Genomic DNA, 226,298 nt, shown 5'->3' on the forward strand with positions numbered 1-226,298 from the left:
TTTTTTTCACCTTTATTTCTTAAAACTTTCATATTTTACAGCTTCAAAAGCTTCTTCAATTTCATCATTACGATAATGGACATATGTAAAACGTCCTAATTCTACTAATCTTGCTATTTCTTGTAACGCTTTCTGTTGCTCATATGTTTCTTCCAGCTTAATATGTACATAAAATTTCATTAATGGATGTTCATATAAAGGTTCTCCCACCTCTACATATACATCTTCTACCCCTTGCACAACTCTTACATAACTTGCAAATTGATAAAGAGCTTCTCTGTCTGAAACGATTTTTAATGTATACATATATTCTCCCCCTTTTCTTTACTATATCAAAAAGATGATCACACTACGTTATAGAACTATGAAATTTTTTCGACTTGTAATAAACAAGGCGGTTATCCATACATAGAGTCTTTTCCCAACATATATTATAGGAAGAATTTTTCAGTTGAGGTGTTCCTTATGGATCCATACGTCAATATATGTATTTGCATTACGCCAGGCGCCGATATTTCTAATGATCGTATCGCAAAAGATTTAGCAGTTGCAGAGTCAATTTGGCACCCGATTACATTTCAAATTAAAGAAGTAATTATTTTAAATGAACTTTTTCGTTTTTCTGACCGCGAAATTAGTTATAAAAATTCTATTCAAAGTCAGGAAAAATTAGCATCCTTTTTCCAAACATGTGTGAATGAAGCTCCTGAATGCGACCTTTATATTTGTTATATTGGCAGTGATTATTTCAAAGAAACAGCAGTCATTGCCTGTGCTTACTCTTTAGCGAAACAACAGCAACTTACTGGTTATATCGTTTTAACAAATTCAGCTGCCCCCATGAAAAATATATATACGCTCGCTCACGAAATCGGTCATATTTTATTTACAAGACGTGTTCACGGAAAACTTACTCACGCTGATCCTCATTCCCCAACTGGCTCGGAGCACCATCCTTCTCCAACAAATCTTATGTACCCTATCGTACCTCGTCCTGAAAATGTCCATATTCAATCCCTATTAACGAACGAACAAAAAGCACTCTCTTTACAAAGTGCTTTATTGCAAAGAAAAAAACAGTAACGCTCTTGTTACTGTTTAAAACAATATATTCCAATCAACAAACCAAATTCCGGCTGCAACGGATGCAACTATACAACTAAACATAAATACAATTACTCTAAAAATCTCTATATAATATTTCTTTGGAAATATTTTTTTGCATATCCAGAGCAGCCACTTTCCTATTAAACCGAAGAACAACACATAACCTGATGTGTCATCTAATAAAGTATCGAAATAGTCATCGTGTAACTTTTTCGAAAAGGTAGTATATAGCCCAAAAATCGTTAAACCTAAAAATGTAATAGACAATATACCTAGAAATATACTTTGCATATTTGTTCTCCTCTCAATAAAAAATTCAGTTCGTTCGCTATTAATATAAAGCTAGCTTACAGTTTTTTTCTCCTCAATTTTCAAAGACCATCTCATTAATACATATAAACTTCCGTACAGAAGTAACGGCTCTAGCATTCCCCAATATGGGTTGTTCTTCCCTAATTCTTTAAATACAAACATAATGAATAGCGGGACAATAACAGTTAATATCCCAATCCAGCCAAGTATGTATGCTTCCCCAATTAACAGTACTAACAAGATAACTCCAGCTAGTATATAACTTTGTATAGTCGTTAATTGTAATACAGGTGTCCCATACCATTTATTCATAAACATCAATAATATTAGTAATAAAATCGGTAGCAATGCTGCTACATAAATAATGCTAAATTCTTTTATTTTACTCTTAAATGATGACATTTTAAAAGCAAATATAATTCCTACAATCGTAATCATTAAAACAATTGGGTATCCAATTAATTGTACATTCGTTAATGTAAATTCATGATTTGGGCTTTCAAATAAAATATTTGTAAGTAACCAATATCCCCCTATTCCAATTATCATTCCTAAAATAGTCTTTATACTCCCGCCTTTATCCTTTTCCATCTCTTTCGCTAATTCTTCTGCATACTCTTTTGGCGAATCACCAAATATATCACTTACCGTTTTCCCTTCTTTCTCACCTTCAATTAAATGAAGTTCTGCATCTTCTAAAAAAGCGTCAACATCTTCTTCTTTAATTCCTTTCGTTATTAAATATACTTTCGTATCAATTAAAAACTTTTCTCCTTCTTTAGAAATCTTCATGATAATCCCTCCCTTATTAAACCGTCTCTCTTCTATTCGTCTTCATCATAATTTCAAGGAAAATTAAAATAAACAAACTTCCGTATAAACATATAATTTGAAATAACATTGGAACAAGGTCTTCTGATGTAAATGTTTTAAACAGTAACATAATCGAAAGTGGAATGATTAAATATAAGTTTTTAAACCATCCATCAAAATATATATTTATCGCTACTGTAATAATAAAAATCCCACCAGCTAATATATAACTTTGCATTTGAGTGAATATAAACAGTTTTGTTGGATAGACCACATCTAATACCGTAACAACCCCCATTAAAAACATTGGCGCGATCATAACTAAAAACCACATAGAAAACCACGTTTTTGTAAAACTTGTTACGAAAGTCATTTTGCGAAGTAGAAAATTAGGACCTATAACAACTAAAATCAATGACAAACTATACCCCACGCACTGAATCAGTGACATCTGTAATAATCCGTTATTCACTATTAGGATAGAAGCAATAATCCAAAACGATACGATATTCATTACTGTAAAACCAATTTGCTTCCACGTTTCCTGTCTATCTCTTTCCATCACTTTGACAAGTTCATTTGCGTATTCTTTCGGTGAGCTTCCGAAAATTTCTTCTACGCTTTTCCCATCACTCTCACCTTCTATTAAATGAAGTTCTGCGTCTTCGATAAAGCTTTCAATATCACTTTCTTTCACACTCTTTGCAGTCAAAACCAATCTCATATCTAATAAAAACTTTCGTGCTTCATTTGATAGCATTATTTTCTTCTCCCCTTCCCTTCAAGTAGACGTTCCACACTACTTTGCATCGCTTCCCAGCGATCCATAAATTCATCTAGTGCATCTTCGCCATTTTCTGTTAACGTGTAATACTTCCGTTTTGGACCAGATGGGGATTCCTTCATTACACTTGTTATGAGTCCTTCCTTTTGCATTCGTATTAATAACGGATAAATACTTCCTTCACTTGCCATTGTAAAGCCATACTTTGCTAGCTTCTCACTCATTTCATAACCATATATTTCACCTTCAGAAATAATAGCAAGTAAGCATCCTTCTAAAATCCCTTTCAGCATTTGACTTGTCGACATAATTCAAATCCTCCCACTATCTTGTTTTACAAGATAGACAAGCGTAAGTATCTTGCTTTACAAAATAGTATAGCAAAGACTATTTTGCAAAACAAGATAGCTAACAATATTTTTCCAAATCTTTGCAGGATTTTTATTATCCACTCTCTAAATAAAGCGATAGGAGAACTTTATTACGAAGGGATGTTTTTCATCATGGTTACAAATCGAGTTGTTTTTTTAACAGGTGCTGCAAGTGGTATTGGTTATGAAATGGGACACGCTTTTGCAAAAGAAGGTGCAAAAGTTGTTATTACCGATCGTCTTGAAGAACGTGCAAAAGAAGCTGCTGAACAACTACAAAAAGAGGGATTTCAAGCTATCGGCTTAAAATGTGATGTTACATCCGAAGAAGAAATAGAAGCATCCATTTCCCAAACTGTTACTCATTTCGGTTCATTAGACATATTAATTAATAACGCAGGCATGCAACACGTTTCACCAATTGAAGATTTTCCAACCGAAAAGTTTGAGCTACTAATTAAAATTATGCAAATCGCTCCTTTTATCGCCATTAAACATGCCTTTCCGATTATGAAAAAGCAAAAGTATGGCCGAATTATTAATGTCGCTTCCATTAATGGCCTCGTTGGATTTGCAGGGAAATCCGCCTACAATAGCGCGAAACATGGTGTAATTGGATTAACAAAAGTTGCTGCTTTAGAAGGCGCTACGCATGGTATTACTGTAAATGCACTGTGTCCTGGTTATGTCGATACCCCTCTTGTACGTAATCAACTACAAGACTTAGCTACTACACGAAATGTACCACTTGAAAATGTTTTGGAGGAAGTCATTTATCCACTTGTACCGCAAAAACGCTTATTACAAGTACAAGAAATCGCGGATTATGCAATCTTTTTAGCGAGCGAAAAAGCGAAAGGTATAACCGGGCAAGCTGTCGTTATCGATGGTGGTTATACTGCTCAATAAAAAATAAAGTTTGCTCACAAAGAGCAAACTTTATTTTTTATCCCGGGGATCTTCCTACTTTAGTAATTGTTTAGGGAGTTTCTCGATTGCAACAATTACCCCATCTAATTTGCTTTCAATTCGATGGAGTAAATATAATGTTACAACAATCGGAAACCCTACATTACCTATCATCTTGATCCACTCTTCCATTCTTTTTCCCTCCTTTCATTATATAAATAAGAGAAAAGAACACATTTAGGCATAAAAAAACAAGCTATTAATATGTAATACTGAACCTAAGATAATTAAATAAATATCATTATTACTACACGACGACGCATGTTGTTTAACAATGTAGTTTTAAGGCGTATCAACACTTTGCTTGATACGTCTATTTTTTATGTTTTTATCATTACATTCAACCTCTTTATGACCACTTTTATTACTACATTTATCAAGGTGGCAAATTAATTATTAGATAATAAAAAGCTTATCCGTCTGTTAACTAGTGATAAAGAGGATCTAACCTTTCTAAGTAAAATCGGAGGAATATTTGAGTCAATTTGGATCGATAAGAAAGTAGTAATTATTCCAAACATACCAAAAAGATATGCATTTACCGTTTTGTCAGGGATGTTAACGAGTTTAATCGGTGAATGGATTAGAAGCGATTTTGAAGAAACACCAGAGCAGTTCTCTCAAATTGCTGTTTACATGACCAAAGAATTACCGAAAAGTTTAGTAGCAAAATACGAGAAAAAAGACTAGCCACTTTAGCTAGTCTTTTTATTATTCATCTATCATGTTTCTGACAATTAATTGAATGGAGTGTATTTTTTAATCTTTATATAATTTCTTTACTTAACAGTACAAAATCTACCAATTATTGTTTATACCTCCTTTTTGTGGGACACACTAGAACGTATAACCTGTTTAACAGCATGACAAATCAAGTGATACTAAAGGGGGATTTATATGGAGAAGTGTTTCACGTTTAAAGAAGTAGCAGCCCTAATGGGCTATAAGAATGAAGAAACTATAAAAAGAAAGATAAAAGATGGAATGTTTCCAAAAGCCTTTCAAAATAGTCGAAAAGAAGGTTGGAAGATACCTGCAAGCGATGTAGCAACATTAACTGGCTCTTCCCTAGCAAAAGTTCAAGGTAAAAAGAAATCTCTATCTCCGGATTACAACAAATCTGAATTAGTCAAATTGGCATATCAAGTGACAACTCTTACTTCCCCTCCAGAAGAAGTACATAAAATTCTTATCTCTTTACCATTGGAGCGTGTGCTTGAAATTTGTCTCATTATAAGGCAACAAAGTAGACCGATTGATGAACCCTACAAGTTTGTCAAAGCAGCTAAAACGAAGAATTGGATGCCAGATCCGATTGCAGATGGAGAAAAAAAGAGATTGGTGGATTTGACACAGCGTGACTATGAATCTTTGGCATTAAAGGAACAACAGACAGAAACGATTTCTCTCTACAATTGGCTGGAACAGGAATAAAGGTGGTTATATAAAGATGGGAAGTTTGTATCATCACGTAAAATGCCCCGAAGGGGTAAAAGCTAAGAAGTTTAAATTAATTGTACTGGACAAACACCTTAAACCATTCTTTCCCCTTACAGTTTTTTATAAGGAGGCATTGGGCGGAATTACAGAAAGTAGTGCAGAATCCTATCTAAAAACACTCTATACTTTTTTCACCTGGTTGCATACTGACAGTAATTATCAAGGAAGAGCTGTAAATTGGGATGATGAACCCCACATTGTACGGATAGCCATAGAGGATTTTTTGATGCATAAAGCTCATTGCAAGGTTACAACAAGCGCTAGCAAAACGTATTACGATGTAAAGTTAACAAATATAAGTCCTAATACTGTCGGTAGGATGTTAAGTGCTTTAAAATCTTTCTACAAAATCATGATACGTATGAAAATATACCTTTCTCCCAACCCACTTATTGATGCACACGCTATTTTAGACGAGTATGAAACGCAAATAGAGGGTGTTAGGGAAGGCAAACCTAGAATGCCTAAAGAAGCAGGTACAGAAGAACCTTTATCTAAAAGGGGTCGAAGATTAACCAACTCTTTTTTTAAAATCATAAATGGCGAGTGGAAGCCAGAGATTATTGATGATCCTCACCTCCCCTTTATGATTTATAAGGCTGGAAAGGATAGTAAATGGAAGCTTAGAGATGAAATTATTACAACGATGCTATTTCAAACCGGGGCTAGAGCGACAGAAGTTATCAAACTTACATTTGGAGACTATCGTGCTAGGTATGATAAGGGTGAGTTTTCCACCTTTAATAAGGGAAGCGATGGAATAAGAACAAAGTTTTTGAAAGTAGATACTGACACGTTAAAACTACTCGATCGTTATATCCATGGTGCTAGAAAAAAAGTTGATAAAAGTGGTTTGAAAATGAATGACATACCTGATGAAATTCCAATATTTCTTAATCAGTATGGCAATCCCTACACTTATGATGCATTTTTAAAAAATTGGATAAACATCATGAAAAAAGCAGAAATAAAAATCAATATTCATAAAACACGTCATTGGTTCGTGACCCGTAGTATTAGGATGATTCGCGAAAAATACAAGGATAAAGTAGAACAGGATTATGCAATTGGACGATTACGGATTTATATGAATTGGAGCGAAAAAGCAGACACAATAAAAGTCTATGAACATCATGTTGATGAGAAGGATTATGTGGTAGAGCAACACAATAAATTGTTAGAAATGATGAAAAAGGATCAGGAGGAGTATTTAAATCAGCTAAAACCTCGTAAGAGATTTAAACAACCTTCGGTTGAACCTCGAAATAAAATTGCTCAAATGTCTGAAAAACAACATGAATTAATGGATTTTATTAATGAATTGAATAGTTAATCTATAAATAAGCCTAAGGGTGTGGGAATGTGATTGATGAATTAAAAAGCAAACTATGGTATCAAGATTTAAAAGGAAAAGTTGATGACAACGTCCTTACATATCAGGATAAACAAGGCTACTTTTGGGATAAGGTTAACCCTGTGCATTTGCGTTACTTCAAAAACAAGTGTTGTGGTTACCCTTTTACAAACCACTTAGCGCTAGGATTGATAGTAATATCCAATCAAAACTTAAAGCCTAAGACTGTTCATACAAATATTGGAAGTATAAATATCTGCCTTAAGCAACTCTTTCAAGAAACCAAATTGGCAAGTCTTAATGATTTTGAGGTAGATATACATCTGTCCGATTATCTACGAAGGGAGATTCTTCCCTCCCATTCAGATAACAAGAGAATTCAATTCTTTACTAGTTATAAAAATGTTGTAAAAAGCGTGCATAAGTGGCATTCGACCAAGTTGACAAGGGAGCAACAAGAAATGTTCGCCCCTTTTTTACTCCCTCAAACACACCTAGATAGTAGAGATTTTAAAGTTAATAAAGCAGCAAAGGACGCTTCGAAAAGGAAAAGGAAGTCTGAAACGGACGCAATTTCCAAGGAATTTATAAAAATTCGTGCCGAAGGTGGGTTTCGTTTAAACCAGGTTAGGCGTTTGCGACAGAAATATCTTGAGGTTGTAGAATTTGTAAAAGATAACGAATATCCTCTTCCTTTTGAATTTTCTTATATTGAAAACAAGGAACGCGAAGATAGATCAAAGGAGCTTTTCTTGTTTCGATTATGGGATAAACCTTCTTTCGTACTTCATCATAGTAAAAATTATTCTGACACTACCATTAATAATGCAAAGGGGCGAAGAGCTACTTTTTTAGATGAAAACAACGAATACTTCGTCGAGTTTTTAAACGCTGCAATATTAGATGATGAAACTGGTAAACCCGCAGAAGAAACTGAAGGTTTTTGGTTTATACCCATTTTAGAACATCAATTAATCGGAAGTTGGTACCGATCTTTAAATAAAGAACAAATAAATGAAAGGTTGAAAGTACTTGAAATCTATGGATATAGGGAACCCGATTCAAAAGAACTTAATAAACCTTTCCAACCCGATCATAAAGGTATTCTAGCACAAGGGACTTTTATAACTAACTCCCAGGAATATGCCGAGGGCATCTTAATGAACGTTGAGATTTTGTATATAACAGCTTTGTTTGGTGCGACGGCACTAGATATATTTACGTCTTCAGGTGCAAGGTTAGGTGAAGTGGCGCAAGTTCATCTTGGTATTGGGTGTTTAGACCAGGTAAATATCACTGCTCCCGAAATAAATGAAGGAAAAACATCGTACATATTTAGAGCTATTCCGAAAGGAAGAGAGGAGCTAGCAGTTTTTTATACGACCAAAGATACTTTTGATTTAATAAAGGAAATTGCTTTTCACCTTAGAGATCAACATTATAAAGGCTCAATTCCAAGGGTGGATTTCCGTTATTCGAAGCAATCTGGTGAATCGCGGCCAGACCAACCCTATTTATTTCAGTTCCATGGTAAACATTTTGGAGAGGTGACTTTTGCATGTGTTTTAAATTTCATCTGTTTTGGATTGATCTATGAAACACAAGACAAGAAGTTGGTAAAATTGAAACCACACTTATTACGCCACGGTTTTGCGACACACGCTGTACAAGCAGAAGACCTTCCGATTGACGTCGTAGCAATGATTCTTAATCAAAAGGATTTAGACGTTACAAAATATTACTCTCAACCTACCCAAAGCCAAGTAGCCGATGTTGTGTCCGACTTTCATACTTCCATGGCTACTACAATTGATATGATGAAAGAAGTTTTAAGACAACCAGAAGAGATACAAGCCCTTTTTGAGCGTCAAAGAGAAATCAGCGGCCCATTTAGTAAAACCGTTGGGGGTACATGTGTTACTAACAAGATTTGTCCAACAAAACTTGCATGTGTAGGATGCAGCACTAAAATACCTGAGCCAGAACAAAAAGATGAATTACTTGAATATCTAGATTGGGCAGAAAAATCGAAGGAGTATCACGAGGAAAAAGGTTTCAAACTGGAAGTTTTGAAAATGAAAAAAACGATACATGATGCGAAAGCTGAATTGAAAGAAATAGCATTAATCGAGGAGTATAGGAGAGATAAGGAAAATGAGCCAAGACTTATCCATAGAAAACCATAAAAGTGGTCTAGAGCGTGATTATGAAAAAAGAAGGGTTAACTCCTTCGAACTAGGTAAAAAAGCAATAGATACCCTCCTTGCGGAGGGCAAAGAAGTTACCTTGCACAATGTATCTAAAAAGACAAAAGAACTCGATGAACAAGGCAAAGGGATTCATTTTAATACTATTAGAAATCATGAAGAACTCTATGCGTATTATAAAGAAAAGAGTAAGAGCTATAAGAAAAAACAAAAAGAGCTAGAAAAGCATCTTCCCTATCGCGAAAATGAAAAACATACTTTTCATGAGTTCGAGCAATTAAAGACGGACAGAAATTTAAAGAATGTGTACAAACAGTATATGCGTTTAACAAAGAATGAATTAGCAACGCGTTTGATAGAAGCTGAGCAATATATAGCAGAAGGAAATCTAGAGTATTTGGAAAAGTTATTTGAGACATACGAGGGATAAAAATTGAATTGAAACAATAATTTGTCGTTGTTCCCACATAAAAAAATAGTAAACAAAGGTTTTATTTAGTTTAATATTAAAAAAATAATGTACTACAAAGATAATTAATGTATTACATAAAGAGACATGGATTAGAGCTAAAAAAGCTTCAAAATGATAAGTGCTTTATACGGTTAATAATGTATACTGGAGGACCAATTAAATGAGTGATATTTATAAAATCGCCGGTGAAAATATAAGAGTATTCATTGAGTCTAGAGACTTAATGAATACATTTTTAATGGAAAGAACCGGGATTTGCAAGAATGCTTTTTATTATATATTGAACGGCAAGGGTAACATAGAAGAGTATATTAAAAAGCTAAGTGATTTCTTAAAAATAGATGATTCTATGTACTTTTATAAAACTGATTATGACTATGCTAAGCCTAAAAACCCATTGCATCTGTACAAAGACATGAAAGTAGGAACTAATTTTATAGTGTAGAATGCTGAATTATCTATAAATCCCTTTCATTTAGTACCCATTTTCATGTCCGCATATCGTGACAAGAAAATGGGTACTTTGTAAAACCAGGACACCAAAGTGGAAACTTTCTAAAAAAAGCAATTACTAAATAAATGTGAAGTTAAAATTCAATTCTACATAAATAGGGGTATCACCACATCGCTATCACGCTAAGGTTTTAAAGTACCTCCTAAATGAAATTTTATCTTGCTAAGATATTTTTGCAAATCTTATTATACTACGTTAAGGGACTATTTACCCTCTATTTATGATATTAAAATTGAAGTGAGATATATGTGAAAATAACTCAAATATTTAAGGATTGTATTTTATATATTTATTATTTAAAAATAACTTTGACATATAATTCACTTTATTTTATAGTAAGTACTACACTAACTACTAAAGGAGTTATTATGGAAGAACTTTATAAAGAACTTCAGAAATGGGGATTTTCGCAATATGAATGTAAAGCGTATATAGGCCTTTTAAAAAATTACCCTATAACAGGATATGAAATAAGTAAAAGGTCAGGTGTACCTCGTTCAACGATTTACGAAGTGGTGGCAAAATTAATAGATAAAGGTGCGGTTTATACAGTTCCTTCTGATCCTGTAACCTACGCTCCCTTGCCAGCTAAAGAGTTAATTCGTCGATTACGTAACAACTTCGAAAACTCTATGGATTATCTTGAAAAGAATTTATCTGCTTTAGAAAGTGAACAAGAAGTAGATGTTATTCATCGTATCAGCAGTGATGAGCATGTTGTTGCTGAAATAATTGATATCATAGATAAAGCAGAAGAAGAAATATGGTTGTCAATTTGGGAACCACAAGCCTCGTCTATAAAAAGTGCTATAGATAGACGTATAAATGAAAAAATCCATGTTTTTTCTATTCTTTTTGGAGCACCTGATATGCAACTTGGTATAACTACTCATCATAATTACATGGCTCCCGAAGTAGCTGAGGAACGTATGAATGGTCGATTAACGATTGTCGCACGAGACAATGAAGAAGTATTAATTGCAAATTTTTCTCCAAATACACCTGCATGGGCAATAAAAACAGAAGATCCAGCCCTGGTATTAATTGCAATGGAGTACATCAGACATGACATTATGTTCTCAGAATTAGTTAAAGAAGTTGGTCCAGAGAAAACGGAAGCTCTTTGGAAAAACGATTCTAATTTATTTCATGTTGTCACTGGAAAACGGTTCAAATAAATTGAACCGTATTTTCTTTCATTTTTTTAATAGTAGTTAGTGTGTTAGCGTCTAGTTATTCGGAAATAAGGAGGGAATGAAATGAGTCTGTCGAACGTCCAAGTGAATTCATCTCAGAGAGATGAAGATAGTTTTATCAAAGGAGTAAAAGATTGTATCCCTACATTACTGGGTTATTTAAGTATCGGAATAGCAGCAGGTGTTATTCAAAAAACTGCGGGACTTAGTATAGCTGAGATAACTCTCATGTCTTTAATCCTCTATGCTGGATCTGGTCAGTTTATTGCTGCAGGAATGATAGCAACAAGCAGTTCTCTTACTGCTATTATTATTACGATTTTCTTTGTTAATCTTCGTCATATTTTACTTAGTGCAGCACTAGCACCTTATTTTCGACATCTTTCTCCATTTAGGAACATGTTAGTAGGTTCTCTACTTACCGATGAGACATTTGGTGTTGCTATTAGCGAAGCTGCAAAGAAAAAACAAATCAGTGAAAGATGGATGCATGGCCTTAACATAACAGCTTATATAAATTGGCTTGTAGCAAATTTAGCAGGAGCATTTTTGGCACAGTGGATTTCCAATCCTGAAGAATTCGGTCTAGGATTTGCCTTGCCAGCAATGTTTATAGGGATCCTTATACTAACAATGTTAGGGCGAAGCACAATCAAACTAGATATCATTGTCGCAATTATAGCAGTTGTTATTGCTGTAGGAAGTTCTTTCATGTTGTCCAGTAGTATGGGGGTTATTGTTGCTACAATTATCGCTTCAACAATAGGAATGGTGGTGGAAAAATGGAAGTAAGGTGGGGAGTTTTTTTAATTATTCTAGGGTCAGCTATTGTAACGTTTATTCCAAGGGTCGTTCCTCTTATGGTATTAAGCCGTTTTGAATTACCAGAATGGGTAATGCGGTGGTTAAATTATGTCCCTATTTCTGTTATAGCTGCTTTGATTGGCCAAGAGATATTTATACATGATGGAAAGATTGCATCACTTACAAGTAACATTGAATTTTTTGCAGCTATACCAACTTTCTTTATTGCTATAAAAACACGTAGTTTATTGGGAACTGTACTGGGAGGTATTATTTCCATTATAGTTTTGCGTTTTTTGTTTTAAAACTAAATACCGTATTCAATCAATTATCACGTTTAAATGCCAAGCCATTGTACAAAAGATAACTATAAAGCCGCGGGATAGAAGAGAAGGATTGAAATATATGTTGAATTAATATCGTAGCATACTTGGATTGAACTGATATTCCGCGTCTTAATAATCTTGTAAAGCCCTAAAATAAAAAAATATGCATTTTAACTTGGAAAAGCAATTTTTTCATTTTGGTGTATTTATTTTTTTTACTTGAGAAGCATGTGATTTTATCAGATTAAAAAGCTATCTTGTTTGGTCTTGAATTTGAAAGTAGTTTGATCACTCATGATTCTATAGTATTTCCAGATAAACTAGAGAAAATAGATGAAGAAATAAAAAGTACAAGGGATAAAAGCTCAGCTTTAATATTCCCTGAAGAAAATTTAAAAAAGAAGTAGAAGTTATATCAATCGTTTTACAGAGCAATAGTAAAATATACCCTTCAAATAGACGGATAAAATAATAAATTTAGATACCGATATGGAATAGTGTTTATGGAATCGATTTCTATAATTTTCTACAGAAAAATATCTTTGATTTTTTGCATACTTTCACAATATATATTGTGAATTTAATAATTTTGAATTAGCCAATATCTATATACATGTATGCATGCCATAAGCATTCGAAGAACACACCTTATTTTTCAAAGGGGATACAGAAGATATGAGTAAGTTATTTAAAAAGAAATCTGTTACACAATTATTAGATCCTAGTAAGAGTAAAACCTTAATGAAAACATTGGGTTCATTTGATTTAGTTATGTTAGGATTAGGTTCAATAATTGGAACGGGAGTTCTTGTGTTAGCAGGATTAGTAGCAGCAAGAGACGCTGGACCAGCAGTTGTTTTTTCATTCGTATTGGCAGCAATTGTATGTGGATTTATAGCTTTATGTTACGCAGAAATTGCTTCTATACTTCCGGTTTCAGGAAGTGTATATACGTATGCCTATGCAACAATTGGTGAATTAGTTGCACATTTAGTAGGTTGGATGCTACTTTCGATCTATATTTTAGCGACAGCAGCGGTTGCCAGTGGGTGGACAGGTTATTTTCACAATTTAATAAGTGGATTGGGTTTAGATATGCCAAAATCACTGTTAATGATTCCATCTCAAGGTGGTATGATGAATCTACCAGCGATGGTCATTACATTAATCATTACATGGATGTTATCGCGTGGTACAAAGGAAAGTAAACGTATCAATAATATAATGGTGTTAATTAAAATTGGAATGGTTATATTATTTATTGTAGTTGGTGTATTCTATATAAAGCCAGAGAACTGGGTACCGTTTACACCATATGGTGTAAGTGGAGTTTTAGCTGGTGGGGCAGCAGCATTCTTTACTTTTATGGGATTTGATATATTAGCAACTTCGGCAGAAGAAGTAAAAGATCCACAACGAAATCTTCCCATTGGTATTATTGTATCGTTAATCATATGTACACTTATATACGTTATAGTGTGCCTTGTTATGACAGGAATGGTTTCCTATAAAGAATTAAATGTACCTGAAGCAATGGCTTATGTAATGGAAGTAGTAGGACAAGGTAAGGTCGCTGGTGTAATTGCTGTAGGAGCTGTCATTGGTCTTATGGCTGTTATTTTCTCTTCTATGTATGCCGCAACACGAGTATTCTTTGCAATGAGTCGTGATGGACTGTTACCCAAATCACTTGCGAAAATTAATAGGAAGACTGGAGCACCGACTTTTACAATTGGCTTGGTGGGAATAGGAAGTTCTTTTATAGCTGGGTTTATTGATTTAAAAGAATTAGCGAACTTAGTTAATATTAGTGGTTTGGTAACGTATTCAATGGTGGGAGTATCAGTTATTGTCCTTCGCAAAACTCATCCGAATTTAAAGCGTGGCTTTATGGTACCATTTGTACCTATATTGCCAATCATTTCAATTGCAAGTTGTGTATTTTTGATGTTTAATTTACCATTAAGAACATGGTTGTACTTCTGCATTTGGATAACTATTGGAGTAATAATATATTTTGTTTATTCAATAAAACATAGTAATTTAAATGAGGAAGCAATTTCAAAAGCAAAAGATAAAATAGTCAAATAATTTCGATACCGATTAATTTAAACACCAATAAAATATAAAGATGAAACATTAATACATTTAATCCCAAAAGATCTTTTTTTCCATTTTTTTCTTAAATAAATTACATCCTTTCGAATATATTTGTATGGTTTAACATCCCGTTAATAAAAATACATCACTATTAAATAGTGATGTATTTTTATTTTAGAAAGAATCGTTATACGCAACTGTACCTTTTAATTAATAGATTTGCTATTAAAAATCATGGTAAAGATGTACGTAGACATATATAACTAAAGTAATTTCTTTTAAAAAAAGTACCCACTTTCATGTCCAAAAACAATGATAGAAATAGAAGTACCCACTTTCATGTCTTTGTACAGCATCGTAAAGAAGCGCTTTTGAAGCAAGTTGCTGGTAGAAACAACAATCACGAACTGAAGGACAGTATAAAAGTGTTCTTTGAATTTGTAGAGTTAATTGATGTATTGAAAGCTATACAAGAATGAAGACAGAGAGGGAATGTGTAATACTGAATCTAAAGTAATTAAAATAAGATATACTATACGACGACGCATATTGTTTAATAGTGTAGTTTTAAGGTGTATCAGCGCTTTGCTTGATACGCCTATTTTTTATAATTTTGATTACTAATTGTGGTACCGCTACATGTCCCTAATTGTCGTAATAAAAGGAGTGGATCCCCCACTCCTTTTCTATTATCATATAATTGTTTAACAACATGCTTTCATTGCTAGATATAGCCTTAAACTTCATTATCCTTATCTTTCAGTAAAATATGTATTAGCTTGTTTTTTCAAATAATGATGCAATTTCTCGCTTATAATCTCCACGTATAATACCTCGCTCAGTAATAATGCCTGTAATTAATTCGTTTGGCGTTACATCAAATGCTGGATTATAAACAGTAGTTCCAACTGGCGTTACTTGTTTCCCAAAAATTTTCGTAACTTCTGTTTCATCTCTTTCTTCAATAACAATTTCAGCTCCTGTTTGTTTCGTAATATCAAATGTCGATAACGGAGCTGCAACGTAGAATGGGATACCGAAGTACTTTGCTAATATAGCTAAATTCATTGTTCCGATTTTATTTGCTGTATCCCCATTTGCGACAATTCGGTCCGCTCCTACAATAATTGCGTTGATTTCTTTCGTTTGAATAGCATGAGCTGCCGTATTATCTGTAATAAGCGTTACATCAATACCTGCCTGTTTTAATTCCCAAGTCGTTAAACGCCCGCCTTGTAAAACTGGTCTCGTTTCACATGCATATGCATGTAAATGTACACCTTTTTCTTTCCCAATATAAAACGGTGCTAGTGCAGTACCATATTTAGCAGTTGCAATACTGCCAGCGTTACAAATCGTTAAAATGTTATCACCATCTTGAAAACATGATAATGCATGTTCTCCAATACTCCTGCATACTGCTTCATCTTCTTGCTGAATGAGAAGCGCTTCTTCTTCTAATATTTTTTGTGCTTCTTTTATTGTAGTAATTTCTTGAATAGATTCTCTCATACGATCGATTGCCCAAAATAAATTGACTGCTGTCGGGCGTGACGTTCCCAAATAATTACAATCTCTATTAAACTTCTTTTGAAATTCTTCAATATGTAAAGTAGTATATTTTTTTGCTACAAGCGCCAAGCCAAATGCAGCTACAATTCCAATTGCCGGTGCTCCTCGTACTTCTAGCATGACAATACTTTTCCATACCTCTTCAATCGTCGTTAATGTTTTATATTCTGTGCTATGCGGCAACTTTGTTTGATTTAATACTGCAATAGCATCCCCTTTCCAACTGACAGACCTCGGAATCGTAACAATTGTACTCATGCTTTTACCCCTCCAGAAACTGTCTGTTGAAATAATGTTCGGAACAGTTGAATATCAGCGTTTTTAGATTCATATTTTATTAGTTCTTTACCTAAGTATAAAGCTTGTTTCTTGGCTTGAATTCTCTTTTCTTTATTTGCTATTTCATCTAAATCAGCTACATGTGCTAAGCCAATTGTTCTTCGGATAAGCTCACATCCAGCAAATCCGACCACATCCGTAAAAATATTTTGCAAAATAATCGGCAACCATTGTTTTTCTTTCGTATATGCTTCTACACCTTCTCCAATCCATAACTTTGTAAAAGTGTCTACGAAATAGCTCCATGTTTTCTCAATATGGAAAAATAGCACACTTCTCTGTTCTTCCTCTCTAGATAGAGCATTTAATAATAGGTTTGCAATAAATTGACCAAGATCAAATCCAAATGGGCCATAAGTTGCAAACTCCGGATCAATCACTTTCGTTTCAGAAGGTGATGAAAAAATACTACCAGTATGTAAATCACCATGAATAAGTGCTTCTTTTCTCGTTAAAAACTTATATTTATATTGTGCTACTTTTAATTTTAAAGTTTTATCACTCCACAATTCATCAACCGCTAGTTGTAATTCCGGCTCATAATCATTCGTATCGTAATGGCCAAACGGATCTGTAAACACTAAATCTTCTGTAATCTTGCAGAGGTCTGGGTTTACAAATGTACCTTCTAGTCCCCTTTTCTCTTCTGACTGTAAACCGAAATCTGAAGTATAAAATAAAACATTTGCTAGAAAACGACCGATATGTTGGGATAAAAGTGGATATTCTTCTCCATCTATTAATCCTTTTCTTGTAATTGTTAGTCTTGATAAGTCTTCTATTACTGTTACTGCTAACTCTTCATCATGACTGTGCACTACCGGAACATAATCCGGTACATACTTCGCAAAAATTTTCAGTGCCTTGCTTTCAATTGTCGCTCTTTTTATAGATAACGGCCAGCTTTCACCAACTACTTTCGCATATGGCAGTGCCTGTTTTATTATAATAGACTTCTCTCCATCATCTAATTTGAACACGTAATTTAAATTTCCATCTCCAATTTCATGACAAAATACATTTGCTTTCTTTTCAAAATAACCGTGTTCTTTCGCATATTGTATAGCTGTTGTTTCAGTTAATGCATAATATCCCATCGTCTTCTCCCCCTTTTTTATATTCAGAGGTTTTTCTGACGTAGAAAAACCTCTTTCCACTAAGAAAGAGGTTTGAAGTTTATCTTCTCCCCTCTTATCTGCCAGAAAGTTTTACTTTCTGCTGGAATTAGCACCGTGCCTTTTGGCGTAAATAAACGCCCCATTTCACAATGGTATTACGGTCGGTTGCTGGGCTTCATCGGGCCAAATCCCTCCACCTGCTCTTGATAAGAGTTGTATAATTTTTTAGAATTTTTAACTTTATGTTGAAGACTATACCAAGAATAAAAATCACTTGTCAACATTTTATTTGTATAATTCTGGACGTCGATCCGCAAAAACTGGAATTCCTTTGCGTACTTCTTTAATTTTCTCGAATGTAAGCTCTCCAAATAGAATTGCTTCTTCTTCATTTGCTTCTACAACAACTTCGCCCCAAGGATCGACAATTAAAGAATGGCCAGCAAACTCATTATTTGGATCCTTCCCTGCCCTATTACATGCTACAACATAACACTGGTTTTCAACTGCTCTTGCTTGTAATAGCAAACGCCAATGTGCTAAACGAACTAATGGCCATTCAGCTACAACAAATAAAACTTTTGCACCTTTAGCAGTATGAACGCGCATCCACTCCGGAAAACGAATATCATAGCAAATTGTGCCAGCGCACTCTACATCATCTAACTTAAATTCACCAGTACGATTTCCAGCGATTAAATATTTATGTTCATCCATAAGCTGAAATAAATGCACTTTACTATATTCATGGACTAGTTCTCCTTTATTCGTTACAACATACATTGTATTTGTAACACCTTGCTCCGTTTGCTTTGCTATAGAACCACCAACAATATGTACACCATATTGTTTCGACCATTCTATCAACTTTTCTTTCGTTTCCAATCCATCCCTATCTGCAATTTCAGAGAGTCTCGTTAAATCATAACCTGTTGTCCATAGTTCTGGTAAGACGATAACATCTGGTCTTTCCTTCATCGCTTCGCTTATTTTATTTTTAGCATTCTCAATATTTTTTTCTACATCTCCAAAGACAATATCCATCTGAATACATGCGACTTTCATTTTTTCAGCCCCATTCTCATTTTTTTCTTTACAAAATACTGGAAAGATTATATCATTTGTCACTAGAATTGTAACAACTTTCAAAAGAGGTGGAAAGTATGAAATCATTTCAACCTTCTGAGATAGTAACATCATTGCCAACACAATTTTTCGCTTCACTTGTTGCAAAAGTTAACAAAGTCGTTGCAGCTGGTCACGATGTTATTAATCTAGGTCAAGGTAATCCAGATCAACCAACACCGCAGCATATCGTAAAAGCTTTGCAAGATGCTGCTGAAAAGACCATTCATCATAAATATCCGCCATTTCGCGGACACGAAAGCTTAAAAGAAGCTGTAGCAACATTCTATCAACGTGAATACGGCGTAGAATTAAATTCGAAAACTGAAGTTGCTATTTTGTTTGGTGGAAAGGCTGGATTAGTAGAATTACCAGTTTGCTTTACAAACCCTGGTGATACGATTCTCGTTCCCGATCCAGGTTATCCAGATTATTTATCAGGTGTCGCTTTAGCAAAAGCAAAATTTGAAACAATGCCACTTATTGCAGAAAATAACTTTTTACCAGATTATGCAAAAATTGATGATTCTATTGCCGAGCGTGCAAAATTAATGTTTTTAAACTATCCAAATAATCCTACAGGTGCTACTGCATCAAAAGATTTTTTTGATGAAACAATTCATTTTGCCAATAAACACAATATATTAGTTATTCATGATTTTGCTTATGGTGCTATAGGATTCGACGGTCAAAAGCCAGTTAGTTTCTTACAAGCAGACGGTGCCAAAGATACAGGAATAGAAATTTACACATTATCGAAAACTTTTAATATGGCTGGCTGGCGCATCGCTTTTGCTGTAGGGAATGAAAGTGTCATTGAAACCATTAACTTATTACAAGATCATATGTATGTTAGCATCTTCGGTGCAGTTCAAGATGCCGCCCGCGAAGCACTATTAAGTTCACAGTCTTGCGTAATAGACCTTGTAAATAGTTACGAAGCTCGACGAAACGCTCTTATTTCAGCTTGTCACTCAATTGGTTGGAATGTAAACATTCCAACAGGATCATTCTTTGCATGGCTTCCTGTTCCAAAAGGATATACTTCTGAGCAATTTTCTAATATTTTACTAGAAAAAGCACATGTCGCAGTTGCTCCTGGTGTTGGATTTGGTGAGCATGGCGAAGGGTATGTCCGTGTTGGTCTCTTACATACAGAAGATAGGTTAAGAGAAGCCATTCATCGAATTGATAAATTAAATTTTTTCAAAAAGTAATTGACAACATGAAAAATATCTGACAAAATTCAGTTATCTTAAAAATTTAAACATTTCTAAATACTTCTTATCAAGAGCAGGTGGAGGGACGAGCCCGACGAAACCCGGCAACCGATCTACAATTGTAGACACGGTGCTAATTCTCGCAGCATTACGCTGACAGATAAGGAGCTGGTTGTAAAAAAACCTCTCCTTAGCTGAGAGGTTTTTTTATTTAACTAGGAGGTTATAACAATGAGCGGAATTATAGCGACATATTTAATCCATGATGATTCACATAACTTAGAAAAAAAAGCTGAGCAAATTGCACTCGGTTTAACAATTGGCTCTTGGACTCATTTGCCACATTTATTGCAAGAACAATTAAAGCAGCATAAAGGCAACGTCATTCATGTTGAGGAATTAGCTGCACATGAACATACCAATTCGTATTTACGTAAAAAAGTGAAACGCGGAATTATTAAAATCGAATATCCGTTATTAAATTTCAGTCCAGATTTACCAGCAATTTTAACGACTACATTTGGAAAGCTATCACTTGATGGCGAAGTAAAATTAATTGACTTAACTTTTTCAGACGAATTAAAAAAACAGTTTCCTGGTCCAAAATTCGGGATAGATGGTATTCGAAATCTTTTACAAGTACATGATCGTCCCCTTTTAATGAGTATTTTTAAAGGAATGATTGGACGAAATATTGGGTATTTAAAAACGCAATTACGCGATCAAGCAATTGGTGGTGTAGATATCGTAAAAGATGATGAGATATTATTCGAAAATGCATTAACACCACTTACAAAACGCATCGTATCTGGAAAAGAAGTTTTACAATCCGTATATGAAACGTACGGACATAAAACGTTATATGCCGTAAATTTAACAGGACGAACTTTTGATTTAAAAGAAAATGCGAAACGTGCAGTGCAAGCTGGAGCTGATATTCTATTATTTAACGTATTCTCTTACGGACTAGATGTACTACAATCACTTGCAGAAGATGATGAAATCCCGCTTCCTATTATGGCACACCCTGCTGTAAGTGGTGCTTATTCCGCATCCAAGTTATATGGAGTTTCATCTCCATTATTACTCGGAAAGCTACTCCGTTATGCTGGGGCTGACTTTTCATTATTCCCATCTCCATACGGAAGTGTTGCGCTAGAAAAAGAGGAAGCTCTTGCTATCTCAAAATATTTAACTGAAGGCGATTCATTTTTCAAGAAGAGCTTTTCTGTTCCGTCTGCTGGTATTCACCCTGGTTTCGTTCCCTTTATTGTACGAGATTTCGGTAAAGATGTTGTTATTAATGCTGGTGGCGGAATACATGGACATCCAAATGGGGCGCAGGGCGGCGGTAAAGCTTTCCGTGCTGCAATTGATGCTACTTTGCAAAATAAACCACTCCATGAAGTAGATGACATAAATTTGCATAGCGCACTACAAATATGGGGAAATCCCTCTCATGAGGTGAAATTATGAGTATTCAAGTATTTTGTGATTTCGATGGCACGATTACAAATAATGATAACATTATGTCCATTATGGAAAAATTTGCACCACCAGAAGCTGAAGAAGTAAAGAATAGAATTTTATCACAAGAGCTATCTATTCAAGAAGGTGTTTCTCAATTATTTCAATTCATACCTACTAATCTGCACGATGAAATTATTCAATTTTTAATAGAGACTGCTGAAATCCGTAATGGTTTTCATGAATTTATACAATTTGTAAATAAAAATAATATTTCCTTTTATGTTATATCAGGTGGAATGGATTTCTTCGTCTATCCACTCTTACAAGGACTCATTCCGAAAGAGCAAATTTACTGTAATGAAACAGATTTTTCAAATGAATACATTACGGTGAATTGGCCTCATCCTTGTGATCATCATTGTCAAAATCATTGCGGATTATGTAAATCATCACTCATCCGTAAATTAAGTAATACAAATGACTTCCATATTGTAATCGGAGATTCAATTACTGATTTACAAGCTGCGAAACAAGCGGATAAAGTGTTCGCTCGTGACTTCCTTATTACAAAATGTGAAGAAAATCATATTTCTTATACACCATTTGAATCGTTTCACGATATTCAAAACGAATTAAAACATTTGTTGGAGGTGAAATTATGAAACAACTTTTTCGTCAATGGTATGACTTAAGCGAGATAAAAAAAGAATTAACAACACGAAATTGGTTTCCAGCAACGAGTGGTAATATTTCTATAAAGGTTAGTCATGAACCACTCACTTTTCTCATTACAGCAAGTGGTAAAGATAAAACAAAAACGACTCCAGATGATTTTCTATTAGTAGATCATCTAGGGGTTCCCGTATTAGAAACTGAATTACGTCCTTCAGCAGAAACAATCTTGCATACACATATTTATAACAATACGAATGCTGGATGCGTCCTTCATGTTCATACAACCGATAATAATGTTATCACAAATTTATATAGTGATGCAGTCACACTTCAAAATCAAGAAATTATTAAAGCTCTCGATATTTGGGAAGAAGGTGCAACAATAAACATTCCTATTATCGAAAACCATGCCCATATCCCAACGCTTGGAGAAAACTTCCGCAAGCATATACAAGGAGATTCGGGGGCAGTATTAATCCGTAACCATGGTATTACCGTATGGGGCCGAGATAGCTTTGATGCAAAGAAAAGATTAGAAGCTTATGAGTTTTTATTCCAATTTCATATAAAACTATTATCAATTCAAGGAGGCGTTTCTAATGGCGCAAATTCGTATTCATGAAATAAATACTCGCATTGAAAATGAAGTGGAAGTATCAAAATTTCTACAAGAGGAAGGCGTTTTATATGAGAAATGGAATATTTCCAAACTTCCTACTCATTTAAAAGAAAATTACTCATTAACAGATGAAAACAAAGCTGAAATATTAGCTGTGTTTTCAAAAGAAATTGCTGATGTTTCATCACGCCGAGGTTATAAAGCACATGATGTAATTTCACTTTCAAATAGCACACCTAACCTTGACGAACTATTAATTAATTTCCAAAAAGAACACCATCATACTGATGATGAAGTTCGCTTTATTGTTAGTGGTCATGGCATCTTTGCCATTGAAGGAAAAGATGGGACATTCTTTGACGTTGAACTTGAGCCAGGCGATCTCATATCTGTTCCTGAAAATGCAAGACATTATTTTACCTTGCAAGATGATCGTCAAGTTGTAGCTATTCGTATTTTTGTTACAACTGAAGGCTGGGTTCCAATCTATTAAGGTAGTTAGTTGAATAAAAGGCCTTGGACCCCCTTTTCCAACCTTTTATTCACTCTACATATATACATCCTCCTATGGAACAGGCTTATTTCATTTTGAAATAAGCCTGATTTTTTATGGTTCTAACCGTATTATTCCTTCTTTTCAGTACAATCTCTCCCTTCAATTTTTCAAGTATATTTATTAATACTTTTTGAACATTTATTGAACTTTTTCTGAAAATTCTGTTTTATATATGATATACTACAATTAACTAAGAAGGAAAAGAAAATCGCAAACAGAGGGGGAGAATCATGAGTTTACTTATCGCACTTATACTAGGGGTTACGTGTGGAGCACTTCCTATTATTCTAGGAGCTATTATGGAAGAGTTAGAAGTTGGTGTTTTAGGTTTTGTTGCATCTTGTGTAAGCGCTTTACTTTTTGGTTTATTCGGTGCTATTCCTGTTTCAATTCTCTGTGCATTTTATATAGTACGCCATGCTCGTACAAAACAATTTGGTCCTAATCACATCGCGCAAGTGATTCCATTCCCAATCGAACGATGCCGCCGGGCTTCTAGCTTATAATTACAAAATTAAAAATAAAAGTCCTCAAATGAGGACTTTTATTTATTTTCTTCTAGAAATTGAAACAATTCTTGTAGATGCAAAGCGTCTTCACTATAGCTAACAGATACATGATATATACCATCAATCTCCGCTTCCATGTAAAGGTCAACTCCATCTCGATCATATTTCAATGCCAAATAAAATTCCATTTCTTCTAGCATCTTTTTTGAAGTTCGAATAACGTAATGCCCTTTCTCATCTCTTCCATATTCGAAATTCGGTTCAAAATCATATTTTTGTTTAAAAGCTTCTTTTTGTTTTTCATTAATTTGTATACATGTTGCTCTTTGTACAGTATCAATCATCTCATCAAATTTTTGAAGATCCATCTCATTTACCCCCTTACGTATTTTTTGTATAACACTTGTGTTCCGCTATTTTCTTCCCCATCTTTTATTAGCTCTTCATACAATTCCTTCGCCAAACTTAAACCTGGTACTTGTAATTGTAATCTTTCAGCCTCATCTAACGCGATCTTCATATCTTTCATAAAATGCTTTACATAAAAACCTGGTTCAAAATCTCCCTTTAACATTCGAGGAGCTAAATTACTTAATGACCAGCTACCTGCTGCTCCCGTTGAAATACTCTCCAATACTTTATCAGGATCTAATCCAGCCTTTTTCGCATAAGCAACAGCTTCACATACTCCAATCATGTTGGAAGCAATCGCAATTTGATTGCACATTTTTGTATGTTGTCCACTTCCAGCAGGCCCTTGCAACTGAATATTTGTTCCTAGTTTTTCAAATAACGGTAAACATCTATCATATATTTCTTTCTCTCCACCGACCATAATTGCGAGTCTTGCTTCTTTCGCACCAACGTCTCCTCCAGATACAGGTGCATCTAACGTATATACATTCTTACTTTTACCAGTTTCATTAATACGTTTTGCCAATGTTGGTGTAGATGTCGTGAAATCAATTGCGATTGTGCCTTCATTTGCATTCTCCAAAATTCCATCTATCCCAAAGTACACTTCTTCTACATCATGTGGATACCCAACCATAGTCATTACAACATCAACTTGCTTTACTAACTCTTTCGGTGTATCACACCAATTTGCACCATCTTGCACTAAAGAGTCTGTTTTCGATTTTGTTCTATTATATACATATACTGTATGACCGTCTTGCATTAAATGACGCACCATACTTTTTCCCATTACACCAATACCAATGAAACCAATTGATACATTTTTATGTTTCATTTTCTCATCCCCTTTGTTCTAATAAATCACTTACCATCTTTCGGAAATCTTTATTAAAGTCATCATCCATACTATTTTTCACGTTTGAAAATAAAATAACAAAAGTCCCTTTTTCTTTATTAAAATTATTGAAAGTATTCCACCCAGATAGTACACCATGGTTATGAAAATAATCCGGATATATGTAAAAACTAAATGCATATTTTCGTTCTGTTGAAGGTGAAAACATCGCTTGTATACTTTGTTCAGAAAGAAGTTTCCCATTTATAATTGCTTCGTCTAATTTCTTCATATCTCCAACTGTCGTATACATCTCACCACAACCATATAGCCAATCCATGCCTACCTTCTGCGCTGGTACAAGCTCTTGATTTTTTTTCACATAACCCTTTGTGAAATTTTTATCTCCAGGTACCATATTTCCCATACCAGATTCATGCATATCTGCTTTTATAAATATATTTTCTTTTATGTAATCTCCTAAAGGTTTTTTCGATATATGTTCTATTATATAGGCAAGCACCATATAATTATAATCTGTATATCTCCAACCTGTTCCTGCAGGAAATTCTAAATTTTGACGTCCAATCCAATTCATTAACTGTAAACGGGAGGCAGCATTAACATTGCCTTTTGCGTGTTCAGGTAAACCAGAGGTATGCGTTAATAAATGATATAACGTAATATTTTTATTCTCCGGAAATGAAGGAATATATTTATTTACATTATCTTGAATATTTAGCTTCCCTTGATCCTGCAGTTGTAAAATAGATGTAGCCACAACTGTTTTCGTAATAGAACCGATACGATATTTTGTGTGAGGCGTATTTTCTATTTTATTTTGAACATCAGCATACCCATATCCTTTATTCAATATAACATGCTCTTTATCTGTTACCAAAACTGTTCCATTGAATTGCTTTCCGACTAAATATTGATCTAATTTTTGAGATATGCTAGCATAATCAATTTGCTTTTCTTTTTTTTCTTCTTCTATATTCTCTTGTACTTCTGATTCAACAGCAGGATTCACCTTAGTTGTTAATTCTTTACTTTCCTTTATATTAGGATTATAGAGAAAATAGTATACTCCTCCACAAACTACAGCACATATTGAAACTATCATCATTATTTTTTTCATCATATTGTTCCTCCATAATTCCTTCGTTCAAAATCCCCCCTACACTCTATTATCAAGTAATAAAAAAAAATCGCAACAATTTGTTGCGAAAAATCACTTTTTTTCTTTTCTATATACACACACTTGATTTTTCCCATTTTTTTTCGCTTCATATAATGCAATATCCGCTCGTTGCATTAATTCTTCTCTTGTAATCCCTTTTTCATATAATGCAACTCCAAAGCTCGCTGTTAATTTCGAAATTCCTGAGAATTGCTTTGTTTCAATGAAAAATCGTAATGATTCCGCAACTTGAAATGCTTCTTTTTCTACCGTATTCGTTACTAAAATAATAAATTCTTCTCCTCCCCACCTAGCAAATACATGTTGCTGCTCCACTTTAGATTTCATGAGCTCTGCAAGCTCAATTAATGCTAAGTCACCAAAATCATGGCCATACGTGTCATTTACTGCTTTAAAATTATCTATATCAAATAAAATAAGTGCTATGTTTTCATTATTACGCATCGCATTATCCCATTCTGCCTCGAGTATTTGTTGGAATTTCAAACGATTATAAATCTCTGTTAACGAATCTATCATAGCAAGTCTTTCTTGTTCTTGATAGATTTCATCTAATTCGGTAATCTCTGTACACTTCACAATAAATCTTGATAAATCTTCTGGCAATGGTGTCGCACGCAATAAAAAAGTTGATACTTCCCCTTCATAGTTGGACATCTTAATTCTTCTATCATATGATAATGTATCATCTAACCATGTTATATCATGAGTTGTTGAATAGTATCCATTTTCTCTAATAAGATGTTCAGCAAATACTAAATGTTGCTCACGATACGCAAACAAATTTTCATATCCGAAAAACTCTAAAAAATTTGTATTACAATCAACAATCTCATCGTCTTCTACTATAAATAATAGATCATTTCGAAAATCAAACATCGTTTGAAGTAGTTCTTGTTGCAAACTTACTTGCCGCACTAAAGAAAGCTGATATAAACTTTTATTTACTTCCTCTAACACCATTTGTGGAGTCACAGGGGCTATCACAATATTACGTATTCCTAACGTAAGCACCTCTGCAAACTCGCTTGTTATTTGTTGATCCCAAATGACAATAAATGTACTCTGTGGATTATACATATTCTTTATATATTTTATTTGAGAAAAATCTGTTACATACATAATTACAATATGTGGTTTAGTCCTCTGAAATAATACTTCGCCTTCTTCAAAACTATTTGCTATAAACATACATTTTGGATGGATATTTTCTATCGTTTGTTGATGCGTGCATCCATTTTCTATATAAAGGACATTTAACTGAAGATCTTGTAATACATTTTGGAAAACCGTATTTTCTAATAAAAAATGTAGTATGTTCATCACTAGTCTTCACTCACTTCATATATCTTGTTCTACAGAATTCCTCACAAACATTTTATAAAAAACTGTTCTCTAAAAACTTTAATGAGTGAGGGATACATGTTAACAAGCTAATTGAGAATGTTCTCTTCATTTTTCACTCTATAAATTCCTTTTTTAGTGTATGATTATAGGAATTGTATCGTTTGTATGAATGCCCTAGCTTCCGCTTTAAAACTTGACAATTAAAATAAAGATATTATATTCTTAAATTCGATAACTTACAAAATGTAAGTAGAATATATTACATTTGTTTTTTTCATAATTTGATATGTAATTTGGAGGATATATAATGACAAACGAAAACTTTTTTAATGTTCTATATGAACGCACATCTACACGTGCATTCAACCCAGAGAAAGAAATTTCATCTACAGAGTTACACGAGATTTTAAAGGGAGCTGCTCAAGCACCTTCTGCTTGGAACTTACAGCACTGGAAATTCCTCGTATTCCAAGGTGAAGATGTACAGAAACGATTACATCCAATTGCTTATAACCAACAACAAATTCTTGATGCTTCTGCTGTAGTCGCTATTTTAGGTGATTTAGAAGCTTATAAAAATGTTGAACAAGTTTATGGTCCAATTGTAGAACAAGGATTTATGAAAGAAGAAGCAAAAGAGCGCTTAGCTAAAAATATTGAGTCTGCATATGCACGTGAGCAATTCCCAAGAGATGCAGCCTTTTCAAATGCATCTTTAGCAGCAATGCAACTTATGCTTGCAGCTAAAGCAACTGGCTGGGATACTTGTGCGATTGGTGGTTTCAACCCACAAGCACTTACAGAAGAATTCAATGTTTCATCTCGCTACGTACCAATTATGCTTATTACAATTGGTGAATCAACTTTAAAAGGCCACCCTGCACCACGAATGAGCGTAGAACAAGTGAGTGAATGGGCAAAATAATAAAGTGAAACTTGAATCAATGTGAGGGTCTTACTGCCCTTTCATACGAATAAAAAAGAAACGAAGGTAATTTCATTACCTTCGTTTCTTTTTTATTCTGTCACACATCCGTAATACTAAAATGTATGATTCGACATCCGCACATAAAAACAGTAAATTTCATGCTATTCGCATACACATAAATGACGTTTCGTGTCGAATTTTGTTAAAGTATCGAAATATAACCGTGTGTTTTTGTTACAATTATGATACAATGATAACAAATAGATAACAAGAGAGGGATTTTCATTGAGTTCATACGGAAGCTTTATTGCACTTTTATGTTACATAGTAACTGTACTGCTTCTATATTTTATTGGCGATGCTGCAAACATTTCAGTTTTACAATTCCCAAAAGAAGAAGCATTCCACTTAGAATCAGAAAAACATACTGCACGATCCATTGTACCGCTACTGTTAGCTCTTCCTGTATATATCATCGTTTTATATAAAAGCAAAAAAGTGTAAAGGCTACCTATTTCATTCATTTCGGTGGTCTTTACACTTTTTTGTGATATCTATCCTATTTTAAACATCATTCCGTAATAAACACCCAGCTAGTCTTTTAAAATGAGAAATTCCCCTAGAAAAAATTCCACTCTCTGTCCAGTCACTCACTACCGAACTTACATAGATTATAAGTGTGAAGGGGGTGATGAGGATTATGTTTGGATCATTTGGATGCTGTGATAACTTTAGAGACTGTCATCATCATGAAAGAGAGTGCAGACATCATGAGAAAGAGAAAGAGAGAGAAGTAGTTAGACCACAACAACCAGCTGTATGTAACGTACTTGCTAATATTTCAGTTGGAACAGAGCTTTCTCTTTTAAGCATTAGAGGTAATGGCACTTTCAACAATGTAATTTTTGAAGGTTTCGCTAACGGTGTTGCTCTTTTCTCTGCTTTAGCTCGTAATAACAAAGACAACAAAGATAACAATAAAGACGATAAGAACAATCAAAACCGTAATACTTTTACTGGTATTTTACGTGTATGCCCAACTGATATCGTTGCTATCGCTATCTAATTCTGTTCCTTATCCTCTATAGTAAAAAAATAAGATTTACTTTTCTCATAGAAAAAACCTGAGACCGATTTCAAATCGACTCAGGTTTTTTTATTGATTATATGCTTTTAACGAGTTCAACAACTTCTTCAGCAGTTGACATCATTAATGCTTTTTCTGCTAATGTTTCCATTTCTGCTTTTGACAACTTGCTTAGTTGTGTTCTTGCAGGAAGAATAGATGTTGCACTCATACTGAACTCATCTAAACCTAATCCTAATAATAATGGGATAGCAAGTGAATCGCCCGCCATCTCACCACACATACCAGCCCATTTGCCTTCTTTATGAGCAGCATCGATAACCATTTTTACAAGACGTAAAATAGATGGGTTATATGGTTGGTATAAGTAAGATACTTGTTCGTTCATACGGTCTGCAGCCATTGTGTATTGAATTAAGTCGTTTGTTCCGATAGAGAAGAAATCAACTTCTTTTGCGAATTGATCTGCTAATACTGCTGAAGCTGGAATTTCAACCATCATACCAACTTCAATAGAATTAGAAACAGTTGTACCCGCTTCTACAAGTTTTGCTTTTTCTTCTAATAAGATTGCTTTCGCTTGACGGAACTCATCAAGAGTTGCAATCATTGGGAACATAATTTTTAAGTTACCATATACGCTAGCACGAAGTAATGCACGAAGTTGTGTACGGAACACATCTTGCTCATCAAGACATAAGCGAATTGCACGGTATCCTAAGAATGGGTTCATTTCTTTTGGTAAATGTAAGTATGGAAGCTCTTTATCTCCACCGATGTCAAGTGTACGAACAACAACAGGTTGACCTTCTTTTACACCTTCAAGAACTGCTTTATATGCTTCGAACTGCTCTTCTTCTGTTGGAAGATTGTCACGGCCCATGTATAAGAATTCTGTACGGTATAAACCAACGCCTTCTCCGCCATTATCGATAATACCTTGTACATCATTTGGTGTTCCGATATTTGCAACAAGCTCAACGTGATGTCCATCACTTGTTACAGTAGCTTGGTCTTTTAATTTTGCCCATTCAGCTTTTTGCTCTTCAAATTTCGCTTTCTTTTCTTCAAACGAGCGAAGAGTTTCTTCTGATGGATTAACAATTACTTCTCCATCTAAACCATCGATGATTACGATATCGCCATTTTGGATTTTCTCCATAACAAATTTCGTACCAACAACAGCTGGAATTTCCATAGAGCGAGCCATAATCGCAGAGTGAGATGTACGTCCACCGATATCAGTTGTAAAACCTTTTGCATACTTACGGTTTAACTGAGCCGTATCAGATGGTGTTAAATCTTCAGCAATAATGATTACTTCTTCAGAAATTGTACCAGGATTTGAGAAGTTAATGCCTAGTAAATGTGCAAGAACACGTTTTGTTACGTCACGAATGTCCGCAGCACGTTCCTTCATATATTCGTTATCCATGTTTTCAAACATAGAAATAAACATTGATGCAACTTCATCCATTGCAAATTCAGCATTTACTTTTTCACTATTTACTTTATCTTTTACTGGGTTTACTAGTTCTGGATCATTTAACACTAATAAATGTGCTTCAAAGATCGCAGCTTTGTCAGCACCTAGCTCAGCAAAAGCGTGGTCCTTAATAGCTTCTAATTCAGTTTTTGCTTTCTCAAGCGCAGCTTCTAAGCGTGCAATTTCTGCAGCTTCGTTTGTAATTGATTTCTTTTCGATGTTAAATTCAGGATTTTCAAGTCTGAAAGCCTTTGCAATAGCAATCCCACTTGATGCAGCGATCCCTTGAATGTTAAGAGTCATTATTCTCCTAATCCTTCGTTTTTCATAGTTTCTTCGATAGCTGCTAGTGCTTGAGCTGCATCATCACCATTTGCAGTGATTTTAATTTCCGCGCCTTGTTGAATACCTAAAGACATAACGCCCATGATTGATTTTAAGTTAACGTTCTTTCCGTTATACTCTAAGTTAATGTCAGAACCAAATTTGCTTGCAGTGTTTACAAGTAGAGTTGCTGGACGAGCATGAATTCCTGAGTCGCTAGTTACTTTAAAGATTTTTTCCATGATAATTTATCTCCTTTAAATTACAGTATTTTTTAGTTGTATAGACGTGAGTACTACATCATCTATTGTATATAATAGGCGATGTTCGGTCAACCACATCGCCTATTATAATTATAAACATTTTGCGTCAAATTCCTACTGAATGTCAATAATAGCGTTTTCGCCCTTCTTAACATTTCCATCTTTTTTCAATTCGACTTGTTGCCCTTGTTGTAAATTCGTAAATACAATTGGTGTAATGATAGATGGTGCATTTTCTTTTACAAATGCAAGATCTACTTTTAATAATGGTTGTCCTTGTTTCACTTTGTCACCTTGTGCTACAAGTGCTTCAAAACCTTCACCATTTAATTTTACAGTATCAATACCGAAGTGGATTAAAATTTCTTTTCCACCTTCAGATTGAATACCAATTGCATGCTTTGTAGGGAATACGTTGACAATTTCACCGTTAACTGGAGAAACTACTGTTCCTTCTGTTGGCTCAATTGCAAATCCATCTCCCATCATTTTTCCTGAAAATACTTGATCCGGCACTTCTGTAATTGGTAGGATTTTCCCTTCAATTGGTGAAACGATTGTTTCGTTTTCATCAACTTTTTGAGGAGCTTCTTCTACTTTTACAGGCTCTTCTTTTTCAACATGAGGTGTACGACCTGACATAATATCATGAATTTGTGATTTTAATGTGTCAGATTTCGGTCCAAAAATAGCTTGAATGTTATTTCCAACTTCAAGTACACCAGCTGCTCCAAGTTCTTTCAAGCGATCTTTATTTACATTCTTTTGTTCGTTAACTTGAACACGTAAACGAGTAATACAAGCGTCTAAAGAAGCAATGTTTTCTTTACCACCAAGTGCTACTAATACTTCACGAGGAAGTTCACCAGCTTCTGCTTTTCCTGCACCTTCATTCGAATTTGCAACTTCACGACCAGGTGTTTTTAAATCCCATTTACGGATTGCAAATCGGAATCCGAAGTAGTAAATAACCGCTAGTACAAGACCAACAATAATTACCCACCACCATGCCGTACGGCCTGGTAGTACACCGAATAATAGGAAGTCGATTAAACCACCAGAGAATGTCATACCAATTTTAACACCTAAAATTTGCATTGTCATAAATGATAGACCAGCGAATACAGCGTGAATTCCGAATAATACTGGTGCTACGAATAAGAATGAAAATTCAAGTGGCTCTGTAATACCTGTTAAGAAAGATGTTAATGCAGCAGAACCTAAAATACCAGCTGCTAATTTTTTGTTTTCTGGACGTGCTTCATGGTACATTGCTAAAGCTGCTGCTGGAAGACCGAACATCATGAACGGATACTTACCAGTTGTAAATGTACCTGCTGTTAATTCTACACCGTCTTTTAACTGTGCCATAAAGATTTTTTGGTCACCACGAATTAATTCGCCAGCCGCATTTGTATACTGACCGAATTCGAACCAGAACGGTGAATAGAAAATGTGATGTAATCCAAATGGAATTAATGAACGTTCAATTAAACCGAAAATAAATGCTGCTAACGTTCTATTTGCATCAATCATTTGATGTGAGAACGTGTTTAAGCCACCTTGAATGTATGGCCAAACGAAGCACATGATAATACCTACTATTAAAGAGAATGTTGCAGTTGCGATCGGTACGAAACGCTTACCTGCAAAGAAACCTAAGTATGATGGTAATTCAATGTTGAAGTATTTATTATAGCAATATGCCGCTACTATCCCGACGATAATACCACCAAACACTCCAGTTTGTAGCGTTGGAATTCCTAATACGTTTGCATACGCTGGATCTGCAAATCCAATTTTTACTGGGTCTGCTCCAGAACTTGTTACTTTCACTAGCTTGTCTACTTCTAAGAACACACTCATCGTTTTGTTCATAATTAAGTAGCCAACGAATGCTGCTAAACCAGCTACTCCGTCTCCACCAGCTAAGCCAATTGCTACCCCAACTGCGAATAGTAATGCAAGGTTAGCGAAAATAATATCACCAGATTGTTCCATAATTTTTGCTACCATTACGAACCAATCTGCTTTTAAAGCAGGAATAACATTTGTTAACTGTGGATTTTGAAATGCATTACCAAATCCAAGTAAAATACCTGCTGCCGGTAAAATCGCTACTGGAAGCATAAGCGCTTTTCCGACTTTTTGAAGAACACCAAAGATCTTCTTAAACATGGAAACCCTTCCTCTCTTATCTATATTGATACCTTCCGACAAACGCCAAAAAGGCATGAGGAAAAAAAGATAGAACGATAGCTATACAAAGGGTAGTATATCCCTTTCTCTAGCTTACATTCCTTACTTTTCTCCACTCATGCCTGATCGAATCAGTAACACGTGTCAAAAATAGGTTTACGTATAAGTTCACTATAATTAAGGCAAACGTTTTCGTTTTATACCTTAATGTGTTTGTCGAAATTTGTATAACTTTGCAATAGTTATTATACATAACTATTGTAAGCGATTCAATGATTTTTTTTAACGTTTTCATTTTCGACAAAAATATATGTCTTTTTACACATGCTCTGCCTTCACTAAGCGCTGCAGGTGCATCGTTAAATATATACTCTCTGCTTCATAAACAGGAAGTTGCAATTCTTTTTGCATAACCTTAACTAGCTTCCAAGCTAAATTATAACAAACAGGATATTCCGCCTTTAATAAATCAGCAAAACTTTGCGATTCCTCTACTTTTTCTCCTTTTTTCACCCTCTCAATAGCATATTGAAGATGACGAATAAGGCGTAAATAGTGAATACTTTCTTGGTCTAATGTAATTTGTAAGTTCGTCTCAATTAAAGATACAAGCTGTGCAATGAGACGGGAGTTTTGATTAACTGAAGATAAATCTGAATTTGTAAGTGAACTGTAAATATGGAGTGCAATAAATCCAATTTCTCCTTCTGGCAATGTAATTTGCAAACGAGAATTTAAAAGGTTTACAACACCTTCAGCAATTTTATATTCCTCTGGATAGAGCATTTTCGTTTCAACTAAAAAAGGATTATCAATTGTAAACCCTTGTTTTAAACGCTTAATCGCAAAAGAAATATGATCTGTTAAAGCGATATGAATATGTTCATTCAATGGCGATTTTGCTTTTTCTTGAATATAGAACATAATATCATTCATTAATTCAATTAATTTTTCACTCACATGTGGAACTAGCAGTTTGTATTGTTCACGATCACGTTCATTTTTTAGAACAAACATTTTTTCAATTTGTTCTTGCTCCAATACATCTTTCGCTTTTTTCCCAAATCCAATTCCTTTACCAATCACTACTACTTCCTCATGTTCAGGATGGCTAGCAATGATGACATTATTATTTAAAACTTTTTTAATTTCTAGATAATTACTCATATAACACCACCCTCGTACTTAAATAGCCTGCTTTTATGTTACAGAACATTCTTCTTTGTCGTCAATGTAAAACATCTACCATTTCATAAAAATTCATTTTTTAGACATGTTTATATATGATGCGTATAATGTAAGAGCAACTGTACATAGAAAGGAGATAGCAACATGATTAAAATGTTTGTAAGTGATATCGACGGTACAATGATGCAACACGGAGGTTTAATTGACGAACAGGATATTGTAGCACTTCGTAGTCTTGCTGAACAAAATGTGATTCTTTGTTTCGCTTCTGGCCGACTTGATAATGAAATTGCAGACTTAATGAAAGCTGTAAATACAAATTTCCACCGCATTAGTGTTAATGGTGTTTTTGTATATACAAATGAAAATAAGCAGCTATTATCTGCAACTTTTGATTCCAGCATTCTTCCTGAGTTGTTACACATGACGAATGAAGATCCTTATTTCCGTTATGTTAGTGATGAACATAATTACTACATTGAAGAAAAAACACCGTTTATTCATGAACTTGAGCAACAAGTAACGATGACTTCTGTCGAAGAACCAAATTTATTACAGAAAATAGATGATACAATTTTCCCGAATAAAATTTCTGTCGGTGGAACAAAGGAGAGCTTACAACTTCTTCAGAAAAAAATTGATGAAAAATTTCATGGAAAAGTTAGTACGTTCATTTCAGCAGAACAATGCTTAGATGTAATGCCACCTAATATTAGTAAAGGTTCTGCTATTTCTGTTTTATTAAAGGAGTTTCAATTACAACCAGAGGAAGTTGCTTGCATAGGAGATTCTTATAATGATATTCCAATGTTTGCTTTAACTCCTCACAGTTTTGCTATGGCTCAAGCAGATGACGCAGTAAAAGAACACGCTCACTATGTAGTAAATACAGTTAAAGATGCTGTTAACCACGTAATTGCTCATAATAAAAATACGACTCACTCCTTGTAAGGATGAGTCGTATTTTTTCTTTACATGTTAAACAATTTGACATTTACTGTACTTCACAAACTGAAATATATTATTTGTTACGTGCGATGTTTGTAATAAACTTATAACGATCTCCACGATAAATACATTTCACATACTCTAACGGTACTTCACCTTCTGAATATGACCATTGACGCATGACAAGCACTGGCGCCTTTTTAGGAATATGCAGATGTTCCGCTTCATTATCCGTTGCAATTGAAGCTTCAATTGATTGAGTAGCGCTAACAAGTTTGAAGCCCAGTTTTTTCTCTAAATGTTCATATAAAGATTGTTGCAATATTTCTTCGTTAATATCTTTTACAAGAGCTGGCGACAAATATGTCGTCTCAAAAGCAATCGGTTCATCGTCAGCTAAGCGAATACGCCTCACTTCATAAACCGACTCTCCCTCCTGTATTCTCAGCCGGTCTGCTATTTTCGCAGTAGCTGGAACGAGGCGGAAACTTAATAATTGGCTACTTGGGTTCATCCCACGAGAAATCATATCTTCTGTGAATCCTGTCATTCCTTGCAATTTTTGTTCCACTTTCGGAAGTTGGACAAACGTACCGATTCCACGTTTCCGATATAAATAACCTTGTTCCACTAAATTATTAATCGCCTGTCTGATTGTCATACGACTCACTTCGAACTTATCGCAAAGTTCATTCTCAGATGGGATTTTATCTCCCGGCTTCCATTCGCCGTCCTCAATTAGCTGTTTCACCCACTCTTGAATCTGATAATAGATCGGAAATGGTGAATACTTGTCGATGTTCATCAGCAATCGCCTCACTGCATAAAGATAGAGCTTCTTGATCAGCGATTACGGTTACATTCGGATGACGTTGTAAAACTGTAGCAGGACACGCTTCACTATATGCACCTTGCAATAATTCTTTAACAGCTTCTGCCTTTTTAGAACCCATAGCAACAAGTAGAATTTGTTTCGCTTTCATAATGCTTCCAATTCCCATTGTAATTGCATGAGTTGGCACATCTTCTTCTTTTTCGAAGAAGCGAAGGTTTGCTTGGCGTGTAGATTCTGTTAATTCAACAATGTTTGTTGGAGAATTAAACGGTGTTCCTGGTTCGTTAAATCCGATGTGACCGTTTTCACCGATTCCAAGAATCTGTAGGTCAACTGGGTTAGCAGCTAGAATGCCCTCGTAACGTTTGCACTCTTCCTCTAAATCACTTGCCATCCCGTTTGGTACATAAGTTTGTTTAAATGGAAGATGATCAAACAACTGTTCTTGCATGAAATAGTGATAGCTGTTTTTATCTTCATGTGGTAAATTTACGTACTCATCTAAGTTTACAGTGGTTACACGGCTTGTATCAAGTTTATTTTTTCGCATTTCTGCATAAATACCTAATGGAGAGCTTCCTGTAGCCATTCCTAATGTTGGATTTTCTTTTGTTTTTACAACTTCTTCAATTAATTTATAACCTGCTTCTGCTAGTTCTTCTGGAGTTTTTACAACAAGAATATTCATTTCATTACTTCCCTTCCTTCATATGAATTCCTAAACGAACCGTATCATATACATGTAAATCTTCATTCATCACAACAAAGTCTGCATCTTTTCCTACCGCTAATGCACCTTTATTATTTAATCCAAACTCTTCTGCTTGGTTCACTGATGTCATTAGTACTGCTTCTTCGATTGAACAACCTGTAAATTCAATTACATTTCGGAAAGCTTGATCCATTTTTAGAATACTACCAGCTAACGTTCCATCTTCTAATCGAGCACTACCATCTTTTACATGTACTGGCTGTCCGCCAAGCTCATATAATCCATCTTCAAGACCTTTTGCACGCATTGCGTCAGTAATAACACTTACTTTTTTCGGTCCTTTTAATTTATATGCTAATTTCACCATATCAGGGTGAATGTGAATACCATCTGTAATTACTTCAACCATTACATCTGGATTTAATAACACATGACCAACAACTCCTGGTTCACGGTGATGTAATCCACGCATTTGATTATATAAATGCGTTGCATGTGTAATGTTTCTATTTTTTAGTTGTGCATCAATTGCATCGGTATGTCCCATTGTGCCAACAACACCAGTTTCAGCAAGATACTGCTCAAACTCTAACGCACCTTCTTCTTCAGGTGCATATGTTACTAATTTAATTAAATTTCCGCTTGCTTCCTGCCATTGTTTAAATTGTTCAATATTCGCAGGAACAATATGTTCAAGTGGTTGTGCACCCGCACGTTTCTTTGAAACATACGGTCCTTCTAAGTGAATATATTCGAAATGTGCTCCTTTTTCTTTCGCTTCCTTCGCAGCATGTAGTGCTGCTTCGATTGCTTCTGGAGCTTGTGTCATTGTTGTTGGGAAGTAAGTTGTAACTCCTTCTTTTAACATTTCTTTACCTAGAGTTACTAACCCATCGCTATTTGCATCCATCGCATCAATATCGTATCCACCATGAATATGAACATCAATCATACCTGGAATCACAATTTTTCCTGCCGCATCTAAAACCGCTTCATTTTCTTGTGATACATATTGAGCCATCAAACCAATTTCTTTAATTGTTTCTGCGTAACGAATAAATCCGTTTTCCACTACTTCTTGACCTGTATAAATTTTGGCATTGATGACAACTTGCGTTTTCATTTTCATCGATCCTTTCCCATGAAATACCTACTTGTTATTATTACCTTATTCGCCTAATTCCATCTTAATATATGCACGAGTAGTTGTCTATACATTCTATTGAAATTTCCTCTTTGTTTAACAAAAAGGAAGCTTAGTACGTCTCTCGCAATTATAATATATGTTATTCATTTTTTCCAAAAAGGAACAATATCATCTATCGTATGAATCACTTAAGTAATGGCATTAATCCGCTAGACCCAATTGTAATATGTTCGCCGTCTGTTTCCATTTCTACTGTACGCTTATTTGTTCCATACATCATTATACCACGCTGTTTTAATCGTCTCACTACACTTTGATGAGGATGTCCATACGGATTTCTGCTACCATAAGAAAGAATCGCGAACTGTGGTTCTACCTTCTTTATAAACCTTTCACTTGTTGAAGTATATGAGCCATGATGTCCCACCTTTAGCACATCTGCATGTACATCAAATTGCTTTAATATTTCATTTTCCGTCCGCACATCAGCATCACCCATTAGTAAAAAATCTGCCTTACCATACCGAACCTTTAATACAATTGAAGATTCATTATTTTCATCTTTGGACTTCCCATTGTTTAATACTTGTATGGAAACATGCGGATCTAGCGGTATGTATTGGCCCTCTTTTACTGAAATGAAAGGGATTCCCCTTTTCTTTATATGATTTCGATACGTATGATAAGTAAGAGAACTATATGTTTTTCCACTATCTAATATAAGTGATACCGGCATTTGCTCTACAATCGGAATGAGCCCTCCAATATGATCCATATCAGGATGAGTACTGACGATAGCATCTAAATGGTTAATTCCTTTTTCAATTAGCTTTTGGATGATAGCCTCACCAGCTTCATAAGGTCCTCCATCAATTAACATCGTTTGTCCATTTGGCAATATAATAAGTGTTGCATCACCTTGTCCAACTTTTAAGAAACTCACTTTCATTTTACCAAAATGTTGCCGCTGCATATGTAAAGGAGACGCAGTATGAATAGACATCATATACCTTTGGGCCGATGCACTGTTTAAAGAAAAGCATAACAAAACAGAAACTAATAATAAAACACTTCGTATACCGCTCATAACTCGTCTCCTTTTTTCAATTAGTATGGCACGGTATATAATTGATATACAAAAAAAGCTTAGCAAAATGCTAAGCTTTTATTTCGATATCTCTTGTAAAGAACCGAAGAATAAATCCGCTTCATTCATTTGTTCGTTTTCTTCAGAAAGCGGAGGTAAATCATCTAATGTTTTTAATCCAAATGTGTCTAAAAATTCTTTCGTCGTTCCATATAAAATCGGACGCCCAGGTCCTTCTGCTCTTCCCATTTCTTTTATAAGTAAGTGTGATACTAACGTTTGTAACGCCTTATCGGTTTTTACCCCTCTAATCTCTTCCATTTCAGTTCTTGTAATGGGTTGACGATATGCAACAATTGCTAACGTTTCTAGCGCAGCCTGAGAGAGTGAAGCAGCTGTTGGGATATCTATTAGTTTTTGATAGTACGACGCATGTTCTTTCTTTGTAGCAAAACGATATACTTTTGCATACTGTACAATTTGCAAACCTCGGTGTGCACCTTCACATTCTTTTTGCATTTCTTCTAAAATATCGATTACTTCGTTTCCTTCAATTTCAAGGACTTTTGCTATTTGTTCAGGAGAAATCCCTTCATCACCAGAAACAAATAAAAGCCCTTCAATGATTGATTTCTGTTCTGTTCTATCCATCTTACGAGCTCCTTCCTCCTATTTTCTCCATAAAAATACACATCAAAAAACCGAATCACAATCAATGCGTTCGGTTCAATATTTTTTCTCTTGTTCCAAACGATACATTCAAACCTAGCATGAGATATACTATTTCTATCCCATTTTCCATACTAACTCTATGCAGATTTAGTATAGCTTGATACGAAAATTTCATCAAAATTATGTTCTTGTTCAATTACGATTTGTTGATTTTTCATAAGCTCAAGAACCGCTAAAAATGTTACAACCATTATTTCCCGTTCATCATCAACAAACAAATCATAAAAACTTTGACGACCACCTTGTATTTCTAACTGCTTTAAAATATCCGTCATACGCTGTTCAATTGGTATTTCTTGACGAGTAATACGTGTTGTCACAGGTTTCTTTGCTTTTTTACGGCGCATTAATTTTTGAAATGCCGCTAGCATATCATATAACGTAACATCAAGAGGCAAGCTTGTCTCCTCTTCTTGTTGCAATGATGTAAAATCAATTGGCGGACGTGTATATAGCTGTGCTCTTTCTTGTTCTCTTTCTTTTAGTTCAGTAGCAACTTGCTTATATTTCTTATATTCAATTAACCTCTCCATCAATTCTTGACGAGGATCATCTATAAAGTCATCACCGTTATCAAGTACATCTTCTTCATGTTTCGGCAACAACATTTTACTTTTAATTTGTAATAACGTTGCAGCCATTACTAAATACTCACTTGCAACATCTAATTGTAGTTCTTTCATCGTATGAACATAAGATAAATATTGCTCTGTAATTTCCGCTACAGGAATATTATATATATCAATTTCATAACGATGTATTAAATGTAACAATAAATCTAAAGGCCCTTCAAAAGCCTCTACTTTAAAATTATACTGCACAAAGCATCCCACCACATTTTTTCTATAACAACATAAGTATAGAGCATACTCATGTTCTATCCAACCTTTTTAAGAAATTTAATTAAAAATAGACCTATGCCTATGGCATCATGCCCACCACTTCATATGATAACAGTGTAGTAAGAACAATGTAGGAGGTCAAAAAACTATGGGTCACGTTGATTGTGGTTTTAGCGGTGGGTTCGCATTACTTGTTGTATTGTTTATTTTGCTAATTATTGTAGGGGCAGCTTGCTTCTGCTAATATGAACAATAAACGACTAGGGAGAAATTCCCTAGTCGTTTATTGTTCATATTTCTATGATAAACTTATACTTATAACCGTTAGATAGGGGCGAAGAAAATGTATCCTACCGAATACATACAGTTTTTAATTCATTTTCACGGAGATTATGATTATTTTGAATGCCACGAAATACTGGAAGAGTATTGGAAAACAAAACCGAGAGGAAATCGGGATCATTATTTAGTCGGCCTCATTCAAATTGCAGTTTCTTTATACCATCACAGACGCTCTAACTGGAATGGCGCAGAGAAGATGATGAAAAGCGCCATAACGATTTTAGAAAAAAACAGTGCACATTTACTTCGTTTAGGAATAAATGAGGCACAACTCCTGTTCTTACTCAAAGATAAATTGCAATCTATCCAGAAAGAAGAAAGTTTTACACCGTTATTTTTACCATTGTCGGATACAACATTAGAAAAGTACTGCATAGAATTATGTCAGAAACAAAACCTTCCTTGGAAAGACGTGAATGCTACTTCTAATGAATTTATAATACATAAGCACACATTACGTGATCGAACAGAAGTCATCGCTGAACGAAACGAACAATTACAAAAAAGAAAGCAGAGATAATAAACTACTTATCTCTGCTTTCACGAATGTATATTTTGTTCAAGCCCTTTACATTTTTTGCAAAAACTTGCTGTTTGCTCATTTCCGCAAATTGTAAATTCAAGAAATTTACTCTTTAACTCTTGAACCATCTTCGTCCCAATACCCATATGACGGTGAGATGGGTTCACACTCAAATGCTGAATTTCCAAAACTTGATTCTCTTTTTTTACAATCCCCATTATCCCAACAAAATCTTCGTTTTGTTTCCACAAATACAATTGCCAATCATCCTTTGCTTCATAATCTTTCATAGTCAATTGTAATGTTTTCACATCTTTTTCAGTTGGCATAAATGAAAGAAGCCCCATTGCAATCTTTTCATAACTTTTTTTAAAACGAATTAACATAACCCTTATCCCTTCTTACAAAAGTTACAAACTATTAAATCCCCTCAATCACTCTTTTCATATCACATTCATTTTACAATATTTTCAACAGAGTGAGAAGAGCTTAAAACAACTTGATAATCATACAAAGCGAAAAGAAGAAAGTCAAATATACGTTTCATTACTGTTTTTTCTAAGTAGATAAAAGAAGAAACGCTGTTATATGAAAGTGAAAAGAAACATCCACCGCTCATTATCACTTCACTATTCATCACCTTAGAGCAGATGAATTCTAGCAAAATGAATGTAATAAACAACTTTTATTGAAATGTGTAATCTAATAATGTAGTCTATGTGATTTGTTAAAATTTTGTTCTCATAAGCGACATATTCTCACTACAATCACATTACTACTTGTATCATGTACCGTAAACGAAATCCCCATTCCTATTAAAAATAAAAAAGAGAGCAATAGCTCTCTTTTCTCATTCACTTATTCTTCCCAAACTTTAACTTCTTTCATTACATCACCTTGACGCATGTTCAATACTGTTTCAATACCGCTTGTTACTTTACCGAATACAGTATGTACACCATCTAAGTGTGGCTGTGGCTCATGAACGATAAAGAATTGGCTACCGCCTGTGTTACGGCCAGCATGAGCCATAGAAAGTGATCCTACAAGGTGTCTATGAGGATTTCCATCAGTTTCACATGGGATAGAGTAACCTGGGCCACCCGCACCTGTTCCTGTTGGATCTCCACCTTGGCTTACGAAGCCAGGAATAACGCGGTGGAATGTCACACCATCATAAAATCCTTGCTCTGCTAGTTTTTTAAAGTTTTCTACTGTTTTCGGTGCCTCTTCTGGGAAAAATTCCAAATCGATTTTTTCACCATTTTCCATTACTATGTATCCTAAAGTTTTCATACGTATATGTCTCCTTTCAACTATCTCAGCACTATATTACCACATTCATCACTAGAAACAAAAAGAATCCGACAATCTACATACTTCTTTTTTGAAATGTGGAAAAAGCTAGGTGACAAATAAGAAATATATACTATAATAACTGTGTTGCCCGAAAATTTTAGAAAGAGAAAGGGAGCGATTTTTCGTGAAAACGAAATTACTAGCTCTGCTATTAGCTGTAGCAGTATTTATTATGCCAACAGCTTCGTTTGCAGACATCATCGAAGGAGAATCAATTGTTACACTAGGAGAAAACTTGTCTGAACAACAAAAACAAGATCTGTTAAAAGAAATGAAAGCACCAAAAGATGCTACAATTATTACTGTGTCTAATGCGGAAGAACATAAATTTCTAGAAGGGATTGTTCCAAAAGCTCAAATTGGTACGAGAGCAATTTCCTCTTCTATGATCACATACACAAAGCCAGGTTCTGGTCTCATTGTACGTTCAAAAAACATTAATTCAATAACAGATGCAATGTACACAAACGCACTTATTACAGCAGGTGTGAAAGATGCTGAAATTCAAATTACTGCACCATTTAAAGTTTCTGGAACTGCTGCTTTAACTGGCTTAATGAAAGCCTATGAAACGACATCAAACAAAGCAATTCCTGAGGAAGTAAAAAAAGTAGCCAATGAAGAAATGGTGCAAACATCCCAGCTCGGCGATAAAATTGGTGAAGAAAAAGCAGTTCAACTTGTTGCGAAAATTAAAGAAGAAATTGCCAAAGAACAACCAAAAACAACTGAAGATTTACGTTCATTAATTAAAAAAATTGCGGATCAACTTGGTATTACATTAACGGATGAACAGTTAGATAACTTAGTTGCGCTATTTGATAAAATGAAAAATCTTAACATCGATTGGAATCAAGTTGGCAGTCAGTTAAATAAAGCAAAAGAACACGTTTCTGCCTTTTTAGGATCTGAAGAAGGGCAAAGTTTCCTAGATAAAGTGAAAGATTTCTTCTCAAGTATCATTGATTTTGTTAAATCTTTATTCAAGTAAAAAGAAGCTCGTCAGTGACGAGCTTCTTTTTTTATACAAGTAACGGCAATTTCATAATAGCTTCTTCAACCGAACGAACTATATGATTTGCCCTCTCCTTGACATATGGATGAGCATGATGCAGAGTGAATGAATGCGGGGTTACTTCAAACATAGAAATATCATTGAAAGAATCTCCAATACATGCAACTTCATTTGCTTCAATTTGCAAATGTTCCATTAGTCGTCTTAAAGCACTCCCTTTACTTACTCCCCTTGGCATAATGTCAACATAGCGTTTACCAGACATAAAAACTTCCGCTTCATTCTGAAAGGTATCTCGTAATTCTTGATCTAATGCTTCAATTGTCTCTTCTTCCCCAAAAACAAACAATTTCGCAGGATGTACAGTTTTACCAAATTCCTCTTCTAATGCTTCTATTTCAGCGATATGCACGCCCATATACGTTTCAAAATTATGATGATGTTCATTTTTTCTTTTTGTATACCGTTGCTCATTTGCACAAACAATATCTGCTAGTCCCTTTTTATGGATATATCGATATATTTCCTGGGCAATCCCATCTTCAAAACTTGATTCATGAAATATTTTCCCATCCGGTAGTAACATCGTCGCTCCATTTAAACTCGTTGTGTAATACGGGAATGCAAACCTATTTACGACTTCATCAATTCGATGAGTAAAGCGGCCTGAGGCAAAACAAATATTTGTCCCTTTTTCAGCTAACCAACAAATTGCACGTTCATCTTCTTTTTGCATATCATTCACATTGTAAACGAGCGTGTCATCTAAATCACTTACAAATAATTTAATCATGTCCTCTTCCCCTTCCATACACAATATCTACTCTAAGTGTACACAAAAAATGTTTGATTTTTGTTAAAAAACAATAAATTTTTGCTAAAAAAATAAACGGGTGTATAATCCCGTTTATTTTTGTCTTTTTACATTTTGAGGTCTTACAATACTTGGTCGTACTTTTAAACTAGACATCGTCGGACGGAGTAGAATTTTTGTTAATGCGCCCCAATCAAATGGTAAAAACGGCCATAAATAAGGTGTTTGCAAACTTTTTATAGACGTTAAAAATAAAATCAATATCGTCATACCAATTACAAAGCCCATCTCATGGAAGAGACCTGTTAAAATAATAACAAATAATTTTCCAACCTTATTCCCTAGCCCTAATTCATAACTCGGTGTTGCATAAGCACCGATCATAGAAACTGCTACATACAAAATAACTTCTGGTACAAACAAACCTACATCGATTGCTATTTGACCAATTAATATAGCGGAAATTAATCCTGCTGCAGACGATAACGGCGTTGGAGTATGAATGGCAGCCATCCTTAAAAACTCAAGCCCGACCTCTGCCATTAATACTTGTAATAAAATTGGTAAATGTGTCATCTTAGTCGGTCCAATAAAAGCAAGATTTTCTGGTAAAAGAGTTGGATCAAATACAAACACTAACCAAAATGGTAGTAAAAACAAGGAGAATAAAACACCTAAAAAGCGTACCCAGCGTAAAAATGTACCGACAGCTGGATTTTGTCTAAACTCTTCTGCATGCTGTAAATGATGGAAATATGTTGTTGGCGTAATCATAGCACTCGGTGATGTATCAACAAGTACTAGAACATGTCCTTCTAATAAATGATTGGCTGCTACATCCGGTCTTTCTGTATATCGAATAAGCGGGAATGGATTATAGCTTTGCTTTACAACAAATTCTTCCACTGTTTTATCCGCCATCGTAATGCCATCAACATCAATGTTATTTAATTCTTGTTTTATAATCTTTACTAAATCTTGATTTGCAACATCTTGTACATATGTAATACAAATATCCGTTTGCGATCTATCTCCTACTCGAATAATTTCGTTTCGAAGACGTGGATCTCGAATTCTCCTACGAATTAATGCTGTATTCACAACGATATTTTCAACAAATCCATCTCTCGCACCGCGCACTACTTTTTCGGTATCTGGCTCTGTCGGTGTTCGCCCTGGATAGCTACGAACATCTATCGCAAACGCTTCTGTTTCACCCTCCACAAATATAATAATAAGCCCTGATAACGCTTGAACCATTACTTCATCCATCGTTTTCACTTTACTTACTTGCTGATGAATTAAACGATTCTCTAAAAGCTTTACTGTATCTTCTTCAACATCCCTTATTTCATTCGTATCCACAGCTTCTTCTAAAATAGGAATGATATAATTTGTATCACAAAGTCCATTTACGAATAACACAGCAATTTCTTTATTCAAAATTTGAAATTTACGAATACCAACATCAAATGTAACGCCTAATCCAACCGTTTGTTTTAAATAATTTTCATTGTCACTTATGAAAGTTGAAATAGGAATATCTATTTTTTTAGGCTTCGTCATAAAACCCACTCCTTTCCAAAATTAACTGAATTGCTTTTTTAGTAATTGGTGAACCTCTCTCCCATTCATCGTTTCCACACATCTTACCAATATCACCAATTCCAACAATGACAGGAACATTCAAATCATCTAGACAATAAATTGTATCTCCGCTAATTCTGCCAATTTCACCATCTGGGAGCCCAAACTTATCAACGCCATATTCCGTTAAATTCCCGTTTCGATCCACGCTTACATCTACACGTGCCCATTCCCAATGATGTGTATTAGACGCTACTGCCAAAATCCCAAGTACATCAATTTGTTTATGCGTGGCTACATATTTTAAAGCTTTTTCACCAGATCCTTCTCCAATAAATCCACTGTCATCAAACATGACAAATACAGGGTCATATGGCGTTTGCATAATAAGCTCAACAACTTTCTTCCCTGTTAATTTGGTTGGATTGCTTTGTGATGCTGAAATACACCTTCCCCCAAATTCCTTCGTTAAAAGCTCAATTGTTCGCTTTGCATATTCATCTCCATCTGTGACCAAAACAACCCTTCGTCTCATTTGATTTATCCTTTCGGTTTACATATAAGTGCTATAAAAAATGAAAATAATATCGCTGCAGAAATGCCTGCAGACGTTAAACTAAACATACCCATACCAATCCCTATATATCCGTGTTTCTCTGCCGCATGCATTGCCCCGTGTAATAAGGAATGTCCAAAACTTGTAATAGGAACTGTTGCCCCAGCACCAGCAAACTTTATAAGCTTATCGTACAATCCAAATCCATCTAAAACTGCTCCTATCACCACAAAGGTAGCCATTAAATGAGCTGGTGTTAACTTTGCAAAATCTAACAATACTTGTCCAACTAGACAAATAGCGCCTCCTACAAGAAATGCATATATAAAATCCACAATTCACTCTCCCTTCACTCTCTCAAATACGACACCATGTGCAATTGTTGGAATTGTTTCTTTCTGCTGCATCATCATCGGGCTTAATAACGCGCCAGTAGCAACGACAAAAATTCGTTGTAAATTCCCTTTTTGCATCTCGCTTAATAAATGACCATATGTGACAACAGCTGAACAAGCACAACCACTACCACCTGCAAATACTTCTTCTTGACCCGAATCATAAATCATTAATCCGCAATCATTATATATATGCCCAATATCATAACCTTCTTCCAGTAACAGTTGTTTCGCAATCGGTGTCCCAATAGCTGATAAATCCCCGGTAACAATCACATCATAATCATTGGCACTTCTCTTCAAATCTTCAAAATGCTGCTGAATTGTATGAGCCGCAGCCGGTGCCATCGCCGATCCCATATCTAAAGGGTTCGCAATTCCTAAATCTTGCACTTTTCCAATCGTAGCCGACGTAATTTTAATGGCACTTTTTTCTTTACTAATTAATATGGATCCCGCACCTGTAACAGTGGAATTTGCTGTTCCTGGTTTTTGTCCCCCATACTCTGTTGGATAACGAAACTGTCTTTCAGCTGTTGCATTATGACTACTTACCGTCGCTAAAACACGATTTGCGAATCCACCGTCTATAAAGGCTGATCCGACCGCTAAAGTCTCCATCGAGGTCGCACAAGCACTAAACATGCCTAAAAAGGGAATTCCCCACTTACGCGCAACGTAATTTGCTGTTACTGTTTGATTTAATAAATCACCCGCTAAAAAGAAATCAATTTGTGATGTTTCTACATTTGCTTTTTGCATGACTTGTTGAATAGAATCTGACATTAATCTTCGTTCAGCAAGCTCCCAGTTTTCCTCTCCGCAATGTAAATCATCATATGAAATATCAAATTCCTTTCCAAGAGGGCCTTCAGCTTCTTTTGGACCGACGGCAGTACCGGTTGCATTCACATAAATATCATTTTGAAATACCCACGTTTGTTTTCCTGTCAACCTCATACTAGCCCCTCCTTTAAGACATAAAAATTTTAAAAGTATATCTTATTAACCCAATAATGTATGCCCCGACAACACCAAAAACGATTACACTTCCCGCTAGCTTAAACATGTTTGTAGCAACCCCAAGCACAATTCCTTCACTCTTATGCTCTAGCGCAGCACTTGCCATAGAATTCGCAAATCCCGTAACAGGTACGGCCGACCCTGCTCCAGCAAATTGACCGATTTTATCATATACACCACAACCTGTTAAAATCGCCGATAATAGTACAAGAGTTGCGACGGTTGGATTCCCTGCCTCTTGTTCACTAAAATGAAAATAATGTATATAAAATTTCATCAATACTTCTCCGATTGTACAAATGAGTCCACCTACAAAAAATGCCTTAACACAATTTATAAAATAATTTGGCTTCGGATGGTATTCCTTCACTTTATTTACGTAATCGTCCTTTAGTTTTCGCCCTGTCATTTATATATTGCCTCCTACTTTACGAAATAAATCCAGTGAAACAACGAGCCTATTACTTTTCCAAGTACAAGAGCAACGAGTAAAACAACAATCTTCCCCTCTACCCCTACTCGCTTCGCTAAAATAGGTAAAACATTTAACACTTCTGTTAATGCGGCAGCGAGCATTCCAATGAATGTGCCACAAAATATTCCTAATATAACAAGCCAATATTGCGACGTTTGAAATGTAATGTTTTTCAAACTACACCAAGCTCCTGTTAATGTACCTGCAATAACTGCCCACTCAAAATATTGAATGTGCTTTCCACTTCTCGTTAATTGAGCTAGACGAGGGATTATACCAAGCACAGCTAAAAATGCAACATATCCGCTACCTACAGCAATTCCTCCTGCTAAAGCAATTAAAATAACGAATCCAGACTCAATCATCGGTAAGTTGTTTCATATTATCCTTGTTTTCATGAACAATTACATATTGGTCAAGTGACTGCTGGTATTGGAACATCTCCACTTCTAACGGACTCGGCTCTTCATTAATACGCTTTTGAAATACATGATTAAAAAATAAAACCATACCTAACCCAAGACCTAATGAATAAGGAATTTGAAATAAAAGTGGTTGCGCCTTAAATTCTCCCGTAATCATGTAATATAACCGTTGGTGCACTTGTTGCATGCTTACATCTTCATGAAAATATATGATGGCAAGAGCTGCTCCAATGAAAAGTAACAACCATACAAGTCCGAAAAAAATCGGATGTACTTTCTTTTTTTCATATATAATTTCAACAAGAGTTTGTCCAGAACCGAGTAAATTAATTTGTATATGAGCAGCTTTTCGCCTAATAATCTCGATTATTTTCATAACATCAATTACAACATGCGTTTTATCACGCGCTGTAATTTTATAAATTACCTCATCCTGTAACGACTGAACTACTGCAGCATCTCCGGCAAGTTGAGCAACATCTCCCAGCTTTACTTCATATGTAGGAGAAACTTTTAATCGATTACGCATTTTAATATAAATTGTTTGTTCCAATTTCCATTCACCTCTTCACTCTTCCTCGTAGTTGTAGTATGGTTATTCAATTTTTTTCTAATACAATTTTTTCATAAAAAAACATCTGTACCATTTCGGTACAGATGTTTTTTAGTTTATGCTTTTTTCTTAAATAAATTTGCAATGCTTAATGCGAGCCCTCCCCAAATGACTACTATTCCAATAACCATCATCATAATCGCCGATCCACTCATTATGAAACACCTCGATCTTTCCATTCTTTTTCAAGCTTAGCAGAATCTGAATGTATTTGTGCATTCCATTTCTTTAAACTAATGATTAGCGCAATGATAAGGAACGCTGCTGCAATTGACCAACCATATGTTACGACAAACTCCGTTGAGTAACCTCCATAGTTCTTTTTAATATTTTGGATTGTACCATCAATTAACATGTACCCTAACATAAGCGGAGTAATAACGAGTAAACTCACCCTCCAAAACGTCCCTAACTTAATATCAGATACGAAGTTTGCGTGGTTTTGATAAACCGGTAAACGACGTAAAATGAGTCCTATCGTAACTACTTCCGCTAGAGCAATTGTAATTAATCCGAAGTTATTAGCGAAGTAATCCACAACATCTAAGAACATAAGCCCGCCACGTGTCGCAAAAACAAGAGAAACGAGTACGAGAAGCGTCCCCATAATTCCAATTGTTTTCTGGCGGCTTAAGCTAAACTTTTCAGATACGGCAGCAAAACAAACTTCCGCAAGCGAGATGAGGGATGTAATTCCGGCAACCGTTAATGATAAGAAAAATAATACGCCAAATAAAGATGACATCGGTAATTCATTAATAATTTGCGGGAATACTACGAAAGCAAGCCCTACACCAGCACTTGCTACTTTATCAACTGGTACTCCCATATTGTTTGCCATAAATCCAAGAGCCGCAAAGACCCCAATCCCTGCTAATAATTCAAATCCTGAGTTTGCAAACCCAGTAATAAAAGCGTTATTTGTTGTATCTGAGTTTTTCGGTAAATAACTAGAATACGTAATCATAATTCCGAATGCTAAAGATAAGCTAAAGAAGATTTGACCGTAAGCAGCAAGCCATACTTTTCCGTCAAAAATACGACTCCAATCTGGTTTAAAGAATGCATCTAATCCTTGCATCGCACCTTCCATCGTCACTGCACGAACTACGATAATAAGGAACATAACAACTAGTAAAGGGATGAAAATACGGTTCACAACTTCGATTCCTTTTTTAACTCCTTTAAAAGCAACACCAAGCACAATAATCCAAACGAGAGCTAGTGGAATTAATACTTCCGGTACGAGCCCTCCAAACTGTCCAGGTTTATCTGCAACATGTAAATACTCTTTAAATAAAAATGATTCCGTGTCTTTCCCCCATGCGCCAGTAATTGCAAAATACGTATAAGAAATAGACCAAGCAATAATTACTGCATAATATGTTGAAACGATAAACGTTACACACATTTGCCACCATCCGATGAATTCAGCACGCGGATGAATACGAAAGAACGTAAGTGGCGCTGAACCACGGTGACGATGCCCAAGAGCAAATTCAAACGCCAATAATGAAATCCCAGTCGTTAATAATGCGAATAAGTACGGTAAAAAGAATGCGCCTCCTCCATTTTCATACGCCGTATAAGGAAAACGCCATATATTTCCTAACCCAACGGCAGAGCCGACCGCTGCAAAAATGAATCCAGCCCTCGTTCCCCATTGTTGCCTCGTTTCCATATTTCCTTCCCCCTTTGTGACAAGTTCATAACTGGATTATATTTTAAATTTACTAAATTATCAATAAATTCTGTTAATTTTTAAGAAAGTTTACAATCTCCTCCTATTAAAGTCATAAAAAAAGATCGAATAGATAGCTATTCATCTATTCGATCTTTCATCTGTTTTAATATTTTCTTTTCAAGTCTTGAAACTTGCACTTGCGAAATACCTATTCGCTCTGCTACTTCTGATTGAGTTTGGTCTTTATAATAGCGTAAATATACAATTAAACGCTCTCTCTCATCTAATTCTCTAATTGCTTCTTTTAAAGCAATTTTATCAAACCATTTCGTTTCAGATTGATCTGCAATTTGATCTAAAATAGTAATTGGATCTCCGTCGTTTTCATACACCGTTTCATGTATGGATGAAGGGGCACGACTCGCTTCTTGCGCCAGAACCACTTCCTCTGGCGTTAGTTCTAACGCTTCAGCTACTTCATTAATCGTTGGAGCCCTTCCGAATTCTTTCGAAAGCTCGTCTCTCATCTTTCGAATTTTGTTTCCTGTTTCTTTTAAAGACCTACTTACTTTCACTGATCCATCATCACGTAAAAATCGTTGTATTTCGCCAATAATCATGGGAACTGCATATGTTGAAAATTTCACGTCGAAAGATAAATCAAATTTATCTACCGATTTTAAGAGCCCAATACATCCAATTTGAAACAAATCGTCTGGTTCGTATCCGCGATTAAGAAAACGCTGCACAACCGACCATACGAGACGCATATTACTTTGAACAATTGTATCTCTTGCTTGTTGATCTCCATCTTGACTTTTTTGAATTAACGCTTTTAGCTCGTGGTCCTTTAACTGAGGTTTCTTCTTCTCATTTTTGACCTCTATGTCCATAGGCTATTCTCCTTAATTGCATAGAGCGTTACTATTTGATAAGTATTTTGTCAAATGGATTGTTGTCCCGAAAGATTCGTTTGAAATAACTTCTACTTCATCCATAAAATTTTCCATGATAGTAAATCCCATTCCGGAACGCTCTAATTCAGGTTTAGTTGTAAAAAGGGGTTGTCTCGCTTCATCTAAATTAAAGATGCCAATCCCTTCATCTCGAATCGTGAGTTTCACCATTGCTTCTTCCAAAATTACAGAAATATAAACAACACCTTCTGCATTTCCTTCGTACCCATGAATAATTGCATTCGTAACCGCTTCTGACACAACTGTTTTAATCTCTGTAAGTTCTTCCATCGTAGGATCTAGTTGTGCAATGAAAGCAGCTACTGTAACGCGAGCGAACGATTCATTTTGACTTAATGCTGAAAATTGAAGGTTCATTTCATTTCTCATTTATGCCACCCCCAACGTCGCGAGCGCATGCGCTTCACTTTCTTCTAAGCGAACAATTTTAAATAAGCCCGACATTTCAAATAAACGTTTAACAGGCGGTGAAATTGCACAAACAACCATTTCTCCACCTAATCCCTTTACATGCTTATATCGGCCTAATATAACACCTAAACCAGAACTATCCATAAACGATAAGTTCTCTAGGCTCAAAACAATATGATGAACACCATGTGTCTCAATCATATCTGTTACTTTCGTTCGCAACTCTTCAGCAGTATGATGATCTAATTCACCCGCTAGCCTCACACATAGGACGTCACGTTTTACTTCTAATTGCATGGAAAGACTCACACGATTTCCTCCTTATGCTCAAACTTTACTCATTTACATACATAAAGATTTTCGTGATACAACATAAGAATCCTTCTTACTGACAAAAGAAGAACTATTTCGCCATAAAGTGAAACCATTCAGCAATTATTTACTTACATACGAATAGAAAAGCGGCAAAATGTTTGCCGCTATTTTGATGTTGAAAACATCCCAAAACTTCTTTTAAATAACTCCCACCAGCTCGCTGCAGCAACATCTTCTTTTGCTACAATTGTTTGTTTTAATAAAACATCTTTATCTTTTTTAATAACAAGTGTACCAAGTGCATCGCCCTTTTTAATCGGCGCTTTCACTTTCTTTTCAGCAATTACTTCTTGCTTTACCTTGTCCATATTTTCGCCCTTCTTCATAAGAAGAGATACATTGTCTGACGCAACTAAATCTACTTTTTCTTTCTTCCCTTTTCCTACTTGGACAGTCTTAATTTTTTCGCCTCGTGTATACAATTTCTTTGTCATATATTGACCAAATGCGTAGTCAAGAAGCTTCGTTACTTGATTGTTCCGTTCTTTTGATGTAGGTGCTCCCATAACAACTGAAATAACACGCATCCCATTCTTTTCAGCCGATGCTGTTAAACAATATTTTGCTTCTGTCGTAAAGCCCGTTTTTACACCATCTACTCCAGGATAAAAACGCACTAACTTATTCGTATTAACGAGCCAAAACTTCTTATCTGTATCTTCACGTAAATAGTCTTCGTATTTTCCTGTGTATTTGCGAATAAGTGGGTACTTCATCAATTCTTTCGCCATTATAGCCATATCATTTGCTGTGGAATAATGATCTTTAGCCGGAAGACCTGTCGGATTTTGAAAATGAGTATTTTTCAGTCCTAAATCTTTCGCTTTTTTGTTCATCATATTTACAAAACCTTCTTCTGAACCAGCGATATGCTCCGCTACTGCAACAGACGCATCATTTCCAGATGCAATTGCAATACCCTTTAGCATTTCATTTACGGTCATCTCTTCTCCAGGCTCTAAAAAGATTTGTGATCCACCCATTGAAGCTGCATGCTCACTTGCTCTCACTTTATCGGTCAGTTTTAGTTTTCCTTTTTCAACTTGTTCCATAATTAATAGCATTGTCATAATCTTCGTCATACTAGCAGGTGGTAACTTCTCATTTGGATTTTTATCAAACAAAACTTTACCTGTATCTTGTTCAATTACAATTGCTGATGACGCTTGTTCCGCTAACTTCGGTGTTGTTTCTTCTGTTTTCTCCTGCTTCGTCTTCTCAGATTGTGCGAAACTAACTGAAGTACCAGAAAGCAATAACATGAAACAAACAAGTATTCCAAAAACTCGCTTCATGACTAACCCTCCATTCTATATCAAACCTATTTTTTCCAATTCACTGTTTTTTAATACCATATTTTTCTAACATTTTCAGTTGACAAACACATTCATCACCTTTATTGTATTAAGTGTATTACACATAGTAGTACACTTAATACAAGTCAGAAAGGAGACATTGCTCTTGCATATTCAACTTGATCCAAGAAGCAACACTCCGATATGGGAACAAATTGTTCAAAATATAAAAGAACTCGTATTAAAGAACATGTTAGCTCCAAGTGACAAACTACCTTCTGTACGGGAACTCGCTTCTTTACTCGTTATAAATCCAAATACAGTGAGTAAAGCGTATCAAGAGTTAGAGCGACAAGGGATTATTGAAACATTACGAGGAAAAGGAACATTTGTATCCCAATCGATTACCCCAACATTAGACGAAAGGAAAATCGCTATGGTTGAAAAGCAATTTCATCAATTACTATTAGAAGCCTCTTATCTTGGTGTTACGAAAGATAAAATTCATGATTGGATAGATTCATACTATAAAGAGATTGGAGGAAATGCGAATGCTGAAAGTGACAAACTTGAAGAAGACAATTGATAATCAAACAATTTTAGACGATGTTTCTTTCACATTGCAAAGAGGAAATATCATCGGATTACTCGGAAGAAACGGTGCGGGGAAAACAACTTTATTACGAACGATGGTCGGCATTTTAGACCCTGATGAAGGATGTGTTACATATGAGGATACCGACATTCATAAGAATCCTGAAACGAAACAAAAAATCGTATATGTTCCGGATTCTACTAACATACTGAACGGCTATACGGTAAAAGAAATTGTAAAGTTTTATAAATCAGTTTATGCCGCATTTGATGAAGCATATTTCTATGAACTGTTAGAACGTTTTAACTTACCAAACAAACGAATTCGTAGTTATTCAAAAGGAATGAAAGCACTGCTTGCTATCATTTTAGCGGTTTCTACAAAGGCAGAATATATCATTTTAGATGAACCGACAAATGGGCTTGATCCTATCGTTAAACGGCAGATCCTCCAATTTCTCGTTGGAGAAGTTGCAGAAAAAGAAATTACCATTTTCATCTCAACTCACCATTTAGATGAAGTGGAACAAATTGCAGATACAATTATTATATTAAAAGGCCATACTATAGCTTCTATTACATCACTAGACGATGCAAAATCACAATTTGCTAAAATCCAAGTAGCTTATGAACGTTCACTACCTCAAAAACTAGAAAACTTAAGCAATATTAAAATATTAAATCAAACAGGAAAAGTATATACAATCTTAATTGAGGGAAATGTGGCTACAACACTGGAAAAGTTTTACAAAGAACAACCACTGCTCATTGAAGAATTAACAATGTCGCTTGAAGATATTTTTATCACTACATTTGAGGAGGATTCACATGTTTCATAAAGCTTTATGGATGAGGCAATGGAAGCAAGGAAAATATATAATTCTATTATTTTGGTTAACTAGTTTATATCAACTACCTTATAAATATTATCAAGAAGCGCAAACGCAACTAAAACTATCAAAAATGAAGTTTGGTGACTATACATATTACTACTCCTACTATTTTCAGACATCTGATGGTGCCGTCTTCTTTCAAGGAGCTACTCTAATTGCACTCGCTTGTCTTTTAATTGGATGGGAACGTAATAATCAATCAAATGATTTTCTATTCTCGATGCCTTTTAAACGAAAGGATATTTTTTTAACAAAATGGTGGCTTGGTGTTTTGAATATTATTACAGTACAAATTATTTGCTTGATTAGCATGTACGGAATAAAGAACATGTCGTTTCACAATGAGTATCAAACCTTTGCTCCGTTCTATAGTTACTTTCTATATGCTACCGTTGTACTTATCGCTATTTATACATTCGCCTTATTTATCGGGACTATTACTGGACATATATTTTCTCAAAGTATTTTAACTATCATTCTATTATTTTTACCATACGGTTTTGGATTGTTAATTTCCGGATTCATTTATTCACACACACAATGGTCTGTAGATGCAATGGGAGAAATAGAGTACCATACTCATGAGTACTTACAACATATAGGTATCATTTCACCATTAGAATATTTTTCTATTACTTATGATTACCACCCGATAGAAACATTTGATGACTATGGCAATAAACTTCCCAGTGTATCACAGGACAATCCTACGGAGCGTATTTCTGTACCTTCTCCTTGGACACTATTAACACCATTTTCTTACATCATTACCTTTTTATCAATAGCAACCTTTCTATACACACGTACACCGAACGAACAAAGTGGAAAAATACTATTGTTTCCTAACTTGCAAAAATGGTTCATAATTTGCACTGTTCTATGCTTCGGACTACTTGGTGGTAGAATATTAGGCGGACGAGATGCACTTCTGTCTTATTATGTTGGATTTTTCCTATTCGCTACCATAAGTTACTTCATTTTTACACGTCTATTAAAATTGAAATTTGCTTTTGCAGGGAAATAAATATGCCATGAATTATTTAACTGTTATATGAACCAAATAAAAAAAAGCATTGCACAAGAGCAATGCTTTTTTTATATCCTGATCCAAATAAAGAGGTTATTTCACATTCTCTCTTCTTTTCCCATACTCTTTTTCTTGCTTCGTTCCAAACCCGTCACCATTTGCCACAATTTGATCTGTTGGAGCAACTATGCTTTCAGCAATTCTCCATTCTCCACCTTGTTGAATAAACACTTGCATAAAATAATTCATTCCATTTAATTGATACGGATTTTCTTTTTTTACTTCATAACGCGCTGCAACATAATACACTTGTACATTCTCAGCCTCAAACTTAGAAATATATTGTGATAATCTTGGGATGTATTGTGATGCTTTCTGAAGTGGAAGCTGTTTTACTTTTACAAGAGAAGACTTCTTTATATTACTGATCGTATCTTCGTGCCGAATGTTATCACTATGATGAAATAAAATCGCATTCTGCATTGAACGAATCCATAGTTTTGAATATAAAACAGGTTGCTTATTTGAAATATGTTGTAATTCTTTTTGAACGACTTGAAGAGGCGTAGCGGCATCTACGAATTGATGAAAGCCGAAAAAGCTTCCCATCATAATGAAAAGCGTACAGATACGTTTCATAATTTTCCACTCCGATTCTTTTTAATTAAAGTATTGGAGTTTCAAAATATTTTTATTCAAAAGAAAAAGGATAGGAAAGCTGTCGCTCCCTATCCTCATTTATTATAATACGCGGCCAAATAGCTCTAACACCATTTCTATTTCTTGGTCGCTCCAACCTTTAAATCTCTCTTTATAATACTCTTTACGCACAGCTTCAAGTTTTTCAGTTACTTCTCTTCCGTGTTCTGTAATTTCTAAGTACACGATACGACGGTCTGAATTTGAACGTTTTCTTTCTACAAACCCTTTTCGTACGAGACGATCAGTAACAGCTGTAATATGACTGGAGGTTACGTTTACTTCACTCGCAATTTGCGAAGCCATCTGTGGACTTTTTAAAAATAATGCGCGTAATACAGAAAATTCATTATATGGCATATGTTCTGCAAAACGTGTATTAATATCATTTTGTAATAAACGTATCATCTTTCTAAATGATCCGGATAACTCTAAAATCAATGTTTCTCTTTTTTCGTTCACTAGCCTCGTCCCTTTTTTATCATATTTACACATATTATAATCTATAAATACCCTCGTTGTATATGCTTTCTTTCTTTAACATTCCCATTTATGTAACTTTTTCATACAAATTTCTTTTTTGTTCACACATATACATATAAAAAGGATGGTGATGGAAGATGCAAGGTGGAATGAACCCTTATTTACACAACGTACGTACAGCAAATACTGGTAAAGAAGCTACCATTACGGTGCAAGGTGAAGGCGTTGTGAAAGCAAAACCAAATGTCGTTATATTAACAATCGGTATTCGTACAGATCATAAAAATGTAAAACAGGCACAAGAAGAAAATGCAGTGCAATCAAAACAATTATTAGATGCACTGAAACAACTAGGTATCGCTGAAAAAAATATAGAAACCATTTCATATACGATTACGCCTCAATACGAATATATAAATGATAAAGCATTACTACAAGGATATCGTGTGGAACATTTGTATGAAATTACCGTTTTAAATGTACAAAAAGCAGGGGAAGTATATGATATAGCCGTTTCAAATGGAGCAAACGTAGCAAAAGGATTACGTTTTAGAATATCTCACCCAAATAAATATTATGAGCAAGCTCTCATTCAAGCTCTGCAACAAGCGGTAGAAAAAGCTCGTGCTATTGCGAGTACATACAATTTAAACATTAATCCTGTTCCACTCTCATTCGTTGAAGAATCTGCTCAATTACCACGGGAAGTTGCATCCTATGCTGCTTTACATGCACAAGCAGCTCCTCCCATTCAATCGGGAGAATTAGAGATCATTTCTACAATACGAGCGATTTTTACGTATTTATAAATAATTTCATTTATAAGTAAACGTTATCATTTTCCTTGTTGTAAAAACATGATGTTCTGATATAATAAAGGACGGTGAGCTCTTACAAAAGAGATATCACGGGTGGGAGAGGGATATGAAAAAGAAGGTTTAACATGAAAGGAATACTTGAAAGAACATTTAAATTAGGTTTACACGAAACATCACCAAAACAAGAAGTTTTAGCTGGAGTTACGTCATTTTTTACGATCGTATATATTATGATTGTAAATGCATCCATTTTATCCGATGCTGGCATTCCTCTTGAAGCTGGAATTTTAGCAACTGTTTTCAGTTCATTTGTCGGATGTCTGCTCATGGCATTTTGGGCAAATGCACCTGCTATTCTTGTCCCTGGTATGGGTGTAAATGCATTCTTCACGTACACTGCTGTGCATACGCTCGGATTAACTTGGCAGGAAGCATTAGCAGCTGTCTTCATCTCTGGTATTATTTTTGCAATTGCTGCGTTTACACCAATCGCTCGCGTGCTTTCAGTATCGATTCCAAAGTCACTAAAGGAAGCTATCACTGTCGGCATCGGATTATTTTTAGCATTTATCGGATTGCAAAAAGGTGGTTTAGTCGTTTCGAATCCAAATACTGCTGTTGCAATGGGTAAATTAAGTAGCCCTGTCGTTCTTGCGACCGTGCTTACTCTTATCGTTGCACTCATATTATTTATTCGTAACGTACGTGGAAACTTTTTATGGACGATTGCAATAGGAACTGGTATTGCATGGCTGTTTGGCCTTGTTGATACAAGTCAAATCGGAAAGAGTTCATTCTCATTCGCGAGTTACGGCGATGTGTTTGGGGCTATGTCATTTGGCAAACTTTCTTCCTTACCATTTTGGATTGCAACATTCTCCTTAAGCATGGTGCTTATTTTTGAGAACATGGGACTTCTGCACGGTTTATTAGAAGATGACCGTAAATTCCCACGTGCTTACCAAGCCAATGCAATTTCAGCAATGACATGTGGTCTATTTGGCACAAGCCCTACCGTATCAACAGTAGAGAGTGCCGCAGGTATTACTGCAGGCGGAAAGACAGGTCTGACGTCTATCGTTACAGGGTTGTTATTCTTTGCCTCACTGTTTGCACTTCCGTTTGTCAAACTAATTCCTGATAGTGCCATTGCACCAATCTTAATTATTATTGGCGGCCTGATGATTACAAGCATTCAACAAATTCCTCTGAACGATTTTTCAGAAGGATTTCCAGCGTTCTTAATTATCGTCATGATCCCGCTCACATATAGTATCGCTGATGGCATTGCGTTCGGATTTATTGCTTATCCTATCTTAAAAGTTGCTCTTGGAAAGCGTAAAGAAGTCGCACCGTCTATGTATATCATTACATGCTTATTCTTAGCCATGTTCGTATTACATGCTATTGGTTAAGTAAAAACACCGAGGAATTTTCCCTCGGTGTTTTTTATTTAAACCATCCTTTTTTATAAAACCAAGCCATCATGCCGCCGCCAATTAGTGCCATAATAAGTAAACAAATAAAATAACTATATTGTCCACCGAGCTCTGGCATATGTGTAAAGTTCATTCCATATACTCCCGCAATAAATGTTAATGGCATGAAAATAGTCGAGAATACAGTTAATGTTTTCATAATGTTATTCATATGATGCGAGTTTAATGAAAAATAGCTATCTCGAATATCTGCTGTTAACTCCCGGCTTGCTTCAATCATTTCGGTCAGTTTAAGCAAATGATCATGTATATCTTTAAAATAAATTTCATGATCACTTATACCGTAAAAACGAGTCGAATTTAAAATGCGATACAATAAATCACGCATCGGAATAATTGTACGTCTTAACTTCGATAAATCTGCACGTATATCAAATACTTCTTCTAGTACACTTCCTGCCGTTTCACCCGTTAAATTATCATCAATTGCATTTAAATGATCCTCAATGTAATATACAGGCGCAAAATAGTCATCTACAATTTGATCGATAATTGTATGCGCTACGTGTAAAGGACTATTTTTAATACGCTTCTTTTCTCCAAGCGTTTTCCATACTCTTTCAATTGCATTGTTATGAGAAAAGTGGAAAGAAACAATATAACGATCACTAATAAATAAATCAATCTCGTGCGGTTCTAATCCATCCTCACCAAATGCATGAAGAACTAAAAAGTTATATCCATCATAAAAATCAACTTTTGGCCTCTGTACATATTCTATGCAGTCTTCAATTGCAAGGGGATGGAACTTAAAATGATCTTGCAAAATGTATGTATACTCTTCTTTCGTTGGCTTATATAAATCTAGCCAATACCATACAATATGGTCTTTCTTTGTTTCCTCTAGCGAAACATCATATAATACTTCATCTGTTTTTGTTATTGCACAAATTCTAATCATATTTTCACCCATTATTATTATAAACAAAAAATAGTAAAAAAAGCCAAGGAGAAATACTCCCTGGCCCTTCTTTATTATTCAGTAACGATGCCGTGCACTAATGTTGGTGCATCTACATGCTCTTTAGAGATCTTCATGTTCTCATAAATTTTTGCTTTTACGTCTTCTACATTTTCACGGTTTGCGTAAATGGTAACAAGGGATTCACCTTTTTTCACGCTGTCCCCTACTTTTTTACGAAGCATTAAGCCAACAGCTAAATCAATTTCAGATTCCTTCGTCGCACGTCCTGCTCCTAAAAGCATTGCTGCTGTTCCGATTTCATCTGCAACGATTTCTGATACATAACCGTCTTCCTTCGCTTCCACTTCAATTTTAAATTGTGCTTGTGGTAATTTAGAAGGATCATCAACAACAGATGCATCGCCGCCTTGCGCTGATAAGAACGTTTTAAATGATTCTAGCGCCTTACCGTTGTTCATTACTTCAATTAATTTCTCACGTGCATCTTCTAGAGATGAAGCTTGTCCAGCAAGGTATACCATTTGACTTCCAAGCGTTAAACATAACTCTTCTAAATCTTTCGGTCCTTTACCTTGTAACGTATCAATTGCTTCTTGTACTTCAAGTGCGTTACCAATAGCCTCACCAAGTGGTTGACTCATATCAGAAATAACAGCCATCGTATTACGACCAACGTTATTACCAATGCGTACCATTGCTTCTGCTAAACGTTTTGCATCTTCATCTGTTTTCATAAATGCACCTGCTCCAGTTTTTACATCAAGAACAATTGCATCTGCACCAGCAGCAATTTTTTTACTCATAATTGAGCTTGCAATAAGCGGAATTGAGTTTACTGTTGCCGTTACATCACGAAGTGCATACAATTTTTTATCCGCAGGTGTTAAGTTTCCACTTTGACCAATAACTGCGATTTTATTTTCATTTACAAGACGCATGAATTCATCATTTTCGATTTCAACATGGAATCCTGGAACTGCTTCTAATTTATCAATTGTACCACCAGTATGTCCTAGACCACGTCCAGACATTTTTGCAACCGGTACACCTAAAGCGGCTACTAATGGACCTAATACAAGTGTTGTTGTATCACCAACGCCACCTGTCGAGTGCTTATCTACTTTTACTCCTTCAATAGCTGATAAGTCGATTGTATCACCGCTATTTACCATTGCCATCGTTAAATCTGCACGCTCTTGATCGTTCATATTTTGGAAGAAAATTGCCATTGCAAGTGAACTTACTTGATAATCAGGAATATCACCATTTGTATATCCTTCAACAATAAAGTTAATTTCTTCTGTCGTTAATGCATGTCCGTCACGTTTTTTTGCAATTAGGTCCACCATTCTCATTGTGAGGTCACCCCTTCATTTGTTTTACGATTGCTTTTACTAATGCTAAGAAGTTAGCTTTAACACGTTCTGTCGTTTCGATTACTTCATCGTGGTGAAGTGGCTGATCTAAAATACCAGCTGCCATATTTGAAATACAAGAAATACCAAGTACTTTCATACCAGCATGACGCGCTACAATTACTTCAGGTACCGTTGACATACCAACTGCATCTCCGCCAAGTGTACGAAGCATACGAATTTCAGCAGGTGTTTCATATACAGGACCTGTCATTCCAACGTATACACCTTCTTGTACTTTAATATTTAAGTCTGCTGCAACTTGTTTCGCCATTTCGCGAAGCTCTACTGTATATGATGTAGACATATCAGGGAAACGTACACCCATTTCAGAATCATTTGGTCCGATTAATGGATTTGTACCCATGAAGTTAATGTGATCTGAAATTAACATAAGATCGCCTGGTTCGAATGATGTATTTACACCACCAGCTGCATTTGTTACAACAACTGTTTCTACCCCTAGTTCTTTCATAACACGAACTGGGAATGTTACTTTTTGCATATCGTATCCTTCATAGAAGTGGAAACGTCCTTGCATTGCTACTACCGTTACACCTTGAAGTGTACCGAATACTAGTTGACCTGCATGGCCTTCTACAGTTGAAACTGGGAATTCAGGGATTTCACTGTAAGGTACTGTTACTGCGTTCTCGATTTCATCTGCTAATACACCTAGTCCAGATCCAAGGATTAGTCCTACTTGTGGTGTCTCTTGAAATTTCTCTTTTAAGTATGAAGCTGATTTTGTAATAAGTTCACGATTCATTTGTTTATCCCCCTATTTCTTTAGCTCGTTTAAGAAGCTTGTTCCGTATTCTGGCATTTTCACACCGAAGTTTTCTGCTACAGTTGCACCAATATCAGCAAATGTTTGACGAAGTGGTAACTCTTTTCCGCCTTCTTTCATGCTTGGGCTATATGCTAATAACGGTACATATTCACGTGTATGATCAGTACCATGATGCACTGGGTCATTACCGTGGTCTGCTGTAATTAATAATAGATCATCTTCTTTTAGTTTTTCGAATACTTCTGGAAGACGTGCATCATATTCTTGCAGAGCTTCTCCGTATCCTTGTGGATCACGACGGTGACCGAATAATGCATCAAAGTCAACTAAGTTTAAGAAGCTAAGACCTGTAAAGTCCATATTTAATGTATCTACAAGCTTATCCATTCCATCCATGTTAGACTTCGTACGAAGTGATTCAGTTACCCCTTCACCATCATAGATGTCAGAGATTTTACCGATAGCAATCACATCATAATCACTATCTTTTAATTCATTCATTACTGTACGGCCGAATGGTTTTAATGCATAGTCATGACGGTTCGGTGTACGTGTAAAGTTTCCAGGCTCACCAACGAATGGACGAGCGATAACACGGCCTACCATGTACTTCTCATCTAACGTTAATTCACGTGCAATTTTACAAATTTTATATAACTCATCAAGCGGCACTACTTCTTCGTGTGCTGCGATTTGTAGTACGCTATCAGCAGAAGTGTAAACAATTAAAGAGCCTGTTTCCATTTGTTCTTGACCAAGTTCATCAAGTATTTCAGTTCCAGAAGCTGGTTTATTACCGATGATTTTACGGCCTGTTTTTTCTTCTAATTCATCAAGTAATTCTTTTGGGAATCCTTCTGGGAACACTTGGAATGGTGTATCAATGTAAAGACCCATAATTTCCCAATGACCTGTCATTGTATCTTTACCAGTAGATTTTTCTTGCATTTTTGTATAATATCCAAGTGGTTTTTCTACTTTAGAGATGCCTTTCATTTCACGAATGTTACCAAGACCTAATTTCACCATGTTAGGCATTTGTAACCCATTCATATGTTCAGCAATGTGACCAATTGTGTCAGATCCTAAATCACCAAATTGTTCAGCATCTGGTGCTTCACCGATTCCAACAGAGTCCATTACGACTAGGAATATACGTTTATATTTATTCATAACTGCGACCTCCTATAAGTTCAGTTCTACTTCTTGTAGTATGTTCAAAACGCTATAAAGTGAAACTGTTCTCCATAAGAATTATCTTTCGTTCTCATTATCAAACAGTACTTCTTTAAATCATTCTCTAACCTATTTCGTTTACCTTGAAACGACGCAAAAACATTTCTAGTTTTTTCTAAGTCAGATGTCAGACATCTGATACTGATATCATAACATGTTTACGCTTTCTTTTTAATACATTTTCGTAGAATTTCTCATTTTCTTCACACTTCTATTGTAATCCATTATGCACAGAAGTGCTAATCATTTTATGATTTATTTCTTCATATAAAGTGAAATTTTAATCAATGGCGGTTTTGTTCTTTCCCACTGATCATTTTCAGGATAAAAATAAAAAAAGCAGCTCTAAAGAGCTACCTTTTTATTTTACTTCTACTGTTTCTTCTTTATGTTCATGCAATTCGCCTTTTTTAACATGAACTTTCACTTTGTAAGAACCGTTTTCTTTGAAAGTATGTTTCGTTTCATACTCCCCTTTATTTCCTTCTTTCGCTGGAATAAATTCGTGTTTTTCAACACCATCTTTCCAAATTTCAAGTTGGACTTCAGCACCAGTTAACGCTTCTTCTTTTTGTTTTAAGTGAACTTTCATTGTTGATTCAGCATTTGCTTTTATGTCACCAGCCATAAGGTGGATCATTGTATCGCTTTTATGATCGCCATGTCCTGCACCATGATCACTATTTTCTTTTTTCGCATCTTCTACCTTCGCATTTCCTACAGCCACTTTTACTTCTGGCATAACATGCATTTCACGTGCATTTGTGTGAGCAATAATGTGGTATACTCCATCCGTTTCGAACGTTTTCTCTACAGCATAAACACCTTTTCCTTTATGCTTACCTTCTAGCATCTCGTGCTTTTCGTCGCCAGCTTTCCAAATTTCAAACTTTACATCATCAGCATCTGTTACCTTTTCTTTTCCTTGTGTAACAAGTGCTTGTACTTCTGTTTTTTCACCAGGTTTAATTTCTTTCGGATTTGTTTGAACTGCTACTTTTACAGCTTCTAGTTTCTGTTCTTTTTTCGGTTCTTCTTTGTTTGTATTACAGCCAGCCAATGCTAGCATCGCGATAAATAAAGTCATAATAAGTTTTTTCATCATCATTTCCTCCTTCATACTTTATTTAGTATAGAGGAAAAACATTGTAATATTCTAGTCTTCTGCTGAAAACAATGTACGAAATGTTTGTGAAGTTTCTGTGAAGTGCTATAGCCTTTTGAATCTATGAAAAAAGAGCATAGTATCTATGCTCTCGGATGAAACTGTTTATATACATCTTTTAATCTAGTTTTTGAAACATGCGTATAGATTTGTGTTGTTGAAATATCTGCATGTCCAAGCATTTCTTGCACAGCACGTAAGTCTGCACCATTTTCTAATAAATGCGTAGCAAAAGAATGACGCAACGTATGAGGTGTAAGCTCTTTTTCAATATTTGCTTCTTTCGCTAATCGTTTTAAAATTTTCCAAAATCCTTGTCTTGATAATCGATTTCCATGATGGTTTAAAAAGAGTGCATCTACTACTTTTTTCCCCATCAATTCTCTTCTTCCCTTTTCAATATACTTTTGAATCGCTTCCGTCGCTAAACTTCCTAGTGGAATAATTCTTTCTTTATTCCCTTTCCCTATGCATCGAACAAACCCCATCGTTAAATGTACATCTTCTAAATTTAATGCAATTAATTCTGAAACACGAAGTCCTGTTGCATATAATAACTCTAGCATCGCTTTATCACGAACCCCAAAAGCGCTCGTCATTTTTGGTGTCTGCAGTAACGCCTCTACTTCATCAACTGACAATACTTTCGGTAATTTCCGTTCTCCTTGCGGCGTTTCAATATGTACGGATGGATCGTGCTCTACCGCTCGTTCACGAAGTAAAAATTGGTGAAACGAACGAATCGATGCAATATGACGTGCTAATGTTTTCGAAGATTTTCCGTTTTCTTTTAAGTGCTGCAGAAAATTAACAATGTGCAAGCGTGTCACTTCGTGAAAGCTTTTCGCTTGTTCTACATTTTGCAAATACTTTACATAACTTTTTAAATCACGTTCATAAGATACTACTGTATTTTTCGCTAGCCCTTTTTCAACAACCATATAATGAATAAAATCTTTTAATTGATCTTCCAATCTACACTACTCCCCATTTTCATAGAAAAACATCATTCTATTTACGAAAGCATCCTTTGCCGGCTCTTCATTCCCTGATACTTTTTCTACAGTCTCTTCTTTTGGCTTTTCATAACGATGATAGCTTTCATATTCTTCATTTATCCATAGTATAGCGAAATAAAACAAAATCGTACAACTTGTAAATAATAAAAATACTTTTATCCCATCAAAAGTTAATTTTAAAGCTCGACGCATTGTAAATTCCTCCAAAATATAAGTTATTACAACATATGCCAAGCTTTCACCAATTTATACCTTATTCAAATAAAAAACCTCTTCCTAGTTAAATAGGAAAAGGTTATTTTTCATCCGTTTCATTTTCTTGACAATTTTTACAAATCCCATGGAATGTTAAACGATGATCCTTCACCTTAAAGCTCCAGTCATGTTCTACTTTCCTTTCCACTTCACCAAGTAAATCTTCTTGTATTTCTTGTACAGCACCACATTGTGTACAAATCAAATGATGGTGGAAACGCTGCGCACCTTCTTGGCGTAAGTCATAGCGTGAAACACCGTCTCCGAAGTTAATCTTATCGACAACTTTTAACTCAGATAATAGTTCTAAAGTTCGATAGACGGTTGCTAATCCGATCTCTGGCGACTTTTCTTTTACAAGGAGGTAAACATCTTCTGCGCTTAAATGATCTTCTTCATTTTCTAGCAGCACACGAACTGTTGCTTCACGTTGCGGTGTTAATTTGTAGCTCGCTGCATGTAATTGCTTCTTAATTCGTTCAATTCTTTCTTCCATTCGGTACTACTCCCTCCTCGCCACTCTTACACCATTATATCAGAAGAAGGGCTTCTGTCAAAAGAAAAACAATAAAAACAAATTGATAATTATTCTCATAAAGTATTTATTGTTTATTAATAGCCTCAACGACTTCTTTCATTAAAACTGGTGATGCATAAGCTTCCACACTAGAAGCAAGAGCTAGCACCGCTCCAATTACAAGAAAGAAGCATGTATAACGGATCAATAATGGTAATAGCGGCTCAGTTATTTTTCGTATAAATTGATGCCTAATCATGCGTAAGGAAAAACTTACGGCAATTGTTGTCATAACGAGAAATACTGGGATGATAATGAGATTTTGTGGCAATACAGAAACGAATGCTAATAATAATCCATTCCATCCATGCTGACTTACTAAGAAACCTACTGTAAATCCGACAACTACTCCTTTTGCAAATAATAAAATAAAAATGAGTGGCAATCCAATAATTGAAATCCCTAAAATCCAAATAAATCCAATGTATTTTAATTGTGAAAAGTAACTTTCTCGAAACATTTCGCCTGCAATAGCAAATTCTCCTTTAGAAACTTGTCCAAAAAAACGTTGCAAATAAAATGATAAATCTTGTTTTTGATTTAATTGTAAACTATTTACAAGAATCGCTCCAAATATTACTCCCATCAATAACAAAACAGCGTTAAATATATATAATGAAGAGTTTTCCTGTATGTGAGACATTACACGGTCTTGCCAAGTTTTTCTCCACATTTTTCTTCCCTCCGTTCACACTCTTAGTAAAAATGTATGAAAGAAAGAAAAAAGTATGACGAATTAACATTGAAATTCCGCTCTACTTTGCTAAACTAAAAAGTAGAGAATAGGAGGGATTTCTCTTGAAACCATTATTATTAGATTTTCCAACATTATTTCAAACTGAACGCTTACAAGTTCGTAAGCCATTTCCAGGTGATGGTGCAGAAGTGTATGAAGCAATACAAGCTTCTCTAGAAGACTTAGTACCGTGGATGCCAATTAACGCTGAAACAGAAGAAAGTGCTGAAGAAATCGTTCGTAACGCTCACGGACAGTTTTTACTTCGTGAAACACTTGATTTTCACTTATACGATAAAGTATCTGGTACATTCATCGGAGCTATAACGCTCAAGCCTGAAAATTGGGATATTCCAAAGTTTTCACTTCACTTCTGGCTACATAGCGCTTATACAAAACAAGGCTATATGACCGAAGCTGTAAAAGGTGCCATTCAATTTGCCTTTGATAAGCTAAGCGCTCGAAGAATTGAAATTCGTATTGATGCAACAAATACAAATGCATGTAACTTAGCAGAACGTTTAGAATTTATTCTAGAAGGTACAATGGAAAATGATTTCATAGCACCAGATGGTAGCTTACGTGATGCACGCGTATATGCAAAAATTAATTAAAAAACACTCGCCTTTGGCGAGTGTTTATTTTTGTAGTTGTAAATATTGTACTGCAAACATCGTCTTCGCATCGTGAATACGAAGATCTTTCATAAGAGTAGTTGCTTCTTCTAATGATACTTCCATTAATTCCACAAACTCATCTTCATCTAACGCAGCTTTATTTTCTTTTTTCGTCAAACCTGTCGCTTTATATACATATAAAATTTCATCTGCAAATCCTGGAGATGTATAGAAAGAAGTAATAAGCTCCATATTTTCACATACATAACCTGTTTCCTCTTCTAATTCACGAACTGCTGTCACCTCAGGTTTTTCACCTGGTTCTAACTTGCCAGCCGGAATTTCTATAATCGCCTTTTCAAGCGCTTTACGATACTGCTCAACAAGCACAATTTTCCCCTCATCAGTAATAGCAATAATAGCAACTGCACCAGGGTGATTTACAATTTCACGTTTACTCATTGCTCCATTTGGTAATACTACATCATCAACACGAACTTTTATAACTCTACCATCAAAAATCGGCTCAGTTTTTACTGTTCTCTCTGCAAGATTACTCATACTACTTCATCTCCCTGTTCTATTTCCTATTCTTTCCTCATACATTTTACCACATTGAAAGGAGCGTGATAGAAATGAAAGTTTATATTTTACCAAATCGCGTCACTTTAGTCGGAAAAGCATGGCAAATTCGCCATAAGCTAAAACAATATGGCAAAGAGTATACAACTGTACAAGAGTGGATTACAGCAACTAAAAAGTAAACGTTTGTCAACCTCTTTTCCCTTGCGTACAATAAGAATAAGGAGAAGGAGGTTGACTTATGAAAAAACGTCAATTAGGAAACTCAGATTTATATGTGACAGAAATGGGACTTGGCTGTATGTCTCTCGGTACATCTGAAACAGAAGCCCTGCGTATTATCGATGAAGCAATCAATTTAGGAATCAATTTTTTTGATACAGCGGATTTATATGATTATGGATTAAACGAAGAATTTGTTGGAAAAGCCTTAAAAGGAAAACGAGACCAAATTGTCCTTACAACGAAGGTTGGAAATCGATGGACAGAAGAAAAAAATGGCTGGTCTTGGGATCCTTCTAAAAATTACATAAAGGCTGAAGTGAAAGAAAGTTTACGTAGACTTCAAACTGATTATATTGATCTTTATCAACTTCACGGCGGAACGATTGAAGATCCTATAGATGAAGTAATTGAAGCCTTTGAAGAATTAAAAAAAGAAGGTATCATTCGCCATTACGGTATTTCTTCTATACGTCCAAATGTCATCCGTGAGTATGCAAAGCGTTCAAATATCGTTAGTGTTCTAATGGAATATAGCCTTTTGAATCGTCGCCCTGAAGAATGGTTCCAGCTTCTTAATGAACATCAAATTAGCGTCATTGCTCGCGGACCACTTGCAAAAGGAATTTTAACTGACAATAATGCAAGAAAGATAGAAAGAGTAAAAGAAAAAGATTACCTTTCTTATTCTTACGATGAATTATATGCGACGCTTACGAATGTAAAAGAAATAATTGGAGAAAACGCCTTAACTGGAACAGCTATTCAATATTGCTTACATAACGAAACTGTTGCAGCTGTTATACCTGGTGCAAGCTCTATTCAACAATTACGAGAAAATGTACAGTCTAGTAAACAAACACAGTTAACAACAGCAGAATATACACAGCTTCAGCAAATTGTGAAATGTGATACGTACGCATTACACCGTTAAAAAGACGCTACCATACTGGTAGCGTCTTTTTATAACGTATCATATTTATCAGGATTCGTTCCTACATGTAAATTACGATTTAACGTATTAATTTGAGTCATCTCTTCTTCCGTTAGTGAAAAATCAAAGATAGAAAAATTCTCCTGAATGCGAGATGGTGTAACAGATTTAGGAATCGTCACAACCCCGCTTTGAATATCCCATCTTAATATAACTTGCGCAGGTGTTTTTTCATATTTAGTAGCAATAGCCTGAATAATTGGGTGCTGAAATACTTCTCCGCCTCTCATTAACGGACTCCATGCTTCCATTTGAATTTGCTCACCTTGACAGAAATTACGCAATTCAAATTGTGTTAACATTGGATGAAGTTCCACTTGGTTTACCATCGGCTTTACTTTGCAATTTGGTAATAGCAGTTCTAAATGATGTTTATGGAAATTAGAAACACCAATCGCGCGCACTTTACCTTCTTCATACAGCTTTTCTAACGCTCGGTACGTATCAACATACTTCCCTCTTATTGGCCAATGTATTAAATATAAATCTACATAGTCCATTTGTAATTTTTTTAAGCTTTTCTCAAAAGCCTCAAGTGTTTCCTCGTATCCTTGATCATCGTTCCAAACTTTTGTTGTAATAAAGATCTCTTCTCTCGGAATCCCTGATTCACGAACCGCTTCTCCGACACCGCTTTCATTTTCATATACAGTTGCTGTATCAATCGAACGGTATCCAACTTCTAACGCTGTTTTTACTGCTTGTTTTACTTCGTCGCCTTCTTTCGCTTTATAAACGCCTAAACCAATCATCGGCATTTTTACGCCATTATGAAGTGTAGTTGTTGGAATGTGCACAGTCGTCTCCCTTTCATTATTACATTTTTTTATAAGCCACCACTTTATTTGAACAAGATTCAACAAAAAAGTCAAAACATATGTACAGTTTACATAATAAACTTATATACTTTCTAAAATAATGCGAACTCATTCATTCACATTATTTTCTATCCATTTCTTCGCTTTTTCATCAACATTACGTACAAACTCAGTTTTCCCTTCCGAATATAACGCACCATCATATGTATACTTTTCAGCTAATTCTTTCTTTAAAGTTGCATATGCCTCAGCTTCTTCACAATGAGCCATCATATAATCACGAAATGCTAAATGCCTTACTATCTCAGGGTTTCCTTTTTCAAACACGTGTAAGTGATACGAGCGTTTTTCCTCCGTTCCATGAATAAAATAACGGCGTCTTGAAATACCATTCTCCCCTTTTACGATATAGCCAAGCTCTTCAAAACGTTCATTCCACCTATCTACTCTGTCGATACTCTCTACTTCCATAATCATATCTATAATTGGTTTCGCTGCCAGTCCTGGCACCGATGTACTTCCAATATGATGGACCTTCACCTTTTCTGGCATCGCCGCTTTTAATCTTTCAGCCTCCATTTGAAATTTTTCACCCCAATGATTTTCATGCGGAACAACTACAATTTTTCTCATTCTAACTCCCCTTTTCTTACAAGCTCGTCAAAAAAATGATCAGCGTTATTCACTGATCATTTTCGTTATTATTTAAAGTCTTTCCAAGTAAGGTTACTTTCACTTAACAGTTCTTCAAATGATTTATTCTTTTCACGTTCTTTTTGTTCTTGGCGCTTTCTTTCCTGTTCAGCTGCCTCTTTTTTCTCTTCTCTTACTTGCAACTCTTTCTTCTTATTCTTTAATTGCTGCATGAGTGAATCATTTAATTGATCACCTAATGTAAGCGACTCTTTCTTTTGTTGATTCACTTGCGATTGTCTTTGCATTTGTCTTTGTTTCTTTTTCTTCATACTACTCACCTTTTACTTTTTTCTCCATTATAGTAGATACACAATGAACTCGACAATAAAAAAGGGTCTTTACTCTATTATTCATCTTTTGTAAATATGTTAATTTTTCGAAAAAACCAAATTTTTGTATAGATATAATCCTATGAATCTATTAAAATTATGTCGTATGATGTCAGATTATAAAAAAGGAGAATTATATTATGTGGAAAAAAATTATTCCTGCTGTTGCCGTTTTAAGCACCATTACTTTTTCAACCGTATTTGCCGCTCCCCCATCCCAGGCTCCAGCTGAACAAAACCGCTACATAGACGTACAAATACTTGGTATTAATGATTTCCATGGACAACTAGATACTGTTAAAAAAATTAATAACAAAGAAGCTGGTGGCGCTGATTACTTAGCTACTTATTTAAAAGAACGTAAAAAACAAAACCCGAATACACTTCTCGTACACGCTGGTGATATTGTCGGAGCTAGTCCACCAGTTTCAGCATTATTACAAGATGAACCAACGATTGAATTTTTAAATGACTTAAAATTTGATGTTGGTACAATCGGAAACCACGAATTTGATGAAGGTATCGATGAAATGAAACGTCTCATTTACGGTGGCTATCACGAAAAAACAGGAAATTTCAAAGGTGCTAATTTCCCTTATGTCGCTGCAAACTTCTATAATAAATCCACTGGCCGCTTATTTTTACCGCCATTTACTGTAAAAATGGTAAATGGTGTGCCTGTAGGATTCATTGGCGTAGTTACAACTGATACACCAAATGTGGTGATGCCTACTATGCTTAAAAATGTAGAAATCACTGACGAAGTAGAAGCAATTAATAAATCAACGCAGCAATTAAAGCGTCTTGGCGTTAAATCCATTGTCGTCCTTGCTCATGTCGGCGGAACAACAGATGAGTCTGGTGTGACAAATGGAGACCTTACTCGAATTGCAAATGAAACAGATCCGGAAGTTGATGTTATTTTTGGTGGGCATAGTCACACGTATGTAAATGGTACTGTAAATAATAAACTAATCGTCCAAGCAAACTCTTACGGAATGGCTTTCTCAGATGTAGATGTAACAATTGATCGTAAAACAAAAGATATTGTAAAGAAAAAAGCTGAAGTTGTTACAACATACCATGAAGGTGTAGAACCTGATAAACAAGTAAAGAAAAAATTAGATCAATATAAAGAAAAAATTGCACCACTTGTAAATGAAGTTGTCGGAAAATCTACAGCACCTATCGACCGTAAACAAAATGATGCTGGTGAGTCCACTCTTGGAAATTTAGTTGCCGATGCCCAGCGGCAAACGATGCAAACTCAAATCGCACTTATGAATCCAGGTGGCATTCGTAATGACTTAGATGCTGGCGATATTACATGGGGCGAATTATATGGCATTCAGCCTTTTGGAAACCAATTAATTAAAGTAGATTTAACAGGCCAAGATATTCGTGACATTTTAAATCAACAATGGCAAAAAGGTACGACGAGAATGCTTCAAATTTCAGGTATTCAATATACGTGGGATGCAAATAAACCAAACGGTGAAAAAGTTACAAATATACGTTTAACAAACGGTGAAGAATTATCTCCATCTAAAACGTATAGCGTAGTGGCAAATGCCTTTTTAGCTTCTGGCGGTGATGGATTTGTATCATTTAAAAATGGTAAAAATGCAGAAACTGGTCCAAACGACTTTGAAGCGCTAGTCGATTACGTAAAACAATTAAAAGAACCTATTCAGCCAATTATCGATGGTAGAATTCAAAAAATAAATTAAGTACACTCATAATAAACAACCTTAATTTTTCATCGTAAAAGATACACATGGACCTTTTATTTTATCCGTCATATATGTGAAACCTAAAAAGGATACTCGTTCTGACAATGAACATAGTATCCTTTTCTTTAGTTATCAATATGTGATGTGTTATTAAAATCATATTGTTGTAAAAATTGTTGTAACGCCTCTTCTACAAGTTTAGATTTTTGAATTCCTTTCGATTCTGATATAACGTCTAGTTTTGCTAATATTTCTTTATTAATAGAAAAGGTACGTTTCTTTTTTTCTGTACTTATATTCATCATGGGCGCAATTACTTCTTCTTTCTTTCTTAATAACTCATAAATACTTTGTAATTGTTCATAAATTAATAGTTGATAATCCGTTTTCGCATATTGAAGGGCTGTCGCTTCTTGGAGTTGTAAGTGACGCGGTTCTTCTCCATCTCCTACAAAAATACGCTTTTTCTGTTCTCCATCATATTCGTATCCAATCAATCTTAATTTCTTCGATAATGTATACGGGCTTATTTCAAGACGTTTTGCTATAATAGCGATGGATTCACGCCTATTTAAACAATCGATAATTTCTCCAATCGTCACAATTTCCCTCCTCCCGTGTTGAAATGACACTAGTATGGTATGTTACAATGATTTTCTAACAGTATATGCAAAACGAATAGCCTGTGCGATTCATACGATTTTAGAAAAGGAGGTTTTCAATATGCTTTTTCGTAGCAATACCCCGCAGTTCTATAATAAAAATAAAAAACTCATGCCTAATAGTATCGCTACGATGGAAAGCGTTATGATTAACAACCGAAAACAAACTCTCCTTATGCGCGGGCAAAACGTAGAGCAGCCTATTTTATTATGCTGTCACGGTGGACCAGGCATGGCACAAATCGGATTTATTCGTCATTTTCAAAAAGAATTGGAGAAACACTTCATCGTAATTAATTGGGATCAGCGCGGGGCAGGTAAATCCTTTTCAATGAAAGATTTCGGAGCAAATTTTACAATCGAACAATTCATTTCCGATGCAAAAGAAGTGATTCAATATGTACTTAAAAAGTTCAATAAACAGAAACTATTTCTCGCTGGTCATTCTTGGGGAAGTATTATCGGGCTTAACATAGCACACCATTATCCACAATATATCGAGGCTTATATCGGTATTGGGCAAATTGTACATATGAAACAAAACGAAGAATTACTATATCAGCATTTAATTCGTTCTGCAAAAAAACATAATCATAAAAAAGCATTAGCGTCCCTTTTAAAATTAGGAAAACCGCCATTTTTAGATACGAGACGCCTTATTATTCAAAGAAAATGGCTTGGCACATTCGGAGGAGCAATCCAAAACGGATCTTCCTTTTCGTTCATACGAAAAGGCTTCTTTTCCCCTGAATATACGCTATTAGATTGGTTCAAGTTTCTCGCAGGGAATTTAAAATCTGGCGTTTTATGGGAAGAAATGTTGACAATCGATTTCTTTTCTTCTATTACGAGTTTATCTATTCCAGTTTATTTTTGTTCTGGTCGCTATGATTATCAAACTCCTTATGCACTCGTTCAGGAATATTGTGATGTAATAGAAGCACCGATAAAAAAGATGATTTGGTTCCCAAATTCAGCACATTCTCCCGATTTAGAAGAGCCAGAATTATTCGCTCGTTCTTTACAATCCATTAAACAAGAGCTAGCTTTTCACCATTAGTAACAAAAGGCTCTTTTACATTTCATAAAAAACAATTTATAATAATATGTCGCAACTATGTATAAATATAGCAAGGTGCTTCATATTTACTTACCTTAACACAATAAAATTTTGGGGAGATTACATTTATTATGAATGCTGTACTCGTTGCAGTAGCAGTTATGCTATTGCTTAGTTTATTACGTGTCCAGGTCATTGTCGCCATCATTGTTGGAGCTTTAACAGGCGGAATTATCGGCGGACTCGGTATTTCAGAAACGATTAACACTTTTACAACTGGTCTTGGAAACAGTGCTCCAATCGCTTTAAGTTATGCAATGCTTGGCGGTTTCGCTATTTCTCTTTCCAAAACAGGACTTCCAGATGCCATGATTCAAACGGCATTAAAATGGATTGGCAATGAACAAGACACGAAAAAACAAGTTTATTCTAAAATACTTATTCTATTCATCATTTTAACGATGGCTTGTTTCTCACAAAATGTGATTCCTGTTCATATCGCTTTCATCCCCATCTTAATTCCAGCACTTTTAAAAGTATTAAATGAGCTGAAAGTGGATCGCAGACTTGTTACATGTATTATTACATTCGGATTGATTACTCCTTATATGTGGATTCCAGCAGGGTTCGGAAAAATTTATCATGACGTATTGCAAACAAATGCTGCGCAAAGCGGTCTTACATTTGATGTCGCGCTTATTCCAAAAGCAATGACGATTCCAGCAATCGGTATGATTATCGGATTATGTGTAGCGGTGTTCATTACGTACCGAAAACCTCGTACGTATGAAACAGAACAAATTCATACTACCGCAAATGAAATCGTTCCCTATACAAAACGTAGCATTACTTTCGGATTATTATCTATCATAGCCACATTAACTGTTCAATTAGCAACAGAATCAATGATTTTCGGTGCTTTAGCTGGGATTATCGTCTTATCAGTAAGTGGTAGTCTACCTCTTAAAGAAGCAGATGCGATATTAACAAGCGGAATGCGCATGATGTCCTTTATTGGTTTTGTTATGATTGCGGCCGCTGGATTCGGAGCTGTGCTTCGAAAAACAGGACATGTTGAATCTCTTGTGCAAACGAGTGCACATATAATTGGAAACAACAAACCACTCGCTGCATTTCTTATGCTTGTAATTGGACTTCTCGTTACGATGGGAATTGGTTCATCCTTTTCAACCATCCCTATTTTAACAACAATTTTTGTACCCCTTTGCATGCAGCTTGGATTTAGTCCAATGGCCACCATTGCCATTATCGGTACAGCCGGAGCGCTAGGAGATGCAGGATCTCCAGCATCAGATAGTACACTTGGACCAACATCTGGTTTAAACGCTGATGGTCAACACCATCATATATGGGATACATGTGTACCAACTTTTCTGCATTATAATATACCGTTACTTATATTCGGATTTATTGCCGCAATTACATTATAAAAGGTGCGTTTTATACGCACCTTTTACTTTTTTATTTTTCTCTTTAATTGTTGCAACGCTATTTTCCCATTTTCTTCGCTACAACTTTCCATTTGCATAAATGACGGACCTGCCCATTCACTGTCTATACTCCCGTTTATTCCAATAATTTTCACTTTATCCGGTATACGGATATTTAATTTTTTTGCTGCTCGAATTAACTCAAAAGTAATCTTATCACTTGAAGTTACAATTCCATCTACATACGGATTGTTTTGCAATAACGTAACAAACTGTTTATTCGTATACCCTTGTACACATTCTTCTCGATAAGAGATTCCTTCCTCCCAAACAGCATCTAAAAATCCTGATATGTACTCTTCCATTTCTTCACTATCTTCGCCCTCACCGAAATAAGCAAGAAAGTGACAACCTTTTTCTTTTAATAAAGAGACCGCTCTTTGGCCACTTTCATAATAATTTGCATGGGATTTTTTTTCATCAATCACAACAAACGGAAGTGGGATTTCTCCTATACTTTTAAAAACGGATCTTGTCAAAATAACACCTGCAACGTTATTTTCCTTCAACATATGTATGTATTTATCTTTATTCTCTATATTACAAACAATAATTTGATATCCTTCTTTATACGCTATTTCCTCAATACAATGTAGCAAAGTGATGTTTGATGGGTCATATAGATTATCTACAAGTAATGCAATTATCGTTGAATTCTCTTTAAATAATGGCTTTGCTGCACTATTTGGCCTATAACGTAATTCCTCAATTGCTTCCTTTACTTGTTTTACTGTGTCCTCATGAACGTATCCTTTTTCATTTATAACTCGTGAAACGGTTGCGACTGAAACACCTGCCAATTTTGCAACATCACGTATAGTTGCCACATCGTCACCCCTTAATATGGTAATAGATTACAATTTTACGGTAACCTAAATTACAATATTCGTCAAGGTTAATAACTTATATTTCTGAAAATTGTTACATCATTACACTAAACTATATTCTAATTGAATTTCATGTAAAATCGGGATATTATCATACCCAATGCGCGGAATTTCTTTCTTTATTTTTCGTGCCTCTTCAACTGCATTTACATATAAATTCGTCATTAAAAAATTACGTTTTTGGTAAAAACGTAACGCATTCATATTATCATTTGTTGTTATAAGCCAAACCTGCCTGCACTGTTCTTCTTCTGCAACTCGTAATACACAATCCACAAGTTTTGTCCCTATTCCTTTTCTTTCTTTAAAGCTATCTAACGATACAATTTCGCACATATTTCCAATCAATTCATACGTTATAATTCCGATTATTCTGTCTTCTGAGAGCGCAACAAATCCTGGCAACTCTTCTAATTGATGCTCCTTACCACGTGAAACCATCAATGAACTCCCCCAGTTCTCACACATGAACATTCGGATTGTTTCTTTCATCGCTGGCGTAATTTTTTGTATATGCACCATTTCCTATTTCTCCCCTTTTCTATCCTTGTGATACAATATAAGTGTATCACATGTAACGGTATTTGGAGGATGAGGTAAAGTATGAAACGTTTTTTTGCAGCATTGTTTACTATACTAGGTGCGATAACTGCCCTTGGGATTTTCTTTACAAATAAGGTGATGTACTTAAAGAAAAAAACAGAGGAAGAAATACTCGAAAGAGAAACGAAAAAACATTTTCGTATAGAGGATTTTGATGCTCTTCATAAAGAAGAAATTCATATTCCTTCGCAATTCGGATATGATCTTCACGGATATTACATTCCTGCTGGTCATTCCAATAAGTTTATGATTTTCTGTCACGGCGTAACTGTAAATAAAATGAACTCTGTAAAATATGCAAGGTTATTTTTAAACAGAGGATATAATGTCGTTATTTATGATCATCGTCGTCATGGTAAAACTGGCGGAAAAACAACAAGCTATGGATACTATGAAAAACATGATTTAAAATCTGTAGTTGACTGGCTAAAAGGTCGTTTTGGAACAAATATAACACTCGGTATTCATGGTGAATCGATGGGCGCTGCAACACTTCTTCAGTACGCAGGACTTGTAGAAGATGGTGCTGACTTCTATATTGCAGATTGTCCTTTCTCTGATTTCTACGGACAATTACAGCACCGTTTAAAGGTTGAATTCCATTTACCGAAATGGCCTTTATTACCTTTAGCAAATGCTTTCTTAAAAGTGCGTGACGGTTATACGATTCGTGAAGTTTCACCAATCGATTGTATAAAAAACATTAACAATCCCGTCCTCTTTATTCATAGTAAAGATGATGATTATATTTTAGCTGATATGACGAAAGCACTCTATGAATCAAAAGAAAACAATAAACAACTTTATATTGCAGAACACGGCGCACACGCTTGCTCTTATAACGAAAATAAAGAAGAGTATGAAGCAGCCATTGATCAATTTTTAAACTCCTATGTAAAAGAAACAAAAAACAGGCTTGCATAAGCCTGTTTTTTTATTGCGCTAAAACGTCTGTAACTTGTTCCATATTTTCAGAAATCCACTTTATTGCATCATCTAACGTTGGAAATTCTGTCGTTTGAAATGTTACCTCATCTTGCAGTAACCAAACATCCTTTGACTCTTGTCCTACACCAGCAATGGACCAGTGCAACAAACTATATGGATGATTATCATTCAAAAATGATGCCCATGTGCGCTCATTTGCAATATTTCGTAATGTACGTAATTGTTTATCCATCTTTCGTCACCTTACTCTAGTCAGTTATAAAAAACATTATAACACTCTCTTCTCTTCCAAAGAAAGTGCTCTTTTCATATTGTCAAGTACTTCTCTTGATTATATGATGAAATTAAGCGTTTGGGAAGGAGGGATAGCGTTGGCTAAAGTACAAATTAAAGTAAATGATAATGGCTCTTTTCGCGTTACAGGGGACGTGGAATTAGTTGATTCACAAGGGAATGTATTCCCAGCAAAACCGGCATTTTCTTTATGCCGTTGTGGTTTATCAAAAAATATGCCTTATTGCGATGCTTCGCATAAAGGAAAATTTGAATCTGTTGTTAGAGCACCAGAGACAGAATAATTTCACATGTGACATGCACATTTTTTTGTGCATGTTTTTTCTTTTGATCAACTCCATTACATCCCTTCTCCTTACAACATTTCTAATACTTCTGTCCTCATGCCAGCATACATATATTTTCACACAATTCTTCACATTCGAACATTTTTTACTAGCCTTTTTTCTTTTTTGTGCTATAATTTGAGCAAACAGCATCCTTCGGGGTCGGGTGAAATTCCCAACCGGCGGTGATGAAGTGCAAACTTCTAAGTCCGTGACCCGTTTTCAACTCGAAAACGGTGGATCTAGTGAAACTCTAGGGCCGACAGTATAGTCTGGATGGGAGAAGGATATGTTTTCTAGTAATTTTATATAGCGAATACACTTTTATTTCAGTATGCATATTTTTAAGTTTCATTTTGAATCTTTATATATGTTTTATTTTGTATACTTATGTTTCTATACTGGAATAAAAAGATACGACTAGCGTTTGAAAAATTCGATATTTTGCTAGGTTTTTTCCTTATGCCAAAATATCAATCATCGTTAGGTTTCTTTCCTATACTTTCGTATTCGAACTATATTTCTAGAAATCACGTCTCCCAAACCCCAAGGATATAAAATCCTTGGGGTTTTTTGATTTTTTCAGGAGAGGTGAAGAGAATGACAGATCAAGAATATATGAGGATTGCCCTGCAGTTAGCAGAAGGAACATCCGGACAAACAAGTCCAAATCCTATGGTTGGTGCTGTTGTTGTAAAAGATGGAAACATCGTCGGTATGGGAGCTCATTTGCGTGCTGGTGAAGAACACGCAGAAGTCTATGCTCTTCATATGGCTGGCGAAAAAGCAAAAGGAGCTACCGTTTATGTAACACTTGAACCTTGTAGCCATTTTGGAAAAACACCACCTTGCTGTGAATTGCTCATCAAAAAAGGAGTCAAACGGGTTGTAATTGCTACTCTTGATTGTAATCCGCTCGTTTCTGGCAATGGAAAAAGGAAATTAGAAGAAGCTGGCATCGAAGTAACGACTGGTGTTCTTGAAGCAGAAGCAATTTTATTAAATCGCTACTTTTTTCACTACATGAAAACGAAACGTCCATTTGTAACAATAAAAACAGCAATGAGCTTGGATGGAAAAACAGCAACCGTAACCGGTGAAAGTAAGTGGATTACAGGTGAAGAATCACGAGCTGATGTTCACCAATACCGCCATACACATGATGCGATTCTCGTTGGAGTGAATACAGTTATAGCTGATAATCCGCATTTAACAACAAGAATTCCTAACGGGGGACAAAATCCTATACGCGTTATTTTAGATACCCATTTACGAACGCCACCATCTTCTCATGTCATAACAGATGGTTTAGCACCGACATGGATTTTTGTCGGTAATGGTGTAGATAAAAAGAAAATAGCTTCTTATGAATCTGAAAATATAGCTATATTCCAAATGAAAACGAAACAGATTGAAATACAGGATGTTTTACACCTACTCGGCGAAAAACAAATTCTTTCTCTTTTCGTCGAAGGTGGTCAAACAGTTCATGCAAGTTTCTTACAAACAAAGTATTTCAATGAAATTGTAACTTATATAAGTCCAAAATTAATTGGTGGAAAAAATGCCCCTACTTTATTTGGCGGCAATGGTTTTTCAACATTACAAGATGCACTTTCCTTGGAAATTCAAGAGATGAAACAAATTGGCGATGATATAAAAATTGTTGCGCATGCCCGAAGTGAGGTGACGGAATGTTTACAGGAATTGTAGAAGAATTAGGAACGATTGCAAACATGCAACAAAGCGGCGAAGCGATGAAGTTAACGATTCATGCCAATAAAATTTTATCAGATGTTCACTTAGGTGATAGCATCGCGGTGAACGGTATTTGCTTGACTGTAACGAGTTTCACAACAACTTCATTCACAGTAGACGCAATGCCTGAAACGATGCAATCAACATCACTTCGCATGCTTAAACCGCAATGCAAAGTAAATTTAGAGCGTGCAATGGCTGCAAACGGACGATTCGGTGGACATTTCGTTTCAGGACATATCGATGGCATCGGAACGATATTAAACAAAAAACAACACTATAATGCCGTCTATTACAAAATAGCTATTTCTGATGAATTGCTACGCTATTGTTTGCATAAAGGGTCCGTTGCTGTTGATGGAACGAGTTTAACAATATTTGATATAGACGAATCTTCCATTACCATTTCACTCATCCCGCACACAGTAAGTGAATCTGTTATCGGAGAAAAAAATGCCGGTGACATCGTAAATATTGAGTGTGACATGATTGGTAAATATATCGAACGCTTTATTTCTAAACCAGTAAAACGAACAGGTTCAATGACAGAAAGCTTTTTACAAGAAAACGGATTTCTATAAGGGGGAAGCATTATGTTTCATCGTATTGAAGAAGCTCTAGAAGATTTAAAACAAGGAAAAGTCGTGATCGTATGTGATGATGAAAACCGCGAAAATGAAGGCGACTTTATCGCTTTAGCAGAGTATATTACGCCAGAAACAATTAACTTTATGATTACACATGGGCGCGGCCTCGTTTGTGTACCAATTACAGAAGGATACGCAGAACGTCTACAATTAGAACCAATGGTAGCTCATAATACAGATTCGCATCATACTGCATTTACAGTGAGCATTGATCATGTTTCTACAACAACTGGGATTAGTGCCCACGAACGTGCAACTACGATACGAGAAATGTTAAATCCTGCATCAAAAGGTGCTGATTTCAATCGTCCTGGACATATCTTTCCATTAATTGCGAAAGAAGGTGGTGTCCTGCGCCGTGCTGGTCATACAGAAGCTGCTGTCGATTTAGCACAGCTTTGCGGAGCAGAACCAGCTGGCGTCATTTGCGAAATTATTAATGAGGACGGTACGATGGCACGCGTACCTGATTTACTACAGTGCGCAAAACAATTTGATATAAAAATGATTACAATAGAAGATTTAATTGCTTATCGCCGCCACCATGAAACATTAGTGACGCGTGAAGTGGAAATTACATTACCTACAGATTTCGGTACTTTCCATGCAATTGGCTATTCTAATTCATTAGATACGAAAGAACATATTGCACTCGTAAAAGGTGATATTTCAACAGGAGAGCCTGTACTTGTACGCGTTCATTCAGAGTGCTTAACAGGAGATGTATTTGGCTCGTGCCGCTGCGATTGCGGACCACAACTCCATGCTGCACTTGCTCAAATTGAGCGTGAAGGAAAGGGCGTTCTTCTTTATATGAGACAAGAAGGACGAGGCATTGGGCTTCTTAATAAGCTTCGCGCTTATAAGTTACAAGAAGAAGGCTTCGATACTGTAGAAGCAAACGAAAAGCTTGGCTTCCCTGCTGATCTGCGTGATTACGGTATTGGCGCTCAAATATTAAAAGATTTAGGTTTACAACATTTACGGTTATTAACGAATAATCCTCGAAAAATTGCTGGCTTACAAGGTTACGATTTAGAAGTAATCGAGCGTGTACCGTTACAAATGCCAGCAAAAGAAGAGAATAAAACGTATTTACAAACGAAAGTAAACAAATTAGGACATTTACTAAACTTATAATTAAGGGAGAGATTTATTATGGTATTCGAAGGTCATTTAGTTGGTACAGGATTAAAAGTTGGAGTTGTTGTTGGACGTTTTAATGAATTTATTACAAGTAAGTTACTTGGTGGTGCTTTAGACGGATTAAAGCGTCACGGTGTAGAAGAAGCTGATATCGATGTTGCTTGGGTTCCTGGTGCATTTGAAATTCCTTTAATCGCTAAAAAGATGGCGAATAGCGGGAAATATGATGCTGTTATTACGTTAGGCACTGTCATTCGTGGTGCTACAACACATTACGATTACGTTTGTAATGAAGTAGCAAAAGGTGTTGCATCTTTATCACTACAAACAGACATCCCAGTTATTTTCGGTGTATTAACGACTGAAACAATTGAGCAAGCGATTGAACGCGCAGGCACGAAAGCTGGTAATAAAGGCTATGAATCCGCCGTTGCTGCAATTGAAATGGCTCACTTATCAAAACAATGGGCATAAAAAAATAAAAAAGAGGCTGCGGCCTCTTTTTTATTTCTTCACTTTTTTCCGTACATCTTTTATTAATTCATCCATTGTTTTTCCTTCTGTTTGTATACGAAGCGTTTGTGCTGTTCTCCATACATTCTCTCTTTTCTTCGCTTCTTCTATAATAGTAATTTCTTTTCGTACTTCCTTTAAATCTTTCCCTTCTGTTTTCAATCCAAAATGTTCAGCTTTCGTTCGAAAATGTTGTTCAATTCGTTGTTGCATCTCTTTTTGTTCAGGATTTTCGGCGGCCTTAACTGGATCAGCACTTATTGCTTTTAGTAAAATGAGACAAGTCATAATCGCTAATATATATTTGTGCATGTAAAATCCTCCAACCCAATGTAAATTACATATTTACTATGTACAATTGGGGCTTGGAAAATTCGTCCACCAAAATTCTTTTTTTCGCTCAAAAGCCAATAGTATCAAGCGTTCACAATTATTTATTACATTTTATTTACAAAAAAGCAAACTCTTTTACAAGTTTGCTTTTTTGTATCTTATAATGCACATTCCTCAATCTCAAATCCTAAATCTTCAATCATACCCCAGTCTGCAGTCGGTTCTTGTCCAGCTGTTGTTAAGTAGTCTCCAACAAAAATAGAGTTTGCTGCAAATAAACCGATTGGCTGTACAGAACGTAAATTAATTTCACGCCCTCCTGAAATGCGAATTTCCTTCGTTGGGTTTACAAACCGCATCATCGCCAGCACTTTTAAACATTCTACTGGTGTTAACTCCTTTTGTCCTTCAAGCGGCGTACCCTTCACAGCAACAAGGAAATTACATGGAATGGAATCGGCATCTATACGTTGTAATTCGAATGCAATTTCAGCACGCTCTTCTATTGTCTCTCCCATTCCAAAGATCGCTCCTGAACATGGTGAAATACCCGCTTGTTTCGCTTTTTGGACTGTATCAACACGATCGTCATACGTATGAGTGGAGCAAATGCTTTCGTAATTATTCACATGTGTATTTAAGTTGTGGTTATAACGGTGTACACCCGCTTCCGCTAAACGTCCTGCTTGATCTTCGTTTAAGAAACCTAAACAACAACAAATCTTTAAATCTGTCGTTTCACGAATCTCTTTAACTGCTCCAATTACGTGATTCACCTCTTTATCAGTCGGACGACGACCAGATGCCACAATACAATACGTACCCGCTTTACGGCGAATTGCTTCGTGTGCTCCTTCTACAATCTTTTCCTGCGTTAGCCATGCATATTTATCAATCGGTGCTTCTGAAATAATAGACTGTGAACAATATCCGCAATCTTCAGGGCATAATCCAGACTTCGTATTAATAATCATATTTAATTTTACTTTCTTACCAAAGTGATGATGGCGAATGATATACGCAGCATTCATAATTTCTAAAATCTCTGTATCGTCAGCCTCTAATATCGCTATTGCATCTTCTTTCGTAATCACTTTCTCTTCTACTACGTCGTATGCAAGTTTTTTCCAATCCCTTTTTGTTTGTACTTGTTTCATTTCATCTCTTCCCCTCTTTTGTTATATGCACAAATAAAGCATGATACGTTGCCATTATCCCTTCATTTCCCGTGAAGTCTCTTTCGTATATGCGAAGCATCGCACGAAAGAGTGAGGGACTTTGACAATATGATTCTTCATTACTATTGGTCGCTCCTACTTTACGAATAGAATGTAGAAACTCCCTAACTTCTGTAAATCTCTCTATGTAACACGTTTCAGAAACATGTACATCCCCTGTTTCTATCTCACATATATGGCGCAACTGATTTTTCGAATAAAAACGCTGCCCAATCGATGTTTCATTTTGTATATTTTTTTCTTCTTTCGCCCGCTGGAACGAAGCATGCAATTCTTGAAATGTTTCCTGTCCAAACGTTGAAAAGAGTAATATCCCCTCTATAGATAAATGACGAAATAAATTTGTTATCACTTGTTTTAAATCATTTAGCCATTGAAATGTGGCATTTGAAATAATGACATCATACGTTTCTTCTAGTCGTAATCTTTCAATATCCTCACAATAAAATGTTACATTGTTTACATTTTGTCTAGTTTTCGCAACTGCAATCATACTTTCAGCAAAATCAATAGCTGTAATTTGTGCTTTCGGAAATAAGTTTGATAATTGCTCTGTAACATATCCTGTCCCGCATCCAAGTTCTAAAATACGTATCGATGAATTTGTACTATATCGCCGATTCAATGTAGAAAGTAATGAATGCGCCATCTTTTTTTGTACATTTGCATATTGATCGTAGGATACAGCTGCCACGTTAAATCGTTTTTGTAGTAACGTTTTGTTGATCATGTCGTATCCCCTCTACAAATTGAATGATTTCATTTGCGCAATATTCGAAATTCGTTACGCATAATGCATGTCCAGCCTCACTTACTACTTTTAACTTAGCATTCGCATTCTCTGTCATACTATGAGCTGCAGATAATGGACATATCACATCCTGTTCTCCATGAAGAAGTAACAACGGGACTTTGACATCTATTAATTCGTTTCTCATATCTGTTTCTATTAAATAATCTAAGCCTAATTGTAATGACTGAATCGAGTCTCCTTTAAAATTCAGCGCAATCTCTTCAAAACTCGTATTCTCTTTCAGCTCATCTTTTGTAAACATATTTTCATAAAACCGCTTGAGCGTATCTTCTTTCTTTCTCGCCACATTCTTTTTTAGCCGCTCTACATGCAAAGCATTCCATCCACTCGTATAGTCGCTCGTATTTGTAAATTTGGGAGTACCACCAATTAGTACAATACCTTTTGTCTGAATCTTTTTATGTGCTTGAACTGCCGCTAACGCCCCTAGTGACCATCCAACTAAAATGACATTTTCATCCTTTGCTACATCTATTATTCGCCCTGCGAATTCACTTTGTTCTTTCACATTACGCCAATTGATACATTGAACAGAATACTCTTTAAAATACGGCAGAACTAAAGTCCAAACACCTTCTTCCATTCCCCACCCAGGAATAAAAATAATCTTTAGCTCTTTCATACGAAAAACCCCTCTTCTTTACCAATGCGTATAATATGGTGAATAGCCCATTGCAAATCAGCTATTGTATGTTGGGACGTAACTGCAAAACGGACCCGTGAACTATTAACTGGAACCGTTGGTGGACGAATTGCAATTGCAGCAATCCCTACCTGTTGCAACCTTTTACTAAACCGTAAAGCTGTTTCATTTGAACCGACTACGATCGGTACAATGTGAGTTGAGCTATTTCCAATATCAAAACCAGCTTCTCGTAAATGGTTTCTGAAATATGCTCCATTCTCTATAAGTCTCTCTCTTCTTTCATTATCTTCTTTTACAATTTCAATTGCTTTTTGTACCGCTCCTAACGTTCCTGGCGGTAATGCAGTAGTAAAAATAAAACTTCTCATCATATTGTGTAAATACTCTATATAAATTGCATCGCCTGTCAAATACGCACCATAACACCCTAAAGCCTTACTAAACGTCCCCATATGTATATCTATTTTTTGAGCAAGATCTTCTTCTATATGAGATAATCCAGCTCCGCCACTTCCATATATTCCACTCGCATGTGCTTCATCAACTATAAGAATTGCCCCGTATTTCTCTTTCAGCTCTACTAACTCCCTTACATACGCAGTATCACCATCCATACTAAAAACAGTATCTGTTACGATTAATTTCCGCTGTTCAGGTGACGCTGTTTTCAATAACTTCTCTAAATGATCCAAATCATTATGACGATACCTTTTATGCTCTGCCCCACTTAATATAATTCCATCAACAATGCTTGCGTGATTTAATTTGTCACTAAACACAATATCGTGACGACTCACTAATGAAGAGATCACTCCAATATTTGCGGTATATCCACTATTCACAACTAAGGCTTTTTCAGTGCCTTTCCAATCGCATATACTTCTCTCAACCTCTTCATACAGTGAATAGTTCCCTACCACGAGCCTTGATGCTGTCGCCCCAGTTCCATATTTTCTTGTACATGCGATAGCAGCTTCTTTTAACCTTTCATCTCCAGCTAACCCTAAATAATTATTTGACGCTAAATTTAGCATCCTTTTCTCATCTCGAATAAGCCATGTCTCTTCTGCTTGTTCTGTTACATGCAAATTACGATACTGCCCTCGCTCATGTAATTGTTGCAATTTAGATTGAAGATGTGTGCGCCACGTTTGATTCATTTCGGATAAGCTCCTCTAATTTTGAAATCATTATATATTCTTTAGCAGATTCCAAGACTTCTTCTTTTGTAAACTCACCTGCAAAGAATGGTAATAAACCTAAAACTGGTACCCCACTTAGCTCTTCAATCATTTCTTTATTTTCTTGCACTCTTTCCATTTCGCATTCTTTGCAGCCAGATAAAATGACACCTGCTACTGTTAAACCATATGCCTTTGCATAAGCGATCGTTAAAACTGTATGATTTACTGTTCCTAATGTAGGGCGTGCTACTACAATAAGTGGAAGTTGTAATTCTTTTGCGAAATCAATTACTAAAGCGTCCTCTGTATATGGAACAGCTAATCCACCTGCTCCTTCTACAAGTAGACTATTAAAATCTTTCAATCGTTCATTATAGTGATGAATAATGTCTTTTAACGTTACTGTCCTTCCAGCTCTTTTCATGGCAAGTCTCGGGGCAAGCGGCTCTTCAATAGAGTAAGGGCAAATTTCCTCTTCTTTTGTCGGTACACCTGATAATGCTTTTAGCCTTGCTGCATCTCCCTCTGGATTTGATGCAACATGTCCACTTTGCAATGGTTTATATACCCCGATGTTATATCCCAGTTCTCTAAATACACCTGCTAATGCACCGGCGACAACAGTTTTCCCCACTTCAGTATCCGTTGCTGTTATAAAAAAACCGCTCATTATTCTCCCTCCGTAACATCCGAGATTGCTTTATACAAAATACGTAACATATCATCAATCTCATCAATTGTAGAAGCAAGAGGGGGCATAAATACAATCGTATTACCGAGCGGGCGCAAAATCATACCCAGCTCCCTTGAGCGTTTACATACTTGAACACCGACTCTCTCTGTCCATTCAAACGCTTCTTTCGTTTCCTTATTCTTCACAAGTTCAATTCCAACCATTAACCCACATTGACGAATATCCCCTACATGTTTATATGCAAAGAGGTCTTCTAATTGCGTCGCCACATATTCTGTTTTACGTGCCACCTCTTCTATTAAATTTGTTTTTTCATATAGTTCTAGATTCGCAATTGCTACCGCACACCCTAACGGATTCCCTGTATAACTATGTCCGTGGAAAAATGTTTTTTGTTCTTCATAGCCTCCTAAAAAGGCATTATAAATTTCATCTGTCGTTACAGTAATTGCAACTGGTAAATATCCGCCCGTTAAACCTTTTCCGGCTGTTAAAATGTCCGGCGTTACATTTTCATGTTCACATGCAAACATTTTCCCGGTACGCCCAAATCCAGTCGCTACCTCGTCTGTAATAAATAGAACATTATATTTTGTACATAAATTACGTAGCCCTTTTAAGTATCCTTTTGGCATTGTAATCATACCGCCAGCACCTTGCATTAAAGGTTCTACAATAATCGCCGCAATCTCTTCATGTTTATCTTTCAGCAGCTCTTCCATTTCTTCTAAATGCTTTTTTACAATTTCCTCCTTATTATTTCCATAAGGAGAACGATATGTATATGGATAAGGCATTTTAATCGCTTCGAATAAAAGCGAACTATACACTTGGTGAAACAAGTCTATTGCTCCCACTGAAACAGCTCCAATTGTGTCACCATGATACGCTTCTTTTAATGTAACAAATCTTTGTTTCTTCGGTTTTCCTTTATGCTGCCAATATTGAAAGGCCATCTTAATTGCAATTTCAACAGCGCTAGAACCGGAGTCTGAATAAAACACTTTCTTCAAACCTTCTGGTACAACTTCAATTATTTTTTCGGCTAATAAAATAGATGGAACGTTAGCAAGCCCTAACATAGTAGAATGGGAAATTTTATTTAATTGCTCACGAATTGCCTCATCTAGTTCTGGCACTTGATGTCCATGAACATTTAACCAAATAGACGAAACACCGTCCCAATATTCATTTCCATTTACATCGTATAGCTTTCTTCCCTCTCCCCGTTCAATAATGACAGGATCTTCTTCTAAATAATCCTTCATTTGTGTAAACGGATGCCATACATAGGCCTTATTTTTCTCCGATAACTCTTCATATGTATATGATGGTTTGTCAGTCGTACTCTTACTAAAAGTCACAATTGTCACCCCTAATGTTAACTAGTTTATAAATATAGTTAACATTAAAACTAAATGACTGTCAATTATTTTTAAATCAAGTAGTTCTTAAAAAAGAACAACTTATCATACGATAAGTTGTTCTACTTTCCATGTTGTATCTTTCCGATTTCTAAAATAATCTCTTCATCTTTTTTTCCTTCTGTTTCAATTCCAAGTTGTTTTGCATGTTCAATCAATAGATCATGGCGCTTCTCAAATCTTGCGGTATTTACTTCTTTCGCAACCTCTTCTTTTGTTTTTCCTTCCATAGAAACCCCTAGTTTATCAGCTGCTTTTTCCATCGACTTCTTCTCTTCAGCTTCTTTCGCTTTCTTCACTTCTAACTGCTGTATTTGCTTTTGCTTCGCCTGCTCTGATTCAGCTGCAAAAGCTGTGTAAATGCCAGCACTTCCGCCAATGACTAGTAAAGTGGTAAAAAGAATTATTTTTTTCTTCACTCTTTCCTCCCCTTTCAAATTCATTATAACGCACATTTTCCCAGGATTAAAATCGTTCTCCTTTATTTCCCTAAAAAATCATTGAATATTTTTATTGACATGTGAGACGAATATATGATAAAAATTTAACTAACATCATATGAATCGGCATTGATAGGATTTAGTAGTATTTCGATTTCTGCTTTCAGAGAGCTGGTGGTCGGTGTGAACCAGTACAGAGCGAATTATGAATTACCCCCTGGAGCTTCTTTTGCGAAACGTAAGGAGTAGTGAAAGACGGTTATAGACCGTTATATCTAAAGAGTGGTGAAACGACACTGTTTCACAATTTAGGGTGGTACCGCGAATTTTTCGTCCCTGCATATGTTGCAGGGGCGTTTTTATTTTATTAGCGCATATCATACAACCCTTTATTTTGTGATACATTCATTTCACAAGCTAGGGTGGTACCGCGATTTCTTCGTCCCTGCATAATTATATGCAGGGACGTTTTTTTATCCAATCATTTCCGTATCATATTAAAGAAACAACAATTACCGGTAATTTGTCACAAAATTCTAAAATTTAGAAGGAAATAAACAATATTGGCGAATTTTATATAAAAAAGAGCTATTTTAGATTACTTAGGAGGGGAAAACAATGGTTTCAAAAATTGAATCTGTTCTTTTAACAGTATTTATCTTTTTCTGCATTGGCTTTAGTGTTATCAAATTAGAAGTTTCACCACACATCCCAATTTTATTTGGTATCGTTCTTTTATTAGCATTTGGATTTATGAAAAAAATTGATTGGTCTACGATGGAAAAAGGAATGATAAGTAGTATTTCAGCTGGTATTCCATCTATTTTTATATTCTTACTTGTAGGCGTATTAATTAGTGTTTGGATCGCTGCTGGAACAATTCCAACTTTAATGGTATACGGCTTCCAGCTTGTATCTCCAAAAATTTTCATTCCAACTGTTTTTGTTGTTTGTGCAATTGTTGGAACAAGTATCGGTAGTGCCTTTACAACTGCCGCAACTGTAGGACTTGCCTTTATGGGCATGGGTAGTGCTCTCGGATACGATCCTGCTCTAATCGCTGGTGCAATTATTTCTGGTGCATTCTTTGGGGATAAAATGTCTCCTTTATCTGATACAACAAACCTAGCGCCAGCTGTAACGGGTGTAGATTTATTTGAGCATATTCGTAACATGCTTTGGACAACAGTTCCAGCTTTCATTATTGCTTTTATCGCATTTTTCATTTTAGGAAGCGGTACTAGTGGAGACGTTGACTTCACAAACTTCATTAGCGCATTAGAGAAAAATGCAACGATTTCTATCTTTACACTTATTCCAATTTTATTACTGTTCCTATTCGCATTTAAAAAAGTTCCAGCAGTTCCAACATTACTTGCTGGAATTATAGTAGGGATCATTATCCTCTTTATATTTAAACCTAGTACTTCTTTAACTGATTTAATGAAAATTATGCAAGACGGTTACGTTTCTAAAACTGGTATGAAAGATATTGATAGCTTATTATCTCGCGGTGGCCTGCAAAGTATGATGATGTCAATCGCTCTTATTTTCCTAGCTCTTTGTATGGGAGGATTATTACAAGGAATGGGTATTATTACGCAGCTAATGAATATCATCTCTAGCTTCGTAAAAACTAGCACACGCTTAATTATTTCTACTGCTTCAACTGCAATCGGTGTGAACTTCTTACTTGGTGAGCAGTACTTATCTATCGTTTTAACAGGACAAGCATTCGCTAATAAATATGATGAAGTCGGTTTAGAACGTCGTAATTTATCACGTGTATTAGAAGATGCAGGTACAGTTATTAACCCGCTCGTACCATGGGGAGTAAGTGGCGTGTTCTTATCGAACGTCCTTGGCGTTCCAACTTTTGATTACGTTCCATTCGCAATCTTCTGCTTAGCTTGTCCAGTTGTAACAATCATCGTCGGCTTTACTGGATTTGGCCTTTCATGGAAGAAGGAAAAAGCTGTAACACTTTCATAATATATTAAAAAGGATTACCTGAATCGGTAATCCTTTTTATATTTCTCCACTATCTATTTGCTTTCTTTCTTCTAAATAACAGAAGGAATCCTGCTCCAACAAACGCCAAACCTGCTCCAATTGTAGAAACAACACTTGTACCTGTTTTCGGTAAATCACGTTCTTCTTTCTTTTCACTTACAGTTGTTGTTTCTTTTGCGTTTTGATTATCCGTTGTAGTTTGTCCAGATCCTGTATTATTACCTTCATCTGTTGGTGGTGTCGTTGGATTTTCTCCATTATTTCCTTCACCTGTTGGTGGTGTTGTTGGATTTTCTCCATTATTTCCTTCACTTGTTGGTGGTGTCGTTGGATTTTCTCCATTATTTCCTTCACCTGTTGGCGGTGTTGTTGGATTCTCTCCACCAGTTTCTTTATCATCATCGTTCTTCTTCGTTATATCAATTGCATATTTAGCAAATTCATTTTCAGATGGTCCAACATATGATATTTTTCCATCTTTCTTTATATACTTTTGTGCATTTGGTGAAGAATCGAATGTTGTATGTAATTTATCGGCAACAATCGGTTTAAACGTCCAATTTTTATCTGCTGCTGGATCAATAACTGGCGTTTCTTGCATATACTTCACAATGATTTGACGCGTTTCATCTTGTGATTGGTATACAACCTCCCCTTTGCTTACACCCGGGAACGTTTGGCTGCTTCCGCGATAGTTATTTGTAGCGACGATGAATTCTTGATTGTCAGCTACTGGCTTCCCTTCATATGTCATATTTACAATACGGTTCGTATTTGCATTTACAACTTTTCCATCTTTATCGTATTTCGCCGGTTGTGTTACATCAATTTCGTATTTTAAGCCATCTAAAATATCGAAGTTATATGTAGGATAACCTATATTTACTAACGGCTGTTCTTCTGTTTTCTTTGGATCAATTTGATTAAACTGACCTGCAGACATTTCAAGCCATTCTTTCACTTGTGCCCCATTTACTTTTACAGCATATAACGTATTTGGATATACATATAAATCTGCCACGTTTTTAATCGCTAACGTTCCAGCTGGAATGTCCGTATAATATGTAGCACCGTTTCGGCCACCTGCTTTAAATGGTGCACCCGCAGATAAAACTGGAATTCCTTTATATTTTTCGTACTCTGGTTTTTTAAATTCCTCTTCTACATACCATTTTTGTGCATTTGTCACAAGTTGTACAGAAGGATCATCCTGTACTAATGAGAAATAACTATTAATTGGCGCTGTCGTTTTTCCTACAGCAGTATTCACATAATCAATTGTCGCTTGATGATCATCTTTAATTTCATTAACTAAATGTTGATCAGATTGTACGAGTGGGTTTCCTTTACTATCAGCAATCGGACGAAGTTGCGGCTTCGATTGCTCTTTTTGTACTTCCCATTTTCCATTTACTTTTTTCAATTGCATATCAATAATACCTAAGTTACTTCCAAAGACACCAGGCATTACAACTGGAACACCATTAAATACGTCCTTCACTTCCGTATGTGAATGTCCCATTAATACTGCATCTACACCAGGAACTTCTGTTAAATAATACGATGCGTTTTCCATGCCAACGTTGTATCCACTCTTATCAACACCTGAATGCGCTAGTGCAACGATAACATCAGCACCTTCTGCTTTCATTTTTGGCACCATTTTTTTCGCTGTTTCAACTATATCTTTTGCTTTCACTTTTCCTTCTAGATTTGCTTTATCCCAGTTCATAACTTGAGGTGGAACAAATCCCATTACGCCAATTTTCACTTTTTGTTTTTGACCTGATTCATCTTCTACTTCTTTTTCAAAAACATGATATGGTTTAAAGTAATTTTGATCATTCTCTTCATTATTATCTTTATCATCTTTATAGACGTTCGAGTTAATAACCGGGAATTCTGTTTTACTAATTACTTTGTTTAAATAATCTAAACCGTAGTTAAATTCATGATTCCCAAGAGAGATGACGTCATACTTCATTAAATTCATTAAACGATATAATGGGTGCGTATAACTAGGATCCACAGGCTTCTTCGGATCATTTATTTTATTCGCTACATAATCTCCAAGCGGTGTCCCTTGTAATGCATCTCCATCATCAAATAGGACAGAATTCTTCGCTTCTTCACGCGCTTTATTCACAAGTGTTGCAGTTTGTACGAGACCTACTTTATTATCGGTTTTCGTTTGATAATAATCGTAATTCATTAAGTTAACGTGAATATCTGATGTTTCTAGAATTCGTAAGTTAACCGTACTCTCCCCAGTTTGCTCATCCGCATGAGCTGTTGCTGGCAATACTTGCGGCGCTATAACACCAATAGCAAGAGTTGCTCCAGCTAGCATTTTTTTTGACTTTTTCACAAAAAATCCCCCTTATACAATTACCAAAAATAATGAAATGAATCCGTCTCTAATTACATACCTTTTTTCTTCTATTGGAGATAAGATTTTCATTTCATCCTGCGCTAATGAGTAGTCCTCTTAAACGCTCGATTGGTGAGATTTTACTCATCGGGAAATAAAGCCCTACTAATTAAAATTTCACCTTATCTGACATTATCATATATAATGTACTTTCATATCGTCAATATTTTTTGACATACTTCTACAAATTTTCTGTAAAGTTATTGTAAACTTTTCATAAACATATAATATGCCCTTACATTGTTAATACTGCTGAATATGATACAATTACCAATTACAAGGAGGATGAATTTATGAAAAAAGTCATCTTAACAATTGTTTGTCTCCTCCTTCTAATCATTTCTTATTCTTATTTTGAAAAGAACGATGAGACAAAACAAAATGAACCCGAAGAAAAAACAGAAAAAACATCTACTCCAAGTTGGATTGATAAGCAAACAAACGATTCCTTCTATCATCTCGTACTAGGTGATTCGCTCGCCAAAGGATATGGATCGACACAAGGTGGATTTGCTGAATTAGCCTCTAAACAAATAGAAGCACAAATTCATAAACCAATTACTGTAGAAAACCTTGGGATAAACGGTCTTACAACAGATCGTCTCGCTAAAAAGGTTGAATCAGAAGATGTAAAGCAAAAAATTAGAGCAGCCAATATTATTACAATTAATATTGGGGGAAATAATTTGTTTCGCTTAAATCGTGATGTCGGTGTTATAGACGGTATTAAAATGTTAAATAAAGAAAAAGCTCATTTTGAAGCGGATGTAAAAAATATTGTAAAGACAGTCCGAGATCAAAATCCGGATGCTTTACTCATTCTTTCTGAACTCTATAACCCGTTACAACTCGATGACTCCATCGCAAGTTATGCAGATATGTTTTTAGATGGCTGGAATGAATCTGTTTATTCCATTGCAAAAGCAAATCAACCATCTATCGTTTTACCAATTCGCAAATTAATATCAAATGATAAGAAAGAATTACTCTTTGACCAAGTACACCCTAACGATAAAGGCTATTCGATTATTGCCGATTCCTTTACAAAAAAAGTGTTGGCCTACAAATATTAAAATTCATATGAAACAATTCTATTTTTATAACATGTCTTTTTTGTTACAATGAGAGTGGAAGGGGGCCTTTATATGGAATCACGCGAGTGGGAACGTATTGTTGATCATCTTCTTTCGCTAGTGCCTCTTTTTTATCGCAAATTTATGCTTCCTGGAGAATTTTCTTCTCAAAGACATATGCCGCCATCACATACACAAGTATTACTGCTTCTGCATGAAAATGGCACATTAGCAGTTTCCGAAATCGGCAAGCGGCTAGCGATTTCACGGCCTAACATGACACCTCTATTAAACAAACTGATCCAAGAAGAACTAATAGAGCGTCATTATAGCGAAAAAGATCGACGGGTCATTTTAATTTCCCTGACAGCTGAAGGGAAATTGTTAGTAAATCAGTATCAACAATTCATTTTAGACAAATTAAAAGAAAATTTCCAAACGTTATCTGAGGAAGAACGTGAAAAACTCATTCACTCTCTTCAAACCATTCAAAATTTAATTTTGAAAACAAACGCATAAAGCTGCTTCTAAATAGAAGCAGCTTTATGATTCGTAATAATTACCATAATATACATTTGAATATGGCCATGTCGTTAAATACGGTTTATGTTCTTGCGTAGGCTGTTGTTGTGGTATTTGCTGAAATTGTTGCTGTTGATACACTCCAACTTGCTGCCTCATATCATTTACTGGATAATAATTTGTATATGAGTATACTTGAGGTACATAGTAATAATACATTCATTCTCTCCCCCTTTTTCTTAAACATATTCAAAGGAGAAAATGAATGTGCCATTCTTTATATTTGTACAAGTGGTTCTCTCACTTTTTTCTTTCTATTCTTCAAACGTAACTTACGGTTCTTTTCATACAAATAATGCACAACAAAATATGAAATTACCCCAAACACAACTCCTAAAATCGTCATTCCAATTAATACATACACTTCACTTTGTAATAACCCCTTTAATATCGTAAAAATATGACTCGAAAACAAGTCAGATATCGTAAAGGGTTCATGATGTATTTTTTTCACATGAAATGGATAAATCATTTTTCCTAACGCATAAGCAAATGGAAATAAAAATACCGGTAAAAATGATATTTTCCCGATAATATTGCCAATCACCGCAGCAGGAAAAGATCCCTTTGCTAACCTGACGATTGGATAAAATATTAAATAGACGAGCGATGCTGTATATATAACCAACATCTCTAAACCAAAACCAATCGCAAAACCTAACGATACTTTCTTCGCTCCTTCTGGTGATCGAAGCAACTTATAATATTGAAACTTTAATATTCTCCACATCCGCTGAAAAAACGAATATGTTTTCTTAGTTGTTTTCAAATTCATCATCTCTTTAACTATATTTTTTTATCTAGTATGTCCTTACATGATATGAAAAACAAATTTAGTTTACTCTTTTTATTATAAATGATATAAAGATGGTTAACCAAATATACATACGACATTTCAATATAAAAAAGCACACCTCCAGTTATTTACATCTAACAACTGAAGGTGTACATCCTTTAGGAAAGCTCTTCTACATTTTTAAATAAACTTACTAATAATGCTTTTTGCGCATGCAATCGATTACCGGCTTGCTCAAATACGATAGATTTTGGTCCATCTATAATTTCGCCTGTTACTTCTTCTTCACGATGGGCAGGTAAACAGTGTAAGAAACGATACGTTTGCTTCGCATGCTTAACAAGTTCTTTATTAATTTGGTATGGTTGAAATAAAGTATATTTCTCTTCTTCTCCCTCTTGCCCCATGCTCATCCAAACGTCAGTATAAATGAAATCTGCTTCACTCACCGCTAATTCAGGATTATGCAAAATTTCAATTTCAGCTCCTGTTTCTTCAGCAATCGCTAACGCTTTTTTTACAATCTTCTCATTCGGTTCATATCCTATAGGCGTTGCAACAGTCATGTGCATTCCGACTTTTGCACTCGCTAACAACAATGAATGACATACATTATTTCCGTCACCGACGTAAGCCAATTTTATTCCTTTAAATGTATTTATTTCTTCATATATTGTCATTAAGTCTGCCAATGCTTGACAAGGATGATGATCGTCAGTTAAACCGTTAATAACAGGAATGCTCGATTCTTTTGCAAGCTCTTCTACATCCGCGTGTGAGAATGTACGTATCATGATCCCGTCAATATACTGCGATAATACTTTCGCAGTATCTGAAACGGTTTCTCCTCTTCCCATTTGCATCTCTTTTCCACTTAAAAACATACCGTGTCCCCCGAGCTGTACCATTCCTGCTTCAAAAGATACGCGAGTACGAGTTGAATGTTTATCAAAGATAAGCCCTAATATTTTGCCTTGCAGTAAAGGCTCTTGCTTATTCTTTTTTAAATATATTGCGAACTCAATTAAAGAAATAATTTCTTCTTTCGTTAATTCTTCTAGTGTTAAAAGGTCTTTCGTATTTAATTTCGGTACTTGTACAGTTGACATGAAAATTCCCCCTTATATAATTGATACGTTTTTTGTACAAACTACTTTTTTTATCATATATACTGCCTGTTCTAGTTCTTCATTCGTTACAATAAGTGGCGGTAATAGTCTTATAACAGTAGGTCCTGCTTGTAATACGAGAAGTCCTTCTTCTTCTAGTTGTTCTATAAAACTTGCAACTTCATGCTTACACTCAATCCCAACCATAAGCCCCTTACCACGTATATTTTGAATACATTCGACATGTCGTAATTCCTCTTGCAACTTCTGTAATACGTAATCGCCCTTTTCCTTTACTTCTTTTAAAAACGATGGTCTTTTACTTACTTGCAATACTTCTTTCGCTGCAGCCATTGCAACATAATTCCCGCCAAACGTTGAACCATGTGATCCTGCAGTAAACGATGTTCCAAGTTCTTTCCTACCAATCATTGCTCCGACAGGAATCCCGTTTCCAAGTGCCTTTGCGACGGTAACGATATCAGGTTTTATTCCCATTTGTTCGTAAGCAAATAATGTCCCTGTTCTTCCGATCCCTGTTTGGACTTCGTCTATAATAAATAAGGACCCAAACTTCTTACATAATGCTTCAATCGCTTTCAAAAAAGATAGATCAGCAAGTATGACTCCTCCCTCTCCTTGAACAACTTCTATCATTACTGCCGCAACTTCTTCATTCATTACTTCCTCTAATGCCTTTATATCGTTAAAAGGCGTATGTAAAAAAGATGGAAGGAGCGGACCAAATCCTTCTTTCACTTTATTTTGCCCCGTCGCACTCATCGTTCCAAATGTTCTACCGTGAAAAGACTGCTCACACGTTACGACGAGAGATTTTCCAGTATGCTTACGGGCTAACTTCAAAGCTGCTTCATTCGCCTCTGCCCCGCTATTACAGAAAAACGCATAATCTAATGCTATATTTTCTGTTAATAATGACGCGACTTCTTCTTGTAAGCTGTTTGTAAACAGGTTAGATATATGCCATATTTCATGCAGTTGCTCTTGTACAGCTTTCATAACAGTAGGGTGACAATGCCCTAAATTACATACGCCAATTCCCGATGTAAAATCTAAATATTGCTTACCGTTATGATCAATAACTTTCGTTCCTTTTCCCTTTACAAACTCACTCTTTCTTCTTCCATACGTTTGAAAAAGATGACTTGTCATGCAATACTCACACCCCTCGTTACCGTCGTTCCGATACACTCACCTGTAACCTCGGTAAAATCCTTCGTCCCATTTACGATACTAACCTTTTGCACTCCCATTTTTAATGATGCTAGTGCTGCCTGTACTTTCGGAATCATCCCACCGGTAATAACTCCTTTTTCTATTAAATTCACAATTTCAAATTCATCCGTTTTCTTTAGTAACTTTCCTTCATGTAATACCCCATCTACATCTGTAATAAAAATGAGCTCTTTTGCAGATAATGCAGCCGCAATTCCAGCTGCGGCGGTATCCGCATTTATGTTATAAATCTCATTATCATTTATGCCGACCGGAGCAATAACAGGAATATAATTCATATTTATTAATCCTTTTAGTAAGGCCGTTTCGACATACCTTACTTCTCCCACATATCCTATCTCCTCACTGACAGGTTGAACTTGAAGTAACTTGCCATCACACCCTGAGCAACCTACCGCACGTAAATTATGCTTTTGTAAATTCATTACAAGTTTTTTATTCGTACTTCCGCATAGCACCATTTGAACAATATCCATAACTTCTTTTGGTGTTACCCGTAATCCATCTTTTTTTTCTACGTTGATGTTACAATCTTTTAATTTGGCATCAATTTCTGGGCCACCGCCATGGACAATCACTACTTTATACTTCTGTTGCAATTTCTTTATACAATCAAAAAACACATCATGTAATTGATCCAACATACTACCGCCGCATTTCACTACAATATAATCGCTCATCTTCCCTCTCCTTATGTACGATAACAAGCGTTTATTTTCACATATTCATAGCTTAAGTCACAGCCCCAAGCTGATCCGGTCTCTTCTCCTAAATGTAAATTCACATCAATCATAATTTCATGTTCTTGTAATCTCATTTTCATTTCCTCTTCAGAAAACATTTGAGGTTCACTATTTTTCAGCACCGCAATAGATTGAAGAGTAATATCAATTGTATTTGGGTTAATCGCGACTTCACTTTGTCCAATGGTACTAATAATTCGCCCCCAGTTTGGATCTTCACCATGTATTGCTGTTTTCACAAGACTAGAACCGACTATTTGCTTTGCAATTTTCTTTGCCTCTTCATTCGTTCGAGCTCCTAACACATTTACTTCTATTAACTTCGTAGCGCCCTCACCATCTTGTGCGATTTTTTTCGCTAAATCTTCACATACCTTCTGTAAAGCAAATACGAAAGTTTCCCAATCTGCATGTTCCATATTGATTGGTTTCGTTTCTGATAATCCACTTGCCATAACGATGACCATATCATTCGTAGAAGTATCTCCATCTATCGTAATTTGATTGAATGTATGATTCGTGATTTGTGATAATGTTGTTTGTAATACGTCATGCTCTATATGAGCGTCTGTCGTAATAAAACTTAGCATCGTTGCCATATTTGGATGAATCATCCCTGAACCTTTCGCAACACCAGCAATCAGCACCTTCTCCCCATCAATCACCATTTCATAGCAAGTTTCTTTCGTTATAAGATCCGTCGTTAAGATCGCTTCAGAAAAAGAATGAGCTTCCCTTTCTTCCTTCGCTGGGATAAGAGTAGCAATCCCATTTCGGATTATATCCATCGGCAGCGGAACACCAATTACACCTGTTGAAGCTACTGCAACATAATTTTCTTTCAATCCAAAATGTTCTGCTCCTAATGCACGCATCTCGTAAGCATCTTGTAATCCTTTCATTCCTGTACAAGCATTTGCATTTCCACTATTAACGATAATAGCTTGTAATTTCCCCTCAGTCGCTATACTATCCTTCGTTACTTGCAAGGGAGCTGCTTGTATTTGATTTGTTGTATAAACAGCAGCACATGATGCTGGTGTATCACAAACGATTGCCCCTAAATCCTTTTTCTCTTTTTTCAAACCAATTGCAGTGCCAATGGCCGAGAAACCTTTTGGAGTTACAATCGAACCATTTTCTACTTTTGTAATAGACGCTACTTTAATCATCATGTCCCCCCTTATAGATAAAGCGGCATATGTTGTAAACCTGTTGTTTCTTCTAGTCCCGCTATTATGTTTGCATTTTGAATTGCTTGCCCAGCCGCACCTTTCATCATATTGTCTATAACAGAAACGACTGTCACTCTTCCTGTTCTTTCATCGTAAGCTATCCCCATATCACAATAATTTGAGCCCCTCACTTCTTTCGGACTTGGAAACTCTCCTTGCGTACGAATTCGAACAAAAGCCGATTGTTCATACGTTTCTTCATATAATTTTTGAAGTTGTTCTATTTCCATTTCTCGCTTTACTTTCGCATAAAGTGTAACCATAATTCCACGTGATATCGGTATTAAATGTGTACTAAACGTGATTGGCTTCGTTTCCCTATTCCACTCCGCAAGCATTTGCTCAATCTCAGGAACGTGTTGATGCTCATTTACTTTATAAATACGCAAGTTATCGTATAACTCAGGAAAGTGAGTCATCGTTGTTGGTGTTTTTCCTGCTCCAGATACTCCTGATTTCGCATCAATAATAATGGAATCTTCTTCAATTATGCCGCTACGAACTAATGGCAATGTCGCTAATAATGCAGCTGTAGCAAAACATCCCGGATTTGCAATTAAATTTGCATTTTGAACCTCGGACCTTTTCCATTCACTTAGCCCATATACAGCTTTACTAAGAATTTCTTCTTTTGCAGCTGCCCTTTTGTACCACTGTTCATATATGAAAGGATCTTTCATACGAAAGTCTCCAGATAGGTCAATTACTTTTAAACCTACTGCTAATAATTTTGGAGTTAACTCTGCTGATACTCCTGCCGGGGTTGCCAAAAATACAATTTCTGCTTCTTTCACTATTTCCTCCGCATCAATTTCTTGTAACGTATGAACAAGAACATTTTGAAAATGCGGATATACATTTGTTATACACTCGCCAACTTGTGAAAAAGAATGGAGAGATGCTATCGAAAAATATGGATGTTGTTCTAATAACCGAATTAACTCAATACCTCCATACCCAGTTGCTCCAATAATCGCGACTTTCATATGCTCCTCCTCATATCGATTCTTTAAATTAAGTATGATTATAATATTGTATATTTATAGAGTCAATTAAATATTTATAAATTTAATAAACTTAAAAAACTTAATTTTACTAGAAAAACAATATACACAACAGAATTTTTATACACAAATAGTGCATAGTAGTTTTTTCATTTCACTTCAAGTACAATAAAACAATACATACGTACATACAGGCGGGGAAAACATGAATGAAAAATTAATTGAGAAAATGATTATAAAAAGTTTTCAGCAATATCAATGTAATCCTATGTCAAATGAGGATCAGGAAATGCTTGTTAAACATATTCAAACGATCATTCATTCAAATACTGAAATTGATGTATACGAGGCAGTTGAGGATATCGTTTACGATTATGTGACTGGAAAATAAAGTGAAACTTTAATCAGTGGGGGTTTTCTTCATCCCCCACTGATTATCAGCCCTCACCAATCGGACTTTTATGGGCAGTTGATCCCCCACCTAACTTCTTTGCTTTCGCTGAATTTTGAGGTGGGGGTCTTACTGCCCATTAAAGCGGGATAAAAAAAATAGGAGATTCCCATATGGAAATCTCCTATTTTTTACTTAATGATTTGCCTGCTACGCGCTCAAATAAACCTGGGAATAAAGCATACAGTTTCGGACCAATGCCCATCCATTTCGGTAAGTTTACTTCACGCTTTTTCGTTTGCATCGCTTTTACAATTTGCTCTGCTACATATGTTGGTTTTAACATGTATCGTCCCATATTTTTCACATATGTACCGGATTGATCAGCTATTTCAAAAAAGTTTGTATCTATCGGACCTGGATTAATCGCTGTTACGAAAATATTTGTACTAGATAACTCCATGCGTAAACTATTCGTAAAGCCTAGTACTGCATGTTTCGTCGCTGCATACGCACTCGATTTCGGAGTTGCAATTTTCCCAGCAAGTGAAGCAACATTAATAATATGTCCTTCGTTTCTTTTCACCATATAAGGTAGTACCGCTTTCGTACAAGCTACTAATCCAAATACATTTACTTGGAACATATCTTTCACTTCATCCATTGATGCATCTTCAAACGTTTTAAAAATACCAAATCCCGCATTGTTTACTAATATATCAATACGTCCTACCTCTTGTAATACTTTTGAAAAAACAGATTGTACTTCCATCTCTTCACTTACATCTAATACATAATAATAGCAAGGCGTATTATAAGTTTCTTTAATTTTGTCTACTAACGCTTTTAATTTCTCTTCTGTTCTAGCCATTAATACTGGAGTCGCCCCCTGCTCTGCAACTTGCATTGCAACTTGCTCTCCAATTCCACTAGAAGCACCTGTAATGACGATTACTTTATTTTGTAAACGTCCCGTCATTGCTGTCACCTACTTTGCATAATAAATCAATTGTTGCGAAGATTCATCAATCATCACTTGTTGATTATATGCTAAAAAGTCTAATTGTCCAACCGTTTCTGAAATAGTAAGTGGCAATTGTTCCTTATACAATACCGGAAATAGTTTTACACATACTTCAAATGCTGTCATTGGTTTTTCCTTTAATAACTCAAGCACTTTAAATGCACGTGTTTCTTGCTTTTGTAATCTCGTTTCAATAAGTTGTTTCACATTTAGAACATCTTCTCCATGTCCTGATAAAATGCGTGAAATATTCATTTCACTTAAACGCTTTAACGTTTGATTATATTGTAATAACGGGCGCGCCCTTTCTGTTTGTCCTTCATATGGTGGTTCTAATATTGGATTCGAAGAAATATGACTAATGAGAGCATCCCCTCCAATTAGTATTCCATCAGATTCTCTATATAATGAAATATGAGTGGAAGCATGACCTGGTGTTTCAATTACTGTAAAACCAGGCATTGAATCAATACGATCTCCCTCTCTCACAGTATGCGTTAGCGATCTATTACAAGAATATTTCAGTGTCCTTGTCGTCAATAACGCCTCGTCTTTCAAAAATGCTGCTGGAACACCAAATTGTAAAGCCGTCTCTCTAAAAAACTCATGATATCGCTTTAAAAATTCTGGATTTTGCGTGATCCACGGCTCATTCCAAGGGTGTCCAATAATGTTCGTCTTCTCAGAAAATATATTTAAAAGCCCACAATGATCCGCATGATGATGCGTAATAACTACTGTTTTAATATCTTCTATCGTATATCCTAATGTACCTAACTGACTTTCTAACGCATTTCTTGCCTCTTCTGTATTCGTCCCTGTATCAATTAATGTTAATGTCTCCCCCTCAACTAAAAACACATTCACAGTTTCAACTGCAAATGGCACAGGAATCTCCATTCGGTGAATCGCCGTCATGCTTAGCCCCCCTGTCTCTTTCCGGTTCAAAAATGAATACTTCTTCAGTTTACAACTTCCTTATATATTTGTCATTATTTTCAGATAAAAAGAGGTGTTTCCTAGAAAAAAACGAATGTATGTACATTTATAAGAATTTCTAACCAAAATTAAAGGAGGAACATCATGTCTATTCAAAACATTTCCTTTCTCGGTGCAGGCTCTATTGCTGAAGCGATTATTGGTGGCTTGTTACATGCAAATGTTGTGAAAGGCGAACAAATTACTGTAAGTAATCGTTCTAATGAGACAAGGTTACAGGAGCTACATAACAAATACGGTGTCAAAGGTACACATAATAAAAAAGAACTACTTACTAATACAAATATTCTTTTTCTAGCAATGAAGCCAAAAGATGTTGCAGAAGCGCTTACCCCTTTTAAAGAAGACATACATAATAACCTGCTTATTATTTCGTTATTAGCAGGTGTTTCTACTCATTCAATTAGAAGTCTACTTCAAAAAGACGTTCCGATTATTCGTGCCATGCCAAATACATCTGCAGCTATTTTAAAATCAGCTACTGCTATCTCACCTTCAAAACATGCAACAAAGGAACATATTCAAACTGCCATAGCTTTATTTGAAACGATCGGTCTCGTCTCTGTTGTAGAGGAAGAAGATATGCATGCTGTCACTGCATTATCCGGAAGCGGGCCTGCTTATATTTATTACGTAGTAGAAGCGATGGAAGAAGCTGCAACAAAAATCGGTTTAAAAGAAGATGTTGCAAAGTCACTTATTCTCCAAACGATGATTGGTGCTGCTGAAATGCTAAAAGCAAGTGAAAAACACCCGTCTATTTTGCGAAAGGAAATTACCTCTCCTGGTGGAACGACCGAAGCGGGCATTGAAGTATTACAAGAACACCAATTTCAACAAGCGCTTATTTCTTGTATTACACAGGCAGCGCAACGATCACATAATCTTGGGAAAACGTTAGAACAGTTAACAAAAGAAAAATAAAAAATGGAGCTCAATCTTACTTGAGCTCCATTTTTTATAAACATATATTTTTAGTTATTCGTCTTCCCAAAAATCTCTTCTTGCAGACGGCGACCAGTCGGTGTTGCTGCAAGTCCACCTTCAGCTGTTTCACGAAGTGCTACTGGCATCGTTTGTCCGATTCTAAACATCGCCTCAATTACTTCATCACATGGAATAGTACTCGTTACACCAGCTAATGCTAAATCAGCTGAAATCATCGCATTTGCAGCTCCTGCTGCATTACGTTTTACGCAAGGTACTTCTACAAGTCCTGCAACAGGATCGCATACTAAACCAAGCATGTTCTTTAATGAAATTGCCATCGCTGTAGCTGCTTGCTCTTGTGTTCCACCAGCCATTTCAACTGCAGCTGCAGCTGCCATTCCACTTGCTGAACCAACTTCAGCTTGGCATCCTCCCGCTGCACCAGAAATACAAGCGTTATTCGCAACAACCATACCGAAAGCTCCTGCTGTAAATAAGAATTCAATCATTTCTTCACGTGTAGGCTGCAATTTTTCTCTTAGTGCAAATAGTACACCTGGCACTGTTCCAGCAGACCCTGCTGTTGGTGTTGCACAAATAATTCCCATCGCTGCGTTTACTTCATTTGTTGCAACAGCTTTACTCACTGCGTCCAAAATCGTATCTCCAGATAAGCCTTTTCCACTCTTCATATACGCCTGAACTTTTACAGCATCTCCACCAGTTAAACCAGTTGGTGATTTCACTCCGCGAATACCACGTTCTACTGCTTGCTCCATCACGACTAAGTTCTTTTCCATACCAGCAATTACTTCTTCACGTGAAATACTTCTTGTTTCCATTTCACATTGAATCATAATTTCTGCGATTTTTACATTTTGTTCTTTAGCTTGCGCCACTAGTTCCGCTGCGTTCCGAAACATGGTGTGTCCCCCCTGCAATTATTCCATAATAGTTACTTGACAAATATTTTGTTGCGCTTTTATTTCTTCAATCACTTCATCTGCTAATATTTCATCTGTTTCGATGACCATAAGCGCTCTTCTTCCTTTTTCTTTACGAGAAACACTCATTGTACTAATGTTAATCTCGTGTTTCGCAAGGATTGAAGCTACTGCTGCAATAGCACCGAAGCGATCGTTATTTACAATAAGTAGTGCTGGACTCGTGCCTGATAATTGAAGATCGAATCCGTTTAATTCTACAACTTCAATTTTACCGCCACCAATTGAGCAAGCAACAACTTCAATTTCTTCTTCACCTTTATACAAACGAATTCTTGCTGTATTTGGGTGAGGTGCATTGGCATCCTCTTCAATGAATTCCACTTCAATTTCGCGCTCTTTTGCTATCTCTAGCGCCTCTGGAATACGTAAGTCATCTGTTTCAAACCCTAATATCCCACCTATTAGCGCTACATCTGTACCATGCCCACGATACGTCTTTGCAAATGATCCATATAATGAAATGCTTACTCTTTCTGGTTCATGACGAAACAGCTGGCGAGCAACTTGCCCCATTCGTGCTGCGCCTGCTGTATGTGAACTTGATGGACCAATCATAACTGGACCGATAATATCAAATACTGAGCGATACTTCATCATAACTCCCCCTAAACCTCTATGAAAAAATTTTTTACTATTCTATTAAGCTACCAAATCGGTTGCTTTTCCAGTTGTACTACGAATTTGTTCCGCTATACGAATTGGATCGTTTTTGAATAACAATGAAACAATCTATCCTGAAATAATACTAGTTGTCATAATAAATAAGAAACTTAGCATTACCTTCATTTAAAAATAATATAAGCTAATCCACAATAAAGTCTGGTAGCAATCCAAAGTTTAACACAGAACCACTTACAAGGATAGCATAAACAAGTGAAACTATAATCAGCGGGAGTTTTGTCCATTCCCAATAATTATTAGCCCACAACAATCGTGCTTTTACGAGCAGTTATCTCTCGCTTAAATTCCTCGCATTCGCGAATTTTGAGGTAGAGTCTTACTGCCCATTAAAGTGGGATAAATTATAATCTGCCCTCATTATAACTTGTTTTTAATAAAACGCTTACTTTTAATGAATTTTAAAAGTTCTGAATAAAAATCCATTTTTGCTATTTGTATCATTCGTATGTCGTCTGACTTATATAACAGTTTTTCTAAATAATCGATACTATGTATTTTTATCCTATATTTTCACATCATTAAAACTTTCTGTTTCATCTAATATAAGCATAAAATGATAACAGTTTTATTTTAATTTTTTTAGAAAAAAAAATGGCAACCTCTCGTCGCCATTTTTTCATATCATTATTATCTTTCTACTGGAAATGATTTTAAATCCGTTGCTATTTCTGTATTAGAAAATAGCTCTCTTGCCTCTTTCAATAATTCCTTATACGTATCCCCTTGATAACGAGAACTAATATGAGTCAATATTAATCGTTTTGCATTTGCCTGAAGTGCAATACTCGCAGCTTGCTTAGATGTGGAATGAAAATAATCATAAGCTTGTTGTTCATCTTCTGCCGCAAAAGTTGCTTCATGAACTAGTACGTCAGCGTCTTGTGCCAGCTCTCTACTCGCTTCACAAAATCTTGTATCACCTAAAATGGTAATAATTCTTCCTTTTTGAGGTGGGCCGATAAAATCTTGTCCGTTTAGTATCGTACCATTTTCCAATTCAACCACTTCTCCATCTTTTAAACGCTTAAAGAGCGGACCTGGTTTCACACCCATCTCCAGCAATTTATCGACTAAAAGGGCGCCTTGTATATCTTTCTCTATAATACGATACCCAAAACATTCAATACCGTGTGACAATCTTTTCGTTTCCACATGAAATTCATTATCTTCAAACACGGTACCTTCTTCTGTTATCTCAACAATTTCAAGTGGGTATTTTACATGTGTCGTACTTACTGATAATGCTACTTCAATAAATTGTTTAATTCCTTTTGGTCCATACACTGTTAAAGGTGTAGTCCCTCCTTGAAACGAACGGCTTCCTAATAAACCAGGCAATCCAAAAATATGATCACCATGTAAATGCGTAATAAATATTTTTTCAATGCGGCGTGGACGTACAGATGTATGTAATATTTGATGTTGCGTCGCCTCGCCACAATCAAATAACCAAGTTTGTCCTCGTTCTTCTAACAATTGCAAAGCAATTGCTGAAACGTTCCTTCCTTTCGAAGGAACACCTGCACCAGTTCCTAAAAATACAAATTCCACTTTCTTTCCTCCAGCTCTTTATATAATCTACCTTTCATCTTACGGAATGTTATTTCAAATGGCAAATCGAATTTACATAACCAATCATCTAGACAACTATATATCACGAACATTATACTCAAAAAGCTTAGATATCGTTCGTGTTTTATGTTAAAATGATTATACTACATTTTAAGGGAGCGTTTTATTATGAAAGAAGCATTTCGTTTACAAACTGATTTTTCATCTTCATTTGATCGCTGGGTAAGTTCTTTCGTGTCTGATCACCCAGCACAATTAGAATGGACGACTTTGAAAGAGTTAATCCATGAATATACAACAACACATACAAATGATTCGTTACCAACATATATTTCTTCAGCTTTAACATATTATGCACAACGCGTTTCAACTGCAAACAGTTCAGAGATTGTTATTTTTGAAAATGCTACAATCTCATAATCTATAACAAAAAGCACTGTGATCAGTGCTTTTTATTATGTTCATTACAATATTTATTTTCCAACCTTATTTCAAAAAAACTCCGCTTATTTCCTACTATATAGCCAAGATAAATCTATTTGAGTTTTCAAAAAATATGTTGACACTACAAAATTTCAGTGCTAACATTCAACATGTAATTGAATATGGTCTCTGTTAGGTGAGGCTCCTGTATAGAGAAACGCTGCTGCCCAAAAATGTCGAGAGACGCCAATGGGTCAACAAGAAAGGTCGGAATGAAGGCCTTTTTTAACGTAGCTGGTTTCAGTACCTATGCTATACAGTGCTAAAACTCAACGAGGGAGAGGTGCATGTATTTTGTCATACACAAAAACTGTTTTGATTTATGCTTACTAACAGTCTTTGTTGTGGACTCTTTTAACTGCGAATTCAGACCTTTACTCGTTTTGAGTAAAGGTCTTTTTACGTATATATGCACCTTACTATGAAACAAACATAGCATATTCAGAAACTACTAAATTGTACGGAGGTGAGGAACAGTTGGCAATTGATGATTCGGCCCAGATACCCATATGTTTTACGTTAATATTTCATCATGTAGGTAGGAAAGAAACTGTTCCTCCTAATTTTAAATAGTCGAGTAACAGCTTGTTTCCTCCTTCATGAAAAAGGAGGAACTACCGATGTTAAATTTACTAAGACAAGAAACGAAACATTCATACGATCAAGATTGTATGAAAACAAATCACAAATTATTAGTGGAAGTCGCAACGCAGGATGCAAACAAAGCGTTACGACTTTTAGAAACAACAGAAAATGGACTCTCTAAAGAAGAAGCGTCTCGTAGACTTTCTTTATATGGCCTTAATGAAATAGCTCATAATAAAACATCACCGTGGTACATTCAATTTCTGCTGGCATTTAAAAATCCATTTATTTTTGTTTTATTAGCTCTCGGCGCACTTTCTTTTTTCACAGATGACATACAAGGAACTATTGTCGTATCTGTAATGGTAATGCTAAGTGCAACGATTCGCTTTTTACAAGAATTTCGTTCTCAAAAAGCTGCGGATCAGTTAAAGGCTATGGTCCGAACAACGGCGAGTGTCTTTAGAATAGATGGATTTGTACACGAAACAAAAAATTTAAAAATTTTGAATAGAATTGATACAAAGGAAATTCCAATTGAGGAACTTGTACCTGGCGATATTATTTCACTTTCAGCCGGAGACATTGTTCCAGCTGATGTGCGTATTTTATCGGCTAAAGATTTATTTGTGAACCAATCTTCTTTAACAGGAGAAGCACTTCCTGTAGAAAAATACGAAAACTGCTACCATACAGAAAATAAACATCTATTACCGAAAAGCACGAAAAAAAATTACAATCCACTCGATATGGAAAATCTTTGCTTCATGGGGACAAATATTGTAAGTGGTAGCGCAAGAGCGGTTGTCATCTCCACAAGTACCGATACGTATTTCGGCTCTTTAGCAAATAAAGTAATCGGTAAGCGCGTAGAAACAAGCTTTGATAAAGGTGTAAACAAAGTAAGCTGGCTTTTAATTACATTCATGCTTATTATGGCACCTATCGTTCTTCTCATTAACGGATTCACAAAAGGGGATTGGCAAGAAGCTTTCTTCTTCGCTATTGCAATCGCAGTTGGTCTAACACCTGAAATGTTACCAATGATTGTGACTGCTAATTTAGCTAAAGGTGCCGTTAACATGTCTAAACAGAAAGTAATTGTAAAACAGCTGAATTCTATTCAAAATTTAGGTGCTATGAACATTCTTTGTACCGATAAAACAGGAACTTTAACAGAAGATAAAGTTGTACTTGTTCGGCACTTAGATCCTAGTGGTAATACATGTAATCGTGTATTACACTTTGCCTATTTAAATAGCTTCTATCAAACAGGATTGAAAAATTTAATAGATAAAGCTGTTATAAAACATACAGAAGAAAATCAAAAATTTGATCCATCCGTTTTTCAAAAACTAGATGAAATTCCATTTGACTTTGCTCGTCGGCGTATGTCCGTCATTGTAAAAAACAATTCAGGTGAGCATACAATGGTCTGTAAAGGGGCTGTAGAAGAAATTTTATCTATTTGCAACTACACTGAAATAGATGGCAAAATTGCTTCTCTTACCGATGACATGCGCTTACATGTAAAACAACTAAGTGAGACTTTGAATAGTGAAGGTATGCGCGTTATTGCTGTAGCTTATAAAAAAAATAGACCAACAAATAATAAAGAGTACGCCGTACAAGATGAAAATGATATGATTCTCGCTGGATATATTGGCTTTTTAGATCCACCGAAACCATCTGCCGCTACTGCCATTCAAGCATTACAAAAACATGGTGTACAAGTAAAAATTTTAACTGGTGATAACGAAATCGTGACAAAAAAGGTATGTAAAGAAGTTGGATTAAATATTGGCGAGCCTATCCTTGGTTACGAAATCGATGCTTTACCTGATAAAGCATTAGCAAAGCTAGCCGAAGAAACAACTGTTTTTGCTAAACTAAATCCAATGCAAAAATCTCGCATTATACGAGTATTACAAGGAAACGGACACACTGTAGGTTATATGGGAGATGGCATTAACGACGCCGTAGCGTTACGGGAAGCTGACGTTGGTATATCTGTTGATACTGCAACTGATATTGCAAAAGAGTCTTCCGATATTATTCTACTTGAAAAAAGCTTAATGATATTAGAAGCAGGTATTTTAGAAGGACGCACTACATTCGGTAATATTTTGAAATACATTAAAATGACAGCGAGCTCTAACTTCGGAAATGTATTTAGTGTGTTAGTAGCAAGTGCCTTCATTCCTTTCTTGCCGATGCTTGCCATTCACCTTTTAATTCAAAACTTACTTTATGATATTTCACAACTGTCTATCCCATGGGACAAAATGGATAAAGAATTTTTAGAAAAACCAAGAAAATGGGATACTGCAAATTTACGGAACTTCATTATTTGCATCGGTCCCATTAGTTCCATATTTGATATCATCACCTATGTGGTCATGTGGAACGTCTTCGGTGCAAATACAGCTAGCGAACAATCATTATTCCAATCTGGTTGGTTTGTCGTTGGATTGCTAACACAAACTTTAATTGTTCACATGATAAGAACACAGAAGATTCCGTTTATTCAAAGTACTGCATCAGTACCGGTTCTTTTATTAACCGCTTGTATTATGGTAATCGGAATTTATATTCCATTCTCGCCACTTGGAGCAGCCGTTGGATTACAAGCATTACCACTTAGCTATTTCCCTTGGTTAGTAGGAATACTATTAGGCTATGCTTTCTTAACACAGTTCCTAAAAAAAATTTATATTAAAAAGTTTCATAGCTGGTTATAAAAATAAGAATGAGCGGGTGCTTCCCGCTCATTCTCAAAAACATGACTTGGACTTATATGTATGGAGGTGACCATGATGGTATGGTATGACATTGTACTAAGATTATTTATTGCAATTATTGTAGGTGCTTGCATCGGAATGGAACGACAATGGAGACATAGGATGGCTGGGCTACGGACAAATGCTCTCGTATCACTTGGTGCCTGTATATTTGTTTTATTATCCGTCATGATTGATCACGATGCTAGCCCTTCACGTATTGCCGCTCAAGTCGTCAGTGGGATTGGTTTTTTAGGAGGCGGCGTTATTATCCGCGATGGTTTTAGTATTAGGGGGCTTAATACTGCGGCTACCCTATGGTGCGCAGCTGCTGTTGGTACTCTTACAGGCGCTGGTTTCCTCATTGCAGCTATATTAGGTGCAGCTGGCGTTTTACTAGCAAACATACTACTTCGCCCAATCGCTCTCTTTATGAATCAAAAATCAAAAGAAGAATCACTTGAACAAACGAACTACTTACTTTCTCTTACTTGTTCAGAAGAACATGAAGCCCATATTCGTTTTTTACTTATGCATATGGTAAGTTCTGAAGGCATTGGTTTAAAAGAATTGTATAGTGAGGACGTAGACTCTAATCAAAAAGTATGTATACAAGCGACATTACACTGCAACACAAATACAGCAGTCTTAATTGAAAAAATAGTGAGCAGAATGCTATTAGAATCTGGCGTTACTGCAGCTGGTTGGAAAACTTCATTAGATTTAGAAGCAAGTTAAAAATGAAAGGTGTCATGATATTTACAGTTTCATGACACCTTCTACATAAACTTATTTTCTAATTTTTGCTGAAAAGACTTTTCTTGCTTACGTAATAGTTGACTACCTCGTTGTAAAAGCGGCATTCCATACTTATCATTAATTTGATCAATGACAGCAAGTAGCGGCTCTTCTTTCGCATCTTCTTCAAATGAAAACAGATCTAATTGCTTCACCGATTCAGTCTTCCACTCTATTTCAGTAGCTGTAACACCTAATAAACGAACGGAATCGCCGTCCCAATGTTGCTTCCATAAACGAGAGGCCGCTTGAAAAATATCTCGTTCTTCCCAAATGGCATTTTTCAATTGCTTACTCCTCGTTACTGTCCGCCTATCATGATATTTAATCATAATCTGAATATTATAGCTGACAAGAGTTCGCTTTTGTAATCTTTTACTCACTGATTTTGATAGCCTTTCTAACATATCAAGTAATTCTTTTTCTTCATCCATATCCTTTGAAAAAGTCATCGAATTACCAACGCTTTTATGTTGTCCCATTTGACTCGGATCAACTTCTCTATCATCCACACCTTTTGCCCTTCTTTGTAAATCAACACCATGCTTTCCAATTTTAGCGCGAATGATATGTTCATTTCCTTTTGCTAACTGTTCAATTGTTTGTATATGAATATCTTTTAATTTCTCAGCTGTTTTTTCTCCAATTCCATGCATCGCTCCAACCGGAAGCGGCCAAATCATTTCTGGAATATCTCGTTTTCGGAGCACGGTAATACCGAGAGGCTTTTTCATATCAGAAGCTGTTTTTGCTAGGAAAAGGTTTGGAGCAATTCCGATGCTACACGGCAACTGTAACTCTGTTAATAACGCTTGCTGAATCATCTTTGCTATTTCAAGAGGCGAACCGAGTGCGTAACAATCTGTAATATCTAAATATCCCTCATCTATTGATACTGGTTGTATTTTTTCCGTAAAACGGGAAAGGATTTGAAACATTTGAAATGAAGCTTCACGATATAATGTAAAATTAGGGCGCCTTACAACTAATTGTGGACATAACCTTTTTGCTTCCCAAAGTGGCATCGTTGTACGTATTCCATATTCTCTCGCCTCATAACTACATGTGATGATAATTCCTTTTCTTTCTTTTTCATTTCCAGCAACCGCTAACGGCTTCCCCTGTAATGATGGGTCATGAGCAATTTCAACAGATGCAAAAAAACAATTCATATCTACATGTAAAATAACACGGCCCTTTTTCGGATACATTTCTCGCATAGTACTCCCCCAACTAGAACATTCGTTCTTTTATTATATCAAATTTTGCACAATAATTATAATAATTACTTGTTCTTTTCTATCATATTTATTGCTATAATTTAAACAAAGTGGATATATTTGTAATCAGGGGTGATTATTATGAAATCGACTGATAAACTCAATTATACGTTTCTCGTAATTATACTAATCGTCGCAATCAATTATTTACTTCTTCCTATTTTTGATATTAACATAGCTGGTTTTCTCCCTCGCCTAGTCCATGTAGTAACAACTTACATACTGCCATGGATTTTCTTGTATTGGCTTATCCGCCTTGTAAAAGTAATCGAATCAAAATAAAAAGCGTGTAAATCAGTTGTGATTTACACGCTTTTTCTATTACATTACTTCGCTACTTCTTCAATAATTGCAACAACTAATTCTGCTGTTTTCGCTAATTCTTCAACAGGAATCTTTTCATTTGTTGTATGAATTTCTTCATAACCAACTGCTAAGTTAACTGTTGGAATGCCGTGTCCTGCAATTACGTTTGCATCACTTCCGCCACCACTTTGGTGAAGAGAAGGTGTACGACCAATTTTTTCAGCTGCACGTTTTGCAACTTCTACAACGTGATCGCCATCAGCAAATTTAAATCCTGGATACATAACGTTTACTTCAACGTCTGCATGACCGCCCATTTCTTTTGCAGTTGTTTCAAATGCTTCTTTCATTTTCGCAACTTGCGCTTCCATTTTTTCATTGATTAAAGAACGCGCTTCTGCAAAGATTTGTACGTGATCGCAAACGATATTCGTTTGTGTACCACCTTCAAAACGTCCAATATTTGCAGTTGTTTCAGAATCAATACGGCCAAGTGGCATTTTCGCAATTGCTTTCGCTGCGATAGTAATTGCAGATACACCTTTTTCTGGTGCTACACCAGCATGAGCTGTTTTCCCGCGAATAATCGCATTCACTTTCGCTTGTGTTGGAGCTGCAACAACGATTTCACCAACTTTTCCATCGCTATCTAATGCATAACCGTATTTCGCAGTAATGCGCTCACGATCTAATGCTTTTGCACCAACAAGACCAGATTCTTCTCCAACTGTAATAATAAATTCAATTGTACCATGAGGGATATTTTTCTCTTTTAAAACACGGATTGCTTCGAACATGGATGCTAATCCTGCTTTATCATCTGCACCTAAAATCGTAGTACCATCTGATACGATATATCCATCTTTAATAGAAGGCTTAATTCCATTACCAGGAACTACTGTATCCATATGAGAAGTAAAGTAAATTGTATCAACACCATCTTTTGTTGCTGGTAATGTACAAATTAAGTTACCTGCACCATGCCCAGTAACAGCCATTGTGTCATCTTCAAATACTTCTACACCTAAATCTGTAAATTTCTTTGTTAATACTTTGCAAATTTCTGCTTCAAATTTCGTTTCAGAATCTACTTGTACTAACTCCATAAATTCATTTACTAAACGTTCTTGATTAATCATAAGACTGCGCCTCCTGCACTACCATTATGTATGTAACACTATTAATTATAACAGAATTTCGCAAAAGTTTCGAAATACAAGACAAAAAACAGACGGTTTATATGTCTAGATAACCATCTGCTTTCTATTACTCATTTAACAATACCCAGCGCATATGATCTTCCCACACTCCATTAACCATTAACATCTTCCTAGACACGCCCTCATACTGAAAACCTATCTTCGTCACGACTTGTATAGATGCTAAATTTCGTGGCATAATCGGTGCTTCTATACGATGTAATTGAAATTCCTCAAAAGCAACTTGAATCGCTTTTCTAAGCGCTTCTGTCGTATAACCTTTGTTTAACTCTTCCTTATCTAATTTATAGCCGAGTACACAAGATTGGTAAATTCCACGAACAATTAAATTAAATGAAATACATCCAATTATTTTCGTATCATCACCTTTTTTAAAAATCCAAAGCCTGATGATTTTACCTTCTGCGATCTCTTTTCTATCCTTTTGTAACTTTTTCTTTTGATAATCTAACGTAAAAAAATCATCCGGTCTATACTCTTCCCAGGCTTTTAAAAATTCACGATTTCTGTCGTAATATTGAAGAACTTTTTCAGCATACGACTCATCAATTTCCCTTAAATGTAAACGATTTGTTTCATATATTTTCATCATCGTATCTCCATTCTTCAGCTTGCATAACAAAAAACTTATACCCTATCATTTTTATATATTCTCTACGTACATACAAATTTCCTGTTATACTTTACACACACTTCTCGAATTTTGTCATTTCTCTCCCCCTTGTTCACAATATCATTTCTCGTTACAATGATATTGTACTGATTTGCAAGGAGGTTTAACGATGCATAAAAAAGCTCAAAAAGTTATGATTTATGTAATGCTAATTTCTATGCTTGTAACAACATTACTTGCTGGCGCAAGTATGTTTTGGTAAAAAGGACGATCTGTTCGTCCTTTTTTTACTTTTTACACATAATAAAATAAACCATCTCGAAATCGAGATGGTTTATTTTATGTAAAGCACAATCGCTACAATGCTAAAGGAAAATGACATTACAAGTGCTATCACAAAACTTGTATATTGTTTCTGCTGAAATGCCCCAATAACAAAAGTAAGATTAAGTAATGCCATACATACAATCGCTACAAGATAAGAACATATATTAAAAGTTGCCAATATGAATGTAATAATAAATAGAAATCCCATAAAAAACTGCATATACGAAAGTTTTGGATTCAAGTACATATGAGCAACTCCTTTATCTAATTTGATCTTTCTATACTCTCATTAACGCATGGTTATGTACACATGTCAAGACAACTTATTACAATAGAAAAAACCAACTTTTTCGTTGGCTTTTTCATATGCAATGGCTCCTTTTTCTTTTGCCAATTGCTGAAATGATTTTTTCGATTTTACAATCCACACTTTCGTTCCAATTGGAATACGATCAAATAAATACTCCACATCATTTTTCTTCATTCTTATACACCCTTGTGAAATATACTTTCCAATTGAACTCGGTTGGTTTGTTCCATGTATTCCATATTTACTCCCATCAGTTCCTCGTGCATTAAATCCCATCCACCTAGATCCAAGTGGATTTTTCGGTGATCCCCCTGGAATATCCTTTGCAATATAATACGGATCCTTTGCTTTCATTACAATATCAAAAGTTCCCTCTGGGGTTAATTCATTTGTTTTTCCTGTCGCGACTGGAAAAACCTTTTGAATCTTCCCATCGTCAATATAAGCTAGTTTATTCGTCGCTTTATTTACAATAATAAAAGGATCACCGGCACGTGGATTATCACCAAGGGGCCAAATAGGCGATAAAGAAAGACATAATAGGAAAGAGAGAAGATACGGCATAAATAATTCCTACCTTCTATATAAGTTCTTTTATATTATCCTTTCCCTTAAAACGACTTTTAATGAGTAAATATTGTTCCATTTCGTATACAAGTTGAACAAGTTTCGCACGTATCTCAAATTCTTCACGTGTAGCCGGCAATGGCATCTCTCTAAATAATTCTCTCATTTCTTGAAGCTGTCTTAAAGAAATAACCCCGGTACTCTGAGGGCTAATAGCATTACTAATGTTTTCAACCACATCGGCAATCATGTCAGCTTGTTCATATGTCCACGATAAAGAAGCTGCTAACGGAATCATTCGCTCTAAAATTTCGAATTGTTGCATGCGCATATTAAAATAACGATAGTAATAGTCATCTTCTCGCATAAATGCATTCTCAAGTTTCTTAAACGATAAATCTCTAGCTTCATTTAGCATCTGTTCAGTTTCAATAAGTTCTGCCCCGCTCCAACTACTTTCTCGATTTCGTAAATACACAACCATTTCAAACAAAATCGTTTTAAAATTACTTTCTATTTTATCTTGATACTCTTTTAGTTTATTTTCACTACTTGGCATATACATATTCACTAAGAGAGCCACGCTAATCCCTATCGTTAATATCGCAATTTCATTTCCAACAATAAGCCATGTAATTTGTTTCAATGAATATAGATGCATCACAATAACTGAACTCGTAACAATACCTTCTTGAATTTTAAGCATAACTGCAGTCGGAATAAATGTAAGTAATAATACGCTAATTGCTAGTGGTGTATATCCAATTGTCTCAAAAATACAAAATGCGAACACCATTGATAATACACAAGCTAAAAAACGATGTAACGATACTTGAAGTGATTTACGTTTCGTATTTTGTACACATAATATAACTAAAATACCCGCTGAACTATAAAATTCTAATCCTAATAACTGAGCAATAAAAACGGCTGCGCCTGTCCCTATTGCTGTTTTTACTGTACGGTATCCAATTTTGAACATAGCATTGCTCCTATATGTATAAACGTATTTACAGTTAGTATAAAAAAAGGATGACACAATGTCATCCTTTTCTACTTATTATTCACGTATCCTTTACATATTACAATATTTTTTGTAAAAATTGTTGTGCACGCTCACTTTTCGGTGCTGCAAAAAATTCTGCTGGCGCACTATCTTCTACAAGTTTTCCACCATCTAAAAAGAGAACACGATCTGCTACTTCTTTTGCAAATCCCATTTCATGTGTAACAATTGCCATTGTCATTCCTGTCGTAACTAATGATTTCATAACTTCTAGCACTTCTTTTACCATCTCTGGATCTAGTGCTGATGTCGGTTCATCAAATAACATTACTTCTGGTTCCATTGCTAACGCTCTTGCAATTGCTACACGTTGCTTTTGTCCGCCAGAAAGACGATTCGGATACGTATCTTTTTTATCTAATAAGCCGACCTTTTCTAAAAGTTTTTCGGCTTTCTTTTCAGCTTCTTGTTTCGTTACTCCTTTTACATTGATAGGAGCATACGTAATATTTTCTAATACAGTCATATGAGGAAATAGGTGGAAATGCTGAAATACCATTCCGACATTTTCACGGACGTGCATAATATTCGTTTTCGGATTCGTTACTTCTTCCGTTCCAATCCAAATGTGACCATTTGTCGGTGCTTCTAACACATTCATACAACGTAAAAATGTTGATTTCCCTGATCCAGACGGTCCAATAATCGCTACTACTTCCCCTTTTCCAATCGTTGTTGTAATTCCTTTTAATACTTCGTTTTTTCCAAATGATTTATGAAGGTTTTCAATTTTAATCACTTTTCTTCATTCTCCCTTCAATTGCCTTCCCGACTAATGTAAGAATAATGACTAGCATATAATAAATGAGTCCAACAAAAAGTAATGGTTCAAGATATTTAAATGTCTCCCCGCCTACGATGTAAGCACGGCGCATTAAATCCGTTGCGCCTATTACTGTTACTACAGCCGATTCTTTCGTAAGTGTCGCAAACTCGTTTACAAGTGCCGGTAATATATTTTTTAAAGCTTGAGGAAAAATGATATTTCGCATCATTTTTCCGTATGGAATTCCTAAAGCCATCGCCGCTTCTGTTTGTCCTTTATCAACCGCTTGAATGCCGGCACGGATTACTTCTGACATATATGCACCTGAATTTAAGCTAAATGCAAGTACAGCTGCTAAGAATGCCGGTATTTCATAACCAATTATTTGCGGGACACCGAAATAAATAATCATTAATTGCAATACAAGTGGTGTACCACGGAAAATTGATGTATAAAGGTCTGCCGCTATATTTAACGCTCGTATTCTAGCAATTTTGCAAAGTGCTAATAACGTCCCTAAAAGAAACCCTGCTAAAGCTGATACTGCTACAATTTTCAAAGTAACTTCTAGACCTTTTAATATATACGGTATCGAAGGCGTAATCGCCGAAAAATCTAAGTTCATTCTTTTCATTCCCCTCACAGAAAAGTGAAAGGCAGCTTATTTTTCGCTGCCAAACCATTTCTTCACTAATTTATCCATTTCTCCATTTTCTTGCATTTTTTTAATTACTTTATTAAATTCAGCTGTTTTGTCACTGTTTTTCGGAAGGGCAATTGCTGCTCCTACTTCTTCTGGTGCTTCTTTAATTTCAATTCCTTGTAATTCTTTCATTTTTTCTAAATAATTTTTAGCAACTGTATCTTCTATAATTGCAGCGTCAAAACGACCAGCTTTAATTTCTTGTACGATTTCTGGTATACGGTCACGTCCCTCAACTTTGAAATCTACTTGTTTTTTAAATTCTGCTGCTTTCTCTTCTTGAATTGATCCTGTTTGTACCCCTACTTTTTTCCCTTTTAAATCCTCTACAGATTGAATGTTAGAATCCTTTTTAGAAACGACCATGTTTTTCGCAACGAAATAAATATCTGTGAAATCAACATTATTTTTACGCTCTGCAGTTGGCGTCATACCTGCCATTACGAAATCAACTTTTCCTGAGCTAAGAGATGCTAATAAACCACCAAAATCCATATCTTTCACTTTCACTTCATAACCAAGTTCTTTTCCGATATATTTAGCAACATCAACATCAAAGCCGATAATTTCATCACTTTTTGAAGCTTCTACGTATTCATACGGTTTATAATCTGCTGAAGTCCCCATAACCAGTACTTTTTTATTTTTTCCAGTAGCCTTTTCTTCCCCATTACTACAAGCACTAAACATACTTACAATCAAAATAAGTGCAAACGATATTGATAATAACTTCTTCATCTTTCTTCCCCCTAATAATGTATATTTAAAAGTTTAATAGAATATTTATTCGATGTTTGTATTGTATCAGCACTTTTATTTTTATGCAATATATAAAATAAAAATAAATATAAACCAAGTGAAAATACCGTTATTCATGTATAAAAAGATGCATAAAATAATAGAACCATGCATATCCCACAAATTTTAATACGAAATAAAAAAAGGCGGTACATCCACTTGAGTGTGGACGTACCGCCTTTTCATTTATTTTTATAAGGACTTATAATCAGTTGGGATGAACCACCTCTACTGATTATAGTTCTTCACAATTCTCTTCGAAATACGATTGTAGTTTTGCAATAACTTGCATCGGTTCATGACCTTCAATTTCATGACGCTCTACCATCGTTACAATTTTTCCATCTTTTAATAAAGCAAATGATGGAGAAGATGGTGGGTACCCTTCGAAATATTCACGAGCTCTTGCTGTCGCTTCTTTATCTTGACCTGCAAACACCGTTACAAGGTGGTTAGGACGTTTATCATAATGTACAGAATGCGCAGCAGCAGGACGAGCAATACCACCTGCACAACCACATACAGAGTTGACCATTACAAGTGTTGTTCCATTTCTTTTAAACGCTTCGTCTACTGCTTCTGGCGTCGTCAATTCTGTATATCCAGCAGAGACAATCTCTTCACGCGCTTGGCGGACAACATCATTCATAAAAAAGTTAAAATTAATCAATCTTTTCCCTCCTCTAAAACTACCTATTTGTATCTTACCAGTTAATGTTTATGAAATACAAGTAAGTTTACTTGTATTTCAGCATAGAAAAGGTGTTAGAGCTCTTGCTCTAACACCTTTTCTTAATGACCACGATGTTTTTGCTTTGCTTTTTGTACTTTGATTAAACGTCTTCTTTGTTTTTCAGCCTCTCGTTTCTCCTTAGATTGCACTTTCTTTTCTTGTTTATGCAGTTCATAAGATAAGCTAATTGCCTCTTGCGCCTTAGTAAAGCGGTTTACATTTACTTCTTTTGCTGCTTGTCGTATGATCCGCTTTATATTTTTGGGACGCTGTTTTTCTTTCACTTCCACGCCACATTTTGCAAAGTGCTGAAAATACGCTAACATTGAACCGTTCACAAATATAAGCACTTCTTCGTCTGAAGGTTCCGTTCCAAAAATATACCTCGCTCCATACAACTTCCCTTTTTCTTTACATGTAATGATTCCAACAAAAAATTGGCCATCGTGATATACTGTCAAATCCATTGACAGCCCCCCCTAAAAAAATTAGAAATACGGGACATCCCGGAGGGGAAGGTTACTGACATGAAATCATGCGTCTGGACTACCAACCAGAACTGTGTTTTTGTATTTCTTTCACTATTATTATATCTTTTTTTCCATAATCTTCATATATTCACTAATCATTTTTTTATGCGACCCAACAATATAGTCAGGTAGTTCTGTTAGTGGGAAGAATTTAAGCTGAACCGCTTCTTCTTTGTTCATAACAAAATCTCCATCGTATTCGTCCGTATAATAAGCAGTCGTTACAGATTGAAATTCATCACCGTTTGCTAATTTTGTAAAATAGTTCGCTCCAGAAAACACATTGATTAATCGTAGGTTCTTCACCCTTATTCCTGTTTCTTCGTATACTTCACGAAAAGCAGTTTCTTCTGGGGATTCACTAAGCTCCATTAATCCGCCAGGCAGCCCCCATTTTCCGTAAGGCTCTGTTCTTTGTTGCAATAATACATATCTATTTTCATTTATAACGAGTACAACAGCACCAACTAAAATTAAAGGGCGATGACCAACTATTTTCCGTAATTCTTCTACATATCCCATCGTATCCCTCCTTTTTCGTTGTCCACACTATTGTATCATATGTATGAAACGACAAAATGCGTATATTTTTCATTTTTTTAACAAAATATTTATTTTATGTGCTTCATCTACTGTAGCTAACAAAATGGATTCAACTTCTGCGTTTTTCTCTAGAAATTCTCTCGCCCATTCTTCTGTTTTCCCTAATAAAGCAAGAACATCTTGCTGAATGCTCCCATCCTTTACTAATACAAAAGAGACTGGAGATTTTTTTCCCGCCACTTTTAGATCAAGCCGGGAAGCTGCCTCATATTCTGGATACCGAAATATAGAAACGACACCGTTCGCTTCCCATAATGCTAATTTGATCGTTTGAATATCGCTCACATTTCGCATACGAAGTTCTGAAAATAAATATTCCACCGTAATTCTCGCTTTTTTCAAATTGCTAAAATCAATGGAGCCGTTGTGTATAAGAATGATAGGTGCTGGCTCTAAAAAGCGTCTCCATCTATCCCATTTCAACATTAAAACTGAACTTATAATATGAAGTACAACGAGTATAAACGTTGTAATCATCGAGCCCATTAATCCTACTTTTTCATCAGACAATGCGTTAGAAATATTCCCACCAAGCAATAACACTAATACAACATCTAAAAAACGAAGTTGCGCGATGGATCTTTGTCCCATTGCTTTCGCAACTAATATTAAAAATATGTATGCTATGATAGCCCGAATAACCCATTCACTATTAGAAAGATGCCGTGCTCCCTCAAAAATATGCATATGCATCACTTTGCACTCCTTACATCCCAAACTGCTAGTCCGTTTTAGTTTGCAACGTTTATGCGTATATATGTAAAAAAAGCTGGTTCGTTTAAAAACGAACCAGCTTTTTTTACTTAACTGAAAACATATATTTTTTATACGTTTTCCGTACCGATAATATGAGCCCCATCATAATCATATTCGAGAATAAGGAACTTCCCCCATAAGATAAGAAAGGTAATGCAATCCCTTTTACAGGCATTAATCCAACGATCATACCGATGTTTTGGAATATTTGAACCGTTAATATCCCAATCGATCCAGCACATAATAATGTACCGAATAAATTATCAGCAGAATAACCGATAATAATTGTTCTATATAATAGTAATAGGAACAAGAATACAACTAACGCTGCTACGATAAATCCACCTTCTTCGGCAATTGTAGCGAAAATAAAGTCTGTATGCTTCTCAGGGATATAAACGTTCCCTTCGCCAAACCCTTTCCCTTCCATACCGCCACTACCTACAGCTAAAATTGATTGCTGTGTTTGATAACCTTGATCTGTATGTTCAAATGGATCTAACCAACCTAAAATACGTGATTGTTGGTGCGGTTTTAGTAGCGTAACTAACTTATTAAAGAAGAAATCCTCATACCTTACGTAAATAAATATTAACGTAGATAGTATAGTGACTGGAATAACTGTACATAACGCTATCAATTTCTTCTGAATACCTGACATGAATAAAATACATGCAATGGCAGCAGCATATAAGAACACCATCCCTGTATCCGGTTGGCTATATACAACAGCAATAGGCGGGAGGGATACTAGTACAATTTTACCTACTAATTTTAAGTCCGTTTGGAATGTCCTTGCCATATACTGCGCATTATGTTTCACTGCTATACTTGCTACCACGAGAAGCAATGAAATTTTGAAAAACTCAGATGGTTGAATTTGTCCAACTAACGGAAATACAAACCATCTTTTTGCACCTAATTTTTCAGGTGTGAAAGTGGAAACCGGTAGTATTTTCAAAAGAATAAGTGAAGCAAATCCAACGATATAAAGTGGCCAAGACAATTTTTGTAATTGATCTAAGTCAATGCTTGCAACAAGCAATAACAATACAACCCCAATTATGTAGTTCAAACCCTGTTTCATTGCAAAGTTTGACTCTCCATATTGGCCAGTTTGCTGACTGCTATATATAGCAGCTATACTCGTAACACATAATGCTAACAAAATTAATATTAATTTTACATCTAAACTTTTTAGAAACTCGGTACTTCTTTTCATGACATCCTCCTGAAACATTGTTACAGCAAAATAAAAAACCAGGAGTCAACATTCTTCATGTTTTGACGACTGATTACACATTATCTATAAAACACTTATATAGAATAACTCTCTTTTTCATACAATACAATATATTATACTACAGTTTCATCAGTAAGATTTGCCAAAAAAATTATTCTTTTCTTATTTTATATCCATATACCATATATCAGCAATGTATTTTCATAAATTCCTAATACATAATCGTTCATTGTAAGATTACTGGGAAAGGTATTATACATATAGTAGGATGTAGATGAAGAAATAGGATGATAAAAAGCTCGCATAAGCGAGCTTTTTATTTAATATACAGATGTATTATTTTCTGACGTATTTTCTAAAATTTCTTTTACACGTCCTAAGAACTTACCACAAATTAAGCCATCTAGTACACGGTGATCAAGTGATAAACATAAGTTAACCATGTCACGAGCACCAAACATGCCATTATCCATAATTACTGGGCGTTTTACAATTGATTCAACTTGTAAAATAGCCGCTTGTGGGTAATTAATAATACCCATAGATTGAACAGAACCGAATGATCCTGTGTTATTAATTGTAAATGTTCCGCCTTGCATTTCGTCCGCTTTTAACGATTTCGTACGTACTTTTCCTGCAAGTTCTGTAATTTCACGAGCAATGCCTTTAATTGTCTTCTCGTCCGCATGTTTAATTACTGGTACAAATAGTTCGTCCTCTGTTGCAACAGCGATAGAAAGGTTAATATCTTTCTTCTGAACGATTTTATCGCCAGCCCACATTGAATTAATTTGAGGGTATTCTTTTAACGCTTGTGCTACTGCTTTTACGAAGAAAGCAAAGAACGTTAAGTTAAAGCCTTCACGCTTTTTGAAATCACCTTTAATTGAATTACGGTATGACACAAGGTTTGTCACATCTACTTCAATCATCATCCAAGCGTGTGGCGCTTCGTGTTTACTACGTAACATGTTCGCTGCGATTGCTTTACGCACACCTGTTACTGGAATTTCGATATCGCCAGGCATTGTTGGTACAGAAACTGGTTTCGCAGATTCTACTTTTTGCGCTACTGGCGCTGCTTTTGGTGCTTCTGGACGCGCTTCTACTACTGCTGCTACCGCTTCCTCTTTCTTCGCCGCACCTGCTTGCGGAATATTTCCAGATTCCACTAGCTTTAAAATATCTTTACGAGTGATACGGCCGTTTGCCCCCGTACCTTCTACTTGATCTAAATCAACGTTATGCTCACCCGCAAGTTTTAACACAGCTGGTGAAAAACGAGGTTTTCCATCAGTTGGTTGTTTTGCTTTCGGTGCTTTTTCAGGCGTAGCTACTTCTGCCTTTGGTTCTTCTTTTGTTTTTTCCTCAACAGCTGTTGCCGCTACTTCATCTGCGCCTTCTACTTGAATTACACAAACTACTTCACCTACAGCTAACGTATCACCTTCACTAGCGATTAACTCTTTCACAATACCAGTGAAAGAAGATGGTACTTCAGCGTTTACTTTATCAGTCATTACTTCTGCAAGCGGATCATATTTGTTTACGTGATCGCCAACATTCACGAGCCATTTACTAATTGTACCCTCTGTAACGCTCTCCCCGAGCTGAGGCATTGTAATATTTTCTACAGCCATGTATAGTCCCCCCGATTAAAATTCCGCAAGTTCACGCATTGCTTTTTCAACTTTATCTGGATTTACCATAAAGAATTTTTCCATTGTTGGTGCATATGGCATTGCTGGAACGTCTGGCCCTGCAAGACGTGCGATTGGTGCATCTAAATCAAACAGACAGTTTTCAGCAATAATTGCTGCCACTTCACTCATAATACTTCCTTCTTTATTGTCTTCTGTTACAAGAAGAACTTTACCTGTTTTAGAAGCTGCTTCAATGATTGCTTCTTTATCTAATGGATATACAGTACGTAAATCAAGAATGTGTGCAGAGATGCCATCTTGTGCTAACTTTTCAGCCGCTTGAAGAGCAAAATGAACACATAATCCGTATGTGATAACAGTAATATCATCACCTTCACGTTTTACATCTGCTTTTCCGATTGGTAATACGTAATCATCTTCTGGCACTTCACCTTTAATTAAGCGATATGCACGCTTATGCTCAAAGAATAATACTGGATCTTCATCACGAATTGCAGCTTTTAGTAAGCCTTTTGCATCATATGGTGTAGAAGGGATAACGATTTTTAAACCAGGTTGGTTTGCAAACATCGCTTCTACAGATTGTGAATGATACAATGCACCGTGAACACCGCCACCAAATGGCGCACGAACTGTAATTGGACAAGTCCAATCATTATTAGAACGGTAACGAATTTTTGCTGCCTCAGAAACAATTTGGTTTACTGCTGGCATGATGAAATCCGCAAACTGCATTTCAGCGATTGGACGCATTCCATACATTGCTGCACCAATTGCGACCCCAGCGATTGCAGATTCTGCAAGTGGTGTATCTAGCGCACGATCTTCACCAAATTGATCATATAATCCGTGTGTCGCTTTAAACACGCCACCTTTTTTACCAACATCTTCACCTAAAACGAATACTTTCTCATCGCGTTCCATTTCCTCGCGCATTGCTAATGTAATAGCATCAATATAAGACATTACAGCCATGAAACGTTCCCCCCTATTCTGCGTATACGTGCTTCAATGCATCTTCAGGTGCTGCATACGGAGCATTTTCTGCATATTCTGTTGCTTCGTTTACGATATGCATAATTTCGTCTAGCATTTGTTTTTCAGATTCCTCAGTTAACACGCCAACCTCTTTTAAATAAGCAGCAAATGTTATAATTGAATCGTTTTTCTTTGCTTCTTCTACTTCTTCTTTATCACGATAAACACGATCATCATCGTCACTTGAATGTGCTGTTAAACGATATGATACTGTTTCAATTAAAGTTGGGCCTTCACCGCGTCGGCCACGGTCTGCTGCTTCTTTTACAGCTTTATATACTGCAAGCGGATCGTTTCCGTCTACTGTATATCCAGGCATACCGTATCCAATTGCACGATCTGATACATTTTTACAAGCTAATTGTTTTTCAACTGGAATAGAGATTGCGTATTTATTATTTTCACACATGAAAATAACAGGTAACTTGTGTACGCCAGCAAAGTTTGCACCTTCATGGAAATCACCTTGGTTAGAAGAACCTTCACCGAATGTAACAAACGTTACTAAATCTTTCTTTTCCATTTTTCCAGCTAATGCAATACCAACTGCATGTGGTACTTGCGTTGTTACTGGAGATGAACCTGTCACAATACGATTTTTCTTTTGGCCGAAGTGACCAGGCATTTGACGACCACCAGAGTTTGGATCTCCAGCTTTCGCGAAACCAGATAGCATCAGTTCTTTCGCTGTCATACCAAACGCTAATACAACACCCATATCACGGTAGTATGGTAATGCATAATCTTTCTCTCTATCAAGAGCGAATGCTGCTCCAACTTGTGCTGCCTCTTGTCCTTGACAAGAAATTACGAATGGAATTTTACCAGCACGGTTTAATAACCACATACGTTCGTCGATTTTACGTGCAAGTAACATCGTACGGAACATTTCTAATACTTGCTCATCACTTAAGCCAAGCTCTTCATGGCGCTTTTCTTTTACTTCTGCCATTTTTCATAACCTCCTAAATCCACATTTTTATGCGTGTAACGCTTTTCCATCTACAGCTAACGCTGCTTCACCAATCGCCTCAGATAATGATGGATGCGGATGAATTGTATGTGCTACTTCCCAAGGTGTTGCATCAAGTACTCTTGCAAGACCAGCTTCAGAAATCATATCTGTTACATGTGGTCCAATCATATGAACACCGAGAATGTCATTTGTTTCTTCATCAACTACAAGTTTTACGAAACCATCTGATTCGCCGTATACAAGCGCTTTCCCGATTGCACGGAATGAGAACTTACCTACTTTTAACTTATAGCCTTTTTCTTTCGCTTCTTGTTCTGTTAAACCGACAGAAGCAACTTCCGGACTGCTATATACGCATTTTGATACCATAGAATAATCAATTGGTGTAACTTCTTTACCAGCAATATGTTCTACTGCAGCAATTCCTTCATGAGAAGCAACGTGAGCAAGCTGTAAGCCACCGATTACATCACCGATTGCGTAAATATGAGATTCTTTCGTTTGATAAAACTCATTTGTTTGAATGTATCCTTTTTCCACAACGATATCCGTATTCTCTAAACCAATATTTTGCGTATTGGCTTGTCGTCCTACAGATACAAGCATTTTTTCTGCTTTAAATTCTTTATTCTCACCGTTATGTTCAGCTTGAATTGTTACTCCATTATCTTTTACCAATGTTTCTGGTAATACTTTTGCACCAGTTACCACTTTAATGCCTTTTTTCTTGAATAGACGTTGCATTTCTTTTGAAACGTCTTGATCTTCTAGTGGTAGTATCGTTTTCGCATACTCTAATACTGTAACTTCTACACCGAAGTCAGCAAGCATAGATGCCCACTCAATACCGATTACACCGCCACCAACGATAATAATTGAACTAGGAAGCGTTTCCATTTTTAGGGCATGATCGGAAGACATTACGTACTCTCCGTCTAATTCTAAACCTGGTAATGAATTTGGACGAGAACCTGTTGCAATAAGTACATTTTTTGGAATTAACATTTCATTCTCTTCTCCACTTGCAAGTTCAACTGAAATTGTCCCTGGCATCGGAGAGAAAATAGATGGACCAAGAATACGGCCAATACCTTCAAACACATCAATTTTACCTTGTTTCATTAAGTGCTGAACACCTTTATGAAGTTGCGTTACAATCTTCTCTTTACGCTCTTGTACTTTTGCAAAGTTTAGTTCTACATTACTTGCAATAACCCCGAACTCTTCACTTTTCTTAGCAGTTGCGTATACTTCCGCACTACGTAAAAGGGCTTTACTAGGAATACATCCTTTGTGTAAACAAGTACCACCAAGATTTTCTTTTTCAACAAGTGCCGTTTTTAAACCTAGTTGTGATGCACGAATAGCAGCAACATATCCACCAGTACCGCCGCCAACGATGACTAAATCATATTCTTTTGCCATTATCTCAACCCCTAGCTACCGTTTCTTTTTCACGTACAATATATTCTTTTGGAGCTTCTTCTTCACGTAGTACACGAAGTGCCCCTTCTGCTAATGCTTGTAATTCATCTTCTCCTGGATGTACGATAACATCTGCAATCCAGTCTACTCGTTCTTTTATTTCATCAACAAGAATTTTACTGTAAGCAAGTCCACCAGTTAATACAATTGCATCGATTTTCCCGTGAAGTACAGCGCTAGCTCCACCAATTTCTTTTGCAACTTGATACGCCATTGCTTTATAAATAAGAGTTGCTTCAGGATCACCTTTTTCAACCATTTGTTCTACTTTAATCGCATCATTTGTACCAATAAGACTTACAAGTCCACCTTGTCCGACAAGTTTTTTAACCATTTCGTCTCGGTAATACTCACCAGAGAAACACATTTCAACTAGTTGTCCTACTGGTACTGTACCCGCACGCTCTGGGCTAAATGGTCCTTCTCCATTTAAACCATTATTCACATCGATAACTTTTCCTTTTTTATGAGCACCAACTGTAATACCGCCGCCCATATGTGTAACTAATAAATTTAAATCCTCATATTTGTGGTTTAATTCTTCAGCCACTTTGCGAGCGACTGCTTTTTGATTTAATGCATGGAAAATACTTTTGCGTTCCATACCAGCGATACCACTTATACGAGCAACCGGCTCCATTTCATCTACAACGACAGGGTCTACAATGAATGCCGGAATATTTAATCCAGAAGCAATTTCATATGCTAAAATGCCCCCAAGGTTTGAAGCGTGATGACCGCTAAATCCATTTTTCAAATCTTCTAACATCGCATCGTTTACTGTGTATGTTCCGCCCTCGATTGGACGAAGTAATCCCCCGCGTCCACAAACTGCGTTTAACTTTGAAATGTTAATACCGTGAGAATGTAGAACTTCTAAGATCGTTTCTTTACGAAATTCATATTGGTCAATAATTCGCTTATATTTTCCAATCTGTTCTTCGTCATGACGAATAGTTTCTTCTAAAACGGGTCTTTCATTATCAAAAACACCGATTTTTGTGGATGTACTACCCGGATTAATAACAAGAATTCGATTTAAAGACACTGTTGCTACCTCCACTAATAAATTCAAAAGGAGATGGAAACCTCATAAGAGGTAACCACACCTTTTGTAAAAGTAATATATGAATGATTAGCGACGGCTAATAATGTCGTGACCGTTGCGTAAGTATGTGCTACGAGAGTTTTTCAAGCTTGCAATGCGCTCTTCAGCTAGACGATCAGCTGCTACATAAGTTGCAATGCCATCGCGTTTTGAAATTTCGATTACTTTTGCAATTGTGTCATAAATTGACTCAACGCGTTTTAATGCACGTTCTCTATTGTATCCATATAACTCGTCTGCTACGTTAATTACGCCACCTGCATTAATTACATAATCTGGTGCGTATACGATACCCATTTCATGAATGATGTCGCCGTGACGATCTTCTTTTAATTGGTTATTCGCAGAACCAGCGATTACTTTTGCTTTAAGTTGTGGGATAGTTTCGTCATTAACTGTTGCGCCTAATGCACATGGTGCGTAAATATCACATTCAACACCGTAAATTTCATTTGGCTCAACTGCTGTTGCACCGAATTCTTCTACTGCACGTTGTACAGCTTCTTTATTAATATCTGTAACGATTAGTTTTGCTCCTTCAGCGTGTAAATGTTTGCATAGGTGATATGCTACGTTACCAACACCTTGAACAGCAATTACTTTTCCTTCTAAATTATCAGTACCGAAAGCTTCTTTCGCAGCAGCTTTCATACCACGATACACACCGTATGCAGTTACTGGAGATGGGTTACCAGAAGAACCGAATGATGGTGAAATACCTGTTACAAAGTCAGTTTCTTCGTGGATAATATCCATATCATCTACTGTTGTACCAACATCTTCAGCTGTAATGTAACGTCCGTTTAGTCCTTGAATGTAACGTCCTAATGCACGGAACATTGCTTCGCTCTTATCTTTACGTGGATCACCGATAATTACTGTTTTCGCACCACCTAAGTTTAAACCAGCTGCTGCGTTTTTGTATGTCATCCCTTTTGCAAGACGCAATGCATCTTCAATCGCCGCTTCTTCAGAATCATATGTCCACATTCTTGTTCCACCAAGAGCTGGTCCAAGTGTTGTATCATGAATTGCAATGATTGCTTTTAAACCAGATTCTTTATCTTGACAAAATACTACTTGCTCATAATCATATTTTTCTAAGTATTCGAAGATTTCTAATGTCATTGTCGTTTCCCCCTAATTGTTTTACCCTATTTGGTTTATTTTGAAGCAGTCGCAACTGCCAATGCTAATGAATATACTTTTGTTTCTGCTGAATCAGCACGAGATGTTAAAACAATCGGTGCTTTTGCGCCAGCAATCATTGCTCCTACTTTTGCATCCGCAAAGTATACGAGTGATTTATATAGCACATTTCCAGCTTCAATCGTTGGGACGAGTAAAATGTCTGCCTTACCTGCTACATCACTTACTATGCCTTTATGTTCTGCTGCAATTTGTGATACTGCATTATCTAAAGCAAGTGGTCCATCAACGACACAATTTTTAATTTGTCCGCGGCGATTCATTTGAGTTAACATCGCTGCATCAATTGTCGCTTGCATCGCAGGATTCACAACCTCTACCGCTGCAATTGGTGCTACCTTTGGCAAATCAATTCCTATTGCCCGGGCAACTTCTACAGTATTCTGTATAATAGCAGCTTTCTGTGTTACATCAGGTGCAATGTTCATCGCTGCATCTGTAACAAAAATGAGACGATCGTAATTTGGAACTTCAAATGCTGCAACGTGTGAAAGTACGCTACCTTTACGAAGTCCCCACTCTTTATTTAATACAGCTTTCAAAATATTTGCTGTTGGGATGTTTCCCTTCATGAGCACATCTGCTTCGCCGTTTCTTACAGCTTTCACAGAAAGTTCTGCAGCCTCAGCACTTGACTGTGCTGCAATCACTTCAATATGTTCTGAAGTTTGTAAATTATGTTCTTGTAACATCCCCATTATTTTTTCTTGGTTTCCATATAGACGAAATTGAGCTAGCTGTAATGTAATTGCTTTCGCTACAGCTTCAATTACTTCATGATCTTCAGCTACTGCTACAGCCACAGTTTTTTTAGGCTGGCCTGCTGCTTGATCAATTAAGTGTTCTAACTTCATATTTTGTAATCAACCCTTTCCGTCGTCCCTCGTCTTTTTATTAAGCAAATACCGTGCCAACTTTTTAAAGTGGTCTTACCAATAATGAAAACGCATTCAAAACACAGTAAAATCAATACTTTGGAAAATAACAAAAGATTCTGTCTTATTTTGTCGCTTTTTGTATACCATGCAATAAATTGCACGGTACGCAATTTATTGCATGCTATTTTTTGCACACTCATACTTTTCTAGCTTGTAATATAAATTTCGAACCGAAATTCCTAACGCTCTTGCTGTTTGTGTTTTATTTCCACCAAACCTCTCTAAATATTCATGAATGATATTCCCTTCAAACTCCGTCACTAAATGCTCAAGTGGCTTTTCTTCTAACTCAGGTAATAAATGAGCTTGCTTTGACTCCACCTGCTCTTCGTTATGTAATGGCGGTAAATGTTGTACATCAATATAAGTCTCGTTATAATTCATAAAGATAATAGCTCTCCCCAAAATGTTTTCAAGTTCCCTCACATTCCCTGGCCATTCATATGATTGTAAATAGGAAATAGCAGAATTAGTGAGCCCCTCTATATTTCGGCCATAATCTTGGTTAATTTTTTGAATTAATCTGTCTGCGATTGCCGGTATATCCCCTTTACGCTGACGAAGGGATGGAATGTGAATTGGAATTTTATTTAATCGATAATATAAATCCTCCCTGAATTCTCCTTCTAAAATGGCTTTTTCTAAATTCACGTGCGTCGCTGCAATTACTCTGACATTAATAGGGATTGCTTTCGTTCCACCAACTTTTACAATTTCTTTCTCTTGCAAAACGCGAAGGAGTTTCGCTTGCGTATTGGCAGATAGTTCGCCTATTTCATCTAAAAAGATACTGCCGTTATTCGCTTCCTCAAAGAATCCACGTTTTCCGCCTCTTTTCGCGCCAGAAAACGCCCCTTCCTCATAACCAAATAATTCACTTTCTAACAACGTCTCCGAAATAGCTGCACAGTTTACACGAACGAACTTATTATATTTTCGATTACTTCCATTATGGATAGCATGTGCAAACAATTCTTTACCTGTCCCTGACTCCCCGCGTAGCAATACTGTTGCTGGTGTATTCGCCCCCAGTTTTGCCTGCTCAATAGCAGCCGTTGTTTCATCTGAATTTCCGACAATGTCATCAAATGAATATTTCGCTTCTAACGTTCGAATAATTTGCCTTGCTCGATTCAATTCATTTGTTAACTTTTGAATTTCTGATACGTCACGAATTACACCAACGCTCCCTTTCAATATTCCATCTACAATGACTGGTGCTACGTTTACAATTACGTCTCGCTTTTTTTGTCCAATCTTCATATGTATTCCTCGTACTGCCCTACGCGTTCGAAGTACTTTCATATGCATACTTTCACCTTCTACAATATCAGTTGTAGCTGGCTTTCCAATAATGTCCTCTTCTGTTAAACCTGTTAATTTCGTATATGCAGGGTTAATTACTAACCCTCGTCCTTTTTCATCCACGACCGAAATGGCTTCCTCAGACGAGTTAATAATCGCCTCAAGTAACGTTTGAATCTCCTTTAAATCTGTAACTTCTTCCGCAAGATCTACAACCTCTGTTATATCTTTAAAAATCGCAAATGCCCCTTGCACTTCTCCTCCCTCTTTTAATATTGGAATACGGGTTGTAATAATTTTCTTTCCATTCTCAAGCGTCAGTTCATAATTTACTTCTATTTGTTTCGTACGTATAATACGAAGCAGCTTACTAGTCGGAATAACTTCTAAAATATATTTGCCTACCGCATCTTCTTTTTTATATCCGATAATACGTTCTGCACTTTTATTAAATAGGCGAACTTGTCCTTCTTGATCAATCACTATCATACCGTCATGCGTGGAGTTTAAAATTAAATCACCTTGCTGCGTTTGCTCTTCTAACTTTCCAATTAAATCTTCCTTCTCATGTGCTAATCTCGTAACAATCTTTGCAATATCACCTGGTATAAGAAGAGTATCTTTATGCTTTTTCTTTAATAAATCTTTATGTAAATTATCGTCACCTGTCATATCAAACATTACATCAATGTGCATAGAAAGAAACGGAGTCACACTCTCTCCAATTGCAATCCCGTATTCCTTTGCCATCTGTAACCCTTTTGCTATCGGATTTATATCAATAATCCCTATAATTTGAAATATATTCGAACTCTGTAACAGACGTAGCAGTGTACTACCACCTTCACCTGCACCAACAATTAAAACTTTTTGTTTCATATATTACACTTCCTCTCGAAGTATCTCTGCAAAATTTTTCACACCCTTATCTTACTCTTTCAGCCCCCTCTTGACAAACCCCCTTTTCATATAACATTATTGAAATAAACGAAATAATCTGAAAAGGAGCGTTTATATGCAGCGTTACCTTGCTCTATTATTAGCACTCATCCCTATTTCATTAGCTGTGCTTGGCATTAAGTTAATGAGAGATACAGTATTCGGGATTCTATTTCCTCCACTCTCTATACTTTGGTTACAATTTTTAATTGGCGCTCTTTGCTTCGGACTAGGGTTTTATATTTTTGGTGGCTTCGTCTTACACCGAGACCGTAAACGAAATAAAGTACAAGCGCGCTTTAAAAGATAGGAAAGTCCTACTACTTATCAATAAAAAAATGAGACCGTTACACGCGGTCTCATTTTTTTATTGGCAATAACGTTCTTGCCGTTTCAGGATAATCAGTAATAATCGCCGATATGTTCATATCAAAATATTTACGCATAAGTGTTTCTTCATTAATTGTATAGGGCCGAACTTCTACATCACTTTCCATCGTTAATTCAGCAATGGCATCTTGAAGGTAACGATAATTCGGATGCACCGCAGTAGCTCCCATCTTTTTTGCATATGCCCATGGGCTATGCAGGCCTTCGCGATATAAAATCGCTGTTTGAATATCAGGAGCCATCATATGACACCTTTTCATACTGTAGTGATTAAATGAAGAAAATATAACACGATTTTCTAAATTAAATTTGCGTACAAGCGTTATAACTTCTTCCTCTAAGCCTCTGTATGGAATTTTATTATTTTTAAGTTCAATATTAAGTAACAACCCTGTTTGTTCAATCCATTGTAACACTTCTTCTAAAAGAGGTATTTTACAAAAACCTACTTTATCACCAAATTTATAGCTCGCATCTAATTTACATAAATCCTCATATACATAATTTCGAACCGCACCTTTTCCATTTGTTGTCCGGTCCACTGTTTCATCATGAATGACGACAACCTTTCCGTCTTTCGTTAATTGAACATCAAGCTCAATTCCATCTGCCTTAAAAGATTCAGCTGCTTCAAATGAAATCATCGTATTTTCTGGGTACGTTCCCGCTGCACCACGATGTGCAAATATAAGAGTCATCCTCACTCCCCCAATCTTATGCTATACTATACGAAAAAGGAGGTACTTCTATGAGACCATTACAAATTTCTCCAGACACTGCAGTCCGCCTATCAAAAGCATTAGGTGTTCCACTTGAACAACTTATGCATATGCCGCAGCACATTTTAATTCAAAAGTTAGTTGAATTAGAAAAACAAAATAAAGACGAAGAATAATACAGTCCTGTTTCACAGGACTTTTTATTATTTTCTATTATATCACGGATGACTTGCTTGCTAAAATCCCTCATCGGATATACCGTGATTCAATTTAACCTTCACTTCGAACATGTACAATAAAAAGACCAACGAATTCTAACATTCATTGGTCTTTAATTAAAAAGTTCATTGGTTTTAAATTTACTATCAAGTATACATTTCAAGAATTATTAAAAACTTAAATCCCTTACTTCTTCTATTCTCAGCTAGCCTTATGTTCAAGTCTCAGCTTATCCGCAACCATTGCGATGAACTCGGAGTTCGTAGGTTTTGCTTTTGACATAGATACTGTATAACCGAATAAGGACGAAATAGAATCGATATTCCCGCGACTCCATGCTACCTCAATTGCGTGACGGATTGCCCGCTCGACACGGCTTGCTGTTGTATTATATTTCTTCGCGATATCTGGATACAATACTTTCGTAATAGATCCAAGTAATTCGATGTCATTGTACACCATAGAAATTGCTTCCCTTAAGTACATGTACCCTTTAATATGAGCAGGCACACCAATTTCATGAATGATACTCGTAATGCTTGCATCTAAGTTTTTCGGTTTTCCATCTACTGTTGTTGCTGATCGGAAAGATGGCAGTGGACGTTTAATAGTAGCGTTCGCTTTACCGCTCACTTGACGAATATGACTCGTTAAATTCTCCATATCAAATGGTTTTAATATGAAATATGACGCACCTAAGTCAACTGCTTTTTTCGTCACATCTTCTTGTCCAAACGCTGTCAACATAATTACGCTAGGCTGTCTTAACCTTTCAATGTGGCGCATTTTCTCTAGTACAGCTAACCCATCTAAATGTGGCATAATAATATCTAATACAAGTACATCCGGTTGCTTATCTTTTAATAAATTTAAACACTCTTGACCATTATAAGCAGTACCGATTACTTCCATATCCTCTTGAGCAGCTACATAACTCTCTAGCATTGATACTAATTCTTTATTATCATCCACAAGACATACTTTAATTTTCTCCACAGCTTTTCCTCCCTTACCGAATCGATTCTCCGACATGTGTATCCTTCTAGGCTACATGAATTGTTCGACAATTGTGTGAAAATTCCCTTTTAAAGTTTGTTACTTTCCGATAAAATCACAAAAAAATATGTTTATCGTTTATTTATTCCTTTTCGCAACACATTCCATCATAGAAAAACAACGAAACGTTCAACCCTTTCCTTTTATTTTACAACAAAAAACACCTCTTGCGGAGCTTTTACAAAATTTCAACGAATTTTTCAATAGAAAAACGAGCTAATTATTAATTAGCTCGCTTTTCTTTCTTGATCATAAATGTTAATTCCAGCCTCATGTAACATCCATTCAATATGAACACCATATCCTGATGTTGGATCATTTACAAATACATGTGTAACAGCGCCAATTACCTTTCCATTTTGTACAATTGGACTTCCGCTCATCCCCTGTACGATACCACCTGTTTTCGCTAATAAACGTTTATCTGTTACTTTTATTACCATGCCTTTTGTTGCCGGAAACTTTTGCGGTACTGTACTCACAACTTCAATATCAAACGCTTCCACTTTATCTTGATCAATAACCGTTAATATTTTTGCTGGTCCTTCTTTTACTTGATGAGATAGTGCAATAGGCATTGCTTTATCCATTACGCCATTTGTCATATTTGTATTCAATTTGCCAAAAATACCAAATGGACTATTGATTGTAATATTGCCAATCACTTCACGATCAGGTGAGAACCTCGCTAATTTCTCCCCTGGATTCCCATGACTACCTCTTTCAATTGATGTAACTGTCGAACGCATAATTTGTCCATCTTCGACTTGAATCGGCTTTTTCGTATCATTATCAGAAATGACATGACCAAGTGCCCCATATTTCATAGAATCAGGATGAACAAATGTCATTGTTCCGATTCCAGCCGCCGAATCACGAATATATAAACCAATGCGATAAGACGATTCTCCACTGTCTTTTTGTGGTGTTAATTTAGTGCGGATATGCTTTCCATCCCTTAACAAAACGAGATTAAGCGGTTCGCCTGTTTCCCCACTATTATGAATAAATGGTGCTACATCACTCATTCTTTCAATTGTTTTACCATTAATTTCAGTAATCATATCTCCAATTTGCACACCAGCTGTTTCACCAGGAGATACTTTCCCTTTTTCAGTTTGAATTAAATGATGGCCTACAACAAGTACCCCTTTTGTGTTTAACTTTACACCAATTGATTGTCCACCTGGAATAACTTTGAAATCTTTTAATACTCTCACATTTACTTTTTTCACTGGAAAACCAGCAAGCTGAAACACCATATCTGCTTCACCATTTTGATGAGAATTTACCATAAGTCCTTGTTTTTGTTCATTTGAACTTACTGTAAACACATGACGATCTGTAGATGAAGCTTTAAACACTGGTAATGAAGCTATTTCTGATTGTTGTCCTTCAAAAACAACAAGTTGCTTCGGAGATGAAATAAACGTCCGAAGCGGTTTAAAACACCCAATAAAAACTAAAGAAACAAGGAGAAAAATACCTATTATTTTGCGAAATCTTTCTAATTTCAATTTATTCACTCTCCTCGCTCCTACCCCACATTCAGCCTTTTGGCTTCACTTTTTAATCTCTCCTTGCAATGCTTTATTTATAACCGGAAGAATTAAGAAATCATCATTTGAGAAAAAAAGCTATCCATTACTGGATAGCCTCTGCTGTCTGTTTAAAACGATGCGCTTGCGTAAGTAATTCTTTCGCATGTTCTGTCGTTAAATCTGTAATTTCCACACCAGAAATCATTCGAGCTATTTCTGTTACTTTATCCTCCATAGTTAAAACGGTAACTGATGTAATTGTTCGATCATTTGCTACTTGTTTTCGAATAAATAAATGCGAATCCGCCATTGAAGCTACTTGAGGTAAGTGCGTAATACAAAGTACTTGTGAGTTTACTGATACTCGATAAATCTTTTCCGCAATAGCCTGTGCGACCCGGCCACTTACACCAGTATCCACTTCATCAAAAATAACAGATGCAACACCTTGATGCTTAGAAAAAATGCTTTTTAAAGCTAAAATAATACGGGATAACTCTCCTCCAGAAGCAACCTTTGAAAGTGGTTTTAGCGGCTCACCCGGATTTGTTGAAATATAAAATTCCACATGATCGTAACCATCCGCTGTAAGTCTTACCGGTGCTCCCTCCACGAGAGGCTCTTCTGCATTTCCTTCTCGCTTCATGATTCTCACTTCAAATTTTGTTTTTTCCATATATAATTCTTTTAATTCCTGATGAATGGCATTTGTAAGATGCTCTGCAAGTTCATGACGCATATTACTTAACAACGTTGCTTCTTTCAGAATAACACTTTCTAATTCCTTCAACTGTTTCTTCGTCGTTTCAATATGAACGTCTTTATTTTCAATCGTAAAAATTTCTTGTTCAATTTTATCAGCATACGCTAAAATCTCTTCTACAGTATTTCCATATTTTCTCTTTAGCATACGAATTTCATTTAAACGCGTTTCAATTTCGTCTAAGCGATTCGGATCATATTCCATCATATCGAGCTTTTCTCTTAGTTGATAGGCAACTTCTTCTAATAAATAATAACTATTGGCAATGGAATCATGATTTTCTTGATACACTTCATCTAAATGTGTAATACTCTCCATCTGTCCCATTGCGCTTCGTACATTATCTAACCCTTGTCCGTCAGCACTTAACGAGCGATACGCGTCACCTAATGCTTTATAAATCTTTTCGAAATTAGAAATTTGCAATCGTTCTTCAGTTAAGTCATTTTCTTCATCCATCTTTAAATCAGCTTTACGGATTTCTTCATGCTGGAATTGAATTAAATCTAAGCGATGCGCCATTTGTTGTTCATTTTCACTTAACGATTTCAACTGTTTTTTTAATTTCTCATAGTCAGCATATACGTTTTGGTATATATCTAATTGTTTAACGATACGCTCTCCATCAAAATGATCGAGCATAAATAAATGACGTTCTTCATTCATTAAGTCTTGCGTTTCGTGTTGCCCATGAATATCAACAAGTGTTTTTCCAATTTCTTTTAATACACTAAGGGTAACTAGTTTTCCATTTACACGACATACACTTTTTCCGTTTGCAGCGATATCACGCTTCAAAATAATCATGCCGTCTTCTATTTCTATATCCAACTCTTCTGCTTTTTCAATACATGGATGCTTATCATCTTCCACATAAAATAGCCCCTCTATCTCAGCTTTTTCTGTTCCGTATCGAACAAATTCTGCTGAACCACGGCCACCTACAAGTAAACTAATCGCATCAATAATAATCGATTTTCCGGCCCCTGTTTCACCACTTAAAACCGTTAATCCTTTTTGAAAAGAAATATTTAATGCCTCAATAATAGCAAAGTTTCTAATCGATAATTCCGATAACAATGCCCCATTCACCTCGTTATAAACTAATCCCCTATGAAGGGCTTTTCTCAGTTCTTTATTCAAATAGTCATACTATATGTTTGTATGTATAAATTACTTTTCTAACCGCTCCATTGTACCAAACATTTGTTTTACGGGTCAATCCACCTATTTCCTAATTTTATTCAAAGAAAATATTATATTACAATTAAGAATTCACGTTTTTAACCAATAAAAATATCCTGTTCACTTTCCACTTTACAGAGGAAAGCAAACAAGATTTTTTTGTTACAGCATATTTAAGAAACGATCAGAGACAACACCTGTATCTTCAGGTGTACGGCAAATAATTAAGCAAGTATCATCACCACAAATGGTTCCGATGATCTCATCCCACTCTAAATGATCAATAAGTGCTCCAAGTGAATGAGCGTTACCAGGCAATGTTTTTAGCACAAGCATATGTCCTGCCGTGTCTAATTTTACAAATGAATCCACTAGATTGCGTTTTAATTTTTGTAACGGGTTAAATCGTTGATCTGCTGGCAAGCTATATTTATAGCGACCATCATGTAATGGCACTTTCACTAAGTGCAATTCTTTAATATCGCGCGATACTGTCGCTTGCGTTACATTAAATCCCTCATTACGTAGAATATCAACTAATTCATCTTGTGTTTCAATTTCTTTGTTCGCAATAATTTCCCTGATTTTAATATGGCGCTGACCTTTATTCATACATTTGCACCTCACACTATCTCTTACCATAGTTTAAACATTGGTATACTTCACTTATTTATGTTAACTTATAATTCGTTACTTGTACACAATTGTTTTTACAATCATTATACAATTACAACAAAAAGAGGAACAACATATGTTATTCCCCTTTCCCTTTTTGTTTTAGGACATCATGTGCCTCTGTAACTACTTGCTCAACAGAAACTGGAGAATGATTTTCGCCATTCTCACGTTCACCATGCCATTTCAGATGAATTAAAAATTCAATGTTACCATCCCCGCCCGTAATCGGTGAGAATGTTAAACCTTCTACGTCGTATCCTTCTTTTATAGCAAAGTCTACAATCATTTCTACGACAGCCTCATGTACTTTTCGATCGCGAACGATACCCTTTTTACCAACTTGCTCTCTTCCAGCTTCAAACTGAGGTTTAATTAACGCTGCTACATCCCCATTCGGCATAAGCATTGTTTTTAAAACTGGTAATATAAGTTTTAATGATATAAACGAAACATCGATACTAGCAAATTGCGGTAAACCACGTTCTAAGTCTGCTGGTGTTACGTAACGGAAGTTCGTTCGTTCCATTACGACAACACGCTCATCTTGACGCAATTTCCACGCAAGTTGATTGTACCCTACATCTAATGCATAAGATAATTTCGCTCCATTTTGAAGCGCGCAATCGGTAAAGCCACCAGTTGATGAACCAATATCTATCATAACTTTATCTTGTAAATCAAGATGAAATGTCTCTAATGCCTTTTCAAGTTTATAACCACCACGGCTTACATACGGCATAACTTGCCCCTTCACCGTAATCTCTGTATCTTGTGGGATTTTCTCTCCTGGCTTATCCAATCTCATCTCATTCGCATATACAAGGCCGGCCATAATGGCGCGTTTTGCTTTCTCACGTGTTTCTATAAGCCCTCGCTCTACTAATAGTACATCTACTCTTTCTTTTTTCGCACTCATTTGTTACGCCCTTTTTTGTTTTGATGGAATCATTGTATGAATACGGTCTACAACAGCATCTGTCGTTAAACCGATTTCTTCTAATAATTTTGTTACACTACCGTGCTCTATGAAACGATCTGGAATACCCATTCGTTCAACTAACGCACTATGGTACCCGTTCTCAGACGCAAATTCAACTACTCCTGTTCCAAAACCACCAATTAAGCAAGCTTCTTCAATCGTTAAAATTGGTATATTTTTTCCTAAGAGATCATGTAAATATGCTTCATCCATTGGTTTAATGAAGCGAGCGTTCACTACTTTCACTGAAACTCCAGCCTTTTCAAGACGCTCAGCCGCTTCCATTGCCATTGGTATTGTCGTACCAAATGTTAAAATAGCTGCTTGTGTACCTTCTTTTAACGTTTCCCATGAACCGATTGGAATCGCCTTTAATTCTTCATCCATATGAACGCCAAGTCCATTACCTCGCGCATAACGTAATGCGATTGGTCCATCTTCATATTGCATTGCCGTGTATACTAAATGTTGCCCTTCATTTTCATCTTTTGGCATCATAAGTACCATATTCGGCAAGTGGCGTAAGAATGAAATATCAAATACACCTTGATGCGTTTCACCATCTGCTCCTACTAAACCAGAGCGGTCGATTCCGATGAAAACATTTAAATTTTGGCGGCATATATCATGAACAACTTGGTCATATGCTCTTTGTAAAAATGTTGAATAAATCGCTAAGAATGGTTTCATACCTTGCGTTGCCATACCCGCTGCCATTGTTGTAGCATGCTGTTCTGCAATACCTACATCAATCATACGATCTGGGAATTCTTTTTGGAATTTCTCAAGTTTCGATCCAACAGGCATTGCAGGTGTAATTGCAACGATACGCTCATCCGTTCTCGCTAACTTAAGTACTGTTTCACTAACAACAGCACTCCATGCTGGTGCAACTTCTTTCGGTTTAACGAAGTCACCTGATTCAATTTTATAAGGTCCTGTTCCATGCCAAGTGCCAATAACATCACTCTCTGCTGGTTTGTAACCTTTTCCTTTTTTCGTAATAACATGAACAAGCACTGGGCCTTTTGTTTTCTTTGCATATTGCAACGTTTCGAATAACTTTTCATAATCATGTCCATCGACTGGACCTAAATATGTAAAGCCTAACTCTTCGAAAAAGACACCGGATACTAGTAAATATTTAAGACTATCTTTTATTTTCTCTGCTGTCGCAGCAACTTTCCCACCGACAGCTGGGATTTTCTTCAAAATATACTCTAGCTCGTCTTTTACCCAATGGTATTTTCCTGCGGTACGTAGACGTCCAAGCACATTATGAAGCGCACCAACGTTTGGCGCAATTGACATTTCATTATCATTCAAAATAACAATCATGTCTGTTTTTTCATGTCCAATATGGTTCAATGCCTCTAAAGCCATTCCGCCCGTTAAAGCACCATCACCAATGATTGGTATAACATATTCTTTCGTTTTCTTTAAATCACGTGCTAGAGCCATTCCCATTGCAGCAGATAATGATGTCGAGCTATGGCCAGTTTCCCATACATCGTGCTCACTCTCACAACGTTTTGGGAAACCACATAGACCTTGATATTGCCTTAATGTGCCGAATTCTTTTGCACGTCCAGTTAAAATTTTATGTACATAGGATTGATGTCCTACATCCCATAAAAATTTATCTTTCGGACTATCAAATAATTTATGCAGAGCAATTGTGAGTTCTACTACACCTAAATTAGGCGCAATATGTCCACCTGTTTGAGAGAGCTCTTCAATTAAAAACTTACGAATATCCTCACTCAATCCCTCTAGTTCACTGATAGACATATCTTTCAAAAAACTAGGGTTTTGAATTTGCGTTAGATCCACATGGATCACTCACTTTCATTTCATAATCTGTCAACATGTCAAATATTATAAAAAACATTTACACAAAACAAGAAATTCTCTTTTTTTATTTTTCACCTTGTCCTGCTATTAACCAGTCTATTGCGCCCTAATCTTATTATAAACCATATTTCTTTAGGCGATGAAAAAAATAGCCGCTAACACGAAGTGATAACGGCAATGTAATCTACATATATTTTTGCCAATAACAAGAAAAGAAAAACCTTTTCCTACATTTATATCATAAAATGATGAATGACTCAACAAATGAAAACGCTGTTATATTAGTTATTACGTTTTGCAATCAAATCGCAAATAGATAGTAAATATTCATCTTGTAATTGCAAGGAACTAATAGCATCTTTTGCTTTTGCAATCGTTTCTTCTAAAATATCCTTTGCTCTATCTACAGTAAATAACGTCGTATATGTGCTCTTTTCGTTGGAAACATCACTACCAATCGGTTTTCCAATCTCTTCTTCGGTTCCTTCCACATCTAAAATATCATCTCGAATTTGGAAAGCTAGGCCGATATATTTTGCAAACTCAAGTAATTTTTCTTCCTGTTCTTCTGTGGCATTAGAAAGTATCGACCCTGCAAGTACAGCGAATTCAAGTAGTTTCCCAGTCTTATGCTTATGAATATACTCTAGCTCATCAATCGTAAGCTGTTTCCCTTCCGCTTCCATATCTGCTACTTGTCCGCCAACCATTCCCTCTGGCCCTGCCGCCTTTGCAAGCTCAAGAACAAGTCTTACTTTTTTCTCAGCAGAGATTTCCTTTTGCTCATATGCCATAATAACTTGAAAAGCATATGTCAACAAACCATCTCCTGCTAAAACTGCCATCGCTTCACCAAATACTTTATGATTTGTGGGCTTCCCTCTTCTTAAATCATCATCATCCATACAAGGTAAATCATCATGAACTAACGAGTATGTATGTATCATTTCAAGAGCACAAGCTGCACCTACACCAAGATTTTTTTCTTTACCAAACGCTTGTAATGTTGCAAATAAAAGTAACGGGCGGAGACGCTTTCCACCCGCTTCCAAAGAATATGCCATCGCTTCACGAAGTACATTTGGACATTGTAATTCATTTGCATAGCTTACAAGCTTCTCTTCTACGAAAGTTTTACTTTCTTTCAAAAAAGTATCAAAAGCAATTGTCACTATGCTTCATCTCCTAAAGCAGTAAACGGTTCAAGCACTCCATCTTCCCCAAGAATAACTGCCATTTGTTCTTGTACGTTCTTCAACTTCTCATCACAAAGCTTAGATAATTCCATACCCTCTTTAAAATAAGAAATTGCTTCTTCTAAAGGTACGTCACCTTGCTCTAACTTAGAAACGAGGTGCTCAAGTTGCGAAATTGCCTCTTCAAAGCTTAATTTATTTTCCATTATTCAATTCACGCTCCTCTATTCCTGATACGCTACAATCTAGTATTCCATCTTGTAATTGAACTGAAACAGCATCTCCAAGGCTAACATCTTTCACACTTTTTAACACTTGCTTCTCTTCATCATATACAAGCCCGTACCCTCTCATCATTACTTTAAGCGGACTTAGCGCTTCAAGTTTTTGAGCAGCTCTTACAAAGGCAAATTCTTTCGTTTGAAGTAACGTTTGCATTTCACGTTGCAATTGCTTTTGCAATGTTTCAACTGCTACCTTCGTTTGCATAATTTTTTGAGATGGGTGGTGCTTCTCTAAATAAAATGAAAGCTGTTTTAACTGATTTACCTTTTTATCAATATAGCGCTCTTTCGCTAACACAAGCTGTTCTAACGCTCTATCCAATTGCTCTTCTTTTTGCTCATATACTTGTCTTGGATAACGGAACGCATAAGATTTTTGCAATACTTGTAGTTTTTCTTCTTTTTTATGTACTAACTCTCTCATTGCTCTTTGCAACCTTAGAGTTCTTTGTAATACCTTTTCTTGTAACTCGATAATATTAGGCGCTGCCAGCTCAGCCGCTGCAGTTGGTGTTGGTGCTCTTAAATCGGCAACAAAATCCGCAATTGTAAAGTCTGTTTCATGGCCTACTGCTGAAATAATAGGGATCTCACTCTTGAAAATAGCTCTTGCAACCATTTCTTCGTTAAACGCCCACAATTCCTCAATAGAACCTCCACCGCGCCCAACGATTAGGACATCTATCCCTTCCATTTCATTCGCTGTACGGATCGCTTGTACAATTGAGGGAGCTGCTGACTCCCCCTGTACAAGTACTGGAAACACAATAACATTTCCAATTGGATAACGACGTTTAATCGTTGTTATAATATCACGAATCGCTGCTCCTGTTGGTGACGTAATCACACCTATTGTTTTCGCATAAGGAGGGATTGTTTTTTTATAAACTTGAGAAAACAATCCTTCTTCCTCTAAACGAACCTTTAATTGTTCGTAAGCTAAATGCAGGTTTCCGACTCCGTCAGGCTGCATGTCTTGAATATAAATTTGATAAGAACCACTCGCCTCGTAAACAGAAATTTTCCCTTTCACGAGTACCTTCATCCCATTTTCAGGTCTGAATTTAATATTACGATTATGACCCGCAAACATAACCGCTGCGATTCTTGCATTTTCATCTTTCAATGTAAAATACATGTGGCCACGGCTATGATTTTTAAAGTTGGAAATTTCACCTTTTAACCAAACAGACTGTAAATGCGGATCATATTCTATTTTTGTTTTTATATAGCGTGTTAACGCTGTAACGGTTAAATATTGTTTCTCCATTTCTCTCTCCTCATAGCCGACTCAAATTATTTACAAACGACACCTGCACGCTTAGCCGATTCAACAGTATTATGAAGAAGCATTGTGATCGTCATTGGACCAACACCCTTTGGCACAGGTGTAATGTAACCTGCAACATCTAACACGTTGTCAAAGTCAACATCACCACAAAGTTTTCCTGTTTCTAAACGGTTTACACCAACGTCAATTACAACCGCTCCTTCTTTCAGATAATCAGCTGTTACCATTTTAGGTCGTCCTACTGCTACGATTAAAATATCAGCTAGCTTCGTTAACTCTTTCATATTTTGCGTCTTTGAATGACAGTATGTGACAGTTGCATTTTCATTTAAGAACAATTGTCCCACTGGCTTGCCGACAATATTACTTCTTCCAATTACTACAACATGTTTTCCCGAGATATCAAGATTTGTTTCTTTTACTAACTCTACAATACCATGCGGTGTACATGGAAGGAATGTATCTTGTCCCGTCATCATACGTCCCACGCTGATTGGGTGAAATCCATCTACATCTTTTTCTGGTGAAATTCTTTCAATGATAGCTTTTTCTTCAATATGTTTTGGTAAAGGTAATTGCACTAATATGCCATTAATGCGGTCATCTCCATTTAAGCGATCGATTTCAGCAAGCAAACGCTCCTCCGTAATTGTTTCAGGAAATTCAATTAGCTCTGAATAGATTCCTACTTGTTCACAGCCCTTTTCTTTTCCTTTTACATAAGAACGAGATGCTGGATCTTCTCCAACTAAAATAACTGCTAATCCTGGTACAATCCCTTGCTCTTTCAACTTCACAACTTCTTCTGTTAATTGTGCTCGTTTTTTCTCCGCAACTTCATTTCCTTTGATGATTACTGCTACCATTTTAAGATTCCCCCTTAAAGAAATTACAGTGTATCTTTTATATTAGATAAAACGCCGTTAATAAAACGACGAGATTCCTCATCCCCAAATGTTTTAGCAATTTCAATTGCCTCGTTAATTGTTACGTTGTGCGGAATTTCTTCCATATATTTCATTTCATACACAGCTACACGTAAAATACTGCGATCAACAATACTAATACGCTCAAGCTTCCATTTTTTTAAGTTTTGACGAATCGCTTCATCAATTACTTCTTTATTTTCTACAAAACCTACTACAAGTGATTCTAGAAACTCATTTGTTTCTTCACCTTCATCTAGCGTGTTTTCCACCGCTATTTTCGGTTCTAATTCACCTGTAATATCCATTTGATATAATGCTTGCATAGCTCTTTCTCTAGCCGTCCTACGTTTCATTGTAACTCTCCTTTATGCTTCAAGTCTTTCCTTATGCTTTGTTATATTATTATAATTTATAAGCCGTCAATTCACTTACTCTTACAGTTTTCATTGATTTTCCAACCTTATAATACAATGATAATAACACAATTTATCGTTTCACACACGGGTTACAAGGCTGAAAAATAATAAAAAGATTAACTTCAAGTTCCATATCTTATCACAATGTACGTTTTTTGGTAAAACGAAACATTTTCTTTTTTATTTCTCATTTTTTGAAATAGTATAATAATTAGAGGGTTGTAATTTGTGAAGAAACGAAACGATAAAAAAGATGCCTATGTTACTAGGCACCTTTTTCATTCTTACACTGGTTCGATTTCTGTTTTTTGTGTTTCGAATGTTACGCCAACGATGTGAACATTCACTTCTTTTGGCTCAAGCCCTGTCATTGTAAAGAGTGCTTGGCGGATGTTATCTTGAATCTTTTGTGCAACAACTGGAATTGCTACGCCAAAATACATCACAACATAAAGGTCAACGATAATATCTTCGTTTGCTAATTCAACCTTTACACCTTTACCATGATTTTTCTTACCTAACTTCTCAACAACATCTGTAGCAAAATTACCACGCATTGCCGCTACGCCTTCTACCTCAGCAGCTGCAATACCTGCGATTACTTCAATTACTTCTGGTGCAATTTCTACTTTACCAAGAGTTGTATCTTGACCCATATCTAACATATGTTCAGCCATGAAAAAAACCTCCTTTAATGTATCACTGCGTCACAAGTTCATGCTCTTCCAAAAATTTCGTATTAAACTCACCTTTTACAAAATCAGGATGATCTAACAATTGCAAATGGAACGGGATTGTTGTATGTACGCCTTCAACGACAAACTCACTGAGTGCACGCTTCATTTTTGCAATTGCCTCTTCACGTGTTTTTCCGTGAACAATTAATTTAGCAACCATCGAATCATAGAAAGGTGGGATTGAATATCCCGGATATACAGCTGAATCGACGCGAATACCAAATCCGCCTGGTGGTAAGTACATTTCTACTTTACCTGGAGATGGCATAAATTTTTTGGCAGGGTTTTCCGCATTAATTCGGCATTCAATTGCCCAACCATTAAATTGTACTTCTTCTTGCTGTAACGATAACTTTTCTCCAGAAGCAACAAGAATTTGTTCTTTAATTAAGTCTACCCCTGTTACCATTTCAGTAACTGGATGCTCAACTTGGATTCTCGTATTCATCTCCATGAAATAAAAGCTTTTCGTTTTATATTCATAAATAAACTCAACCGTACCAGCACCTGTATAATCAACCGCTACCGCCGCTTTAACTGCCGCCTCACCCATCTGCTTACGCACATTTTCATCAAGTGCTGGTGATGGACTTTCTTCTAGTAGTTTTTGCAAGCGGCGCTGAATTGTACAATCACGCTCTCCTAAATGAATGGCATTTCCGTGTGTATCTGCCATTATTTGAATCTCAACATGGCGGAAATCTTCAACGTACTTTTCTAAGTATACACCAGGGTTCCCAAAAGCGGTACTAGCTTCTTGCTGTGTAATTTGAATTCCTTTTACAAGCTCTTCTTCATGGCGCGCAACACGAATACCTTTTCCGCCGCCACCTGCAGTCGCTTTAATAATAACAGGATACCCAATTTGATTCGCAAGTTCGATCGCTTCTTCGGTATTTTTAATAATTCCTTGTGAACCTGGTACAATCGGAACCCCTGCTTCTTTCATTGTATCACGAGCAACGTCTTTTGTGCCCATCTTTGAAATAGCTTCTGGACTTGGACCGATAAAAATTAAGTTACACTCACGGCATAACTCTGCAAAATCTGCATTCTCTGCTAAAAATCCGTATCCCGGATGAATTGCATCGCAGCCTGTTAACTTCGCAACACTAATAATGTTCGTCAAATTTAAATAGCTTTCTTTCGAAATCGTTGGTCCTACACAATACGCCTCATCAGCAATTTGTACGTGAAGTGACTCTTTATCTGCTTCTGAATAAATTGCGACTGTTTCAATATCCATTTCTTTACAAGCACGAATAATTCGTACAGCAATTTCCCCACGATTGGCTATTAATACTTTTTTTATCATCACAAAGACTCCCTTATTACGCTTTTACAAGAAATAGCGGTTGTCCATACTCAACAAGCTGTCCGTTATTAACAAGAATCTCAACAATTTCTCCATCTACATCTGCATCGATTTCGTTAAATAACTTCATAGCCTCGACAATACATACGATAGAATCTTTCGATACTCTATCCCCTACACTTACATATGGAGGCGTATCAGGAGAAGAAGAAGAATAGAATGTACCTACCATTGGTGATGTAATTTTATGTAGGTTTTCATTCTGAACAGCTTTTTTCTCTTCTTGTTTTGGCACTTCCACTTGTGCTGCCGCTACTGTTGTTTCAACTTCAACAGGTGCTACTGGTTGCACGGCTTGTTTTGCTACAGGTGCTTGCACCGCAACAACTTCATTACCACGCTTTTTCATTTTGATTGTCGTACCATCTTTTTTGTATTCAAATTCATCAATATTAGAGCTATCAATTAATTTAATTAATTCACGAACTTCTTGAATTTTAAACATGTAAAATCCACTCCCATACTCTTGTTTGTCCCGTTTTTACAGATTTCTCGTCACTAAAAACTAGATTGACTGTAAAAATACGATGTACTCTATTAGATCCTGCATTTCATTTACTAATAGAAATAGTTACTATTTCCATCTTACGATAAATTTTTTAAACATTCCAATTTATATTTCTTTATAATAAATCGAAATTCCTGTAAAAATGTTATCCCATTAAAAACTTAATACCTAGTAATAATACCAAGTTTCACATGAAATTGGCAAGACCACTTCCTAAAAAACATCCACTACTTATTCAAAACTGTACACAGTAACCCCCCACTCCCTCTCTACTCTTCGCCACATCTATAGTCAATAACGTATTTTTACCAAATATTATTTTTTTGTTTACACGTCGTTCATCATTCCTTCATATAAGAATAGTATGTTCAAAGTGTAGAAAATATATTGTATCGAGGTGTGGACATATGATATGGCTCATTCTCTTCTTACCTGCCGTAATGGTCTGGGCATTCGTTCTCTTCATCCACGTCAAATCCGGAAAAAGTAATCACCGCTACCATGAACCACTAATCTTTTACTCACAACGTATTTCTCCGTTCCGAGTTGAACATAGTAAAAACAATTACAAAGACGAAACAGAAAAAAGCTATCGAAAATGATAGCTTTTTTTCTATTATTATTTTTACCCCACTGATTAAAATTTCACTTTATCTAACTATTTTCAAACAATCCGAGTCTTAAAAACGAATAATCCGCGGAGGATTTCCCCACGGATTATTCGTTTTATTTTGTTGGTGGATCAAATTTTACACCTACATCTTTTGATCCGCCTTCACTTCTTACAAGTTGTATAATTTTATTCGCTTCTTTTTGTGAATGTTTTGCTGCTTTTACAGTCACTTTAATGTCAGTTCCATCAGCTCTTACAAGGGCATCTTTATATCCACCTTGAGATTTAATTACTGTCTCAAGTAATTCTTGCTTCGTTTCCATTGTCGTAATGGCATCAAAATTTTCTTTCGCTTTATTTTTTTCTGTTGCTGAAGCTTTTGTTGAACTCATCACTTCTTGTAATTTTGCTTTTTGTTCACTTCGCTGATCTTCCATTTGCATACGTAACGCTGTAAAATTCTCATCACTTGATTGAACTGTTACGTTAGCTTCTTTTTTACTTGTTTCTTTTGTAGCACTCTCTTTTTTATCTGTTTCTTTGTTTGTTTCTTTATTTGATGTTTCCTTGCTTGTATTCTCTTTTTTTGGCGTTTCTTTAGGTGCTTCATTTGTTACTGCTTTATCAGTACCTTGTTTTTCTTGTCCAATCTTTTCTCCTGTTGTCGGCGATGCTGTATTCATTTTTTCTGGAGTTGTTACGTAATACACAGATAGTACAACAACTAAACTCAACATCGTTAATAGCCAAACCGTTTGTTTTTTTAACACTTTATTTCCTCCCTATCAATTTTTCGGTGATACTGAAACGCGATGGGCTGGTACATCTAGCAGCCGTATGACAGCTTCTTTTACCATCGCTTTAACTTGTATATTATCCACTCCCTTTGCTACGACAAGAACACCTCGCACTTTCGGTTTCTCTGTTCGTAAAACAACGGGAGTTTCTTTATCCCCTTCACGTATAATGACTGTCTTTTCATCAAGAGACTCATCTTCTACTTCCCTCTTGCCACCTGTTTTATCTGTTTCACCTGTTGTTTGTGAACGTTTCACTGTATTTTTTTCTAATATTTTTTCCTCTGATGAGTCCAAATTCACATTAATCGTTACATCTTTTACTCCTGCTATTTCTTCTAAGGCTGCTTTTAATTCTTGCTCATACGCTTTTTCATATTTTTCTACATTTGACATATTATCATTATTTTTTTGTCCAAAAGTTGGTACGTCTTTTTCTTGGTTTTGAGTTTTTTGTTCTTTAAATACAGGTACTTCTTCTTTTTTACTTGAAAAAAAACTACTAGAAAACATAAGCAACATTCCAAGTATGAGTAGGACAAGTAAGAACTTAGGTGTTACCTTTTTTCCCTTCTCATTACTTTCTTTTTCATCTCCATTCAATAAGTTTCGAAAAAATGAGAACTTCGAATTTTTATCTTTATTGTCCATTTACTCTACCTGTCCTCCCTTCCATTTGAACTTGGATTTGTTTATTCTCTAGTTGCCACCTGCTTGAAAAGAAGTCTTTCATTTCTCCATTCGTTTCCTCTACTTTTTTCGGTGGTTCTTTCGTGTTAATTTCAACTGGTTTTACTGTTTCGATTGCATCATTTTTACTACGCTCTTTTTCTTTCAACGTCACAACAACAGATTGAATATCTTTCGCTGACTTTACTTCCGCTGTGCTTTCCGCTGCGACTATTTGTATTTCAGAGACTGACATACCATACTGTTTCTCAAACTCTTTTCCTACTTCTTTTTTCATTTTGGTAGCCATCTCTTCTAAACTATATGCACGTGTTAGAGCTTGTATTTCTTTTTTCTTCGAATCTATTGAATTTTTTACGGATCCTTCTGCTACGTATTTCTCTTCATTAAAATTTGCGATTACTTCATTTACATCTGTTTGCAATAGTTTAAATAGAGGCGTTAAAATTAAAACAACTAATAATAGACTTACAACGAATTTAACGTACTTTTGCAAATTAGAATTTGGAAGAATAAGATGAAGCATTGTCGCTAAGAGCAAAAAAACGATAATATTTCGAATCCACTCTGTAACAAATTGCATACTCTTCACCTCCTACCGCATCATAAGTGTAATATTCCCCGCAGCAATAATAATTGTGATACTTAAAAAGAACATAAACGATACGATAGCTAAGCAAGCAAATACATAAATAATGCTCCGTCCAATGATATCTAAACATTGAATAATTGCTCCGCCGCCAACTGGTTGCAATACTGCTGCTGCGAACTTATAAATAAATGCTATGCAAAAAATTTGAATCGCTGGAAAAGCGACAATTAAACATAGAATGACGAGTCCGATAATTCCGACTGTGTTTTTTAATAATCCCGACGCACTAATAACTGTATCCGCCGCCTCTGTAAACATTCTTCCTACTACGGGAATAAAGTTTCCTGTTACAAATTTAGCTGTTTTCACAGCAATTCCATCAGCAACAGCTGTCGCTGTTCCTTGTACAGATAATACGCCTAAAAAAATCGTTAAAAAGATACCGATAATCCCGACGCTAACGTTTTGCAGAAGCTTGGACAATTTCGTAACTTTATATTGATCACTCATCGTACTTACAATACTTAATATCGTTGCAAGTAATAAAAGTGGTAGAACGATATAATTCATCAGAAGCCCACTCGTATTCATTAAAAAGATGATAATCGGATGAAAAAACGATACGGATACAACACCACCGCCTGTCGCTATAAGTGCAAGCAAGATTGGCAATAACGCTAATATGAAATCTACCATTGTTTGTATCGTTTCTCTTGCATATGTCATGACGACATAAAAGCTATTTAAAGCGAAAATAATCAGTACCATATATACAACCGCATCAGCAATTTTACTTACGCTACTCTTTGAAAATGCCGATTGCAGTGATTGCAATAATGCACTAAAAATTGTGAGCATAATGAGCGTTCCGAGTAGTTTCCCATTTGCAACAAGTTCGTGAAATAAGTACTTTAATAAACCTAGCATCCACTCTTTTATAGAAATTTCTTTTTCTCCCTTTACAAACTCCATAAAGCTACCTTTTTGACTCTCTGGTAAGTAACCTCCATATTTTGTAACAAGCCCGTCCCAAAATTGCTTCACATCTTCAATTCCGAGCTTATCCAATTGTTGATCAACGACGTTTGTCTCTACAGGAGAAGCTTGTACAACAACCGGTAAAGAAAAGAAAAGGAAGCAAGCAAATAGCAGCTTAGCTCCAAACCCCCTCAACATTCACTCCCCCTTATCCCGTCGGTAAAAATCCGAGAATAGTTTCAATTACAACCGTCAAAATAGGGATCGCCATAACGAGAATTAAAATCTTTCCAGCTAATTCAATTTTCGAAGCGATTGCCCCCTGCCCTGCATCCTTTGTAATTTGCGCTCCAAACTCAGCGATATAAGCAATCCCAATAATTTTTAGCAACGTTTCTACATATACGTTGCTAACTTTCGCTTCACTCGCTACTCTCTCAATCATTTGTAAAATAGCGTGAATTTGATCAATTAAAAGAAGGAACATTACGCTACCTACGAACACAATAAATAATGACGTAATGCTAGATTTATGCTGATTCAATACAGCTGCTAAAAACGTAGCAACGAGGCCTAATCCGACAATTTGTATAATTTCGATTCGAACCGCCCCCTTTACTGGAAGAGAAAGACACTTTTAATCTTGTCGAATAGTGTATTAATTAAAAATGCGACATGAAATAAAATAACGACAAAACCGACGAGGATAACCCAATTTGCAATATCCTCACGCTTTAATTCTTTTAGTACAGTATGAATGAAAGCTAAAACAATGCCGATTCCGGCGATTTGAAATATTAATCCAACATCAATGGACATCGCCTTTCTCCCCCCTATAGCAGTAAAATTACGATAAGTAGCCCCGCTAGTACTCCTAAGCTCTTAATCATCTTTTCATATTGCAGTTGTAATGCTTTCGCTTCTTCTTCTTCTCTCTCTAAATGTGTAATACATAAGCGAATATGTTTTTGTTGTGATTCACGATCATGTTGTCCGAGCGTTTCACCAAATTGCTGCAAAATTTCATACTCCGTTTGTTGAAATGCTGTTAGCTTCCAATTTTCTTTCAAACTATCTATCCAAGCTTCTCTAACTGTTTGTTCTCCGCTTTCTAGCCTGCTAGCGAAACTTTGAAATATCCAATTTAACGGCTTCGGCATTTGTTTCACTAATCGCTCAGCGGCTTCAGACAACGGTGTATGCCCATACATAATTTCTGCCTCTAATGATTGCAGTGCCGCTTTTAATAATCTAAGTTGCCTCGGTCTCTCACTGTATCTTTTAGCGTATGAAAACCCGAAAAAGGTGCTGACCGCAACGATTAACACTGCACCAAATATTTTCAACATACGCTCTCAGCCTTTCTATGAGGTAATACCGGTTTTCCATATTTATCTTTCACTTGCATAACTGTTCCTGGCCCTCTTGCTTTTGACAATTCCACAAACCTATCAAAAATGCCGAGCTCTAGCACTGCCTTTAATGATGGGCGTTTCACAACATCATCATAGGAAAATCCATGTGCACTTATAAAAAGCTGAACCCCTGCATGTACAGCCTCCATAATTGCTTCACTATCTTCTTTACGACCAATTTCATCCACAATTAATATATCTGGGCTCATAGAACGGATCATCATCATCATTCCTTCAGCTTTTGGACATGCATCTAACACATCTACTCGTGTGCCAAAGTCATATTGCGGGATGCCTTTCACACAACCAGCAATTTCTGACCGTTCATCAACAATCCCGACTTTACAAGAAGGAATTTTTGAAGTACTTACACCTTGACTCATACAACGCGCTACATCTCTTAAAAGTGTTGTTTTTCCCGTTTGTGGCGGGCCAATTACCATCGTGTTTAACCATCTTGATTCATACAAATACGGTAAAAGCGGTTCAGCAATGCCTATTTTTTGACGAGCAATACGAATATTAAAAGAAGAGACATCTCGAATCATTTTCACTGTGCTTTTTTCTGTAATGACTTTTCCTGCTAAGCCAATTCTATGCCCACCTCGAAGTGTTACATACCCACGCTTTAATTCTTCTTCCATCGTATAAATTGAGAAGTGACTTAACTTATTCAATAAGTAAATAGCATCATCTGCTGTAACGATATAGTCATAAAAAAACACTTCACCATGAGCAATACACTCTAGCGGTCTTCCAATTCGAACACGGATTTCCTCTAGAGCATCGTACTGCTTACAATTTTCCACTAACTGCTTCATCGTTTTTGGTAAAACTTCTAATACTTCTTTCATCAGCTTCGCCCCACTATACTCGACTTACTTATTTCAACAACGCGATAAAAATGCAGCCAATTCCAAGCGTTAAAAAAAAGAGTTTCAAGAAAGAAATCTCGCTTGCCACACTCGCTATACCTATTGTCATTGTTAAAATTAATACGGTCGGTCCAACAAACGCCAACATACTATTTATAAACAATGCTTTCTTTGCATCATTCACATAGAGCATAAGCAAAGCAGCAAATATTTCCGCACTACCTGAAAATAATCGAAGTGCTCCCATAACAAGCACGGATGTTTCCATTGCCGCTAGCCACTGTTTCATTCTCCCACCCTCTCCCATAACGGTTACTAGTGCTGCACTCCAAAAAAGAATATATTTGTACAACCATATGCAGAGGTTGTCTATTTCAGAATTAAAAACATAATTTTTATCTACCGCCTATAATAATTTGAATATTCTTAATAATTATGGTATTTTATGGTATATTTATTGAAAAGGAGGGAAAATAATGCAACGAGTGACTTTATTACCACTCGATTTCCGGTATGCAAATGTGATTTTCAAGCTATCAAGTGATCCACATGTAAAAAACGCATTAGGAATAAAAGTAGAAACAATCGAAGACACGAAAGCATTCCTTCTTTTCGCCATAGAAGAAGAACGCCAAAAGAAGTCTTTATCGAGAGTGATTGTAAATGAAGAGAATGAAATAATTGGTCTCACCACACTTAAACATATTAATTACGAGAAGAAACAATCTCACATTGGTAGTTGGCTCGGCTATCCGTACTGGGGAAAAGGATATAATGAGGCTGCTAAAAAAGAAATTTTTAAGATTGCTTTTTTAGACTTACAACTTTCCTACGTATTTGCTGGTGCTAAAACGAATAATATTCGCTCGTTAAAAGCACAAGAAAAACTCCCTTATATTTCATTGCATGTGGAAGATACGTTCCCTGATGAACATTCTGCCTTAGAGAATGAAGTAAAATCTTCTTGTGTACTACATGTTGTGTCACGTGAGAACTTTCTCAATTGGCTAGACCTACAAAAGGAGGAGGAAAAATATGAAGATATTGAAAATTAGTTTAACCGTTGTAGTAGAAGTAGCTCTTATTTATCTTTTTTCATTATTGGTCGGTTGGTCATTTATGGAGGCCTTTTTTCTTGGTAGTTTAGCGATATTCGGGGCAATCTGGCTCATTGCTTTAAATATAAATCAAAATAACAACATTGATCACACTATATATAAAACAGGTACGGTAAAACCTTTTCAAATGACATGGGGTCCTTACACAACAGGTGCTACTAGTCTTACAGCTTTCAGTTTTATAATAACTACTATTTATTATCTGCCCTATTTTCTATAAAAAAGCACTCGTGATAATCACGAGTGCTTTTCTACTATGCACGAGAAACGTATTTACCTTCACCAGTGTTGATGATAAGTGTTTCGCCTTCGTTAATGAAGATTGGTACTTGTACAACAAGGCCAGTTTCTAATGTAGCTGGTTTTGTTACGTTAGAAGCAGTATCACCTTTAATACCTGGCTCTGTTTCTGTAACTTGTAATTCAACTGTGTTTGGAAGTTCAACACCAAGTACTTCGCCTTGGTAAGTCATAATAGATACTTCCATGTTTTCTTTTAGGAATTTAAGCTCGCGCTCGATTTGTTTTTCACCAAGTTCGATTTGCTCATAAGTTCCGTTATCCATAAATACGTGAGACTCACCGCTTGCATATAAGTATTGCATACGACGGTTTTCGATGTGTGCTTTTTCCACTTTCTCACCAGCACGGAATGTTTTCTCTTGAACAGAACCTGTGCGAAGGTTACGTAGTTTAGAACGAACGAATGCGGCACCTTTACCTGGCTTCACGTGCTGGAAATCAAGTACTTGCCATAGGCCATTATCCACTGCAATTGTTAAACCTGTACGAAAATCGTTTACTGAAATCATGTAAAAAAATCCTCCTGTGTATTACAAAATAATAAGTTCTTTTGGTGATTTCGTAATTACTTCATTACCTTCACTTGTCACAATGATATCATCTTCAATACGTACGCCGCCAATACCTGGAATATAAATACCTGGCTCTACTGTTACAGCCATACCTGGTTCAAGCACTGTATCAGAACGGAATGCTAAACCTGGTGCTTCATGGATTTCAAGACCGATTCCATGACCAGTAGAATGTCCGAAGTATTCACCGTATCCTTTTTCCGTTATGTAATCACGCGTTAACGCATCCGCTTCACGGCCAGTTAAACCAGCTTTAATACCGTTCACACCACGTAATTGTGCTTCTAAAACGATATTATAAATTTCTTTCAATTTATCAGATGGTTCACCAACTGCAATCGTACGAGTAATATCAGAGCAATATCCTTTGTAATAAGCGCCGAAGTCTAATGTAACGAAATCTCCTGTTTCTATCACTTTTTCAGATGCCACGCCGTGCGGTAATGCCGAACGAAGACCTGAAGCAACGATAATATCAAACGAAGAAGATGTTGCTCCTTGTTTTCTCATGAAAAATTCAAGTTCATTTGACACTTCAATTTCAGATACTCCCGGGCGAATGAATGATAGAATATGTTCAAAGGCAGCATCTGCAATCTGTGCAGCTTCCTTTAATATCTTAATCTCTGAATCAGTCTTTATCAAGCGTAACTTTTCTACAAGCCCAGAAGTTGGGACAAATTCAGCATCAATCGCTTCTTTATGAGCTGAATAAGAACTATATGTAAGAGTATCTTGCTCAAAGCCAAGCTTTTGAATTCCTAATTCTTTCACTTGCTTTGCAACTTCATCAATAATTAATCCTGCATGCTGTACAATTTCGTATCCAACCGCTTGTTTAGTAGCCTGCTCTACGTAACGGAAATCTGTAATAAATTGAGCGCGATTTTTCGAAATGAGTACAACACCAGCTGTTCCTGTGAAGTTAGCCATATATCTACGACTATGTTCATTTGTTAACAAAATACCGTCAATACCAGCCTCATCAAATGCACTTCTTAATCTTTCGATTTTCTCCATTACTTTATGCCTCCCTCAATTTCTCCATTAATGCAAATAACGCTAACTTATAGCCATAAAAACCAAATCCAACAATTTGTCCCGCACAAACAGCTGCCGTCACAGATTCGTGACGGAACGACTCACGCTGATGAATGTTAGAAATATGTACTTCAATAACAGGAATCGAAATGCTTGCAATTGCATCTCGAATCGCATAGCTATAATGCGTAAATGCTCCAGGATTTAAAATGATCCCTTCATATATATCTTCCGCCTCATGAATACGATCGATAATCGCACCTTCATGATTCGATTGGAAACATTCTAACTCCACTCCCATTGTTTCTGCTTCTTGCTTCATATCTGCTTCAAGTGTCGCTAGCGTGCCCTTTCCATATACATTTACCTCCCTGACACCGAGGCGATTTAGGTTAGGACCGTTTACGAGGAGTACCTTTTTCATATATTTAAAACTCCTTAATATTAAATATCTATATAACATTTTAACATAGGAGTTACTTATTTGAATAGTTTGTCTTCTCTTCCCCTTCTCGCCCAGCTTTATTTGTATTTACTGCATAGGAAACAGAGTATGCTATAAACACACCATACAATATAAAAATGCATATCGTCGTCACAATTGTTTCTTTCGGTAAATGGAGTGCACTTTTAATAGCAGGCGCTATTAACCCCACTCCGAAAAATAGTAACGCCCACCAAAATAGACCATAAATCATCCCTGGAAGAACTCCTTCAAACTTTGCCAAAAACGCTTTATACAAAAAGGCAATTAAAATCGAAAGTAGTCCCATACAAACAATTCCTGACACATTTCCCCATACCCCTTCTTTCCAACTTCCAAAGGCAAATGGTAAAAGTAAATAGTTCGGTCCCGCTTCTGTAAATGAAAATATATGAAGGAAATACCATATCCCTCCCCAAAACAGTCCACCGAATAAACCAATTTGTACAAAATTCCTTGTTCCTAATTGTTCTTGACTCACATCGACACCTCCGCTCAATAGTATGCCCGAAACTATTTTGAACCATGTTTAAATACTGCGAAATTTGTCTATAAAAAGAATAAGAAATGTCCGACTCTCGTAACATTTTTCCTTGTCATCTACTTGTATTTGTCGATAAAATAAAGGAAACTCGGTGATTGTCTTATTTCAAAACGACAGAACCCAGTATGACAATTGCCTCTTTTTCTACATAAGAGAGAAACAAATACAGGTTGGTGTTAACATGGCAGAAGAGTCAAAACAAATATATGGCGGGCAAGCAGTCATAGAAGGAGTTATGTTTGGCGGTAGAGAATATACTGTTACAGCGGTTCGTCGTAAAGATAAATCGATTGAATTTTATCGATTACCACGCGTTCGTAATAAAGCATTATCTATCCTGAAAAAAATTCCATTTTTACGAGGGATTGCCGCTATTGTGGATGCAAGCGCGAACGGGGCAAAACATTTAAACTTTGCTTCAGAACGATTTGATGTTCACCCAGAAGAAGATGAACAAATTGCAAATAAAAAAGAAGAACAATCGAAGTTAACGATGGTATTAGGAGTTGCAGCAGTTGGCGTTTTATCTTTCATATTCGGTAAAGTCATTTTCACAGCAGTTCCTGCATTACTAGCTGAATTAACGAGACCGATTTTCCCATCTCATACAGGGCAAATCATTGTCGAAAGTGTCATTAAGCTCATGTTATTATTGAGCTATATATACTTTATTTCTTTAACGCCACTCATTAAGCGGGTATTTCAGTACCATGGTGCGGAGCATAAAGTCATTAATGCCTATGAGAATAATCTTTCATTGACTGTAGAAAATGTTCAAAAACAAACTCGCCTTCATTATCGTTGTGGCAGTAGCTTCATTATATTTACAGTCATTATTGGAATGTTTGTTTATTTCCTTGTCCCTACAGATCCACTTTGGGCCAGAGTGGTAAACCGAATTTTATTAATTCCAGTCGTTCTCGGTATTTCTTTTGAAGTGTTACAATTTACAAATCGATTACGCGATATTCCAGTATTACGCATACTGGGATATCCCGGATTATGGCTACAACTATTAACAACGAAAGAACCAACAAATGATCAAGTGGAAGTAGCCATTGCATCGTTTGAAGAATTATTACGTTTAGAAAACAAACAATAATTATTTAAAAATGGTGTTCAACTCCTTTCCTCATCGTTAATATACTAATTTTAATATATGTTTTTAGGAGGTGTTCCTTATGAACGGTCGTTCGTTTACTTTCGCTATATTTGTGCTTATTATCGGATTAGCAATATTCGGCCTTGTTTCATCTGTCATTACAGATCCAATGGGAGTGTTAAGAAATATTGGTATCATGTTGGCTGTCGTTGGTATCTTTTATTTACTCTACAAAATGTTTACAAACTCTAGCGGTTCAGCAAATTCGCAAAGCTCATATAAGCGTGCTGCAAAACAATCGAGCCGCAAACACGGGAAACAAAACGTAGCACCCCTAAGCAATTCTTTCTTTAAATCAAACGCTTCTAATGACAAAGGGAAAAAAGGGAATCTTTCTTCTTTAAAGCGAAAAAGAAAACAATCTCATTTAACTGTCATTGAAGGTAAAAAAAACAAAAAGAAAGACCGTGCTTCCTTTTAGGAAATACGGTCTTTCTTTATATTTTGCAGTACTTCTTTCAAGCTTTTATCTTTCATACTTTCAATTCGAAGATGATGATTTGCAAATGGTAAATTACGTGTCACATCATTAGGTACAACGACGCACGTTAACCCTGCTGCAATCGCTGCTTTCAATCCGTTTAACGAGTCTTCAAATACAACAGCCTCAGACGGATCAATCCCTAAATCTTCTATCGCAATTTGATAAAGTGCTGGATCTGGTTTTACCTTTTCAACATCTTCTCTCGTTTTAATAACTTCAAAATAATCTCGAATTTGTAGCTCTTCTAAAAAAGGAATCACCCATTCTCTAGATGAACTAGATGCTAACGCGATTTTTAATCCCATTTCTTTCGCTTCTTGTAAGTATTCTTTTACCCCGTCACGAGCTTCTGGTGTTTTCATTTTTTCTTTATGTAAAATTTTCACTTTTTCTTTTAATGCATGCTTGTTAAACTTCTCTTTTAATTGCTCATTTAAATATGCATACAGTACATCATCTGTCGTTCCAATACACTTTGCAAATTCTTCTAAAGGTAACTCCCCACCGTACTCACGAACGGCGTCTCTGAAAGAGTGAAACCATATTGTTTCTGTGTCCACAATTAATCCATCAAAATCAAAAATAATTGCTTTCATAATTCTCCCATCCTTTTCGATTGAAATAAAAAAGGAAACGACTTACGTTCCCCTTAATTACTTTTCTCTTCATTTGCTTTTTGAACGCCACGAAGTGTTTCCACTCGAACCTCATCTTGTTCAAAGTATTGCACTAAATCACCAATGCGATCAATTGCTTCCCAGCTTAAATGATGTTCAATTCCTTCTACATCATTGTAAATCTTACTTTCATCCACACCGATAATACGCATAAATTGCTCTAACAATTCATGACGATATACGAGACGTTCTCCGATTTTTTTACCTTTTGATGTTAATACAAGCCCTCTATATTTTTCATAAATTAGATATTCATCTTTGTCTAATTTTTGCACCATTTTTGTTACAGAGGATGGATGTACACTAAGCGCTTCAGCAATATCAGATACGCGGGCATAACCCTTTTCATCAATCAACAAATAAATTTGTTCAATATAATCTTCCATACTAGGGGTAGGCATCGGTTTCCTCCATCCAATTTCATTTTGCTCATTCCGTACGAAGCAATCAATAAAATGATACACCAGAAAGAATAACGTGACAAGTTGAAAACAAGCCTAAATATATAAAACAAAAAGAATCTGTATTTGCATACAGACTCCTCTTAAGTGAAGTATTGTATTTCTGCATCAGGAAAAAACTCATGTATATAACCTCTTATTGTTTCTTCTAATACTGCTGCGTCATCTTTTTTATATACGTATTTCCCAATGCCGTACCGTCCCCATTTATATTTTCGCTTCTCTTCATCCATTTCAAGCTTTGTATTCGGATAACGCTCTTGTATGACCTTTTTTGCAGGTTTTGTAAAGCGATGTTGAATTAATTCAAATGTTAAATTCGGTATCGACAAATCTTTTAATGCATTATACAGTCGCTCAAATAGTTCACGATATCCTTCTTCCCATCCTTCATGCATATAAAGCGGCGCAACTATAAAACCAAGCGGATAACCCGCGCCTGCTACTTTACGAGCCGCTTCAATTCGTTCTTCAAACGGTGACGTCCCTGGCTCAAAATTTTTAATTACATACCGTGAATTAATACTAAACCTGAAACGAGTTTTCCCGTTATGTTTTGCATCTAACAAATGATCAACGTGCGAATATTTCGTAACGAAACGTAAACGCCCATGCTCACTTTCTCCAATGAATTCGATCGCGCGCTTTAATGCATGTGTTAAATGATCGATCCCAACGATATCTGATGTACAAGCAGCTTCAAACCTTGTTATTTCAGGTGCTCTTTCATCCATATATTGCTGTGCCTTCTCAAATATTTCATCAAGATTCACATACACGCGAACGTAAGGCTTACTCCCAAGTGTCGTTTGCAAGTAACAATAATGACAATGTCCCATACATCCTGTTGCGAGCGGAATTGCATATTCAGCTGACGGCTTTGACGTATCAAACTTTAATGTCTTCCTCACCCCAACGACAAGCGTTGCCTTTGCATTACGATACTTTTGCAAATCATTTTCACCCGGCAAATTTCTAATTTGATTATGGGATGTCGTTTCACGAATCTCTAGTCCCATCTTCGTAAACTTCTCATACAGCTCTTTTCCAAGTGGATATTCCAGTGCCTTCGGTTCAAAGTAAACGAGTTTTGGCATAAATGGTTTCATATGCTTCCCTCCTCTCGTTAGTATGGGAAACGATGAAAAATTAACACGCATTAAAGTTTTCCACTTCAGTAACTTGCGTTGCAAGTTACTGAATGTTATAATTTGGATAACAGCTACCTTGCACAGCAAGTTACCTGAGTAAAAGGTGGTGAAATCATGCACAGCCAAATGTTAAAAGGTGTGCTCGAAGGTTGCATCCTATACATCATTTCACAAGAAGAAGTGTACGGATATGAACTGAGTACAAAATTAAATAAACACGGATTTACATTCGTAAGTGAAGGAAGCATATATCCGTTATTGTTACGTATGCAAAAAGAGAAATTGATTGAAGGAACATTAAAAGCCTCCTCACTTGGCCCAAAGAGAAAATATTATCACGTAACGGATAAAGGATTAGAACAGCTTGAAGAATTTAAACAAAGTTGGGGAATGGTTTCAACAACGGTGAACAATTTATTACAGGGGGAGTGATGAGGATGGAAGCGAAAGATTTAATCGAACTAAATAACCAAAAGCGTAAATTATTAACTACAGAAAATGAAAACGCCTATAGCGACATGTTAATATACATCCGCTTAGCTAAAGTGCCAGAATACCATGCGGAAGAATTGCTAATTGAAATTCTAGATCACCTTATTGAAGGGCAGCAAGAAGAAAAAAATGCTTATGATATGTTCGGCGATGACTTACAGGCATACTGCGATGAACTAATTGCTGCCCTACCTAAGCCAAGTTTATGGGAACAATTATCGATTCCTTTATTTATAACTAGTTATTTATTAGCAATATATTTTGCTGTTTCTTCCGTAATTGCATTGGTATTTCCCTTATTTTCAAATGAAGCACGTTTTAAATTTGTACACATCGATTTCATTTATCTGCTTGCATTTATATTGTCCGTACATCTTATGATACGTTTTGTTTTCGATTTTATAAATACTGATTTATTTAAAAATAAAACAACTATTTGGATGCATATTGGAGGATTTTTCATACGCCATAGCCTATGGATACTATTAATCGGTATTTCCTTTTTATTTATTAAACAGCCCTATACTACATTGCAAATCTCACCTTGGATTGGCGCTTTACTGGCTATCTCTTGCTATGCACTATACAAAATCTTCTTCAAAAGAGAATATTTAGACTTTAAAAAGGAGTAATGATACGATGACCGAAAAAGAAATGGTTCAGTTAAACAATGAAAAAAGAAAGTTATTAACAGCTGAAAACGAAGCTGCTTATGGTGATATGCTTATTTATTTACGCCTTACTAGCGTTCCACAAAAACAAATGGAAGAATTACTTTTAGAAATATTGGATCATCTTTTAGAAGCGCAAGAAGACGGTAAAACTGCACATGACATTTTCGGAGAAGATTTAAAAGCGTACTGCGATGAATTAATTAAGTCTTCGGAACATCAAAATTCTTTCCAACAAGCTGCCGTTATTGGGTTTGCAGTTAGTTTATTATTATCTGTTCAAATTGGATACGATACATTCACTACTCTTATGCAAAAATTATTTTCAAATACAAACACTTCAGGAATCCCATTTAGTATTCCTGGAACAATATTATCTGCTATTGTTTTAGCAATTGGCGCTTTCATAACTTTTTCTTTATTTAGACGTTTTTCTTTTACAATAATGGTTTCCTGGAAACAAAAAGTACTCCTCTTATTATCAGTATTTATACCTTTTATCTTATCAGTTTTTTCAAACGTATTTTTCAAAACACGCCCATACTTATTTTATAATTTGTCTATTTTGCAAGGTGCCCTTGTTACACTTTCTTTTTATATTTTATACAAATTTTTATATAAAACATCTAAATTTTAACAGCCCTTCAAAAGGCTGTTTTTCTTCTGTCTAATTTTACAAATTGAAAAATTTCATAAAGAAAATAAGAAAAATGCAAAATAATTAAAGTTAATTGTTGACGTGATGCTTTTATTATCGGTATCATAAATCTTCGTGAGCAATTATTTTTCGTTATACGATTTTTTTATTATTACTGAATTTTTGAGAGGAGAAATTAGATGTCAGTTAAGAAGAAAACGCAAGTACGCACCGGCAAAATGGTACGTGAACTAATGTTAGCAGACGAAGATGTAAGTGCTTCGCTAATTATGGTATATAGTGAAAACGGTGTAAACGCAGAAATTAAAATCGAGGGCTTAACGCCGAAATGTAACGAAGAATTATTTTTGAGCGGAAACGTGGATTGGAACAAGAGTGTTATTTATAAAATTGTTGATTTCACTGGAAACGCTGAAGTTGGTAAAGTTACATTAACAGCGATGAACAAAAATAATGTTTCTCTAGAAATAGAACGCGTTATGTGGAGTAAAGAAAATAAAGAGGCTGCTGAACAAGAAGAAACAGTTGTAGAAGCTACTCCGAAAAAAGAAGTAATTGTAGAAGCTCCAAAAGCAGTTACACCTGCTCCAAAGACTGTTACACGTGTGGAAACACCTGCTACAGCACCAACACCTAAGCCTACTCCGGCACCGACACCGAAGCCAGTAAGTGTAGAAGCAGCTGTAGAATTATCTACTCCAGCACCTGTGAAACGAGAAGTACCAACTCCGGTTACAAAGCAAGAGACAGCACCGGTCGCGCCTGCAAAACCGAAGCAACCTGCTTTGACTGAAACAAATTCAAAACTACAAGAAAATTATGTGAAACTCGTGAAAAAGACAATTGAAGTTTGTCAAGATTACGAGCTTGGCATCGACATAGATGATTCTATTGAAGGCTTAAAAGAAGAACTACAAAGCCAAGGTATTAGCGTTACATTTGACAAAGAAATTATGGACGTTGTCAATCGCCTTCGTTCTTTACAAGATAAAGGAATCAAAGTAGAAAAAGTACTTAATTTACTATAAAAAAATAAGAGGCGGCAATTGCCACCTCTTATTTTTTATAATTCCATTCTTTACTTTCATACTTTTCTTTTGCTAACGTTTGCACTTCATGTAATTGTTCTTCTGTTAATTCATACGGAACAAGCTCTACATCTAATCCTTTTTCAAACCCAACCTCAAACGCTTTAATTAACTGCTCGATTGTAAACGTACGGTCTGTTAATTCATTAATTGCTACCGCTTTAGAAGAGAACATACTCTTCATGCGTTCTTTCACACGTTCATTCGGGAATAAAAACAGATCATACAACTCATCTAAATCTATTTCTAATGGAATCGACCCGTGCTGTAAAATAACACCTTTTTGACGTGTTTGCGCACTACCTGCGATTTTTCTTCCTTCTACTACAATTTCATACCAAGACGGTGCATCAAAACATACGCCTGAGCGTGGATTTTTCAAATTTTCACGATCTGCTTCTGTTTTTGGAACTGCATAATACGCTTCTAACCCTAATGCTTTAAAACCATCTAATAAACCTTGCGAAATAACACGATACGCTTCTGTAACTGTTTTTGGCATATTTGGATGATCTTCAGACACAATAACACTGTACGTTAATTCTTTATCATGTAGTACACCCCTGCCGCCTGTTTGACGACGAACGAATCCATATTTCTTTTCGTTAACTACATCCATATTAATATCTTTTTCAACGCGCTGGAAATACCCGACTGTTAATGTTGGTACTTCCCATTCATAAAAGCGAATAGTTGGTGGCATTTTCTTTTCACTTTGCCAATTTAATAAACATTCATCTAACGCCATATTAAATGCCGGTGAACATTGACCAGAGTTAATATAACACCATTTTTCTTTTCCCATCCTGCACCTCATATAACCAATTATTTTTCACATTCTCTAGTCTACCAAATTCGACAAAATTTGTGAAAGAATACGAAATTTCTTCTTATATACAAATGAATCTGTTGCATAAATACATATGGGCATTATAATATTGAAAGTAGGATAAGAAAAAAGGGAGCGATAGAATCGTGTCAACAACTTGGATTATTTTATTAGCCGTAATCGTAGCGTTCATCGGTTACACTGTATGGATGTATTTCTATCAGAAGAAATTAATTACAACACTTTCAGAAGAAGAGTTTCGCGCTGGCTACCGTAAAGCACAGCTTATCGATATTCGCGAAGCAGACGAATATACTGCAGGGCATATTTTAGGCGCACGTAACATTCCGTTATCACAAATTCGCCTTCGTCATAAAGAACTTCGTAAAGATCAACCAGTTTACTTATACTGCCAAAGCGGATTCCGTACTGGTCGTGCGGCTCAATACTTAAAGAAACAAGGCTACAAAGATTTCTACCAATTACAAGGTGGATTCAAAACGTGGACTGGAAAAATTAAAAAGAAATAATAACATACAAAAACTAGCTGAATGATTCAGCTAGTTTTTCATTTGAAAACTTTCCACGTTATTCTCACACATTTTGACAAAACTTCTTTTATAAACGCAAAAAAGACCCCTATCATTCTCACGCCCGAATAAAAAGGTTACGCGAATAACAGAAGTCCTATTTATAACATAGTTTGTGAAAAGCTTTTCAGGTCAAGATTTTTTCATTCTTATTATTTTCCCTTTATAATAAGGAGAGAGGTGATACATATGGCCAATATAAAACAAATTGCAAAAACCGCTGGTGTATCCATATCAACTGTTTCCCGCGTCCTAAATAATCACCCTTACGTAAAAGAAGAAAAACGTAAGCGTGTTCTAGATGCTGTTGAAGAATTGAACTATGCGAAAAATATAAATGCTATTCATTTAATAAAGGGAAAAACATATACAATCGGTGTTATGCTCCCTTTCATTAACCTTCCATACTTCAGTACCATTATTGAAGGTATCGGCAACGAAGCGTTAGCAGCTGGATATCACATTAATTTATGTCAAACGAATTACGATAGTATCGAAGAAATTCGTGTTCTTGAAATGATGAAAATGAAACAATTCGACGGGATGATTATTTGCTCTCGAACGAGTTCATGGGAACAAATTGAACCTTTCGCAAAATTTGCTCCTATTATTTCATGCGAAAAAATGAAGCACCCCCTTATTTCATCTGTCTACGTGGATCATTATGAAGGCTTCCGTCTCGGCACCGCCTATTTACTCAATAAAGGACATGAAAAAATCGGGATTTGTTTAGCAAGAAAAACAAGTGTAAATTCTATGGAACGTGAAAAAGCGTTTGCTGATACACTTCGTAACGAAGGCAAAACGTTACATCCCGAATGGATTTTTCATCAATGCTATACAATGCAAGACGGTGCACAAATACTCCATCGTATTTTAAACATGAAAAATCGTCCAACTGCTATTTTTACAGCGAACGATCAAGTTGCAGCTGGTTTATTAACAGAGGCTCGCAAGCAAGGTCTTCGAATACCCGAAGACCTTGCTATCCTCGGATTTGATAATCATGAAATTTCAAAGGCGTTAGAAATTTCAACAATTGAACATCCCGGTCTCGAAATGGGCTCACATGCGTTTTCTTTATTCCATAAACAAATCCAAAGCGAGCAAATTATCGGGAACGCAAAAGAGCTTTCATTCCATTTAATTGAACGAGATACTGTCTAATAAGAGCGTTACCTATAGCGCTCTTTTTCAGCTCTTCACCTATTGACTTTATATTTTTACTTGCATATAATGAACCTAACGAACGGTAGGTAGGGGATGAAAATGACAGCAAACCGCATTAAAGCTGTAGCACTTTCTCATTTCGCACGCTACGGCTACGAAGGAACTTCATTAGCAAATATTGCTCAAGAAGTCGGGATTAAAAAACCATCAATTTACGCACACTTTAAAGGAAAAGAAGAGCTATATTTTATATGCTTAGAATCCGCTCTTCAAAAAGACTTACAGAGCTTCACAGGCGATATCGAAAAGTTTTCAAATTCGTCTACTGAAGAATTGCTCTTACAGCTACTAAAGGGCTATGCAAAACGATTTGGTGAAAGTGAAGAATCAATGTTTTGGTTACGAACTTCTTATTTTCCGCCTGATGCATTTCGCGAACAAATTATTAATAAAGCAAATGTACACATTGAAAACGTCGGAAAACTTTTATTCCCTGTATTTAAAAGAGCAAGCGAACAAGATGAGTTGCATAACATTGAAGTAAAAGACGCCTTAGAGGCTTTTCTATGCTTACTTGACGGTCTTATGGTTGAACTACTATACGCAGGTTTAAATCGTTTTGAGACACGTTTAGACGCTTCTTGGAAAGTATTTTGGCGTGGACTTTCAAACTGACGGATTGCTCCTTTGCAATGCGTCGTTTTTAAGCCCTTTACCTAACGACTGGTAGGAAGGAGAAATGACATATGGCATGGATTTATGTAATCTTAGCTGGTATTATTGAAATCTTTTGGGTAATTGGATTAAAACACGCGGAGGCTCCACTTGAATGGGCTGGTGTCGCGTTATTAATTACAATTAGTTTCGTCTTATTATTTAGAGCTTATAAAGATTTACCTGTTGGTACTGTATACGCAGTCTTCACTGGAATTGGAGCTGGTGGAATCGTTCTTACAGAAATTTTCGTTTTCGGAGAGCCATTCTCTATCGTAAAAGTATTATTAATTGGTTTAATCTTCTTCGGCGTAATTGGTTTAAAACGAGTAACAGAAGAAAAAGAAGCGAAGGAGGCCGCATAAAATGGCTTGGGTATTTTTAATTTTAGCTGGTATTTGTGAAATTATTGGTGTACTCTTTATGAAAGTAGCCACTGAAAAGAAAGGCTGGGCACCAAAAGTTATTTTAATCGCTAACTTCGGCGTAAGCTTCTTCTTCTTATCCCTAGCGATGAACACATTACCGATGGGAACTGCTTACGCGATTTGGACTGGAATTGGAACTGCCGGAAGTGCACTTCTAGGCATCCTTATTTTCCGCGAATCAGCGGATTGGCGTCGTCTTGCTTTCTTAAGCTGCATTCTATGCGGCGCTGTTGGCTTAAAACTATTAAGCTAACGTGAGGTGAATGTCATGTTGAAAGAAAAAGGGAAGCAACTGTTAGCATGGATCACGCTTAGTATCGTCGTTCTATTACAAATCAGTTTTCACATAATAGAATCATTGTTTCATAAAATAGTATCCATTCTCACATTCCTTCCTAACATGACACTTGAAATAATATCAATCGTTTGGTCCATTATTGCCTCCATTGCACTTGTCATTATATGGAGTATCGCCAAGCTATGGAATAAGTTATTTAAAAAGGACAGTTCTTCTGAAAAAGAGTAACTGTCCTTTTTTATATTCATTCAGACTTTCTGTAGAAGTTTGATGTGATAAGACAAAATAGACCAACTATGACAATACTTATACCAACCCCTTTATGCAAACTAGGAAATAACGGTGGTATATCTGAATAAACATTTGCTAATATGAGACCGATTGAAACGAAAAATACCCCTATTCTATATAACCATTTTCTTTTGTTCATCATTCTCCCCTCCTAAAATGTTTCATACACTCCTTTCTTTTGGACATACTACCTAAAAAAGGAGTGAATAATATGCAAAATTCCGTACATAAGCAGATCCTATTTTTATTTTTCCTCTTTCTCATTCTCGTTATCGTTTTCAGCTTTATATTACATACTCCGAAAGATGTTGTACCGAGTAATCTCTCTGTTTATAAACTTTTACTTTCCTATTGTCGTTATTGAAGAAGGTGCCTTTTATAGGGCACCTTTTAAAATTCTTTCTTCTCATACAATTTCACTGAAACGAAGATAGATACTATGAACATGCATATGGAACTAATGAATAACACGTTATTATATAGTTGAATTTGTTCCAAGTTGATTTGAAACAAAGCTTCTAAAACAACTATCGGTGCCATGAATATTACTATCGTAATAAAAATAGTTTTCTTATACCCTAACCAAAAGGATATTGGTAGAACAAAGCTTAAATACACTAAAATAAAGCTAATACTAGCAACCATTGTCGTTTCAATAAATTCAAATAGGTTAACCCCATTCTTCATTCCCATCGTAAAACAACCGACCGTTACGCTTATAAAAAGAATAATAATTGCTACTATATATTTCGCATACACAATTTGTTTTTTTAATATTGGTAAACTATTTACTATGACTTCACTCTCATTTTTACTATCTGCTTCAAATGTTTTTACTGTTGCTCCAATTGTAATAATTACGGACATAATTATGAACAGATTTTCCGTATCTGTTAAGGCCATATAAAAGAAAACAGGATACAGTATGTACCAAATTAAAAACTTCCATTGAATGATAAAATCTTTTAAAATTAGTTGTTTCAACGCTATTTTCCTCCTCTCACAGATCACGTTCATTGTACAAATGAATTGAGAAAAACATGGACATAACATACAAAAGAATGAGCCCTGCTATAAAACAAATATTTACGACTAGACTCGTGCTCCAAGCGTTCTCTACATCTAACCAGACGTTACTGACAATCAGTCCACTTAAATACCCCAATGCAAGTCCGGCGAACGGAGCAATTTGTTTGGCACTGCTATATCCTACTGAGAATTCAATCGGAAGTACAATTATGCTACAAACAACCCCACCTGTTATACCACCGAGAATTTGTCCCCACAGCATAAATCCAGTCATATGTTCATTTTGTAACTGTATGAAACCAACCACTAGTGAGAAACATCCACCTAGAGCAACTAAAATACTTACAAATATGTATTTCCCTATTACAATATCTTTACGCTCAAACGGTAAACTATTTACTATCGTTTCACTTTTATTTTTCCCCTCATAACTCATTGAGAGTATTATGCCAAGAGCAGGTACAAACATGCTAAATGTCATCAAAAAACTATCACTGCGAAAATCAACAATGAGTAGGAACAAGAAACATATAAGATAAACAAACCCTAACTTTCTTTGCAACATCATATCTTTTAAAACTAGTTGCTTGATCATGTATTACACCTCCTAATATGAAAATGTCCCTTCTATAACTCTACCTCCTGAAACATTTTCATTGAGAGAATCATTGATATGAATATGCTTACTAACACTCCGATTCCAAGAACACCCATTGCTAGCGTAGCATCTTCAGATTGAAGTACTTTTAACATAATTATTTTATCACCAAAAACATTGCACATAAGACCAATCATACCCATTAAAGGAAAAAGCATAATTAAATTCAAGACAGTAATAGCTTTATATCCTCCAATGTAATTAGCAGGTATCGTTACTACACAATAAATCAAAGTTGCTACTATTGCTGAAAACACTGCATATCCAGGCATAACTATATCCCCGTCCAACAAAATATTTTTTAATATTATGACTATAATAGTTACACTCAAACCACCCATAATAAATACTGTGCTTGAAATATATTTAGCTATAACTATCTCTTGTCTCGTTATAGGCAAACTCACTAATACTTTTTCTGCTTTACTTTTCTCGTCATAATAAAAAGAAATATATATAATCGTACTACATGTTATAAATAATCCGATTGCAATCCCCATTGGTTCTACGGAATTTTTAAAAACGGATAAAATAGGTATAAAAAAATAAAAAGGAAACATCTTCTTCTGTAAGAAAAACTCCTTCAAAATCAATTGCTGCATCTAAATTCCCCTCTCTATAAATCACGTGCTCCGTAAATTTTAATTGTAAGAAACATAGAGGCGATATACACACTAACTAATATAACCGCCCAAACTATAAGCAAGAAAATGTTCGAAAGATTCATAATCCAATTACTGAATGATGACGTTGTTTCATTCAGTCCATCCCCTATAAATATCCAAGCAATCCCACCAACTGCCATTGATACTCCTGATACTATACTTCGTGCTATCTTTGACTTTGTAACATAATAACTTGGAAAAATGTCACAACAAAAAATACAGCGTAAACAGCTCCATTTATGACTTCATACCATGGAATTTCAATGTATAGATTAGGATGATATGCACCGATATCACCAATAACTACAATGCCTCTTATAAGAAAAACAACTAACATCGTAGAGAATATGCTGCCTACAATGAATATTGCACAGGAAATATATCTAGCAATAATGATATCCTTTCGACTTACCGGTAAACTATTTATCACAATGTCACTTTTATTTCTTTCATCCATAAAGATTAGTGTCATAACAGAAGAAAGAGTTATAAATAGACAACTCATCGAAAATAACAATTCACCACCTGGATCTAACATAAATAATACAAGGGGGACAACAAGATTTACTAACCAAGTTACCCGAAAAAAGAACAAATCTTTATATACGAGCTGACGCATAAGCACTTCTCCCTTTCGCGGTGTAAACGATAATATCATCTAATGTAGGCTTTTCTAGTACAACCTCATTTCCAAACCAGTCAATAATTGCTTGTTTATCCTTCGCTAAACCTTCAAAACCAAATTTATTTTTTCGTAATCCAACAAATAGTTCTTTTCCTTCTCGATCTAATAAATCATTACTTCCTTTTACGATTACGTAGTTCTCCATTAAGTCTTCTTTTTCACCAGTAAATATAATTTCTCCATCGTTGATAAACGTAATATAATCTGCAATGCGCTCTAAATCTGTTGTAATGTGCGTTGAGAATAATACGGATACTTCATCTTCCATTACAATTTCTTGCAACATATCAAGTAATTCACTTCGAACAACTGGATCTAATCCTGCTGTTGGTTCATCCATGATGATAAATTCTGCGTGGTGCGAGAGCGCGATGGCAATCGCAAATTTCATTTTCATCCCTTTTGATAGTTCTTTAATTTTTTTATACTTCGGAACTTGCAATCTATGCATATACGATTGATACTGCTCTTCATCCCACTTTTTATATAACGGTGCAATAATACGCTTCATTTGTTCACACGTTAAATCTTCGTAATAATGATTTTCATCATATACAAAGCCGATATTTTGTTTTATTTCCTTTTCGGCTTTCTTATTGTCCTTGCCAAAAATTTTTATATCTCCACTATCTTTTCTAATTAAATTCATAATCATTTTAATCGTCGTACTTTTCCCGGCTCCATTCGGTCCGACAAATCCCATAATATATCCGCGTGGTAATGTAAAACTTATATTTTTCACTGCAAAATCTTCATAGCTTTTACATACGTTTTTTAACTCTAACATCTCTTATTCCCCCTCATATAAACACGCTATCATCTGCTGTAAATCTTCAAGTGAAAGCTGTAACGCTTTACTTTCATTCACAATCTCTTCCGCTTTACTTTCCAACAGGCGAAGCCGCTGTTCTTTTAATAGTTCATTATTTTTACGTGAAACATAAGTCCCCTTCCCAGCAACAGTTTCTATATATCCTTCTTTCTCAAGCTCCTCGTACGCACGCTTCGTTGTAATTACACTAATTTGCAATTCCTTCGCTAAGCTACGAATAGACGGTAATTGGTCTCCACCCTTTAAACCACCATTTAAAATAAGCTGGCTTAATTGTTTTCTTATTTGTACATAAATAGGGTCTTGGGAAGAATTCGAAATAATAATATTCATGTTTTCCTCCAGTGTGTATATACTGTATATACCTTATATATACAGTATATACACAGCATCCTATTTTTGGCAAGAAAAAAAGACCAACATTTTCCTGTTGGTCTTTCGTATATGTATCACTTTTCAAAGCGATCTAACATCTCATCTCTCATTCCGAAACTCACTACCGCAATTCCTACATACATAAACAGAAGGAACGCCGGATGAACTGTGTTGTACCAAGTGCTATCAACAATTAAATAAATCGTTAATGCCACAACAAGAACAAACGCTAAGATAAACATATAAAAGTGTCTTGTACTACCCATGATAAACTCCTCTCTTCTCACTTCACCATTCAACAGTATATTTTATCGAATAATTCGATATGACTCAAGGTTAACTTTCTGTTATGTAATCAAGTTCCACCTTTACAATGTCCTCACATGCTATTGAAATGATCGTTCCTTGCTTATCAATTGCCGTCACTTCTCTATTATCCATTACACGATGCGCTACTCTTTCTAACACTTTTCCTTGGTCTCGATAGCAAAATTCTTTTACATCTTTAATTGTTTCTCCATTTTCTAAATGGTATACCATTCTATAACATCGATATCCCACACTTTCACCCCCGTCTTGCTCGTTTTTTCACATATACATAAAAATGAGTAATTTTTGCCTCATCACATCTTCTTAATTTCAATAAAATTCTAACAAAAATAAATACTTTTATCAAACTGACTTTTTCAACAAAATCACCTATAAAACTGCTTCTTTACACCATTATGAAACAAAAAATATAAATTTTTAACATTTTCTTCACCACTTCTGCACAAATTCTCCATACAAAAAAGAACCCGCCGCAGCGAGTTCTTTTTTGTTATTCTAATCAAACTTGTACAGGAGCTGGCTTTTCATAACGTAAAACTGGTTTACGTGCAGCCATCGTTTCGTCTAAACGTTTAATGACTGTTGTATGAGGTGCTTCTTGTACAACTTCTGGATTTTCTTCTACTTCTTTAGCGATTTGAATCATCTTATCAATGAAACCGTCTAATGTTTCTTTTGATTCTGTTTCTGTCGGCTCAATCATAATACATTCTTCCACATTTAATGGGAAGTAAATTGTTGGTGGATGGTAACCGAAATCAAGCAGACGTTTTGCGATATCTAATGTACGTACACCAAGTTTCTTTTGACGACGACCTGATAATACAAACTCATGCTTACAATGTCTATCGAATGGAAGATCATAGAATGGTGCTAATCTTCTCATCATATAGTTCGCATTTAATACCGCGTACTCCGTTACTGCACGCAAGCCATCTGGACCCATAGAACGAATGTATGTGTATGCACGAACGTTAATTCCGAAGTTACCGTAGAATGGTTTTACGCGCCCAATTGCCTCTGGACGATCATAGTTAAAGCGATAGCCATCTTCCGTTTTCTCTAAAATTGGTTTTGGTAAGTACGGAATTAAATCAGCTTTCACACCTACTGGACCAGAACCTGGGCCACCGCCGCCGTGAGGACCTGTAAATGTTTTATGAAGGTTTAAATGCACAACGTCAAATCCCATATCTCCTGGGCGCGCCTGGCTTAATACTGCATTTAAGTTTGCACCATCATAGTATAATTTACCGCCTGCGTTATGGACGATTTCTGCCATTTCTAAAATATTTTCTTCGAATAAACCTAATGTATTAGGGTTTGTTAACATAAGTGCTGCTGTTTCTTCATTTACAACACGTTTTAAGTCTTCTAAGTCAACAAGACCATGTTCATTTGATTTTACCGTAATTGTTTCAAAACCAGCTACAGTTGCAGATGCTGGATTCGTTCCGTGAGCAGAGTCAGGAACAATTACTTTCGTACGGTTAAAGTCACCATTTGCTTCATGGTATGCACGAATTAACATTAAGCCTGTCCATTCTCCGTGTGCACCAGCTGCTGGTTGTAATGTAACAGTATCCATACCTGTAATTTCAATTAAATGCTCTTGTAAATCGTACATTAATTCCATTGCACCTTGTACTGTCTTTTCATCTTGCAACGGATGAATATTTGCAAATCCTGCGAAACGAGCTACACTCTCATTAATTTTCGGATTATATTTCATCGTACAAGATCCAAGTGGATAGAAACCAGAATCAACACCGTGGTTACGGTTTGAAAGTGCTGTATAGTGGCGCATAATATCAAGTTCAGATACTTCTGGTAGCTCTGCATCTTCTACTCGAATATAATCGCTCTCAAATACATCTTCTAGTTTCACTTCTTCTACATCTAATTTTGGTAGGCTATATCCTATGCGTCCTTCTTTACTTACTTCAAAGATAAGTGCTTGGTCTTGGTTCTTCATTGGATAGCCCCCATTTCGTTTACAAGTGTGTCAATTTCCTCTTTTGTACGAAGCTCAGTTACTGCTACAAGCATATGGTTCTCATGCTCTTTATAATCACGGCCTAGGTCGTAACCGCCGATAATATTCTTTTGTAATAATGCATCGTTTACTTCTTTCACTGGGCGCTTGCAATCTACAACGAACTCATTGAAGAATGGTCCAGCAAATGTAACTGTGAAGCCTTTCGCTTCAAATTGACGTTTTGCATATTGTGCTTTAGAAATGTTTTGGCGTGCCATTTCTTTCACACCTTGTTTACCAAGTGCCGTCATTGCAACTGATGCTGCTAATGCATTTAACGCTTGGTTTGAACAAATGTTAGATGTCGCTTTGTCACGGCGAATATGCTGTTCACGTGCTTGTAACGTTAATACAAATCCACGTTTACCATCTGAATCTACAGTTTGTCCGACAAGACGTCCTGGAATTTTACGCATGAATGCTTTCGTCGTTGCAAAGTAACCACAGTGTGGTCCACCAAACTGCGTTGGGATACCAAATGGTTGTGCATCACCGATGACAATATCAGCACCAAATTTTCCTGGTGGTGTTAATGCGCCTAATGATAATGGATTTGAAGAAACGATAAATAATGATTTTTGTTGATGAACGATTTTTTCAATATCAGCTAATTTTTCAACTTGTCCGAAGAAGTTTGGATATTGAACGATTACACAAGCAACTGTATCATCTACTTCACTTTGTAATACGTCTAAATCTGTTACACCATCTTTATGATTAATTTCAACAACTTCAAGGTGTTGACCTTTTGCATATGTTTCAAGTACAGCTCTTGATTCTGGATGAACTGCGCTAGATACAAGAATTTTCTTTTTACGAGTATGGCCAGCTGCTAGCATTGCCGCTTCAGCTAAAGCTGTACCTCCGTCGTACATAGAAGAGTTTGCTACATCCATTCCTGTTAATTCACAAATCATTGTTTGGAATTCAAAAATTGCTTGTAATTCCCCTTGTGAAATTTCCGGTTGGTATGGCGTGTAAGCTGTATAAAATTCTGAGCGAGAGATAACATGATCTACGATTACTGGAGCGTAATGGTCGTATACGCCTGCTCCTAAGAAAGAAGCGTACTCTTTTAAGTTAGCATTTTTACTAGCCATTTGAGATAACTCTTTTAAAAGCTCTGACTCTGATTTTGCTTCTTTAATTTTTAAATCCCCTTTAAAACGAACACTCTCTGGAATATCAGAGAATAACTCATCGATCGTTTGAACGCCGATCGTTTGTAACATTTCTTTTTTGTCTTCTTCTGTCATTGGAAGATAACGATGCAACATGAAATCTACCCCTCTCCCCGTTACTTTGAACGTTTATAAAATGGTGTTGGAACAACTACTGCTTTGACGCGTTTATTACGAATTTCAATTTCTACTTCTGTATCAACTGCTGCGTATTTTACATCAATTAGTGCTAAACCAATGCTTTTCTTTAACGTTGGAGATTGTGTACCACTCGTTACTTCCCCGATTTTTTCTTCTCCAATAAATACAGGGTAATGCGTACGAGGAATTCCACGTTCGATTACTTCGATGCCGACTAACTTACGAGGCGCACCGTTTTCTTTTTGCTCTTTTAAAGTCGCTTTCCCAAAGAAGTCTGCTTCTTTATTTGGTTTTACCGCAAAGCCAATTCCAGCTTCAACCGGTGTAATATCTTTTGATAATTCTTGACCGTAAAGTGGTAATGTTGCTTCGAAACGAAGTGTATCACGAGCACCTAAACCACATGGTTTTAAGCCCTCTTCTGCTCCAACTTCAAGAAGTTTCTCCCAAAGTTTTGCAGCATCTTCACTCTTACAGTAAATTTCAAATCCATCTTCACCTGTATAACCTGTACGAGATACAAGTGCTGGAATTCCATCTACAAGAATATCGTTTTTAAATTTAAAGAACTTAATTTCTTTCAAATCTTCTGACACAACTTTTTGTAAAATGCCTTCTGCTTTTGGTCCTTGAATTGCAAGCTGTGCAACTTCACTAGAAACATTGACTACTGTCGCATCGCCAATTACATGGCTAGCTAACCATTCGTAATCTTTCTCGATATTTGATGCGTTGATAACTAATAAATAGTCTTCTTCACCACGTTTGTAGATTAATAAATCATCTACTGTACCACCATTTTCGTAGCACATTGCTGTATATTGTGCGCCCCCTACCTTTAAGGTAGATACGTCATTTGTAACAACACGTTGTAAAAATGCTAAACTATCTACACCTTTTACCTCAACTTCTCCCATATGAGACACATCGAACAAACCTGCCGCTGTACGTACAGCTTCATGTTCTTCTTTAATGCTTGAAAATTGAACTGGTAACTCCCAACCACCGAAGTCGATTGTTTTCCCACCATACTTCGCGTATACATCAAATAACGGTGTACGTTGTAATGTAATCATGCTCTCTCCCCCTTATGCTCTGACAAATCAATAAAAGTTGTTTCCCTTATCTAAACATTTTCACTCTGAAAAGATAGGATATACGGAATCTCATTATATTTTTTTATGAAAGCGTAAATAAAAAATCACTTTCTTGGATAAAATACGAAAGATTCCACACATTTCACACCATTATCCTAACATTATTCGCTATATTTCATCAATATTCTAGCATAAAAAATAATTTAGAATTTTTTACGCTTAATCTTATTACATACAGTTTTTAAGATTTAGTCCTTTATCTTTACTTATTGTTTACCTTTCAGTAAGTGTAATAGCGCCTTTTTATAAGGCTTATATATTAAAGATTTTTTCATAATTACTTTAGTTTATAAAAGGTGGGAGAGTCGTAATGAATGTCGATATTTCCATAGATCGAACGTGGCAAAACAATTTTTTAAATAGAATTGATGAAGATGGTCCTTGGACAAACTGGGATTTATATCATTTAGCTTATGAAACAGAAAAATCATTACTTGTTCCTACTTTTGATGGATTACAAGCACCGAAACATTTATCCCATTTCACACCACTTCCTCATCAATTAGAAGTCGCTCAAAATGTTATTGAACAAATGAATGGTAAAGCGATTCTAGCAGATGAAGTAGGACTTGGAAAAACGATTGAAGCTGGACTTATTTTAAAAGAATATATGGTCCGCGGCCTTGTGAAAAAAGTACTTATACTCGTTCCAGCCTCTCTCGTATCACAATGGGCATACGAATTAAATACAAAGTTTTTCATTCCAGCTGTAGCTCAAAAGAAAAGCTACTCGTGGGAACAAGCCGATGTGATTGTATCATCAATTGATACTGCAAAACGTTCACCACATCGTGATATCGTTTTGAACTTAGAATATGACCTTATTATTATCGATGAAGCACATAAACTTAAAAATAATAAAACAAAAAACTATGAATTTGCACAGCGATTAAAAAAGAAATTTTGTTTATTATTAACCGCTACTCCTGTCCAAAATAAGATTGATGAAATTTTCAACCTCGTTTCTTTATTAAAACCAGGACACTTAGGCAATCAATCCAATTTTGAAGAATATTATGCTTCAAAAAATCGTTCAGCCGAATCTGATGAAGATTTAAAAGCTCTTATTAACAAAGTAATGGTCCGAAATCGGCGTCATAATACCGGGATTGATTGGCCAAAGAGACATGTACGTACAATTTTTGTTGAGTTTAATGAAGAAGAGCAAGCTCTATATAATGATATCGAAAATTGGCGAGGACAAGACGCCTTCACATCTGCTTTCTCATCATTAACTTTAAAACGGGAAGCGTGTAGTAGTCGCGAGGCCGTTTACTATTCATTAAAAAAACATGTAGAAAAACGACAGAAGGAAAATGAGAATTACGTAAAAGATCCGCATATTGATGTGCTAATGGACAAAATTAACCGTATTCCTTTTAACTCAAAAGCAAATAAAGCGCTAGAGCTTATAAAAGAAATTGACGATAAAGTCGTCATTTTCACAGAATACCGAGCGTCACAAATGTACTTACAATGGTTTTTACAACAGCACGGTATTTCTTCTGTCCCATTCCGCGGCGGATTTAAACGGGGAAAGAAAGATTGGATGAAGGAACTTTTCCAAAATCATGCGCAAGTGCTAATCGCAACGGAAGCTGGTGGTGAAGGAATTAACTTACAATTTTGTAGCCATATGATCAATTACGATTTACCATGGAACCCAATGCGCCTTGAACAAAGAATCGGACGTATTCACCGCCTTGGTCAAAAGAATGATGTTCATATTTATAACTTAGCTACAAAACACACTGTGGAAGAACATATTTTGAAACTGTTATATGAAAAAATTAATTTATTTGAGCGTGTGATCGGTGAACTTGATGAAATTTTAACGAGAATTAATATGAAAAACATCGACGCACACATTCAAGAAATATTTGCGCAATCAAAAAGCGAAGGAGAAATCCGAATTAAGATGGAAAACTTAACATCTATTATCGACTTTGCGAAGCGAAATGAAGCTGAGGTGCAAGGCTATGCAGCAACATGAAATTCATAATTACTTATACAATTTCTTTGAGGCAAATAACTGTGAAATTTTAGAACGTTCTCCTCATTTATTAGATGTGCAGTTAACAATTGAAATGGATAAATTATTAATGAATCGCCCTTTTTATTGGCACTATCTTGAAAAAACAGGAGGCGTACCGAATCCGATGCGCCTTACTCTTATTACAAATCCAGAAAATGAAGAAAACGATGGTGAGCTTATCCACTACGGTTCCCCACGCCTTCATCAAATTTTTCAAACGACAAAAGAATTAGGTTCTTACATACGTTTATATGAAGAAATACGGCATAGCGGAGCAACGCATACACCGCTCCATCCGTGGCTCGGTGTAAATATAAAAGTTTCCTATCAATGTGATCGAAAAAAAGATATTCTTCATTCGATTGGCATTCATCTTATTTCTGGCACAATGATTGCAAACTTTCATGAAACATTAACTAAAATTAAACTTACACCGAAAATACCTGACTTTTGTTTTACGCTCTCGCCTATTATTAAACCGCAAAGTGGTTTACAACGCATAGAGGATGCTTTAAAAAATATTATTGCAGAAGATGACCATACGTGGGCGAAAGAAGCAAGAGTGCGCTGGAATCACGATTTGGACCTTTTAAATCGTTTTTATGAAGAAAGTGATGAACTTCCTGAAAGCTATGAAATTGAAAAACAAGCACTGCAAGAACAATATGAACCCCGCATTACAGTACAAATTATTAACGGTGGACTCTTTTATGTTACGGCGAATCATTTTCTAACTTAAAAAGCCCCTTCATTTTTGAAGGAGCTTTTTTGAATTATCCTCTATCACCATTACGCTCTTGTTGTTTTTGCTTTGCCATGCGTTTTTGATACGCACGATCCTTTGCACTCACATGATTTGCATCAGTTGGAAGATTTTCTTTTGAACGGCCAATTCCGTTGCTCATCTGTTTCACTCCTTTTATATCTTTCAAAATACACCCTTATTTTCAGCTAGAGACACCATCCTTATACAAAAAAATAAGAGTAGCCAATGGCTACTCTTACTCACTCACATATTTTTGAAACATATCATGGATGCCTTTATTTACTAGGTTCGAGATCTGCTCGTCAGATTTATTCGGATAACGATCACGCAATCTGATAGATGCCTTCACCATTAAATTTTCTAATACAGAACGGCCGCCTTCTCCATAAATAATTTCAGCATATTCAACAAGCCTTCCATCCTCTACTGTTGCTGGATTATGATTGAAGAAAAATTTACTCATTGCCTCCACCTCTCTCTTTTGATAACGTTTACATTTATATAAATTATTTATGTTATTTATTTCACAATATTGTATGCATGTATATTTAATTAGTTTCATTATAAAGCAACATATCGATAGTAAATATGTGATTTTCCGTCCATTTTGTGAACAAACTAAAAATGAAAGCGTTTCCTTTATTATATACTAAAAAAACTTACTACGCTAGGGGTATTTTTTTCAATCTACTAATCATATACTTTTTCTTTTTCCACTAAACCTTATACAATTTTCAGAAATTATATTATAAAATATATGTATGACTTAAGGAGGCTGTATATGAATCAAAATAAAAAAGCTATATTAGATCTTGTCTTTTATCTCGTAATCCCATTCCTCATTTGGAAATTTGCAAAACCTTATATCGATCCTTATTACGCAATGTTACTTTCCTCTGTTCCGGGGATTATTTATACACTGTATACCTTTAAAAAAGAAAAACAGTTTAACGTAACAGGGTTCTTTATTTTAATTACACTCATTTCTAATACAACGGTAGATCTATTATCTGGATCGGCTGAACGAATGTTGTGGAACGATGCGTATTATCACATCGTACTCGGTATTATCGTTATATGTACAATTTTTATAAAAAAACCACTTATGTTATATTTCGCAGCAGATATTGCTGCACTGCAAGGCCATGACCGTGATAAAAGTCGTGAACTGTATCGTGATAGTCGTATCTATCCAGCATTGCAATATTTAACGCTCTTTTTCGGTCTACAATTCATATTAAAAAGCTTCTTAAAAATTTATTTCATCTCTGTTTTCGGTGTAGATGGCTACGGTGAAATGAGAGCAATTATGACCGCTGTTGGATGGGGCATTTCCATTTGTATCGGAATTGGATTTGTCTGGGTGAACAATAAAATACATGCCGTTACAGAAGAAAAAGAGTCTATGCAGTAAATGAAAATCCCCTAGTAGTATGATGCTACTAGGGGATTTTCATTTTGCTACACATATTACGAAATCTTTAACTTGATTTTTTTCTTTTATTTTTTACGTTTTGATAAAACAAAGCAGCACTTAGCGGCATAACACCAAACCACTTATTCATAAATGGCTCTTTTTCAGCACGGCGTTGTTCTTTCTTTTGTTTACGATCTTCTTTTGGAGCATCCATATACGACACAAACTGCTGTGTCACAAAGCGAACATAATCATTAGTAGACATATTATCATCACCTCTACTTGATTAGTATGTCCACTTTTTTATCCATTAATCTTTTCTTTTAATTCATTCATAATTTGCTTTACAGACTTATTCGTCGTATCAATATGAATATGAGCCTCTTCATAATAAGCTCGGCGCGATTCGAATTTCATTACAAATGCATCTATATCTTTCTTCTGAAATAGTGGACGTGTCGTATCTTCACGAAGCCTCTCTGCAATTACGTGTGGATCACAATATAAATACACGACAGTGCCATTTTCCTTCATCCACTTTCGGTTTTCCTCTCGCTCAATGATTCCGCCGCCAGTTGTAATGATTACATTTTCAACAGGTAGTGAACGTAACATCTCACTTTCATATTCCCGAAAAGTCATTTCACCTTCTTCGGCAAAAATATCACGAATCTCCTTCTCTTGCTTCTCTTCAATTTTTTGATCTGTATCTATAACATCCATGTGAAGTTCTTTACTTAACGCTTTTCCAATTGTTGTTTTCCCTGCTCCCATATAGCCGGTTATGTATATAGATTTCATTTTCGTTCCTCTCAATCGTCATGTATTACTTGTTATTATAACGAAAGATGCTACTTTATTTAATAAAAAAACGTTTTGTTCTTCTTATACACTGAAGAACAAAACGTAACATACTCGCTTTATCTATAAGTACCTCTTCTCATCCACTGCGTTGCAATCCATTTCTCACCTTTCGTTACAGGTGCCCCTCCGTGTAACGTAAGCTCATTTAGTGATTGATCTTGATAGAAATACTCAAAGTATACTGCCATTCCCTTTCTAGGGTGCACAGAAAGATTTAATTTCGGAAAGAAAGTTTCTCCGCCTTCTTCTACATCATTTAAGTACATGACAAGCGTACTAATACGATTATTAGCAGCTGATCTACTATGTTCCGCAAAATAATCATAGTGTGCTTTATATTGTTGATCCACTTCATAATTTAAAATGTGCAATCCTTCTCCATGCGAAACAGGAACATTCATGATAGATGAAATTCGTTTTTCAATCTTCGCAGTAAGTTCATTATCATCTAAAAATGCACCACTACTTGTTCGAATATCATTTACATCACGTGATGAGCCAACTTTAGAACGCGCTAATTTATTTTTAGACAATTCAATTAATTCATCACACTCTTCATCACTTAATACATTTCCTAACACGACAATAAGAGGTTCTTCGAATTTTGAAATAATTTGTATTTCCCTATCTTCTGTCATAATTGCATTTCCTTTATGATCAAAAATAGTTTGTTCCTTATTTTCACCTATTTGATTGTTGTTTGTCATTTCCCTATTCTCCCTAAAAATAATGATTGGATAGCATGAATATATCATATTCTTTCTACCTTTCTCTTTTTTGAGAAAATTTAAACTTTTAATTGTTTTATTTATCCATTTCCTTTTAAAAAACAGCCTATTTTCAAATGATAAATCATGGTTTTTTATCCATATATTTCACATACTATCCTTCTATCCAATCGAATATTTTCTCATCTTTTTTTCTATACCGAAAGCTTACTTTATAGAAAACTTCCTGTTTTATTTTGCACTGCAATGAAACGAGAATAACGTCGTTTTCAAATACGTAATTTCCACTCGCTTCGCCCTTTTCATATGAAAAGAAAAAAGTACCTTCCTTTTCTTTTTGCCGTAAGTCTTTTTTTATATTTGTAATAGATTGATTTAGTATTTCCTCCAGTACAAACTTTTGCTCTATTTCAATATAAAATTTTTTATCTATAAGCAACATATTCGTTTCGTATATAAAGAACGAAGTTAATAATACAAGAAAAATAATTGTTCCTGGCATCGTAAACCCATCTTGTTTTCTCATGTATTTATTTCCATTTCACTATACCTAATAGCTACACCTTCATATATTTTCCCACTCCTATCTTTCACATTGATAAAGAGCAAATGAGGTGTTACTTCATACGAAACCATTTCAACATTTTGTAATATAACTTCTCTTCCGCGCATGTTCACTTTTCTTATAAGGTGATTATTCAATTTTTCATACGTCACTTCATCTCCAGTGCGAAGACGGAAGCGCAACATACTCTCTCTATTTTCAGGAACTATTTTTTCCACAAATGATACTTCACGAAACTCTAACTGTACTTGTCCTACAAATAGATACAACTGTTTTCTTTGCTTTTTTACCATTGTAAATACCCTGTTATATCAGCGTTCTTACTTATGACCTTTTCCAAATGTTTTCTATCTTTTTCTATAAAGTGGGGCAAAGGTGGGGCATTGCAAAGAAAAAGGGGGGCAAAAGAGCTGGATTTTCATTCAGCTCTTTTTTATTGAAATTCTGGGACAATATACACCTTCACGTAAACACCATTATTCATTGCGAATTGCTCTAAAGTTTTTTGTCTGTATTCCGTTACTGTAAAAAAATGAACGATTGGTATTTTACCCTTATATTTATTTTTGTAGTAAGTTGTAAACTCACCATACCTTTTCATTTTCTCGCTGTTTATATTCATCATCTGTGTCCGATCTATTTCAACAGCATTTAATATTCCTTCTTCATCTCGGAATTTTACATCTGGAATAATTGTCTTCTTTTTATCATCTATTTTATAACGTATAGGTGTTTCTATCTGCCAGTCATCCGGACAAAACAGATAGAGCCACGCTTCATTTCTCATAAGGCTATGCGCTAATCGAATTGTTGGTACTATTTTTTCTGTATCATCGAATAGTGCGCGCCCTTTTTTATTTAAGTAATATACATATTCTTTTTTGTACACGGTACTGTTAACAAATGCGCTTAAATCCTTTAATATACGGTTTGCATTTCTTATGCCACCTAAATCATGTATAGCCATTAAATGCCTACGTGTAGCAAATTTAAGCTTTCTAATCGAGGTCAGAATCATCATCTGACGATTCAATTTGATGTGTGTTTGTATGTTCATGTTTCTCCACCTCGTATTGTTTTAGTACATTCCACATCGTTTCATTAGAAATATAAGGTACTTGAATTTCTGTTAATCGATCCGTTTTAAACAAAGCGCGTCCAGGTATACTTTTAATCGATTCCAAACCACATTCATCTATAACCACTTGAGAAGCCGTTTGTGTTGGTAATCTAAATCCAAGCTTTGCATCTGAATTTTGCTTAACTTGCCGCGGTAATGTATCTCCTGTTGGATACTGTGTACAAAAAATTAGTCTGAACCCAAGCGCCCCTCCAATCCTTGCTATATAAGAAAGCATTCTCTGACAAGCCACTAATAATTTTTGCTGCTCTTTACTCATACTTTTATCTGGGCAAAGTTCAGCACCTTCATCAACTATGATAAAATGTCGTTCTTTTATATTTGTTTCCACAACGTTTGTATAGTGCCTTTCCTTCATATAGCACATTTTTTCTTCCATCTTTTCAAGAATTGTATTTAAAACTTGAAACGCTTGAATCGGCTTTTCTGCTATAGATTCAACTTGCTTTAAATTTTGATATGGCCCGAATTCTAATCCACCTTTTAAATCAACAATGTATAAATGCGTATGGTCTGATTGTGCTGTAATAAGAGATGTCATTACATTCTTTAAAAATACGGTTTTCCCCATACGTGTTAAACCACCTAAAGTCATGTGTGGAGTTTTATCAAAATCATGATAAATTAATTCTTCTAAGCTTTGCCCTATAGGTACAAGCCATTTCCCTTGTTCGACTAATGTTTCGGACCATCTCCACTTATTAGGTATGTCTTTATGAAATACTCGAATGCTTAATTTATAATTATCGTAATGGATCCGAACAGGTTTGTTTAATCCCTCACTCACAACGTCCTCAACCTTTTGAATAATTTTGCTAGGCATACCTACAGGTAAAGTGTAAATATATGTTGTGCTGCGCTCATCATCAATTTGTTTTTGAAACTTAGGATAATGCAACTTATCTTCCCTTTTAATAGCAATCCCGCTCACCTCAAAAAAGACTTGGATTTTCTTTTTATCATCATCTTTTCGTTTGAACTTATCACTTACTAATGCATAAGTTAGCGCTGCCGTGGGAACCAGTAGTAACTCCAACATAAACATTTCCCCCTTAAATATCCTATAAGGATATCATTGCACTCTTTTGGAATATGACGGGACAAGTCTTTCATTATACCTTCTCTGTTGTCCCACCCTTCCATATTGTATTCCTTCATAGAAACATAACCAGAACATAACGTAGAAGATATAAGAACGAGCCCGTGAGCGTTGTGTACAAAGTAATACGTGGAAGCCAATGAGGAACATTCTTCCCCATTTTTTCTGCTACCTTCATTCCAACTACTGACAAACCTGTTGCCGTCCAAATAACTACCGCTTCTCCTGCGAGTGTCATGCCTATTCCTCCTCTTCTTTTTCACGAAATATAATACCTTTTCTTGTAAGGACTGCATCATAACATTCCATTAAAGTTTCCCAATTTAAAATATCTTCTTCCTCACCATATAGATCCTCTTCAATAACCTGGGATAAACTGAAATATCTTTTATATTCCTTGTTATTAAACACTTCATGATTTTTCATATGATTCATAATTGATTCCGTTTCTGCTCTTGATCTGGATTCATTGTACATCGAGCGTAATTCTTTTGACGGATGAAGATATGGAGTTGTGTTCAGATGATTGTACTGCCAACGCATGTAATCCTCTCCCCTCTTGATGCCCTTAGTTCCACTTGGTATTCCTCGTGGTCTTGATATAGGTATATGAACTAGAATGAAGGAATTTGCCTGTCCTACGAGAAAAAATACAAAAGACAAACATAAAAGAGGTGGTAACATGAAAAGCCGTTTAAAAGAAATTTTAGATAACCGAGGAATGAAATATAGTTTTGTAGCAAAAAAAGCAAACATCGCAAGCTCGACGATGTCAGCTTTAGTTAAAGGTGGATTACCTACCTTACCTGTTGCGTATCGAATAGCTAAAGTGTTGGATATGCGTTTAGAAGATATTTGGATTGAAGATGATTATGAGGGCAAATAAAAAAAGAGCCGCTCAACAACGGCTCTTTTTTTATAAAACTATTCTTTTGTATAGAAGTATTTAAGTCCTTTCGCATCTAACCATACTGTTGCTCGATCTAATTCATTCCCTTGGCGGTAATTTGTCTCAAATCTAACTAGACCTTGCTTGTCCCCACCAGAAATAATACGAGATTCATATCCTAAAGAATCCATCATTCCTAACATTTCTGGTACTAACGCTGTTCCAAATTCATACGTAACAACTTTATTAAATTTATTCACTGTGATCTCCACCTCTCCATTATTTGTACTTGATTGAATTGTTTTGCCAACAATAACTTCAGCTACCGCTTTAGCTGCCTTATCAAAGTTAGCACGGTATTTTTGCATATCTGTTTCATTATCGATAAAGCAAATTTCAGGGAGTAATCCAGTCTTAGTTTTATTAATCCATCCTAAATCCGTAGAAAATTTAATCCCTCGATCTCTCAATCCAAATGCATCAGCCATTGCCTTTGAAATCTTTGCTGCTAATTCTCTATTTCCGTACGAAGGATGTAACCAAACTTCACACCCTGTACCACCAGGTGTAGCATTCAAATGAAATTGCAAATCTACATTACTATCCGCTACACGTAAATGATTATTTGCTGCATTGCTCCAAACTGCAGTTTGTGTTGTTCCAACTTCATCAGAACAATTCACATATTTCCATCCAGCTGCTTGTACATACTTAGCAACTGCATCAAGGAACTTTCTATCCTCCACATGTTCTTTCCCATAAGCGCTATTTGCACCTTGCACGATACTATTGTGACCACCTGATCCTGCAAAACAACCCATTGTTCAACATCTCCTTTTAGTGTAAGTTATTTTTTTGTAATACATCTTTTTGTTGTAATCCTTTATTGCTTAAATAGTTGTTCTTCCATGCCATATATAGAGTGAAAGCTCCTGTAATTACTGCCACTAAATCGTTTGTAATTTTGTCATCAATCGTTTGGTACCCAATAAGATTCAAAACACTGTTAATCACAGCGATTACTAATACGACATAACGACTAATTGAAGCTGCATCAAAGTTTTTCATAATCTCACCTCCTTTCAATAAAAAAAGTGACCGTATATACGATCACTTCCCTGCGAATTTAAAAAGAGCCATTATCCCACCGGTGATAATAGCTCCAACTACTGTAGTACCAATCCAAAATACTAATTTATCTAATCGATCAATCCTCAAATGAGCACTTTTCGCTGACTGTTGCGCTTCAATTGCAACATCCTTAACATTGCCGAGTGTATCTAGCTTAGTTTCCACCCTTGTTAATCCAACTAGTAATTCCTTAAAGTCATCATGTTTTTGTTCTGGCATTTATTAAGCCTCCCTTTAAGCTGCAAAGCAACTTGGATCCATTCCGAAAATATCTGCAATATCCTCTTCGCTCCTGTCTTTTAAATAGGATTGTGTTGTTGAAATATCCGAATGATTTGCAAGTGATTTTAATTTTTCTAGTGGTACACCTTGCACTTTTAAATTATCTAATCTGCTATGACGAAAACAGTGAGGATTAATTTTATATTCCTTACCTTCTTTTTCGCATAGCATCTTAGCGAATATCTTGCACCAGTAATTAAATGCACTCTTATTTAAAAGTTTTCGCTCACCATTCTTATAAACTCGTACGAACAAATCTGGAATAGTATCTTTACCACGCTGTTCTATATATAAACGAATACATTTCTGTACTCGGGGATTGTAATACAATCTAAATTTCTTACCTCGCTTACCACGTACTACGTTTGTAAAGTAACGTTCTGTCAGTTCTTCTTTTTGAACTTGGTAGACCTCATTCTTCCTTGCTGCACTGTAATAAGAAAGCGCTAAATAGGTTGCTAACATATATTTCTCTTGTTCAAGTAATTCATCGATTAACCACTCAATTTGTTCTTCAGTTATAAAAGTGATTTCTCTGACTGGATTCTTAGGTAATCCTCTAACCCGTGAACCTACATTAAATTCATAATCATAGTCGTCATCATCCGCACAAAACTCTAACGCGGACCTTAATGCACTCATCAGTCCATTTACACGCGCATTAGACATTCCCAGCTCTTGAAAAATAATAGATAAGTTTCGAATATCCTTACGTGTTAATTCAATTAGATTTTTATTTTCGAAGTGTTGATGTAATAGAAACAAAATAATTCGTAAATCCCAATGATATTGCTGTAAAGTGCTTGCCGCTTTCCCTTGTGATTTCTTTTCAATTAGAAAATCTTTGACTAGGTTTTTGTTTTCTTGGCTAACATGCTTTTCATAAATTTCTTGGTCTACTATTCGTTTCACACTGATCATCTCCTCAAAATAAAAAGAGAAGCGAAGTCACTCCTCCTGATCTATGAATTGAATTTTTACTCAAAGCCGTATTTTATTTAAAATAGCATTGGAATATAATAATTTAAATTAGTTTTTATTAAACAACATTATTTACATATCCATCTGTTGCATTTTTGTTTTCAATGACTTTCGCTGGACTTCCTATAACGATAGAATCACTTGGAACATCAAAATTAACATAAGTATTCGGAGCGATTAATACGTTATCTCCAATTTTAACGTTTCCTACTACAGTAGAATTTGCTCCTATCCATACTTTATTCCCTATAATTGGAACACCTTGCTTCTTCCCTCTATTAGCCTGTCCAATAGTAACGCCTTTTGTAATATTAACATTATCACCAACGATGGCTTTAGGATTGACGGTAATACCTCCGAGATGATTAATATAAAGGCCTTTTCCGATTTTTACTGCATCAGATATTTCATATCCATATTTATATCTGTATTTTCTTAATAAAATCTTCCAAAATATATATTGAAACTTACGAATCTTTTTACCTTTATAAAACTGACACTTTCTTAAAATATAAGTGTATCTAAATCCTTCATTAGTTATTAAATTTTTAAAAAATGTTTTTTTTGAGCTATTACCAGTATATCTGTATAAATCAGTTTTTATTTTCTCTTCCATTTACACCAATCCCTAATATAAATTAATTTTTAACATAATTATACAATATACATATATTACATGGACATATTTTCAAAAAAACTTTTCTATTTTGCGATCCAACCTGTACTTCCTGTGCCACTCTCTTTAATGTAATAAGTACTTCCTGTACTTCCATCGGAGCGAATGTATTCACTTCCGACTTTTGCAGTTATTACTCCTTCTGGAGATCCAACACCATATAGTTTCTTTATAGCACTTTTAGTGTTAAATATAGAATTATCTCTTTCATCTACGCAATCTAAAAATACAACGTTACCATTACTATTAACCCATTCGAAAGTAGTAAAATTACCAGAAACGATACAGTTTTTAAACATACTTCGAGCTTGTTCATATGTGTAACTTACATACGGTAAAGGTGTTTGTGTTTTTATATCAAACGTACAGTTGAAATATCTAGTATTGTTTGCTCTGTGTGATATAGGGTCATTTGTTTTCGGAGATATAAGAGTAAGATGACAGTCATAAAATTCAAGTAAAGTAACCCAGTAACCAGTGTGGTTAAATATAGCTACTCCCTCTTCACTGATTACATCTAAAAAAGTTACTTTATCTAACTTTGCATACCCTAGCGAATTAGCTACTACTACCCTTGTTGAAAGTCTGTCTACAATCCCATTTATTAGTATAATGATACCGTTAGGTGAATTCAGACCTGATATTAATGTTCCACCGCCAGAAACAGAAAAGTTTGAGACCTTAAGTTTCCCGTCTTCTATACTAGCAAATATGTTTTTTGATGTAAGAGTTTTGTCTATTGTAACTATTACATTTGAAATTGTAACATCTGCTTTTTGCTCAGATGCAATTAATCCACCTCCACTATTTAAAACAATATCAGTAAATATTATGTTTTTAGGCGGCGCATTTCCCGTATCATCTTTAACATCTATAGCATAACTATTACTACCAATCATCTTAATGTCACTTATAGTTAAATTTGTTGTTGCACTATTAATATAAATGTGATGATCAAATCCACTATTCATACCCAATCTATCCGAATAAAATGTTCTACCTGTTATAACATCTGTATTAGATACATAAAAAGGTTGGTAAGTTCCATTAAAACTTAAATTGTCAAAATGAATTTGTTTCCCATACGTATCTATTTTTAGGCCGAATTCACAATTCTCAAATGTTAGTTTTTCTAACTTAATGTTTTCTACGTTAGATAGTACAATCGCGTTAACATTAGAACCTAATTGCCCTCTTCCATTGCTTCTTGTTTTATCGTTTTTTGAATAAAAATGTAAACCTTTAAAGTTTATATTTTTATTAACTTTTGTTTTATCAGTCTTAAATACATTTCTAACTGTATTTACGGAATTAATAATAATTTTTGTGTTTTGTCCTTCGACGATAATGTTAGACGGTATTACAATTTCACCTGATTTTATAGCGCACCCTTCGTTTGTAAAAGGTATAAGGACTTTTCCGCCCCCGATTTTCGATAGTTCATTGATTGTATTTTGTATAGATATAGTATCATCCGTTACACCATCTAACTTTGCACCATATGTTCTTACGTTATATGCAATATTCGATAAAATCTCAATTTGAGAAGTATTATTTATAAAACCTTTATCTATACGCTCTTTTAACGTATTAAATGATTCACCGTTTTCATCTACCCTCGCTTGAGCTGCTTCAACGGAAGAATCACCATTTATAACAATTTGATTCAATTGTTCTTGTACACTTTCAGAAATTGATTTAGCTTGTTCGGCAAATGTTTTTGCGTCATGTGCTTCTTGATATGCTACGCTGTTTAATACATCTAATTGTATCGCTTCTAAATCTCTAATTAATTGATCTAATTGAGAAATGTAAGTTTTAGATGGAATTCTGTTAGTCAATGCATCAGGTAATGAAACGATAATAAAGTCTTGAGTTGTCGCCTTTACAGTCGAATTCTTCTCCACAGTAAAATACGCTTGTTTAGATTTTCCCACAGATGCAAATGTTTGTGCTGGGAATGTGTATTCGAAATGTCCTTTCGCTGCATCTATCATAGTGATTCCATTCTTATCTCTTACAGAAGTATTGTCAGGTTTAGCACATTCGAAATAAACGTCACTTCCAGTTAGGTTATATGGAATAAAACCGTCAACAACATATACATCCACGGTATTAATATCTTTATCACCTACCCTTCCAGTGACAAGGGAGTTTAATTGGGCGTATTGTGTTTTGTTGATATCAAGGATTAATCTGGTCTTCATAATCATTCCACTCCTTTGTACTCAGATTCATCAATTTTAATTTCACCGTCCACAGTTACTTCTTCTGGCATATCACCAGCCATGTCAAAAATACTCGATCTTCTTTTTACAGATCGAGCTAACATAGGTCGTATTGATAATTCCTCCTCTTTCACAATCTTAATTTCATAAGAAAATGAAATATCATTATCGCTTTCCACAATGAAATATTTTGCATTACGTTCAGAAACCCAGATATCACCGCGACCATATTTACTAATAAAAACATGATAATTACTTGTTTCATTTTGAAAGAAAATAGGTAAATCAATCTTAACTTGTCCATCCACAGTTTCGCTCTCTCCAATGTGGGTAAAGGTTTCGGAAGAGTTCATTACACTAGACATTTCTTTAGTTGCGTTAACTGTTGCTAACGATCTAACTAAAGTTTGTGGTTGGTCTATATTGTTATTGACTAAAGTTCTATTTACAGTTGTATTAACAATAGCCCAATTATGCATATTTAATTCGCCATATGCATCTAGATTATTCTTGTAAGTAACACTAAACACTTCGTAAAAACTTCCGTTAACCGCATAACATAGCATTGCTTTCGTTGCGCTACTAACAGCTAAAGAAGATGAACTTGTTTTAAACACACCGTTATTAAGGCGGTTAGTGCCCGAACCATCGAATCCAATACCTCCATTGGCGTAAAACGTTCCGTGAGAGTAAGAGTAATCGTCTTTGATGCCTAAAATATTAATGGCGGTATCTCCGGACAAACGAGAAAGAGCGATGCCAGTATCAGAAACTAAAGCTAATTTATCACCATCAGGGAAACTTATTTTTTGTATATATTTATAAGCTATCCCATCACTACTTTTGTTAAAGACAATTTTAAAACCGTTAGTCAATAAATTTTCCCACATATGGTTACCTTTCATTCCATACATACTAGGGTCATCTACAATCTCAAAATACGGATTATAGTAGTCTGTGGCAGTATTGTAGACAGATAAACTCAAGAACCTACCTGGACGGATAGCGACGCTTACGCCTTTCTTACCTGGCATATCCGCTTTTCCTTGGTACCCCAGGAAACCAATCATCGTTTCGGTATCATCAAATACATTAAGCCTACCTATGGAGTCTAATTGCATTCTTCTTTTCCCGTTGACTCGCGACTCTAAACCCTCAGGTAATAATTTAATTACGTTACCGAATTCATTAAATCCAGTTTGAACCATTGAAGCATTTAATTTTCCAGTTGTTATGAAATCGGCTACGATTGAGCCATCCATCGTCATTGCTAAACCGTATGGTCCATTAATGCCTTGACTAGAATAGCCTAAACCGTTGATATTCCATTGCCACACTTTTCTAGCTGTTGATTCCTTTTCTGTATCCATAATTAAGATACGTTCTGGATAAATACGAACATGACCGCCAAAACCACTGTTAATCAAATCAGTAGCACGATCCTTAGCTTTTTGTAAGAAACTCGTTTCTAATCCGTCTAGATTATCTTGTATTCTATCTACTTTGTTAGCCACATCAGTAAATGACTCTTTATAGTTTCCTAATGTGATATCAATATATTCTTCGTTCAATGGATCGTATTTGTAAGATACAACTTTTGCCTTGACGTCAATTCCTTCATCCAAATGTTGAACTGTTACTGTATCCCCCATATAAACACGTTGCAATACAGATAAATCTTTATATTCTTCAGTTTGAGATAACTCCTGGAATTTAACTTTATAAGTCGCTAGTGGTTGATCCACATGTTGACTATTGAACATCCCTAATGCAAGCCCACGTAATTTGTTTAAAGCTTCTGGCAACGGCAAAGCATCGTCGTCGTTTATAGCATCTCCTTGCTTTGCTTTAACTTCCGGGAACTCAATTTTTCTAATTTTAGGATTCACATATTTATTGACTAACGGACTAGTTACATATTTTTCGGGAAGAAGAAGTCCATCAAAGCCCTGCGGCATTATCTTTGTAATAGGAGATTGCCAATCCACATCCGCTTCGTATCCTAATAAATCTTTTTTATGTTGGATTACAACACCGCGATCCCTACCGCGTCTAGATAACATTCGTACGTTGAAATTATCTCGTAATAGCTCGCCACCCCAACGGTTCAAGAATGAGTTATCTTGTCCATTATCCAATAAGAATTCTACTGGATTTTTTCCAACTAATCGTGCATTTGCAATGTTCTCAATATCGCTATAAAAATCAAATTTAGTTGGATATTGTAGAGCGCCTTTAACTTGATCTAAAGCGCCCATTCCTGATTTACCCACGATGTTTGTATCTTCTATGAAGTTATCCACCAAGTCGTAGAAAATGTGATAACAAAACACTTGTACAATACCATTAGTTGGATGTGGATTTGCCACACGGAACAATTGATCTCCATCAGGAGTTGGCGCTTTGATTAAATATTGTCCATCTATTTCTAAGCCATGTGGAGAAAAAAGAGGATATTTAAAACTTAGTGTATAAACACCGTTTAAAATTTCCTCAATTTCAGCTTCATAAATATTATTATCAAGAATACCTATACCATTGTGGGTAAAGTCTGTTTCGTTAGGCTTATAAAGTGTAATCAAATGTATCGCCACCTTGTTTCTATATCGATTTTAGATACACTCCCCGTCCACGCTATTGTGTTTTCTCCCTCTTTGAATGTAGGGAACTTCCCAACCATTTTGTTATTCATAGGAGTTGTATTGTAGTAGCATTCCATTAAATCAGAATCAACAATAACAAAAGGATTAACGTCTTTTACTTGGAATGAAATTCCGTTAATCTGTATCGTTATATTTCCTGTTCCGTAAATCGTTAATTTCGGTAAAGAATGTAATGTACCTTGATTTATAATCGTAACGGGATTTGTTATTGTAATTGGCTGTTCAATAGCGTACTCATATGGATCAGCTTTAAATATAACTTCGAACTTACCGTATTCCTCTATTTCATTATCTATATCTCCAATTTCAACTGACTTTATCTTTCTATAAACATAGTCGTCAGTGAATGAAACAATCTTAGCACTCATTATCCAAGCTTTTATTTGTCTTAATAAAGGTTTAATATTTTCATCTTCAAGTAAATTAAACTCAACTGTAAAATCAACATCTTCATAACCTTTTTCTTTTGTTAACGCTCCATTTTCTCTTCCGTCAACTTCAATAAATTCAATTTTCTTTTTAGCTGTCGGTATTTTAGGGCGCTCTACCATACAAAGATGGTAGTTTTGCCCTAACATTTCATTTATTCGAATATCAACCACGTCGCGCCCTCCCTATACCTATATTTAATGATTGTCCTTTCTTAACAAACCAATCATCGGCTTTTTCAAACATACGATCAATATCACGTTCATTATTAATTGTGTTATAAAAATTAATTTCAACAGGACCACTACCAATTGGCTGAACAATCGGTTGAACTGCTCCTGTCGCCAGTGCAGACAGATTAGAAGCGATGTTATCTTGTTTATTTATTCCATATAAATTTAACTTTTTAAAAGTATCATCCACCATATTTGAGATATTGTTGAAAGCGGATTGCAACACATTATCTTTGTTTGCATTATTGTTTGGAGCATTATAAAAATCTTTTAGAATTTGTTCCCTGAAACCAGCTATTTTTTTACCGATTTCTAACCACTTATTGGATTCCTTAAATTCTTTTAGTATATCTTGGGATGGGTTCCCGCCCTCTAATATACTACGAATATAACGGGCAATAGGACTATCGTCTTCCACTCCATCAATGGTGAAACTTTCTAATTCTTTACCCACCGCTTTTAATGCATCCCTCATGTCCATTGGTAAATGAGTAATCCAATCATTAAGATAATCTCCATCGTATAATATTGCTTCAAAATAACTCCTAAGAGGATTGTTATTCATCATTCCGTTGATAGCGGAACTATTGAACGCACCTAACGTATTTTCTAATACGGAATAGACCGAAGTTGCTAAGTTTTTAGCCGCTGCGAGAACCGTCGATACAGATTGCTCCATACCTACAGCAATCCCGGCACCAACTTGCTTACCAACCTGATCCCTCATTTTTCGAGATGGACTATGAATGTCGAAGAATGAAGTAAAACCGTCAAGAATATCGTTACCAATAGATTTCACCTTATTTAACAATTTACCACCCATACTACCTAGACCGTCTATCAATCCACTTATAATATCTTTACCTATCTTGAATAAATCAATCTTCTTTAAAGTATCAACAATCTTCGGTACAATATCTGTCACGATTGTAGAACCTAATTTTCCAACCATACTGACAATACCTTTTATTAAAGCCCAAATCAGTTGAACACCAGCTTCAAGGATTTTAGGTAGATTCTTAATTAATTCTCCTGCTAAAGTAACAATTAGCTTTAATGCTGCTGCAATTAATTCTGGTATCACTTTTACGATACCGGCAATCAACATAAGTAAAATTTTCACACCAGCTTCAAGTATCTTCGGCAAATTCGCAATTAATGTAGATGCTATTTTGACAATTAAATCTAAAGCCGCAATAATAAGCTGTGGTAACACTTGTACAATTCCATCAATAATGGCCATTAAAATCTTTACACCGGATTCAATTATTTTAGGTAAGTTTGCTAATAAAGTCTCCGCTACTTTGGTTATAAGATTTATTGCTAAATCAATAAGTTGCGGTAGCATTTTAATGATTCCGTCTATTAAGCTAGTTAAAACCTTAACACCAGCTTCAATAATCATAGGTAAATTCGCTGTAATGGCTTCAATTAAAGTTGTAATGACTGTAATAATCGCTAAAGCAATCATTGGTAAAGCTTGTGTGATTCCTGTAATTAATGAAACTAATAAATTTATCCCCATTTCAATTAATTGCGGTAAAAATGACATAATTCCGTTAATAATAGTTTGAATAATTGTTACAGCTATTTGAATTAACTGTGGAAGCATCTGCATAATTCCGTTTATTAAGGTTAGGATCAATTGAAGTCCTGTTTCTATCAGTGTAGGTAAGACTTGTACAATTCCAGAAATTAAAGTTTGAATGATTTGTATTCCCGTTTGAACAATCATAGGGAGATAGGTAGCAATCATCTGTGAAATTGTATTTATAATCCCAACAATGGCTTCGATGATAATTGGAGCCGCTACAACCAAACCATTCACAAGGTTTGAAATCATTTGTGATCCCGCTTCAAGAAATTGCGGTAATACCGTTGTTACGAAATTAGCTATATTGGTAAAAATGTTTGTAATAGTTTCAAGAATAATTCCTGAGTTTGCATTCAAATACTCCGCTATTGCTGGTAAATAACGAGACACAGATACGAGAACACCTGGAAGTCCTCCGATAATTGCTCCCGCTATACTAGGACCGATCATCTTAAAGATTTCGCCTAACTGGCTAAAATCTCCTGAAAAAACAGCTTTTACTGCATCAAAAAGATGAAGGCACGCTTCGCGTATCTTGCTAACTGCCAATCCTATCATTTCAGCTGCATCTTGAAATCCTTTTGGTAAATGAGTAATCCAATCATTTAAATAATCTCCATCAACAGCCGTATAGAATAGATATTTACCAAGTGAAGATAATGCGTGTCCAAAGTTTTGAACGCTTTCGATTACATTCGTAATGCTATTTCTAAACCCTTCGTTGTTTTCCCAAAGGTGTTTTATCCCAACAACTAATCCAACAATTGCGGCGGTTACCCCAATAATAATTGCGGTGGCGGAGAAGAATGTCGCGGCAACCGCTCCTACACTTAGTCCGGCATATGTGGCATAACTGGCTAATGTAATAAATACAGGCCCTAAAGCCATACCAGCTCCAATTAAGATTCCAAGCGCGGTTACAATTGTTGTTATAGCTGCTGCTAACGCTGGATGTTCTGAAACAAAGCTCGCAAAAGCACTAATTACATCAGCAATAACTCCTAAAACAGGTTCAAGTGCCATTTTCAAATCGTTCATAGCTTTTTGGAACTTTACTGCCGGGCTGGCATCCATTTTCTTGATCATTTCATTTAGTTGTTCTTGATCTTTGTTTAAATCTATAACTTTATCTTGAGCACCAATAAGTGTATTGGTAATATTCTGCCCTTGATCTTCATACATCGTTCCGAAAAGCTTAACACCAATCTCGTTTCGTTTTGTTTCGTCTTCAATGCTAACTAAAGCTTTAGCAATCTCTGTCATTGCTGCCGAGCCTTCTTTACCACCTTTAGCGACAGATTTCCCCCACTTTTCTAACTGATCAGCCGAAATTTTAGTGCCTTCAAGAGCTTCTTTCATAGACTTGTCGACACCTTGACCAAATTCAGCCGCTTTAATACGGCCTTCTTTTAGTCCATCTAAGAGATTATCAATATTCCAAGTACCTGTATCAACACCAGCTTCCATAATTGCTTGTACTTCTTCAGCATTGTAACCAGCTCGTGTTAACTGACCACCATATTCAGCAATAATGTCCAATTGCTCAGGAGGGAAACCGATTTTCAACAGCCGATTCGTTAACCCTAAGGCCGTATCACTAGTTATCCCTAATTCATTACCAATTTCATTTGCTTCTTGAATTAACTCAGTAAAATCTATACCTGCATAAGCACTTGCAATGGCTCCTGCTCCTTTTACAATGGAAGCATTCGCTTTATCACTGACAGTTTTATTTAACGCCCATTGTCTACGTGTACCCTCCAGTGCTTCTTCCACATCAACACCATAGGCTTCTACACCACGAACCGCTTCTTCTACCGATTTTTTAGAGGATGCTGGAACTTCAAAAGAAACATCAATTTTTGTTTTTAATTTAGAGGTATCAAGCGCTTGCTCAATGGCTCCTGAAATACCACCACCAGCCATTAATCCACCTAGAATATTTTCTAAACCAATATCTAATTCTTTGAAACTGTGTGATGCTCTCTCTGCTTCTCGTGAAAGGTCTCTCAAATCATTTCGAACTTGTTGTAATGAGTTTCCATCATCTATAGAACGAAGAGATCGCTGTAATTTCTCAATGTCTGCTTCTGAACCTAATGCTTCACGACCGATGATTTGAATTGCTTGTTCTAACTGCCTAGCTGTCGCTGTACCGTTTCGTATTGCGTTTGTAAGGTTATTCCCTAATGCATTTGCAAAGTGGTCTACACTCGTTTCAGTCGCATCAAAGAATGTCTTTAATTGTTTCGTTGCGTTTTCTTGTTCCTGCAAACTTTTATTTGTCGCACTTAATTGATTCTGCAACTGCTGTTCTGCTGTCCGAGCTTGTATTAGCTGCGTTTCATATCTTTGGAGTTCACTAGCATTTTCACCATACTGCTGTTTGGCTTGATCTAACTGTTTCTGATAGTTTTGTACTTTACTAGCTGCAACAGTATGTTGCTCTCCGAGGTTATCTATTTTTAGACGTAACTTCTCTATTTCTGAAGCATTCTCACCAAGCGTTGCTTTTTGCAACTCGTATTGAGCATTTAACTTAGAAAGAGAAGATTGTAACTGTTCTTCCTGTCCTTTTAGCTCTTTCAGTTTTTGAGCTGCTTTAGCTGTTTCACTTGTTCTTTCCTGTTCAGCATCTCTCGCCTGTTTTAAACTTTCAGAAGTTTGTTTAATACTATTCGCTAACTGTTGTTCTGTTATTTGTTGACTTCGTAATTTTGATTCCAACTTTGCTACAACAGTAGAATTTTCTCCGTACAATTCTTTAGCACGTTGTAAATGTTCCGCCGTTGCTTGCGTCGCCTTTTGTGCAACTGCATACTGTTGGGAAAGGTTTTGAAGCTTTGCTTGTAGTTTTTCTGAATCAGTAGCATTTAACTTCATCTGCTCTTCTTGTAATTTCATTTCTTGACGAAGTTTTTTAGTTTCCTGATTCATGCCCTTCATAGCATCATTAAAATCTTTATTTTGCGCTTTAAATATAACTTCAACTTCCGAATTATTTCTGGCCATTTTCTCACCTACCTTTACTTGGGATTGTTACGCCATGCTTCAAACGCTGTAATCCCTGCGTAAATACGCTCAACAGACGAAATTGGCTCATGCCAAAAAGTCTCTGGATCTATTCCAGAGACTAGACAATACAAGACGTATTTATCTTCCACACATTCAATTTTAATGTCTGGATTTTTTACTTTTTTTCACCGTTACCGCCGCTATTTGTACTTTTCTTCAGCGCTGCGGCAAATTGATTTGGGTCTTGACTAATTACATCAACAACCAGTTTCGTATATAGTTCCATAGATTCTGCTAACGAATCATGATACTTCTTTAGGAATTCATCAAATGTTAACTTTTCTTTAGGGTTCGCTCCTTTAAATGCCATATAAATCACTTTATGAATACTTGTTTGATCAATTTGTTCTAATGCCGATAAGTCTTTATTATCCTTATCTCTTAGCCCATCTAAAGCTTGGAACTTTACAATGTCAGCAATAATCGAACTATGAATAAGCCCTTCTTCCTGACCTTTTTTCAAAGCGTAATTTGTTAAAAACGCCGGATATTCTTGTTCATCAACGAATCGCTGTTCATACTCACCATCTACTTTTACAAATTCCGCTTCTTTTAATGTTATTTTTTGGACTTTCATTTGCTATTTCCTCACTTTCATTTTTTCTTATTTAAACCAAAAAGAAAAAAGCCCTGTATGAAACTAGGACTTTTTTAAGGTGCTGGTGTTGTTCCTTGAACAAGAGCTGAATTAAATTGTGTATGCCATTTTTGTGCTACTGTTGCATCTTCTAACTCATCCACAAATGCCTCATAATAGAAGTGATTTAAATCATCTGGTAAGGCTGTGAATTCTAATTCCAGCATTGCCAATTCTTCTTCACCATTCGCAATAGCAAATTTAAAACCAGTGGAATTTGAGCAATTTGGAAACGCAATAAGTTTTACTAAATCTTCAAATTCGTCTACAACATCAGCTGTAAACACAAAATCATATCCTTTAGAGTCACTACCGTACGCCCAAACGCCTTTCTTTAATCCTGTTGTATCAAACCCAAAATAATCTCTTGCTACTTTAACAGGAATATGTGCTGAAACAGTAATTTTAAGCTCCGTAGTTTTCGATTTCTTTTTCAACGTCACGCCACCACATATTTTTTTCGTTTCCTTGTTTTCTGGTTCCCCTTCAATCGTTCCAACGCAACCAAATTTCTCACCTGGTTCTTGGACACCTTTCTTTTTAAATTGAATACTTGCATTCGCAATCGTCACGGAATCAAATTCTTCAATTACTTTAACCATTTAAAATTCCTCCTCCAATACTTTATCTACACCTTTGTGTAATTCTTCTAAAATCCTTGGCCTAGCGTTTACAATCCCACGCTCCGCAAATCGCTGCTCTAAAGGATTATGCGAACCTCTTCCTTCGTTTGGGAAGACTAGATAACCAAACGATCCTTTTTTATTAGCTGCTCCACCACGGGCCAATATCCTAAAACCTAAATTCATCTTTTCGCTTTTTGACCAGTTACTATCTTTGGCATGTGTCTTATTTCGAACACTCCATTTAGAACGAGATACCGGAATCAGCTTTGTAATCTCTTCTATTGCAATTTGTATACCATTCGTGTGGAGAATGGTATTGATTGTAGGTTCCATCTTATTTGGTAAAACCCGCATCTTTTCTTCAAGTTTTTCTATTGCTTCGTAATCAAGCTCAAATGCACTCAATTGGAATCACCCTCTTAAATGTAAAAACTACACGATCAATAAAACGATCTGTATCTTTCACTTGAAGACGATCACTTTTAGAAACTACAAAGGATACCATTTTCACCTTGTTAACCCACGAAATAATATCAATGACCTGCTCATCTAAATTTGATTGATTTTCCGATAAATAACTAACATATATACTTTGAGAAATTGTACGCTCATTTGAAGATGGTCGAAACTCACCATATTCCAAAATAAAACAATTGTATCCCTCTTCTGTTAGCTGCGATTCCTCATCTTCTGCTAGTTCATCCTCAACAACTAAAAGCTTAAATCCGTCTTCAAGAGCTTTTTTAACGCCACTTCTCTGCTCCTTCATAAGCTTTTTAGATTTTTCATTCACGAGATTTCACCGCCTGCTGCAAATAAAAGAAAAGGTATTGTTTGTTAGAATCATGATCCGCTTTAATCACGTCATATTCGATTCCATCCATTAATACCTTAAGTTTATTTTTATTTATTTTTCTAAATGAAGGTGGGTATAGTGTTTTAACTTTTAAATCTAATCCTGTTGTTAAAACGCCCACCATTTTGTAATCACTGTCCCGTAAAGACATTACTTTATAGGCAAGCTTTCCTTCTTCATGAAACTTCTCACCTATTCTTTTCCCTTCTTCTGAGCGTTCTGTTTTTTTATATCCGTATTGTAGAAATCCATCATTTAAGGTTTCTCTATACGCTTTTAGAGCCATTGATTACACCAACTTTTCCTAAAGCTACATCTAAAATAAGCCTGGATAATTCATTTTTATAATTTTTTTCAAACTCATCACCTGCATTGTTATAGACATATCGACACCGTTCTAATAGCAAATCTTTCGGTGTTAACTCTTTTGAAAAATCAAAAGACGCATTCGTTAATCCAAACAAATACGCCTTTCCTTTATCTAAAATACTATTTAAATGAGCATCTTCTTCGTTCCAAGTTATTTTAAGAACATCTTTTAATTCAGCAAGAAGATTGTTTTCCAATTGAACCACCTACTTCTCTTCTTGATCTGAATGTTTTTCTGTAGACTTACTTGTCGTTTTTGCTTTTTCAAGTTTAGGACCTAAGAAAGCAATTTGATATGGATTTTCGGTTGATTGCAAATATTTCACACGTTTAGCGTTAGACTTAAATCCAGCCTTTGGATATTGATCGCCTTTTTTATAAGTAATATCATCATGCTCTTTTTCAATAAAATCATTTAATACTTGGTACATATTATTCACTCCTTTTAAGGCGTTGGCGTTCCTTCTTTCGGCTCAAGTGCTGTAATATCAAATACTGTGAATGAATCATGATCCAGTGGGCGTCCATTCGCAAGTTGACGAATAAGGTATAAACGTTGGTCTTCAATAAGGCGTACTGTGTCATTTGATTCTAAAGTTTGTTTAGATGCTACACCCATAAAGTAATCTTTTGGTTTACCACCAATCATTGTATTTAATGGAACAGCTGGTGATTGTACAATTGTTAAGCCCGGCACACCGAAATTATCATATGTCCAAGTACCATCGTCTTTACGTTTCGCTCCAATTGGGAAAAATTTTGTTGCATAATCTAAGGGATTCACGATTAATGTTACACCTGTATATCGTTTCGTACCTTCTTTTGTAGTAGGTGCTAAGATTTTTTTACCAATAGTCGCTGGCGTAAAATCAGCTAAAACTACTTTCTTTTTGTCTGGATAAATGCCATCTGTTACGGCTCCTTTTAAATCTTTAATCATACCAATTGGCTGTTTTTTTCCTGTTCCCATAACGATAACTTTTTCTAACTCTTCGGCCACAACTTCTTTCATAAATGTACGAACATATTTATCTAACCATTCAGGACCTAGTTCGAACATTGCTTTACATACAACTAAAAATCCACTAAGTTTGAACATACCTTGATCGATTGTTGTGAATCCTTCATCAATCATCTCTTTAATCGCATCACAAACATCCCCCCAATAAGCTGAAGCGGCTCCTTCTTTCCTAACAATCCATTGAGTAGTTGCCCCAACTGTTTGGAAATTAACGAGCGATAATAATGGATGTTCCTTTTCTAAATCCTCAAAAACACGTTCGAAAATAGTTGGCGGCATCAATTTATGTGTTTCATTAAATGAATTCACCTCAATTGCTGCATTGTAAAACTTTTTCTCTTCGTTCGTTAAAGTACGAACACCGCGTGAAGCTAATACTTGAGCATCCCAATTTTCATTTTTAGCTTGTTGTGCTTCATCGATAATTCCGTTCATCATGTCTTGGAAATGCTGCATATTATTTTCCATGTTTGTTACGATGCGTTCAGCGACCGCCTGTGCATCACCTGTTTCAAGGGCTTCTTTTACATTAGTAATTTGTGACTCTTTATTTTCAATTACACTTCTATCTAAATTTTTAATAGTCATCTTATTTCCTCCTGTTTTTAAGACAATAAAAAAAGCACTGCTTTACGCGCGCTTAAATTTGTTAAGTATATTTTCATTTAAACTTGCTGGTGGTTCATTCTGCTGTTTGTTTTTATTTCGGAACTTCTGAAGTACGTTATTTTTAAATTCTTCTGGATCTACCACATCATCGTCATCTTCTACCTGTTCATTTACCTTATGAGCCAATCCAAATTCTACTGCCTCATTTGCGGTAAACCATGTTTCATTGGCAATCATTGTCTCAATTTCTGAACGTTCTCCTTGATAACGAGTCATATAAATATCCGCAAGCGATTTGTCAATTCCCTCAAGAGCATTCAATGTCTTACGAATATCTAATTTTGTCCCCCACGTCCATGTAGAAGCTTCATGAATCATTAACATAGAACCTGTATTCATAATTAATTCGTCTGCTGCCATAGCAATAATAGATGCGGCGCTTGCTGCCAGTCCATCTACATTAATAATGATTTTTGCCGGATGGTTTTTAAGTTGGTTATAAATCGCAATCCCATCAAATACATCCCCACCAGGACTATTCAAATTGATATTAATAACATTTGCCGAAGTAGCTTTCAATGTTTTCTCAATATCAACTGCTGATGTAGAATCACTCCACCACGATTCCCCAATATCGCCATAAATCGTTATATCTAATGAATCAGTTTTTGTTTCTGCCTTGAATGTATGTTGAACATTAGCTAAATGGTTATATTTTTCATTCTTGTAACGTTTCATCCGTTTCACCTCCTTCCAGTGAATCAGCTTCTTGGTAGTTTTTCGTTACATGTCTTCTGTTTGCCCATTCTTCATCAATAGGCTCTTTTCCAAGCATCATTATGACATCATTAATTGTTAGGCCACCAATCGCAAATAATTTATCCATTGCGGTTGATAATTTCGTAATATCAACAATCTTAATTTTTGTTGTATCAATTTTTAAGTATGTTCTTTTTAAATACTCTTCTTTTTTGTACATCTTTCGATTAAATTCATCTTGTATCAATTCAGCAATCGGATTAATACAAAATGCTAAAAACGAATCCATTTGCTTTTCAATATCAGCCACATCACCTTTTAAAATACCGATAGGCACATGAAAAGCCGTTGCTACATAACCAAATATGTCACTGACTAAATCGCTAATATCACGGCTTGTGCTATTGTTTGCGACGCCGTTTTTACTATCACTCATATCTTCAATTTCATATCCATTCTGTAATTGAAAAGCAGAACCTACTTTATCAGCGTTAAACCAATTTTTTAATTGACCTTCAAACATTTCATCAATCGCGGCTTGCGTTTCTGGATCTTGCGCTCTTAGAAAATCACCTTTAATTAACAAGCGCTTATTATTTTTTCTTTTATAATAGTCAATGGACGATGCAAGCAATTTCCCAAAACTGTTATACATTCCATCTATGACTTGCATAATATTGCGGTCATTCAATTTAAAATGAAATACTTCAGATTCATTAAACGGTTTATCAAAGGTGAAATCACCAATTGTTATATTGTTATAGATATTTTCTTTTAACGCAAACTTAGTAATATCAAAGGAATCTGCAATATATAATTGCTTATTTTGCATAATTACTACACATTCATTTTCCATAATTAAATGATTAACTAAGCTATGCATAAATTCTGATGCATTTTGATTTTGATTCGGCTGTACATTAAGTAAATAATGATTTTCACCACGTTTTTCTTTCCCTTTTTCAAACGTTTGAAATTCACTCCTGGTTAGAGCGTTGGCTATTAAATCAATACAACTTTCTACAGCTAATTTTTTATAATAATAATCAACACTTAATTCATAAAGACACTCCTTTAAAGTAATCGTGTTATTACTTCCAAGAAAGCCACTTATCCATTCTCTTAATCCCATATTCTCACCACCTTTTACACATTAAATGATCTAAATATCTTTCTAACATTCTCTTTTGTTAAAGCGTTGGATTCTTTCAATTCACTATCTAAATTAAGAGCATGTAAAAAAGCGTGAAAACCATCCGTTTTCCGCTTCTCTGGATCAATCTTTGCATATTCGATATTCCCATTGTTTTTATTATCCTTGAAAGTGTTCCATACATACCAACGCATTAATAAGTCATCACCAAATACTAACTTTCCATTAATAAATAAATCATCAACAAGTGGTGATAATTTTGAATGCGTAATATGTCCCCTTCTTACAATTTCAACTTCAAAACCCGCTTCTTCCAGTACAGGTCCTAATACACTTGCACGATGCGAGTCCATACAAATCTTTTTGATTCTATATTTCTTAGCCATTTCTAAGAACCAATTTTTAACCCGGTGTGGATCAATAGATTTTTCAGTTCGAATAATGGTACACAATTCTTTTGCTTCCGCTTCTCGGATAACATCCATATTTATATCTTGAATATCTAGTGCAACTTGATTAATAAAGGAATGATGTAACCAATATCGTTTATTATCTTTTTTAAATAATAGACCCATTCCACAAAAATCTCGTACTTGCGCGAAATCCACAGCACCAATACATTCAAATCCAGATAAATCTGGTATAGATTGATTTGTTCTCTCCAATTCATCCCAGGTACAAACTGTTTCTAAGATATTTGAAATCGGGATATTCATACGCTTTGTCATAAATTCGACTCGTAATTTCGAATTACGTTGCATCTTTTGATATTCCCGTTTCATTTTTATCTTTAACTCATCATTGTATGGTAAAGAAGGATTCGCTTTCTCCCAATTTGCCGGATCATCAACCTCATCTTCACTGTCTAACTTACAAATGAATGGTAAAAAATGAATATCTTCAATCTCACCAGATAAAATTAATTTTGCTGTTTCTTTTAAATCATCAAGTGGCCCACCTCTTACGTGTCCATCTGTTGTGGTATAAATGATTCGGGAACCTCTTACTTTACCTTGACCACTTGTATAAACATTGATATTATCGTAATTTTCGTATTCATGTGCCTCATCAAAAATTACACATCCAGTACGTTTACCGTCTTTTGTCCGAGAGTTGGAAGTATTATAATTCATCACTGAATTTGTTTTTTTATGTTGAATTTCTTCTAATGTCCATTTAAAGATTTTTTTAAACTTCTCTTTAAAAGATGGCGTATTTATAACATTATATACATCAGTAAATGTTCGCTTCGCTTGATCTTCACTGGTTGCAACTACATCAATATCGTAATTATTAATACCATGATGTCCAGTCATCATATAAAAAGAATCATATGCCATATAACCTGTTTTACCGCCACCACGACCCATTAATATTAAAACTTCATCAAATACAATACGATCATCTTTTTTGAAGCGCACGCCATACATCAATGCATTTAGAAACTTTTGCCATGGGAATAATTCAAACGGAAAATATTTAGCGGGAACATTAATAGAATCCTCTGCTGCTTTAGCATTGAAGTAGATGTCGTCTCGGCTTAATATTTTTCGGACATATTTCATTAATAATTTTTGTTCTTTACATGATTTGATTTGACCACTTTCTACCATACCCATATATTCATCGATATATGGATGATATGTTACCGATTGCTTAGACATCATCGTCATCATTACTTCCATCGTATACAGGTTCTTTTAAACCAAGTACTTTTAATAAGTCCGTCATACGTTTATTGGTTTCACGAAATTCTTTCGTAGCTGGATTAGCTTTCATTCCCCTTTGGCTTTCACTATTCTGCCATTCAATCATTGGTCCATTCTTTTTAATTTCTCTCGCTAATTTGTTTTTCGTATCGAACAATGTTATGTAATCGTCAACAAGGTCAACATAGTGCATACCATTCAAATTAGCATTTTCCAATTGTTGTAATAAATCTTGTTTGATTTGTGCTTTCTTTGATAGTTTTTGCACATGTACCCCCCCTCTTAATTTGATATCTCAAAAAAAATTTTTTCCCATCTCCTCCTCCCGTTGAATGGTCCTCCTACTAAAAGCCAAACTTTTTGACCGGGGGGTGTTTAAGAAACTAATTCAAAGTAAGTTTCAATAAAATCCAAAATAAAAAAGACTTCTTCATTAGAAATCTTTAGAATGTCTGTCGTAAATATTAAATTCTCTTCTTCCAATCTTTCTCTAACATCATTAAGTTTAAGTCTTTTGCACTTTCTTGGGTTCACACAGTCTCTTATTTGGCAGTAACGCCAGTAAGAATACTTTCGGAACTGATTAAGCATATCTCGTTCATATGACGTGCGCTCGCCCTTCTCAGCGTATTGAATCATTAAGTCAGTATCAAATGTCCAACTACCATCAACTATAATCATCGCTACCAGCGCTCCTCATTGACGAACTTAGGTTCACTATTACGTATCATCTTATCCTTACCATCAGCGATGTTATGGTGACGTACACAAATGTATTCAAGGTTATCTAATTCCAATGCAAGATGTGGATGAGTTTTAACTGGTTTGATATGATTCACATCCATCTTTGTCTTGCGTCCACGTTCATCAAGTGTATCCCGTGTTGTTACTTTCCCTTCCTGTTTGCAATGCTCACATTCATTCTTAGCTCGCTCAATTGCTTTTAACCTTAAAGCTCTCCACTCTTTAGACTTATAGAACTTCATTAGCTTATCTTCTTTTATAAGTTGGATAAGTTCTTCATTCCTCACATCTATCACTCCATTTGCTTCTCTTCTAATAACCCATGAATGAATTTACTAACTACACTTTCGGCAGCTTCTTTCATTTGGTTCGGCGTTGAATTATTAACTACATTTTCTAGCTCTACCTCTAATTGTTCTAATAATTGACTATCTTCTTTGTTATTAAGGACTTCCTCATCATACCCTTGAAGGAATGCGCCAATAACAATTGCCATCTCAAGTTTACTGAATTGCATCTATCCTCACCCCTTATCTTTCTCTAACAAATCATCAATCAATTTATTGATTAAACTTATTAAAGCTTCTTCTCTATCTTCAAACGTTGTATCCATTTGCAATTCATCTAACACTTTTATTACATCTGGTAACTTTTCTAATCTAACATATTGCTTTATTTTCTTCTTACTACGAAGAGCTTTAAGGATTATTCCGACAATCATTGCTTTTTCAAGCTTATTAAATCCCATACGCTCTCACTCTTTCGTGCATCAACTTATTAAACTCTTCCGCTACCTTTACTACATCCCCGCTAAGAAACGAACCAGATAAATTAATTGCTATACTTTCTCTTACTATCGGATGCCATATACCAACTGCAATATGCTCAGCTAAATTCAACCCTATATCTGATAACACCATTGCTTGTTTTTGTTTTTCACTACATTTGACACAGAATTGATCGTTCGTTCCATCCTCCATATCAACCCATTTATGTTTACATCTCGTTTCTTCATTTTGTTTTTTATATTTATTTATCTTGTACACATCTACAAAAGCTCCATTACACTTTGGACAAACAATTACTTCTGAATAATCTTCTTTCTTTACTTCTAATTTTTGTTGATGAACACAATGTAAACATTTATATAAAACATATCCTTTCATCATTCACCCTCCTCCAAAATAAAAAACACCCGAATGGATGTTTTAAGATCAATTATTTATTTACAATTAAATTACGGTATGTGAAGTTTTATTCTGCTTTCAGCTAACAACCACGACAGACACCATCGGAAAACTTATCAGGTTCTCCTAATTCTGTCTACCTAGGATGTTGTTAGCTCAAAGAAGAGCAAAAGCTCTCCTTATTAACGGTAACATCCAATCAGTACCATCTGCTGGTTTCGGATTTTATGTGCCGTCATTACGAACCGTTTAGAAATATAAGAACAACATAGTGAGTTGTGTTTTCCGCCACTTCTCACAATACAAATATATCATGTTAAAAACCAAAACGTGTCCGTAAATCGTTCGCAAATAGTCCGCAGATAGTTCACGAATAGTTCGCGTTTTTTATTTTCTTTCTTTCTCTTCGGTTAACAATCTTGGATTTCTTACTATGACTGACCAATCTTTACCAGAACTCCAATCAATACCTCCTATTAATTGAATGCCCTTTCCTGCACCGTTAATAATTGGAGTGAAATGTTCTCGTCTTGCTTCAATATTAGTTCGCAATGTTTCTCGTAAATTCTGCTCCACTTCATCATAAATGACTACACCGCAATTTAACCCCTCATTACTTCGTGTGCTTTTTCCCATCGTTTTTCAGCCTCTTTTCGCATAGTTTTGAATAAATATGTTCTTTAATCCTAGAAAATGAATTAGCTATAATCTGGATTGTGTTAAATTCACCTATTCCGTTTAACCTTAGATATACCAATCTCTTTCGCATTTTATAAAAATGAATTTGACACTTTCAGTTTAAAGCTAATTCAATAAGTGATAAAAAAATAAAGGAGCTAGATTCTAAACTTCCTTTGGTAATCATTTAATGTATCTTGCTCCATTCCAATGTATCTCAATGTTTCTTTCTGATCTGTATGATTTAACATCTTTTGCAAGGCAACTACATCTTTAAATTGTTTGTAATGGTGATAGCCATATGTCTTTCTAAGTGAATGAGTACCGATACGTTCCAACCCAAACTCTTCTGCCGCTTGATTTAATATTACATAAGCCATCGCACGAGTAATTGGTTTATTCTTTCCATTCCTACTCTTAATCAGATATTCATTCTTAGCTTTTCCTTCTGTATAATTCCTAATAGCTCTCTTCAGTTCTGAAGGCATCTTTACATCTTTAATCTTCCTTGTTTTCTTTTCACGTATCACAATATTCCAACCTTCAACATCACGAACACGTAAGCGCAATATATCCGATATCCTAAAGCCCGTATTAATACCAAGAAGAAACAGAATATAATTCCTCTCATTCTGCTTCTTATAGAATTCCTTTATTTCTTGTATTATTTCTTTATCTCGAATCGGCTGTACAATGTTCATACGCTTTTTCCCTCTTTTTGTCTACGTGTCTTTAGAAATACCTCTTTCTTTAGATTGAAAGCTAAACGTAATATCGCGCGTCCCTTTAACTTATAATACTTAGTTTTACCTATTCCTAAATCCATCCAGATATCCGGATCATATCCGATATCATCTTCCATATAAAATTTCACGATTACCTCACGTTCATCGTCTCTTAGGCGATTCACCGCATCATACAACCAACTCATAAATTTATTTCTTTCTTGTTCATACTCAATTCTTTCAATTGCAATATTTTCAGTTGAACTATTAAACTCGTTTGTAGTTGTTGGAGGAACAATAGAATATGATGGTGTCACTTTTGGCAGCATATCACATGGCATTGTTGCTAAGTATGTACGATACTCATTAAATACTTTTTCAATTTCTTGTTTTGTTCTTTTTCCATCCACGATTGGCATTTTAAATGATAATTGTTTATTCATATTAAATTCCTCCATTATTATTATTTTTGTCTTAATGCTCCGCGTCTACGTTCGTAACGCGGGCCATGAATTCCCATTAAATCTTCAATGTCACGAGTACTTAATTTTTCTTTTCTCTTTTTCTTATTTTTCTTCTTTGCTTGTTTTGATTGCTTTTTCCACTCACGTAGCTGATCCTTTAACACCTTCATTTCCCCATCTCCCTTTTCAAAATAAAAAGGACACCTATTCCTAAAACAGCTTTAATGACTGCTTTAATGAATTGGCGTCCTCTAGTTTTCTAGCCGGACTGTATTCTGTTTGCTTTCACTTTAAAATACCAGCTTGTACAAAAATGTTTCTCCAAGCTTTATTGACTTGATAATTCTCCACATCTTTTGCACGACGAGCAATTGCTTTTCTAATTTTTCTTTTCTTCAAAGCTTTCATTCTCCTAACCTCACTTTCTATTAAAAGGATTATTTTGTTAAGAAATAAATTTTTTCAAGCTTCACGCCCTGTACCATCAAATATTATTTTCGTTTCACATTCATTACAGAAATCCACATCAATTTCTTCATTATTTGGATCAACCGTTTCCTTGTTGCACATCGGACAAATTTGAACCATTTCCCTCTACCCCCTGAATAAAACTCAATATTTCGTTAACACTATAGTTGGAGGAATTTTTATATACCCATTAATTCCTCCCTTTCTTTAAGGGTTGAACAGTTAGTTTCTGCTAACTGTCCTTTATTCATTTGAATAATTACCATAACTTTGTGCATACTATCTATAAGCTGCTTTCTTAACAGTGTTGGCAGCTCGGAACCTTTTTGTAATGGAGTAGTTAGCTTTTGCTAGCTGCTCTTTTTTGTACATGCAACTTTAATTCTAAAAAAGCATATATTATTTTGAAGATACGATTCATCTTCAGAGACATAAATTACACTCCAGGAAAAAGCACTGTTCGAAGGTGCTTTTTCTTATGCATTCTTTTCTACAAAATGAAATTTTTATACAAAATACACACAACTAAACCTACATAATTTCATATGATATATTGCATCCTTTCTTTTTAGAGTGGATAGTCATTACAGAAGGGCACTTCCCGAAGTGCTCTTACATTTACATACCAAATAGCGTTTTTGTTTGAATTTAATTCAATGCATTAAACTCTGCTGCTACACGTTCACACAAATATGATATTTGCAATGGATCGGATACAGTCAAAGCAAGCAATTCTTCATAATCATTGTGATTTTCCATTAACGGAAGCAAACGCTCTCTACACGATGCCAATTGCTCTAAAAGTTCATCCTTTTCTTCTTTTAACTTTTTGACTTTTCTTTTAAATTGCTCGCATTCGTATTGGGAACACCGTATGACACCTTCCATTTTGTTTTTCGTTTTTACCCTCACCTTTTTACTGGTATCATGTAACAAATCCATTGTTTCTTTATGATCTCGTTCGCTTTTCTCTAATACCCTTGCAACCTTATCATGACTTTGTTTCCAATCGTCAATTTCTTCTTCCACTCTTTGCAAAACCGTTAATATATCGACTATATCCGAATCATCCATACGAGTTACCATTTCATTTCTAAGACGATCTTTTAATTCCTCAATTTCCTTCATTCGAATCCTTCCTTTCTCTAAAATAAAGATTTGGTTTAGTTTTTTAATGTCTTTAGATTGTCATAACCATTTCCAATCACTTCAAACTCATTCTGATCTTCAACTAAATGTGGCAACAATAACCTAGCAAATTCCTCAGTCCTAAGGGTTAAAACTGAATATAACCAATCAATAGTTCCTTCAATTACTTCTGTACTTTCAATTTCTTCCCGACTACAATCCGTATATATCACTCTTATCCACCTTACAAAATCACCAAGATAAATATCGTTTCCGTTCTTATCTATTAAACCCGTACACTGCTTTGGTTCTGTACACATAAGCCAACTGTCATTTTCGTTATCTAAGATCCACCAATCATCTTCTTCATCTCTTGATACACATTCACTAAAAATCCACTTTTCTCCATCATGAGCCTTGAACTTAATCTCTTTCATTTTTAACTTCCTCCTTACTCAGTTCCATAATAGTTCGAACCATCCAAGCAAAACTGTTCGCTTCAACTAATACGGATTTCGCTTGTACCAAACTAGCGTCACATATCAGTTGTAACTTTTCTTTTGTTGTCATTTCCTTTTGCTCAATTATTTTTTCCCAGCCCATTTTGTCTCCTCCAATCAAATAATAACTTTATTAAAATAGCGTCATCTGTCCGCTCTTATTCTGCTTTTCCAATTCTTTTATTCTTTTCTCAAGCCTTTGTATTTCTTGGTGTAAGAGATGGATCGTCTTGCTATTGTTATTTCGTAAATTAAGGCACCTTCTATGAACCATGTTGTTGTACTAGTCAAAATCAATCTCATCTTCAAAAATTAATTCATCACATATTGGACATTCCCCTAAAATACAACCGGATGCCATATTCATTCTTCCTTTCTACAAAATAAGAATTTTGTTTAGTTTTCCCTAACCGTATTTACTACAGCTTTGCAAACTGCTATTCCAAATTTCTCTTCGATATATTCTTCTCCATGCAGAGTCACACACCAAGAACCATTTTCATTTTTAATTTCTACTTTATGATCTTGATCGTTTAACCTATCTAAGATAATTCCCGCATAATCAATCGCATCGAAATCCGCTATCGGCATATCATGAAACGCTTTTCCGTCTTTACCCCAATGCGTTCCTACCTTTTCCCACTCAAGCACTTCATAAGCAATTACATCATTTAATTTTTCAACTTCATTCAAATCTTCAAACGAAATCCAACTCTCTTCAAAATGGGCTACAAAGTTTTCGTCAATAACGCTATACGTAATGCATCCAATTCTCCATTCGCAACCATCATGTGCTATTACAGAATCATATTGTTTTAAAGATTCACCATTCTTATCAACTGCATTTATTTCAATTGAACCTTGTTTCCACATTTCTTTAGCTTTTTCAATGTTTGTCATTTTTCATTTCCTCCATTCTTTCTGCCACTCTCTTGGCATATCTAAATTGTTGTTTTATATAAGGATCGTCCCAGCTTCCACCACTTGCAATCCAATCAGTTAAACGACTTTTTATATCTGTAAGTACCTCAAAAGGTAATAAATGAGCAATCTTATTTAGTTCGTCCATATTCTCACTCTTTTCTTTCAAATAACTATTTTGTTCGAATATTAATAAATGTTGTTTTTGTAGTTTTCGACTGCCTTGAGTACTTTTTTTGTCACTTTAATATCTTCATAGAATGTCATTTGCTTATACTGACGAGGGTTTGGATTATCTGGTTCCGAATCCTGACACCCTTCACGATTTAGCAAATGTTGAAATCTTTCTTCCGAGCACCATTTTAATCCACCAAATGATATCCATTCGCTATCAGAAACTGTTACCTGTTCCACATCATCAAGTTTTCCTTCCTGTTTTAACAACCATAAATATTCATCAAACTGCATTTCCCAAGGTTTATATGAATTACCGAACATCTTTACATGTCCTTCATTGAATTGTACTCTCACGATTTTATTTTTTTGTTTTCTAGCCATCTCTCATTCCCCTTTTCGATTAAAATAACGCTTTTATTCAATTTCTTCTACAGCATCTAACTCTGTCCAATGAATCCAACAACCTTTTGCTTCGAACGGTTCATAAATATCAAGCAATAAACTCTCTTCCGTTTTCTCTTTTACAAAACACTTTTGCTCGGTATGTCCCAAATCCTTATCAAACGTTGTTATCTTGTACTTCTTACCTACCTCGAATAAATTTAGAATCAGCTTTGCAACTTCTATTCCCTGAAGCTGACGTTTACTAGCATCACGTAATAATTTAAATGCATAAAACTCTTCTGCTACACGCTCACACAAATATGATATTTGTAATGGATCGGATACAGTCAAAGCAAGTAATTCTTCATAGTCATTGTGATTTTCCATTAATGGGAGCAAATGCTCCCTACATGATGCCAATTGTTCTAAAAGTTCATTTTTTTCTTCTTTTAACTTTTTGACTTTTCTATTAAGTTGTTCGTATTCATATCGAGAACAGCGCATAATGCCTTCTAATTTATTTTTCATTTACCTCACTCACTTTCCGACAAGATAATGCTTTTGTTTAAATCCCTTTTCCAAAACCTTTATATCTGCACGGGATGTATAAAAACTCTATAGGTTCATAATCAACACCGCTATCTCCTGTATAGTCGCACCAATACTCTGGAATCCACCTTACTATTAGTAATCCTGTTTCATTCCGTGAATACCGCTCTTCCATAACTGATCCCTCATTTCTACTAAAATTCTTCTTTAGGGTACTTAATATAAGATGAATCCCCTTCAATCATTTCTTCAAAGATTTGGTCAATCCACTCTTGGAACACCGTTAAACCTGTTTCTCCATTACTGCTATGCTCATTTACGTGTTGAGCAAATCCTTCAGCAAATTTCCTTTTATATTTGACCTTAATCTCTTCATCATAATTATTTGGATTATCATTAAAAGCGACTACTAGCATATCAATCGACAATTTAATCACCACATTATTACCGCTAACCTTTGCGTATTTCATTTTTCTCCCCCTCATTTCTGTACAAAATTCAAATTTGGTCTTACTCCACATCAACACGCGCTTGACTTGCTTCTCGGCTAAATCCATCCGGATATCTTTTAGCTAATTTTGCGATATTCATTTCAGCAATATCTTGTAACGTATATCCCAGTTCGTGCGCCATAATCGAAACATAATACATAATGTCACCAAGCTCTAAGGCTAATTTATAAGTATTTCCGTCCTCTTCTCCTGGGCAATGCGATGGTTGAAAACCATGCCCATGATAAATTGCTTTTTTAACAATATCAGCAACTTCACCAGCTTCCCCTGTAAGTCCTAAAGCCGCATTAGAAACACGTCCTCCAAAATCAGTTTTGTTATTCCAAGTGCGTAAAGTTGCTTCTTGATAATCGTTTAATTCGCCGATTGATAAAATGCTTGCAATCTGTAAAACAGTAGCCTCTTTTATAACTTGACCTTCTTTTCTTGCTTCACTAATTAATTTCGTTGCTTCCAATACACCGTTTTCCATAACTTTCATTTTCATCTACTCCTCTTAACTAATATTTTTATTTTTAGACTTAGCTGGTGTTGTAGCTGCTTTTATCGGTTCCCATCCATAACTCAATCTAGATCTGAAAGTACTTACGCTTATGCCATTGGATTCAGCAATCTTAACAAGTTCCTTCCTATCAATTTGTTTACGCGTCGGAATACTTGCCGCGTCTTTAGGGTCCCAACCATTATTTACCCTGCTGTAAAAAGTACTTGAATTAATTCCATTTTCCGTCGCTATTTTCAACCACTTATTTTCTTTCCCTTCGCCCATATGCCAATATGTTCTCGGCGGTGTAGTCAATGCTTCTTGTAAGTCCCAACCGTATCTATACATTCTCATGTAAAGAACCCTTCTACTAATACCGTTTGATTCAGCTTGCTGATATTCCTCATCAGTTAACCATCGATTGAAAGCCATCAATTTCCCCTCCTAATCTAGCGCCAAAAATTCAGCTCTGGTGCGATTTGAATGAGTTACCCTAATCTTCTGAATACCTTTCCCATGCTCTTCTATTGTTGCATTCCAAGCTTCGTTTTCATTTTTAGCATCAAAACAATCCATCTTTTGCCGTTCCTCTTTATCGTAAAAATGCACTTCGTAACTTGGATTCAAAAACTTTTCACTGGTACTTATCGCATTGTAGTCGAAACTACCTACAACATCATCAATAGTTAATTGCTTCATAATCGCATCCCCAGTTATTTAATTTTTTCAGTGATTGTAGTTGATACACGATCAACTTTCCCGCCTTGCCAAGTAATTATTTGTTCTCCAAATCCAGTTGCTGGAGGATTCAGCGGAGTAACCTCACCATTTTTAACCACATAAATTTTATTATCCGTAACATCGATTTCAACTTTCGTAGGCTTCATACGACTGAAATCCTCCTTTTTCTTGTTAGCTAACTTTTTGCTGTTTATTATGTTGTAGCTCTTGTTTCATTAATTCGAACTTTATTAACCATGCTTGCCAACGTTTTTCATTTTCTGCTTGCTGTTGCTTTGCTACTTCACAATTACAACCGTGCGTTTCAATTACTCCCGGATAAGTTTCTTTACGAATAATTCCTGTATCATGACATAATACACACATGTTTATTCCTCCTTAGAAACCAATATCTAAATTTAGAATCCTTTTATCTGTCGTTGTTTTAAATACGATTGTTTCATCTTTTGATACTCCATTTAACAACCTACTCGCTAATTTCGGATCATACTTTTGAAATAGCTGTTTGCTTGATAAATTTGATGTAGTAATTGTTGTTTTGTTCGCTCCTTGCCGCCCATTAGCAACGCCGTAAAGTATTTTATGAACAAAATCGCTCGCTTCTCCGTTTCTATTCATAGAGCCACTTTCAGCTCCTAAATCATCAATAACCAGAAAATCCGCATCGACCATCAAACTAATACAATAATCCATCGTGTATTTTGATTCCTTATTTCGAAATGAGTCTTGTATTAAACGAATTAGTTTCTCTATCTCTACAAACAAGCAACTTTTCATTTCCTTAAATGCATATTCATCGTTAAGTGCTTCGCCATCAGAAATTGTCCAATAGTGTCTTACTAATTCGTATAGCATCGCATAAGCTAAATGGCTTTTCCCCACACCTTGAATCCCTGCAATATAAACATTTAAGGTTTCACCTTTTTTGATACGCTCTAAAATCGCTAGAGCTTTTTTCTTATTTGCTTTAGTTTCCAAGCAATCTGTTTCGTA

At 35.7% G+C, this 226,298-nt stretch carries 276 protein-coding genes, 4 pseudogenes, 4 riboswitches and 1 other annotated feature (1 of these 285 cut by a window edge); of the genes and pseudogenes, 75 read left to right on the plus strand and 205 right to left on the minus strand.

Features of this window, described 5'->3' with window-relative positions; translation table 11 throughout:
- Nucleotides 1-12 precede the first annotated feature (12 nt).
- A complete protein-coding gene (locus RTP99_RS09245) occupies nt 13-306 on the minus strand; it encodes a DUF3928 family protein (protein ID WP_000288328.1) in 294 nt (97 codons plus the stop codon).
- A 159-nt stretch (nt 307-465) separates the two neighbouring features.
- Between RTP99_RS09245 and RTP99_RS09250 the strand changes: the two genes are divergently transcribed.
- Nucleotides 466-1,083: an ImmA/IrrE family metallo-endopeptidase gene (locus tag RTP99_RS09250; protein ID WP_000371624.1), complete on the plus strand. Its 618-nt coding sequence runs from the start codon at nt 466-468 to the stop codon at nt 1,081-1,083.
- 15 nt (nt 1,084-1,098) lie between these two features.
- On the opposite strand, the gene RTP99_RS09255 is transcribed toward RTP99_RS09250, so the two are convergent.
- Genes RTP99_RS09255 through RTP99_RS09270 form a run of 4 tightly spaced genes read right to left on the minus strand, consistent with a single transcriptional unit; the run spans nt 1,099 to nt 3,324 of the window.
- Nucleotides 1,099-1,398, minus strand: a complete 300-nt coding sequence (locus RTP99_RS09255) for a hypothetical protein (RefSeq protein ID WP_001190633.1) — start codon at nt 1,396-1,398, stop codon at nt 1,099-1,101.
- Between the two features lie 51 nt (nt 1,399-1,449).
- Nucleotides 1,450-2,211, minus strand: coding sequence for a DUF1129 domain-containing protein (locus RTP99_RS09260; RefSeq protein ID WP_000703257.1), 762 nt, complete (start codon nt 2,209-2,211; stop codon nt 1,450-1,452).
- A gap of 16 nt (nt 2,212-2,227) precedes the next feature.
- A complete protein-coding gene (locus tag RTP99_RS09265; protein ID WP_000950453.1) occupies nt 2,228-2,992 on the minus strand; it encodes a DUF1129 domain-containing protein in 765 nt (254 codons plus the stop codon).
- Entirely contained in the window at nt 2,992-3,324 is a 333-nt protein-coding gene (locus tag RTP99_RS09270) for a PadR family transcriptional regulator (protein WP_000107991.1), read from the minus strand. The genes RTP99_RS09265 and RTP99_RS09270 overlap by 1 nt, the downstream gene beginning before the upstream one ends.
- Before the next feature lie 195 nt (nt 3,325-3,519).
- On the opposite strand from RTP99_RS09270, the gene RTP99_RS09275 reads away from it, so the two are divergent.
- On the plus strand, nt 3,520-4,296 hold the full coding sequence (locus RTP99_RS09275; protein WP_000258421.1) for a 3-hydroxybutyrate dehydrogenase: 777 nt from the start codon (nt 3,520-3,522) through the stop codon (nt 4,294-4,296).
- A 54-nt stretch (nt 4,297-4,350) separates the two neighbouring features.
- On the opposite strand, the gene RTP99_RS09280 is transcribed toward RTP99_RS09275, so the two are convergent.
- Nucleotides 4,351-4,488 (minus strand): YvrJ family protein, encoded by a 138-nt coding sequence (locus RTP99_RS09280; RefSeq protein WP_000393326.1) that lies wholly within the window; start codon nt 4,486-4,488, stop codon nt 4,351-4,353.
- Between the two features lie 276 nt (nt 4,489-4,764).
- On the opposite strand from RTP99_RS09280, the pseudogene RTP99_RS09285 reads away from it, so the two are divergent.
- From RTP99_RS09285 to RTP99_RS09335, 11 genes and pseudogenes are all read left to right on the plus strand, one after another.
- Nucleotides 4,765-5,046 (plus strand): annotated as a pseudogene (locus RTP99_RS09285) (TetR-like C-terminal domain-containing protein); the annotation flags it as partial.
- Nucleotides 5,047-5,253: 207 nt separating this feature from the next.
- Complete coding sequence (locus RTP99_RS09290) at nt 5,254-5,790, plus strand: hypothetical protein (RefSeq protein WP_312365363.1); 537 nt, start codon at nt 5,254-5,256, stop codon at nt 5,788-5,790.
- A gap of 16 nt (nt 5,791-5,806) precedes the next feature.
- Nucleotides 5,807-7,189: a tyrosine-type recombinase/integrase gene (locus RTP99_RS09295; RefSeq protein ID WP_000535226.1), complete on the plus strand. Its 1,383-nt coding sequence runs from the start codon at nt 5,807-5,809 to the stop codon at nt 7,187-7,189.
- A gap of 29 nt (nt 7,190-7,218) precedes the next feature.
- Nucleotides 7,219-9,396 (plus strand): site-specific integrase, encoded by a 2,178-nt coding sequence (locus RTP99_RS09300; RefSeq protein WP_000564630.1) that lies wholly within the window; start codon nt 7,219-7,221, stop codon nt 9,394-9,396.
- Nucleotides 9,365-9,847: a hypothetical protein gene (locus RTP99_RS09305; protein ID WP_000076213.1), complete on the plus strand. Its 483-nt coding sequence runs from the start codon at nt 9,365-9,367 to the stop codon at nt 9,845-9,847. The genes RTP99_RS09300 and RTP99_RS09305 overlap by 32 nt, the downstream gene beginning before the upstream one ends.
- A 202-nt stretch (nt 9,848-10,049) precedes the next feature.
- The gene (locus RTP99_RS09310; protein ID WP_001280550.1) at nt 10,050-10,334 is read left to right on the plus strand and encodes a hypothetical protein; all 285 of its coding nucleotides are present in this window, start codon (nt 10,050-10,052) and stop codon (nt 10,332-10,334) included.
- Between the two features lie 437 nt (nt 10,335-10,771).
- Nucleotides 10,772-11,581, plus strand: a complete 810-nt coding sequence (locus tag RTP99_RS09315) for a TrmB family transcriptional regulator (RefSeq protein ID WP_000392022.1) — start codon at nt 10,772-10,774, stop codon at nt 11,579-11,581.
- 81 nt (nt 11,582-11,662) lie between these two features.
- Nucleotides 11,663-12,391 carry an AzlC family ABC transporter permease gene (locus RTP99_RS09320; protein WP_000059160.1) on the plus strand — a complete coding sequence of 243 codons (729 nt, stop codon included), beginning with the start codon at nt 11,663-11,665 and terminating at the stop codon, nt 12,389-12,391.
- Nucleotides 12,382-12,708, plus strand: a complete 327-nt coding sequence (locus tag RTP99_RS09325; protein WP_000453927.1) for an AzlD domain-containing protein — start codon at nt 12,382-12,384, stop codon at nt 12,706-12,708. The genes RTP99_RS09320 and RTP99_RS09325 overlap by 10 nt, the downstream gene beginning before the upstream one ends.
- 696 nt (nt 12,709-13,404) lie before the next feature.
- Nucleotides 13,405-14,820, plus strand: coding sequence for an amino acid permease (locus RTP99_RS09330; protein ID WP_000039968.1), 1,416 nt, complete (start codon nt 13,405-13,407; stop codon nt 14,818-14,820).
- A 308-nt stretch (nt 14,821-15,128) separates the two neighbouring features.
- Complete coding sequence (locus RTP99_RS09335) at nt 15,129-15,308, plus strand: hypothetical protein (RefSeq protein WP_000042080.1); 180 nt, start codon at nt 15,129-15,131, stop codon at nt 15,306-15,308.
- A 295-nt stretch (nt 15,309-15,603) separates the two neighbouring features.
- On the opposite strand, the gene mtnA is transcribed toward RTP99_RS09335, so the two are convergent.
- The 3 genes from mtnA to RTP99_RS09350 all read right to left on the minus strand — a co-directional run bounded on the left by mtnA (nt 15,604) and on the right by RTP99_RS09350 (nt 19,007).
- Entirely contained in the window at nt 15,604-16,659 is a 1,056-nt protein-coding gene (mtnA, locus tag RTP99_RS09340) for an S-methyl-5-thioribose-1-phosphate isomerase (protein WP_000104589.1), read from the minus strand.
- Nucleotides 16,656-17,837, minus strand: a complete 1,182-nt coding sequence (gene mtnK, locus RTP99_RS09345; RefSeq protein WP_000542620.1) for an S-methyl-5-thioribose kinase — start codon at nt 17,835-17,837, stop codon at nt 16,656-16,658. Before mtnK ends, mtnA begins: the two co-directional genes overlap by 4 nt.
- 91 nt (nt 17,838-17,928) lie before the next feature.
- A riboswitch (SAM riboswitch) is annotated at nt 17,929-18,071 on the minus strand.
- Nucleotides 18,072-18,143: 72 nt separating this feature from the next.
- On the minus strand, nt 18,144-19,007 hold the full coding sequence (locus tag RTP99_RS09350) for a carbon-nitrogen family hydrolase (protein ID WP_029141189.1): 864 nt from the start codon (nt 19,005-19,007) through the stop codon (nt 18,144-18,146).
- Between the two features lie 14 nt (nt 19,008-19,021).
- Here RTP99_RS09350 and RTP99_RS09355 point away from each other — a divergent pair, with 14 nt between their 5' ends.
- The 6 genes from RTP99_RS09355 (at nt 19,022) to RTP99_RS09380 (ending at nt 24,029) form a co-directional block, all read left to right on the plus strand.
- Complete coding sequence (locus RTP99_RS09355; protein ID WP_000834740.1) at nt 19,022-20,200, plus strand: pyridoxal phosphate-dependent aminotransferase; 1,179 nt, start codon at nt 19,022-19,024, stop codon at nt 20,198-20,200.
- A 64-nt stretch (nt 20,201-20,264) separates the two neighbouring features.
- Nucleotides 20,265-20,370: riboswitch (SAM riboswitch) on the plus strand.
- Nucleotides 20,371-20,434: 64 nt separating this feature from the next.
- Complete coding sequence (mtnW, locus tag RTP99_RS09360; protein WP_000014177.1) at nt 20,435-21,679, plus strand: 2,3-diketo-5-methylthiopentyl-1-phosphate enolase; 1,245 nt, start codon at nt 20,435-20,437, stop codon at nt 21,677-21,679.
- Complete coding sequence (gene mtnX / locus RTP99_RS09365; protein ID WP_000027469.1) at nt 21,676-22,335, plus strand: 2-hydroxy-3-keto-5-methylthiopentenyl-1-phosphate phosphatase; 660 nt, start codon at nt 21,676-21,678, stop codon at nt 22,333-22,335. The genes mtnW and mtnX overlap by 4 nt, the downstream gene beginning before the upstream one ends.
- Nucleotides 22,332-22,970, plus strand: a complete 639-nt coding sequence (locus RTP99_RS09370) for a methylthioribulose 1-phosphate dehydratase (RefSeq protein ID WP_000811331.1) — start codon at nt 22,332-22,334, stop codon at nt 22,968-22,970. The genes mtnX and RTP99_RS09370 overlap by 4 nt, the downstream gene beginning before the upstream one ends.
- A complete protein-coding gene (locus RTP99_RS09375) occupies nt 22,948-23,460 on the plus strand; it encodes a 1,2-dihydroxy-3-keto-5-methylthiopentene dioxygenase (protein WP_000057307.1) in 513 nt (170 codons plus the stop codon). Before RTP99_RS09370 ends, RTP99_RS09375 begins: the two co-directional genes overlap by 23 nt.
- A 293-nt stretch (nt 23,461-23,753) precedes the next feature.
- Nucleotides 23,754-24,029, plus strand: a complete 276-nt coding sequence (locus tag RTP99_RS09380; RefSeq protein ID WP_000054670.1) for a hypothetical protein — start codon at nt 23,754-23,756, stop codon at nt 24,027-24,029.
- A gap of 38 nt (nt 24,030-24,067) precedes the next feature.
- Here the strand turns inward: RTP99_RS09380 and RTP99_RS09385 are convergent, their stop codons facing one another.
- The 4 genes from RTP99_RS09385 to RTP99_RS09400 all read right to left on the minus strand — a co-directional run bounded on the left by RTP99_RS09385 (nt 24,068) and on the right by RTP99_RS09400 (nt 27,811).
- Nucleotides 24,068-24,400: a DUF3909 family protein gene (locus tag RTP99_RS09385; protein WP_000365614.1), complete on the minus strand. Its 333-nt coding sequence runs from the start codon at nt 24,398-24,400 to the stop codon at nt 24,068-24,070.
- 5 nt (nt 24,401-24,405) lie between these two features.
- Nucleotides 24,406-25,284 (minus strand): NAD(P)-dependent oxidoreductase, encoded by an 879-nt coding sequence (locus tag RTP99_RS09390; protein ID WP_000681096.1) that lies wholly within the window; start codon nt 25,282-25,284, stop codon nt 24,406-24,408.
- 4 nt (nt 25,285-25,288) lie between these two features.
- Complete coding sequence (locus RTP99_RS09395; RefSeq protein WP_000976136.1) at nt 25,289-26,428, minus strand: serine hydrolase domain-containing protein; 1,140 nt, start codon at nt 26,426-26,428, stop codon at nt 25,289-25,291.
- Nucleotides 26,429-26,518: 90 nt separating this feature from the next.
- On the minus strand, nt 26,519-27,811 hold the full coding sequence (locus RTP99_RS09400) for a GGDEF domain-containing protein (RefSeq protein WP_001023204.1): 1,293 nt from the start codon (nt 27,809-27,811) through the stop codon (nt 26,519-26,521).
- Nucleotides 27,812-28,142: 331 nt separating this feature from the next.
- Here RTP99_RS09400 and RTP99_RS09405 point away from each other — a divergent pair, with 331 nt between their 5' ends.
- The 3 genes from RTP99_RS09405 (at nt 28,143) to RTP99_RS09415 (ending at nt 29,829) form a co-directional block, all read left to right on the plus strand.
- Nucleotides 28,143-28,760, plus strand: a complete 618-nt coding sequence (locus tag RTP99_RS09405) for a nitroreductase family protein (RefSeq protein ID WP_000180605.1) — start codon at nt 28,143-28,145, stop codon at nt 28,758-28,760.
- Nucleotides 28,761-29,048: 288 nt separating this feature from the next.
- The gene (locus RTP99_RS09410; protein WP_000100486.1) at nt 29,049-29,267 is read left to right on the plus strand and encodes a hypothetical protein; all 219 of its coding nucleotides are present in this window, start codon (nt 29,049-29,051) and stop codon (nt 29,265-29,267) included.
- 196 nt (nt 29,268-29,463) lie between these two features.
- The gene (locus RTP99_RS09415; protein ID WP_000468015.1) at nt 29,464-29,829 is read left to right on the plus strand and encodes a DUF3915 domain-containing protein; all 366 of its coding nucleotides are present in this window, start codon (nt 29,464-29,466) and stop codon (nt 29,827-29,829) included.
- 97 nt (nt 29,830-29,926) lie between these two features.
- Here the strand turns inward: RTP99_RS09415 and ptsP are convergent, their stop codons facing one another.
- From ptsP to glcT, 4 genes are all read right to left on the minus strand, one after another.
- Nucleotides 29,927-31,639: a phosphoenolpyruvate--protein phosphotransferase gene (gene ptsP / locus RTP99_RS09420; RefSeq protein ID WP_046648082.1), complete on the minus strand. Its 1,713-nt coding sequence runs from the start codon at nt 31,637-31,639 to the stop codon at nt 29,927-29,929.
- The gene (ptsH, locus tag RTP99_RS09425; RefSeq protein ID WP_000411079.1) at nt 31,639-31,902 is read right to left on the minus strand and encodes a phosphocarrier protein HPr; all 264 of its coding nucleotides are present in this window, start codon (nt 31,900-31,902) and stop codon (nt 31,639-31,641) included. The genes ptsP and ptsH overlap by 1 nt, the downstream gene beginning before the upstream one ends.
- A gap of 135 nt (nt 31,903-32,037) precedes the next feature.
- Nucleotides 32,038-34,101, minus strand: a complete 2,064-nt coding sequence (gene ptsG / locus RTP99_RS09430; protein WP_000473183.1) for a PTS glucose transporter subunit IIABC — start codon at nt 34,099-34,101, stop codon at nt 32,038-32,040.
- Nucleotides 34,102-34,440: 339 nt separating this feature from the next.
- Nucleotides 34,441-35,289, minus strand: coding sequence for a glucose PTS transporter transcription antiterminator GlcT (glcT, locus tag RTP99_RS09435; protein ID WP_000073863.1), 849 nt, complete (start codon nt 35,287-35,289; stop codon nt 34,441-34,443).
- Between the two features lie 165 nt (nt 35,290-35,454).
- Between glcT and RTP99_RS09440 the strand changes: the two genes are divergently transcribed.
- On the plus strand, nt 35,455-36,261 hold the full coding sequence (locus tag RTP99_RS09440; RefSeq protein ID WP_000594235.1) for a Cof-type HAD-IIB family hydrolase: 807 nt from the start codon (nt 35,455-35,457) through the stop codon (nt 36,259-36,261).
- A gap of 70 nt (nt 36,262-36,331) precedes the next feature.
- On the opposite strand, the gene phnF is transcribed toward RTP99_RS09440, so the two are convergent.
- From phnF to scpA, 6 genes are all read right to left on the minus strand, one after another.
- Complete coding sequence (gene phnF / locus RTP99_RS09445) at nt 36,332-37,063, minus strand: phosphonate metabolism transcriptional regulator PhnF (protein WP_002194085.1); 732 nt, start codon at nt 37,061-37,063, stop codon at nt 36,332-36,334.
- The gene (gene nagB / locus RTP99_RS09450; protein WP_001024206.1) at nt 36,993-37,781 is read right to left on the minus strand and encodes a glucosamine-6-phosphate deaminase; all 789 of its coding nucleotides are present in this window, start codon (nt 37,779-37,781) and stop codon (nt 36,993-36,995) included. The genes phnF and nagB overlap by 71 nt, the downstream gene beginning before the upstream one ends.
- A 4-nt stretch (nt 37,782-37,785) precedes the next feature.
- Nucleotides 37,786-38,928, minus strand: coding sequence for an N-acetylglucosamine-6-phosphate deacetylase (nagA, locus tag RTP99_RS09455; RefSeq protein ID WP_011040636.1), 1,143 nt, complete (start codon nt 38,926-38,928; stop codon nt 37,786-37,788).
- 208 nt (nt 38,929-39,136) lie between these two features.
- Nucleotides 39,137-40,039, minus strand: a complete 903-nt coding sequence (locus tag RTP99_RS09460) for a ComEC/Rec2 family competence protein (protein ID WP_000014372.1) — start codon at nt 40,037-40,039, stop codon at nt 39,137-39,139.
- A gap of 78 nt (nt 40,040-40,117) precedes the next feature.
- Nucleotides 40,118-40,690 (minus strand): segregation/condensation protein ScpB, encoded by a 573-nt coding sequence (gene scpB / locus RTP99_RS09465; RefSeq protein WP_000376222.1) that lies wholly within the window; start codon nt 40,688-40,690, stop codon nt 40,118-40,120.
- A gap of 158 nt (nt 40,691-40,848) precedes the next feature.
- Complete coding sequence (gene scpA, locus RTP99_RS09470) at nt 40,849-41,592, minus strand: segregation/condensation protein A (RefSeq protein ID WP_001199762.1); 744 nt, start codon at nt 41,590-41,592, stop codon at nt 40,849-40,851.
- Between the two features lie 169 nt (nt 41,593-41,761).
- Between scpA and RTP99_RS09475 the strand changes: the two genes are divergently transcribed.
- Both RTP99_RS09475 and RTP99_RS09480 read left to right on the plus strand, forming a co-directional pair.
- The gene (locus tag RTP99_RS09475) at nt 41,762-41,857 is read left to right on the plus strand and encodes a YjcZ family sporulation protein (protein ID WP_000510194.1); all 96 of its coding nucleotides are present in this window, start codon (nt 41,762-41,764) and stop codon (nt 41,855-41,857) included.
- Between the two features lie 99 nt (nt 41,858-41,956).
- On the plus strand, nt 41,957-42,475 hold the full coding sequence (locus RTP99_RS09480) for a DUF309 domain-containing protein (protein WP_000283585.1): 519 nt from the start codon (nt 41,957-41,959) through the stop codon (nt 42,473-42,475).
- 20 nt (nt 42,476-42,495) lie between these two features.
- Here the strand turns inward: RTP99_RS09480 and ribT are convergent, their stop codons facing one another.
- The 3 genes from ribT to RTP99_RS09495 all read right to left on the minus strand — a co-directional run bounded on the left by ribT (nt 42,496) and on the right by RTP99_RS09495 (nt 43,774).
- Nucleotides 42,496-42,864 (minus strand): GNAT family N-acetyltransferase RibT, encoded by a 369-nt coding sequence (gene ribT, locus RTP99_RS09485; RefSeq protein ID WP_000908397.1) that lies wholly within the window; start codon nt 42,862-42,864, stop codon nt 42,496-42,498.
- A 68-nt stretch (nt 42,865-42,932) separates the two neighbouring features.
- Nucleotides 42,933-43,115: a hypothetical protein gene (locus RTP99_RS09490; RefSeq protein WP_041184696.1), complete on the minus strand. Its 183-nt coding sequence runs from the start codon at nt 43,113-43,115 to the stop codon at nt 42,933-42,935.
- A 221-nt stretch (nt 43,116-43,336) separates the two neighbouring features.
- Nucleotides 43,337-43,774: a peptidylprolyl isomerase gene (locus RTP99_RS09495; RefSeq protein ID WP_000853792.1), complete on the minus strand. Its 438-nt coding sequence runs from the start codon at nt 43,772-43,774 to the stop codon at nt 43,337-43,339.
- A gap of 187 nt (nt 43,775-43,961) precedes the next feature.
- On the opposite strand from RTP99_RS09495, the gene RTP99_RS09500 reads away from it, so the two are divergent.
- Nucleotides 43,962-44,828 carry a DUF1002 domain-containing protein gene (locus RTP99_RS09500; protein WP_000850502.1) on the plus strand — a complete coding sequence of 289 codons (867 nt, stop codon included), beginning with the start codon at nt 43,962-43,964 and terminating at the stop codon, nt 44,826-44,828.
- A 31-nt stretch (nt 44,829-44,859) separates the two neighbouring features.
- Here the strand turns inward: RTP99_RS09500 and RTP99_RS09505 are convergent, their stop codons facing one another.
- From RTP99_RS09505 to dacF, 14 genes are all read right to left on the minus strand, one after another.
- Nucleotides 44,860-45,663 carry a Cof-type HAD-IIB family hydrolase gene (locus RTP99_RS09505; RefSeq protein WP_041184697.1) on the minus strand — a complete coding sequence of 268 codons (804 nt, stop codon included), beginning with the start codon at nt 45,661-45,663 and terminating at the stop codon, nt 44,860-44,862.
- Nucleotides 45,664-45,759: 96 nt separating this feature from the next.
- A complete protein-coding gene (gene spoVAF / locus RTP99_RS09510; protein WP_000165588.1) occupies nt 45,760-47,232 on the minus strand; it encodes a spore germination protein SpoVAF in 1,473 nt (490 codons plus the stop codon).
- Nucleotides 47,219-47,788 (minus strand): stage V sporulation protein SpoVABEA, encoded by a 570-nt coding sequence (gene spoVAEA / locus RTP99_RS09515; RefSeq protein WP_001254414.1) that lies wholly within the window; start codon nt 47,786-47,788, stop codon nt 47,219-47,221. Before spoVAEA ends, spoVAF begins: the two co-directional genes overlap by 14 nt.
- Nucleotides 47,789-47,793: 5 nt before the next feature.
- Nucleotides 47,794-48,144 (minus strand): stage V sporulation protein AE, encoded by a 351-nt coding sequence (spoVAE, locus tag RTP99_RS09520; protein WP_000345905.1) that lies wholly within the window; start codon nt 48,142-48,144, stop codon nt 47,794-47,796.
- A 3-nt stretch (nt 48,145-48,147) separates the two neighbouring features.
- Entirely contained in the window at nt 48,148-49,164 is a 1,017-nt protein-coding gene (spoVAD, locus tag RTP99_RS09525) for a stage V sporulation protein AD (RefSeq protein WP_001241152.1), read from the minus strand.
- Nucleotides 49,165-49,177: 13 nt separating this feature from the next.
- Nucleotides 49,178-49,636 (minus strand): stage V sporulation protein AC, encoded by a 459-nt coding sequence (spoVAC, locus tag RTP99_RS09530; protein WP_000147736.1) that lies wholly within the window; start codon nt 49,634-49,636, stop codon nt 49,178-49,180.
- A gap of 14 nt (nt 49,637-49,650) precedes the next feature.
- Nucleotides 49,651-50,067, minus strand: a complete 417-nt coding sequence (spoVAB, locus tag RTP99_RS09535) for a stage V sporulation protein SpoVAB (RefSeq protein ID WP_000572932.1) — start codon at nt 50,065-50,067, stop codon at nt 49,651-49,653.
- The gene (gene spoVAA / locus RTP99_RS09540; protein ID WP_000438354.1) at nt 50,060-50,680 is read right to left on the minus strand and encodes a stage V sporulation protein SpoVAA; all 621 of its coding nucleotides are present in this window, start codon (nt 50,678-50,680) and stop codon (nt 50,060-50,062) included. Before spoVAA ends, spoVAB begins: the two co-directional genes overlap by 8 nt.
- Nucleotides 50,681-50,796: 116 nt before the next feature.
- Nucleotides 50,797-50,895 (minus strand): methionine/alanine import family NSS transporter small subunit, encoded by a 99-nt coding sequence (locus tag RTP99_RS09545; RefSeq protein WP_000016826.1) that lies wholly within the window; start codon nt 50,893-50,895, stop codon nt 50,797-50,799.
- The gene (locus RTP99_RS09550) at nt 50,895-52,421 is read right to left on the minus strand and encodes a sodium-dependent transporter (protein WP_000450067.1); all 1,527 of its coding nucleotides are present in this window, start codon (nt 52,419-52,421) and stop codon (nt 50,895-50,897) included. The genes RTP99_RS09545 and RTP99_RS09550 overlap by 1 nt, the downstream gene beginning before the upstream one ends.
- A 137-nt stretch (nt 52,422-52,558) precedes the next feature.
- Nucleotides 52,559-53,317, minus strand: coding sequence for an RNA polymerase sporulation sigma factor SigF (sigF, locus tag RTP99_RS09555; protein WP_000350729.1), 759 nt, complete (start codon nt 53,315-53,317; stop codon nt 52,559-52,561).
- 12 nt (nt 53,318-53,329) lie between these two features.
- Nucleotides 53,330-53,770, minus strand: coding sequence for an anti-sigma F factor (gene spoIIAB / locus RTP99_RS09560; protein ID WP_001243400.1), 441 nt, complete (start codon nt 53,768-53,770; stop codon nt 53,330-53,332).
- On the minus strand, nt 53,771-54,121 hold the full coding sequence (gene spoIIAA / locus RTP99_RS09565; RefSeq protein ID WP_000059133.1) for an anti-sigma F factor antagonist: 351 nt from the start codon (nt 54,119-54,121) through the stop codon (nt 53,771-53,773). It abuts the gene before it with no gap.
- 170 nt (nt 54,122-54,291) lie between these two features.
- Nucleotides 54,292-55,482, minus strand: a complete 1,191-nt coding sequence (gene dacF / locus RTP99_RS09570) for a serine-type D-Ala-D-Ala carboxypeptidase DacF (RefSeq protein ID WP_000831992.1) — start codon at nt 55,480-55,482, stop codon at nt 54,292-54,294.
- A 166-nt stretch (nt 55,483-55,648) separates the two neighbouring features.
- Between dacF and RTP99_RS09575 the strand changes: the two genes are divergently transcribed.
- The 3 genes from RTP99_RS09575 to RTP99_RS09585 are packed head-to-tail and all read left to right on the plus strand — an operon-like array spanning nt 55,649 to nt 57,993.
- Nucleotides 55,649-56,068 carry a GntR family transcriptional regulator gene (locus RTP99_RS09575; protein WP_000548039.1) on the plus strand — a complete coding sequence of 140 codons (420 nt, stop codon included), beginning with the start codon at nt 55,649-55,651 and terminating at the stop codon, nt 56,066-56,068.
- Nucleotides 56,034-56,915, plus strand: coding sequence for an ABC transporter ATP-binding protein (locus RTP99_RS09580; protein ID WP_000922106.1), 882 nt, complete (start codon nt 56,034-56,036; stop codon nt 56,913-56,915). The genes RTP99_RS09575 and RTP99_RS09580 overlap by 35 nt, the downstream gene beginning before the upstream one ends.
- On the plus strand, nt 56,905-57,993 hold the full coding sequence (locus RTP99_RS09585; RefSeq protein ID WP_000468515.1) for an ABC-2 transporter permease: 1,089 nt from the start codon (nt 56,905-56,907) through the stop codon (nt 57,991-57,993). The genes RTP99_RS09580 and RTP99_RS09585 overlap by 11 nt, the downstream gene beginning before the upstream one ends.
- Nucleotides 57,994-58,089: 96 nt before the next feature.
- Here RTP99_RS09585 and RTP99_RS09590 read toward each other — a convergent pair whose 3' ends face one another.
- Nucleotides 58,090-58,635, minus strand: coding sequence for a hypothetical protein (locus tag RTP99_RS09590; protein ID WP_000820924.1), 546 nt, complete (start codon nt 58,633-58,635; stop codon nt 58,090-58,092).
- Between the two features lie 102 nt (nt 58,636-58,737).
- Complete coding sequence (locus RTP99_RS09595; protein ID WP_001003309.1) at nt 58,738-59,157, minus strand: MarR family winged helix-turn-helix transcriptional regulator; 420 nt, start codon at nt 59,155-59,157, stop codon at nt 58,738-58,740.
- Between the two features lie 158 nt (nt 59,158-59,315).
- On the opposite strand from RTP99_RS09595, the gene RTP99_RS09600 reads away from it, so the two are divergent.
- Together RTP99_RS09600 and RTP99_RS09605 are read left to right on the plus strand one after the other, a co-directional pair.
- Entirely contained in the window at nt 59,316-59,987 is a 672-nt protein-coding gene (locus RTP99_RS09600) for an SIMPL domain-containing protein (protein WP_001161446.1), read from the plus strand.
- A gap of 134 nt (nt 59,988-60,121) precedes the next feature.
- Entirely contained in the window at nt 60,122-61,411 is a 1,290-nt protein-coding gene (locus RTP99_RS09605; protein ID WP_000676252.1) for an NCS2 family permease, read from the plus strand.
- Between the two features lie 34 nt (nt 61,412-61,445).
- On the opposite strand, the gene corA is transcribed toward RTP99_RS09605, so the two are convergent.
- From corA to spoIIM, 9 genes are all read right to left on the minus strand, one after another.
- Nucleotides 61,446-62,408 carry a magnesium/cobalt transporter CorA gene (gene corA / locus RTP99_RS09610; protein ID WP_001998197.1) on the minus strand — a complete coding sequence of 321 codons (963 nt, stop codon included), beginning with the start codon at nt 62,406-62,408 and terminating at the stop codon, nt 61,446-61,448.
- 62 nt (nt 62,409-62,470) lie between these two features.
- On the minus strand, nt 62,471-63,775 hold the full coding sequence (locus tag RTP99_RS09615; RefSeq protein WP_001243085.1) for a pyrimidine-nucleoside phosphorylase: 1,305 nt from the start codon (nt 63,773-63,775) through the stop codon (nt 62,471-62,473).
- A gap of 7 nt (nt 63,776-63,782) precedes the next feature.
- Complete coding sequence (locus RTP99_RS09620; protein WP_001078446.1) at nt 63,783-64,604, minus strand: purine-nucleoside phosphorylase; 822 nt, start codon at nt 64,602-64,604, stop codon at nt 63,783-63,785.
- A gap of 12 nt (nt 64,605-64,616) precedes the next feature.
- Nucleotides 64,617-65,801, minus strand: coding sequence for a phosphopentomutase (gene deoB, locus RTP99_RS09625; protein ID WP_001046082.1), 1,185 nt, complete (start codon nt 65,799-65,801; stop codon nt 64,617-64,619).
- A gap of 424 nt (nt 65,802-66,225) precedes the next feature.
- A complete protein-coding gene (locus RTP99_RS09630; RefSeq protein WP_061183923.1) occupies nt 66,226-66,969 on the minus strand; it encodes a FixH family protein in 744 nt (247 codons plus the stop codon).
- 143 nt (nt 66,970-67,112) lie between these two features.
- Nucleotides 67,113-68,003: a site-specific tyrosine recombinase XerD gene (gene xerD, locus RTP99_RS09635; protein ID WP_000390084.1), complete on the minus strand. Its 891-nt coding sequence runs from the start codon at nt 68,001-68,003 to the stop codon at nt 67,113-67,115.
- Between the two features lie 6 nt (nt 68,004-68,009).
- Complete coding sequence (locus tag RTP99_RS09640) at nt 68,010-68,240, minus strand: YqzK family protein (RefSeq protein ID WP_001250432.1); 231 nt, start codon at nt 68,238-68,240, stop codon at nt 68,010-68,012.
- 103 nt (nt 68,241-68,343) lie between these two features.
- Nucleotides 68,344-68,799, minus strand: coding sequence for a ferric iron uptake transcriptional regulator (gene fur / locus RTP99_RS09645; RefSeq protein ID WP_000392655.1), 456 nt, complete (start codon nt 68,797-68,799; stop codon nt 68,344-68,346).
- A 106-nt stretch (nt 68,800-68,905) separates the two neighbouring features.
- The gene (spoIIM, locus tag RTP99_RS09650) at nt 68,906-69,523 is read right to left on the minus strand and encodes a stage II sporulation protein M (RefSeq protein WP_225990965.1); all 618 of its coding nucleotides are present in this window, start codon (nt 69,521-69,523) and stop codon (nt 68,906-68,908) included.
- A gap of 155 nt (nt 69,524-69,678) precedes the next feature.
- Between spoIIM and RTP99_RS09655 the strand changes: the two genes are divergently transcribed.
- Nucleotides 69,679-70,230, plus strand: a complete 552-nt coding sequence (locus tag RTP99_RS09655; protein ID WP_000803491.1) for a GNAT family N-acetyltransferase — start codon at nt 69,679-69,681, stop codon at nt 70,228-70,230.
- A gap of 24 nt (nt 70,231-70,254) precedes the next feature.
- Here RTP99_RS09655 and RTP99_RS09660 read toward each other — a convergent pair whose 3' ends face one another.
- Complete coding sequence (locus tag RTP99_RS09660) at nt 70,255-70,794, minus strand: NUDIX hydrolase (protein WP_000067038.1); 540 nt, start codon at nt 70,792-70,794, stop codon at nt 70,255-70,257.
- A 74-nt stretch (nt 70,795-70,868) separates the two neighbouring features.
- On the opposite strand from RTP99_RS09660, the gene mciZ reads away from it, so the two are divergent.
- Together mciZ and lolS are read left to right on the plus strand one after the other, a co-directional pair.
- Nucleotides 70,869-70,997, plus strand: coding sequence for a Z-ring formation inhibitor MciZ (gene mciZ, locus RTP99_RS09665; RefSeq protein WP_000870299.1), 129 nt, complete (start codon nt 70,869-70,871; stop codon nt 70,995-70,997).
- Between the two features lie 59 nt (nt 70,998-71,056).
- Entirely contained in the window at nt 71,057-71,971 is a 915-nt protein-coding gene (gene lolS / locus RTP99_RS09670; RefSeq protein WP_000747237.1) for an aldo/keto reductase, read from the plus strand.
- A gap of 29 nt (nt 71,972-72,000) precedes the next feature.
- On the opposite strand, the gene RTP99_RS09675 is transcribed toward lolS, so the two are convergent.
- From RTP99_RS09675 to RTP99_RS09685, 3 genes are all read right to left on the minus strand, one after another.
- Nucleotides 72,001-72,828, minus strand: a complete 828-nt coding sequence (locus RTP99_RS09675; protein ID WP_000548011.1) for an aldo/keto reductase — start codon at nt 72,826-72,828, stop codon at nt 72,001-72,003.
- Between the two features lie 129 nt (nt 72,829-72,957).
- Nucleotides 72,958-73,482, minus strand: a complete 525-nt coding sequence (locus RTP99_RS09680; RefSeq protein ID WP_001227169.1) for a GrpB family protein — start codon at nt 73,480-73,482, stop codon at nt 72,958-72,960.
- Nucleotides 73,483-73,550: 68 nt separating this feature from the next.
- Entirely contained in the window at nt 73,551-73,814 is a 264-nt protein-coding gene (locus RTP99_RS09685; protein WP_000727563.1) for a YqkE family protein, read from the minus strand.
- Nucleotides 73,815-74,014: 200 nt separating this feature from the next.
- On the opposite strand from RTP99_RS09685, the gene RTP99_RS09690 reads away from it, so the two are divergent.
- Nucleotides 74,015-75,604, plus strand: a complete 1,590-nt coding sequence (locus tag RTP99_RS09690; protein WP_000265579.1) for a bifunctional metallophosphatase/5'-nucleotidase — start codon at nt 74,015-74,017, stop codon at nt 75,602-75,604.
- A 128-nt stretch (nt 75,605-75,732) separates the two neighbouring features.
- On the opposite strand, the gene RTP99_RS09695 is transcribed toward RTP99_RS09690, so the two are convergent.
- The gene (locus RTP99_RS09695; RefSeq protein WP_000151911.1) at nt 75,733-76,209 is read right to left on the minus strand and encodes a ribbon-helix-helix domain-containing protein; all 477 of its coding nucleotides are present in this window, start codon (nt 76,207-76,209) and stop codon (nt 75,733-75,735) included.
- 121 nt (nt 76,210-76,330) lie between these two features.
- On the opposite strand from RTP99_RS09695, the gene RTP99_RS09700 reads away from it, so the two are divergent.
- Both RTP99_RS09700 and RTP99_RS09705 read left to right on the plus strand, forming a co-directional pair.
- On the plus strand, nt 76,331-77,329 hold the full coding sequence (locus RTP99_RS09700) for an alpha/beta fold hydrolase (protein WP_000898955.1): 999 nt from the start codon (nt 76,331-76,333) through the stop codon (nt 77,327-77,329).
- Between the two features lie 131 nt (nt 77,330-77,460).
- Complete coding sequence (locus tag RTP99_RS09705) at nt 77,461-78,780, plus strand: Na+/H+ antiporter family protein (RefSeq protein ID WP_000994827.1); 1,320 nt, start codon at nt 77,461-77,463, stop codon at nt 78,778-78,780.
- A gap of 23 nt (nt 78,781-78,803) precedes the next feature.
- Here RTP99_RS09705 and RTP99_RS09710 read toward each other — a convergent pair whose 3' ends face one another.
- Both RTP99_RS09710 and RTP99_RS09715 read right to left on the minus strand, forming a co-directional pair.
- On the minus strand, nt 78,804-79,667 hold the full coding sequence (locus RTP99_RS09710; RefSeq protein WP_000201353.1) for a LacI family DNA-binding transcriptional regulator: 864 nt from the start codon (nt 79,665-79,667) through the stop codon (nt 78,804-78,806).
- Between the two features lie 102 nt (nt 79,668-79,769).
- Nucleotides 79,770-80,249, minus strand: a complete 480-nt coding sequence (locus RTP99_RS09715) for a GNAT family N-acetyltransferase (protein WP_000233408.1) — start codon at nt 80,247-80,249, stop codon at nt 79,770-79,772.
- A gap of 81 nt (nt 80,250-80,330) precedes the next feature.
- Here RTP99_RS09715 and RTP99_RS09720 point away from each other — a divergent pair, with 81 nt between their 5' ends.
- Nucleotides 80,331-81,254: an alpha/beta hydrolase gene (locus tag RTP99_RS09720; RefSeq protein WP_000819216.1), complete on the plus strand. Its 924-nt coding sequence runs from the start codon at nt 80,331-80,333 to the stop codon at nt 81,252-81,254.
- 10 nt (nt 81,255-81,264) lie between these two features.
- On the opposite strand, the gene RTP99_RS09725 is transcribed toward RTP99_RS09720, so the two are convergent.
- Nucleotides 81,265-81,510, minus strand: coding sequence for a YqkC family protein (locus tag RTP99_RS09725; RefSeq protein WP_000360809.1), 246 nt, complete (start codon nt 81,508-81,510; stop codon nt 81,265-81,267).
- Between the two features lie 103 nt (nt 81,511-81,613).
- Between RTP99_RS09725 and RTP99_RS09730 the strand changes: the two genes are divergently transcribed.
- The 5 genes from RTP99_RS09730 to ribH all read left to right on the plus strand — a co-directional run bounded on the left by RTP99_RS09730 (nt 81,614) and on the right by ribH (nt 85,923).
- The gene (locus RTP99_RS09730) at nt 81,614-81,856 is read left to right on the plus strand and encodes a CDGSH iron-sulfur domain-containing protein (RefSeq protein ID WP_116733335.1); all 243 of its coding nucleotides are present in this window, start codon (nt 81,614-81,616) and stop codon (nt 81,854-81,856) included.
- A 190-nt stretch (nt 81,857-82,046) separates the two neighbouring features.
- Nucleotides 82,047-82,190: riboswitch (FMN riboswitch) on the plus strand.
- Nucleotides 82,191-82,498: 308 nt separating this feature from the next.
- The gene (gene ribD / locus RTP99_RS09735) at nt 82,499-83,611 is read left to right on the plus strand and encodes a bifunctional diaminohydroxyphosphoribosylaminopyrimidine deaminase/5-amino-6-(5-phosphoribosylamino)uracil reductase RibD (protein ID WP_000131996.1); all 1,113 of its coding nucleotides are present in this window, start codon (nt 82,499-82,501) and stop codon (nt 83,609-83,611) included.
- Nucleotides 83,593-84,237 (plus strand): riboflavin synthase subunit alpha, encoded by a 645-nt coding sequence (gene ribE / locus RTP99_RS09740; RefSeq protein WP_000493918.1) that lies wholly within the window; start codon nt 83,593-83,595, stop codon nt 84,235-84,237. The genes ribD and ribE overlap by 19 nt, the downstream gene beginning before the upstream one ends.
- A 12-nt stretch (nt 84,238-84,249) precedes the next feature.
- Nucleotides 84,250-85,443 carry a bifunctional 3,4-dihydroxy-2-butanone 4-phosphate synthase/GTP cyclohydrolase II gene (gene ribBA / locus RTP99_RS09745; protein ID WP_000468998.1) on the plus strand — a complete coding sequence of 398 codons (1,194 nt, stop codon included), beginning with the start codon at nt 84,250-84,252 and terminating at the stop codon, nt 85,441-85,443.
- A gap of 18 nt (nt 85,444-85,461) precedes the next feature.
- The gene (ribH, locus tag RTP99_RS09750; RefSeq protein WP_000230889.1) at nt 85,462-85,923 is read left to right on the plus strand and encodes a 6,7-dimethyl-8-ribityllumazine synthase; all 462 of its coding nucleotides are present in this window, start codon (nt 85,462-85,464) and stop codon (nt 85,921-85,923) included.
- A gap of 30 nt (nt 85,924-85,953) precedes the next feature.
- Here ribH and RTP99_RS09755 read toward each other — a convergent pair whose 3' ends face one another.
- The 8 genes from RTP99_RS09755 to RTP99_RS09790 all read right to left on the minus strand — a co-directional run bounded on the left by RTP99_RS09755 (nt 85,954) and on the right by RTP99_RS09790 (nt 92,714).
- Nucleotides 85,954-86,274: a hypothetical protein gene (locus RTP99_RS09755; protein ID WP_000549778.1), complete on the minus strand. Its 321-nt coding sequence runs from the start codon at nt 86,272-86,274 to the stop codon at nt 85,954-85,956.
- A 179-nt stretch (nt 86,275-86,453) separates the two neighbouring features.
- Nucleotides 86,454-87,452 (minus strand): biotin synthase, encoded by a 999-nt coding sequence (bioB, locus tag RTP99_RS09760; RefSeq protein ID WP_000815867.1) that lies wholly within the window; start codon nt 87,450-87,452, stop codon nt 86,454-86,456.
- Nucleotide 87,453: 1 nt separating this feature from the next.
- Nucleotides 87,454-88,263, minus strand: a complete 810-nt coding sequence (gene bioC, locus RTP99_RS09765; protein ID WP_000608937.1) for a malonyl-ACP O-methyltransferase BioC — start codon at nt 88,261-88,263, stop codon at nt 87,454-87,456.
- Entirely contained in the window at nt 88,229-88,969 is a 741-nt protein-coding gene (locus RTP99_RS09770) for an alpha/beta fold hydrolase (protein ID WP_000661267.1), read from the minus strand. The genes bioC and RTP99_RS09770 overlap by 35 nt, the downstream gene beginning before the upstream one ends.
- On the minus strand, nt 88,966-90,153 hold the full coding sequence (bioF, locus tag RTP99_RS09775) for an 8-amino-7-oxononanoate synthase (RefSeq protein ID WP_001077311.1): 1,188 nt from the start codon (nt 90,151-90,153) through the stop codon (nt 88,966-88,968). The genes RTP99_RS09770 and bioF overlap by 4 nt, the downstream gene beginning before the upstream one ends.
- Nucleotides 90,119-90,847 (minus strand): ATP-dependent dethiobiotin synthetase BioD, encoded by a 729-nt coding sequence (gene bioD / locus RTP99_RS09780; protein ID WP_000012494.1) that lies wholly within the window; start codon nt 90,845-90,847, stop codon nt 90,119-90,121. Before bioD ends, bioF begins: the two co-directional genes overlap by 35 nt.
- Entirely contained in the window at nt 90,847-92,235 is a 1,389-nt protein-coding gene (gene bioA, locus RTP99_RS09785) for an adenosylmethionine--8-amino-7-oxononanoate transaminase (RefSeq protein WP_000144318.1), read from the minus strand. Before bioA ends, bioD begins: the two co-directional genes overlap by 1 nt.
- 122 nt (nt 92,236-92,357) lie before the next feature.
- Nucleotides 92,358-92,714: a hypothetical protein gene (locus RTP99_RS09790; protein WP_041184782.1), complete on the minus strand. Its 357-nt coding sequence runs from the start codon at nt 92,712-92,714 to the stop codon at nt 92,358-92,360.
- A gap of 141 nt (nt 92,715-92,855) precedes the next feature.
- Nucleotides 92,856-93,076 (plus strand) — a binding site (T-box leader).
- Nucleotides 93,077-93,353: 277 nt separating this feature from the next.
- Between RTP99_RS09790 and nhaC the strand changes: the two genes are divergently transcribed.
- The gene (nhaC, locus tag RTP99_RS09795; protein ID WP_000253747.1) at nt 93,354-94,727 is read left to right on the plus strand and encodes a Na+/H+ antiporter NhaC; all 1,374 of its coding nucleotides are present in this window, start codon (nt 93,354-93,356) and stop codon (nt 94,725-94,727) included.
- Between the two features lie 49 nt (nt 94,728-94,776).
- On the opposite strand, the gene cpdB is transcribed toward nhaC, so the two are convergent.
- Nucleotides 94,777-97,116: a bifunctional 2',3'-cyclic-nucleotide 2'-phosphodiesterase/3'-nucleotidase gene (cpdB, locus tag RTP99_RS09800; RefSeq protein ID WP_000748610.1), complete on the minus strand. Its 2,340-nt coding sequence runs from the start codon at nt 97,114-97,116 to the stop codon at nt 94,777-94,779.
- A 356-nt stretch (nt 97,117-97,472) separates the two neighbouring features.
- Between cpdB and RTP99_RS09805 the strand changes: the two genes are divergently transcribed.
- Both RTP99_RS09805 and RTP99_RS09810 read left to right on the plus strand, forming a co-directional pair.
- On the plus strand, nt 97,473-98,252 hold the full coding sequence (locus tag RTP99_RS09805; RefSeq protein ID WP_000755837.1) for a GDSL-type esterase/lipase family protein: 780 nt from the start codon (nt 97,473-97,475) through the stop codon (nt 98,250-98,252).
- Nucleotides 98,253-98,324: 72 nt separating this feature from the next.
- Nucleotides 98,325-98,771 carry a MarR family winged helix-turn-helix transcriptional regulator gene (locus RTP99_RS09810; protein WP_000445817.1) on the plus strand — a complete coding sequence of 149 codons (447 nt, stop codon included), beginning with the start codon at nt 98,325-98,327 and terminating at the stop codon, nt 98,769-98,771.
- A 24-nt stretch (nt 98,772-98,795) separates the two neighbouring features.
- On the opposite strand, the gene RTP99_RS09815 is transcribed toward RTP99_RS09810, so the two are convergent.
- The 7 genes from RTP99_RS09815 to argC all read right to left on the minus strand — a co-directional run bounded on the left by RTP99_RS09815 (nt 98,796) and on the right by argC (nt 104,960).
- Nucleotides 98,796-98,993 carry a hypothetical protein gene (locus RTP99_RS09815; protein ID WP_041184699.1) on the minus strand — a complete coding sequence of 66 codons (198 nt, stop codon included), beginning with the start codon at nt 98,991-98,993 and terminating at the stop codon, nt 98,796-98,798.
- Nucleotides 98,994-99,051: 58 nt separating this feature from the next.
- On the minus strand, nt 99,052-99,612 hold the full coding sequence (locus RTP99_RS09820; RefSeq protein WP_011040649.1) for a DUF2062 domain-containing protein: 561 nt from the start codon (nt 99,610-99,612) through the stop codon (nt 99,052-99,054).
- 176 nt (nt 99,613-99,788) lie between these two features.
- Nucleotides 99,789-100,739, minus strand: coding sequence for an ornithine carbamoyltransferase (gene argF / locus RTP99_RS09825; protein WP_000108857.1), 951 nt, complete (start codon nt 100,737-100,739; stop codon nt 99,789-99,791).
- A gap of 12 nt (nt 100,740-100,751) precedes the next feature.
- Complete coding sequence (gene argD / locus RTP99_RS09830) at nt 100,752-101,912, minus strand: acetylornithine transaminase (protein WP_000200518.1); 1,161 nt, start codon at nt 101,910-101,912, stop codon at nt 100,752-100,754.
- Nucleotides 101,909-102,676, minus strand: a complete 768-nt coding sequence (gene argB, locus RTP99_RS09835; RefSeq protein WP_001286773.1) for an acetylglutamate kinase — start codon at nt 102,674-102,676, stop codon at nt 101,909-101,911. Before argB ends, argD begins: the two co-directional genes overlap by 4 nt.
- Nucleotides 102,677-102,687: 11 nt before the next feature.
- Nucleotides 102,688-103,911, minus strand: coding sequence for a bifunctional glutamate N-acetyltransferase/amino-acid acetyltransferase ArgJ (gene argJ, locus RTP99_RS09840; protein WP_000598420.1), 1,224 nt, complete (start codon nt 103,909-103,911; stop codon nt 102,688-102,690).
- 11 nt (nt 103,912-103,922) lie between these two features.
- Nucleotides 103,923-104,960: an N-acetyl-gamma-glutamyl-phosphate reductase gene (argC, locus tag RTP99_RS09845; RefSeq protein ID WP_000861217.1), complete on the minus strand. Its 1,038-nt coding sequence runs from the start codon at nt 104,958-104,960 to the stop codon at nt 103,923-103,925.
- Between the two features lie 223 nt (nt 104,961-105,183).
- Here argC and RTP99_RS09850 point away from each other — a divergent pair, with 223 nt between their 5' ends.
- Entirely contained in the window at nt 105,184-105,369 is a 186-nt protein-coding gene (locus RTP99_RS09850; RefSeq protein ID WP_001003211.1) for a YqzH family protein, read from the plus strand.
- A 184-nt stretch (nt 105,370-105,553) separates the two neighbouring features.
- Here the strand turns inward: RTP99_RS09850 and RTP99_RS09855 are convergent, their stop codons facing one another.
- On the minus strand, nt 105,554-106,348 hold the full coding sequence (locus tag RTP99_RS09855; RefSeq protein WP_000147809.1) for an SDR family oxidoreductase: 795 nt from the start codon (nt 106,346-106,348) through the stop codon (nt 105,554-105,556).
- Between the two features lie 9 nt (nt 106,349-106,357).
- Nucleotides 106,358-107,311, minus strand: coding sequence for an MBL fold metallo-hydrolase (locus tag RTP99_RS09860; RefSeq protein ID WP_000125139.1), 954 nt, complete (start codon nt 107,309-107,311; stop codon nt 106,358-106,360).
- Nucleotides 107,312-107,476: 165 nt separating this feature from the next.
- On the opposite strand from RTP99_RS09860, the gene proI reads away from it, so the two are divergent.
- Nucleotides 107,477-108,316 (plus strand): pyrroline-5-carboxylate reductase ProI, encoded by an 840-nt coding sequence (proI, locus tag RTP99_RS09865; RefSeq protein ID WP_000027268.1) that lies wholly within the window; start codon nt 107,477-107,479, stop codon nt 108,314-108,316.
- Between the two features lie 50 nt (nt 108,317-108,366).
- Here proI and sdaAA read toward each other — a convergent pair whose 3' ends face one another.
- The 4 genes and pseudogenes from sdaAA to rnz all read right to left on the minus strand — a co-directional run bounded on the left by sdaAA (nt 108,367) and on the right by rnz (nt 111,561).
- Nucleotides 108,367-109,245 carry an L-serine ammonia-lyase, iron-sulfur-dependent, subunit alpha gene (gene sdaAA, locus RTP99_RS09870; RefSeq protein WP_000489463.1) on the minus strand — a complete coding sequence of 293 codons (879 nt, stop codon included), beginning with the start codon at nt 109,243-109,245 and terminating at the stop codon, nt 108,367-108,369.
- An 18-nt stretch (nt 109,246-109,263) separates the two neighbouring features.
- Entirely contained in the window at nt 109,264-109,923 is a 660-nt protein-coding gene (gene sdaAB, locus RTP99_RS09875) for an L-serine ammonia-lyase, iron-sulfur-dependent subunit beta (RefSeq protein ID WP_000877446.1), read from the minus strand.
- A 79-nt stretch (nt 109,924-110,002) separates the two neighbouring features.
- A pseudogene (locus tag RTP99_RS09880) lies at nt 110,003-110,260 on the minus strand (hypothetical protein).
- Between the two features lie 377 nt (nt 110,261-110,637).
- A complete protein-coding gene (rnz, locus tag RTP99_RS09885; protein ID WP_000397447.1) occupies nt 110,638-111,561 on the minus strand; it encodes a ribonuclease Z in 924 nt (307 codons plus the stop codon).
- Nucleotides 111,562-111,750: 189 nt separating this feature from the next.
- Here rnz and RTP99_RS09890 point away from each other — a divergent pair, with 189 nt between their 5' ends.
- The 3 genes from RTP99_RS09890 to RTP99_RS09900 all read left to right on the plus strand — a co-directional run bounded on the left by RTP99_RS09890 (nt 111,751) and on the right by RTP99_RS09900 (nt 116,168).
- Nucleotides 111,751-112,002: a DUF3932 family protein gene (locus tag RTP99_RS09890; RefSeq protein WP_000656492.1), complete on the plus strand. Its 252-nt coding sequence runs from the start codon at nt 111,751-111,753 to the stop codon at nt 112,000-112,002.
- A gap of 184 nt (nt 112,003-112,186) precedes the next feature.
- Nucleotides 112,187-112,354: riboswitch (M-box (ykoK) riboswitch) on the plus strand.
- A 331-nt stretch (nt 112,355-112,685) separates the two neighbouring features.
- Entirely contained in the window at nt 112,686-115,391 is a 2,706-nt protein-coding gene (mgtA, locus tag RTP99_RS09895; RefSeq protein ID WP_000933414.1) for a magnesium-translocating P-type ATPase, read from the plus strand.
- Nucleotides 115,392-115,466: 75 nt separating this feature from the next.
- Complete coding sequence (locus RTP99_RS09900; RefSeq protein ID WP_000262354.1) at nt 115,467-116,168, plus strand: MgtC/SapB family protein; 702 nt, start codon at nt 115,467-115,469, stop codon at nt 116,166-116,168.
- 41 nt (nt 116,169-116,209) lie between these two features.
- Here RTP99_RS09900 and RTP99_RS09905 read toward each other — a convergent pair whose 3' ends face one another.
- Entirely contained in the window at nt 116,210-117,448 is a 1,239-nt protein-coding gene (locus RTP99_RS09905) for a DNA polymerase IV (RefSeq protein WP_001208836.1), read from the minus strand.
- Nucleotides 117,449-117,589: 141 nt separating this feature from the next.
- On the opposite strand from RTP99_RS09905, the gene RTP99_RS09910 reads away from it, so the two are divergent.
- Entirely contained in the window at nt 117,590-117,790 is a 201-nt protein-coding gene (locus RTP99_RS09910) for a hypothetical protein (protein WP_000842872.1), read from the plus strand.
- Between the two features lie 44 nt (nt 117,791-117,834).
- Here the strand turns inward: RTP99_RS09910 and RTP99_RS09915 are convergent, their stop codons facing one another.
- The gene (locus RTP99_RS09915; protein WP_000609808.1) at nt 117,835-118,953 is read right to left on the minus strand and encodes a tripeptidase T; all 1,119 of its coding nucleotides are present in this window, start codon (nt 118,951-118,953) and stop codon (nt 117,835-117,837) included.
- A 127-nt stretch (nt 118,954-119,080) separates the two neighbouring features.
- Entirely contained in the window at nt 119,081-119,626 is a 546-nt protein-coding gene (locus tag RTP99_RS09920) for a GNAT family N-acetyltransferase (RefSeq protein WP_001993297.1), read from the minus strand.
- Nucleotides 119,627-119,816: 190 nt separating this feature from the next.
- Between RTP99_RS09920 and prli42 the strand changes: the two genes are divergently transcribed.
- A complete protein-coding gene (gene prli42, locus RTP99_RS09925; RefSeq protein WP_000549038.1) occupies nt 119,817-119,909 on the plus strand; it encodes a stressosome-associated protein Prli42 in 93 nt (30 codons plus the stop codon).
- A gap of 72 nt (nt 119,910-119,981) precedes the next feature.
- Here prli42 and RTP99_RS09930 read toward each other — a convergent pair whose 3' ends face one another.
- The 19 genes from RTP99_RS09930 to RTP99_RS10020 form a co-directional block, all read right to left on the minus strand.
- Nucleotides 119,982-120,221: a DUF3894 domain-containing protein gene (locus RTP99_RS09930; protein ID WP_000281165.1), complete on the minus strand. Its 240-nt coding sequence runs from the start codon at nt 120,219-120,221 to the stop codon at nt 119,982-119,984.
- A gap of 66 nt (nt 120,222-120,287) precedes the next feature.
- A complete protein-coding gene (locus RTP99_RS09935; RefSeq protein WP_001146556.1) occupies nt 120,288-120,848 on the minus strand; it encodes a L,D-transpeptidase in 561 nt (186 codons plus the stop codon).
- A gap of 16 nt (nt 120,849-120,864) precedes the next feature.
- The gene (locus tag RTP99_RS09940) at nt 120,865-121,833 is read right to left on the minus strand and encodes an aromatic acid exporter family protein (protein ID WP_000472684.1); all 969 of its coding nucleotides are present in this window, start codon (nt 121,831-121,833) and stop codon (nt 120,865-120,867) included.
- Between the two features lie 100 nt (nt 121,834-121,933).
- A complete protein-coding gene (locus tag RTP99_RS09945; protein WP_000590225.1) occupies nt 121,934-122,656 on the minus strand; it encodes an amino acid ABC transporter ATP-binding protein in 723 nt (240 codons plus the stop codon).
- Nucleotides 122,649-123,308, minus strand: coding sequence for an amino acid ABC transporter permease (locus RTP99_RS09950; protein WP_001046921.1), 660 nt, complete (start codon nt 123,306-123,308; stop codon nt 122,649-122,651). The genes RTP99_RS09945 and RTP99_RS09950 overlap by 8 nt, the downstream gene beginning before the upstream one ends.
- 36 nt (nt 123,309-123,344) lie before the next feature.
- Nucleotides 123,345-124,124 (minus strand): transporter substrate-binding domain-containing protein, encoded by a 780-nt coding sequence (locus tag RTP99_RS09955; protein ID WP_000735475.1) that lies wholly within the window; start codon nt 124,122-124,124, stop codon nt 123,345-123,347.
- A 295-nt stretch (nt 124,125-124,419) separates the two neighbouring features.
- Entirely contained in the window at nt 124,420-124,833 is a 414-nt protein-coding gene (locus RTP99_RS09960) for a BrxA/BrxB family bacilliredoxin (RefSeq protein WP_001998211.1), read from the minus strand.
- Nucleotides 124,834-124,976: 143 nt separating this feature from the next.
- Entirely contained in the window at nt 124,977-125,384 is a 408-nt protein-coding gene (locus RTP99_RS09965; protein ID WP_000366594.1) for a YjdF family protein, read from the minus strand.
- A 120-nt stretch (nt 125,385-125,504) separates the two neighbouring features.
- Nucleotides 125,505-125,969 (minus strand): NUDIX hydrolase, encoded by a 465-nt coding sequence (locus tag RTP99_RS09970; protein ID WP_011040653.1) that lies wholly within the window; start codon nt 125,967-125,969, stop codon nt 125,505-125,507.
- A gap of 69 nt (nt 125,970-126,038) precedes the next feature.
- Nucleotides 126,039-126,743, minus strand: coding sequence for a DUF421 domain-containing protein (locus RTP99_RS09975; protein ID WP_000550966.1), 705 nt, complete (start codon nt 126,741-126,743; stop codon nt 126,039-126,041).
- Between the two features lie 106 nt (nt 126,744-126,849).
- Nucleotides 126,850-128,028: an FtsW/RodA/SpoVE family cell cycle protein gene (locus tag RTP99_RS09980; RefSeq protein WP_000831204.1), complete on the minus strand. Its 1,179-nt coding sequence runs from the start codon at nt 128,026-128,028 to the stop codon at nt 126,850-126,852.
- Nucleotides 128,029-128,369: 341 nt separating this feature from the next.
- Nucleotides 128,370-129,689, minus strand: a complete 1,320-nt coding sequence (locus RTP99_RS09985; protein WP_000257678.1) for a dihydrolipoamide acetyltransferase family protein — start codon at nt 129,687-129,689, stop codon at nt 128,370-128,372.
- 15 nt (nt 129,690-129,704) lie between these two features.
- Complete coding sequence (gene bfmBAB / locus RTP99_RS09990; RefSeq protein ID WP_000290076.1) at nt 129,705-130,688, minus strand: 3-methyl-2-oxobutanoate dehydrogenase subunit beta; 984 nt, start codon at nt 130,686-130,688, stop codon at nt 129,705-129,707.
- Nucleotides 130,689-130,701: 13 nt separating this feature from the next.
- Nucleotides 130,702-131,703 carry a 3-methyl-2-oxobutanoate dehydrogenase subunit alpha gene (gene bfmBAA / locus RTP99_RS09995; protein ID WP_000852554.1) on the minus strand — a complete coding sequence of 334 codons (1,002 nt, stop codon included), beginning with the start codon at nt 131,701-131,703 and terminating at the stop codon, nt 130,702-130,704.
- A 27-nt stretch (nt 131,704-131,730) separates the two neighbouring features.
- Nucleotides 131,731-133,152 carry a dihydrolipoyl dehydrogenase gene (lpdA, locus tag RTP99_RS10000; protein ID WP_001051288.1) on the minus strand — a complete coding sequence of 474 codons (1,422 nt, stop codon included), beginning with the start codon at nt 133,150-133,152 and terminating at the stop codon, nt 131,731-131,733.
- Between the two features lie 4 nt (nt 133,153-133,156).
- Nucleotides 133,157-134,260: a butyrate kinase gene (gene buk, locus RTP99_RS10005; protein ID WP_000056191.1), complete on the minus strand. Its 1,104-nt coding sequence runs from the start codon at nt 134,258-134,260 to the stop codon at nt 133,157-133,159.
- An 87-nt stretch (nt 134,261-134,347) separates the two neighbouring features.
- On the minus strand, nt 134,348-135,448 hold the full coding sequence (locus RTP99_RS10010; protein ID WP_000171362.1) for a leucine dehydrogenase: 1,101 nt from the start codon (nt 135,446-135,448) through the stop codon (nt 134,348-134,350).
- Nucleotides 135,449-135,483: 35 nt separating this feature from the next.
- Nucleotides 135,484-136,383, minus strand: coding sequence for a phosphate butyryltransferase (gene yqiS / locus RTP99_RS10015; protein WP_000763072.1), 900 nt, complete (start codon nt 136,381-136,383; stop codon nt 135,484-135,486).
- Nucleotides 136,384-136,578: 195 nt separating this feature from the next.
- A complete protein-coding gene (locus RTP99_RS10020) occupies nt 136,579-138,651 on the minus strand; it encodes a sigma-54 interaction domain-containing protein (protein WP_000811009.1) in 2,073 nt (690 codons plus the stop codon).
- Nucleotides 138,652-138,787: 136 nt separating this feature from the next.
- Between RTP99_RS10020 and RTP99_RS10025 the strand changes: the two genes are divergently transcribed.
- Nucleotides 138,788-139,021 carry a DUF2627 domain-containing protein gene (locus RTP99_RS10025; protein ID WP_001190192.1) on the plus strand — a complete coding sequence of 78 codons (234 nt, stop codon included), beginning with the start codon at nt 138,788-138,790 and terminating at the stop codon, nt 139,019-139,021.
- 49 nt (nt 139,022-139,070) lie between these two features.
- Here the strand turns inward: RTP99_RS10025 and RTP99_RS10030 are convergent, their stop codons facing one another.
- Nucleotides 139,071-139,799 carry a glycerophosphodiester phosphodiesterase gene (locus tag RTP99_RS10030; RefSeq protein ID WP_000172557.1) on the minus strand — a complete coding sequence of 243 codons (729 nt, stop codon included), beginning with the start codon at nt 139,797-139,799 and terminating at the stop codon, nt 139,071-139,073.
- Between the two features lie 50 nt (nt 139,800-139,849).
- Here RTP99_RS10030 and RTP99_RS10035 point away from each other — a divergent pair, with 50 nt between their 5' ends.
- Nucleotides 139,850-139,996 carry a YycC family protein gene (locus RTP99_RS10035; protein WP_001247671.1) on the plus strand — a complete coding sequence of 49 codons (147 nt, stop codon included), beginning with the start codon at nt 139,850-139,852 and terminating at the stop codon, nt 139,994-139,996.
- 244 nt (nt 139,997-140,240) lie between these two features.
- Here RTP99_RS10035 and spo0A read toward each other — a convergent pair whose 3' ends face one another.
- From spo0A to accB, 14 genes are all read right to left on the minus strand, one after another.
- A complete protein-coding gene (spo0A, locus tag RTP99_RS10040) occupies nt 140,241-141,035 on the minus strand; it encodes a sporulation transcription factor Spo0A (protein WP_014297988.1) in 795 nt (264 codons plus the stop codon).
- Nucleotides 141,036-141,322: 287 nt separating this feature from the next.
- On the minus strand, nt 141,323-142,621 hold the full coding sequence (spoIVB, locus tag RTP99_RS10045; RefSeq protein ID WP_002028467.1) for a SpoIVB peptidase: 1,299 nt from the start codon (nt 142,619-142,621) through the stop codon (nt 141,323-141,325).
- Nucleotides 142,622-142,739: 118 nt separating this feature from the next.
- Complete coding sequence (gene recN / locus RTP99_RS10050; RefSeq protein ID WP_000947753.1) at nt 142,740-144,479, minus strand: DNA repair protein RecN; 1,740 nt, start codon at nt 144,477-144,479, stop codon at nt 142,740-142,742.
- Between the two features lie 267 nt (nt 144,480-144,746).
- Complete coding sequence (argR, locus tag RTP99_RS10055; protein ID WP_001032581.1) at nt 144,747-145,196, minus strand: arginine repressor ArgR; 450 nt, start codon at nt 145,194-145,196, stop codon at nt 144,747-144,749.
- Nucleotides 145,197-145,338: 142 nt separating this feature from the next.
- Complete coding sequence (locus tag RTP99_RS10060; protein WP_001274742.1) at nt 145,339-146,178, minus strand: TlyA family rRNA (cytidine-2'-O)-methyltransferase; 840 nt, start codon at nt 146,176-146,178, stop codon at nt 145,339-145,341.
- 3 nt (nt 146,179-146,181) lie between these two features.
- Nucleotides 146,182-148,074, minus strand: a complete 1,893-nt coding sequence (gene dxs, locus RTP99_RS10065) for a 1-deoxy-D-xylulose-5-phosphate synthase (RefSeq protein ID WP_000366448.1) — start codon at nt 148,072-148,074, stop codon at nt 146,182-146,184.
- Between the two features lie 302 nt (nt 148,075-148,376).
- On the minus strand, nt 148,377-149,267 hold the full coding sequence (gene ispA, locus RTP99_RS10070; RefSeq protein WP_000150362.1) for a (2E,6E)-farnesyl diphosphate synthase: 891 nt from the start codon (nt 149,265-149,267) through the stop codon (nt 148,377-148,379).
- On the minus strand, nt 149,267-149,497 hold the full coding sequence (xseB, locus tag RTP99_RS10075) for an exodeoxyribonuclease VII small subunit (RefSeq protein WP_000428425.1): 231 nt from the start codon (nt 149,495-149,497) through the stop codon (nt 149,267-149,269). Before xseB ends, ispA begins: the two co-directional genes overlap by 1 nt.
- On the minus strand, nt 149,487-150,845 hold the full coding sequence (gene xseA / locus RTP99_RS10080; RefSeq protein WP_000415266.1) for an exodeoxyribonuclease VII large subunit: 1,359 nt from the start codon (nt 150,843-150,845) through the stop codon (nt 149,487-149,489). The genes xseB and xseA overlap by 11 nt, the downstream gene beginning before the upstream one ends.
- A 26-nt stretch (nt 150,846-150,871) precedes the next feature.
- A complete protein-coding gene (gene folD / locus RTP99_RS10085) occupies nt 150,872-151,732 on the minus strand; it encodes a bifunctional methylenetetrahydrofolate dehydrogenase/methenyltetrahydrofolate cyclohydrolase FolD (RefSeq protein WP_000226727.1) in 861 nt (286 codons plus the stop codon).
- A 23-nt stretch (nt 151,733-151,755) separates the two neighbouring features.
- Complete coding sequence (gene nusB, locus RTP99_RS10090) at nt 151,756-152,148, minus strand: N utilization substance protein NusB (protein WP_000830243.1); 393 nt, start codon at nt 152,146-152,148, stop codon at nt 151,756-151,758.
- A gap of 347 nt (nt 152,149-152,495) precedes the next feature.
- On the minus strand, nt 152,496-152,888 hold the full coding sequence (locus RTP99_RS10095; protein ID WP_000807630.1) for an Asp23/Gls24 family envelope stress response protein: 393 nt from the start codon (nt 152,886-152,888) through the stop codon (nt 152,496-152,498).
- 22 nt (nt 152,889-152,910) lie between these two features.
- Nucleotides 152,911-154,263: an acetyl-CoA carboxylase biotin carboxylase subunit gene (gene accC, locus RTP99_RS10100; RefSeq protein WP_000592876.1), complete on the minus strand. Its 1,353-nt coding sequence runs from the start codon at nt 154,261-154,263 to the stop codon at nt 152,911-152,913.
- A 16-nt stretch (nt 154,264-154,279) separates the two neighbouring features.
- Nucleotides 154,280-154,768, minus strand: a complete 489-nt coding sequence (accB, locus tag RTP99_RS10105; RefSeq protein WP_000472870.1) for an acetyl-CoA carboxylase biotin carboxyl carrier protein — start codon at nt 154,766-154,768, stop codon at nt 154,280-154,282.
- Between the two features lie 470 nt (nt 154,769-155,238).
- On the opposite strand from accB, the gene RTP99_RS10110 reads away from it, so the two are divergent.
- Nucleotides 155,239-155,433 (plus strand): hypothetical protein, encoded by a 195-nt coding sequence (locus tag RTP99_RS10110; RefSeq protein WP_033678013.1) that lies wholly within the window; start codon nt 155,239-155,241, stop codon nt 155,431-155,433.
- A gap of 124 nt (nt 155,434-155,557) precedes the next feature.
- On the opposite strand, the gene RTP99_RS10115 is transcribed toward RTP99_RS10110, so the two are convergent.
- From RTP99_RS10115 to RTP99_RS10155, 9 genes are read right to left on the minus strand one after another with little or no spacing between them, the layout of a single operon-like run.
- Nucleotides 155,558-156,214, minus strand: a complete 657-nt coding sequence (locus RTP99_RS10115; protein WP_000914730.1) for a SpoIIIAH-like family protein — start codon at nt 156,212-156,214, stop codon at nt 155,558-155,560.
- Between the two features lie 15 nt (nt 156,215-156,229).
- Nucleotides 156,230-156,892, minus strand: coding sequence for a stage III sporulation protein AG (spoIIIAG, locus tag RTP99_RS10120; RefSeq protein WP_000368876.1), 663 nt, complete (start codon nt 156,890-156,892; stop codon nt 156,230-156,232).
- Nucleotides 156,882-157,514, minus strand: a complete 633-nt coding sequence (gene spoIIIAF / locus RTP99_RS10125; RefSeq protein ID WP_001161050.1) for a stage III sporulation protein AF — start codon at nt 157,512-157,514, stop codon at nt 156,882-156,884. The genes spoIIIAG and spoIIIAF overlap by 11 nt, the downstream gene beginning before the upstream one ends.
- 12 nt (nt 157,515-157,526) lie before the next feature.
- Complete coding sequence (gene spoIIIAE, locus RTP99_RS10130; protein ID WP_000943695.1) at nt 157,527-158,699, minus strand: stage III sporulation protein AE; 1,173 nt, start codon at nt 158,697-158,699, stop codon at nt 157,527-157,529.
- 10 nt (nt 158,700-158,709) lie between these two features.
- Nucleotides 158,710-159,093: a stage III sporulation protein AD gene (gene spoIIIAD / locus RTP99_RS10135; RefSeq protein WP_077317075.1), complete on the minus strand. Its 384-nt coding sequence runs from the start codon at nt 159,091-159,093 to the stop codon at nt 158,710-158,712.
- Between the two features lie 23 nt (nt 159,094-159,116).
- The gene (gene spoIIIAC, locus RTP99_RS10140; RefSeq protein ID WP_000020914.1) at nt 159,117-159,320 is read right to left on the minus strand and encodes a stage III sporulation protein AC; all 204 of its coding nucleotides are present in this window, start codon (nt 159,318-159,320) and stop codon (nt 159,117-159,119) included.
- A gap of 14 nt (nt 159,321-159,334) precedes the next feature.
- Entirely contained in the window at nt 159,335-159,850 is a 516-nt protein-coding gene (gene spoIIIAB / locus RTP99_RS10145; RefSeq protein WP_000912329.1) for a stage III sporulation protein SpoIIIAB, read from the minus strand.
- Nucleotides 159,844-160,770 (minus strand): stage III sporulation protein AA, encoded by a 927-nt coding sequence (spoIIIAA, locus tag RTP99_RS10150; RefSeq protein ID WP_000665884.1) that lies wholly within the window; start codon nt 160,768-160,770, stop codon nt 159,844-159,846. The genes spoIIIAB and spoIIIAA overlap by 7 nt, the downstream gene beginning before the upstream one ends.
- Nucleotides 160,771-160,798: 28 nt before the next feature.
- Nucleotides 160,799-161,080: a YqhV family protein gene (locus tag RTP99_RS10155; RefSeq protein WP_000816052.1), complete on the minus strand. Its 282-nt coding sequence runs from the start codon at nt 161,078-161,080 to the stop codon at nt 160,799-160,801.
- A 187-nt stretch (nt 161,081-161,267) separates the two neighbouring features.
- On the opposite strand from RTP99_RS10155, the gene RTP99_RS10160 reads away from it, so the two are divergent.
- Both RTP99_RS10160 and RTP99_RS10165 read left to right on the plus strand, forming a co-directional pair.
- On the plus strand, nt 161,268-161,846 hold the full coding sequence (locus RTP99_RS10160; RefSeq protein ID WP_001190076.1) for a GNAT family N-acetyltransferase: 579 nt from the start codon (nt 161,268-161,270) through the stop codon (nt 161,844-161,846).
- Nucleotides 161,827-162,129, plus strand: coding sequence for a hypothetical protein (locus RTP99_RS10165; protein ID WP_000698027.1), 303 nt, complete (start codon nt 161,827-161,829; stop codon nt 162,127-162,129). The genes RTP99_RS10160 and RTP99_RS10165 overlap by 20 nt, the downstream gene beginning before the upstream one ends.
- A gap of 34 nt (nt 162,130-162,163) precedes the next feature.
- Here the strand turns inward: RTP99_RS10165 and efp are convergent, their stop codons facing one another.
- Genes efp through RTP99_RS10185 form a run of 4 tightly spaced genes read right to left on the minus strand, consistent with a single transcriptional unit; the run spans nt 162,164 to nt 164,790 of the window.
- A complete protein-coding gene (gene efp, locus RTP99_RS10170) occupies nt 162,164-162,721 on the minus strand; it encodes an elongation factor P (RefSeq protein WP_000626512.1) in 558 nt (185 codons plus the stop codon).
- 21 nt (nt 162,722-162,742) lie between these two features.
- Nucleotides 162,743-163,804 carry a Xaa-Pro dipeptidase gene (pepQ, locus tag RTP99_RS10175; RefSeq protein WP_000411052.1) on the minus strand — a complete coding sequence of 354 codons (1,062 nt, stop codon included), beginning with the start codon at nt 163,802-163,804 and terminating at the stop codon, nt 162,743-162,745.
- 4 nt (nt 163,805-163,808) lie between these two features.
- Nucleotides 163,809-164,249, minus strand: coding sequence for a type II 3-dehydroquinate dehydratase (aroQ, locus tag RTP99_RS10180; protein WP_000757087.1), 441 nt, complete (start codon nt 164,247-164,249; stop codon nt 163,809-163,811).
- Nucleotides 164,250-164,301: 52 nt separating this feature from the next.
- A complete protein-coding gene (locus RTP99_RS10185) occupies nt 164,302-164,790 on the minus strand; it encodes a YqhR family membrane protein (RefSeq protein WP_000076899.1) in 489 nt (162 codons plus the stop codon).
- 244 nt (nt 164,791-165,034) lie between these two features.
- Here RTP99_RS10185 and RTP99_RS10190 point away from each other — a divergent pair, with 244 nt between their 5' ends.
- Both RTP99_RS10190 and RTP99_RS10195 read left to right on the plus strand, forming a co-directional pair.
- Complete coding sequence (locus RTP99_RS10190) at nt 165,035-165,955, plus strand: DUF1385 domain-containing protein (protein ID WP_000807113.1); 921 nt, start codon at nt 165,035-165,037, stop codon at nt 165,953-165,955.
- Between the two features lie 79 nt (nt 165,956-166,034).
- Nucleotides 166,035-166,436 (plus strand): SA1362 family protein, encoded by a 402-nt coding sequence (locus RTP99_RS10195; protein ID WP_001014446.1) that lies wholly within the window; start codon nt 166,035-166,037, stop codon nt 166,434-166,436.
- Here the strand turns inward: RTP99_RS10195 and RTP99_RS10200 are convergent.
- The 3 genes from RTP99_RS10200 to splB all read right to left on the minus strand — a co-directional run bounded on the left by RTP99_RS10200 (nt 166,433) and on the right by splB (nt 168,746).
- Nucleotides 166,433-167,095 (minus strand): HAD family hydrolase, encoded by a 663-nt coding sequence (locus RTP99_RS10200; RefSeq protein WP_000643921.1) that lies wholly within the window; start codon nt 167,093-167,095, stop codon nt 166,433-166,435. The two genes, RTP99_RS10195 and RTP99_RS10200, sit on opposite strands and share 4 nt — an antisense overlap.
- Nucleotides 167,096-167,148: 53 nt before the next feature.
- Nucleotides 167,149-167,577 carry a transcriptional regulator MntR gene (gene mntR, locus RTP99_RS10205; RefSeq protein WP_001143076.1) on the minus strand — a complete coding sequence of 143 codons (429 nt, stop codon included), beginning with the start codon at nt 167,575-167,577 and terminating at the stop codon, nt 167,149-167,151.
- 143 nt (nt 167,578-167,720) lie between these two features.
- Nucleotides 167,721-168,746: a spore photoproduct lyase gene (gene splB, locus RTP99_RS10210; protein WP_000802119.1), complete on the minus strand. Its 1,026-nt coding sequence runs from the start codon at nt 168,744-168,746 to the stop codon at nt 167,721-167,723.
- Nucleotides 168,747-168,902: 156 nt separating this feature from the next.
- Between splB and RTP99_RS10215 the strand changes: the two genes are divergently transcribed.
- The 4 genes from RTP99_RS10215 (at nt 168,903) to RTP99_RS10230 (ending at nt 171,637) form a co-directional block, all read left to right on the plus strand.
- The gene (locus RTP99_RS10215) at nt 168,903-169,220 is read left to right on the plus strand and encodes a PadR family transcriptional regulator (protein ID WP_000556083.1); all 318 of its coding nucleotides are present in this window, start codon (nt 168,903-168,905) and stop codon (nt 169,218-169,220) included.
- Nucleotides 169,221-169,225: 5 nt separating this feature from the next.
- Nucleotides 169,226-169,912, plus strand: coding sequence for a DUF1129 domain-containing protein (locus RTP99_RS10220; RefSeq protein ID WP_011040658.1), 687 nt, complete (start codon nt 169,226-169,228; stop codon nt 169,910-169,912).
- Nucleotides 169,913-169,919: 7 nt separating this feature from the next.
- A complete protein-coding gene (locus RTP99_RS10225; protein WP_000136526.1) occupies nt 169,920-170,588 on the plus strand; it encodes a DUF1129 family protein in 669 nt (222 codons plus the stop codon).
- A 200-nt stretch (nt 170,589-170,788) separates the two neighbouring features.
- A complete protein-coding gene (locus tag RTP99_RS10230; RefSeq protein WP_000111937.1) occupies nt 170,789-171,637 on the plus strand; it encodes a hypothetical protein in 849 nt (282 codons plus the stop codon).
- A gap of 28 nt (nt 171,638-171,665) precedes the next feature.
- On the opposite strand, the gene RTP99_RS10235 is transcribed toward RTP99_RS10230, so the two are convergent.
- Nucleotides 171,666-172,502, minus strand: coding sequence for a lipoate--protein ligase family protein (locus RTP99_RS10235; RefSeq protein WP_000514079.1), 837 nt, complete (start codon nt 172,500-172,502; stop codon nt 171,666-171,668).
- A gap of 170 nt (nt 172,503-172,672) precedes the next feature.
- Between RTP99_RS10235 and RTP99_RS10240 the strand changes: the two genes are divergently transcribed.
- The 6 genes from RTP99_RS10240 (at nt 172,673) to RTP99_RS10265 (ending at nt 175,954) form a co-directional block, all read left to right on the plus strand.
- Nucleotides 172,673-173,056, plus strand: coding sequence for a rhodanese-like domain-containing protein (locus RTP99_RS10240; protein ID WP_000108655.1), 384 nt, complete (start codon nt 172,673-172,675; stop codon nt 173,054-173,056).
- Nucleotides 173,057-173,305: 249 nt separating this feature from the next.
- Nucleotides 173,306-174,283 carry a LacI family DNA-binding transcriptional regulator gene (locus RTP99_RS10245; RefSeq protein WP_001273961.1) on the plus strand — a complete coding sequence of 326 codons (978 nt, stop codon included), beginning with the start codon at nt 173,306-173,308 and terminating at the stop codon, nt 174,281-174,283.
- A 96-nt stretch (nt 174,284-174,379) separates the two neighbouring features.
- Complete coding sequence (locus RTP99_RS10250; protein ID WP_003267456.1) at nt 174,380-174,961, plus strand: TetR/AcrR family transcriptional regulator; 582 nt, start codon at nt 174,380-174,382, stop codon at nt 174,959-174,961.
- A gap of 71 nt (nt 174,962-175,032) precedes the next feature.
- Entirely contained in the window at nt 175,033-175,365 is a 333-nt protein-coding gene (locus RTP99_RS10255) for a DMT family transporter (RefSeq protein ID WP_000312349.1), read from the plus strand.
- 1 nt (nt 175,366) lies between these two features.
- Nucleotides 175,367-175,681, plus strand: coding sequence for a DMT family transporter (locus RTP99_RS10260; protein ID WP_000312623.1), 315 nt, complete (start codon nt 175,367-175,369; stop codon nt 175,679-175,681).
- A gap of 15 nt (nt 175,682-175,696) precedes the next feature.
- On the plus strand, nt 175,697-175,954 hold the full coding sequence (locus tag RTP99_RS10265; protein ID WP_000910584.1) for a DUF3975 family protein: 258 nt from the start codon (nt 175,697-175,699) through the stop codon (nt 175,952-175,954).
- A 16-nt stretch (nt 175,955-175,970) separates the two neighbouring features.
- Here RTP99_RS10265 and RTP99_RS10270 read toward each other — a convergent pair whose 3' ends face one another.
- From RTP99_RS10270 to gcvT, 12 genes and pseudogenes are all read right to left on the minus strand, one after another.
- Entirely contained in the window at nt 175,971-176,159 is a 189-nt protein-coding gene (locus RTP99_RS10270) for a hypothetical protein (protein ID WP_041184700.1), read from the minus strand.
- Nucleotides 176,160-176,407: 248 nt separating this feature from the next.
- Nucleotides 176,408-177,034: an ABC-2 transporter permease gene (locus tag RTP99_RS10275; RefSeq protein WP_041184494.1), complete on the minus strand. Its 627-nt coding sequence runs from the start codon at nt 177,032-177,034 to the stop codon at nt 176,408-176,410.
- Nucleotides 177,018-177,641 (minus strand): ABC-2 transporter permease, encoded by a 624-nt coding sequence (locus RTP99_RS10280; RefSeq protein WP_000595366.1) that lies wholly within the window; start codon nt 177,639-177,641, stop codon nt 177,018-177,020. The genes RTP99_RS10275 and RTP99_RS10280 overlap by 17 nt, the downstream gene beginning before the upstream one ends.
- Before the next feature lie 32 nt (nt 177,642-177,673).
- On the minus strand, nt 177,674-178,306 hold the full coding sequence (locus RTP99_RS10285; protein WP_001186545.1) for an ABC-2 transporter permease: 633 nt from the start codon (nt 178,304-178,306) through the stop codon (nt 177,674-177,676).
- 14 nt (nt 178,307-178,320) lie between these two features.
- Nucleotides 178,321-178,988: pseudogene (locus tag RTP99_RS10290) on the minus strand (ABC-2 transporter permease).
- Nucleotides 178,969-179,841 (minus strand): ABC transporter ATP-binding protein, encoded by an 873-nt coding sequence (locus RTP99_RS10295; protein ID WP_000891297.1) that lies wholly within the window; start codon nt 179,839-179,841, stop codon nt 178,969-178,971. Before RTP99_RS10295 ends, RTP99_RS10290 begins: the two are co-directional and overlap by 20 nt.
- A gap of 3 nt (nt 179,842-179,844) precedes the next feature.
- Nucleotides 179,845-180,219 carry a GntR family transcriptional regulator gene (locus RTP99_RS10300; RefSeq protein WP_001021351.1) on the minus strand — a complete coding sequence of 125 codons (375 nt, stop codon included), beginning with the start codon at nt 180,217-180,219 and terminating at the stop codon, nt 179,845-179,847.
- Between the two features lie 116 nt (nt 180,220-180,335).
- Nucleotides 180,336-180,527 carry a hypothetical protein gene (locus RTP99_RS10305; RefSeq protein ID WP_000535935.1) on the minus strand — a complete coding sequence of 64 codons (192 nt, stop codon included), beginning with the start codon at nt 180,525-180,527 and terminating at the stop codon, nt 180,336-180,338.
- Nucleotides 180,528-180,597: 70 nt separating this feature from the next.
- Complete coding sequence (locus RTP99_RS10310) at nt 180,598-180,801, minus strand: DUF3929 family protein (protein WP_000262495.1); 204 nt, start codon at nt 180,799-180,801, stop codon at nt 180,598-180,600.
- A 289-nt stretch (nt 180,802-181,090) separates the two neighbouring features.
- Nucleotides 181,091-182,566: an aminomethyl-transferring glycine dehydrogenase subunit 2 gene (gene gcvPB / locus RTP99_RS10315; protein WP_000795696.1), complete on the minus strand. Its 1,476-nt coding sequence runs from the start codon at nt 182,564-182,566 to the stop codon at nt 181,091-181,093.
- On the minus strand, nt 182,563-183,906 hold the full coding sequence (gene gcvPA / locus RTP99_RS10320) for an aminomethyl-transferring glycine dehydrogenase subunit 1 (RefSeq protein ID WP_000903247.1): 1,344 nt from the start codon (nt 183,904-183,906) through the stop codon (nt 182,563-182,565). Before gcvPA ends, gcvPB begins: the two co-directional genes overlap by 4 nt.
- 20 nt (nt 183,907-183,926) lie before the next feature.
- The gene (gene gcvT, locus RTP99_RS10325) at nt 183,927-185,027 is read right to left on the minus strand and encodes a glycine cleavage system aminomethyltransferase GcvT (RefSeq protein WP_000631772.1); all 1,101 of its coding nucleotides are present in this window, start codon (nt 185,025-185,027) and stop codon (nt 183,927-183,929) included.
- Nucleotides 185,028-185,418: 391 nt separating this feature from the next.
- On the opposite strand from gcvT, the gene RTP99_RS10330 reads away from it, so the two are divergent.
- Both RTP99_RS10330 and RTP99_RS10335 read left to right on the plus strand, forming a co-directional pair.
- Nucleotides 185,419-187,101 (plus strand): DEAD/DEAH box helicase, encoded by a 1,683-nt coding sequence (locus RTP99_RS10330; RefSeq protein ID WP_001100019.1) that lies wholly within the window; start codon nt 185,419-185,421, stop codon nt 187,099-187,101.
- Complete coding sequence (locus RTP99_RS10335; protein ID WP_001183968.1) at nt 187,088-187,882, plus strand: YqhG family protein; 795 nt, start codon at nt 187,088-187,090, stop codon at nt 187,880-187,882. Before RTP99_RS10330 ends, RTP99_RS10335 begins: the two co-directional genes overlap by 14 nt.
- A gap of 34 nt (nt 187,883-187,916) precedes the next feature.
- On the opposite strand, the gene RTP99_RS10340 is transcribed toward RTP99_RS10335, so the two are convergent.
- Nucleotides 187,917-188,048: a hypothetical protein gene (locus tag RTP99_RS10340; RefSeq protein ID WP_000064669.1), complete on the minus strand. Its 132-nt coding sequence runs from the start codon at nt 188,046-188,048 to the stop codon at nt 187,917-187,919.
- A 96-nt stretch (nt 188,049-188,144) separates the two neighbouring features.
- Nucleotides 188,145-188,372, minus strand: a complete 228-nt coding sequence (locus tag RTP99_RS10345; RefSeq protein WP_000032699.1) for a hypothetical protein — start codon at nt 188,370-188,372, stop codon at nt 188,145-188,147.
- A gap of 73 nt (nt 188,373-188,445) precedes the next feature.
- On the opposite strand from RTP99_RS10345, the gene RTP99_RS10350 reads away from it, so the two are divergent.
- Nucleotides 188,446-188,562, plus strand: coding sequence for a hypothetical protein (locus RTP99_RS10350; RefSeq protein WP_003279814.1), 117 nt, complete (start codon nt 188,446-188,448; stop codon nt 188,560-188,562).
- Between the two features lie 128 nt (nt 188,563-188,690).
- Nucleotides 188,691-189,323: a VC0807 family protein gene (locus tag RTP99_RS10355; RefSeq protein ID WP_001073109.1), complete on the plus strand. Its 633-nt coding sequence runs from the start codon at nt 188,691-188,693 to the stop codon at nt 189,321-189,323.
- A 67-nt stretch (nt 189,324-189,390) separates the two neighbouring features.
- Here the strand turns inward: RTP99_RS10355 and RTP99_RS10360 are convergent, their stop codons facing one another.
- The 9 genes and pseudogenes from RTP99_RS10360 to RTP99_RS10400 all read right to left on the minus strand — a co-directional run bounded on the left by RTP99_RS10360 (nt 189,391) and on the right by RTP99_RS10400 (nt 194,266).
- Nucleotides 189,391-189,591 carry a YqzE family protein gene (locus RTP99_RS10360; protein ID WP_000106079.1) on the minus strand — a complete coding sequence of 67 codons (201 nt, stop codon included), beginning with the start codon at nt 189,589-189,591 and terminating at the stop codon, nt 189,391-189,393.
- A gap of 38 nt (nt 189,592-189,629) precedes the next feature.
- Nucleotides 189,630-190,127, minus strand: a complete 498-nt coding sequence (aroK, locus tag RTP99_RS10365; protein WP_000836629.1) for a shikimate kinase AroK — start codon at nt 190,125-190,127, stop codon at nt 189,630-189,632.
- Between the two features lie 119 nt (nt 190,128-190,246).
- Complete coding sequence (locus tag RTP99_RS10370) at nt 190,247-190,897, minus strand: 2OG-Fe(II) oxygenase (RefSeq protein WP_000183846.1); 651 nt, start codon at nt 190,895-190,897, stop codon at nt 190,247-190,249.
- Nucleotides 190,898-191,072: 175 nt separating this feature from the next.
- Nucleotides 191,073-191,444: a competence type IV pilus minor pilin ComGG gene (gene comGG / locus RTP99_RS10375; RefSeq protein ID WP_001231188.1), complete on the minus strand. Its 372-nt coding sequence runs from the start codon at nt 191,442-191,444 to the stop codon at nt 191,073-191,075.
- Nucleotides 191,441-191,776, minus strand: a pseudogene (locus tag RTP99_RS10380) (competence type IV pilus minor pilin ComGF); the annotation flags it as partial. The pseudogene RTP99_RS10380 and the gene comGG, both read right to left, overlap by 4 nt.
- 140 nt (nt 191,777-191,916) lie before the next feature.
- A complete protein-coding gene (locus RTP99_RS10385; RefSeq protein WP_001025811.1) occupies nt 191,917-192,540 on the minus strand; it encodes a replication-relaxation family protein in 624 nt (207 codons plus the stop codon).
- Nucleotides 192,482-193,663: an FtsK/SpoIIIE domain-containing protein gene (locus RTP99_RS10390; RefSeq protein ID WP_000891531.1), complete on the minus strand. Its 1,182-nt coding sequence runs from the start codon at nt 193,661-193,663 to the stop codon at nt 192,482-192,484. Before RTP99_RS10390 ends, RTP99_RS10385 begins: the two co-directional genes overlap by 59 nt.
- Nucleotides 193,664-193,778: 115 nt before the next feature.
- Entirely contained in the window at nt 193,779-193,961 is a 183-nt protein-coding gene (locus tag RTP99_RS10395) for a hypothetical protein (RefSeq protein WP_000170788.1), read from the minus strand.
- A gap of 2 nt (nt 193,962-193,963) precedes the next feature.
- A complete protein-coding gene (locus tag RTP99_RS10400; protein WP_001267632.1) occupies nt 193,964-194,266 on the minus strand; it encodes a hypothetical protein in 303 nt (100 codons plus the stop codon).
- 139 nt (nt 194,267-194,405) lie between these two features.
- Between RTP99_RS10400 and RTP99_RS10405 the strand changes: the two genes are divergently transcribed.
- Nucleotides 194,406-194,609: a helix-turn-helix transcriptional regulator gene (locus RTP99_RS10405; protein ID WP_000842304.1), complete on the plus strand. Its 204-nt coding sequence runs from the start codon at nt 194,406-194,408 to the stop codon at nt 194,607-194,609.
- 38 nt (nt 194,610-194,647) lie between these two features.
- On the opposite strand, the gene RTP99_RS10410 is transcribed toward RTP99_RS10405, so the two are convergent.
- The 47 genes from RTP99_RS10410 to RTP99_RS10640 form a co-directional block, all read right to left on the minus strand.
- A complete protein-coding gene (locus RTP99_RS10410; RefSeq protein ID WP_048532957.1) occupies nt 194,648-195,433 on the minus strand; it encodes an N-acetylmuramoyl-L-alanine amidase in 786 nt (261 codons plus the stop codon).
- Nucleotides 195,434-195,449: 16 nt separating this feature from the next.
- Nucleotides 195,450-195,680: a phage holin gene (locus RTP99_RS10415; protein WP_000787571.1), complete on the minus strand. Its 231-nt coding sequence runs from the start codon at nt 195,678-195,680 to the stop codon at nt 195,450-195,452.
- 42 nt (nt 195,681-195,722) lie between these two features.
- Nucleotides 195,723-195,962 carry a hemolysin XhlA family protein gene (locus RTP99_RS10420; protein WP_001115042.1) on the minus strand — a complete coding sequence of 80 codons (240 nt, stop codon included), beginning with the start codon at nt 195,960-195,962 and terminating at the stop codon, nt 195,723-195,725.
- A gap of 15 nt (nt 195,963-195,977) precedes the next feature.
- The gene (locus tag RTP99_RS10425; RefSeq protein WP_192825546.1) at nt 195,978-196,937 is read right to left on the minus strand and encodes a tyrosine-type recombinase/integrase; all 960 of its coding nucleotides are present in this window, start codon (nt 196,935-196,937) and stop codon (nt 195,978-195,980) included.
- A 127-nt stretch (nt 196,938-197,064) separates the two neighbouring features.
- The gene (locus RTP99_RS10430) at nt 197,065-197,622 is read right to left on the minus strand and encodes a serine O-acetyltransferase (protein ID WP_046648182.1); all 558 of its coding nucleotides are present in this window, start codon (nt 197,620-197,622) and stop codon (nt 197,065-197,067) included.
- Nucleotides 197,623-197,708: 86 nt separating this feature from the next.
- Nucleotides 197,709-199,895, minus strand: a complete 2,187-nt coding sequence (locus tag RTP99_RS10435; RefSeq protein ID WP_312365550.1) for a BppU family phage baseplate upper protein — start codon at nt 199,893-199,895, stop codon at nt 197,709-197,711.
- Nucleotides 199,892-202,492: a phage tail spike protein gene (locus RTP99_RS10440; protein WP_052760943.1), complete on the minus strand. Its 2,601-nt coding sequence runs from the start codon at nt 202,490-202,492 to the stop codon at nt 199,892-199,894. The genes RTP99_RS10435 and RTP99_RS10440 overlap by 4 nt, the downstream gene beginning before the upstream one ends.
- On the minus strand, nt 202,489-203,175 hold the full coding sequence (locus RTP99_RS10445; protein ID WP_046648184.1) for a phage tail domain-containing protein: 687 nt from the start codon (nt 203,173-203,175) through the stop codon (nt 202,489-202,491). Before RTP99_RS10445 ends, RTP99_RS10440 begins: the two co-directional genes overlap by 4 nt.
- Nucleotides 203,168-207,841, minus strand: a complete 4,674-nt coding sequence (locus RTP99_RS10450) for a hypothetical protein (protein ID WP_046648186.1) — start codon at nt 207,839-207,841, stop codon at nt 203,168-203,170. Before RTP99_RS10450 ends, RTP99_RS10445 begins: the two co-directional genes overlap by 8 nt.
- 178 nt (nt 207,842-208,019) lie before the next feature.
- Entirely contained in the window at nt 208,020-208,481 is a 462-nt protein-coding gene (locus tag RTP99_RS10455; protein WP_046648187.1) for a hypothetical protein, read from the minus strand.
- A gap of 74 nt (nt 208,482-208,555) precedes the next feature.
- Complete coding sequence (locus RTP99_RS10460) at nt 208,556-209,143, minus strand: hypothetical protein (protein WP_048533096.1); 588 nt, start codon at nt 209,141-209,143, stop codon at nt 208,556-208,558.
- Nucleotides 209,144-209,572: a hypothetical protein gene (locus RTP99_RS10465; protein ID WP_080344566.1), complete on the minus strand. Its 429-nt coding sequence runs from the start codon at nt 209,570-209,572 to the stop codon at nt 209,144-209,146.
- Nucleotides 209,559-209,960 (minus strand): hypothetical protein, encoded by a 402-nt coding sequence (locus RTP99_RS10470; protein WP_233461857.1) that lies wholly within the window; start codon nt 209,958-209,960, stop codon nt 209,559-209,561. Before RTP99_RS10470 ends, RTP99_RS10465 begins: the two co-directional genes overlap by 14 nt.
- On the minus strand, nt 209,953-210,309 hold the full coding sequence (locus RTP99_RS10475; RefSeq protein ID WP_046648192.1) for a phage head closure protein: 357 nt from the start codon (nt 210,307-210,309) through the stop codon (nt 209,953-209,955). The genes RTP99_RS10470 and RTP99_RS10475 overlap by 8 nt, the downstream gene beginning before the upstream one ends.
- On the minus strand, nt 210,290-210,589 hold the full coding sequence (locus RTP99_RS10480; RefSeq protein ID WP_046648194.1) for a phage head-tail connector protein: 300 nt from the start codon (nt 210,587-210,589) through the stop codon (nt 210,290-210,292). Before RTP99_RS10480 ends, RTP99_RS10475 begins: the two co-directional genes overlap by 20 nt.
- Nucleotides 210,590-210,598: 9 nt before the next feature.
- A complete protein-coding gene (locus tag RTP99_RS10485; protein WP_046648195.1) occupies nt 210,599-210,823 on the minus strand; it encodes a hypothetical protein in 225 nt (74 codons plus the stop codon).
- A 14-nt stretch (nt 210,824-210,837) separates the two neighbouring features.
- Entirely contained in the window at nt 210,838-212,001 is a 1,164-nt protein-coding gene (locus tag RTP99_RS10490; RefSeq protein ID WP_046648198.1) for a phage major capsid protein, read from the minus strand.
- A 42-nt stretch (nt 212,002-212,043) separates the two neighbouring features.
- The gene (locus RTP99_RS10495) at nt 212,044-212,760 is read right to left on the minus strand and encodes a head maturation protease, ClpP-related (RefSeq protein WP_046648201.1); all 717 of its coding nucleotides are present in this window, start codon (nt 212,758-212,760) and stop codon (nt 212,044-212,046) included.
- Nucleotides 212,741-213,913, minus strand: coding sequence for a phage portal protein (locus RTP99_RS10500; RefSeq protein WP_046648204.1), 1,173 nt, complete (start codon nt 213,911-213,913; stop codon nt 212,741-212,743). Before RTP99_RS10500 ends, RTP99_RS10495 begins: the two co-directional genes overlap by 20 nt.
- A 14-nt stretch (nt 213,914-213,927) precedes the next feature.
- Nucleotides 213,928-215,607 carry a terminase TerL endonuclease subunit gene (locus tag RTP99_RS10505; RefSeq protein WP_225990979.1) on the minus strand — a complete coding sequence of 560 codons (1,680 nt, stop codon included), beginning with the start codon at nt 215,605-215,607 and terminating at the stop codon, nt 213,928-213,930.
- The gene (locus tag RTP99_RS10510; protein ID WP_046648206.1) at nt 215,591-215,911 is read right to left on the minus strand and encodes a P27 family phage terminase small subunit; all 321 of its coding nucleotides are present in this window, start codon (nt 215,909-215,911) and stop codon (nt 215,591-215,593) included. The genes RTP99_RS10505 and RTP99_RS10510 overlap by 17 nt, the downstream gene beginning before the upstream one ends.
- 107 nt (nt 215,912-216,018) lie before the next feature.
- A complete protein-coding gene (locus RTP99_RS10515) occupies nt 216,019-216,324 on the minus strand; it encodes a hypothetical protein (protein ID WP_046648208.1) in 306 nt (101 codons plus the stop codon).
- Between the two features lie 2 nt (nt 216,325-216,326).
- Nucleotides 216,327-216,674 carry an HNH endonuclease gene (locus RTP99_RS10520; RefSeq protein ID WP_048533106.1) on the minus strand — a complete coding sequence of 116 codons (348 nt, stop codon included), beginning with the start codon at nt 216,672-216,674 and terminating at the stop codon, nt 216,327-216,329.
- A gap of 5 nt (nt 216,675-216,679) precedes the next feature.
- A complete protein-coding gene (locus tag RTP99_RS10525; RefSeq protein ID WP_046648210.1) occupies nt 216,680-216,904 on the minus strand; it encodes a hypothetical protein in 225 nt (74 codons plus the stop codon).
- A 6-nt stretch (nt 216,905-216,910) separates the two neighbouring features.
- The gene (locus tag RTP99_RS10530; protein ID WP_046648212.1) at nt 216,911-217,135 is read right to left on the minus strand and encodes a hypothetical protein; all 225 of its coding nucleotides are present in this window, start codon (nt 217,133-217,135) and stop codon (nt 216,911-216,913) included.
- Nucleotides 217,125-217,556 carry a hypothetical protein gene (locus RTP99_RS10535; RefSeq protein WP_046648214.1) on the minus strand — a complete coding sequence of 144 codons (432 nt, stop codon included), beginning with the start codon at nt 217,554-217,556 and terminating at the stop codon, nt 217,125-217,127. Before RTP99_RS10535 ends, RTP99_RS10530 begins: the two co-directional genes overlap by 11 nt.
- A 405-nt stretch (nt 217,557-217,961) precedes the next feature.
- Nucleotides 217,962-218,210 (minus strand): hypothetical protein, encoded by a 249-nt coding sequence (locus RTP99_RS10540; RefSeq protein ID WP_046648215.1) that lies wholly within the window; start codon nt 218,208-218,210, stop codon nt 217,962-217,964.
- 200 nt (nt 218,211-218,410) lie between these two features.
- On the minus strand, nt 218,411-218,953 hold the full coding sequence (locus RTP99_RS10545; protein WP_046648217.1) for a tyrosine-type recombinase/integrase: 543 nt from the start codon (nt 218,951-218,953) through the stop codon (nt 218,411-218,413).
- Complete coding sequence (locus tag RTP99_RS10550; RefSeq protein ID WP_046648219.1) at nt 218,950-219,420, minus strand: ArpU family phage packaging/lysis transcriptional regulator; 471 nt, start codon at nt 219,418-219,420, stop codon at nt 218,950-218,952. The genes RTP99_RS10545 and RTP99_RS10550 overlap by 4 nt, the downstream gene beginning before the upstream one ends.
- A 20-nt stretch (nt 219,421-219,440) precedes the next feature.
- Entirely contained in the window at nt 219,441-219,611 is a 171-nt protein-coding gene (locus tag RTP99_RS10555) for a hypothetical protein (protein WP_046648221.1), read from the minus strand.
- A gap of 115 nt (nt 219,612-219,726) precedes the next feature.
- On the minus strand, nt 219,727-219,849 hold the full coding sequence (locus tag RTP99_RS10560; protein ID WP_046648223.1) for a DUF3983 domain-containing protein: 123 nt from the start codon (nt 219,847-219,849) through the stop codon (nt 219,727-219,729).
- A gap of 54 nt (nt 219,850-219,903) precedes the next feature.
- On the minus strand, nt 219,904-220,029 hold the full coding sequence (locus tag RTP99_RS10565; RefSeq protein WP_257147407.1) for a hypothetical protein: 126 nt from the start codon (nt 220,027-220,029) through the stop codon (nt 219,904-219,906).
- A gap of 528 nt (nt 220,030-220,557) precedes the next feature.
- Nucleotides 220,558-221,037 carry a hypothetical protein gene (locus RTP99_RS10570; protein ID WP_239694356.1) on the minus strand — a complete coding sequence of 160 codons (480 nt, stop codon included), beginning with the start codon at nt 221,035-221,037 and terminating at the stop codon, nt 220,558-220,560.
- Nucleotides 221,038-221,072: 35 nt separating this feature from the next.
- Entirely contained in the window at nt 221,073-221,474 is a 402-nt protein-coding gene (locus RTP99_RS10575) for a YopX family protein (RefSeq protein ID WP_046648231.1), read from the minus strand.
- The gene (locus tag RTP99_RS10580) at nt 221,461-221,640 is read right to left on the minus strand and encodes a hypothetical protein (RefSeq protein WP_046648233.1); all 180 of its coding nucleotides are present in this window, start codon (nt 221,638-221,640) and stop codon (nt 221,461-221,463) included. Before RTP99_RS10580 ends, RTP99_RS10575 begins: the two co-directional genes overlap by 14 nt.
- 293 nt (nt 221,641-221,933) lie before the next feature.
- A complete protein-coding gene (locus tag RTP99_RS10585; RefSeq protein WP_046648236.1) occupies nt 221,934-222,437 on the minus strand; it encodes a BC1872 family protein in 504 nt (167 codons plus the stop codon).
- Entirely contained in the window at nt 222,424-222,606 is a 183-nt protein-coding gene (locus RTP99_RS10590; RefSeq protein WP_048533100.1) for a DUF6877 family protein, read from the minus strand. Before RTP99_RS10590 ends, RTP99_RS10585 begins: the two co-directional genes overlap by 14 nt.
- Nucleotides 222,607-222,647: 41 nt before the next feature.
- Nucleotides 222,648-223,016 carry a hypothetical protein gene (locus RTP99_RS10595; protein WP_046648240.1) on the minus strand — a complete coding sequence of 123 codons (369 nt, stop codon included), beginning with the start codon at nt 223,014-223,016 and terminating at the stop codon, nt 222,648-222,650.
- Nucleotides 223,017-223,049: 33 nt separating this feature from the next.
- Nucleotides 223,050-223,547, minus strand: a complete 498-nt coding sequence (locus RTP99_RS10600; RefSeq protein WP_312365608.1) for a hypothetical protein — start codon at nt 223,545-223,547, stop codon at nt 223,050-223,052.
- 37 nt (nt 223,548-223,584) lie between these two features.
- Complete coding sequence (locus RTP99_RS10605; RefSeq protein WP_312365610.1) at nt 223,585-223,743, minus strand: hypothetical protein; 159 nt, start codon at nt 223,741-223,743, stop codon at nt 223,585-223,587.
- A 19-nt stretch (nt 223,744-223,762) separates the two neighbouring features.
- The gene (locus RTP99_RS10610; RefSeq protein WP_312365612.1) at nt 223,763-224,038 is read right to left on the minus strand and encodes a hypothetical protein; all 276 of its coding nucleotides are present in this window, start codon (nt 224,036-224,038) and stop codon (nt 223,763-223,765) included.
- 40 nt (nt 224,039-224,078) lie between these two features.
- Complete coding sequence (locus tag RTP99_RS10615; RefSeq protein ID WP_046648282.1) at nt 224,079-224,561, minus strand: nucleoside triphosphate pyrophosphohydrolase family protein; 483 nt, start codon at nt 224,559-224,561, stop codon at nt 224,079-224,081.
- A gap of 15 nt (nt 224,562-224,576) precedes the next feature.
- Nucleotides 224,577-224,996, minus strand: coding sequence for a hypothetical protein (locus tag RTP99_RS10620; protein ID WP_048532705.1), 420 nt, complete (start codon nt 224,994-224,996; stop codon nt 224,577-224,579).
- Nucleotides 224,997-225,008: 12 nt separating this feature from the next.
- Complete coding sequence (locus tag RTP99_RS10625; RefSeq protein WP_048532707.1) at nt 225,009-225,263, minus strand: hypothetical protein; 255 nt, start codon at nt 225,261-225,263, stop codon at nt 225,009-225,011.
- A gap of 14 nt (nt 225,264-225,277) precedes the next feature.
- On the minus strand, nt 225,278-225,451 hold the full coding sequence (locus RTP99_RS10630; RefSeq protein WP_000805172.1) for a DUF3954 domain-containing protein: 174 nt from the start codon (nt 225,449-225,451) through the stop codon (nt 225,278-225,280).
- A gap of 25 nt (nt 225,452-225,476) precedes the next feature.
- Nucleotides 225,477-225,671 (minus strand): hypothetical protein, encoded by a 195-nt coding sequence (locus RTP99_RS10635; RefSeq protein WP_000337978.1) that lies wholly within the window; start codon nt 225,669-225,671, stop codon nt 225,477-225,479.
- A 12-nt stretch (nt 225,672-225,683) separates the two neighbouring features.
- Nucleotides 225,684-226,298, minus strand: partial view of a P-loop NTPase family protein gene (locus RTP99_RS10640; protein WP_048532709.1) — the 3' portion only. It continues 300 nt past the right edge of the window; only the last 615 of its 915 coding nucleotides appear in the window; its start codon lies off the right edge, out of view; it ends in the stop codon at nt 225,684-225,686.

The organism is Bacillus sp. (in: firmicutes) (assembly GCF_031983925.1).
Taxonomy (GTDB): domain Bacteria; phylum Bacillota; class Bacilli; order Bacillales; family Bacillaceae_G; genus Bacillus_A; species Bacillus_A pacificus.

Excerpts from the sequence above, each read along its gene's own strand:
- bfmBAA (WP_000852554.1), bottom strand. The coding sequence starts at position 131,703 with ATGGCAGAAGTAAAAGAAAAGCGCCATGAAGAGCTTGGCTTAAGTGAT.
- RTP99_RS10370 (WP_000183846.1), bottom strand. The coding sequence starts at position 190,897 with ATGACAAACAACAATCAAATAGGTGAAAATAAGGAACAAACTATTTTT.
- RTP99_RS10265 (WP_000910584.1), top strand. The coding sequence starts at position 175,697 with ATGTTGAAAGAAAAAGGGAAGCAACTGTTAGCATGGATCACGCTTAGT.
- spoVAB (WP_000572932.1), bottom strand. The coding sequence starts at position 50,067 with ATGATTGAGTCTGGATTCGTTATTTTAATTGCTTTAGCAGGAGGAATT.
- ptsG (WP_000473183.1), bottom strand. The coding sequence starts at position 34,101 with ATGTTTAAGAAGATCTTTGGTGTTCTTCAAAAAGTCGGAAAAGCGCTT.
- sdaAB (WP_000877446.1), bottom strand. The coding sequence starts at position 109,923 with ATGAAGTATCGCTCAGTATTTGATATTATCGGTCCAGTTATGATTGGT.
- RTP99_RS09615 (WP_001243085.1), bottom strand. The coding sequence starts at position 63,775 with ATGAGAATGGTGGACCTAATTGCAAAAAAACGTGACGGACATGCATTA.
- accC (WP_000592876.1), bottom strand. The coding sequence starts at position 154,263 with ATGATAAAAAAAGTATTAATAGCCAATCGTGGGGAAATTGCTGTACGA.
- bioF (WP_001077311.1), bottom strand. The coding sequence starts at position 90,153 with ATGAATCAAACGTGGCGCACACATCTTCAATCTAAATTGCAACAATTA.
- RTP99_RS10415 (WP_000787571.1), bottom strand. The coding sequence starts at position 195,680 with ATGAAAAACTTTGATGCAGCTTCAATTAGTCGTTATGTCGTATTAGTA.
- RTP99_RS09770 (WP_000661267.1), bottom strand. The coding sequence starts at position 88,969 with ATGAAAGAGCTAAAGATTATTTTTATTCCTGGGTGGGGAATGGAAGAA.
- RTP99_RS09730 (WP_116733335.1), top strand. The coding sequence starts at position 81,614 with ATGATGAAATTAAGCGTTTGGGAAGGAGGGATAGCGTTGGCTAAAGTA.
- RTP99_RS10575 (WP_046648231.1), bottom strand. The coding sequence starts at position 221,474 with ATGAAAGAGATTAAGTTCAAGGCTCATGATGGAGAAAAGTGGATTTTT.
- RTP99_RS10435 (WP_312365550.1), bottom strand. The coding sequence starts at position 199,895 with ATGATTATGAAGACCAGATTAATCCTTGATATCAACAAAACACAATAC.
- ribE (WP_000493918.1), top strand. The coding sequence starts at position 83,593 with ATGTTTACAGGAATTGTAGAAGAATTAGGAACGATTGCAAACATGCAA.
- yqiS (WP_000763072.1), bottom strand. The coding sequence starts at position 136,383 with ATGAAGTTAGAACACTTAATTGATCAAGCAGCAGGCCAGCCTAAAAAA.
- RTP99_RS09900 (WP_000262354.1), top strand. The coding sequence starts at position 115,467 with ATGGTATGGTATGACATTGTACTAAGATTATTTATTGCAATTATTGTA.
- RTP99_RS09955 (WP_000735475.1), bottom strand. The coding sequence starts at position 124,124 with ATGAAGAAGTTATTATCAATATCGTTTGCACTTATTTTGATTGTAAGT.
- splB (WP_000802119.1), bottom strand. The coding sequence starts at position 168,746 with ATGAAACCATTTATGCCAAAACTCGTTTACTTTGAACCGAAGGCACTG.
- RTP99_RS09950 (WP_001046921.1), bottom strand. The coding sequence starts at position 123,308 with ATGAACTTAGATTTTTCGGCGATTACGCCTTCGATACCGTATATATTA.
- RTP99_RS09320 (WP_000059160.1), top strand. The coding sequence starts at position 11,663 with ATGAGTCTGTCGAACGTCCAAGTGAATTCATCTCAGAGAGATGAAGAT.
- RTP99_RS10190 (WP_000807113.1), top strand. The coding sequence starts at position 165,035 with ATGGCAGAAGAGTCAAAACAAATATATGGCGGGCAAGCAGTCATAGAA.
- RTP99_RS10595 (WP_046648240.1), bottom strand. The coding sequence starts at position 223,016 with ATGGCTAGAAAACAAAAAAATAAAATCGTGAGAGTACAATTCAATGAA.
- gcvPB (WP_000795696.1), bottom strand. The coding sequence starts at position 182,566 with ATGAAGAACCAAGACCAAGCACTTATCTTTGAAGTAAGTAAAGAAGGA.
- spoIIIAF (WP_001161050.1), bottom strand. The coding sequence starts at position 157,514 with ATGCAATTTGTTACAGAGTGGATTCGAAATATTATCGTTTTTTTGCTC.
- RTP99_RS10335 (WP_001183968.1), top strand. The coding sequence starts at position 187,088 with ATGCAGCAACATGAAATTCATAATTACTTATACAATTTCTTTGAGGCA.
- RTP99_RS09460 (WP_000014372.1), bottom strand. The coding sequence starts at position 40,039 with ATGAGCGGTATACGAAGTGTTTTATTATTAGTTTCTGTTTTGTTATGC.
- RTP99_RS09815 (WP_041184699.1), bottom strand. The coding sequence starts at position 98,993 with ATGTATTATTACTATGTACCTCAAGTATACTCATATACAAATTATTAT.
- RTP99_RS09385 (WP_000365614.1), bottom strand. The coding sequence starts at position 24,400 with ATGGATCTTCAAAAATTTGATGAGATGATTGATACTGTACAAAGAGCA.
- RTP99_RS09330 (WP_000039968.1), top strand. The coding sequence starts at position 13,405 with ATGAGTAAGTTATTTAAAAAGAAATCTGTTACACAATTATTAGATCCT.
- RTP99_RS10395 (WP_000170788.1), bottom strand. The coding sequence starts at position 193,961 with ATGACACTCGCAGGAGAAGCGGTAGTTATTTGGACGGCAACAGGTTTG.
- RTP99_RS10305 (WP_000535935.1), bottom strand. The coding sequence starts at position 180,527 with ATGGGTAGTACAAGACACTTTTATATGTTTATCTTAGCGTTTGTTCTT.
- RTP99_RS09405 (WP_000180605.1), top strand. The coding sequence starts at position 28,143 with ATGACAAACGAAAACTTTTTTAATGTTCTATATGAACGCACATCTACA.
- RTP99_RS10620 (WP_048532705.1), bottom strand. The coding sequence starts at position 224,996 with ATGGCTTTCAATCGATGGTTAACTGATGAGGAATATCAGCAAGCTGAA.
- RTP99_RS10350 (WP_003279814.1), top strand. The coding sequence starts at position 188,446 with ATGCATGTATATTTAATTAGTTTCATTATAAAGCAACATATCGATAGT.
- RTP99_RS10270 (WP_041184700.1), bottom strand. The coding sequence starts at position 176,159 with ATGATGAACAAAAGAAAATGGTTATATAGAATAGGGGTATTTTTCGTT.
- RTP99_RS10280 (WP_000595366.1), bottom strand. The coding sequence starts at position 177,641 with ATGATCAAGCAACTAGTTTTAAAAGATATGATGTTGCAAAGAAAGTTA.
- RTP99_RS10420 (WP_001115042.1), bottom strand. The coding sequence starts at position 195,962 with ATGCCAGAACAAAAACATGATGACTTTAAGGAATTACTAGTTGGATTA.
- RTP99_RS09380 (WP_000054670.1), top strand. The coding sequence starts at position 23,754 with ATGAGTTTACTTATCGCACTTATACTAGGGGTTACGTGTGGAGCACTT.
- RTP99_RS10220 (WP_011040658.1), top strand. The coding sequence starts at position 169,226 with ATGGAAGCGAAAGATTTAATCGAACTAAATAACCAAAAGCGTAAATTA.
- RTP99_RS10340 (WP_000064669.1), bottom strand. The coding sequence starts at position 188,048 with ATGAGCAACGGAATTGGCCGTTCAAAAGAAAATCTTCCAACTGATGCA.
- phnF (WP_002194085.1), bottom strand. The coding sequence starts at position 37,063 with ATGAACATCGACAAGTATTCACCATTTCCGATCTATTATCAGATTCAA.
- spoVAF (WP_000165588.1), bottom strand. The coding sequence starts at position 47,232 with ATGACGAAGCCTAAAAAAATAGATATTCCTATTTCAACTTTCATAAGT.
- RTP99_RS10385 (WP_001025811.1), bottom strand. The coding sequence starts at position 192,540 with ATGAACATACAAACACACATCAAATTGAATCGTCAGATGATGATTCTG.
- RTP99_RS09970 (WP_011040653.1), bottom strand. The coding sequence starts at position 125,969 with ATGGGATATGTAGAAGAATTACGGAAAATAGTTGGTCATCGCCCTTTA.
- RTP99_RS09920 (WP_001993297.1), bottom strand. The coding sequence starts at position 119,626 with ATGATGAAAATATATGAAACAAATCGTTTACATTTAAGGGAAATTGAT.
- spoVAD (WP_001241152.1), bottom strand. The coding sequence starts at position 49,164 with ATGAGGTTGACAGGAAAACAAACGTGGGTATTTCAAAATGATATTTAT.
- RTP99_RS10400 (WP_001267632.1), bottom strand. The coding sequence starts at position 194,266 with ATGCGTTGGCAGTACAATCATCTGAACACAACTCCATATCTTCATCCG.
- RTP99_RS09280 (WP_000393326.1), bottom strand. The coding sequence starts at position 4,488 with ATGGAAGAGTGGATCAAGATGATAGGTAATGTAGGGTTTCCGATTGTT.
- RTP99_RS10390 (WP_000891531.1), bottom strand. The coding sequence starts at position 193,663 with ATGTTGGAGTTACTACTGGTTCCCACGGCAGCGCTAACTTATGCATTA.
- RTP99_RS09680 (WP_001227169.1), bottom strand. The coding sequence starts at position 73,482 with ATGAGAAAAATTGTAGTTGTTCCGCATGAAAATCATTGGGGTGAAAAA.
- RTP99_RS10505 (WP_225990979.1), bottom strand. The coding sequence starts at position 215,607 with ATGACGATGATGTCTAAGCAATCGGTAACATATCATCCATATATCGAT.
- argC (WP_000861217.1), bottom strand. The coding sequence starts at position 104,960 with ATGAAAGTCGCGATTATTGGAGCAACTGGGTATGGAGGTATTGAGTTA.
- bioB (WP_000815867.1), bottom strand. The coding sequence starts at position 87,452 with ATGAAACAAGTACAAACAAAAAGGGATTGGAAAAAACTTGCATACGAC.
- aroQ (WP_000757087.1), bottom strand. The coding sequence starts at position 164,249 with ATGAAAAAGGTACTCCTCGTAAACGGTCCTAACCTAAATCGCCTCGGT.
- RTP99_RS09960 (WP_001998211.1), bottom strand. The coding sequence starts at position 124,833 with ATGAATGATGTTGTCCGCCAAGCGCGTGAAGAGATTGTCTCTGCTGGA.
- RTP99_RS10295 (WP_000891297.1), bottom strand. The coding sequence starts at position 179,841 with ATGTTAGAGTTAAAAAACGTATGTAAAAGCTATGAAGATTTTGCAGTG.
- RTP99_RS10300 (WP_001021351.1), bottom strand. The coding sequence starts at position 180,219 with ATGAATATTATTATTTCGAATTCTTCCCAAGACCCTATTTATGTACAA.
- RTP99_RS10230 (WP_000111937.1), top strand. The coding sequence starts at position 170,789 with ATGTCAGTTAAGAAGAAAACGCAAGTACGCACCGGCAAAATGGTACGT.
- RTP99_RS10615 (WP_046648282.1), bottom strand. The coding sequence starts at position 224,561 with ATGAAAGTTATGGAAAACGGTGTATTGGAAGCAACGAAATTAATTAGT.
- deoB (WP_001046082.1), bottom strand. The coding sequence starts at position 65,801 with ATGAATAAATATAAACGTATATTCCTAGTCGTAATGGACTCTGTTGGA.
- scpB (WP_000376222.1), bottom strand. The coding sequence starts at position 40,690 with ATGGATAGAACAGAACAGAAATCAATCATTGAAGGGCTTTTATTTGTT.
- RTP99_RS09475 (WP_000510194.1), top strand. The coding sequence starts at position 41,762 with ATGGGTCACGTTGATTGTGGTTTTAGCGGTGGGTTCGCATTACTTGTT.
- RTP99_RS10460 (WP_048533096.1), bottom strand. The coding sequence starts at position 209,143 with ATGGTTAAAGTAATTGAAGAATTTGATTCCGTGACGATTGCGAATGCA.
- spoVAC (WP_000147736.1), bottom strand. The coding sequence starts at position 49,636 with ATGACAGGGCGAAAACTAAAGGACGATTACGTAAATAAAGTGAAGGAA.
- RTP99_RS10360 (WP_000106079.1), bottom strand. The coding sequence starts at position 189,591 with ATGTCTACTAATGATTATGTTCGCTTTGTGACACAGCAGTTTGTGTCG.
- RTP99_RS09860 (WP_000125139.1), bottom strand. The coding sequence starts at position 107,311 with ATGACGGCGATTCACCGAATGGAGATTCCTGTGCCATTTGCAGTTGAA.
- RTP99_RS10555 (WP_046648221.1), bottom strand. The coding sequence starts at position 219,611 with ATGAAGGTGTTAAAGGATCAGCTACGTGAGTGGAAAAAGCAATCAAAA.
- RTP99_RS09400 (WP_001023204.1), bottom strand. The coding sequence starts at position 27,811 with ATGAACATACTACATTTTTTATTAGAAAATACGGTTTTCCAAAATGTA.
- RTP99_RS09600 (WP_001161446.1), top strand. The coding sequence starts at position 59,316 with ATGCAAGGTGGAATGAACCCTTATTTACACAACGTACGTACAGCAAAT.
- RTP99_RS09275 (WP_000258421.1), top strand. The coding sequence starts at position 3,520 with ATGGTTACAAATCGAGTTGTTTTTTTAACAGGTGCTGCAAGTGGTATT.
- mciZ (WP_000870299.1), top strand. The coding sequence starts at position 70,869 with ATGAAAGTTTATATTTTACCAAATCGCGTCACTTTAGTCGGAAAAGCA.
- glcT (WP_000073863.1), bottom strand. The coding sequence starts at position 35,289 with ATGAGTAATTATCTAGAAATTAAAAAAGTTTTAAATAATAATGTCATC.
- argB (WP_001286773.1), bottom strand. The coding sequence starts at position 102,676 with ATGAGCGATTATATTGTAGTGAAATGCGGCGGTAGTATGTTGGATCAA.
- ptsP (WP_046648082.1), bottom strand. The coding sequence starts at position 31,639 with ATGACTCTTAACATTCAAGGGATCGCTGCATCAAGTGGGATTGCTATT.
- RTP99_RS09855 (WP_000147809.1), bottom strand. The coding sequence starts at position 106,348 with ATGACGGGACGTTTACAAAATAAAGTAATCGTCATTACAGGTGCTTCT.
- efp (WP_000626512.1), bottom strand. The coding sequence starts at position 162,721 with ATGATTTCAGTAAACGATTTTCGTACAGGTTTAACAATTGCAGTGGAT.
- RTP99_RS09270 (WP_000107991.1), bottom strand. The coding sequence starts at position 3,324 with ATGTCGACAAGTCAAATGCTGAAAGGGATTTTAGAAGGATGCTTACTT.
- RTP99_RS09310 (WP_001280550.1), top strand. The coding sequence starts at position 10,050 with ATGAGTGATATTTATAAAATCGCCGGTGAAAATATAAGAGTATTCATT.
- RTP99_RS09810 (WP_000445817.1), top strand. The coding sequence starts at position 98,325 with ATGGAATCACGCGAGTGGGAACGTATTGTTGATCATCTTCTTTCGCTA.
- spoIIM (WP_225990965.1), bottom strand. The coding sequence starts at position 69,523 with ATGTCTCACATACAGGAAAACTCTTCATTATATATATTTAACGCTGTT.
- RTP99_RS10500 (WP_046648204.1), bottom strand. The coding sequence starts at position 213,913 with ATGGGATTAAGAGAATGGATAAGTGGCTTTCTTGGAAGTAATAACACG.
- RTP99_RS09640 (WP_001250432.1), bottom strand. The coding sequence starts at position 68,240 with ATGCGTCGAGCTTTAAAATTAACTTTTGATGGGATAAAAGTATTTTTA.
- RTP99_RS10245 (WP_001273961.1), top strand. The coding sequence starts at position 173,306 with ATGGCCAATATAAAACAAATTGCAAAAACCGCTGGTGTATCCATATCA.
- RTP99_RS09355 (WP_000834740.1), top strand. The coding sequence starts at position 19,022 with ATGAAATCATTTCAACCTTCTGAGATAGTAACATCATTGCCAACACAA.
- ptsH (WP_000411079.1), bottom strand. The coding sequence starts at position 31,902 with ATGGAAAAAATCTTTAAAGTAACTAGCGACTCAGGAATTCATGCTCGT.
- RTP99_RS10160 (WP_001190076.1), top strand. The coding sequence starts at position 161,268 with ATGCAACGAGTGACTTTATTACCACTCGATTTCCGGTATGCAAATGTG.
- folD (WP_000226727.1), bottom strand. The coding sequence starts at position 151,732 with ATGGTAGCAGTAATCATCAAAGGAAATGAAGTTGCGGAGAAAAAACGA.
- RTP99_RS09335 (WP_000042080.1), top strand. The coding sequence starts at position 15,129 with ATGTCCAAAAACAATGATAGAAATAGAAGTACCCACTTTCATGTCTTT.
- RTP99_RS10580 (WP_046648233.1), bottom strand. The coding sequence starts at position 221,640 with ATGGGCTGGGAAAAAATAATTGAGCAAAAGGAAATGACAACAAAAGAA.
- RTP99_RS10610 (WP_312365612.1), bottom strand. The coding sequence starts at position 224,038 with ATGAAATACGCAAAGGTTAGCGGTAATAATGTGGTGATTAAATTGTCG.
- RTP99_RS09930 (WP_000281165.1), bottom strand. The coding sequence starts at position 120,221 with ATGTACTTGAATCCAAAACTTTCGTATATGCAGTTTTTTATGGGATTT.
- spoVAEA (WP_001254414.1), bottom strand. The coding sequence starts at position 47,788 with ATGAGACGAAGGGTTGTTTTGGTCACAGATGGAGATGAATATGCAAAG.
- RTP99_RS10540 (WP_046648215.1), bottom strand. The coding sequence starts at position 218,210 with ATGGGAAAAAGCACACGAAGTAATGAGGGGTTAAATTGCGGTGTAGTC.
- RTP99_RS09585 (WP_000468515.1), top strand. The coding sequence starts at position 56,905 with ATGTTTCATAAAGCTTTATGGATGAGGCAATGGAAGCAAGGAAAATAT.
- sigF (WP_000350729.1), bottom strand. The coding sequence starts at position 53,317 with ATGGACATAGAGGTCAAAAATGAGAAGAAGAAACCTCAGTTAAAGGAC.
- argR (WP_001032581.1), bottom strand. The coding sequence starts at position 145,196 with ATGAATAAAGGTCAGCGCCATATTAAAATCAGGGAAATTATTGCGAAC.
- RTP99_RS10355 (WP_001073109.1), top strand. The coding sequence starts at position 188,691 with ATGAATCAAAATAAAAAAGCTATATTAGATCTTGTCTTTTATCTCGTA.
- RTP99_RS09395 (WP_000976136.1), bottom strand. The coding sequence starts at position 26,428 with ATGATGAAAAAAATAATGATGATAGTTTCAATATGTGCTGTAGTTTGT.
- RTP99_RS10585 (WP_046648236.1), bottom strand. The coding sequence starts at position 222,437 with ATGACAAACATTGAAAAAGCTAAAGAAATGTGGAAACAAGGTTCAATT.
- RTP99_RS09935 (WP_001146556.1), bottom strand. The coding sequence starts at position 120,848 with ATGCCGTATCTTCTCTCTTTCCTATTATGTCTTTCTTTATCGCCTATT.
- RTP99_RS09915 (WP_000609808.1), bottom strand. The coding sequence starts at position 118,953 with ATGATTAATCAAGAACGTTTAGTAAATGAATTTATGGAGTTAGTACAA.
- RTP99_RS10430 (WP_046648182.1), bottom strand. The coding sequence starts at position 197,622 with ATGGAAGAGAAAATAAAAACTGATTTATACAGATATACTGGTAATAGC.
- RTP99_RS09605 (WP_000676252.1), top strand. The coding sequence starts at position 60,122 with ATGAAAGGAATACTTGAAAGAACATTTAAATTAGGTTTACACGAAACA.
- fur (WP_000392655.1), bottom strand. The coding sequence starts at position 68,799 with ATGGAAGAAAGAATTGAACGAATTAAGAAGCAATTACATGCAGCGAGC.
- RTP99_RS09890 (WP_000656492.1), top strand. The coding sequence starts at position 111,751 with ATGAAAGAAGCATTTCGTTTACAAACTGATTTTTCATCTTCATTTGAT.
- gcvPA (WP_000903247.1), bottom strand. The coding sequence starts at position 183,906 with ATGTTGCATCGTTATCTTCCAATGACAGAAGAAGACAAAAAAGAAATG.
- RTP99_RS10625 (WP_048532707.1), bottom strand. The coding sequence starts at position 225,263 with ATGAAGCAATTAACTATTGATGATGTTGTAGGTAGTTTCGACTACAAT.
- RTP99_RS10630 (WP_000805172.1), bottom strand. The coding sequence starts at position 225,451 with ATGAAGCCTACGAAAGTTGAAATCGATGTTACGGATAATAAAATTTAT.
- RTP99_RS09315 (WP_000392022.1), top strand. The coding sequence starts at position 10,772 with ATGGAAGAACTTTATAAAGAACTTCAGAAATGGGGATTTTCGCAATAT.
- spoIIIAA (WP_000665884.1), bottom strand. The coding sequence starts at position 160,770 with ATGAAAGAAGTATTAGAAGTTTTACCAAAAACGATGAAGCAGTTAGTG.
- RTP99_RS09660 (WP_000067038.1), bottom strand. The coding sequence starts at position 70,794 with ATGAGTAATCTTGCAGAGAGAACAGTAAAAACTGAGCCGATTTTTGAT.
- RTP99_RS10195 (WP_001014446.1), top strand. The coding sequence starts at position 166,035 with ATGAACGGTCGTTCGTTTACTTTCGCTATATTTGTGCTTATTATCGGA.
- RTP99_RS09620 (WP_001078446.1), bottom strand. The coding sequence starts at position 64,604 with ATGAATCGTGAACTTATTACAAAATCAGCTTCATACTTAAAAGAGAAA.
- RTP99_RS10530 (WP_046648212.1), bottom strand. The coding sequence starts at position 217,135 with ATGGGATTTAATAAGCTTGAAAAAGCAATGATTGTCGGAATAATCCTT.
- RTP99_RS09480 (WP_000283585.1), top strand. The coding sequence starts at position 41,957 with ATGTATCCTACCGAATACATACAGTTTTTAATTCATTTTCACGGAGAT.
- ribD (WP_000131996.1), top strand. The coding sequence starts at position 82,499 with ATGACAGATCAAGAATATATGAGGATTGCCCTGCAGTTAGCAGAAGGA.
- RTP99_RS10490 (WP_046648198.1), bottom strand. The coding sequence starts at position 212,001 with ATGACTATTAAAAATTTAGATAGAAGTGTAATTGAAAATAAAGAGTCA.
- mtnK (WP_000542620.1), bottom strand. The coding sequence starts at position 17,837 with ATGGGATATTATGCATTAACTGAAACAACAGCTATACAATATGCGAAA.
- accB (WP_000472870.1), bottom strand. The coding sequence starts at position 154,768 with ATGTTTAAAATTCAAGAAGTTCGTGAATTAATTAAATTAATTGATAGC.
- RTP99_RS09545 (WP_000016826.1), bottom strand. The coding sequence starts at position 50,895 with ATGAGTGGATCGGCGATTATGATGATGGTTATTGGAATAGTAGTCATT.
- RTP99_RS10165 (WP_000698027.1), top strand. The coding sequence starts at position 161,827 with ATGAAGATATTGAAAATTAGTTTAACCGTTGTAGTAGAAGTAGCTCTT.
- xseB (WP_000428425.1), bottom strand. The coding sequence starts at position 149,497 with ATGGAAAATAAATTAAGCTTTGAAGAGGCAATTTCGCAACTTGAGCAC.
- RTP99_RS10550 (WP_046648219.1), bottom strand. The coding sequence starts at position 219,420 with ATGAATAAACAATTATCATTTAAAATGCCAATCGTGGATGGAAAAAGA.
- RTP99_RS10590 (WP_048533100.1), bottom strand. The coding sequence starts at position 222,606 with ATGGACGAACTAAATAAGATTGCTCATTTATTACCTTTTGAGGTACTT.
- RTP99_RS09630 (WP_061183923.1), bottom strand. The coding sequence starts at position 66,969 with ATGATGAAAAAACTTATTATGACTTTATTTATCGCGATGCTAGCATTG.
- RTP99_RS09980 (WP_000831204.1), bottom strand. The coding sequence starts at position 128,028 with ATGAAAAGAAGTACCGAGTTTCTAAAAAGTTTAGATGTAAAATTAATA.
- proI (WP_000027268.1), top strand. The coding sequence starts at position 107,477 with ATGTCTATTCAAAACATTTCCTTTCTCGGTGCAGGCTCTATTGCTGAA.
- RTP99_RS10285 (WP_001186545.1), bottom strand. The coding sequence starts at position 178,306 with ATGCAGCAATTGATTTTGAAGGAGTTTTTCTTACAGAAGAAGATGTTT.
- spoIIAB (WP_001243400.1), bottom strand. The coding sequence starts at position 53,770 with ATGAGAAATGAAATGAACCTTCAATTTTCAGCATTAAGTCAAAATGAA.
- prli42 (WP_000549038.1), top strand. The coding sequence starts at position 119,817 with ATGCATAAAAAAGCTCAAAAAGTTATGATTTATGTAATGCTAATTTCT.
- bioD (WP_000012494.1), bottom strand. The coding sequence starts at position 90,847 with ATGAGCGGTTTTTTTATAACAGCAACGGATACTGAAGTGGGGAAAACT.
- RTP99_RS09495 (WP_000853792.1), bottom strand. The coding sequence starts at position 43,774 with ATGAAAACTTTAGGATACATAGTAATGGAAAATGGTGAAAAAATCGAT.
- RTP99_RS09715 (WP_000233408.1), bottom strand. The coding sequence starts at position 80,249 with ATGGTGCATATACAAAAAATTACGCCAGCGATGAAAGAAACAATCCGA.
- RTP99_RS09805 (WP_000755837.1), top strand. The coding sequence starts at position 97,473 with ATGAAAAAAGTCATCTTAACAATTGTTTGTCTCCTCCTTCTAATCATT.
- bioC (WP_000608937.1), bottom strand. The coding sequence starts at position 88,263 with ATGATCAACAAAACGTTACTACAAAAACGATTTAACGTGGCAGCTGTA.
- RTP99_RS09255 (WP_001190633.1), bottom strand. The coding sequence starts at position 1,398 with ATGCAAAGTATATTTCTAGGTATATTGTCTATTACATTTTTAGGTTTA.
- RTP99_RS10025 (WP_001190192.1), top strand. The coding sequence starts at position 138,788 with ATGCAGCGTTACCTTGCTCTATTATTAGCACTCATCCCTATTTCATTA.
- RTP99_RS10545 (WP_046648217.1), bottom strand. The coding sequence starts at position 218,953 with ATGAACATTGTACAGCCGATTCGAGATAAAGAAATAATACAAGAAATA.
- RTP99_RS10095 (WP_000807630.1), bottom strand. The coding sequence starts at position 152,888 with ATGGCTGAACATATGTTAGATATGGGTCAAGATACAACTCTTGGTAAA.
- RTP99_RS10410 (WP_048532957.1), bottom strand. The coding sequence starts at position 195,433 with ATGGGTTGTTTTGCAGGATCAGGTGGTCACAATAGTATCGTGCAAGGT.
- RTP99_RS10035 (WP_001247671.1), top strand. The coding sequence starts at position 139,850 with ATGAGACCATTACAAATTTCTCCAGACACTGCAGTCCGCCTATCAAAA.
- RTP99_RS09850 (WP_001003211.1), top strand. The coding sequence starts at position 105,184 with ATGAATGAAAAATTAATTGAGAAAATGATTATAAAAAGTTTTCAGCAA.
- argJ (WP_000598420.1), bottom strand. The coding sequence starts at position 103,911 with ATGATTAAAGTAGCGTCTATTACAAAAGTAGAAAATGGTTCGATTGTA.
- RTP99_RS09940 (WP_000472684.1), bottom strand. The coding sequence starts at position 121,833 with ATGTTCAAAATTGGATACCGTACAGTAAAAACAGCAATAGGGACAGGC.
- RTP99_RS09720 (WP_000819216.1), top strand. The coding sequence starts at position 80,331 with ATGAAACGTTTTTTTGCAGCATTGTTTACTATACTAGGTGCGATAACT.
- RTP99_RS09590 (WP_000820924.1), bottom strand. The coding sequence starts at position 58,635 with ATGAAACGTATCTGTACGCTTTTCATTATGATGGGAAGCTTTTTCGGC.
- RTP99_RS09550 (WP_000450067.1), bottom strand. The coding sequence starts at position 52,421 with ATGGAAACGAGGCAACAATGGGGAACGAGGGCTGGATTCATTTTTGCA.
- comGG (WP_001231188.1), bottom strand. The coding sequence starts at position 191,444 with ATGAGAAAACAAGATGGGTTTACGATGCCAGGAACAATTATTTTTCTT.
- dacF (WP_000831992.1), bottom strand. The coding sequence starts at position 55,482 with ATGAAGCGAGTTTTTGGAATACTTGTTTGTTTCATGTTATTGCTTTCT.
- RTP99_RS09295 (WP_000535226.1), top strand. The coding sequence starts at position 5,807 with ATGGGAAGTTTGTATCATCACGTAAAATGCCCCGAAGGGGTAAAAGCT.
- RTP99_RS10310 (WP_000262495.1), bottom strand. The coding sequence starts at position 180,801 with ATGGTATACCATTTAGAAAATGGAGAAACAATTAAAGATGTAAAAGAA.
- RTP99_RS10215 (WP_000556083.1), top strand. The coding sequence starts at position 168,903 with ATGCACAGCCAAATGTTAAAAGGTGTGCTCGAAGGTTGCATCCTATAC.
- RTP99_RS10225 (WP_000136526.1), top strand. The coding sequence starts at position 169,920 with ATGACCGAAAAAGAAATGGTTCAGTTAAACAATGAAAAAAGAAAGTTA.
- RTP99_RS09245 (WP_000288328.1), bottom strand. The coding sequence starts at position 306 with ATGTATACATTAAAAATCGTTTCAGACAGAGAAGCTCTTTATCAATTT.
- ribT (WP_000908397.1), bottom strand. The coding sequence starts at position 42,864 with ATGTTAATTCGTTTTAAAAAAAGTTATGAAAAGATTGCAATGGGGCTT.
- RTP99_RS09290 (WP_312365363.1), top strand. The coding sequence starts at position 5,254 with ATGGAGAAGTGTTTCACGTTTAAAGAAGTAGCAGCCCTAATGGGCTAT.
- RTP99_RS09505 (WP_041184697.1), bottom strand. The coding sequence starts at position 45,663 with ATGGAAGGGGAAGAGGACATGATTAAATTATTTGTAAGTGATTTAGAT.
- RTP99_RS10605 (WP_312365610.1), bottom strand. The coding sequence starts at position 223,743 with ATGGAAGAGCGGTATTCACGGAATGAAACAGGATTACTAATAGTAAGG.
- ribH (WP_000230889.1), top strand. The coding sequence starts at position 85,462 with ATGGTATTCGAAGGTCATTTAGTTGGTACAGGATTAAAAGTTGGAGTT.
- pepQ (WP_000411052.1), bottom strand. The coding sequence starts at position 163,804 with ATGGAGAAAATCGAAAGATTAAGAAGTGCATTTGATGAGGCTGGTATT.
- RTP99_RS09725 (WP_000360809.1), bottom strand. The coding sequence starts at position 81,510 with ATGGATAAACAATTACGTACATTACGAAATATTGCAAATGAGCGCACA.
- RTP99_RS10455 (WP_046648187.1), bottom strand. The coding sequence starts at position 208,481 with ATGAAAGTCCAAAAAATAACATTAAAAGAAGCGGAATTTGTAAAAGTA.
- gcvT (WP_000631772.1), bottom strand. The coding sequence starts at position 185,027 with ATGATTACATTACAACGTACACCGTTATTTGATGTATACGCGAAGTAT.
- RTP99_RS10030 (WP_000172557.1), bottom strand. The coding sequence starts at position 139,799 with ATGACTCTTATATTTGCACATCGTGGTGCAGCGGGAACGTACCCAGAA.
- aroK (WP_000836629.1), bottom strand. The coding sequence starts at position 190,127 with ATGAAATCTATATACATAACCGGCTATATGGGAGCAGGGAAAACAACA.
- RTP99_RS10260 (WP_000312623.1), top strand. The coding sequence starts at position 175,367 with ATGGCTTGGGTATTTTTAATTTTAGCTGGTATTTGTGAAATTATTGGT.
- RTP99_RS10515 (WP_046648208.1), bottom strand. The coding sequence starts at position 216,324 with ATGATTATAGTTGATGGTAGTTGGACATTTGATACTGACTTAATGATT.
- RTP99_RS09905 (WP_001208836.1), bottom strand. The coding sequence starts at position 117,448 with ATGCGAGAAATGTATCCGAAAAAGGGCCGTGTTATTTTACATGTAGAT.
- spoIIIAE (WP_000943695.1), bottom strand. The coding sequence starts at position 158,699 with ATGTTGAGGGGGTTTGGAGCTAAGCTGCTATTTGCTTGCTTCCTTTTC.
- RTP99_RS09690 (WP_000265579.1), top strand. The coding sequence starts at position 74,015 with ATGTGGAAAAAAATTATTCCTGCTGTTGCCGTTTTAAGCACCATTACT.
- bfmBAB (WP_000290076.1), bottom strand. The coding sequence starts at position 130,688 with ATGGCTGTAATGTCTTATATTGATGCTATTACATTAGCAATGCGCGAG.
- lpdA (WP_001051288.1), bottom strand. The coding sequence starts at position 133,152 with ATGGCAAAAGAATATGATTTAGTCATCGTTGGCGGCGGTACTGGTGGA.
- RTP99_RS10010 (WP_000171362.1), bottom strand. The coding sequence starts at position 135,448 with ATGACATTAGAAATCTTCGAATACTTAGAAAAATATGATTATGAGCAA.
- RTP99_RS09415 (WP_000468015.1), top strand. The coding sequence starts at position 29,464 with ATGTTTGGATCATTTGGATGCTGTGATAACTTTAGAGACTGTCATCAT.
- RTP99_RS10250 (WP_003267456.1), top strand. The coding sequence starts at position 174,380 with ATGAAAATGACAGCAAACCGCATTAAAGCTGTAGCACTTTCTCATTTC.
- RTP99_RS10475 (WP_046648192.1), bottom strand. The coding sequence starts at position 210,309 with ATGGCTCTAAAAGCGTATAGAGAAACCTTAAATGATGGATTTCTACAA.
- lolS (WP_000747237.1), top strand. The coding sequence starts at position 71,057 with ATGAAAAAACGTCAATTAGGAAACTCAGATTTATATGTGACAGAAATG.
- mntR (WP_001143076.1), bottom strand. The coding sequence starts at position 167,577 with ATGCCTACCCCTAGTATGGAAGATTATATTGAACAAATTTATTTGTTG.
- RTP99_RS10565 (WP_257147407.1), bottom strand. The coding sequence starts at position 220,029 with ATGGTTCAAATTTGTCCGATGTGCAACAAGGAAACGGTTGATCCAAAT.
- RTP99_RS09265 (WP_000950453.1), bottom strand. The coding sequence starts at position 2,992 with ATGCTATCAAATGAAGCACGAAAGTTTTTATTAGATATGAGATTGGTT.
- RTP99_RS09755 (WP_000549778.1), bottom strand. The coding sequence starts at position 86,274 with ATGCACAAATATATATTAGCGATTATGACTTGTCTCATTTTACTAAAA.
- RTP99_RS10535 (WP_046648214.1), bottom strand. The coding sequence starts at position 217,556 with ATGATGAAAGGATATGTTTTATATAAATGTTTACATTGTGTTCATCAA.
- RTP99_RS09490 (WP_041184696.1), bottom strand. The coding sequence starts at position 43,115 with ATGAATAGTGAAGTGATAATGAGCGGTGGATGTTTCTTTTCACTTTCA.
- RTP99_RS10330 (WP_001100019.1), top strand. The coding sequence starts at position 185,419 with ATGAATGTCGATATTTCCATAGATCGAACGTGGCAAAACAATTTTTTA.
- mtnW (WP_000014177.1), top strand. The coding sequence starts at position 20,435 with ATGAGCGGAATTATAGCGACATATTTAATCCATGATGATTCACATAAC.
- corA (WP_001998197.1), bottom strand. The coding sequence starts at position 62,408 with ATGGGTGAAAATATGATTAGAATTTGTGCAATAACAAAAACAGATGAA.
- argD (WP_000200518.1), bottom strand. The coding sequence starts at position 101,912 with ATGACAAGTCATCTTTTTCAAACGTATGGAAGAAGAAAGAGTGAGTTT.
- RTP99_RS10020 (WP_000811009.1), bottom strand. The coding sequence starts at position 138,651 with ATGAAACAAAAAGTTTTAATTGTTGGTGCAGGTGAAGGTGGTAGTACA.
- RTP99_RS10110 (WP_033678013.1), top strand. The coding sequence starts at position 155,239 with ATGATATGGCTCATTCTCTTCTTACCTGCCGTAATGGTCTGGGCATTC.
- RTP99_RS10600 (WP_312365608.1), bottom strand. The coding sequence starts at position 223,547 with ATGAAAAATAAATTAGAAGGCATTATGCGCTGTTCTCGATATGAATAC.
- RTP99_RS10495 (WP_046648201.1), bottom strand. The coding sequence starts at position 212,760 with ATGAAACGTTACAAGAATGAAAAATATAACCATTTAGCTAATGTTCAA.
- RTP99_RS10155 (WP_000816052.1), bottom strand. The coding sequence starts at position 161,080 with ATGAAACAGTGGCTAGCGGCAATGGAAACATCCGTGCTTGTTATGGGA.
- mtnX (WP_000027469.1), top strand. The coding sequence starts at position 21,676 with ATGAGTATTCAAGTATTTTGTGATTTCGATGGCACGATTACAAATAAT.
- nagB (WP_001024206.1), bottom strand. The coding sequence starts at position 37,781 with ATGAATATTCTTGTTGTAAAAACTCCAGAAGAACTAGCAGAAGCAGGT.
- RTP99_RS09260 (WP_000703257.1), bottom strand. The coding sequence starts at position 2,211 with ATGAAGATTTCTAAAGAAGGAGAAAAGTTTTTAATTGATACGAAAGTA.
- RTP99_RS10060 (WP_001274742.1), bottom strand. The coding sequence starts at position 146,178 with ATGAGTGCGAAAAAAGAAAGAGTAGATGTACTATTAGTAGAGCGAGGG.
- RTP99_RS10525 (WP_046648210.1), bottom strand. The coding sequence starts at position 216,904 with ATGCAATTCAGTAAACTTGAGATGGCAATTGTTATTGGCGCATTCCTT.
- RTP99_RS09820 (WP_011040649.1), bottom strand. The coding sequence starts at position 99,612 with ATGATGAATTTGAAAACAACTAAGAAAACATATTCGTTTTTTCAGCGG.
- RTP99_RS10345 (WP_000032699.1), bottom strand. The coding sequence starts at position 188,372 with ATGAGTAAATTTTTCTTCAATCATAATCCAGCAACAGTAGAGGATGGA.
- RTP99_RS09985 (WP_000257678.1), bottom strand. The coding sequence starts at position 129,689 with ATGGCTGTAGAAAATATTACAATGCCTCAGCTCGGGGAGAGCGTTACA.
- RTP99_RS10200 (WP_000643921.1), bottom strand. The coding sequence starts at position 167,095 with ATGAAAGCAATTATTTTTGATTTTGATGGATTAATTGTGGACACAGAA.
- RTP99_RS09705 (WP_000994827.1), top strand. The coding sequence starts at position 77,461 with ATGAATGCTGTACTCGTTGCAGTAGCAGTTATGCTATTGCTTAGTTTA.
- RTP99_RS10560 (WP_046648223.1), bottom strand. The coding sequence starts at position 219,849 with ATGAAAGCTTTGAAGAAAAGAAAAATTAGAAAAGCAATTGCTCGTCGT.
- RTP99_RS09440 (WP_000594235.1), top strand. The coding sequence starts at position 35,455 with ATGATTAAAATGTTTGTAAGTGATATCGACGGTACAATGATGCAACAC.
- RTP99_RS10255 (WP_000312349.1), top strand. The coding sequence starts at position 175,033 with ATGGCATGGATTTATGTAATCTTAGCTGGTATTATTGAAATCTTTTGG.
- RTP99_RS09910 (WP_000842872.1), top strand. The coding sequence starts at position 117,590 with ATGAAATCGACTGATAAACTCAATTATACGTTTCTCGTAATTATACTA.
- spoIIIAB (WP_000912329.1), bottom strand. The coding sequence starts at position 159,850 with ATGTTGAAAATATTTGGTGCAGTGTTAATCGTTGCGGTCAGCACCTTT.
- RTP99_RS09370 (WP_000811331.1), top strand. The coding sequence starts at position 22,332 with ATGAAACAACTTTTTCGTCAATGGTATGACTTAAGCGAGATAAAAAAA.
- RTP99_RS09700 (WP_000898955.1), top strand. The coding sequence starts at position 76,331 with ATGCTTTTTCGTAGCAATACCCCGCAGTTCTATAATAAAAATAAAAAA.
- spoIIIAG (WP_000368876.1), bottom strand. The coding sequence starts at position 156,892 with ATGGACAATAAAGATAAAAATTCGAAGTTCTCATTTTTTCGAAACTTA.
- RTP99_RS10275 (WP_041184494.1), bottom strand. The coding sequence starts at position 177,034 with ATGAACGTGATCTGTGAGAGGAGGAAAATAGCGTTGAAACAACTAATT.
- nhaC (WP_000253747.1), top strand. The coding sequence starts at position 93,354 with ATGGTTTCAAAAATTGAATCTGTTCTTTTAACAGTATTTATCTTTTTC.
- sdaAA (WP_000489463.1), bottom strand. The coding sequence starts at position 109,245 with ATGTTTCGGAACGCAGCGGAACTAGTGGCGCAAGCTAAAGAACAAAAT.
- RTP99_RS09390 (WP_000681096.1), bottom strand. The coding sequence starts at position 25,284 with ATGAAACATAAAAATGTATCAATTGGTTTCATTGGTATTGGTGTAATG.
- mgtA (WP_000933414.1), top strand. The coding sequence starts at position 112,686 with ATGTTAAATTTACTAAGACAAGAAACGAAACATTCATACGATCAAGAT.
- xseA (WP_000415266.1), bottom strand. The coding sequence starts at position 150,845 with ATGGAGAAACAATATTTAACCGTTACAGCGTTAACACGCTATATAAAA.
- ribBA (WP_000468998.1), top strand. The coding sequence starts at position 84,250 with ATGTTTCATCGTATTGAAGAAGCTCTAGAAGATTTAAAACAAGGAAAA.
- RTP99_RS09305 (WP_000076213.1), top strand. The coding sequence starts at position 9,365 with ATGAGCCAAGACTTATCCATAGAAAACCATAAAAGTGGTCTAGAGCGT.
- RTP99_RS10405 (WP_000842304.1), top strand. The coding sequence starts at position 194,406 with ATGAAAAGCCGTTTAAAAGAAATTTTAGATAACCGAGGAATGAAATAT.
- spoIIIAC (WP_000020914.1), bottom strand. The coding sequence starts at position 159,320 with ATGTCCATTGATGTTGGATTAATATTTCAAATCGCCGGAATCGGCATT.
- RTP99_RS09580 (WP_000922106.1), top strand. The coding sequence starts at position 56,034 with ATGCTGAAAGTGACAAACTTGAAGAAGACAATTGATAATCAAACAATT.
- RTP99_RS10635 (WP_000337978.1), bottom strand. The coding sequence starts at position 225,671 with ATGTGTGTATTATGTCATGATACAGGAATTATTCGTAAAGAAACTTAT.
- nusB (WP_000830243.1), bottom strand. The coding sequence starts at position 152,148 with ATGAAACGTAGGACGGCTAGAGAAAGAGCTATGCAAGCATTATATCAA.
- RTP99_RS10235 (WP_000514079.1), bottom strand. The coding sequence starts at position 172,502 with ATGGGAAAAGAAAAATGGTGTTATATTAACTCTGGTCAATGTTCACCG.
- argF (WP_000108857.1), bottom strand. The coding sequence starts at position 100,739 with ATGTCAACTGTACAAGTACCGAAATTAAATACGAAAGACCTTTTAACA.
- RTP99_RS09375 (WP_000057307.1), top strand. The coding sequence starts at position 22,948 with ATGGCGCAAATTCGTATTCATGAAATAAATACTCGCATTGAAAATGAA.
- RTP99_RS10485 (WP_046648195.1), bottom strand. The coding sequence starts at position 210,823 with ATGTACCAAGTATTAAATGATTTTATTGAAAAAGAGCATGATGATATT.
- RTP99_RS09975 (WP_000550966.1), bottom strand. The coding sequence starts at position 126,743 with ATGCATATGCATATTTTTGAGGGAGCACGGCATCTTTCTAATAGTGAA.
- mtnA (WP_000104589.1), bottom strand. The coding sequence starts at position 16,659 with ATGAGTACAATTGTTACGATTCCGAGGTCTGTCAGTTGGAAAGGGGAT.
- RTP99_RS09685 (WP_000727563.1), bottom strand. The coding sequence starts at position 73,814 with ATGAAGAAAAAGAAACAAAGACAAATGCAAAGACAATCGCAAGTGAAT.
- RTP99_RS10450 (WP_046648186.1), bottom strand. The coding sequence starts at position 207,841 with ATGGCCAGAAATAATTCGGAAGTTGAAGTTATATTTAAAGCGCAAAAT.
- RTP99_RS09965 (WP_000366594.1), bottom strand. The coding sequence starts at position 125,384 with ATGGATTTGACAGTATATCACGATGGCCAATTTTTTGTTGGAATCATT.
- nagA (WP_011040636.1), bottom strand. The coding sequence starts at position 38,928 with ATGAAAACGCAAGTTGTCATCAATGCCAAAATTTATACAGGTCAAGAA.
- RTP99_RS09325 (WP_000453927.1), top strand. The coding sequence starts at position 12,382 with ATGGAAGTAAGGTGGGGAGTTTTTTTAATTATTCTAGGGTCAGCTATT.
- RTP99_RS09250 (WP_000371624.1), top strand. The coding sequence starts at position 466 with ATGGATCCATACGTCAATATATGTATTTGCATTACGCCAGGCGCCGAT.
- RTP99_RS10570 (WP_239694356.1), bottom strand. The coding sequence starts at position 221,037 with ATGAAGGAAATTGAGGAATTAAAAGATCGTCTTAGAAATGAAATGGTA.